This is a genomic window from Novosphingobium sp. NBM11 (genome assembly GCF_015390225.1).
GTDB lineage: Bacteria > Pseudomonadota > Alphaproteobacteria > Sphingomonadales > Sphingomonadaceae > Novosphingobium.
Genome location: NZ_VUOG01000001.1, coordinates 853,185 through 1,082,381 on the forward strand (window position 1 = coordinate 853,185; position 229,197 = coordinate 1,082,381).

Below are 229,197 nucleotides of genomic sequence, written 5' to 3' on the forward strand. Positions count from 1 at the left end.
CTTCCTTGCAAGGTCACGACCTTTCGGCATGACATGGATCGTCTTGATGCGCCGGTCGTCGGGAGAATCGCGCCGCTCGAGCAGGTTGGCGGCTTCGGCCTGGTCGAGAATGCGCACCATGCCGCCCGGATTGACCCCGACTTCCTCGGCCAGCGCGTTCTGCCTGACACCCTTGTCTCCATGACGGGACGCCAGAATGAGCGCCGAAATGAGCGATGCGGGAAGTCCGAAGTCGGCGAGTGCGAGACTGACTGCCTGAACCCAGACACGCCGGATCGGCTGCAAAGCGTTCGTGAGTTCAAAAAGCGCGACGGGGCTGGTTCTGGATCGGTCGCAGGGCATGCGCGGCTACCTAGTCCATCATCCGATTACGTTCAATATACAATCATTGCCTTAACAATTAAATTGGGCAGGCTGAACACGCCAATGAGCCATGCGGTGCGCAAGATCAGGGGTTACCGGTCTTCTGACAAGAACGGCGAATGGCTCACGATGTGGGACGCGGCCGCCAAACTCGGAGTCCCGCACGTCAAGATCCAACGCTTCATCAGGAATGGCATATCGCCGCCGAGTAGGTCATGCGCTACGCGCCCTATCAAATCCGCTCCAGCGACCTCGAAGACGAGTGGATCAAGGCCAAACTGGCGCGCCCAATCCCGTGTCGCGCCCAAGACGACAACCAGGAATCGCTATTTTCCGACATTTGAAAAGGGGGTGCACAACGAATCAGCCTTTGCCCTGCGCTGAAAATCCTGGCTCTTCACCGGTTCAGACCGCGGCGGTCAGCGCACCGCCGTCATGATGAGCCTCATTGCCACGGCAAAGCTCAACGACATCGATCCGCAAGCCTGACCGATTTTGCCGGCGACGATGACGATGTTCTGCTTGATAAGCTCCAGTGTTTCCTGCCGTCGGGACCGTCCCTTCGACAAGCCCGGGGAAGCCCCGTCGGTTGTCTTCTGCCCCGGTGCCTCAGATCGGATCCCAAGAGAAGACGTCACCCGAACGCTCCGGCGGGGTGAAAGCCGCGCGGAAGGCAGGCAGGGCGCGTTCTGCAATCAGGGCCGGCGTCCAGCCACCTCCCGATTGGACGCTGCGGATCGGTCGCATGGCGTTGAACAGGAACAGCTCGTTGAGACGCGCTGCGAAGACCTGCCCGGTAACACCCTCTGCCGCCGCCGAGGCCAGGAAGACGACGAGCGGCGCGTTGGTTTCCGGTGTCATGCGCTTCATGCGTTCGACACGCGCCTGTTCCTCCGGTGTCGTTGCAGGAATGGAACTTGTCATCCGGCTCCAGGCGAAGGGCGCGACGCAGTTCGAGCGCACGCCGAACCGGCTCATGTCCAGAGCGATTGATTTCGAAAGGCCGACGATACCGAGCTTGGCCGCGGAATAATTCGCCTGACCGAAATTTCCGATCAGCCCCGAGGTGCTGGTCATATGCACGAAAGCGCCGCTGCCCTGGGCCCGAAACGGCTCGGCCGCCGCACGGCTCATGTAGAAGCTGCCGTTCAGGTGGACGTTGATCACCGCTTCCCAATCGGACGGATCCATCTTGTGGAAGATGACATCCCGAAGTATCCCGGCATTGTTGACCACCACATCGACCTGGCCAAAGCTGTCCATCGCCATCTCGATGGTGCGGCGCGCGGCATTCCATTCGGACACGCTTTCGCCCGAGATGATCGCCTGCCCGCCGATCTCTTCGATCATCGCCCGGGTTTCCTCCGCGGGTGCGCTGGAGCGCTCGCCGCTTCCTCCCAGTGATACGCCGATATCGTTGATCACCACGCGAGTGCCCGCCTTGGCGAATTCCAGCGCGATGCCGCGACCGATCCCGCCGCCCGCTCCCGTGATGACCGCAACCTTGCCCTCAAGTCCCAAACCCACTGTCATTTCGTACTTCCTCCTTGAACAGGCTGCCTTATCGGCCGAGACCGAGCACTTGCTTGGCAACAATGTTGCGCTGAATTTCGGATGACCCGCCATAAATCGACGTCGGGCGTGCCTGAAGGAAGACGCTGCCAGGATAGAGCGTCGGCGTGTCCGGCAACTGTCCGGCAAGTGTTCCCAGTTCCCCGGCAACGTCCATGATGCGGTCTGTGATCTTCTGGTAGAGCGCGGATTGGTTGATCTTGAGCATGGAAACGTCGGGACCGAGCCTTTCGCCGCGTCGCACCTTGTCTGCGAAGCTCGTGTAGAAGGACTTGTGGTCCTCGAGTTCCATGCGCAATCCGTTGAGGAGCGATGCATGGTCGCCGCTCTTCCCCAGATGGTCGCAAAGCCGCTCGAGATGGCCGAGCGCGCCTTCTGATTGCTTTGGCGAGCCCAGGAACAGGCGTTCGAAGCCAAGGAGGTTCTTGGCGATGGTCCAACCCTCGTTCACCTCGCCGACAATCGCGTCAGCGGGAATGCGGACATCGTCGAAGAAGACCTCTGCAAATTCGGCGTGCAGGTCGATGTTGACGATCGAACGCACCTTTACGCCGGGCATATCCATCGGCATAAGAAAGAAGCTTATGCCCTTTTGCTTGGCGGCCTGAGGATCCGTGCGGGCAAGCACGAAAATCCATTGCGCGTCCATGCCCAGCGTCGTCCAGACCTTCTGGCCGTTGATTACCCACTGATCGGCTTCGCGCACAGCGGAGGTACGGAGCGCCGCCAGGTCGGAGCCGGCATCGGGTTCGCTATAGCCTTGACACCAGATGATTTCGCCCGAGAGGATCTTCGGCAGATGGTAGGCGCGTTGAGCATCGGTTCCATGGGCGATCAGGAGAGGACCTACCATGGTCAGTCCGGTATCAGGCAGTCGGGCGCAACCATAGCGTTCCATTTCCTCGATCATGATCAGCAGCTTCGAGGGCGACAGTCCCATCCCCCCATATTCGCGCGGCCAGCCAGGCGCCAGCCAGCCCTGCTGCGACAGGATCCTGTACCAGGGCATGGCTTCTGCAGCGTGCAACCGTTTGGGGGGACTACGCAGGTTCTGCGGATAGCTGGCGGCGATCCAGTTCCGGACCGCCGCGCGGAAGTCGGCGTCTGTGAGCGGGTCCAGGTCCGCATGCGGCTGTGGCGCGGTCGGGCTAGTGATGGCTGTCATGTCGCTCTCCCCGGATATGGGTGCGGGTTTCCCGAAAAAGGCTGCGCGCCCTTCCTCAACAGTCGCCATGATCCCGCTCATGGCCGTCCCTCCCTCAGGCCGCCGTAACGTTGGCGATGAAAGCCGGCACTGCCGTAGCGCGGCGCCAGCACCATGGCGCGGCGCAGGAACAAGCCGATATCGGCCTCGTCGGTGTAACCGATGGCACCGTGAAACTGCACCGCCTGTCGCGTGACCAGCATGGCGGCATCGGCCGCCCGCGCCTTCGCCCTGGAGGTGATACGACGGCAGTCGTCGCCCGTATCGAAGGTTTCGACGGCATCGCGCAGCACCGCCCGCGTCAAGCCAATCTCGATTTCCATATCCACAGCCTTGTGCTGCAACGCCTGGAAGTAGCCGATTGGTTGGCCGAACTGGACGCGAGTCTTGAGGTAGTCAAGCGTGATGGCAAAGGCGCGCTCCATGAGTCCGAGCAATGCCGACGCCGTGGCCAGGGCCGCGGCTTCGAGCGCCTTCGCATCGGGCGCCGATAACCGTTTCGCCTCGACCCCATCGAGGATCAAGGTCGCCGTGTGACCGCCGTCGAGGGTGCTTTCGATTTCAAGCGACACGCCCGCGGCTTTCGCGTCGATCAACCAGCAGGCTTCCGTTGAAACGACCAGAAATACATCGGCGGCGGCGGCCATTGGCACGAAACGCCGTCTTCCCGATATCCGCCCCTCGGCCTCGGTGATGCCTCCGGCGAGCGTGAGGCCATCGGGGGTATCGAGCCAGGCCGGCAAGACAAGCTTGTCACCGCTCAACGCTTCGGCGGGTGCGTCCTTGCCCATGAGATCGAGAGCAAGCTGGGCCTCGATGAACGGCTCGGGCAGCAACGCCGCTCCGACTTCACCGGCGAGTGCCGCATATTCCGCCATGCCGAGACCTGCCCCGCCTGCCGTTTCTGGCAGCCGAATTCCAAGCCACCCCATGGCGGAAATCTCGCTCCAGCGTCCTCGATCCATTCCCGGCCTGCCAAAGCGCAGATGTCGAACCGCCTTGAGATCGCCATCGCGCGGGGCAATGCCTGCGGCGCTTTCGACCAGCAGGCGCACCCCCTCAAGCCTGTCCTCGCCCGTTGCGAGCGCTGCAGCCATCGCCGTTTCCTCCTTATTCGAATTGGGCGAGACCGTTTGCGAGCACCACCACGTCGCGCTCCGTCACGCGAATGCGGAACGAGCCGTCCGGCCAGATTTCCGTAAGCAGGGTCTCCCCCGGCAGGACCGTCGCACTGAAACGAACATCAAGCCCCTTCAGTCGCGTCGGATCGCCTGCGCAAAGCGTCTTCATCAGAGCATGCGCTACGATGCCCAGGCTGCACAATCCGTGCAGGATGGGTCGCTCGAATCCGGCCTTGGCGGCAACATCAGGATCAATGTGCAAGGGATTCCCGTCGCCATTCCAACGGTACCAGAGCGCCTGCTCGGGCCGCGTTTGCGTCTTGCGCACAAACGCAGGATCCGTTTCAGGCAGCGCATGGGTCTGCTTCACCGGACCGGCCGCCCCCCCGAAACCTCCGTCCCCGCGCAGGAAGGTGGTGGCACGGGTCGTCGCGTAGAGCCTGCCATCCTCCGCGTCGCGCAGTTCCTTTTCGCTATAAAGCAGCGCGCCGCGCCCGGCGCCCTTGTCGATGATTCCCGTCACGCGGGTCTTGCCGATCACCACGCCTTCCGGCGGCAACGGGCCATACAGCGTAATGCCCTGCTCACCATGGACGAGGCGCAGCGCATCGACCCCGGTATCGGGGTTGGCAAGCCAGAACCCCGGATGCCCGAGCACCAGGGGCATGGTCGGAAAGGGGGTCAGCGGACCTGCGCCGACGAACCGCAGATCACCCCTGTCCATCGGATCCTGTCCGACGCCGATGGACAGGGCGTAGAAGGCACACTCGCGCGGACCATAGCTCTGACGGACCTCGGGAATGTCGTAGGCCATCAGCTTTTCGTAGTCGATCACGGCAAAACCTCATCATCGCACTCGATCACTGCGTCGAGCGCGAAGGCCCCGTCGGGCAGCGCGAGCACCGGATTGAGATCGATCGCGCGCAGGCGCGGGCCCGCAGCGGCGGCAAAGGCGGAAAGCCGTGACAACATGGAAGCAAGCGCATCAAGATCGGCGGGCGCGCGGCCGCGTGCCCCGGTCAGGATTGCCGCAGCCTTGATCGACAGGATCATCTCCCGCGCCGTCGCCTCGTCGAAGGGGCAGGGACGGATCGCCACGTCTTTGAGAATCTCGACAAAGATCCCGCCAAGACCGAAGACGGCGACGGGGCCAAAGACAGGGTCGCGGCTGATACCTATCAGGCATTCGACGCCCCCCGAAAGCTGTCGGGCAACCAGGATACCGGCAATGCGCGCTGCGGGCGCCGTCCTGCCGACCGTGTCGAGAATTTCTTGATAGGCCGCACGGACGCAATCGGTATCGACCAGGTTCAGCCTGACACCGCCGATATCGGACTTGTGAACGATGTCGGGCGAAACGATCTTCATCACGACAGGGAATCCGAGTTCGGCAGCGGCGGCTACCGCCTCCTCCGCCGAGTGCACGATCCGCTCGGCCGCAGCCGCTATGCCGGCTTTCGCAAGAAGCGCCTTTGCCGCGAATTCGTCGGGGCTGACGGCCGGGAGGTGGACATTCGGCAGATCCGGCAGAACCTTCGGCTTTCGCGCCATCATTTCGCCGACCCGTCCCATCGCCGCCATGGCCCGCACGGCCCGGCTTGGATCGGAAAATACGAGGAAACCGGCCTCTTCGTAGGCGCGGGTGACGGTGTCATCCGCGATGATGCAAAGCGCCAGCAGCCGGTCGGGAAACTCGGTGCGGATCTTGTGCAAGGTTTCGCGCAGTTTCGGCGCAAGCGTCGCGCTTCCGGCCACATAGGTCATGAAACACAGGATCGACCGGTATCCGCCATCTCTGAGCGCCGCGCGGGTGAACTCCTCGAACAATGACATGTCGTTCAGCGCCTGGGCCGTGCAGTCGAGCGGATTGGCCGGAGCGCCATAGGGCAGAAGCTGTTTCAACCGGGCCTGCGCCTCGGCCGGCATGGCCGGCATCGGCAAGCCTGCCAGTTCCGCCTCATCGCTGGCGACTATACCCGCGCCGCCGCTGATGGTGATCACGCCAAGACTATTCTGGGCAGGATAGATCCGCTGCCGCGCCGCGTAGGCGAAATCAAGCATCTGCTCAGTATCACGCACCCGGATGACGCCATGCTCGGCGAGAACCGCCTCGGCCACGGCATCGTCCCCGGCTAGCGAGGCTGTATGCGAGGCGGCCGCCGAAGCGCCGAGAGGGCTGCGTCCGGATTTCAGCATGAAGACCGGTTTGCCGGCCGCTCGCGCCGTATCGAGGGCGGCGATCATGCGGTCCGCGTCGCGAAAACCTTCTTGATAGGCGCAGATCACGTCCACCGTGTCACTGCCGGCCATCCAGCCGATTGCGTCAGCGACCGTCACGTCCGCTTCATTGCCGGTGGTGACCAGAACGGACGCACCAAGCCCGCGCACGCGCGCCACTGCCGAAAGATGAGCCCCGTAAGCGCCTGACTGGCTAGCGATGCCGACATTGCCCGGCAAGGGGAAAGCCATTTCCAACGATGAGGAAAAGGTGCCGTAATACCCCACGGCAACATTGTAGACCCCCAACGTGTTGGGACCGAGCACGCGCATGCCGTAACCATGTGCAATGGCCAGCACTTCGGCCTGGATTTTCTCTCCGGCCGCACCCGTTTCGGCAAATCCTGCGGAAAACAGCGTGACCGAGCGGCATCCCTTTTCGCCAAGAGACCTTACGATCTCCGGCGTCTGCTTCGCCGCGACAGCGATGATGCCGGCCTCCGGCGTCTCGGGCAGATCGGCGACCGAAGCATAGCAGGCAAGCCCCTGCACCTCGTCACGGCCGGGATTTACCGGCAGGATTCGACCCTTGTAACCGCCGCTCAGCATGGCGGCTATCGGGCGTCCGCCGATACGCGCAGGATCCGCGGATGCGCCGATGATCGCAACGGAACGCGGCGCCAGAAGCGCACCAAGGGATGCGAAATCATAGGTCCGAGGCTTCGCGTTCATGTTCACAGCACAACCTCCGAACCGAGAAACGCCGTAACCTGGCTCGACAGCGTTCCGCCGTTGCCATGCAGAAGCGCCACCTCCGCTGCCTTCAACTGGCGCTCGCCGGCTTCCCCCCGAATTTGGGCCACGCCTTCGGCAATCAGAAACATGCCGTACATTCCCGGATGAACACAGGACAGGCCGCCACCGTTGGTATTGACCGCCAGTTCGCCCCCCGGTGCGATGCGTCCGTCCTGAACGAAGTGGCCGCCTTCGCCCTTCGGGCAAAAGCCGAGATCCTCCAGGAAGAGGATGGTATTGATCGTGAAGGCGTCATAGAGCATGACCAGATCGACCTCACTGCGGGCCAGACCCGCCATTTCGAAGGCGCGCGGCCCGCTTTCACTGGCTGCGGTCACGGTAAGGTCGGGCATGGCCTGAATCGATCTATGCCAATTCGCGCCGGCCGCGCCGAGGAAATAGACGGGCTTTTTAGGGAAGTCTCTGGCCCTCTCGGAACGGACGAGAATGCAGGCCGCGGCGCCATCGGTCACCAGACAGCAGTCGCCGGCAGTCAAGGGATCGCTGACCATGCGCATCGACAATACGTCGTCGCGGGTCAATGGACCACGCGCAAAGGCATCGGGGTTGAGGTTCGCCCAATGGCGCGCGGAAACCGCGACATCGGCCAGCATTTCCCGAGTGGTTCCGTACTGGTGCATATGCCGACTGGTGGCAAGCGCATAGGCCGTGATCGGATGGCGTGGCGCGTAGGGCGTCTCGTGCCATTGCGGCTCCGACATGGAGACGAGGCGACCGCCTGCCGTGCGCTGATTGGAACCGTAGCAGATCAGCGCCACGTCGCAAAGCCCTGCGTCCAGCGCGAGAGATGCCTGCAAGAGATGCATCTCGAAGCTGGAGCCGCCGACATTCGTGCTGTCGAAGTATTTCGGCTTCAGGCCAAGATATTCGGTCACGCTCATCGAGGCGAATGCGTGGCTGCTGGTCGCCGCGAAAACCGCGTCGATATCGCCGAGCCTAAGGCCGGCATCCGCCAGGGCCGCATGGACGGAAAGCCCCAGAAGTTCAATGGCCGAGTAGCCGGGCGCCTCACCCACACCCGCCACACCCATGCCGACGATCGCTGTTTTCCCGCGAATGGAATGGCTCATGTCACTTCTCCTCCGGCTCGAAGACGACGCGGGGATTTTCTCCCGCCTCGATCCGCGCCCTGACGCGGGCCCCGATGGGCAGCGTCTCGACACCGACAACCGTGGCCATCATCCGCGGCCCCTCATCAAGGTTGATGAGCGCCACGTTGTAGGAACCTTCGCGCTTGCGATTGACCGTGATGGCATAGACCGTGCCACCGCCCGAGGCTTCGACCCAGTCGAGATCGACCGCGCCGGAAGGCGCCATCACCTTCGGATAAAAGACGTACTCGCCCGTCTCGCGACTGCGCTGGATCATGAAACGTCCCTCGGCCAGGAACGCCTCGTAGATCGCCTGCGGCCCGGCGGTTGCTTTTGCGGCGGCTGTATCGCCCATCATTCCCCTCCTCGGACGAGGCTGCTGGCGCGGCAGAACCGGATCTGCCCCGCGCGCATGCCCCATTTGCCAATCATGCCGACCAGCAGCCTGATATGCCTTCACATCCAGTTCCATCGCTTCGGGAAGGGTTGGCGCGGGCGTGCCAGGCAACCTGCCCGGTTCCAGGATCGGTGGCCCACAGCATCGCAACCTCCCATTGCAACGCAGAATCAATCATCGAGCCATTTTTTCGCATAAAGAACCCATTTCGTCTATGAGAAAATATCGTGTCCCACCGCGTTCTCTAATCGCCATCGTCAACAGCTGATCTTTAGCGTTTCACCACGCGCACCGGAGTCCAGGGTTCGCCGCAGATCCTGGCAACCGCGACCTTCGTGTTATCGTAAAGGATCGACAGCGGCACACCGCCGAAGAAGGCGAACGCCGATACATGCCCGTCCAGAAAGGCCTCGGTCGTCTCGGCTGGATAGGCCTTCACGAAGCAGGCATCCGATTGCAGGAGGTCCATGCAGAAGAAATGCATCTTCCGGCGGACACCATCGATCACGCCCACCGCTTCGCCAAAATCCACTTGCGCATGTCCTGGCGGGTGCGCCAGCGGCACGAACGTCTAGCGCCCGCGCACACGGCACAGCCGGACATAATCCTTTACAACAGTCATTTACGACAGTGTAGCCCCCACCAAAGCCATGCTCGTCGCGCAGACGTTCAAAGATCCGTTTGGCGCTATGCCGTTGCTTCACAGGCGCGATGCGATCCGCCGCCAGGATCGCGTCGATCACTGGCAGCAGTGGCCCCAACTTCGGCTTCGCCACAGGCTTGGTCCGCGTGTAGCCCGGCGGCAGCGAGAACTGGCACATCTTCGATATCGTCTCGCCGCTTAGTCCAAAGACCTTCGCAGCTTCCCTCTGGTTTCCCCATACGTCAAACGTCCATAGTCGCCCCGGCATAGCCGGGGGATTTCCACAGTGGATTAAAGGGCCGATCCACAGCCAACCCAGCGCGTGCCGGTCAAGCGCTCGACGTCAACCTGTTTGCGCATCAACTCGCGCAGTAGCGACATCACCGCCGCGCAAGCATGGCTTGAGGCTTCGGCCAGCGGCCCCACCAGATATACCTCGCGCAGGCAATCCGCAGCGCGCCAGCGGGCGACCCTTAATGTGCCGGCAGCTGCTTCGCGCGCGATAGCATGCAAGGGAAGGATTGAGGCGCCTTTCCCGCGTTCGACCAACTCCTTGATGTTCTGATAGGAGTCCAGCTCGATATCCACTGACAGCCTGATCCCTTTGGCGCTGGCCCAGCCTTCCAGAAGCTGCCGCAGCCCATGCGCCGGGCCGGGCAGGATCAGCGGCAAGCCCAAAAGCGCCGAGGCCCCGATCTTGGCCGGGAGGTCGTGACCGGGCGGGACCAGCAGCACCAACTCTTCGTGCAGAAGCAGCTCTGATCGGAAACGGGCATCGGTGGCTGGCAGATACAGCACGGCCAAGTCAACGCGGCCCTCGCGCAACCAATCCAGCACGAAGCCGCTCATCGCCTCGGAGATCGTCAGCCGTACGCCGGGAAGCTGCGCCTTGGCCGCAAGCACCAGATCCGGCGACAGCATTCCGCCGATCGTGCCGGGCAAGCCGAGCCGCACCTCGCCTTGCGGCTCGCGTCCGAGGTTGCGGATGTCGTCCTCCATCCGCGACATGTCGATCAAGAGCCGCCTTGCCCGCGCCAGCAGCATCTCGCCGGCCTCGGTCAGCTGCACCCCGCGCGCACCGCGCAAAAGAAGCTTGGTACCCAGATGCTCTTCCATGTTGCGCAGATGCAGCGATAGCGAGGGCTGGGCGACGTTCAGCCGATGCGACGCTGCCGAGATCGACCCCGTCTCGGCAATCGCCTGAAAATAGCGCAGCTGTCGCAGGTCCACCGACAGTCCTTCCTCTCGCTCTAACAATCATATTTTAGCATGGCTGCCGTCGCGATTATATATTTGTGCGATGTGGCGCCCATCCACTAACTGCATGGCATCGAAAAAGAGGAGCAGACAGGTGATCGAGACCGGAAAAGGGGCATTCCAGGACATCCGCGATGCGGTGCGGGCGCTCTGCGCGCAGTTTCCCGATGCGTATCACCGCCGAGTCGACGAGGCCCGCGGCTACCCCGAAGAGTTTGTGGAGGCGCTGACCCGGGCGGGTGGATGGCGGCGCTGATCCCCGAAGCCTACGGCGGCTCGGGGCTGGGCCTTACGGAAGCCTCAGTAATCATGGAGGAAATCAACCGCTCGGGGGGCAATTCCGGCGCCTGCCACGGCCAGATGTACAATATGAACACTCTGATCCGGCACGGTTCCGAGGAACAGCGCCGCCGCTATCTGCCGAAGATCGCCGCAGGCGAACTGCGGCTGCAGTCGATGGGTGTGACCGAGCCGACAACGGGCACCGATACCACGAAGATCAAGACTACCGCGGTCCGCAGGGGCGACCGCTATGTGATCAACGGCCAGAAGGTCTGGATCAGCCGAGTGCAGCATTCGGATCTGATGATCCTGCTGGCCCGCACCACGCCGCTGGCCGAGGTGGCGAAGAAATCCGAGGGCCTGTCGATCTTCCTTGTCGACATCAAGGCGGCGATGGGCGCGGGCATGGCTGTGCGCCCGATCCCGAACATGGTCAACCACGAGACCAACGAATTGTTCTTCGACAATCTGGAGATCCCGGTCGAGAACCTGATCGGCGAAGAGGGCAAGGGGTTCAAGTACATCCTGACCGGGCTGAACGCCGAGCGGACGCTGATCGCGGCCGAATGTATCGGCGACGGTTACTGGTTCACCGAACGGGTCGCGAAATATGTCTCGGAACGCGAGGTCTTCGGTCGGCCGATCGGCAAGAACCAAGGCGTGCAATTCCCGATCGCCGAGGCCTTCATCGATGTCGAGGCCGCGAATCTGATGCGGTGGGAGGCCTGTCGGCGCTATGACGCGGGGCTTGATTGCGGGGCCCAGGCGAACATGGCCAAGTACCTGGCTGCCAAGGCCAGCTGGGGGGCCGCCAATGCCTGCATCCAGTTCCACGGCGGCTTCGGCTTTGCCTGCGAATATGATGTCGAGCGCAAGTTCCGCGAGACCCGGCTCTATCAGGTTGCCCCGATCTCGACCAACCTGATCCTCAGCTATGTCGCCGAACATATCCTCGGCATGCCGAGGTCGTTCTGATGGGCTTGCCGCTAAAGGGAGTGAAGGTCGTCGCCATCGAACAGGCCGTGGCCGCGCCCTTTGCTACCGCCCGTCTGGCCGATGCCGGGGCAGAGGTGATCAAAATCGAACGGCCCGAGGGCGATCTCGCCCGCGGCTATGACGATGCGGCCAGGGGCCAGTCGAGCTATTTCGTCTGGCTGAACCGCGGCAAGACATCGGTGACACTGGACCTCGGCTCGGCCTGGGGCAGGGCCGAACTGGCGCGGCTGATCGGCGACGCCGATGTGCTGGTCCAGAATCTGAGGCGCGGCGCGCTGGCGCGTCTAGGCTTTCCGGTCGAGCGGCTGGCGCGGGACTTTCCCCAGCTCATCACCTGCTCGATTTCCGGTTATGGCAATGACGGGCCGATGGCCGACCGCAAGGCCTATGACCTGTTGATCCAGGCCGAGGCGGGGCTCTGCTCCATCACCGGCGGGCCTTCGGAACCGGCGCGGGTGGGCATATCGCTGGTCGATATCGCGACAGGCGCAACCGCCTATTCGGCCATTCTTGAAGCGCTGATCGGCCGAGGCATCACCGGGAAAGGGGCTGCGATCTCGGTCTCGATGTTCGATGTCATGGCCGACTGGCTGACCGTGCCGCTCCTGAATCACGAAGGCGGAAAGAGCCCCAAGCGCATCGGCATGGCGCATCCCTCGATCGCCCCCTATGGCGTCTTCACCGCCCGCGACGGTGCGCCGATCCTGATCGCGGTGCAGAGCGACCGCGAATGGCGAGCCCTCGCCCAGGACTTTCTGGGGGATCCGGCGCTGGGCATCGATCCGCGCTTTGCCACCAATGTCGCCCGCGTTGCCAACCGGGCGGAAACCGATGCCGCGGTCGCTAGAGCTTTTGCCAACCACGATGCGGCCGGCGCGATCGAGGTTCTTCTGGCCGCCGATATCGCTCTGGCCTCGGTCAATGACATGGAAAAGCTGTCGCACCACCCGCATCTGCGCCGGGTGACCGTCGCCACGCCGAACGGCCCGGTGCAGATTCCCGCGCCCGCACCGATCTTTTCGGGCGAGGACCGCAGCTATGGCCCCGTCCCGCCGCTTCAACCCCTTGCCGAGGCATGATGACATGATCCCGCTCGACCTTGACCATCTGCGCCAATGGATTGGCCGCGAGGAGACACGGGCCGAGCGGCTGACCGCCGCAATCGCCGCGCGGTTCAATGCCACCTTCGACCGCCCCGAAGCCCCATCGGAAGGCGAACCGGCCCCGAGCCTGATCCACCTCTGCCTCGCCCCCGATACTGCGCCGACCTCGACGCTTGGCCCCGATGGCCACCCGGCCCGGGGCGGTTTCCTGCCGCCCGTGCCCCTGCCCCGCCGCATGTGGGCGGGCGGACATTTCCGCTTTCACGAAAATATCCGGATCGGCGACACGGTCACCCGCCACTCGGTGGTCCGCGATGTGACCGTCAAGCAAGGCCGCAGCGGCCCGCTGTGCCTCGTCACGGTCGAGCATCGCATCGATAGCGGCGGCGCGCTTGCCGTCACCGAACGCCAGGACATCATCTATCGCGGAGCCGGTCCCGCCGCCCCCCCGTCTGGCGCTCCCTCGTCTGCCACTGCCGAGGCCGCGCCGCAGGGCCGGTATCGCCAAGCGGTCGACGCAGGCCCGGCGCTCCTGTTCCGCTACTCGGCGCTGACCTTCAATGGCCACCGGATCCATTACGACGCGCCCTATGCCCGGGCGGAGGAGGGCTATCCGGGGCTCGTCGTGCACGGGCCGCTGCAGGCCACGCTTCTGCTGCAGTTCGCCGAAGCCCTGCGCGGAAAGCGCCCCGCGCAGATCGGCTTTCGCGGCCTTTCCCCCCTCTTCGACACCGCCGGCTTCACCCTGCATGCGCAGGACGAGGCGAACACATTGCGGCTCTGGACCGCGGCCGAGGGCGGGCCGGTGGCGATGGAAGCGCGGGCGGAATGGTGACCCTTGTTCGCGCACCCCTGTTTGTGCCCGCCGACCGGCCCGAACGCTTCGGGAAAGCGGCGGCCTCGGGGGCTGATGCGGTGATCCTCGATCTGGAGGACGCCGTGGCCCCCGCGGCCAAGGCCGCCGCCCGCGCTGCGCTGCGCTGCGATTTCACCACCCTGCCGGTGATCCTGCGCATCAATGCTGCCGGGACAGCCTGGCATGCAGACGACCTTGCGGCGGCAACGTCGCTTCACCCCTCCGCCGTCATGGTTCCCAAGGCCGAGGCCCCCGACGATCTCAAACTCATCTCTGCCGCGTTGGGCGACATACCCTTGGTCGCCCTTGTCGAAACCGCCCGCGGTCTTGCGCAAGGCCGGGCGATTGCCGTTGTGCCAGGCGTGATCCGCCTTGCCTTCGGTTCGGTCGACTTCTGCGCCGATCTTCGGTGCGCGCATACCTCCGAGGTGCTGCTGCCTGCACGCTCCGAACTGGTGCTCGCATCACGTCTTGCTGATCTGCCCGGGCCGCTCGACGGGGTGACCACCTCGCTGGATGACCCGGACGAAACGGCGCGCGACGCAGGACGAGCGCGCGATCAGGGGATGGGCGGCAAGCTGTGCATCCATCCCTGCCAGATCGAACCCGTGCTGGCCGTCTTCGCCCCCACGACCGAACAGATTGACTGGGCCAGACGCGTCCTGGCCAGCGGCGATGGCGCGGTCCGGATCGACGGTGCCATGGTAGACAAACCCCTCCGCCAGCGGGCACACGCCATCCTTGCCGAAGCCGCACACAGCGCGCGCCGGCCGGTGTGACATTGAACCGGAGAAGACCGTATGGTCGGTGAAGGTGACCCGCCCCCGTAGTAAGCAGGAAACGGGGGTTGCGCCGGATGGGCCGGAGCCGAGCACCATGTTTAAGCGAGGCCGAACCATGGATGAGCATAGCGAACGTTTTATCGGACTCGATACGTCGAAATTGAAGATCTCGGTTGCGGTCGCGGAAGGTGAGCGGAACGGTGAAGTTCGATTTTTCGAAGATATTTCAGCCGAGCTGACGTCGGTGGCATCGATGGTGGCCATTGCCCGCGCCGAGGTGAAGATCGGCAAGGTCAACCTCGCCTACAACTTCAACCGACTTGCCTGGCTCGACGCCTGAGTTGCGCCTGCCTGACCGGAATGACGCCCGATCCGGCAGCCTGAGCCACGCCAAACCGGTCAATACGCCCCTGATGATACCGCCGGGCGCCCGATCCGTACCACCGCGCCGCCGTAATCGCCATTCAACTGCGTTCTTCGATGTGTCCTGTCGCTTTCCTGCTCGCGTAAACCCCGCCATCCAAACGCGCCTGGAAAGCCTCCCAAGATCGATCCGCGAGATCGCGTGGAAGGCGATGAGACTGACCACCTGATCGGGCGGTGTGCAGTTCCGGGTCGGCGTCTACCAGTCTCCGGCCAAGGCGGCGTAAGTCCGATCGCTGGCCGAGAAGACGTCGGAGCGAAGGAGGGCAAGGAGCCGGTCAGCCAACCAATTGGCTACGAATGAAAGGCCGACCCATCGCGCCATCTAGGCGGCCGTCATGCATGAGTAATGTGGGTTCCGTAAAGATTAGCGGAAATGCGGTTCGTCGTATCGCGCAGTTCGCGGGCCAATGCGTCGAGTTCCTTCTTCGTCATCTGGCCCATGATGGCAATGCCGCTGATACCGAAGCGCACCCGGCCCTCGTGATCAACGATAACGGCGGCCGCAATGTCGAGACCTTGGAAGAGGTTCCCGTGGTCGAAGGCGAAACCGGTCAGCTGGGCTCGCTCCACGTCTGCCGCATACTCCTCGAAAGTCGGTGCGTTCTGCCAGCGTAGCGACCTGAACCGGCGCCGCAGTTCCGAATTCGGCAGCCGGCGGGTCGCCGCGACGCAGCGGCCCACCGCGCCGGCAAGAGCCGGAAGTCGCGACCCGAGCGCCATGTCGACACGGACCGTCTTGCCTTCCACCACGCGATCCACAAGCACGATGCGGTCATGGGGCGTGACTTTCCACAGGCCGATCAACGCCCGCCGCTCGACCGAAAGTTGCTCCAAGACAGGGTGCAACAGATCGATCTGGTTGGTGCCCAACAGGGGAACAGAGAACTCGAGAAGTCCAAGTCCTGGACTATATTCCTTGGTCGATGGATTCATCGAAATCAGACCCTCATTCGCCAGGGTACGCAGGATGTTGAACGTGGTCGAAACGTTGATCCCGGTTTCACGAGCAATGCGGGCGACACCCGACGCTGCATAGTCATGGGTCAGGAAACGTAGGATGGAAATGGCATTCTCAACTGCGCCGACAAACTTCTGAGTGCCGCGCGTCGTTACGTTTGCCATTTTCTCGCCAGCGTTCCCTTGCACCTCTTTCATGCCTCACTCCGTTCGACTTTTAAGCCGATTATACAATTGCTAGGACGAATTCGGAAGTACGTTGTTCGCCTTGAACAATTCCCGTATCTTCGGTTTTCCGCAGAAACGTTACAGTTTTGTTCGCGATTCACACCGAGGACCGCCGATATTCTGCGGGCGTGACGCCAACCATCCTGCGGAAGGTCCGGCAGAAATGACTCTGGTCTGAAAACCCGCAGTCGAGAGCCACGGCCGTCATGGAGATATTTCCCTTTTGCAACATCGTCTTTGCTCGTTCGATCCTCTTGCGAATTATGAAAGAGTGCGGCGTCTGACCAAACTCGGCCTTGAACTTCCTGGAAAAGTGGAAAGGGCTCAGCCCGACCGTGCTTGCCAGGCTTTCGAGACCGAAGTTCTCACCCAGATATTCTTCGATAAATTCGAGGATCCTGTGGCTCTGCAGTGTGCTGAAGACAGTGGGATTCAGGTTCGGCAGATCGACCTTCGCGAACCGGCGCAATAGATGAACGGCGATCTGGGTTCGGACGGCGTCGACCAGAAGATTCTGACCGGGACCCCCATGCGCCATCTCATCCTCGAGAACCTGAAGGCACTGCGGAATGACCGTATCGACACGGCGGAGGTGATCGTCGATCTCGATCGATGCCGGCTCGCGCCCGAAAACCTGTTCCGCGGTCTCGGCGAGGGTGTCATGGCTGAGATAGATATGCCTCACGTTGATCGGCTTGTCCCAATGCCACATCGACTGCTCAGCCCGCGTCAGCAGGGACACGACGCCGCGCTCCACGGTCGCCGTTTGCCAAGGGCCGCCGCTGCGTCGCCGCATGGTCGATTTCCCGCCCTGGTAGACGACGATCATGTAGTCCCGCATCTCGGGGATGTCGACTTCCTGCTCATCGTATTGGTAGCCCATAACCGTGATGCCTCTCCAGCCGAGGCGTGAACTGTCGAGCGTTCTGTTTCCGGGTATCCACCGCGGGATCAGATCAGGTGGAATTAGATTGCTCATGTTTTCCTCCTCCTAGGACGAGGTACCTTCCCCGGCACCCCCTTGTTCGCTCAGTCGGACGCCGCCAAGTTGAAGTTCACCGCAAGGCTTCGTAACGTTCAGGCAGCGGCATCGCGGATCATGTTCCGCGCAATGACCAGCTGCTGGATCTGGGTGGTTCCCTCGTAGATTCGGAACAGCCGGACATCGCGATAGAAGCGTTCGACGGCATATTCGGCCATATAGCCCGCCCCGCCGTGAATCTGCACGGCGCGATCCGCGACCCGTCCCACCATCTCGCTGGCAAACATCTTGCAGCAGGCCGCATCGGTGGAGACATTGGCACCGAAATCCTTGCGGCGCGCGGTTTCCTCGATCATGCAGCGTGCCGCAAAAGCCTCGGCGCGGCTGTCGGCCAGCATCGCCTGCACCAATTGCTTTTCGGCGATGGGTTCACCGAATTGCCTGCGCTCCATTGCAAAGGCGAGGCTGTCGCGGATCAGCCGCTCCGCCGCACCGACGCAGACCGCCGAGATGTGGAGCCGGCCACGGTCCAACACCTTCATCGCGGTCTTGAAGCCCTGGTTCTCGCGGCCGGGGCCGCCGATGATGTTGTCGGCAGGGACGCGAACGTCCTGCAGGATGACATCGCTGCTGTGCGAGCCCTTCTGCCCCATCTTCCTGTCATGCGGCCCGACCGACAGCCCCGGCGTTCCGGCCTCGACCAGAAAGGCGGACACGCCCGAGGCATCGGTGGTTGTGGGGTCCGTGCGTGCGAAGACCGTGAAGACATGAGCGTGCGGGGCGTTGGTGATGAAACGCTTGGTGCCATTTAGGACGAAATGGTCCCCATCACGGCGCGCTGAGGTGCGCACCGACCCGGCGTCGGAGCCTGCGTCGGGCTCGGTCAGCGCAAAGGAAGCGATCATCTCACCGCTTGCAAGCTTCGGCAGGTAGGCCGCCTTCTGCTCCGGCGTGCCGTCGATGATGATCCCCTGCGAGCCGATGCCGTTGTTGGTGCCGACGAGCGAGCGGAACACAGGCGACGTCTGCCCCAGAACGAGGGCCGCGGCTACCTCTTCAGCCATCGTCAGGCCCAGACCGCCGAACTCCTCGGGGATCGACATGCCGAAAAGGCCCATGTCACGGATTTCGGCGATCAGCGCGGGCGGAATGGCATCTTCTTCCGCTACCAGTTCCTCGTTGGGGATCAGGCGCTCCTTCACAAAGCGGCCTAGTGTGTCCAGAAATTGTGCAAGCGTTTCGGGGTCTAGTGGCATGTCGTTCGAAGTCCTGAATTCAGTGGGCGATCGCCGACACGCGGCGGACGAGTTCGACAAGGCGGGGCGCGACATCGCTTTCGATCCAGTCGCGCGTCAGGTTCTGAGACGGCCCGCCACAGTTGAAGGCCATGGCCGGCGAGCCATCCCGCGGCACAAGCGCCACGGCAACGGCATTGACGTCCGGCTTCCATTCAGTGAGCGACATACAATAGCCACGCTCCTGATAGCATTCGATCGCAGCCTCGATCCCGCGCCTGACTTCCGCCCAGGCGGCCCCTTCGTGCTGCCCAAGCTGCTCGAACAAAGCGGCGCGCTGTTCGGGAGGGATGACGGAAAGATAGGCGCGCCCGACGGCGGTGGTTGCCATCTTGATATGGGCGCCGACCTCGATGGCGAGCGTTACCGCATTTTCCCCGCGGCAACGCTCTAGATAAACCATGGTCAGGCGATCCGGGCTTGCCAGGGCGACAGGCATCCCGGTGTGGTCGGCAAGCTCCTGCATGTAGGGCCTTGCGATCTGGCGCAGCGGCATGCCAGCCAGACAGGAGAACCCCAGCGAAAGCACCGGCGGCGCAAGTTGATAGCGCGCGGTGTCGGGATTCCAGCTCAGATAGTCGAGCTTGTGGAGGGTATAGGTCAGGCGCGAGACCGTCGACTTGCTCAACCCGGTGCGCATGGCGAAGTCGCCGTTGCCAAGTGCTTCTCCCTCGCGCCGAAAGGCGCGTAGAATTTCGAGACCCCGTGCAAGAGCGACCACGAAATCGCGGTCCTTTCCATCGCCTTCTGCGCGCTCCTTGCGTGGTCGCACGTTCGCTCCTCCCCGGCGGTCCGCCCTTAGATGACAAGGTTAGTGGCGCTATCGCCCCTGTCAATAGTGCGGAAAACTTTTCCGCACTGCAGAATGCCTCATCCTACCGCCGATTGCTGAACAGTATTCTGACTGTCGGAATAGACACCCCCTCCACTCATGCGACGCGAACATGGTACCGGGTGCGCGACCGTTCCAGCCCATGCCGCGCGGAAGCGCGCCTCGATCGGGCAGCAAGAATATACAATGTATCGAGCAAGACTATTCAATACAGGCCACTTCAACCCCTCCAAGGTTGAAAATGTTGGGAAGACGTCACCGTGGCCAGCGTGTGCCGCGTGGATGCCGATCGAGCGGACTAAGATATCTGCAAGACAAACCGATCTCTTGGAGAGGAAGCATGATAATCAGCAAGGAGGCCGATAAACTACGGTCGCTCTATCAGAGTTGGACCGACCAGATGGTCGAAAATCCGAACCTCACTATCCTGAATCTGCGCAGCATGTTCGACGAATGGGGTCAGCCGGCGCTGGAGCCTGAGAACGTTACCTACAAGAGCGACCATGTGGGCGGTGTCGAGGCGATCTGGGCACTGCCCGCCGGTGCCGACACCAAGCGCGTGATCCTCTACACCCATGGCGGTGGCTTTTGCGTGGGGTCGGCCGACAGCCACCGCAAGATGGTCGGGCATCTGGCCAAGGCTCTTGGCGCGACAGCCTGCAACCTGCACTATCGCCGCGCGCCAGAACACCCCTTCCCCGCCCAGATCGAGGATGCTGTGGCCGCCTACAAGGCGCTGCTGGCCAAGGGATTTGATGCGAAGAATATCCTAACGGCGGGCGACAGCGCAGGGGGCAACCTTGCCGTCGCCTCGGTTTTGAAGTTCCGCGAGCTTGGCCTGTCGCTGCCGGGTGCCGTCATCGCCTATTCGCCCTGGCTCGATATGGCGCTGCGCGGCAAGACGTTGGAAACCAATGCCGGGACGGACGCTCTTGTCAGCCGTGCCATCCTGGAAGGGATGGCGGGCATGTTCCTGGGCGGTGCAACCGACCCGCTCAACCCGCTGGCCAACCCGCTGGAGAACGACTTCACCGGCTTCCCGCCGCTCTACATCACCTGCGGAAGCGCCGAGACGCTGCAAAGCGACTCGGAGGCGCTCTATGCCAAGGCCAAGGCCGCGGGCGTGAAGACGACGCTTTCGGTGGTTCCCGGCATGCAGCACGTCTTTCCGTCGCTGGCGGGCCGTGCGCCCGAGGCCGATCAGGAACTGGCCCGCATCGCCGCCTGGTATCGCGCGCTGTGAACCCGCCGCCCAGCGTCGCTGGGCGGCCTGACGCGTCAAGACAGTCAATCCGGTACCAGGCCCGTATCGCACGGGGCTTCGGAGCTATGATATGGAAAGATCAATGACCAAGACTCTTGAAACCACCAAGACCAAAGGCGCCGATTTCGATGCTGTCGTCGTCGGCGCGGGCTTCGGTGGCCTCTACTCCGTTTACAAACTTCGCAATGAGCAAAGCCTGAACGTCAAGGCCTATGACGGCGCCGGCGATGTCGGCGGCACCTGGTTCTGGAACCGCTATCCAGGAGCCTTGTCGGACACGGAAAGCTTCGTCTACCGCTATTCCTTCAGCGGCGAATTGCTGCAGAAAGGCCACTGGAAGACCCGCTACCTGACCCAGCCCGAGATCCTCTCCTACATGAACGAAGTGGCGGATACCTACGATCTGCGCCGCAGCTACGAGTTCAACACCCGCGTCACCGCAGCCCGTTTCAACGAGAAAACCGGGCTCTGGCATGTGACCACCGACAAGGGACAGACCGTCACGGCGAAATACCTCATCACCGGTCTTGGCCTTCTCTCGGCGACGAACCTGCCGACGTTCAAGGGCATCGACAGCTTCAAGGGACAGATCCTGCACACCGGTGCCTGGCCGGAGGGGGGCGACCTGAAGGGCAAGCGCGTGGGCATCATCGGTACCGGCTCGACCGGGACTCAGGTAATCACCGCCACCGCCCCCATCGCGAAACACCTGACGGTGTTCCAGCGTTCGCCGCAATATGTTGTGCCGATCGGGAACACGCCGCAGGACGAGGCGACGATCGCTGCGCAGATGGCCAGCTATGACGACATCTGGAAACAGGTGAAATCGTCGGCCGTGGCGTTCGGCTTCGAGGAAAGCACCATCCCCGCGGAAACAGCCACGCCCGAGGAACGTGAGCGCGTGTTCGAGGCGGCATGGCAGCGCGGCGGCGGTTTCTACTTCATGTTTGGCACCTTCTGCGACATCGCCACCAGCCAGATCGCCAATGACGCGGCGGCCGACTTCATCAAGAAGAAGATCCGGCAGATCGTGAAGGATCCCGAGACCGCGAGGAAGCTGACGCCGACCGACCTCTACGCCAAGCGGCCCTTGTGCGGGAGCGACTACTACGGGGTCTACAACCGCCCCAACGTCACGCTGGCCGATGTGAAAGCTGATCCGATCGCGGAATTTACCCCGACCGGCATCCGTCAGGAAAGCGGCGCCGAGCATGAACTGGACGTGGTGATCTTCGCTACCGGCTTTGACGCGGTGGACGGCAACTACACGAGGATGGACCTGCGCGGCCGCGGCGGCCTGACGATGCGCGACAAGTGGAAGGACGGCCCCTTGGGCTATCTGGGCATGATGGAGGCGGATTTCCCGAATCTCTTCATGATCCTTGGCCCGAACGGCCCCTTCACAAACTTGCCGCCAAGCATCGAGACGCAGGTCGAATGGTTTTCGGACACCATCGAAATGATGGAGGCCAAGGGTCTGAAGAGCATCGAGCCGACCGAGGCTGCCCGCGACGAATGGGTCGCCCTGTGCCGCACGATTGCCGACATGACCCTGTTCCCGAAAGCTGACAGCTGGATCTTCGGTGCCAACATCCCCGGCAAGAAGAACGCGGTCATGTTCTACCTGGCGGGCCTTGGCAACTACCGCGCTGCGATCGACGCGGTGAAGGGTGGTGGCTACCAGACCATGATCTTCAACCGCGAGACGGTCGCAGGCTGAGGCTGCGGATCGGCGGCAGGCCCGGGGCGATGGTTCCAGGCCCGGTTCTGCGGAAGAGAGCAAGAAGAGAGCAACAAAGGAGAGAATCTGTGGGACGTGTATCGGGAAAAGTCGCCCTCGTGACGGGCGCTGCGATGGGGATGGGCAAGTCCCACTCCGAACTTCTGGCGCGCGAGGGTGCGCATGTCTTTGTCACCGACCGCGAAGCAGCGGCGGGCGAAGCGGTGGCCAAGGGCATCGTGGCTGCCGGGGGCAAGGCCGATTTCATCAAGCATGACGTGACCAGCGAGGATGATTGGTCAAAGCTCATCGACGCCGTGCGCGCCAAGGCCGGACGGCTGGACATTCTGGTGAACAACGCCGGCATCCTGATCCTGAAGGCGCTGCACGAGACCTCGCCCGAGGAATTTGACCGGGTGATGAACGTCAACGTGAAGGGCGTCTATCTGGGCATCCGCGCCGCCGTGCCGCTGATGAAGGAATCGGGCAAGGCCTCGATCATCAACATATCGTCCATCTACGGCATCGCTGGCGCCGCGATGGCGGGGGCCTACATCAGCTCCAAGGGCGCGGTGCGGCTGATGACCAAATCCTGCGCCGTCGATCTGGCGGATACGGGCATCCGGGTCAATTCGATCCACCCGGGCGTCATCGACACGCCGATGACCAAGGATCTTCTGCATGCCGATCCGGAAGCGCGGGAGGCGCTCCTTGGCCCGACGCTGCTGAATCGGCCCTGCCAGCCCGAGGAAGTTTCGAACGCGGTGCTGTTCCTGGCCTCGGATGAAGCCTCGTTCGTCCATGGTGCCGAGTTGGTGGTCGACGGCGGGTACACCGCGAACTGACCGTTCCGGATCCGCTGCGAATGCGCAGCCCTGAACCTGAGATCTGCCGACAGCTTGCCTGTCGGCAGTCAACAATCGGGACAGTCGCGGAGCGCAGTCAACAATAGGAGAAGTGATGATGTTGGTGCCAAGAAAAAGGGTTCGGTATTCATTGTTTGTCGCGGCCGGGTTTGCTGTTCAGTGCCTGATGTCGGAGACCGCCGTATATGCGTCGGATTTGCAGCCGCGCGACTTCGTGCCCTTACCGGCGGGAACGAACCTTGCATTGGTATATTACCTTGGCAGCACCTCAGACACTTTGGTTGACGGGAATGGGCACGACGTGGCGGACTCCAATCTCGACACAAACGTGATCCTTCTTCGCTATGTCAAATATTTCGACCTCGCGGGAATGCGTGCCGACGTGAACGTGCTGCAATCCTTCGGAGGTCTGAACAATATGAGGATTGCCGGAACCGACATCGACACCAAGCATTTCTCCTCCGGGGATCTTACGCTTGTCGGTACGATCTGGCCGCTGAACGACCCCAAAAACGGACGCTACTTGGGCATTGCCACCTATCTCACCCTACCGACCGGCAACTATTCTGCCAGCGAGCCTAGCTTGGGGTCTAATCGATGGTCTGTCGCCGTTCAGCCAGGCTTCCTGTTCAATATCACCCCAAAATGGTCGGTCGATCTTGGGGGAGACGTAACAATCTACGGTCACAACAGACATGGCCTCGGTGGCGTGGAAGTCGAGAAGGATGCAAGCTATACTGCGCTCGGCTGGGTCAACTACAATGCAAGCGATAAGACGATGTTCTCGGCTGGGGCCACGGCAAGCTGGGGAGGTGCCGAAACGGTAGGAAGCATCAAGGGGGCGGACGTTGAATCCACCACAGTTCGAGCGGCCTGGTCCCAGATGCTCAACCCGACAACGCAGTTCCTGATGGAAGTTGGACACGATGTGGACGCACAGAATACGTTCAAGCGCGACACAACCCTGACACTCCGGCTCGCGAAATTCTTCTGAACGGCGCGGGAGCGGTGGATCGAAATATTCTTGGGTAAGGCGGAAAGCGTCGATCGTCCGGAAACGAGTGATGCTTTCCACCCCATTCCAGCAACTGCAAATTCAAAAGCTACATCATTGGTGAGCTGTAACGGAGGAAAACATCATGCATTGCCAATGTGTTCATGAATTCGGTCAACCCCTGCGTCCAGACGACAGGCCGGACATGACCCCTCGCGGAACGGAGGTCATCTTGTCCGTGACCGCCGCCGGCGTCTGTCACACCGACCTGCATATTCGCGAGGGGGGGTATGATCTTGGTCACGGCCGCAAGCTGGAATTCGCCCAGCGCGGGATCGCGTTGCCGCTGGTGATGGGGCATGAAACGGTCGGGGAAGTGGTCGCCGCTGGCCCGGATGTCGGCACGCTCGACAGGGGAAAGAAATATGTGGTCTATCCCTGGATCGGCTGTGGCACCTGCGCTGTCTGTGCCTCGGGCCAGGAGCAGCTGTGCATGAAACCGCAGTTTCTCGGCATGCATGTCGATGGCGGTTATGCCACGCAGATCCGGGTGCCGCATCCGAAATATCTTCATGAGATCGGAGATATCCCACCCGAAAACGCCGCACCGCTGGCCTGTTCGGGGCTTACGGCCTATGGCGCGCTCAAGAAGGTGGAAAGCACGCTGAAAGACCATGCGCTTCTGGTGATCGGCGCTGGCGGCCTTGGGCTGATGTGCGCGCAACTGTTGCAGGCGCTGGGGGCCAAGGCGCCCGTCTTCGTCGATATCGACCCTGTCAAGCGGGCGTCGGCCCTTGCTGCGGGGGCCTGTGCGGCGGTCGATCCGCGCGCCGCGGATGCCGTGGCGCAGATTCATGCCGCCGCCGGCGAGGCGCCCCTTGCGGCGATCGACTTCGTCGGCGCCGAGGCGACGGCCGAGCTTGGCTTCGACGCTCTGGGCAAGGGCGGAACCTATGTCATCGTCGGGCTGTTCGGCGGGGCTGCCCCCTGGGCGCTTCCCCTGATCGCCGTGCGCGCGCTCACGATCCGCGGCAGCTATACGGGCTCCCCAGGAGAGTTCGCGGAACTGATGCAGCTTGCCCGCAATGGCGCGATCAAGCCGATTCCCACCACCTGCTACAAGCTGGACGAGGCTGAGGACGTGCTGAACAGCCTCGCCGGTGGCAAGATCGTCGGCAGGGCAATTCTGGCCGGTGTGTAAGTGACTCGACTGAAGGCACCACGAAGGCGGGCGCCCGGGGGATCAACATGGAAACGACCTATCCTGATACTCAACTCCTGATCGACGGACGGTGGCGCGATGGCGCGCTGGGGCGGCGAACAGCCGTTTATGATCCGGCAACCGCAGAGGTGATTGGCCATTATGCCATGGCCGAACCTGCCGATCTGGAGGAGGCGGTGCAGGCCGCGGGCAGCGCCTTCGCGGCTTGGCGGGATGCCGGCGCCTATGCGCGCGGCAGCATCCTGCGCCAGGCGGCCGTGCTGCTGCGCGAGCGCGCCGATACCCTCGCGCCGTGCATGACGATGGAAATGGGCAAGCCCCTTGCCGAGGCGCGCGCCGAGGTGATGTCGTCCGCCGATCTGCTCGACTGGTTCGCCGGCGAAGGCCAGCGCGCCTATGGGCAGGTGATTCCGGCGCGCTCGCCGAACGTGACCCAGATGGTGCTCAAGCAGCCGGTGGGTCCGGTCGTGGCCTTCACGCCATGGAATTTCCCGATGTCGCAACTGGTGCGCAAGCTCGGTCCGGCGCTGTCGGTCGGATGCACCGTCGTCGCCAAGCCGCCCGAAGACACGCCGGCCTCGCCGGCGGCACTTGCACAGGCGCTGCTGGACGCCGGGCTCCCGCCGGGCGTTCTCAACATCGTTTACGGCGAACCGGCTGACATCGCGAACTATCTCATTCCACATCCGGTGATCCGCAAGGTGTCCTTCACCGGGTCGGTGCCTGTGGGCAAGCAGCTTGCGGCCTTGGCCGGCAAACACATGAAGCGCATCACGATGGAACTGGGCGGCCACAATCCGGTCATTGTCTGCGAGGACGCGAATGTTGAGGCGGCGGTCGCGGCCATTGCGGGTTTAAAGGTCCGCAATGCGGGCCAGGTCTGCATCTCGCCCACACGCGTGCTGGTCCAGCGGGGCATCTACGACCGCTTCGCCGCGGCGCTGGCGGAGCATGTGAAGAAGGTGCGGACCGGATCGGGGCTCGAACCGGCCACGGCAATGGGCCCGCTGGTCAGCGAGCGCCGGGTCAAGGCCGTCGCCGGCCTTATCCAGGAGGCAGTGAGCGAGGGGGCGCAGGTGCTGGTCGAGGGCGATGCGGCACCGCGGGCCGGGTTCTTTCAAGCCCCGACCGTTCTCACCGATGTCAGTCTTTCATCGCGCATCCAGAACGAGGAACCCTTCGGGCCGGTCGCGACGCTGTCGCCCTTCGATACGATCGACGAGGCGATCGCTGAAGCGAACCGCCTTCCCTATGGCCTTGCAGCCTATGCGTTCACCTCGTCGATCCGCAATTCGCAAAGGTTTCAGACCGAGCTTGAAGTTGGCATGCTGGCAATCAACCATACCCTTCTGGGATTGCCGGAACTCCCGCTTGGCGGGGTCAAGGACTCCGGTTACGGGTCTGAGGGCGGCTCGGAAGCCATCAACTCATACCTGATTTCGAAGCTCGTGACGCAGGCCGCAGTGATTGGAATCTAACACTTGGTGCCCGCGTCTGACGGCGGCGATTATTTTATCAGGATCGGCGGTCCAGACGAAGGGTTTGGGGCTTTCGTTGTGCTCATCCAGGAAGCGGTTGATGGCGACCTGAAGGTCGACGAGGAATGGAAGACGCCCCGTTTGAGCCGGTGGTTGGTCAGCCCGGCGAAGAAAACCTCGACGGCATTGAGCCATGAGCACGAGGTTGGCGTAGGCTACCCGACGCTCATACCAAGGGCGTGTCGCCTTCACGATTCTGACCAGGGACAGCATGACCGGAACTTCGACCAGCACGCCGACGACGGTAGCAAGCGCTGCGCCGGAGTTGAGACCGAACAGACTGATCGCGGCAGCGACCGCCAGCTCGAAGAAGTTGGACGCGCCGATCAATGCGGCGGGGGGGCGGCAACGCACCATGCCACGCAAATCGGCATCAGACTGCCGAAAGCGGCACGTCAGTGCCCTACCCCTTGCGCGGCCGGAAGCGACTCACCATCTTCGTCCCAGATCGATTTCGAGGCTCGACAATCATCCGTTGCGGGGTGAAGCCATCAAGCGCGGTGTCGGTTGAGCAGATACATATCGCAGGACAGGCAGGTGCAATTGAACTTGGGTATGGAGGTGCTACACGCTCGCTCCGCCGAGTGATGAACCCTTCGCGTTCGGTGCCACGAAAGCAGCCAAAGCCATATCTTGAGCATATGTCGAGTAAAGCTACGCTGCATCAGCAAATGCGGCGCGATACCGCTCGACTATCTTTCGCGAATTTATGGAGGGAACTCTGAAAAAGTTCGAGACGTCCTGAAGGAGGGTCACCAAAAAATCAATGGGCGATCGTCGACGTAGTGGGTCCTGCCCCCACCCGATGCAGGCAACTTCAGGAAAGCGTTCGACGCTCACCAGCTTGAGGTCGCCAGTCATTCTCGGCGCCCCATACCCACAAAAGTGCATCGGACATCGGTTCGTGCGGAGAATGAAGCCGAAACGCTTCGGTGATGTCGCGCGCCGGTTCCTCACGCTCTGCTGGGGGAACTCCGTAGCATTCCAGGATGATGCGATACATCGGCTGCCCTCCGGGTTGCTGGCACCTTTCCAACCACGGCCTATCCGGCTGTGAAATGATCCCGCCCCCACCCCGGCAAAAAAATCGACGGGCGTGTCACATTGCGCGCCCCTGCGTCGTCAAGTCGATGATCCCCTCTGGGCGGCACCGAAGACGAAGGAAGCTATCATGAACGAAACCACCAGGCTGACCTGGCATGAGATCGCCCCGCAGGGCGCCAAGGCGCTATACGGCGTCCACCATTATGTGACCGCGGGCACCGATCTGCCGGAAGAGCTGATCCATCTGATCTCCCTGCGCGTGTCGCAGATCAATGGCTGCGCCCATTGCATCGACCTGCACACGCGCGATCTGCTGAAGACCATGGCGGTCGACAAGGTCGTCCTGCTGCCGGTCTGGGCTGAAGTGCCTCACCTGTTTTCCGACCAGTATCGCGCGGCCCTTGCCTGGGCCGAAGAGGTGACGCTGGTCAGCGAGACTCATGCATCGGATGAAGCGTACGCGGCGGCGGCGGCGGCGTTCGCGCCGAAGGACCTGGTCGATCTCACGATCACGATCGCAGCCATGAACGCTTTCAATCGGCTCGGGGCGCCGTTTCGGTTGCCGGTGAAGGCGCAGGCCTGATCCCCACCGAGTTCTCCCGCCCCGCAGCACCTTTCGCACGTTAGCTGCCACTCGATAAGGTCGCAGCACCATGCGGTTTTCAAAACGCATGGTGCTGCGAAAATTGCCGGCTTTGGTTGCGGCAACCTGGGATCATGGCCCTAGATCGAGGGGAAATCCACGTCCGTGCCAGCCACGTTGTTGATCAGGTTGGTGAAGAAATTCTCCGCAACGACGGCCACGATTTCCACGATCTGGCTGTCGCTGAAACCGGCCAGGCGGATCGCCGCGATGTCTTCTGCCGAAACCTTGCCCCGAGCCTCGGCCACCTTGCGAGCAAAGGCCGTGGCCGCAGCAGCATGAGGATCAGCGGAAGTGCCCTGCCGGGCAAGATCCACTTCCTCCTTGCTGAGCTTGGCGAAAGTGTAGCCGGTGAAGGTGTGAGCGGCGTCGCAATATTCGCAACCGTTCACCGCCGCCACGGCAAGGGCGATCCGCTCGCGGGTCTTGAGGTCAAGCGCCTTGCCCAGCCCCTGGTTGAGCGCGGCGTGGGCATTGATCACCGCCGGGCTGTTGGAGAGCACGCGGAAGAAGTTGGGCACGCGGCCCAGCTTGCCGTTGATCTCGCCCAGCGTGGCTTGCGATCCTTCGGGGGCCGCTGCGGTTTCGGGAATGCTGATGCGGGACATGATACGTTCCTTTCGTCTTTCTGACTGTCGACCGCGGCTCAGGCGCCGGTCGGGATGGGGTTTTCGACAAGGCTCTCGTTGAAGGCTTCGAACAGGGCGTGTTCGTTGGCGCCGGGGTTGTCGCGCATGGCCTTGATCCCCTCGACGATCACCTCGGGCGCGTCGGTCGCCAGCGCCTCCAGCGTCTGCTCGATGAAGTCGGGCAGCGGCATCGCGCGGGGATCGCCGCTCTTGTAGATCAGGTCGGTATCGACCCACGGCGGCGCGATTTCCTGCACCCGGACACCGGTGCCACGCAGCTGGAACCGCTGCGACAGCGCATAGGAATGGAGCGCGGCCTTGGTCGCCGAATAGATCGCATTGCTGGCGATCGGCACATAGGCGAGCACGCTGCTGGTGTAGAGCACGGTCGCCTCCGCCTTGGTCTTGAGATGCTCGATCAGAGCGGATGTCACCCGGATCGGCCCGAGCAGGTTGGTGGTGATCAGTTCCTGCGCCAGGTCGTCGTCCACGGGGCCGGCAACGTCGTCGAAGGGCATGAAGCCGGCGTTGTTGAAGACGACGTTGAGGTCCGGGAAGCGCTCGATCAGTTCACGCGCGACGCCCTGGATGCTTTCGAGGCTGGTCACGTCGAGCTGGATCGACGCCATGCCGGGGTTGGCGGCCGTAACCTCGTCGAGCAGCGCGGTGCGGCGGCCCGAGATGATCACCTGATTGCCGAGCTTGTGAAGCGCCTCGGCAAGGCCACGGCCGATACCGCTGGTGCCGCCGGTGATGAAGATCGTGTTGCCGTTGAGTTTCATGGGAATGGGCCTTTGATCTGGAGAGGGTGTGACGCCGGAGGGTCAGGCCGCGACGTGGAAGCGCGGGGCGGAGCGAGTAGCGGAAAGCTGGGGACCGAGCGCGGCGCGGGCGGCCTCGAAGGCGTTCCACAGAGCAACGTCGCGCAGCGCCGGGATCGTGGCGGTCTCGCCCTGGTCAAGGCCGGCCAGCGCGGCATCGACCATATCCTCGGCATCCATCACGATCTCGGTCGGCAGGTGCTCGACCGGCAGCCCGCCCAGGGCCCAGAAGTCGGTGCGGGTGGCGCCGGGCAGGACGGCCTGGGCACGGATGCCCTTGTCGGCCAGTTCGTGATTGAGTGAAGTGGTGAAGGCCTGCACGAAGGCCTTGGTGCCGCCATAGACGCCGTTGAGCAGTTCGGGCGCAACCGCGACGATCGAGGCGATGTTGATCACCGTGCCGCCTCCACGGGCAACGAAGCCTGGCACCGCGGCGTAGGTCAGGCGCATCAGCGCGGTAACGTTCAACTGAACCATCGCCGCCATCTTCTCGACATCGCTTTCCAGCAGCGTGCTGTGGGTGCCGATCCCGGCGTTGTTGACCAGCGCCGTCACGCTGGCATCCTCGCGCAGCACCCTTTCGACCCGGGCCAGGTCCGCAGCATCGCCGAGGTCGGCGGCCAGCACTTCTACCGAACGGCCGGTCTTGTCCGAGATCTGTGCGGCGAGTGCCTGCAGCTTGTCCCTGTTGCGGGCAACGAGAATGAGGTCGTAACCGCGTGCCGCAAGGCGGTCGGCATAGATGGCGCCGATGCCGGTCGATGCGCCGGTGATGAGAGCGGTTCCTTTGTTCGTGGTGCTCATGGTCCTGGTCCTTTTGTTGTGGGGAGAGCGCCATCGCTCTCGACACGGACCTTATGGACGCATCGGCGCATGTCTGATATGACGTATAAACTACGTTTTTAGGACATCGTTTTCGGAGCTGCGCATGCCACACGTTTCCATGGTGCTCACCCCCGGCTTCCAGTTCCTTGCGCTGGGCGTGCAGGCGGCCTTCGAACTCGCCAACGCCGTGAAGGGAGAGGATTACTATACGCTCTCGATAGCATCGGTGAATGGCGGCCTCGTCATGTCGTCCAGCGGCTTTGCCATCCCTACCGTCCCGATCGCCGAAGTCGGCCAGGTCGACACCCTGCTGCTGCTCGCCGGCCTTGCGCCTCCGCCACGGCAGGACGAACCGACGCTAGAAACGCTGCGCACGATGGCCCGCGAATCACGCCGCGTGGCCGGGCTCTGCACCGGCGCGTTCCTGCTCGCGCAGATGGGCCTGCTCGATGGCCATCGCGCCACCACGCACTGGTCCTATGCCCGCCAGATGCGCGAGGATTTCCCGAACGTCCGCGTCGAGGACGATCGCATCTTCATCAACGAGGGTGCAGTCTGGACATCGGCCGGCCTCACCGCCGGGCTCGATCTTGCGGTGGCGCTGATCGAGAAGGATCTCGGGCGTGACGTGGCAGGCGCCATCGCCCGCCGGCTTGTCATGCACCACCGTCGCGCCGGGGGGCAGTCGCAGCACTCCGAGCTGCTCGAACTTGCCCCCAGCAGCGACCGCATTCAGAAGGCGTTGATCTTCGCCAAGTCCCACCTCGCCAATCCGCTGACCGTCGAGGAACTGGCTGAAGTCGCGGCCCTCTCGCCCCGCCAGTTCGCGCGCGCCTTCCGTGCCGAAACCGGCCACACCCCGGCCAAGGCGGTCGAACAGATGCGTCTGGAGTCGGCGCGGCTGATGATCGAGGAGACACGGCACCCCATGGACCAGATCGCGCGAGAGGCTGGCTTTGTCGACATTCGCCGCATGCGCGAAGCCTTCATGCGCCAATATGGCCAACCGCCACAGACCCTGCGCAGGCTGGCAAGAGCAGCCTGACGTTCAAATTCGTGCCAGCCGTCCCGTTCAGGTGCGTTCCGGATCGCGAAGGTCACCTTCCCTTTTCGGGCATGGCGGCATCGCACCAGTGCCCCGGCGCCAGACCGTCGAGCGTCCAATCGCCGATCCGCCAGCGCACCAGACGGAGCGTCGGATGGCCTACCGCGGCCGTCATGCGGCGCACCTGGCGGTTGCGCCCTTCGCGGATCGTCAGGCGCAGCCAGCAGTCCAGCACGCTCTTACGGAAACGGACGGGCGGATCGCGCGGCCACAGGGCGGGATCATCGATGCGTTCGACCTCGGCGGGCAACGTCGGCCCGTCCTTCAGCCGCAAGCCACGGCGCAAGGCCTGAAGCGCCGCCGCGTCGGGGTCGCCTTCCACTTGGACGAGATAGGTCTTGGGCATCTTGAAACGCGGATCGGCGATCCGCGCCTGCAGGCGCCCATCGTCGGTGAGCAGCAGCAGCCCCTCGCTGTCGCGGTCGAGCCGCCCCGCCGGATAGAAGCCCGGCCGGTCGATATAGCTGGCCAGCGTCGGCCGTTCCGGACCGTTGCTTTCGTCGGTGAACTGGCACAGGACGCCATAGGGCTTATTGAAGAGGATCAGGGCCATCGTCCTCCCTTGGACCGCCGCGTGTGGCAAGCGCAAGAGCGCGTCGCCAGCGCGGTTGTCCGGCCCTGCCCGCCGGTTCAGATCATCTGCGAAAAATCGGTCAGCGCGGCGTCGCGCAACCCGCGCCAGATGCGAAAGGCCTGCGCCGTTTCCGCCACGTCATGCACCCGCACGATCTGCGCCCCGGCATCGATCGCTTTCAGCGCCACCGCCAAAGAACCGCCCATGCGCTGGTGCGCCGGTGCCTCGTTCGACAACGCACCGATCATGCGCTTGCGGCTGGCGCCGAACAGGATCGGCTGGCCCAGCGCATGAAACAGCGGCAGCGCGTTAATCAGCGCAAGGTTTTCGGCCAGCGTCTTGCCAAAGCCGATGCCCGGATCGAGCAGGATCTTCTCGCGCGCGATGCCCGCCGCCAGCGCCGCATCGCGCCGTTCGCGCAGATCGTCGAACACGTCGAGGACGACATCAGCATAGGCGCCATCGGCGTGAAGATCGTCGGCCCCGCCCGGCGCGTGCATCAGCACCACGGGCACGCCGCTGCGCGCGACGATCTCGATCGAGCGCGGATCATGGCGCAGCGCCGATACGTCGTTGACGATGTGCGCGCCGGCGGCCAGTGCCGCCTCGATCACGGTGGAACGGCGGCTGTCGATGGAGACCGCCGCGCCCGATGCGGCTAGCCGCTCGATCACCGGGACCACGCGCTTGGCCTCGTCCCCTTCCCACACCGCCGCCGCGCCGGGGCGGGTCGATTCCCCGCCGACGTCGATGATCGCCGCGCCCGCTTCGAGCATGGCCGACGCGTGTTCGATCGCCGCATCGGGCTTGTCGAGGAACTTGCCGCCGTCCGAAAAGCTGTCAGGCGTGACGTTGAGAATGCCCATGACCTGCGGCTGATCGAGCCGGATCGTGCGCGGACCGCACTGGAGCGGCGCATGGACCTGCCGCAAGGCCGCCCATTGCACTTCGCCTTCGCGCGCCAGTGCATCGGGCAGCGCCGTCAGCGCGTCCGCCATTTCCGGCACGGACAGCCGCCGCCGCGATACCAGCCGCGCTCCCTCGCGCACCAGCAGCGCGAAACGGCTGGCATAGACCAGCCCGCCAGCGAGACGGACGGCCTCGCCCTCCTCGCTCTGCGGACTCTCAGCGAAAGTGATTGGACGGATATAGAGCTTCTGGACCATGGCTTACGCCCTAGGACAGCCTGGTCAGCGCCTCAATCCTCGACAGCCAGCAGATAGAGCTGGCGCAGCGCGTCGATCGGCTTGATCTCGCCCTCATGCTCGATGTGCCAGAAGGTCCATCCGTTGCACGAAGGCGCGCCTTGCGCCTTGGCGCCAACGCCGTGGATCGACCCCGTATCAGTGCCCAGCGCGAGCGACCCGTCGGCGCGCACGCTGGCCACGAAGCGGCGCTTCTTGTCGAAAAGCTGTGCGCCCGGCGCAATCCAGCCGCTTTCCACGAGTTGCCCGAACGCCACCTTGGGCGCGGACCGCTTGCTCTGCATCGTGGTCAGCGCGGATTCGTCGAGTGGCAGCGCCATCTCGATCCGCTCCTCGGCCACTTCGATATAACTCGGCTCGCGTTCGCAGCCCAGCCAGTCGCGACCCAGGCGCTTGGCCACCGCGCCGGTGGTGCCGGTGCCGAAGAAGGGATCGAGCACGAGATCGCCCTTGTTCGTGGTGGCCAGCATCACGCGATAGAGCAGCGCCTCTGGCTTCTGCGTGGGATGCGCCTTGGCGCCATTGCGCCGCAGTCGCTCCTGCCCGCTGCAGATCGGCAGAACCCAGTCCGAGCGCATCTGCAATTCGTCGTTGAGCGTCTTCATCGCGCGATAGTTGAAGGTGTACTTCGCCTTCTCGCTCTTGGCCGCCCAGATCAGCGTTTCGTGCGCGTTGGTGAAGCGCGTGCCCTTGAAGTTGGGCATCGGGTTGGCCTTGCGCCAGATGATGTCGTTGAGGATCCAGAAGCCCAGGTCCTGCAGGATCGCGCCGACGCGGAAGATGTTGTGGTAGCTGCCGATCACCCACAGCGAGCCATCGGGCTTCAGAATGCGGCGCGCTTCCGCCAGCCAGTCGCGCGTGAAGCTGTCATAGGCGGCGAAGCTGTCGAACTTGTCCCAATCGTCGGTCACGGCATCGACGTGGCTGCCATCGGGCCGGGCGAGATCGCCGCCGAGTTGCAGGTTGTAGGGGGGATCAGCGAAGATCATGTCGATGCAGGCATCGGGCAGCTTGCGCATTTCTGCGATGCAATCGCCGCGCAGGATGCGGTTGACGGGTAGCGCTTCGCTCCGAAGCGCCTGCGCCGGAGCCGCGCGCAAAGCCCGCGCCCGCTCTTTCGCCAATGTTGCCGTCGTCACGATCGAAAATCCCCCTGCTGACAGCCTATAGGGTGTTGCATCGGGACTCCCGCGTCAAGCCACGACTCGCCGGAATCAGGCGAGTCGCAGGCGTTGCAGAAGGAGAACGGAACGAGTCCGGATCGATATGTTGAGTCCGCGCCACAAGGAACGACTCAACATCTTGTGGGGGAAGACGGCCGAAAAAATTTGCCGATGCTACAGCAGGCAAAGCTGCGCCACGGGCGCGAAGCTGCGGCGATGCAGCGGCGTAGGCCCATGGCGGCGCAACGCGGCGAGATGTTCGGGCGTGCCGTATCCGGCATTGCGCTCCCAGCCATACTCCGGATGAACGCCCGCCGCTTCGCGCATGATCCGGTCGCGATGTTCCTTGGCTATGATCGAAGCGGCCGAGATGCACGGCTCGATCGCATCCCCACCCACGATCGCGCGCGCCGGCCAGCACCATTCCGGCCGACGCCCGTGCGGCGTCAGGTTGCCATCGACTCTCACCTCGCCAACCGGCCCTTCCAGTTGCGCGTGCAGCGTACCGACCGCCAGCGTCATCGCCAGCATGGTGGCGCCGAAGATATTGAGGCGGTCGATGTCCTCGACCTCGACCACGCCCACCGCCCAGCGGCAATGGAGCTTGATCTGTTCCTCCAGCACCCCGCGCCGGGCGGCGCTGAGCTTCTTGGAATCGGCAAGTCCTTGCGGCGGCGCCTCGCCCAGCACGACCGCGGCGGCCACCACCGGCCCGGCCAGCGGTCCGCGCCCGGCTTCGTCCACGCCGATGACAAAACCGTGCAAGGATGTGGCACTGACGGAAGAGATATGCATTGATGGTGGCATGAGCAGAACGTTCCTCTCCGTCCTATCGCCCCTCGCCCTCGTCCTCGCAAGCTGCGGTTCGCCGATTTCGGCCCAGAAAGATGCGACGCACGATCCCGCGCCGCACGAGGTTCCCGCCGGGTCGGAGCCGTTCACGGTGACGGACGTTGCCACGTTCGACGAACCCTGGGCCATGGCCTTCCTGCCCGGCGCGGCCTCGGCGCTCGTTACCGAGCGCGCAGGCAAGCTGAAGCTGTGGCAGGCCAGCGGGCCGGTGCTGGACGTCGCCGGCGTTCCCCCGGTCGATTACGGCGGACAAGGCGGGCTCGGCGATGTGGCGCTGGCACCCGATTTCACCACGACCGGCACGGTCTACCTGAGCTGGGCCGAAGCCGGCACCAACGACACGCGCGGCGCAGCCGTGGCGCGGGCGAAGCTCGTCACCGATGGCGGCAAGCCCCGGCTGGAAGGATTGCAGGTGATCTGGCGGCAGGTGCCCAAGGTGACCGGCCGCGGGCATTATTCGCACCGCATCGCCTTTTCGCCCGATGGCCAGTACCTGTTCCTCTCCTCGGGCGAACGGCAGAAGTTCGATCCGGCGCAGGACCTGGGCGTCAATCTGGGCAAGATCATCCGCCTGCTGCCCGATGGCACGCCCGCTCCGGGCAATCCGTTCGCCGATCGCGGCGGCGTTTCCGCGCAGATCTGGTCCTACGGCCACCGCAACGTGCTGGGCCTGAAGTTCGATGCGCAGGGCCGGCTGTGGGATCTCGAACACGGACCGGCGGGTGGCGACGAATTGAACATCGTCAAGCCTGGGCAGAACTACGGCTGGCCTATCGTGTCCAACGGCGATCACTATGACGGCCGCCCGATCCCGCGCCATGCCACGCGCCCCGAATTCGCCGCCCCGGCGGTCAGCTGGAACCCGGTGATCGCGCCGGGTGATTTCCTCTTCTATTCGGGCAAGGCCTTCCCGGCGTGGAAGGATCAGGCGCTAATCGCGGGGCTGGGATCGGAAGCGCTGGTCCGCGTCGCCATCGACGGCGAAAGCGCGCGCGAAGTGGAGCGTTATCCGCTGGGCCACCGCCTGCGCGAGATCAAGGAAGCACCGGACGGCACAATCTGGCTGCTGGAAGACGGCAAGGATGCGAAACTGCGCAAGCTGTCACCAAAACCCTAGGGCCGGCCCTGCTTCGCTGTTAGAGCGGCGCCATGGTTTTCGATCCCTCCATCGTCGATTGCTGGTTGTTCGATCTCGACAACACGCTCTACCCGGCCACCACCCGCATGTTCGACCAGATCGATCATCGCATGGGCGCGTACATCGCCAACCTGCTGGGCTGCGACGACGACGAGGCGCGGCGCGTGCAGAAGCTCTACTTCCACGATCACGGCACCACGCTTTCGGGCCTGATGCACTATCACGAGGTTTCGCCTTACGAATTCCTCGAGTTCGTCCACGACATCGACATGACTCCTCTGGCCACCGCGCCCCGGCTGGCGGACCGGATCACGCGCCTGCCCGGCCGCAAGATCGTGTTCACCAACGGTGATGCGCCCTATGCCGAGAAGGTGCTGGCCGCGCTCGACCTGTCGGATTGCTTCGACGGGATGTGGGACATCCACGCCATGAACTACCGGCCCAAGCCCGAGCCATCGGCCTACCATGGCGTAGTCGAGGCGTTCGGCATCGTTCCCGAGCGCGCGGTCTTCGTCGAGGATTCGGCCCGCAATCTCGCCCCGGCCAAGGCGCTGGGGATGCAGACGATCTGGCTCGATCTCGCGACCGAATGGGGCGACCGCGCGATGGACCCCGCCGCGATCGACCTGGTCATCGATGACTTTTCCGAATGGCTCGACGCGCTTGCCCGCGACGGTGTGCTGGGCTAGGCGGCGCTCCTGAATTTCAGGCCTGTTCCGCAGGCGCCGCCCGCACTTGCGGGCAATCCAACAGTGGGGAGACCAAGATGACCGCCCAGCTCGAAGCTGCCATCGAAAGCGCATGGGAAGCGCGTGACGGCGTGACGCCCGCCAGCAGCGACGTGCGCGCGGTAGTCGAACAGGCGCTGGAACTGCTCGATTCCGGCAAGGCCCGCGTGGCGGAAAAGATCGACGGCGAATGGCGCGTCAACCAGTGGCTCAAGAAGGCGGTGCTTCTTTCCTTCCGCCTGAACGACAACGCCGTGATCGATGGCGGCGCGGCCGGCGCGCCCGCGTTCGACAAGGTGCCGTCGAAGTTCGAAGGCTGGGGCGAGAACCGCTTCCGCGACGCCGGCTTCCGCGTGGTGCCGGGCGCCGTCGCCCGCCGGGGCGCGCATATCGCCAAGGGCGTGGTGCTGATGCCCAGCTTCGTCAACATCGGCGCCTATGTCGATGAAGGCACGATGGTCGATACCTGGGCCACCGTCGGGTCCTGCGCGCAGATCGGCAAGAACGTGCACATTTCGGGCGGCGCGGGCATCGGCGGCGTGCTGGAACCGCTGCAGGCCGGTCCGGTCATCATCGAGGACGGCGCCTTCATCGGCGCGCGTTCGGAAGTGGCCGAAGGCGTGATCGTGGGCCAGGGCGCGGTACTGTCCATGGGCGTGTTCCTGGGCGCGTCGACCAAGATCGTCGACCGCGCGACGGGCGAAGTCCACATCGGCCGCGTGCCGCCCTATGCGGTGGTCGTGCCCGGCTCGCTGCCCGGCAAGCCCCTGCCCGATGGCACGCCCGGCCCTTCGCTGTACTGCGCCGTGATCGTCAAGACGGTGGACGCGCAGACGCGCAGCAAGACCGGGATCAACGAACTGCTGCGCGACTGAGTTCGCACGGATCATGCCCGTCGGCTGGAAGCTGGAGGAACGCTGCCGCGCGGCGCTGCTTCTCCGCTTCCCGCCGCGCTATCGGCGCGTGATCGCCGACCATGTCACGCTCAACCTGCATGATCGCGCGCCGCCATGCCCGGTGGGCGAAGCGCAAGTTATCGGCCGGTGCGACGACGATGCCGGCGTGGAAGCGCTCGTCGTGCGGATAGACGGTTCGACTGCGCGGCCGGACGGACTGGTCTGGCACATCACCTGGTCGCTTGCCGATGGGCGTGCGCCCCGGGAAAGCAACGGGGCCATCGCCACGCTCGGCTGGATACCCGTCGAACCCTTTCCACTCGGGCTGGTCCCCGCGCTCTGGTAGGCGTTGACGGCAGGCGGGCGCGCCGGCAAGGCAGCACCATGGCTGCCGCCTCCTCTCTCATCGCCACGCTGGGGCTGTCCCCACACCCCGAAGGCGGCTGGTATCGCGAGACCTGGCGCGCACCGGCACAGCCGGGCACGCGCGCGGCCGCCACGGCTATCCTGTTCCTGCTGGAAGCGGGGCAAGCGTCGCACTGGCACCGGGTGGACGCCGCCGAAATCTGGCTGTGGCACGGCGGCGACGCGCTGGACCTGCGGATCGCCGCGCACGACCACGCCGCTCCGGCAACACACCGGCTCGGCCCCGATGTCGCGACCGGGCACAGCGTGCAGGCGGTGGTGCCCGAACAGCACTGGCAGGCGGCCTCCCCCGTGGCCGGAGGGCCGCACGGCTATACGCTGGTGTCCTGCGCGGTCGCCCCTGCGTTTGAGTTCTCCGGCTTCACGCTCGCCCCGCCGGGCTGGGAACCAGGCGCATGAAGGACAGCATTGCGCGCATCGGCTGGCGCTTCGTGCTGGCGGCGTTCTACGCGCTGGCCGGCGTGCTGCACATCGTCCGTCCAACGCCGTTCCTGTCGATCATGCCGGCGTGGGTTCCCGCGCCCGAACTGGTCGTGATGCTGACCGGATGGGCGGAATTGCTGGGCGCCATCGGCCTGGCCCAGCCCGTTTCGCGCGGCCTGCGCCGCGCCGCCGGGATCGGGCTGGCGCTCTACGCGGTCTGCGTGTTCCCCGCGAACATCCACCATTTCGCGCTGGACATGGCGAAAGCGGATCACGGTTTCGGCCTTGCCTATCATATTCCCCGCATGGTCGCGCAGCCGGTGCTGGTCTGGCTGGCGCTGTGGGTCGCCAACGTGATCGACTGGCCGTTCGCGCGGCGCAAGGGTTGAATTCCACGATGCTGCTGGCCGATCCCTTCACCCTGTTCGTTTGCGCGCTGGCCGTGGTTCTCGTGGGCATGGCCAAGGGCGGTTTCGCCGGGCTTGGCGTGCTGGCGACGCCGCTGGTCGCGCTGGCGCTGCCCCCGTCCCAAGCCGCCGCGATCATCCTGCCGATCCTGATCGCGCAGGACGTGATCAGCGTTTGGTCGTTCCGGCATAGCTGGGACCGCTGGATCGTAGCCTGGATGCTGCCGGGCGCGGTGGTGGGGATCGGCATCGGCTGGGCCTTCGCCGCCTGGGTCAACGAGAACGTGCTGATGGCTGCGCTGGGCGCCATCACCCTGGGCTTCGGGCTTTACCGGCTGTGGCTGGAGCGCGGACATCGCGTGGTCGCCGCATCGACCTCACCGGGCTGGGTCGGCCTGCTGTTCGGCGCGGCCACCGGCCTCACCAGCCAGATCGCGCACGCCGGCGGCCCACCGTTCCAGATATGGGTGGCGCCGCGCAAGCTGCCGCACGTGACGTACGTCGGCACCAACTCGATCCTGTTCGCGGCGATCAACTGGTTGAAGCTGCCCAGCTACATCGCGCTGGGCGTGATGACGCATCAGGTGCTGGTGGCCGCGCTGATGCTGCTGCCGCTGGCGGCGGCCAGCACGCTGGTCTCGATCCGCCTGTTGCGCCGGCTCAAGCCAGACCGGTTCTATCACATCACTTACTGGCTGATGGTGTTCCTGGGCGCGAAGCTCGTGTGGTCGGGCCTGTTCTGAACCTCAGGTGCGCACGCTGGCGGGCAGGCGACGCAGCAGCACGAGCGCGATCAGCGCGAACCCGGCGGAGATCAGGAACGGCACGCCGGGGAAATGGACTGGCGCGGCGGGGCCGATGAACCAGGCCATTGGCCAGGTCAGCACCATCGGCGCGATCACGCCGGCGATCCCCGTCGTCATGGAGGCGATGCCTTGCACTTCCCCCTGCGTTTCCGGGGTGGCGCGGGATGAGAGCATGGCCATCACGCTCGGCTGCACCAGCGATTGCACCGCCACGGCGGCCAGGATGGCGAAAGCGACGATCGTGGAGGTGGTGAAGGCATACGTCACGAAGCCGATCGCCGCGCCGATGATTCCCACCGTCGCCGCATCGCGTTCGCCCAGGCGGCGCACCGCGCGGCCGGTCAGGAACACCTGAGCGAAGGCGATGGTCACGCCCACGGCCGCCAGGCTGAGGCCGATCATCCGGTCCGACCAGCCGAACTGGGCAATGCCATAGAAGCTCCAGGTCAGCGGATAGACGAGGCCCGCCAGTTGCCAGAACAGCAGCACCAGCGCGACGTTCAGCATCCCCGGCTGCGCGCGCAGCACCCGCCAGGACCCGAGCGGATTGGCGCGCGACAGCGTAAACGGCCGGCGGTTTTCATGCGCCAGCGTTTCGGGAAACACCGTCAGCCCGTACAGGAAGTTCAGGCCGGCAAGCACACCCGCCGCCACGAAAGGCGCGCGATCGCCCCATCCCGTCAGCAGCCCGCCCAGGGCCGGTCCGACCACGAAGCCCACGCCGAAGCCGGCGCTGACCATGGCGAAGTTGCGCGCGCGATCCTGTGGCGCGGTGACGTCGGCAATGGCCGCCTGCGCCGGCGCGTAGCTCCCGCCGAAAAGGCCCGACAGCACGCGCCCCAGGAAGATCAGCGGCAGCGTGTGCGCCAGCGCGAGCAGGGCATAGTCGACCGCCAGCCCGCCCAGCGCCGCCAGCAGAACCGGTCGCCGCCCCACCGCATCGCTGAGATTGCCCAGCACCGGGGCGGCAATGAAGCTTGCCACCGCCATGGCCAGCCCCATCCATGTCCCGACGCCGATGGCCTGCGCCAGATCCAGGCCGCCCACATCCATCAGCAGGCGCGGCAATACCGGCATGACAAGGCCGAACCCCATCGCGTCGATGAAGATGGTAGTGGCGATGAAGGTGACGGTATGGCGGTTCGGGGAAGTCATCGGCCTTGCTTGCCTGATTACATCTTGGAACAAAAGAAATACATGCGCCATGATGACGGCGGCAGACCGGAAACACTGGCCATAGAGTCAACGGGCTGCCATGGGCACAGGCGATCCCCTCATTACAGGATGCCGGACATGAGCGACGACGAATACGTCTACGATGAAGACAGCGGCGAATGGATGACCGCGGCCGATCTTGCGGCGAAGCGCGCGGCGGAAAGCTCCATCGAAGTACGCGATGCGGTGGGTAACCTGCTGGCGGACGGCGATCAGGTGACGCTGATCAAGGATCTGGACGTCAAGGGCGCGGGGCAGACGCTCAAGCGCGGGACGCTGATCAAGTCGATCCGCCTGACCGGCGATCCTCAGGAAATCGACTGCAAGTTCGACGGCATCAAGGGACTAGTGCTGCGCGCCGAGTTCGTCCGTAAGCGCTGACGCGACACCGCACCGCAGCATATGGCGGCGCGACGCCCCGTGCCCCACGGCACTCCGGCCGCCACACCCCGTTTTCAGGACGCGGTTTTGGCAACGCCCTTTTGCCAATACGCTTATGTTTTCGTTAAAAATCCCGAGTGAATTGCATCTTTTGCAATCGGGCCGTCCGCAAATACACTTGCTCGCACACGCACAATCATTATCTCGCCTAACAACAAGATAACGGGTGCCCAAGGCAATCTTTCCTTCCTGAGACAGGGGATATTGCCATGATCAAGACCACTTTCGCTTTCGCCGCCGCGCTCGCGTTCGTTCCCGCCGTGGCGCAGGCCGACGAAATCGCCAACACTGAAGCCTTCACCCACAAGGGCGTGGACTACAGCTACACGACCGAAGTGAAGGGCGACACGAAGATCGTTCGCGGCACCGCCTATGCCGGCAAGGTTCCGTTCGAACTGCGCGTGAAGAACAAGAGCGTCGACGGCACGTTCAACAACCGCCCGGTTCACTTCGAACTGCGCGACGTGCAGAAGCTCGGCCTCTGAGCTTTCTCCGGGCGCCAAGACGCCTGGAAACAAGCTAAAAACGGCCCCTTCCCGCCCCTAGGCCGGAAGGGGCCGTTTGCGTTGCAACCTTCGCCGCTCAGAATGCAAAGCTAGCTTGGCGTACCGGTGGCGGCACCAACGGCCAGCGGTCCAGCACTTCGTGGCGATGCAGGCCGACCAGGCTGTGGATGAGCAGCACCTCCGTTACCGGCCATCCGAAACCGAGCTTCCGCAGTCCCCGCGATGTCAGGGCCGTATCGTAAGACAGCGTCATGTGCGGACTATAGCGCACCTTGGGGTGCAACGGCGCCCGCATCCCCGCCATGGCCTGCGCGATGCAATCATAGACGGCCTTCCCCCCCACGTGGCCTTTCCCCGGTTGAGCCAATATCGATTCTTTGCCGACGACAATTTTGCCCAGCATCATCTCGAACGGCGCCGCGGCAATCCTTCGGCCCGCGCGCAACAGCGTCTCGACATAGGCCGGCGGGCACTCTCCCTGATCGAAGTCCTTTGTAATCGCCAAGGTCATGTGCAAGCGGTCCGCCGTGACGCGCGCGCGCTTCAACCCCATAGCGCGCGCGTGCGCGGCGATCCGCTCCGCGGTTTCGACTGGTGGCACCACCGCGAAGAAGAAGCGATCCTGAACACGCGCGGGTTTCATGAGATGGACGCCAAGACTCGCATTTGTTCACTATATGTTCTTTTCAATCCTTCGTCCACATCCGGCGGTCTTAGCGATTTGGAAACCAGAAGCCGCCATGCTGTCCGGTCATGAACGGCCTGTCCGAAGCCAAGACGATCCGGCGCCTGGTCCTTACCGGGCTGCTTGTCGTGGGCGGCTCGGTTATCGCGTCCGTGGTTTGCACGCACATTTCCTTCATGGACGGCAGCGCCAACCCCATATTCTATCGCGATGCGATGTTCTTTGCCGTTCTGATTCCGCTGCTCATCGCGCCGGTCGCCTATGGCTACATTGCCTGGCTGACCTGGCGACTGCATCACACTTATGCCGAACTGGAAGTGATGGCGCACACCGACGCCCTCACCGGCCTGCCCAACCGGCGCGCCTTCGTCGAAGACATGGAAGGCCGGCTCAGACGGGCCGAGGATAACGTGCTGGTCTTCGCGATGGTGGACCTCGATCACTTCAAACGGATCAACGATTCGATGGGCCATGCCACGGGCGACCTTGCGCTGCGCCATGCCGCCGAAGTGCTGCGCGACAGCGCCCCCGCCGGCTCCGTCGTCGCACGGCTGGGCGGCGAGGAATTCGCGGTTCTTCTCGCCCAGGCGCCGGACAACGCATGCGGGACGGAGCCGGAAGCCCGGCTGGACGTCATGCGACAGCGCCTGGCCGACCTTCCCCTCATCGTGCCGGGCGGCGTCGTCCGCATGACCGCCAGCTTCGGCATGGCCGTGCCCCTGCCCGGCGAAGCGCTGGACAGCCTGCTAAGGCGCGCGGACAGCGCGCTCTATCGCGCCAAGGCGGATGGGCGCAACCGGGTGACCCGCGCCGCCTGAGAGCCTCACGCCAACGTCACGAAAAGTTCGGCTTCCAGCAGCCACGCGCCGCCCACCTCGCGCCATTTCGCGCTGTAGATGCCGGAAGCGGCGACCTGCTCCGATCCCGCCACCACGCCGCGCCAGGTGCCCTGCTCCATAGCCACGGGCTCGACCGCCGATGCGGCGACACTTTCAGGCACGCGCTCGTACACCGTGCGCGGGCGCGCCGAAAACTCGCGTTTCCATGCAGCCAGCTGCGCCTTGCGCCCGGCGATCACCGCGCTGTCGGAGCCGGTGACCAGCACCACGCCAGGCGCCAGGATCGGCCCGATCGCAGCGAGATCGCCCTCCGCCAGCGCGCGGTTGAACGCGGCGCGGCGCAGGCGGATGGCAAGTTCGGCCGCGCCCGCCTGGTTCACTCCGCCGCCGGAATATAGAGATCGCCCGCCTCGCGGTACTTCTCGCTCATTTCGGCCATGCCCTTTTCCGCTTCGTCCGCCGCGATGAAGCCGGTGCTGGGCTGGTTCTGCTTCGCCGCGAAATCGCGCACTTCCTGCGTGATCTTCATCGAACAGAACTTCGGACCACACATCGAGCAGAAGTGCGCGGTCTTGGCGCCTTCGGCCGGCAGCGTCTGGTCGTGGTACTGCTCGGCCGTATCGGGATCGAGGCTGAGGTTGAACTGGTCACGCCAGCGGAACTCGAAGCGCGCGCGGCTCAGCGCATCGTCGCGCAGCTTGGCGGCCGGGTGCCCCTTGGCGAGATCGGCTGCGTGGGCGGCAAGCTTGTAGGTCACCACACCTACCTTTACATCGTCGCGGTCAGGCAGGCCAAGGTGCTCCTTGGGCGTGACATAGCAGAGCATCGCCGTGCCGAACCAGCCGATCATCGCTGCGCCGATGCCGCTGGTGATGTGGTCGTAGCCCGGCGCGATGTCGGTAACGAGCGGCCCGAGCGTGTAGAACGGCGCTTCGCCACAGGCGGCAACCTGCTTGTCCATGTTCTCCTTGACCTTGTGCATCGGCACATGGCCCGGCCCCTCGATCATCACCTGCACGTCCTGTTCCCAGGCGCGCTTGGTCAGTTCGCCCAGCGTGTAGAGTTCGGCGAACTGCGCCTCGTCGTTGGCGTCGGCCACCGAGCCGGGGCGCAGGCCATCGCCCAGCGAATAGGCGATGTCATAGGCCTTCATGATCTCGGTGATTTCGTCGAACTTCTCGTAGAGGAAGCTCTCGCGGTGGTGCGCCAGGCACCACTTGGCCATGATCGAGCCGCCCCGACTGACGATGCCGGTCACGCGCTTGGCGGTCATCGGGATGTAGGGCAGGCGCACGCCGGCGTGGATCGTGAAGTAATCGACGCCCTGCTCCGCCTGCTCGATCAGCGTATCGCGGAACACTTCCCAGGTCAGGTCCTCGGCAATGCCGTCGACCTTTTCCAGCGCCTGGTAGATCGGCACGGTGCCGATCGGCACCGGGCTGTTGCGGAGGATCCATTCGCGCGTGTCGTGGATGTTGCGGCCGGTGGACAGGTCCATCACCGTGTCCGCGCCCCAGCGGATCGACCAGACCATCTTGTCGACTTCGTTGGCGACGTTCGACGCCACCGCCGAATTGCCGATGTTGGCGTTGATCTTCACCAGGAAGTTGCGGCCGATCGCCATCGGTTCGCTTTCCGGGTGGTTGATGTTGCTGGGAATGATCGCCCGGCCACGCGCCACTTCCTCGCGCACGAATTCGGGCGTCACGTAATCCGGAATGCTCGCGCCCCAATCCTGCCCGTCGCGCGCTAGCGCTTCCTTGAGCTGCTTGCGACCCAGGTTCTCGCGGATGGCGACATATTCCATCTCGGGGGTGATGATACCCCGGCGGGCATAGTGCATCTGCGTGACGTTCTGCCCCGCCTTGGCCCGCAGCGGCGCCGTGTTCACGTTGGGGAACGGCGGGACGCCGCCAGACCGGTCGGGGCCGAGCTGGCCATTGTCCTCGGGCTTCACTTCGCGCGCGGAATAGGTCTCCACATCGCCGCGTGCCACGATCCAGTCGCGGCGCAGCGGAGCGAGACCCGCGGCAATATCGATCGTGGCGGCGGGATCAGTATAGGCGCCCGAGGTATCGTAAACCCGCAGCGGCGCTTCGCCCGAGGATGGCTCCAGCGCGATTTCGCGCATGGCGACCTTCACCCCCGGGAAGTTCGGCGATTCGACGTAAATCTTGCGGCTGCCGCGAATGGGGCCGGTCGTCACGCCGATTTCCAGGGGAGAGTTGATGTCGGCCATGGCACGCTTCCTTCCTGGGACGGACGAAGAGCGCCAAGACGGCCGCCCTTCCCTCCGCCCGTGCTAACGGGTTCAGGTTCGACGGGTCGTGGGCTGCGAAACCCACCTCTCAGCCTTTTGGAAACGCAGGCTCCCCGGGGTGTGAGCCAGCATTAGGCGCATTGCGACGGCGCGTCCAGCCAATGAACGCCGGATGCGCCGCCGCAACGGCAAGCGGACGGTCAAATACGACGGGAAGCCGCGCGATCAGGCCGCGACCGGTTCCTCCGCTTTCGCCGAGGCCGTCCGTTTCACGCCATCATAGACGAATTCCGTGCCTTCCAGATCGATCGCCGGGATTTCCATGCGTTCGGCCCAATAGTCCTGATTGTGCCGCCATTCCGGCTTGTCGCCCCCGCGCGGCAACTCATCCAGTCCGCGCATGAGATAGCCGGGATTGAAGTTGTCGCGCTCGATCCACGGCCCAAGCTCCATCCCCTCGTCCTCGGGCCGTAGCGCCACGTCGATCCGCTTCGCACCGCGCGCGTCCATGTGGTTGAGCAGCTTGCACACGAAATCGCCCAGCATGTCGACGCGCAGCGTCCAGCTCGCCCGGAAATAGCCCATGACCCAGACGAGGTTGGGAACGCCGGTGAACATCATGCCGCGATAGTTGACTGTATCGTGCCAGTTGACCGCCTTGCCATCGACGGCGAAGGGAATGTCGCCCATGACGGACAGGCGGAAGCCGGTGCAGGCGACCACGATATCGGCCTCCAGTTCCTCGCCCGAGGCCGTCCGCACGCCCTTTTCGGTAAAGCGGTCGATCGTGTCGGTCACCACCCGCACATGGCCAGCCGCGGCGTGCTGGAACAGGTCGCCATCGGGGCAGAACGCAAGGCGCTGCTGCCACACGCGATACTTGGGGGTGAAGTTCGGCTCGAACGCGAAGTCCTCGCCCGCATAGGCACGCACCAGCGCCTTCAGTTCCTCGAACACCACGTCCGGTTCGGTCTGGCAGCGCTTCGTCAGCACGTCCTGATCGTGCATGACCTGGGCACGCACGACGCGGTGAACGGTCGGTTCGTCGATGCCGATCTGGCGCAGACGGTCGGCCAGCTCGTTCTGGTTGGGATGGCAGAAGAAATAGGTCGGCGAACGCTGGAGCATCGTCACCTGCGCCCCGGCATCGCAGAACGCCGGAACGACCGTGGCGGCGGTCGCGCCCGATCCGATCACCAGCACCCGCTTGCCCTTGACGTCGATCGCCGGGTCCCACAGCTGGGCGTGGATGAACGTGCCCTTGTAGTCCGAGAGGCCAGCCCAGTCGGGCACATAGGGCTTCTCGTGATCATAATAGCCCTGGCACATCCACAGGAAATTGGCGGTGAAAGTCACCTTGGCGCCGTCCGCCTTGCGCGTGGTTTCCACGGTCCACAGGTTGTCCGTGCTGGACCAGTGGCAGCCGGTGATGCGGTGGCCATAGCGGATGTGTTCGCCGATGCCGTTCTCGTCGATCACCTCGCCCATGTACTTGAGGATTTCATCGGCGCTGGCGATCGGCGCGCCGATCCAGGGCTTGAAGCGGTAACCGAAGGTGTAGAGATCGGAGTCCGAACGGACGCCGGGGTACTTGTGGGTTTCCCACGTCCCGCCGAACGTGTCCTTCGCCTCGATCACGACATAGCTCTTGCCGGGGCACTGGTCCTGCAAGTGATAGGCCGATCCGATGCCGGAAATGCCGGCGCCGACAATCAGCACGTCAACGTGATCCGTCTTCGCTTCCTGAGCCATCATACCTCTCCATGAGCCGGCTTATGGATGCCGGCTTTTGCCGGTTCACCTGCCTTGCTTCGGCAGAAGAGTGCCTTGCGCATTGACTGGGATCAAGAACATCGCGTCACGCGCGGCGCGCGATCGGTCCAAGAATTAACGAACGTTCATGCGCCGGATCATCCTGCGTCATGTGCAGCCGTGCAAGAACCGCTCGCAACGGCAGACCGAACCGACGCAAGGACGGTCCGATGCCGTAGCGGAATTTGATCTTTCGAATTTCCAGCCTTGGGAGCGGCCCCCCCGGACCCGCTCCCGCTCCGGGGGCGGGCAGACCACCCTTCATCCCGCCCCCGGAAATCTTTCCAGGCGCCCGGAAAGGTTCCGAAACCAGCCGCAATGCGGTCAGGCAGCGGCCTGCCAGTGGCGAATCGCCTCGATCGGCCATGCCAGCATGAGGACGTTGAGCGCCAGATTGTCGCGGATCATTGCCAGCGTGAACAGTTCGAACGCGATCGCCAGCCCGATGGTGGCCCATGCCGGCAGGCGCGAGGCGACAATAAAGCCAAGGGCCATGAAGCCGATGTCGCTTGCCGAATTGAGCACGCTGTCGCCGGAATAGCCCCACGATACCGTGACCGACCGGTAGCGATCGATGATGATCGGCGAGTTTTCGAGCAGTTCCCACGATCCCTCGATCAGCACGGCGAATGGCAAGGCCCAGCGCGACGAAACCCGCCGGGCCAGCGCGGGCACGCGCCACAACAGCCGCGCCGCACCATAGAACAGCATCCCGTGAATGAGGTGGCTGAAGCTGTACCAGTCCGAAACCTGCTGGCTGTTTTCGGGCGATTCCACCACGCCCTGCCATAGGCGTACCACGCCGCACGGGCAGATGGGCGGCCGCCCTTCCCCCAGCAGGATGCCGACGATCAGCGCCGCGATCAGCAGCGCCACGACCATTCTTGCCCGGTCGGGCGTCAGCGGCAGAGGGGATGCAAGGCCGGCCTTCATCGCTCCCCCTTAGCCTTACGGCGTTGCCAAACCATTGATAGGCCCCATGGTGCAGTTGCGCCGTTCCGGTCGAACGCCTAGGTGAGACGGGATGAGTTCGCAAACCTGCGACATCGTTATTCTTGGCGGCGGCCTTGCGGGCGGTCTGGCGGCGCTTGCTTTCGCACGCGCGCGGCCCGACCTGTCGCTGCGCCTGGTCGAACAGGGCGAAACGCTGGGCGGCCACCACGTGTGGTCGTTCTTCGGCAGCGACGTGGGCAAAGCCGGGCGCGAGCTGCTCGCGCCGCTCGTCGAGGCGGCTTGGCCGGGATACACGGTCCGCTTTCCGCAATACGATCGCCAGCTCGATACGAGCTATTACGCGATGACATCCGCCCGCCTGGACGCGGCGTTGCGCGCCGCACTGCCGGCGGAGGCGATCCTGTGCAACCGGCGCGCGCTGGCCTGCAGCGAAACGGCGGTCACGCTATCCGACGGCACGCGGCTGGAGGCCGGCGCGGTGATAGACGCGCGCGGGGCGCGGCTGGCCGGGCACCTCACCGGCGGCTGGCAGAAGTTCGTGGGCCAGCGGCTCAAACTGAAAGCCCCGCACGGCTTGGAGCGGCCCGTCATCATGGACGCCACGGTCGAGCAGATCGATGGCTACCGTTTCCTCTATTGCCTGCCCTTCGCGCCCGACGAGGTGTTCATCGAGGACACCTACTACGCCGACGGCACCTACCTGGACACGTCCGCCATCCATGCCCGGATCGAAGCCTATGCGCTGGCGCGCGGCTGGCGCGTTGAAGCGGTGCTGGACGAGGAGACCGGCGTGCTGCCGGTTGTGGCTGGCGGCGATTTCGATGGGTTCTGGCGCGCAACCGGCGGTCAGATCGCCCGCGCCGGCGGCCGCGCCGGCCTGTTCCACGCGGTCACCAGCTACTCGGTCCCCGATGCGGTGCGCTTCGCGCTGGCGCTGGCGCGGCAGGACGATCTCTCGGGCCAGGCGCTCGCGGTGTTCAGCGAGGAATGGGCAAGACGCCACTGGCAGCGTGGGCGGTTCGACCGGGCACTTTCCGCGATGCTGTTCGCCGCTGCGGAGCCACGGGACCGCTATCGCGTGCTGCAACGCTTCTACGGTCTGGACCAGCGCCTGATCGAACGGTTCTACGCCGGACGGTCGACCCCGCTCGACAAGATGCGCATTCTGGCGGGGCGCCCCCCGGTCTCGATCAGCAAGGCCATCGGCGTGCTGACCGGACTGGGCGCCAGGCCCCAGCCGCTGCATCATTCCAGCCAATCGCCATCGGGAGTGCGCAAGTGAAACGAGCCTGTGTGATCGGCGCCGGGTTCGGCGGACTGGCGCTCGCCATCCGCCTCCAGTCGGCCGGCATCCAGACCACCGTCATCGAAGCACGCGACAAGCCGGGCGGGCGCGCCTGGTACTGGGAACGCGATGGCTTCACGTTCGATGCCGGACCGACTGTCATCACCGATCCGCCGTGCCTTGAGGAGCTGTGGAACCTCAGCGGGCATCGTATGGCCGACGACGTGGACCTGATGCCGGTATCGCCGTTCTACCGGCTCAACTGGCCCGACGGCACCGTGTTTGATTATTCCAACGACGAAGCGCACCTGCGCGCCGAAATCGCCCGCATCTCGCCCGGCGACGTGGTGGGATACGAGGATTTCCTGCGCTATTCGGCCGGCGTGTTCGAGGAAGGCTACGTCAAGCTGGGCGCGGTGCCGTTCCTCGATTTCTCCAGCATGATCAAGGCCGCCCCCGCGCTGGCGCGCTATCAGGCATGGCGCTCGGTCTATTCGATGGTGTCGAGCTTCGTCGAAAGCGAAAAGCTGCGCGAGGCCTTCAGCTTCCACACCCTGCTGGTCGGCGGCAACCCGATGAACACCAGCGCGATCTATGCCCTGATCCACAAGCTGGAGAAGGATGGTGGCGTGTGGTGGGCCAGGGGCGGCACCAACCGCCTGATCGCCGGCATGGTCCGCCACTTCGAGCGCTTGGGCGGCGAAGTGCGACTGGGCGATCCAGTGGCGCGCGTCGAAACGCTGGGCAGCAGAGTCACGGGTGTCCTGACCCGCAGCGGCTGGCACGCCCCCTTCGACGCGGTCGCTTCCAACGCCGATCTGATGCACACCTACCGCGATCTTCTGTCCGACAATCCGCGCGGAAAGCAGCAGGCCCGGTCGCTGGCGCGCAAGCGGTTCTCGCCCAGCCTGTTCGTGGTGCATTTCGGCGTGGAGGGCACCTGGCCCGGCATTCCGCACCACATGATCCTGTTCGGTCCGCGCTACAAAGGGCTGCTCGACGACATTTACCAGCACGGCGTACTGCCGCAGGACTTCTCGATCTATCTGCACCATCCGACCGTGACCGATCCGTCGATGGCCCCCGAAGGCATGAGCACGTTCTATGCGCTGGTGCCCGTCGCCAACATGGGCAAGTTGCCGGTCGACTGGAACGAGATCGGCCCGGTGCTGGAAAAGCGGATTCTCGACGAAGTGGGCCGGCGCCTGATCCCGGACATCCACGATCGCATCCGGACGAAGTTCCACTACGCCCCGGCCGACTTCGCCACCGACCTTTCCGCCTATCAGGGCAGCGCATTCAGCCTGGAGCCGCTGCTGACGCAGAGCGCGTGGTTCCGCGCGCACAACCGCGACGATGCGATTCCCAATTTCTACCTGGTGGGCGCCGGCACGCATCCGGGCGCCGGCATTCCCGGCGTTGTCGGCAGCGCGAAGGCCACCGCACGCCTGATGCTGGAGGACATGAAGTGAAACGCCTTGCCGTCTATTGCGGCTCCGCCTCGCCCGCCGATTCCCGCTACGTCGAACTCGCCCGCCACGTCGGCACCACGCTGGCCCGGCGCGGTATCGGGCTGGTCTATGGCGGCGGCAGGCTGGGCCTGATGGGGGCGGTGGCAAGCGGCGCGCTGGAAGCCGGCGGCGAAGTGATCGGCGTGATCCCCGAAGCGCTGGTCAGCGCCGAGGTTTCCAATACCGACTGCACCGAGCTGCACGTCGTCGCCAACATGCATCAGCGCAAGCAGGCCTTCACCGACCTTTCGGACGGCTTCCTGACCATCCCCGGCGGTGTCGGCACGATGGACGAATTGTGGGAAGCGGTAAGCTGGGCGCAGCTTGGCTATCACACCAAGCCCGTGGGACTGCTCAACGCCTTCGGCTTCTATGACCATCTGATCGCCTTCAACCGCCACATGATCGAGGTGGGCTTCATCCGCGAAGCACATCGCGACATCATCATCGCGGAGCCCGATCTCGATCTGCTGCTGGCGCGGATGGCGGCGCACGTGCCGCACACCCCGATCTTCGCGATGAAAGCCGCCGATTTGTGACGGAAGGTCGCGAGGCCGGAACTTTTCACGACCGCGGCGTGAGAGACGCCCTCGTCGCCCACGCCCGGCAATCGATCTTGCACGGATCGAAAAGCTTCGCCGCCGCCAGCCACTTGTTCGATGCGGCCACGCGCGAACGGGTCTGGCTGCTCTATGCCTGGTGCCGACGGTGCGATGACATAGCCGACGCGCAGGACCATGGCGGCACATTGGGTACGCAAGGTACGCCGGGCGATGGCGCGGAACGCTTCGCCACGATCCGCACGCTGACCGCACGGGCTTTCGCAGGAGAGGCAACCGGCGATCCAGCCTTCGATGCGCTGGGCGTGGTCGCGCGCGAGACCGGCCTAACGCCAGCCATGGCCGAAGACGTGATCGCCGGCTTCGCGCTCGATGCCGCCGACTGGCACCCCCGCAGCGAAGCCGACCTGATGCGCTATTGCTGGCATGTCGCCGGCGCGGTTGGCGTGATGATGGCGGTGGTCATGGGCGTGGCGCCGGACGACGAGGATACGCTTGATCGCGCCTGCGACTTGGGGCTGGCCTTCCAGCTGGCCAACATCGCGCGCGATCTGGCCGAGGATGACGCCGCGGCGCGCTGTTACCTGCCCGCCGAATGGCTGGCGGAACACGATGTTCCGCCGGGCGAACAAATGAAGCCGCCCTACCGCGCGACGATGGCGCGGCTGGCCGCGCGGCTGTGCGAACGGGCGCAGGCGCACCGCTGTTCGGCGCGGATCGGCGCGGCGCGGCTCGCCCCCCGCCAGCGCTGGGCGATCCTGGCGGCGGCGGGGATCTATGGCGAGATCGCCGTGGAAGTCGCCCGGCGCGGCAAGAAGGCGTGGGACAGCCGCACGGTGGTCGGCAAGGGTCGCAAGATTGCGTGGATCGGCAAGGCGGCCGTGCAGGCGCTGCTGCCCGTGCCCCGCCCCTGCTATGCCGGCGCGGAGACGCGGCGCTTCACCCGCCGCGATCTGATCGCGATGACGCGCCCGCTGTAACATTTCCCGTAACCATTCCGCCCGCTGCTGCGAATGCCACGGGCGGACTGTTCATGGCTTGCACCCACGCGAAGCTGTGTCATGCTGCCTTCGGGCTGACAGGGGAGAGCGGGATGGAACACGCGAACGCGGACAACCGGATGCAACCGGAAGCGCCGCTGATCTACCGCACGAAACTGCCGGTGCGCATCTGGCACTGGATCAACGCGTTCAGCATCTTCGTCATGCTGATGAGCGGCATGTCGATCTTCAACGCCCACCCCCGCCTCTACTGGGGCCAGTATGGCGCGAACTTTGACCAGCCATGGCTGGTGATCGGCAACCACGGCGACCGCGGCTTCGTCAACCTGCTCGGCCTGGAACTGCCGGCCGGCGGCCTGCTGGGCGTCTCGTCCGAAGGCGCGCGGGCGTTTCCGCCGCTGCTGACGATCCCTTCGCACTACGATCTGGCCGGCGGCCGCGAATGGCACTTCTTCTTCGCCTGGGTGCTGGCGATCTCCGCAACGCTGTTCCTGCTCTACGCGCTGGTATCGCGCCACTTGCAGCGCGATCTTGCGCTGACGCGGGCGGAAATGCGCCCTTCACACTTGTGGCACGACATCAAGCAGCACGCCCGCCTGCGCTTTCCCACCGGCGAAGCGGCGCGGCGCTACAATCCCTTGCAGAAAATCGCCTATCTGGCGGTGATCCTGATCCTGATCCCCACCGTGATCCTGACCGGCCTGACCATGTCGCCCACCATGAATGCGGCATGGCCCTGGCTGCTGGACCTGTTCGGCGGGCGGCAATCGGCGCGCTCCATCCATTTCCTCTGCGCGCTGGGCTTCGCGGCCTTCATCGCGGTCCATCTGGCCATGGTGGTGCTGGCGGGGCCGATCAACGAACTGCGCTCGATGATCACGGGCTGGTACCGCCTGCCGCAGGCGAAGGGGCCGACAACCATCAGGACGGAGGACGCGGCATGACGATCATCACCCGCCGCAACGCGCTGATCGGCGGCGCCGGGTTGCTGCTTTCGGGCTGCGACCGCATCGCCGCTTCGCCCTCGGTGCGCGAAGTGCTGACGCTGGGCGAAAAAGCCACGCGCACCGCGCAGCGGATCGTCACCGATCGCAACGCGCTTGCCCGCGAATTCACCCGCGCCGATCTTTCGCCCGTGTTCCGCGAGAATGGCACGCGCAATCCCGGATCGCCGGACTATGCCGCGCACGCGGCCGAACGCTTCGCCAACTGGCGTCTGGTAGTGGACGGCATGGTCGCCCAGCCGCTTGCGATCGGCCTGGCGCAGATCCTCGCCGCGCCGCAACGAACGCAGATCACCCGGCACGATTGCGTGGAAGGGTGGAGCGCGATCGGCCAGTGGACGGGACTACCGCTGGGTCTGCTGCTGCGCCGCGCCGGGCTATCCGGCAACGCGAAGTACATCGTGTTCCACTGCGCCGATCTCTATGACGGCGCGCCCTATTACGAGAGCATCGATCTGGTCGATGCCTTTCACCCCCAGACGATCCTGGCGCACAGCCTGAACGGCCAATCGCTTTCCATCGGCCACGGCGCGCCGCTGCGCCTGCGCGTGGAACGGCAACTGGGGTACAAGCAGGCCAAGTACGTGATGCGCATCCAGGCCGTAAGCAGCCTGGCCGATATCTACGGCGGCAAGGGGGGCTACTGGGAAGACCATCACGACTACCAGTGGTACGCGGGGATTTAGGCGGCGCGGTCCAATTCGGGCGGGGCCGGAGTCGCAGCTATCTGACATCTTTCCGCAAGAACAGCATGTCCGGACACGACGCGATTGCGGACATTCGCGGACGGTGCCAACGGTGCCGAAGCAATCAGCGAGCTCAGTTAGCATGCGACCAGTCAGCTTTGATCTTGAGCCATCCGTAGATAACACCGACTTGCCCGATCCGGCCTGTTATCAATCCTTCATGCCGTTTCTGAAGGGCGTCTTCAGCCAGTGGCATTTCACACCTTTCACTCTCGAAGGGCTATCATTCGTAACCGCAGAACAATGGATGATGTTTGCGAAGGCATCGCTGTTTGGCGATCTAGCAGTCGCACAGCAAATTTTAGCCAGTCCCGATCCATCGACGCAAAAGCGATTGGGTCAGGCGGTCGCAGGTTTTGACCATAAACAATGGGATCGGTGGAAAATTGACATCGTCTATCGCGGCAACATTGCAAAGTTTGGGCAAAACGCTGGAGCGCTAAGGCAGCTCCGCAACACCGGGAATGCTATGCTGGTGGAGGCGAACCCCAGAGATTGGATCTGGGGAATTGGCCGTGGGGTGGACGATCCCGCAGGCCATGCCCCGAGCAGTTGGCGTGGGCAAAACTTGTTGGGAAGGATTTTGACGAAAGTGCGCGATGAGCTGCCGATCCCGTAACCCTCGAACGTCCGCTTCCCCCGCCCTTCTTGCCATTCTGTGCCTTATCGACGACCGCGAACAGCGGTCATCCCTCCAGCGCGGGATTGTCCGCGCGCCCTGCGGTCCCGGCCCCAAGCGGGTTCCTCAGACCTTCACGATCCCCCGCTCGATCAGGCTGCGCGCGCAATCGAGGATCGATTCCTCTACGGGCCGCGTGCGCCAGCCCAGCCGTTCGAGCGCATGGCCCGCGCTGGCATCGCGCACGTTGCCCAGTTCGCCGGTGATCTGGCGGATCATCGGATTGAACAGCGCGGAAAAGCGCACCAGCCAGTCCGGCAGCCGGCGCGTGGGCACCTTGCGCGCCTGAACCCCAAGGTTGTCCTTGAGCACGCGCGCCACGTCCACCAGCTTCAGGAACGGCCCCGCGCTGATGAAGCGTTCGCCAGCCAGGCCCGGTTCGGTCAGCGCGCGCACGTGCAGGTCCGCGCAATCGCGCACGTCGACGATGCCGAAGCCCAGGTCCGGGCAACCCGGCAAGGCCCCGGCGAGCAACTGGCGCACGACTTCGATCGAGGGCGAGAAATCGTCGCTCCACACCGGTCCCAGCACGGCGGCGGGGTTGACCGAGACGAACTCCATTGCGCCGCCGTTGGCCGCCACCCAATCGCGCGCGGCGCGTTCGGCGATGGTCTTGGACTTGACGTAGGCATAGACGTCTGGCCCGTCCACGTCGGTCCAGTCGCTTTCGGTGAAGTGATGCTGGCCCTTGCCATGGCCATAGGCGATGGCGGCGACGGACGATGTCTGCACGAAGCGGGTGACGCCCGCAGCACGCGCGAACCGCAAGGCGCGCAGCACGCCTTCGCGCGCGGGAACGATCAGGTCGTCCTCGTGCTTCGGCGCGTTGGTAGAGAACGGCGAGGCGACGTGGCACACGTGGCTGCAGCCGATCACCGCATCGGCCCAGCCCGCGTCCGCCATCAGGTCCGCCGCAAAGAAGCGCAACGTGTCGGGCGTTCCCCCCAGGCGCGGTCGCAGTTCCGCCTCACGCGAAAGGTTGCGCACGGTGGCATGGACCGTCCAGCCCTGTTCGAGAAGCTGCCGCACCACGAAGCCGGCGATATAGCCGCTCGCGCCGGTCACCAGAACCTTGCCCTTCATTGCTCTTCTCCCCGTCCGCCCGCTTTCAGAAGCGGATCATGATCCTGCGCGCCAGCGCCGGCGAGATGGAATGCACCAGTTGCAGCAGCTTGACCATGCCGACGCTGGCCTCGTCCGCGTTGCGCTCCATCGCCGTAATGATCTGGCGCGCGCATTCCTCCGGCGGCATCTTGCGGTTGGCCCGCCCCGCCGTCATCTGCGTGTCGACCACCGGCGGCAGCGCTTCCAGCACATGGATCGCGGTGTCCTTCAGCTGATAGCGCAGCGCCATGGTATAGCTGCGCAAGCCCGCCTTGGTCGCGCAATAGACCGCTCCACCGCCGTTGGGCGCGATGCCGAGGCCGGAGGTGACGTTGACGATCATCGCTTCGGGCTGCGCGCGCAGCACCGGCATCAACCGCGCGATCAGGTGGATCGGGGCGTGAAGGTTGAGGAAGATCGTGCGGTCGGTGGACGCGAGATCAGGCGCGCCATTGCGGAAATCATGGTCGGTCCCCGCCCCGGCGTTGTTGACCAGAATGGCGATCTCACGCCCGGCAAGACCCGCGAGCACCGCGTCCACGCCTTCGGGCAGGGACAGGTCGGCCTCGATCACCTCGAACCCATCGGCCCGGGCGGCGGCGATCCTGTCCGCCGTGCGCCCGGTGGTGATGACGGTAACGCCCTTGTCGCGCAACTGGCGGACCAGACGGGCGCCTATCCCGTCGGTGCCACCCGTGACCAGCGCAACCTTGCCCTGCAACCGCATGTCCTGCCTCCCCGTTCGTGCGGGAAAACTAGCATATAAGTTGCAACTTGCAACCTTTAACGCATGAGGACGAGTTCTTCCGCCATCGACGGATGAAGCGCGACGGTGGCATCGAAATCGGCCTTGGTCAGCCCCGCCTTCACCGCGATCGCCGCTGCCTGCAGAATCTCGGGCGAATCCGGGCCGATCATGTGGATACCCAGCACGCGGTCGGTCTGGGCATCGACGATCATCTTGTACAGCCCGCGTTCCGGACGATGCGCGAAGATGTTCTTCATCGGCCGGAAATCGGACGAATAGACCTTCACATTGCCATAGGCGTTGCGCGCCTGCCCCTCGGTGAGACCAACGCCCGCCAGCGGCGGTTGCGAGAATACCGCGCTGGGGATGCAGGCGTAATCGATCCTCACGTCCTTGCCACCGAACACCCGGTCGGCGAAAGCGTGTCCTTCACGGATGGCAACGGGCGTCAGTTGCACGCGATCGGTCACGTCGCCCACGGCATAGATGCTGTCGCACGTGGTCTTCGCGGTATCGTCGACCCTGATCTCGCCCCGTTCGCCCAGTTCGACGCCGGCAGTCTCCAGCCCCAGCCCGGCAACGTTCGGCCGGCGACCGGTGGCCACCAGCACGGCGTCGGCCGGAATCGGGTCCTGCGCGCCTTTCACCCACACGTGCAGGCAGCCGTCCTCCTGCTTTTCCACCTTGGTGATCGGGCAGTTGAAACGATAGGTGATGCCGCGCGCCATGGTGATCTGCAGCAGGCGATCGCGCAGCGTCTCGTCATACCCCCGCAGGATCGCGTCGCTGCGATTCACCACGGTTACCGCGCTGCCCAGCGCGTTGAAGATGCCGGCAAACTCCAGCGCGATATAGCCGGCGCCCTGGATGACGATGCGACGCGGCAGTTCGGGCAGGTGGAACACCTCGTTGGAGGTGATGCAGTGTTCGTTGCCTTCGAACTCGGGCATCAGCGGCCAGGCCCCGGTGGCGACGAGGATGTACTTCGCCGAAATGTCCCGTCCCGAAGCGAGCCGCACGCCGTGCGGCCCGGTGATCGTGGCGCGTTCGAGGAAGCGTTCGACCTTGTTGTTTTCCAGCGTGGTGGTGTAGGCGTCGTTCAGGCGATCGACATCCTTCAGCACCGCGTCGCGCAGCGTCGGCCAGTCGAAATGCATCTTCTCGACCGTCCAGCCGTAATTGGACGCATCCTGCAGTTCCTCGGCGAAGTGCGATCCGTACACGAGCAGTTTCTTGGGCACGCAGCCCCGGATCACGCAGGTGCCGCCGACCCGGTATTCCTCCGCCACAGCCACGCGTGCGCCGTGCGATGCCGCGATCCGGCTGGCGCGCACGCCGCCCGAACCCGCGCCGATGACGAAAAGATCGTAGTCGTATTCCTGCTCAGCCATGGTCTGCTCCTGTCGAGCGATGCATATGGCGGGCCGGTGACGGATTGCCAATGGCGGCGCGCAAGAGTTTCGTTTGCCAGACTAACGAAACTCTTGCGCGCCGGCCCTGCCCTATTCGCCGATGCCGGCCGCCGCCAGCAGCGCCTCGGTGGAAGGATCGAAGCCCTCCCCGCCGCCGGACTCGATCTGTTTCGCGATCGCCTTGCCCAGTTCGACGCCGAACTGGTCGAAGGGATTGATCCCCAGCAGCATCGCCGAAACGAAGGTGCGGTGTTCGTGGAACGCGATCAGCGCGCCCAGCGTTGCCGGGTTGAGATCGTCGCAGAAGATCGTGGCCGAAGGCCGGTCGCCCGGATAGGCGCGCGCGCCGTCGTCGGAAGCCTTGCCCGCCATCAGCGCCGCCCCTTGCGCGAAACAGTTCGACAGCAGGATACGGTGGTGCGCCGGATCGAGATCGTGGCCCGGTACCTTCACCGCCAGGAAGTCCACCGGGATCAGGTGCGTGCCCTGATGGAGCAGCTGGAACACCGCGTGCTGCGCATCGGTGCCCACCCCGCCCCACGTCACCGGCGCGCTGGGCCGGGCCAGCGGCTGGCCGTCGGCCGTCACCCGCTTGCCGTTCGATTCCATCTCCAGCTGCTGGAGATAATCGGGCAGCAGGCGCAGGCGTTCGTCATAGGCAAACACAGCGCGGGTCTGGCACCCGCGCGCCTGGGTGTAATAGAGATCGGCGAAGGCCGCGCGGACGACCACGTTCTTGTCCAGCGGGGCTTCGATGAAATGCCGGTCGATCGCCGCCGCGCCTTCCAGGAACTCCCCGAACGCCTGCGTGCCGAGCGCCAGCGCGACCGGGAAGCCGATTGACGACCACAGCGAATAACGCCCGCCCACCGTTTCCGAAAATGGTAGCACGCGCGTTTCGTCCACGCCCCATTCCACCGCCTTTTCCGGGGCCGCGGTCAGCGCCACCACCCGGCCATAGGGATCGTCGACCCCGCCATCGCGCAGCCATTCCAGCGCGCTGGCGGCGTTGGTCATGGTTTCGGTTGTGGTGAAGGTCTTGGAGGCGACCGCGATCAGCGTCGCCGCCGGATCGCAGGCGGCCATGGCGGCTTCCAGCGCGCAACCATCGATGTTCGAGACGACATGCACGTCGACGAGCGCGCTTTCGCGGGCCAGCGCGTCGATCGCCAGCGCCGGCCCAAGCGCGGAACCGCCGATGCCGATATGGATCAGGCTTTTGACCTCACCCAGCACGCCCGCGTGGATCGCGTCGACGAGCGCCCGCATCCGCGCGTGCAGGGCGCCGGCTTCCTCGACGCTGGCATCACTGCCCACGCCACGCTGGGCGGCATGTTCGGCGGCGCGCCCTTCGGTGTTGTTGATCCGTGCGCCGGCGAAAAGCTGCTCGCGCTTGCCCACAAGGTCCATCGTGCCGGCGATCTCGCCCAGCACCCGTTCCACGTCCGGCGAAAGATGCGTCTTCGACCAGTCGAAGCGGATCGGCCCGCCCGGCAGTTCCAGTTCAGTACTGTAGCGCGCAAGACGCTCCGAATCGCCGAACAGGTCCTTCAGGGAAGGCCGCGCCAGCGCTTCCAGAGCGTTCCAGCCCGCAAGATCCTGTTCACTCATCGCGCCGGTATCCCTTTTCTTCGCAGTTGCGAAACTCCTCATGCCCGCTCGCAGGCCTTCCGCCAAGCGTCCCGTTCATCTCCGGTACGGGTGCGCAGACGTATTCCGGCACAGTGTATTGCACACACAACACACTTGACGAAAGCGCGCCCCCTCCACATGACCGCGACGATGACCGAGACTCCCGAGACTCCAGCCGCCCCAGAGAGCGCCGCCTCCCCCGCCGGAACGCCGGGTTCAGGAAGTTTGCCCCCGATCGCAGGCAAGCCGAAAAAGGAGAAGAAGGAGGACAGCTTCGCCGTCTTCCTGATCAAGCTGGTGCTCGTGGTCGCGATTTTCCGCAGCTTCATCTTCTCGCCGTTCAACATTCCTTCGGAATCGATGCTGCCGCGGCTGGAGAACGGCGATTACCTGCTCGCGGCCAAGTGGCCCTATGGCTTTTCCAGCTATTCGCTGCCGTTCGGCGTGCCGCTGCTGCCCCACCGCATCCTGGCCGGTACGCCCAAGCGCGGCGACGTGGTGATCTTCAAGGCGCCGCCGGGCAACGACGTGGACTACATCAAGCGCGTGATCGGCCTGCCGGGCGATACCGTGCAGATGGTGGGGGGCGTGCTGCACCTCAACGGCAAGCCCGTGCCCAAGCAGCGGATCGAGGATTTCGTGATCCACGTATCGGCCAACACCAACTGCATCTCGCCCGAGTTCGAGGCGGTGGAGAAGGACGGTTCGCCAAGCTGCCACTACCCGCAGTACCGCGAGACGCTGCCCGAAGGCAAAAGCTACAACGTGCTGGACCTCGGCTATCGCCCGCAGGACGATACTCCGCCCGTGGTCATCCCCGAGAACCGGCTGTTCCTGATGGGCGACAACCGCGACAATTCCATGGACAGCCGTTTCCCGGCGGTGGAAGGCGCAGGGATCGGGCTGGTGCCGATGGACAACCTGATCGGCCGCGCGACCATCGTCATGTGGTCCACCGATGGTTCCGCCAACTGGTTCCTGCCCTGGACCTGGTTCACCGCGGCGCGCTGGAACCGGCTTGGGGGGCTGTTCTGAGCAAGCCCCAGCCCGTCCCGGCCGCACCGCTGGCCGATGATACGATTGCCTTCCTGACCGCCCTGACCGGCCATGCGCCTTTGCGCGACGACCTGTGGCGCGAGGCGCTGACGCATGGGTCGATGGGCGAGGCGCGCGATTACCAGCGGCTCGAATTCCTCGGCGATCGCGTGCTCGGCCTCGCCATCGCCGATTGGCTGCACGAAAAGAGCGATGCCGCCGAAGGCAAGCTCTCGCAGCGGCTCAACGCGCTGGTCAGCCGCGAGACCTGTGCCGACGTGGCGCGCACGCTGGGCGTGCCCGCGCACATCCGTCTGGGCAAACAGGCGCGCGACGATGGCGGCGCGGACAGCGACAACATCCTGGGCGACGTGATGGAGGCGCTGATCGGCGCGCTGTTCGTCGACCGTGGGTTCGACGTGGCCCAAGCCTTCGTCCGCCGCGCGTGGAACAAGCCGATGGCCGGCGGCGCGGGCCAGCGCAAGCACCCCAAGGCCGCGTTGCAGGAATGGGCCGCCGGCAACCGCCGTAAGCCCCCGGTCTATACGCTGGTCCGCCGCGATGGGCCGGATCACGCCGCCAGCTTCACGGTCAGCGTCGAGGTTAAGGGCGTGGGCGTGATGGAAGCGCGTGGATCGAGCAAGCAGGAAGCGGAAACCTCCGCCGCCCGCGAATTCATGAACCGGTTCGCCTGAAAGGCCCGCCGGAAAGAGTTGCCTGCGGAAAGAATACCCGCCGGGCAGCTTGCCTTCTTCCGGCAACCGGCGCTTCACGCTAAACAGGAAACAGCCCCGCTGACTTGGGGCGAATGGAGTTATTTTGACGGAAACCAACGCAAGGGAACGCTGCGGCCTCGTCGCGGTGATCGGGGCGCCCAACGCGGGCAAGTCCACGCTGGTCAACGCGCTGGTCGGCCAGAAGGTCGCCATCGTCTCGGCCAAGGCGCAGACCACGCGCGCGCGGCTGATGGGGATCGCGCTGGAGGACCTGCCCACCGATGCGGGCGGGGTGGATCGGGTGCAGATCATCCTCGCCGACACACCCGGCATCTTCGAACCGCGCCGCCGGCTGGACCGCGCGATGGTCAGCGCCGCGTGGGAAGGCGCCGTTGAAGCCGATGCGATCCTGCTGGTGGTCGACGCGCGCAAGAAGAAGCGCGACTATCTCGAACCGATCCTTGCCGCGCTGGCCGAACGCAAGGAACGGAAAATCCTGGTGCTCAACAAGGTGGATTCCACGCCCAAGGAACCGCTTCTGGTCATGGCGGAGGAACTCAGCGCACAGGGATCGTTCGACGAGGTGTTCTTCGTCTCGGCGCTCACCGCCGATGGCGTGCCCGAACTCAAGCGGCGCTTGGCCGCGCTGATGCCGGAAGGCGTGTGGCACTATCCCGAAGATCAGGTTTCGGATGCCAGCGAGCGTCTGCTGGCGACCGAGATCACGCGCGAGCAGCTCTACCGCCAGTTGCATGACGAACTGCCCTACGACAGCGCGGTGCGGCCTGAAAGCTACCAGCACAAGGCCGATGGGTCGGTGGAAATCCACCAGCAGATCGTGATCGCACGCGATAGCCAGAAATCCATCGTGCTGGGCAAGGGCGGCGCCAGGATCAAGGCGATCGGCGAGGCCGCGCGCAAGGAACTGGCGGATTTGCTGGGCGTAAAAGTCCACCTTTTCCTGCACGTGAAGGTGGAGGAAGGCTGGGCCGACAGCCGCGAAATCTACGAGGAAATCGGGCTGGACTGGGTGAAGTGACGGCCTTGCGGGCTGGTCTCCTTGCCCTTGCATCCGCCCTTGCCCTCCCGTCGGGCGCGGTGGCGCAAGGTCTGCCCGCCGGCGCACGCTATGTCGCCATTGGCGATTCGTTCGCGTCCGGCCTGCAGCTTGGCCCGCCCGACCCCGGCACGCCGCCGCGCTGTTCGCGCACGGCCGCCAGTTACGGCCATCTCGTGGCCAGCGCCTGAACCTGGTGCTGGCGGACGCGACGTGCAGTTCGGCCAGGACGGAACACGTGCTGGGCAAGTGGGACGAACTGCCGCCGCAGATCGATGCCGTCACGCCGGATACCCGGCTTGTCACCGTGACGATCGGCGCCAACGACGTGCGCTATGTCAGCGATTTCTTCGCGGGACTGTGTCGCCTTTCCCCGGAAACCCGCGCCAAGCCCGAATGCGCCGTGCCGCCCCCGCTACCCGATCAGGCCGCCTGGACCGCACTGGAAGCCAACCTGCGCCTGATTGCCGCGCAAGTACGCACCCGCGCACCGGCTGCGCGGCTGGTGTTCGTCGATTATCTGGCGCTGCTGCCCCGCCTGGTCCTGTGCGATCGCACGCCCCTGACCCCCGCCGAAGCCGCCGACCGGCGCGCGGTGGGTGACCGGCTGCGGGAGGTGATCGCGCGCGTCGCCGGGCAGGAAGGAGCGCTGCTGATCGAAGCGGCCCGCATGTCACGTTCGCACACGCCCTGTTCCGTCATTCCCTGGGCCTCTGGCTATCCGGGTTTCGGAACGGGTCCCGCCTGGCACCCGACCGCGCTCGGCCACGCCGCCATTGCCGACGAAATTGTGCGACGGCTGGCCCCGGTGCCCGGCGCGACACCTCCCCCGCCGGTGTTCATCGTAACCCCACGGTCCCCAACACGCTGACCGACACTCCGGTATTCCCGCTGGGGCCCGGCGCGAGAGCCGTTCCTCCCACCGTTCCGCCTTGCGGTTTCCGATTGTCGTTCACTGGCGATACAGGTTATGGCGCCAAATGAGGGGCGTCGGCCATTATCGCGTTCGCAAGCGCGAAGGTATCGATTTGCTCGCCCGTTACAGGTCTAGCGTGCAGCAGCAACGGAGCGAATGAATGGTCGAAAGCGTCGGTGCCGTCCGGACGACGTCGGTCCGAACCCAGGATGCACCGCCCCTGCTCTCGGCCACCCTTCCGGTCCGGGCCGCCGCCGCGTGGCGGCAGCTCCGCCTGCCGGACTGGCTGACGCTGGCGTTGAGCTACCTTACGCTGACGCTGCTGCTGCGCGCGCTGCTGATCGGCAATCCGGTGATCCACATCGACGAACAGTTCTATCTGCTCGTCGGAGACCGGATGCTGCACGGCGCGGTGCCCTATGTGGACATCTGGGACCGCAAGCCAATCGGCCTGTTCCTGCTGTTCGAACTCTTCCACCTGTTCCCCGGCGACGGCGTCGTCACCTACCAGCTCGCGGGCGTGCTCAGCACGGTGGCGACGGCGATGGTGATCGAGCGGCTTTCGCGCGAGATCGCGCCGCGGGCGGGCGCGTGGCAGGCCGGGTTCGCCTACATCCTGTTCATGCCAGTGTTCAACTGCGTGCTGGGGCAGGCGCCGGTGTTCTTCAACCTGCCCGTGGCGCTTGCCGCCTGGGCCGTGGTCGATACGCTCAAGCGCCTTGAAGACCCGCAGCTGCTCTGGCGCGGCGCCGGCATCATGGCGCTGGTCGGCATCGCCATGCAGATCAAGTACACGGTGGTGTTCGAAGGCGTGGCCTTCGGCGCGCTACTGCTCGGCCGCGCCTATGCCGATGTCTGGTCGTGGAAGAAGCTGGGCGCCGCCGCCGTGCTCTGGATAGGTGCCGCTCTGGCGCCGACGGCGCTCGCGCTCGGCATCTATGGCGCGATGGGCCATGCCGGCGCCTTCATGCAGGCCAATTTCTTCTCGATCATGTCGCGCCAGTCCGATGGCGAAGCCTGGTGGCGGCTGACCAAGGAAATGCTCACCCTCGCCCCGTTCTGGCTCGCGATCTTCCACGCCCCGCGCCATCTGGCGATGACCGGCGGTTCCTATCCCCGCGCGCGGCATGTGCTGCGGGCCTGGGGCGTGGCGGCGTTCGCCGGATTCCTGGCGTTCGGCACCTGGTACGATCACTACGTCGGGCCTCTGCTGGCCCCCCTGTGCATTCTGGCCGCACCCGCGCTGGGGCGGCAGATCCGCAGCGAGAAGTGGTATGCGCGGTTCATGCTGGGGCTGGGCGCGATCGGCGGCGTGGTCGTCCCCGCCTACCAGTTCTATCACCATGGCACGCTTGGCGATGTGGAACACGCAACCAGCCTGATCCGGGCTGAGCTGGGCGACGGCTGCTTCTACATGAACGAAGGCGATCCGGTGCTCTACCAGACCACCAACGCCTGCCTTGCCACGAGCTATATCTTCCCCACGCACCTTGCCGGAGCGGTGGAAAGCCGTTCGCTGGGCATCGATGTGGAAGACGAGATGCGGCGGATCATGGCACGGCGCCCCAGCGTGGTGATGGTTGGCGTCAAGCCGCTGTCACGGCCAGCCAACCAGTCTTCGCGCGCGCTGCTGATGCGGCTGCTGGACCGCGACTACGAAACCTACGCCACGGTCGCGATCGGCACCCGCAACTTCCGCCTGTACCGCCTCAAGCCCGTTCAGCCCGAAATCGCCCCGCGCCCCGCCGCCGATCGCTGACGTCCGCGCGTTTTACGACGCCCCCTCACCATAGCATCGGCCCTTCCCGACCATGCCCGCGCGACGCGATATCCCCGAAACAACCGGCCGCAAGGCCCCGCCGGCCTGGCGCGCGTTGGCGCCCATACTCGGGGTGGCGCTGGTGTTCCGGCTGGCGATGGCGAGCCAGACCATTGTCCACCAGCCGGATGAAATCTGGCAGTATCTGGAGCCGGCCTGGGGCCGCCTGACCGGCCACTGGATCGTGGCATGGGAATTCCACGAAGGCATTCGCGGCTGGCTGGTACCGATGCTCCTCACCCCGTCGCTCGCGCTCGGTCACGCGATCGCGCCGGACACGATGCTGCATCTGTGGCTGACGCGGGGCCTGCTGGGCCTGCTGTCGCTGGGCGTGGTCGCCAGTTTCTTTGCCATGGGCGAACGGATCAGCCGGCAACACGCGATCGTCGCCGGATGGGTCGGCGCGATATGGGTGGAAATCTTCTACTTCGCGGCACGGCCTTCGGGCGACGGCATTGCGCTGACGCTGACCGTGCCCGCGCTCTGGCTGGCGATGCGGCTGCGTGAGCGCCCGTCGATGAGGCTTGCCGGGATGCTGGGTTTGCTCCTTGGCCTCGCCTTCATCGTTCGCTTCCAGTACGCGCCCGCGCTGGCGCTGATCGGTCTGCTCGCGGTCAGCGGCGATCCGCGCCGCACGCTTCTGCCGCTCGCCGGTGGCAGCCTCGTCGCGATCGCCCTTGGCGCGCTCGCCGACATGGCGGCCGGCGCGCCGCCGTTGCTGTGGCTGTGGCGCAATTTCGCGATCAACCTGGGCGAAAACCGCAGCGCCTCGTTCGGCACCCAGCCGCCGTGGTGGTTCGTGACGCAGATCGGCGCGACCTGGCATATCACCATGCTCGTCCTGCTGCCGTCGCTCGTAGCCGGGGCGCGCCGCTTTCCGTTCGTGGCGCTCATCGCGCTAGTCGTGATCGCCAGCCACTCGCTGATTCCCCACAAGGAATACCGGTTTGTCATCCTCGCCATCGCGCTGGCCGTGTTTCTGGCGGCGATCGGGTCGGTCGACCTCGGGAAGATGCTGGCGGGGCGTTGGCGGGCAGCGGAGCGCATCAACGCCACCATCGCGCTCTGCGTGCTGTGGTTCCTGCTCTCCGCCGTCGTCGGCGCGACCAAGCCGTTCAGCGCCTATTGGGGCAACGGGCGCGCGGCCAACACCATGCTGGCCAAGGGCGGCCGCACTCCCGGCATCTGCGGCCTGGCGCTATTCCAGGAGCCGGACCTGCCGATGGCCAACTATACTTACCTAAACCGCTCCGTTCCCGTCATGCTGCTGGAAGGCCGCCGATCGGCGGCATCGGCGCAGGCTATGGCTCCGGCTTTCAACGTCATCATCGCGCCACGCCTGTCCGCGCCCGAATTGCCCGCGTCCTATCGACAGGTGGAGTGCCTGCAACCGCACAAGGCGCCCGAAAAGCAGAAGTTCTGTCTGTTCATGCGGCCGGGCGCCTGCACCATGCCCCCCGGCGACTTCGACTACAACACCGTGCTGCGAAGGTTGGGACATTGACGGGCCGGTTCCTCCCGCCCTTGGCGATGGCCTGCATCGCGTTGACGTCCTGCGCACCTGAGCACGGCGGAGACACCAGCGCGGGCAGCAAAGCCCGAGCTGACCGGGCCTTTGCCGCCTGCCCCACCGCTGGCCTTTCGGAAGCCATGCTGGTGCAAGGCCGGCCGATAGAGGAAACACCGGCCGGAACCTGCGTGGTCAAGGCAGCCGACGCCGGCAGCACTCAGGCAGCGCTTTTCCTCGGCGATTTCTACCGCGCCGCCACCACGCATCCCAACCGCGCGTGGGACCGCATCGATACGTTCGGCCGCGAAACGCACTGGTATCGCGAAGCGGCCAGGCGCGGGTCCGAACGCGGCCAGTATCTCGTAGCGAGCGAAGGCGATCGGCATCCGTACATGCCGCTGCACGACAATCTGCTCGACTGGTACATCCAGGCCGCGCGGCAGGGGAACGATCAGGCCGCACTGGCCATCGCCCGGGCCTACAAGCTGGGACGCATCAAGCCCGCCGAGTTGCACGATTTCCGCACCTGGCTGGCGCGGAACGCCCGCCCCGGCACCGTCCAGGCGAACGTGGCGGCCACGCTGGAGGAGGACCACGCGCCGATCATCAATTGACCGGCGCGCCAGGACCCGCCCCGCTTATTCGGCAGCGGCCTTCTTCGCCGCGGGCTTCTTTGCCGCGGTTTTCTTCTCGCCAGCCGCCTTCTTGGGCGCCGCTTTCTTCGGTGCCGCCTTTTTCGCCGGAGCCTTCTTCTTGCCCTTGGCCGGCCCCTTGGCGGCGCGTTCGTCGATCAGGGCGATCGCTTCCTCCAGCGTCAGCGCTTCGGGCTGCTTGTCGCGCGGGAGCGTGGCGTTGGTGGTGCCGTCGGTGACGTAAGGGCCATAGCGTCCCGCCATCAGCTTGATCTCGCCGCCCGAAGTCGGGTGCGGCCCAAACGTCTTGAGCGGTTCGGCCGGCGCGCGCGATCCCCGCGCGGCGGCGCCGTTGGCGGCTTCGGCCAGCTTGACCACGGCCGCGTTCATGCCCGTTTCGAACACTTCGGCGGTCGAGCGCAGCCGCGCATACTTGCCGTCATGCGCCAGATAGGGGCCATAGCGCCCGATGCTGGCCGTGATCGGCTTGCCGCTTTCCGGATGCGCCCCGATCTCGCGCGGGAGGCTGAGCAGCTTCAGCGCCCATTCCAGATCGAGTTCGGGAATGTCCTTGGGGATCGAGGCGCGCTTGGCTTCCTTGCCTTCGCCGAGCTGGATGTAGGGGCCGAACCGGCCCGACCGGCGCACCACCTCCAGACCGGTGGCCGGGTCCTTGCCCAGCGCGCCATCCTCGTCCCCGCCTTCGCCGTCGGCCCCGCCGGGCTGCGCGAACTTACGGGTGAACTTGCATTCCGGATAGTTCGAGCAGGCGATGAACGCGCCATAGCGCCCGCCGCGCAAAGACAGGCGCCCTTCCCCGCACTTGGGGCACAGGCGCGGATCGGTGCCGTCCGCCTTGGGCGGGAACAGATAGTCCTCCAGGAATTCGTCGAGCGCGGCGGTCACCTCGCTCGGCTTCTTCTCCATCACCTCGTCGGACTTCGGTTTGAAATCGCGCCAGAACGCGGCCAGCACCTGCTTCCATGCCGCGCGGCCGCCGGAAACGTCGTCGAGTTCGTCCTCCATGCCGGCGGTGAAATCGTAGGCGACGTAGCGATCGAAGAAGCGTTCGAGGAACGCCGTCAGCATCCGTCCCGATTCCTCGGCGAAGAAACGGTTCTTCTCGGTGCGCACGTAGTTGCGGTCCTTGAGCACCTGCAACGTGGCGGCATACGTGGAAGGACGACCGATGCCGAGTTCCTCCAGCCGCTTGACGAGGCTGGCTTCCGAATAGCGCGGCGGCGGCTGCGTGAAGTGCTGGGTGGCGTCCACCCCGCGCTTGGCCGGGGTATCGCCCTTGTTCATCATGGGCAGCAGGCCGGAATCGTCGTCCTCCGCATCCTGCTTCTGATCGCGCCCTTCCTCGTACACGGCCAAGAAGCCGGGGAACTTCACCACCTGCCCGGTGGCGCGCAATTCGTGTCGCCCGGTGCCCTCGCGCAGCGTCACCGTGGTGCGTTCCAGGCTGGCCGAAGCCATCTGGCTGGCGATCGCGCGCTTCCAGATCAGATCGTAGAGCCGCGCCTCGTCGCCCGAGCCATAACGATCCTTGGCAAAGTCCGTCGGGCGGATCGCCTCGTGCGCTTCCTGCGCGTTCTTGGCCTTGGTTTCGTAGTGCCGGGGCTTTTCGGGCAGATAATGCCCGTCATAGCGATCCGAGATCGCCTTGCGTGCCATGCTGATGGCGCTGGGGTCCATCTGCACGCCGTCGGTCCGCATATAGGTGATCGCGCCGGCTTCGTAGAGCGTCTGCGCCACGCGCATGGTGTGGCTGGCCGAAAAGCCCAGCTTGCGCGCCGCTTCCTGCTGCAGCGTGGAGGTGGTGAACGGCGGATAGGGATTGCGCCGGGCGGGCTTGGTCTCGACCTCCTCGACGCGGAACGTGGCGCCTTCCACTGCCGCCTTGGCGCGCATCGCCACGCCTTCGTCGCCCAGGCTCAGGCGATCGAGCTTTTCGCCGTCGAACCGCACCAGCCGGGCCTGGAACTCGGTGCCGCCCTGCTCCAGCCGCGCGACGACCGACCAGTATTCCTGCGCACGGAACGATTCGATCTCGCGCTCGCGCTCCACGATCAGCCGCAGCGCCACCGACTGTACGCGGCCGGCGGACTTGGCGCCCGGCAGCTTGCGCCACAGCACGGGCGAGAGCGTGAAGCCGAACAGGTAATCCAGCGCGCGGCGGGCCAGATAGGCATCGATCAGGTCCTGATCGAGCGCGCGCGGGTGCTGCATCGCCTCGGTCACGGTGGCCTTGGTGATGGCGTTGAAGGTGACTCGCTCCACCTCCTTGGGCAGGGCGCGGCGCTTCGACAGCAGTTCGCGGACGTGCCAGGAAATCGCCTCGCCCTCGCGATCGGGGTCGGTGGCGAGAATCAGGCGGTCGGCTTCCTTCGCGGCATCGGTGATCGCCTTCACGCGCGATTGCTTGTCGCCGTAAAGTTCCCAGTCCATCGCGAAGTCTTCGTCCGGGCGGACGGAGCCGTCCTTCACGGGCAGGTCGCGGACGTGACCGTAGGAGGCGAGAACCTTGTAGCCGGGGCCAAGGTACTTCTCGATGGTTTTGGCCTTGGCCGGCGATTCAACAATAACAAGCTGCATGGCGGGTATATCGTGACCTTACGCGTATGTGTACGCGCGAGGGTGGCGATGCCGCACGCCGATCGTCAAGCCTTGCCTTGCGCCGATCATCCCACTGCCTTGATCGTCACGAACAAAGGCGTCACCCGAACACCTCGGCCAGCCGGTTGTCCGAATGGCCAAGCAGCCGGTAGAGCGCGAGCGTCAACGCGGTTCCACCCACCGCCATCAGCGCGGCCACCGCGTTGCCGAGAATGGTCCCTCCGACTCCTGCGGTGATCGACGGACCGGACAGCGCGGAAGCCAGCCCTTGGGCAACGCCCACGCCCGCCAGCGGCACCACCAGCAACACCAGGCAGATCACATAGAACAGCGCGATCGACACCATCGAGGCGCGGGTGTGCCGCCAGCTTGCGCCCATCGCTTCGGTCGCGCGCATGCCCTGGCCGATGATGTAGGGCCAGGTCAGCGACCAGCGCGCCAGCAACAGCAGGCCCGGAACGATCAACAGAGCGAAACCCAGCATCATGCCCAGTGTGGTGAGAATGCTGGCGCCCACGACCGAGAGATAGCGTCTGCCCGTGACGGAAGGGGACAGCAGCCCATCCGCGGCCAGCATCTGCTCCATCAGATGATACTGGATCAGGAAAGAGGCGATCGTACCGCCAAACTGCCCCCCGCTATCCCCGAGCAGGACATCGACGATCGAGGTGACCGCCACGATGCCAAGCCCCGCCAGCAGCGAAAGGTGGGCATGGCGGGTCAGGGTGCCGCCGAACTCGGAAAAGATCTCGCTTACGCTGACTTTCCGTTCTCCGTCCGCCATGCAACCCCGTCCTTCCATTCCTAGCGCAGAGAGACGATCTGCCCCACCATCTGGTCGTTCGCGAGCGCGGCCGCCTTGGCCGCCCCCTGTTCGTAATTGCCAGGCTTGGCGGTGAACTCGAACTTGCGCGTCTTGCCGAAGCGCATCCCGCCGAAGCCCATCGCCGCCATTACCCCGCCACCGACGTTGGCCGCCGCCTGCGTGGTCTTGTCGAGGTTGCTGGACGCATCCTGCTTGTCAACGAAATCTCCATCCACCGACACGCCACGGTTGAGCGTGACCGTTACGGTCTTGCCGTTCGGCCCCAGCGCCGTCATCCGCGAATAGCCTGGCGTGACGGAAAGGTTGGCGTTGACCTCCAGCCCGCCGAAGCTGAACGCGCCAGGCCGCTTCTGGTCGGAAAAGTCGATCAGGTAGGTCACGTCCAGCACGGGTACGCCGGCCGCCTTGGCGTAGTTCGACAGCGCGCCGCTGGCCTGCCCGGCTGACATGTTGAGGCCAATGCTGGACATGCCGCTACCGGTGAAATCGCCCGGCAGCAGGATCAGCGTGGGCAGCACCGTGGGCTTCATGTAAGTGGCCTTGCCCTTGCTGCCCTTTTCAAGCTGGATGCCGATTTCGACCGGCGGTTGCTGTCCATGCGGGTTGGCCAGGGCCGGCGACGCAAAAACGGCGGCCGGATCCTGCACCGTCAGGCCGGCGGCATTCAGCTTTGCGACGAAATCGGCGTAGGCTGCGTCGGCGATCGACTGCATCATTGCCGGGGTGACGCCTACGAGCGAACTCTTGGCCTTGGTCGCCCCTCCGAACGCCCCCATCAGGCCGCCCGAGGCCTTGGTCTGATCGGTCGATTCGAAAATGAAGCCAACGTTGAACGCGGCAATGGCGACCTGCGAGGCGCCTTTCACCGCATCCTTGCCCTGTACCTTTACCGGTGCGTCATCTCCCGCCCAGGCAACGGTGGGCGCGGTCATCAGGAAGCCTGCCGCCGCAACGGCAAGCACAAACGTATTGCGGAAATTCATGATAGTCCCCCATCCCGACAATCTTCCGCGACCCGTTTATGTTGCGAAACATTACGATGGGACGGAGCGCACGCAAGCGGATTTCACGAAAAGTAAGAGCAGCGGTCGGAAAATCAGGCCGTCTTCCGCCAGGCCAGCAGGAAACCAAGCCCGAGCAGCACGTCGATCGCCGCGAACACGGCCACGGCCGGCACGGCCCTCCCCTGCGCGAACAGCGCCAGCGCCGGCAGGCCAAACACCAGCTTTTCCCCCACCGCGCATGGCATCAAGGCCCGATAGCGCGCCGGATCACCGCCAATGATCCAGAACACCGCCTGGAACACCAGGGCCACCCCGATGAAACCCAAAGAGACTTCCGCGCCGCGTTCGGGCAGCGGCGCGAGATAGAGCGGCGCGAGCACCGCGATCCCGTAGATCGCCGCCCAGCGGAACATCCGGCGTGCGAAACGGTGATCCTGCATCGTAGCTCTCCCCAATCCCTTGCCGCCGCTTACACCAGCGAAACGCGGCCGGCGGCATGGCGCACGAGCCGTCCCGCGATTTCCAGCTCGATCAGCGCCATCTGCACCGCGCCCGGCGATGCGCCGCTCTGCCGGACGAGCTCGTCGACCGCGACGGGAGCAGCGCCCAGCAGGGCCTCGATATCGGCGGGCGCTTCCTCCTCCGGGAAGGATGGCGCAGAGGCTTCCGGTTCGCGCAGCAGCGATCGCGGCGCGCCGCCGAAGTCCCGCAGCAATTCCAGCACGTCCTCCGGCGATTGCACCAGCACCGCGCCGTCCCGGATCAGCTGATTGCAGCCGTGCGAGCGGCTGTCGAGCGGGGAGCCGGGGATGGCCATGACCTCGCGCCCCGCCTCCCCCGCCAGCCGAGCGGTGATCAGCGAGCCTGACTTCGGCGCGGCCTCCACCACCAGCGTGCCTGTGGCGAGGCCCGCGATGATGCGGTTGCGGTGTGGAAAATGGCGCGCGAGCGGTTCGGTGCCGGGCGGCATCTCGGCGATCAGCAGGCCCTTTTCCGCCACCTCGTCCTGCAAGGCGGCGTTTTCGGGCGGATAGGCGATGTCGATCCCGCTGGCGATGACGCCCACGGTGCCGCCGCCGTCGGCCATGGCGGCCAGCGCGCCCCGGTGCGCCGCGGCATCGATCCCGCGCGCAAGGCCGGAGATCACGGCGCAACCAGCCTGCGCCAGCGCAGCGCCGAAATCGCGCGCCAGCTTGACCGCGCCGGCCGAGGCATTGCGCGCGCCGACGATGGCGACCGACGGGCGCCGCAACAGCGCGTCGTCGCCGCGCACGGTCAGGATCGGCGGCGGGCTGTCCAGCGCGGCCAGCAGCGCGGGATAGGCGGGGGAATCGTGAAAGAGATAGCGCGCGCCCAGCTGGCGGACCCGCGCGATCTCCGCGCTGATGCGCTCTTCGGGCGTGGGGACCACGCGCCCGCCACCGCGCGCCGCCAGTTCGGGTACGGCTTCGAGGGCGGCCACCGCGCTGCCATACCGCCGCAGCAGATGAAAGTAGCTGGCAGGCCCGATGTGCGGTGTGCGCAGCAGGCGGATTCGAGCGAAAGCCTCCTCACGCGCAAGGGCGAACGGGGTATCGGCGGGCCGCGCAGGATCGGGCACGCCGCGCGCGCTCACTTGGCGCTGCCGCTCCCCGAACCGACCCGGGGTTCGGTGCCCGCGCGCAGCCGGGCTATATTGGCGCGGTGCAGCCACAGGATCATCACCGCCAGCACCGCGAGAACGGGCGCGTACTGCCCATAGCCCGCCGCGAACGCTGCCAGCGGGGCGGCCAGCGCGGCGCACATGCCGCCCAGCGAGGAAATGCGCGAAGCGAACAGCACGCCCAGCCACACCAGCGCATAGGCAAGGCCGATCGGCCAGGCGAGCGCCAGCGAAATGCCCATCATCGTGGCCACGCCCTTGCCACCCTTGAACCGCAGCCACACCGGGAAGCAGTGCCCGATCACCGCGAAGAACGCCGCCAGCGCTTCCGTGCCGGGCCAGACGTGCCGGGCCAGAAGCACGGCCAGCGCACCCTTTGCGAGATCCAGCAGCAGCGTGCCCGCCGCCAGCCCCTTGTTCCCGGTGCGCAGCACGTTGGTAGCGCCGATATTGCCCGAACCGATGCTGCGCAGATCCCCCGCACCGGCCAGGCGCGTGAGAATCAGCCCGAACGGAATTGAACCGAGCGCATAGGCGGCGAGCGAGGCGAGCAGGGCATCCACGACGGCACTCTTACAATTCATCGCGCGGGTTCGGAAAGGGGCGTCTTTCCTTTTCAGTTCGGAAACCGATAGAAGGGACCAGAGCCAGCAAAGGAAACCCGACAGGCGTGACAGCAACAGGCGCGACAATACAGGCCAGGCAACCGGCCAGACCCGCCGAAGTCGATGCTGCGGCGCCGTTGCTGGTGTTCGATTCCGGCGTGGGCGGGCTTTCGGTGCTGCGCAAGATCCGCGCGCTCCTGCCCGATGCGCCGGTGATCTACGCCGCCGACAACGCCGGCCTGCCCTATGGCACCAAGACCGAGGCGCAGATCGCCGCGCGCGTTTCCGGCCTGCTGGGCCGCATGACCGAACGCTTTCGCCCGCGCCTTGTCTGCATCGCCTGCAACACCGCCTCCACCATCGCGCTCGCTTCGGTGCGCGAGGTGCTGGAAGTGCCGATCGTGGGCACCGTGCCGGCGATCAAGCCGGCGGCGGCAATGACGCGGACCGGCGTGATCGGCCTGCTCGGCACCGAAGCCACGATCCGGCAGGTCTACGTCGACCGGCTGGAAGCCGAATTCGCGGCGGGCAAGACCCTGCTGCGCCACGGCGCGCCGGAACTGGTGCAGGCGGCCGAAGCGCAATTGCGCGGCAAACCGGTCGATCCGGCGGTCTATGCCCCGCGCCGCCGCCGCGCTGCGCGCCATGCCCGGCGGCGACAGGATCGATACGGTGGTGCTGGCCTGCACGCATTTCCCGCTGGTGCAGCCGGAACTGGCGCACGCTTTCGGCGGAGACGTGCGGTTCATCGATGGATCGGACGGCATCGCCCGACGGGTCGCCGCATTGACTGAAGGGCAGAACTGGAACCGCGAGCAGGACGACGTTGCGCTGTTCACGCGCGGGGGGCAGGATGTGGAACGCCTGCGGCCCGCTCTGGCGGCCTATGGCCTGGGCCGCGTTGCTATACTTTAGGCGCGCGCTTCAAAAGGGGGGGGGGGGGGGGGGGACGGTTCTTGCGCACGGGATGGAAGATCGCTGCTGTCCTGTTGCTCGCCGTGGTGGGCGCGGCCTACTGGCTGCTGATCGACAACCGCACCGGGCCCATCGCCGAACGCCCGATCGACATCGCCGCGCTGCGTCACGCAGCGGCTGCGATGCCAGGGCCGCGCCCGGATGCGATCGATCTTGAAATCGTGGCGCAGGGCACCTCGCCCGCCACGCTGCTGGTTGCGGGCGGCGGTTTCGGCAAGGCGGGGATCGCGGCGGCGGCGTTCCGCGTGCGCGGCCCCGGCGGGACGGTGCTGATCGACAGCGGTCTGACGCGCGAACAGGCCGGGAAGCTCGACATGACCGACTACGACGCCGCCGCGCAGCAGCGCGTCGAGGCCGCGATGGACTCGGCTGACCGCATCGTCTTCACGCACGAACACTACGATCACATCGGCGGCTTTGCAGCTTCGCGCGGCATGGCCAGCAACGCGGCGAAGCTGTTCCTGCCTCGCACGCAGTATCTCCCGCTGGCGGCGGAGCTCGGCCGCGCGGGCAAGAGCGCACAAGCCCTGCCTCCGCCGGTCGAGCGGCAGGGCGCCACGGCGCTCGCGCCCGGAGTCGCAGTCATGCCGATGCCGGGCCACACGCCGGGATCGCAACTGATCTACGTGGCGCTGGCCAGCGGGCGCGAATATCTGTTCCCTGGCGACGTGACCTCGATGGAACGGAACCTGTCCGAAACACGGGGTCGTTCGCGGCTTGTCGCGGATTGGCTTGCTCCAGAGAACCGCAGGGCGGTGATCGGCTGGATCAAGGGCCTGCGCACGCTGCAGGCGCGCACACCGGGCCTGACCATCGCTTTTCAGCATGATCGCGACTGGCTTTTGCGCCAGCGCAATGACGGTGCCTTCCATATCGGCTTCGGCGATCCCGCACGGGTGCAGGCGCGAAAACCGGCTGGCCAAGCACAAACAACAAGCGTACAAGCCGCGCCATTCGCCGATGGCCCGGCATTTTCGAGCCTGACACAAGGAGCGGCGGGGTGAATTACGATCAAGTTTTCGACCAGGCGATCGACCGTCTGCATTCCGAAGGCCGCTACCGGGTTTTCATCGACATCCTCCGTAACAAGGGCGCTTACCCCAACGCCCGCTGCTTTGCCGGCCACAACGGCCCGAAGCCGATCACGGTGTGGTGTTCCAACGACTATCTCGCCATGGGCCAGCATCCCAAGGTGATCGCGGCGATGGAAGAAGCGCTGCATGACGTGGGCGCCGGTTCCGGCGGCACGCGCAACATCGGCGGCAACACGCACTACCACATCGAGCTGGAGCGCGAACTGGCCGACCTGCACGGCAAGGACGGCGCGCTGCTGTTCACCTCGGGCTATGTCTCGAACGATGCCACGCTGTCCACGCTCGCCAAGATCCTGCCGGGCTGCGTGATCTTCTCGGACGAGCTGAACCACGCCAGCATGATCGCGGGCATCCGCAATTCGGGCTGCGAGAAGAAGGTGTTCCGGCACAATGACGTCGAGCACCTTGAAGAACTGCTCGCCGAAACCGATCCGGCGCTGCCCAAGCTGATCGCGTTCGAAAGCGTCTATTCGATGGACGCCGACATCGCGCCGATCCACGCGATCTGCGACCTTGCCGAAAAGTACAACGCCCTCACCTACATCGACGAAGTCCACGCCGTGGGCATGTATGGCGCACGCGGCGGCGGCATTTCGGAGCGGGACGAGGCGGCCAGCCGGATCGACATCATCGAGGGCACACTGGGCAAGGCCTTCGGCGTGATGGGTGGCTATATCGCGGCCGATACGCGGATCATCGACGTGATCCGTTCCTACGCACCGGGCTTCATCTTCACCACCTCGCTCTCTCCGGTGCTGGTCGCCGGCGTGCTGGCGGCAGTGCGGCATCTCAAGGCGTCGAGCGTCGAGCGCGAGGCGCAGCAGGCGTCGGCCGCCACGCTCAAGCGCCTGTTCGCCGAAGCCGGTCTTCCGGTCATGCCGTCCTCCACGCACATCGTCCCGCTGATGGTCGGCGATCCGGTGCGCGCGAAGAAGGTCAGCGACATCCTGCTCGCCGAATACGGCGTCTATGTGCAGCCGATCAATTTCCCGACCGTGCCGCGCGGCACCGAACGCCTGCGCTTCACCCCCGGGCCGGCACACACCGAAGCGATGATGCAAGACCTGACGGCCGCGCTGGTCGAAATCTGGGGCCGCCTCGACCTCGAAAAGCGCAAGGCCGCCTGATCCTCTCTCTTGCTCTCCGCCACCGACCGTTTAATCATGCGATTAAACGGTCGGTGGGAGAGGACAGTGACAACACGTAACGGGCCTGGCTACGACGAGGTCGTCTATGGCCGCCGCAGCATTCGCGGCTTTCTGAAGAAACCGGTTCCGCGCGAACTGATCGAGGAAATCCTGGCGCTGGCGATCCGCGCGCCCTCCTCGCTCAACACGCAACCGTGGAATTTCACGGTGGTGACCGGCGCCCCGCTCGACCGCATCCGCGCGGAAAACACCCGCCGCAATCTGGAAGGCGTTCCCGAAAGCCGGGAGTTCCGCAAGTTCGAGGTTTATGAAGGCGCGCACCGCGAACGGCAGGTGGAAATCGCCAAGCAACTGTTCGGCGCCATGGGTATCGCGCGCGAGGACAAGGAAAAACGGCTGGACTGGGTGCTGCGCGGCTTCCGCCAGTTCGACGCGCCGGTGTCCATCGTCGTCACGTATGACCGCGCGCTGTTCGGCGGCGATATCGCCCCGTTCGATTGCGGCGCAGTAACGACGGCGCTGGTCAACGCGGCCTGGTCGCGCGGGCTGGGCTGCGTGATCAACAGCCAGGGCATCATGCAAAGCCCGGTCGTGCGTGAACACGCGAAGATCGCCGACGATCAGGTCATCATGATCTGCGTGGCGATGGGCTGGCCCGACGAGAGCTTCCCCGCCAACGCCGTGGTCTCGAAGCGCAAGTCGGTGGCCGAGGCGGCAACTTTCGTGGGGTTCGACGAATGACAGAAAGGCCGCGCTTCACACCGGAAGCGCGGCCTTTCCGCATGTGATCGCGCTTGCCGTCAGAACCGGTCGGCGTTCATCACCTTGGCCCATGCGGCGGCGAAGTCGTTGACGAACTGTTCGCGCGCGTCATCGGAAGCATAGGCCTCGGACACCGCCCGCAGTTCCGAATTAGACCCGAAGATCAGGTCCACCGGCGTCGCCTTCCACTTCACCTGCCCGCTCGTGCGGTCCTTGCCTTCATAAAGGCCCGCATCGGCGGCCGACTTCGACCAGACCGTGCCCATATCGAGCAGGTTCACGAAGAAGTCGTTGGTCAGCTGGCCGGGACGGGTGGTGAACACGCCGTTGCGCGATCCCGCGGCATTGGCATCCAGCACGCGCAAGCCACCCAGCAGCACCGCCATTTCCGGCACGGTCAGGCCCAGCGTGTTGGCCTTGTCCACCAGCGCTTCCGCCGGCGCCAGATAAGCCGCCCGATCGTAGTAGTTGCGGAACCCGTCGGCCTTCGGCTCCAGCACCGCGAACGAGGCCGCATCGGTCTGCGCCTGCGTGGCGTCGACCCGTCCGGCCCTGAATGGCACGGCAACGGCATATCCCGCCTTCCCGGCCGCCTGCTCCACCGCCGCGCTGCCGCCCAGCACGATCAGATCGGCCAGCGACACCTTGCGGCCGCCCGGCGCCGCCTTGTTGAAATCGGCCTGCACCTTGCCCAGCGCCGCCAGCACTTTCGCCAGTTCGGCCGGGTTGTTCGCGGCCCAGGCCTTCTGCGGGGCAAGACGGATGCGCGCGCCGTTGGCCCCTCCGCGCATGTCCGTACCCCGGAATGTCGAGGCCGAAGCCCAGGCCGTGCGGATCAGTTCGGGTCCGGTCAGGCCGGACGCGAAGATCTTCGCCTTGAGCTGCGCTTCATCCTGCGCATTGATCATCGCATAGTCCGCCACAGGCAGCGGGTCCTGCCAGGTGAAGGCCTGTTTCGGCACGTCGTTGCCCAGATAGCGGGCGCGCGGCCCCATATCGCGGTGCGTCAGCTTGAACCAGGCGCGGGCGAAAGCGTCCGCGAACTCCTGCGGGTTCTTCTGGAAGCGCAGCGCGATGGCGCGGAACGCCGGGTCCTGTTTCAGCGAAAGGTCGGTCGTGAACATGATGGGCGCGTGGCGCACATCGGAAGATGCGCGTCGGGCACAAGATTCGCGGCGTTCTTGTCGCTGGGTATCCACTGGGTCGCGCCGGCCGGGCTCTTGGTCTGCACCCAGTCGAACGCGAACAGGTTGTCGAGGTACTGCGTGGTGAACGCAATCGGATTGGCCGACCACGCGCCCTCCAGGCCGCTGGAGACGGTATCCTCCGCATTACCCTTGCCGCACGTGTTGGCCCAGCCCAGCCCCTGCTGCTCGATCGGCGCGGCGGACGGATCGGGACCGACGCACTTGTCGGGAGCGTGCGCGCCGTGAGCCTTGCCGAAGGTGTGGCCGCCCGCAATCAGCGCGACGATTTCCTCGTCGTTCATCGCCATCCGGCCGAATGCCTCGCGGATGTCGGCGGCGGCGGCGATCGGGTCCGGATTACCGTTCGGCCCTTCAGGGTTCACATAAATGAGGCCCATCTGCGTGGCGGCAAGCGGCCCGTTGAGCTTGCGGCCGCCTGAAAAGCGTTCGGAACTGCCGAGCCACTTCTTTTCCGATCCCCAGTACACCAGGTCCGGTTCCCACGAATCCACGCGGCCACCGCCGAAGCCGATCGTCTTGAAGCCCATGTTCTCCAGCGCGACGTTGCCCGCCAGAACCATGAGGTCGCCCCACGATATCTTGCGGCCGTACTTCTGCTTGATCGGCCACAGCAGGCGGCGCGCCTTATCGAGGCTGACGTTGTCGGGCCAGGAGTTGAGGGGTTCGAACCGCTGTTCTCCGCCCCCGCCGCCGCCACGACCGTCGATCGTGCGATAGGTGCCGGCACTGTGCCAGGCCATGCGGATGAAGAACGGCCCGTAGTTGCCGTAGTCGGCCGGCCACCACGGTTGCGACGTGGTCAGCGCCTTGTCGATATCCTTCTTCACGGCGGCGATATCGAGCGTGGCGAATTCCTTCGCATAGTCGAAATCCGCGCCATAGGGGTTGGCTGCATCGGCATGCTGGCGCAGCGGCCGCAGATCGAGAAGCTTGGGCCACCAATCCTTGTTGGTGGTCGGTTTGTTCACCACCGCCGCATCTTCGGCATGGGCCACCCCGGCCATCGGCGTGACGGCCACCGCCAGCATGGCGATCATCGAAATCGAAGTACGTCGCATGTCCTCGTCTCCTCTCTCATGCAACCCGAGAGGCACGGCGGACAGGAGGTGGAAAACGCGTGAGCAAGGCATAGGCGACCTGCCGCGCGGGAACACCCCCGCGCGTCGGTGCCGATGCTTGCCCTGTTTCCTTTCAGGCGTCCGCGCAGGGCTTAACCCTGCGCGATCCAGTTCCCCTGTTGCGTGCCTGGGGAACTGTCTCGCGGAACACCAAAATCGCAAAATTGATTTATTGGGTAACTTTCATCGCAAAAAGCGATCAAAGCTACCCATTCCCGAAACGTGACGGGCGGCAATCGTCAGTTGAACGTACCTGCCACCACCGAGGCGATCACGCCGGTCGCGATGCCGACCAGCAGGGCATCCCCGCCCGACTGGACCCAGCGATAGCCGCGCGGCGGCGCGTGCAGGCGGTGGTAGCGGCGATAATCGATCACGCGGTAGTTCGGCGCGCGGCGCTGTTCAAAACGCTGCCCCTTGCGGAACGGATTGGGCTGATACCGCGAATAGCCCGGTCCCGCGCGGTGGTCGTCATGGCGGAAATCGCGCCGATCGTTGTCATGCCGGCCATTTTGATGACGGGGCGGATCGGCCAGAGCGGGCGTCGCTGCCGGAAGGACCATGGCCAGGGCGATGGCGGTGAAAACAATCTTCTTCATGATGCGGTCTCCTGCGTGGTTGCGGAAGAAACGCTCAGCCCCTGCGACAAGGTCCGTCACCAACCGTCAGAAAATGTCGCAGAAATTTCTCTGTTTGTTACAAACGCCGGGCACCGCGGAAACGGGCGTGCGGCATGGCGCGCCGAAGGGCTCGCAATAAGCGGCCGCTCTCTCTATATCGGAACCGTCGGTGGCATGACGGACACCTCGTTCGTCGGCGCCTTCATGGAAAACGGCCGGGATGCCGGGGAACGGCACGCAACGCGCGTTCACTGGCCCGCATCCCGGCGAAGATGGATTGAAAGACAGACACCGCCTTGGCACGCTTGAACACTTCCACGCCCGAAACCCGCAGCGTCCGGCTTCTCAAGGTGGGCGAACAGGTCCGGCACATCCTGTCCGAACTGCTCACGCGCCAGCAGGTGCATAACGACGTGCTGACCGCGCATACCGTTTCGGTCACCGAAGTCCGCATGTCGCCCGACCTGCGCCACGCCACCGTCTTCGTGAAATCGCTGCTCGGAACGGACGAGGCGGACGTCATCAAGGCGCTGCGTACCAATACGGCTTTCTTCCAGAAGGAAGTGGCGAGCCGCCTGAAGCTCAAGTACGCGGCAAAGATCAAGTTCCTGCCCGACGAAAGCTTCGAAGAGGCGAGCCGGATCGATGCGCTGCTGGCCGACCCGCGCGTAACCCGCGATCTGGACGGCGATCCCGAAGACGACGCCGGCTGATCGCCGCCACGCATGGCCAAGCTCTATTTCTACTACGCCAGCATGAACGCGGGGAAATCGACCACGCTGCTGCAGGCCGATTTCAACTACCGCGAACGCGGCATGGCGACCATGTTGTGGACGGCGGCGGTGGATGATCGCTGGCAGCGCAAGCCGATCGCCAGCCGCATCGGGCTGGAGGCGGACGCGCACCTGTTCGACGAGGGCACCGACCTGTGGGCGCGCGTGACCGCCGCCCACGCGGTGCAGCCGCTGTCGTGCGTGCTGATCGACGAAGCGCAGTTCCTTTCCGGGCCGCAAGTGTGGCAGCTGGCGCGCGTGGCGGACGAGGCCGGTATCCCCGTTCTCTGCTATGGCCTGCGCACCGATTTCCGGGGCGAGCTGTTCCCCGGTTCGGCCGCGCTGCTGGGCATTGCCGATGCGCTGGTCGAACTGAAGGCCGTCTGCCATTGCGGTCGCAAGGCCACGATGAACCTGCGCGTCGACAGCGACGGCGCGGCGGTCAGGGCCGGCGCGCAAACCGAGATCGGCGGGAACGACCGCTATGTCGCGCTCTGCCGGCGCCATTTCAGCGAGGCTTTGCATCCATGAGCGATACGATGTGGCAAGCGGCGACACTGATCGTGCCGCTGGTGCTGGCTATCGTGTTTCACGAAGTGGCGCACGGCTGGGTCGCCGGTCTGCTGGGCGATCCGACCGCGCGCGAACAACGCCGGCTGAGCCTCAATCCACTGCGCCATGTCGATCCCATGGGCACGGTGATTCTTCCGGGCTTCCTGGCACTGATCAAGGCGCCGGTGTTCGGCTGGGCCAAGCCGGTGCCGGTCGACGCCCGGCGCCTGCGCGACCCGCGCCGCGACATGATGATCGTGGCGGCGGCAGGCCCCGGCACCAATCTCGTACTCGCCTTGCTGGGGGCGATCGGCCTTGGCCTGCTCGCCCGTTTCACCACGGATGCGACGCAACCGGGAACGGCCTTGCTGTTCCTCGCCGCCAATCTCCAGAACTTCATCGCGCTGAACATCTTCCTGGCGGTGTTCAATCTGCTGCCGGTGCCGCCCTTCGATGGCTCCCATATCGTCGAGGGGCTGCTGCCCGATCGCGCTGCCATGGCCTATGCGCGGATGCGGCCTTACGGATTGCCCATCATGATCCTGCTGCTGTTCGTGCTGCCGCAGATCGCGCCCAACCTGCATATCGTCGATCGCCTGATCCTGCCCCCGGTGCAGTGGCTCGGAAACGGGTATCAGGCCATCGCGCAGGCCGTGGCCGGGCCGGAAATGAACTAGGGCGCTGCAGTGGCCATGGCCGCCCGGTCGGCCAACTGCGCGCCGACGGCCTCCCCCATTTCGTGGCAGCTGGTCAGGCCCTGGATGAAGGGATGCCGCCCCAGAATGAATGGCAGGCTCAGCAGATGGATGCGCCGGGCAACCGGCTGCTCCGAGACAGGCCGAAAGCCATCGTCGATCACGACCCCGCGGTATCCGGCCCCGATTTCCCCCGCATCCAGCACAACGCCCTGATCGAGCAGGGTCTGGAACGGGAACGCCGCCGCTTCCAGCGGCCGCTGGCCCGTCGCGTCGATGAACGCGGGAAAATGATGCTGCTGGCCGTCGAACGACATGGTCGCACCCGACGCGTCCGAATGCGTATCGAGCCTGGCATCGTCGCCCACCGCGAGGATGGCAAGCGCGCCGGCGCGATGCAGCGCCAGAAGGCGCTCGATCGATGCGTGAGGCACGGTTGCGTAATTGTCCGTGAAAATCGGCTGGAGATGCTGTGAAAAGCGGGCGTGATCCGCTTCGTCGAGATGCGGCACGATCAGCGCGAACACCTCGTGCGCCCTCAGGATGGCATAGCGCCACGGAACGGTGGTCCCGGTTTCGAAATTCTTTCGCGCCTCGTCGAGATTGGCCTCCGCCCACGCGAAGGGATCGGCGGCGAGACGCTCGGCGAAATAGCGCTCGCCGAAGACCTCGACGGAGGAATCCCTCCCGATCTTGTCGGCATAGTCCGGATCGACAAATCGCAATTGTTCCTCGAACAGCCCGTAGGTGCGATCGAGCAGGCCACTTTCGCCCGCTTCGATCAGACCCTGCACGGCCTCCTCGGTGAAAATGGTCAACGGTTCATGCGGGATGGGGCAAAAGAAATCCGCCTCCGGCATCAAGCCCTTGCGCGACATCATCGTGATGTGCAGCGCGGCGCCGCCGGCCTGCGGCTTCCAGCGAAGCGCCTGATCCTCCGCCGATGCGCTCTCCCCCGGCGCCGGCTCGCCTGCGTCCTCGCCGGCGGCGATCACAAACGCGCCGTGGTGAACCGCCAGCGCAACCGCCGCGTCGATCGCGCTGAGCGATGTTCCGCGAATGCCGACCGGCCCGGCCGGGATGCGCTTGAGCGCGCTGGCCGGCCACGGGCTGGCGAAGTAGCCCGGCCGAACCTCCGGTTCCTCGGGCCATTCATGCCCGGTCGCCATCACAAGCTGCCCGAACCGTGCCTGACAGGCCGGGCCGCCGCGCGGCTGCACGGAAAGGCACAAGCCGTCCCCTTCCGCCGCTATGTCCGTCACCCGCGACCGGACACGGACGTCGATCGCATGGCCAGCCGCACGCCCCTTGGCGACCAGCGCCTCGAACCGGTCGCGCAAGTAATGGCCGAGCACGACGCGGGGGTAGAAGGTGCGTTCGTCGATGCCGTCCGGATCGATGTTGTAGCCCGCGAGCCGCTCGGGCGCCTGCCGCGCCAGCCACTCCACCAGCGTCATCCCGACGGGCGGAAGCTCGATGCTGGCGATGTTGGCGAGCATTGCCGGATCGTTCCAGCCGGGCCGGTAAGGCGTTCCCAGCCCGGCCCGCGCCTGCTCTTCGAAGATCGTGATCGAGAGCGGGCCAGCCGCCCGCGCCAGCAGGGCCTGGAGCGTATAGATGGAAGTCGGCCCCGCGCCGATCAGCGCGATCGACGCCGCGCCGACTTCCCGAAGCGCGTCCCCATCCTGCAGCGCCGGCAGTTTCATGCCAGGGTGCGCACGTTCGGCTCGCGGTCGTAGTACCGGCGCGCGGCCGCCGCGGCGAACGGCTTGCCAAGGCCGGTGACGCCTGCGTCCGGCGCGACGCCAGCCTTGTCCAGCAAAGGCTTCGCCGCGTCGCTGTAGCCGATCGCCTTCAAATGCCCGAAAGCGTCCATCACGAACTGCACGGCCGCCGCTTCCTTCAGGAGCGCCGCGCAACCATCGTCCGACACCACGATGGCGACAGCGTCGAAGATCTGGCTTGGCGATCCCGCGAGCTGGCCGTCGGCCTTGCGCACCGATCCATCGCTCAGCTTTGCCCCGCCCACCTTGGGCGCGACGATCACGGCCTTGCCCTTCGCCTTTTTGACCGCGCCGATCACCGCGTCGAGTACGGCGGCATCGGTGCCATCGGCGATGAGAATGCCGACCGCGCGGCCTTCGAGCGTCTCCTTCATGTTCTTGTGGATCGACAGCGCGTCGGATGGCGGCATGTCGATCGGCTCCTTCGCCGCCGGCGCCTTGGGCGGGAGCGGGATGCCGAGCCCGTTGGCGACGCGCTGGGCAAGGTCCTCGTCGACATTGCGCAGGTTCGCCACCATGCGCGGCGGCACCTGATCGAGCAGGCCGACTTTCGAGAGTTCGAACACGAAGGCAGAGGCGATATGCGCCTGCTCGCTGGGCGTCTGCGAGCGATAGAACAGGCGCGCCTGGCTGTAGTGATCCGCAAAGGTCTCCGAACGGACGCGCAGCTTTTCGCCGCTCTCCTCTGCGCCCGTCGCGGCATCCGCCGAGGCAAACCCGGCCAAGGCGCTTTCGCGCGGGCCGCCTTCCTCACCGTGCGCGGCAAGGCTGTTGGGCTCGTAGTTGGCGCGGCCCTTGGGCACCATGGTCTGCATCTTGCCGTCGCGCTGGAAATTGCCGAACGGGCAGCGCGGCGCGTTGACGGGGATCTGGTGGAAATTCGTCGTGCCCAGGCGCGAGTTCTGCGTGTCGAGATAGGAGAACAGCCGCCCCTGCAACAACGGGTCGTTCGAAAAGTCGATACCCGGCGGGATGTTCGACGGCAGGAAGGCCACCTGCTCCGTCTCTGCGAAGAAATTGTCGACGTTGCGGTTCAGCGTCAGCGTGCCGATGAGGCGGACGGGCACGTCCTCTTCGGGAACGAGCTTGGTCGCGTCCAGCACGTCATAGGGCTGCGCCTCCGCAAAAGCCTGGTCGAACACCTGTATGCCGAGGTCCCACTGCGGAAAGTTGCCGGTGTCGATGGCTTCGAACAGGTCGCGGCGCTGGTAGTCGTTGTCCGCCGCCTGCAGCTTGAGCGCCTCGTCCCAGATAGTCGATTGCAGGCCGAGCCGTGGCTTCCAGTGGAACTTGACGAAGCTCGCCTCTCCCTTCGCGTTGACTAGCTTGAAGGTGTGGACGCCGAACCCCTCCATCGTCCGGAACGCGCGCGGCAGGGCGCGGTCCGACATCGCCCACATCAGCATGTGGGTGGTCTCCGGCATCAGCGAGGCCCAGTCCCAGAACGCATCGTGGGCGCTGGCGGCCTGCGGGTAGCCGCGATCGGCCTCCATCTTCACGGCATGGACAAGGTCCGGAAACTTGAGCGCATCCTGGATGAAGAACACCGGAATGTTGTTGCCCACCAGATCCCAGTTGCCCTCCCGCGTGTAGAATTTGACCGCGAAGCCACGCACGTCGCGCGGCGTATCGACCGATCCGGCGCCGCCGGCGACGGTGGAGAAGCGCACGAACACCTCGGTCTTTTCGCCCTTGGTAAAGACGGCGGCCTTTGTCAGGTCGGAAATGTCGTCGGTCGCCTCGAACACGCCGTGCGCGCCGCTGCCGCGCGCATGGACGATGCGCTCGGGAATGCGTTCGTGATCGAAGTGGAAGATCTTTTCGCGCAGCACGAAGTCTTCGAGCAGCGTCGGCCCGCGCGATCCGCTCTTCAGCGAATTCTGGTTATCGGAAACGGGAACGCCGTGGTTGGTGGTGAGAACCGCGGCATCCAGATCCTCCGCACACTGGTGAGTCTCGCCTCCGGCCGCTTGGCGACGGTCCGAAGGGGGTCGAGGCGACTTGGCCATGGCGATGCCTTCCCTGCTGTGACGACGCCTTGCGGCGACGATGCGGTGATGATGGGTTGGCGCACGCAATCGTGCCCCGGTATCACAACTCGCGAGGATGGCGATGGTGCCGGCCGCGCAGGATATTCACATACAGCAAGAAAGAGGACGCCGCTCCGGCAGCGCCGCCCGGTCGCTGTATTCATGCTAACGTCACGTTGTGTAATCTAGTGTATCGGCAGCTTGAACCGGTGCGAAGCCGCGCCATGTCGGGGGCATGAACTTCGATGGAGCAAAAGCCATGAAGAACAAAGCACTGTTGCTCGCCCCTCTGGCTGCGCTGGCCATGGTGGCATCCCCGGTTGCCGCTTCGACCGCGATGGCGCGGGCCGCGCCAAGCGAGGAGGCGTCGGCCCCCTTCATCAACCACGGCGCGATCCGGGATTGGCGCGCGGACGGCGACCGCGAGATCTATTTTCAGGACAGCGGCCGGCAGTGGTATCGCGCCACGCTGATGACGCCAGCGTTCGACCTGCCCTTCGTGGAAGCGGTCGGCATCCAGAACAGCGGCACCGACCGTCTGGATCGCTGGGCCGATGTCGTGGTGCGCGGCCAGCACTATCCGATCCAGAGCTTCGTCAAAGTCGATGCCCCGCCGGTGAAGTCGGCGAACGCCGCGCACAAGTCCTGATCGCTCCGCGCTGGAACTATCGCGGCTGACATCGCCGCCCGGTCGCTCTATGGCGCCGGGCCATGACGAACGGGTGGATCATCCTCGACAAGCCGATCGGCCTGGGTTCAACCCAGGCCGTGGCTGCGGTAAAACGCAACCTGCGGCAGGCGGGGCTCGGCAAGGCGAAGGTCGGCCACGGCGGCACGCTCGATCCGCTCGCCTCGGGCATCCTGCCCATCGCGGTGGGCGAAGCGACCAAGCTGTGCGGGCGGATGCTGGATGCCAGCAAGGAATATGCCTTCACCATCCGTTTCGGCAGCGAAACCGACACGCTGGACCTGGAAGGCAGCGTCAGCGCCGAAAGCGTGGTGCGCCCGACCCTCGCCGCCCTTCATGCCATCCTGCCGCGCTTCACTGGTCCGATCGAGCAGGTTCCGCCCGCCTATTCGGCGCTGATGGTCGATGGCCAGCGCGCCTATGACCGCGCCCGCGCGGGCGAAACGGTGGAACTGAAAGCGCGCGCGGTAACGGTCCATGCGCTGGATATCCTCGCCCACGAGGAGGAACCGCTCGAGGAGGTCACCCTCGTCGCGCACGTCTCGAAGGGCACCTACATCCGCAGCCTCGCGCGCGATATCGCGCGGGCGCTCGGCACGGTCGGGCACGTCACCATGCTGCGCCGCCTGCGCGCCGGCCCGTTCGGGCTGGATCACGCGATTTCGCTGGACAAATTGAACGATGTGGGTAAAGGCGCGCCACTTGAGAACGTAATCTTGCCGCTGGAGGCAGGGCTGGTCGACATCCCGGCTCTTGACCTTGACCCGGAACAGGCAAGAGCGGTCCGTCAGGGCCGCGTTCTGGCCGGGTTGCCCTTTCACGACGGGCTATACTGGGCGCGCCACGGCAGAGTGCCGGTCGCGCTGGTGGAGCTTTCGGGCGGAAGCCTGATCGTGGTGCGGGGTTTCAACCTTTGAAGGATGTCGCGGAGTAAGAATATGTCGATTACCGCTGAAAAGAAGCAGGAAGTCATCCAGAGCAACGCCCGCGCGGCGAACGACACCGGCTCGCCGGAAGTCCAGGTGGCGATCCTCACCAGCCGTATCCAGACGCTGACCGAGCACTTCAAGAGCCACCACAAGGACAACCATTCCCGCCGTGGCCTGCTGCAGATGGTCAACAAGCGTCGCAGCCTGCTCGACTACCTCAAGAAGAAGGATGTCGAGCGCTACAACGCGCTGATCCAGAAGCTCGGTCTGCGCAAGTAACCAAGCGAAGCGGCCCCTAGCGGGCCGCTTTTGCTTTTGGGCCTGGCTCGCAATCCGGCGAGTGGCCTCTGGGGCACGATCAATGGCCCCGCACCGGACCGGGACGGGATTCCCCGGCAGCAAACCCCGCGATGCAATAGGGCGCGCGGGCTGAAGGAAACGAAATGTTCGACGTCAAAACCGTATCGCTGGAGTGGGGCGGAAAGACCCTCACCCTCGAAACCGGCCGCATTGCCCGTCAGGCTGACGGCGCGGTCCTCGCCACGTATGGCGAAACAGTCGTGCTCTGCGCGGTCACGGCCGCCAAGTCGGTGAAGGAAGGGCAGGACTTCTTCCCGCTGACCGTCCACTATCAAGAAAAGTATTCCGCCGCCGGCCGCATCCCCGGTGGCTTCTTCAAGCGCGAACGCGGCGCCACGGAAAAGGAAACGCTGGTTTCCCGCCTGATCGACCGCCCGGTCCGTCCGCTGTTCCCCGAAGGCTTCTACAACGAAATCAACGTCATCGCCCAGGTGCTGAGCTATGATGGCGAGACCGAACCCGATATCGTCGCGATGATTGCCGCTTCGGCCGCGCTCACGATCTCGGGCGTGCCCTTCATGGGGCCGATCGGCGCCGCGCGCGTCGGCTTCAAGGACGGCGAATACCAGCTCAACCCGTCGTCGGCCGAAGTCGCCGAAGGCCGCCTCGATCTGGTCGTCGCCGCTACCGATACCGCCGTGATGATGGTGGAATCGGAAGCCAAGGAACTGACCGAGGACGAAATGCTCGGCGCGGTCATGTTCGCCCATGACGAAAGCCGCAAGGTCGTCGCCGCGATCATCGAGCTGGCCGAAAAGGCCGCGAAGGATCCGTGGGAAATCGATCTCACCGACAACACCGCGGACATCAAGAAGAAGCTCAAGAGCTTGGTCGGCAAGGATATCGCCGCCGCCTACAAGCTGACCAACAAGTCGGCCCGCTCGGACGCGCTCAACGCAGCCCGCGCCAAGGCGAAGGAAGCCTTCTCCGACGAGACCCCGCAGACCCAGATGGTCGCGATCAAGACCCTGAAGAAGGTCGAGGCCGACATCGTGCGCACCGCCATCCTCAAGGACGGCCAGCGCATCGACGGACGCACGGTCACGCAGGTCCGCCCGATCGAAAGCATCGTCGGCTTCCTGCCGCGCACGCACGGTTCGGCGCTGTTCACGCGCGGTGAAACGCAGACGATCTGCACCACCACGCTGGGCACCAAGGACGCCGAGCAGATGATCGATGGCCTCGACGGCCTGCGCTACGAAAGCTTCATGCTGCACTACAACTTCCCGCCCTATTCGGTCGGCGAAGTGGGCCGCTTCGGCGCCCCGGGCCGCCGCGAAGTGGGCCACGGCAAGCTGGCATGGCGCGCGCTGCATCCGGTGCTGCCGTCGAAGGAAGACTTCCCCTACACGATCCGCGTCCTGTCGGACGTCACGGAATCGAACGGCTCGTCCTCGATGGCGACCGTGTGCGGCGGCTGTCTTTCGATGATGGACGCGGGCGTTCCGATCGTGCGCCCGGTTTCGGGCATCGCGATGGGCCTGATCCTGGAAGGCGACAAGTTCGCGGTCCTTTCGGACATCCTGGGCGACGAGGACCATCTCGGCGACATGGACTTCAAGGTGGCCGGCACCAGCGAAGGCATCACCACGATGCAGATGGACATCAAGGTGGCCGGCATCACGAAGGAAATCTTCGCGACCGCGCTGGCGCAGGCCAAGGAAGGCCGCGCGCACATCCTGGGTGAAATGACCAAGGCCCTGGGCGAAGTCCGCACCGAGCTTTCGGCGCACGCCCCGCGCATCGAAACGATCTCGATCGACAAGTCGAAGATCCGTGACGTGATCGGCACCGGCGGCAAGGTGATCCGCGAGATCGTGGCCACCACCGGCGCCAAGGTCGACATCGACGACGAAGGCCTGATCAAGATCAGCTCGTCCGACCTGTCGCAGATCGAGGCCGCCAAGAACTGGATCATCGGCATCGTGGCCGAGGCCGAAGTCGGCAAGGTTTACAAGGGCAAGGTCGTCAACATCGTCGACTTCGGCGCTTTCGTGAACTTCATGGGCGGCAAGGACGGTCTCGTCCACGTCTCCGAAATGAAGAACGAGCGTGTCGAGAAGCCGACCGATGTGGTCAAGGAAGGCCAGGACGTCTTCGTCAAGGTTCTCGAAATCGACCAGCGCGGCAAGGTCCGCCTGTCAATGCGCGTGGTCGATCAAGAAACCGGTGCGGAACTCGAAGACACCCGCCCGCCCGTGAACCGCGCGAACCGCGTGGTGATCGTGGCGACCGTGGTGACCGCCGTGGCCCGCGCGGCGACCGTGGCGGTCGCGGTGATCGCGGCCCCCGCCGTGATGGCGACCGCGGCCCGCGCCGCGATCGCGACGACGGCCCGGCCCCCGATCACATGCCGGCGTTCCTGAAGTCCGACGACTGATCGGCCTTCACCGGAAAAGAAACAGAGGCTCGCGGCAACGCGGGCCTCTTTTCTTTTGGGCGGTCGTATTCGTTGCAAACCCGGCGCGAGGAGAAGCCCACCCCGCTGCGACTAACGCCGCCTGTGGCGGCGCAAGTCTCGCTCCCCTCCCGCTTGCGGGAGGGGCCGGGGGTGGGAAATGCCCAACGCTTGCAAACGATCCCCCCCAAACAAAAACGCCGGAGCGGCCCTTCGGCTGCTCCGGCGTTTTGTGTGTCGATCGGGTAAGGATCAGAGCGTGCGTTCGCGCTCTTCCACCTCGAACACTTCGAGCATGTCGCCCGGCTTGATGTCGTTGGTGTCCTGCAGCACCACGCCGCATTCCAGCCCCGCGCGCACTTCCGGCACGTCGTCCTTGAAGCGGCGCAGCGATGCGATGACGGTCTTGCTGACGATGACATCGTTGCGCGTAAGGCGGGCGTTGATGCCCTTGCGGATGTAGCCTTCCAGAACCAGCAGACCGGCCGCCTTGTCCTTCTTGCCCGCCGGGAACACTTCCTTGATCTCCGCGCGGCCGACCACGGTTTCGATCCGTTCGGGTCCAAGCTCGCCGGCCATTTCCGAACGGATATCGTCGGTCAGCTGGTAGATCACGTCGTGATACTTCAGCCGCACCTTGTTGCGTTCGATCAGTTCGCGCGCCTTGGCGTTCGGACGGACGTTGAAGCCCACGATCGGTGCCCCGCTGGCCTGCGCCAGCATGACATCGCTTTCGGTGATCGCGCCGACGCCCGAATTGAGGATGCGCACCTTGATCTCGTCGGTCGAGATACGGTTGAGCGCGTTGACGATCGCTTCGGCGGACCCCTGCACGTCCGCCTTCACCACCAGCGGGTATTCGATCACGGTGTTCTTCGCGGCGAGCGCGGAGAACATGTTCTCGATGCTGGACGGGGCGGTCGTCGTGCGCTTGGCGGTCGCCTTTTCCTGACGGTAGGCGGCCACTTCGCGAGCGCGGGCCTCGTTCTCGACCACGGTCAGCGTATCGCCGGCCATCGGCACGCCGCCGATGCCCAGCACTTCCACCGGCAGCGCGGGCGGCGCGGCCTTCACCTGCCGGCCCTTGTCGTCCAGCATGGCACGCACGCGGCCGGACTGGGTGCCGACGACGAGGATGTCGCCAACCCGCAGCGTGCCACGGTTGATCAGCACGGTGGCCAGCGGCCCCTTGCCCTTGTCGAGCTTGGCCTCGATCACGGTGGCTTCCGCCGCGCGATCGGGGTTGGCCTTCAGCTCCATCAGTTCCGCCTGGAGCAGGATCTTCTCGATCAGCTCGTCCAGCCCGGCGCCGGTCTTGGCGGAAACTTCCACGTCCTGCACGTCGCCCGACATCTCCTCGACGATGATTTCGTGCTCGAGCAGGCGCTCGCGGATCTTCTGCGGGTTGAACTCCGGCTTGTCGCTCTTGGTGATCGCCACGATCATCGGCACGCCGGCCGCCTTGGTGTGGTTGATCGCCTCGATCGTCTGCGGCATCAGCCCGTCGTCTCCCGCCACCACGAGGATGACGATATCGGTGACGTTGGCGCCGCGCATCCGCATTTCGGTGAAGGCTTCGTGGCCCGGCGTATCGAGGAAGGTGACATAGTCGCCCCCCTTGGTCTTGATCTGATACGCCCCGATGTGCTGCGTGATGCCGCCGGCTTCGCCGCGCACCACGTCGGTTCCGCGCAGCGCGTCAAGCAGCGAGGTCTTGCCGTGATCGACGTGGCCCATGATGGCCACCACGGGCGGGCGCGTCTTCAGCGTTTCATCCGCATCGACGTCGGCGGCGGTATCGATATCGACATCGCTTTCGTTGACGCGCTGGATGTTGTGGCCGAATTCGGTGACCAGCAGTTCGGCGGTATCCTGGTCGATGGTCTGGTTGATGGTGACCATCATGCCCATCTTGAACAGCGCCTTGACGAGGTCCGCCGCCTTTTCGGCCATGCGGTTCGCCAGGTCCTGCACCGTGATCGCTTCGGGCACGATCACGTCGCGCACCTGCTTTTCACGCTGGTGCTGCTGGCCGGCATAATGCGCGCGGCGTTCCTTTTCGCGGGCGCGCTTCAACGCCGCGAGCGAACGGGCGCGGGCGCCCTCATCCTCGTTCAGCGCGCGCGTGACGGTCAGCTTGCCCGCCTGGCGACGGTCCACCGCGTTCTTGTCACGCTGCTGCGGCTTCTTCGGCGGTTCGGGCCGCTTGACCGGAGCAACCGGGGTAAAGCGGCGCGGCGCGGGTGCGGGCGTCGCATTACCCGTGTTCGCCGACGGCGCCGGAGCGGCCTGATCTTCCGCAACAGCGGGAGCAGCCGGCGCAGCGGCCGGGGTTTCCACCGGGGGAGCCGCCTCGGCCACGGGTTCGGGCTGCGGTTCCGGCGCCGCGGCCGCGGGCGCTTCCTCGGCCTTGCGGTTTTCCTCGGCGCGGCGACGCTCTTCGTCCACCGCGCGCTGGCGTTCTTCCTGTTCGCGGCGGTTGGCGGCCTCCAGCGCGGCGAGACGGGCTTCCTCGGCCTCGCGCAGCAGACGTGCCTGCAATTCCTGGCGCGTTTCGCGCGATGCGGCGGGCGCGGCCGGGGGCGGCGCCGGCGGCGCGACGGGGGCGGCGCGCGGCGCAACGGGTTCCGGCGCGGGCGCGGCAACAGGCGCCGCCTCAGGCCCACCGGCACGCGGCATCAGCTTGCGCCGCTTGACCTCGACCACCACCTTATTGGTGCGACCATGGCTGAAGGTCTGCTTGACCTCTCCCGCCTCGACCGAGGTCTTCAGGCCCAGCGGCCTGCGGCCCAGTGTCGGCTTCTTGTCGCTATCGCTCATCGAACTCATTCGCCCTTCGTATCAAAATCGTCATTCGCCACCGAAGCAGCGACATCACCGGCGGACTTTTCGTCACGCCCCATGAAATGCAGCAGCCGCTGAAGCGGTGCGGCAACCCTCGCGGCCGCCGCGTCGTCGGTCAGCGCCAGATGAACGACGTTGTCGCGGCCCAATGCCACAGACAGCGCCGCCCGGTCCAGCGGCAAGATGATGCCTTTCAGACCCGTGCCTTCGGCTTCCTCGCCCACCCGCCAGGCCTGCGCCAGCTTGTTCGGTCCATCGCTGCCGGCATCGCTGGCGTGGGCCAGGAACGTCACCGCGCCCGCCCGGCACCCCTGCGCGATCTTTTCGGTACCCAGCAGCATGTTGCCAGCGCGCAGTTCGATGCCCAGCCGATCCGTCAGCGCGCGCAGCAGCGCGGCTTCGGTCCGTTCGGGAAGGTCGGACGGAATCGTCAGCGGCGCGCCCTTGAAAGCCCGCGCCAGCGCGCCCTTGAGCTTGCCGTTGGCCAGCGCCTGCGCCAGCTCGGCCCGGCCCACGCCGATCCAGGCGCCCCGCCCCGGCGCGCGCGCCAAAGGGTCCGGCGCGACATCGCCCATGGGCGACAGCGCAAGCCGGATCAGCGCATCGCGGTCATCGTGACGACCGGTGAGCACGCAACGCCGCTCCGGCGAGGCTTCCCCCGCCGTGCGCGTCTTCTGCCTTTCGGCGACTAGCGGCTCATTGTGAGGATTCCGCATCAGCGGCCTCCTCGAATGCGGGGGCGGCAGCTTCCGGCTCGTCATCGAACCAGTGCGCGCGCGCAGCCATGATGATCTCGTTGCCCTGCTCTTCGCTCAGGCCATATTCGCCCAGCACGCCGCCCTTGTCTTCCGACCGTTCCGAACGGTCGCGGCGGGTGTTGTCGCGGCGGCGCTGCTCGGCCCGCTTGCGCGCGATCAGTTCGTCGGTGGCCAGATCGGCCAGATCGTCCAGCGTCTTGATCCCGGCCTTGCCCAGCGTGACCAGCATCGCTTCGGTCAGGTGCGGCAGCTCGGCCAGCGCATCCTCGACGCCCAGCGCACGGCGTTCCTGGCGGAAACCGTCCTCGCGGCGCTCCAACGCCTCGACCGCGCGGCTTTGCAGTTCCTCGGCCAGTTCCTCGTCGAAGCCCTCGATCGTCGCCAGTTCGGCCACGTCGATGTAGGCGACTTCCTCCAGCTCGCTGAAGCCTTCGGCAACCAGCAGCTGCGACAGCGTTTCGTCAACGTCGAGTTCTTCCTCGAACATCTTCGAACGCTCGGCGAATTCCTTCTGGCGCTTCTCCGAAGCCTCGGCCTCGGTCAGGATGTCGATGGCCGAACCGGTCAGCGACGAAGCGAGGCGCACGTTCTGGCCACGGCGGCCGATCGCCAGCGAAAGCTGGTCATCGGGCACCACCACTTCGATGCGGCTTTCCTCTTCGTCGATCACCACGCGGCTGACGGTGGCCGGCTGCAGCGCGTTGACCACGAACGTCGCGGTGTCCTCGCTCCACGGGATGATGTCGATCTTTTCGCCCTGCAGTTCCTGCACGACGGCCTGCACGCGGCTGCCCTTCATGCCTACGCAGGCGCCGACCGGATCGATCGAGCTGTCGCGGCTGATCACGCCGATCTTGGCGCGGCTGCCCGGATCGCGGGCGGCGGCCTTGATCTCGATGATGCCGTCGTAGATTTCGGGCACTTCCTGCGCGAACAGCTTCTTCATGAAGTCCGGGTGCGCGCGGCTGAGGAAAATCTGCGGGCCACGGTTCTGGCGCTCGACCTTCAGGATCAGCGCGCGCACGCGTTCGCCCACGCGCGGCACTTCGCGGGGGATCTGCTGGTCACGACGGATCACGCCCTCGGCGCGGCCGAGGTTGACGATGACGTGGCCGAATTCGACCGACTTGATCACGCCGGTGATAACCTCGCTCGCGCGGTCCTTGAACTCTTCGTACTGGCGATCACGTTCGGCATCGCGAACCTTCTGGAAGATCACCTGCTTGGCCGACTGCGCATCGATGCGCCCCAGGTCCACCGGCGGCAGCGGATCGACGATGAAGTCGCCCACCTTGGCGCCCGGCTGCAGCTTTTCAGCCTGCTTGAGATCGACCTGCTTGAAGTAGTCCTCGACCACGTCGACCACTTCGACGACGCGCCACAGGCGCAGGTCGCCGGTGCGCGGGTCCAGCTTCGCGCGGATATCGTTTTCGGCGCCGTAACGGTTGCGCGCCGACTTCTGGATAGCCTCCTCCATCGCCTCGATGACGATCGTCTTGTCGATCATCTTCTCGGTCGCAACCGCGTTGGCGATCGCGAGCAGCTCGGCGCGGTTGGCGGAAATCGCACTGGCCATGGTCAGTCTTCCTGTTCCTCAAGAATGTCGTCCGCGCCATCGAACTCTTCCACATCAACTCCGGAAGCGTCGATCGGCCGGGAGGCTGCGATCAGCTTGTCGGTCAGGACAAGCTTGGCATTGGCAATCAGGCCGAACGGCACGGCATAGGTCACGCCGTCGTCGGCAATCGAAATGGTCTCGCCCTCAAGGCCCAGCAGTTCGCCACGGAACCGCTTGCGCCCTTCGAGCAGGTCATCCAGCTCGATCCGGGCTTCGTGCCCGGTCCAGTTGGCGAAATCCTTGAGCCGGGTCAGCGGGCGATCGATGCCGGGCGAGCTGACTTCCAGGCGATAGGCGTCCTCGATCAGCACTTCGCCCGCTTCTTCCAGCGCGTCGATGCGATCGGAAATGCGGTGCGACAGCGCCGCGCAGTCCGCGATCACCAGCTGGCCGGTTTCGGGCCGCTCGGCCATGATCTGGAGCGTGTGCTCCTCGTCGCCCACCTCGGTCTTGCCGAACAGGCGCACGCGCACGAGGTCGAAGCCCAGGGCCTTGGCCTCGGGTTCGACTACCTCGATGATCCGCGCGATATCCGCCATGCAAACTCCAAGCGCCGATGATGCGGCAAAACCCCGGAAACGGAAAAGGCCGATCGCGCCGGCCCCTTCCGGCGCCAGCCCTGACCTTGCCTTCACAATGTCGGGATGAAGCGCAGATAGGCGCGGGCGCACGATTTTGCAAGCCCAAACCGAACGGTAAAACGCGAACGGAGCACGAACTGCGATTGCCCGTCAGGCAAATGCCATAGATTGGGAATTTTTACCGAATTTCAGGAATGAATATCCGGTGAATAGGCCGCCTCTTTACAGGGAACGGCGGATTTGAGCCATTTTTCAGGTTTGGCACGCCTTCTGCAGAGAGTTTGGCATCGACGGAACACACGCTTCGTCGCCCCATTCAAACCCGGCCATTCAAACCCCAAAGGACCCGACCCATGACCGCCATTCGCTCGTTCTCGAACCAGATCGCCGCCGCTTTCGCCGCGCTCACCCTTTCGCTGGCGCTGATCAGCGGCACCGTCTCCACGCCGGCCTCGTCGCCGGTCGCCGCCACCACCGTGTCGGGGTACGTCGCATGACCGACCTGCGCTTTGAAGATTCCGCCGTCCGCCCGGTTTCAAGCCGTGCCCCCCGCTCCGGCCAGTTCCGCCTGAACAAGGCCCGCGGCAAGATCATGGGCGTTTCGGCCGGCATCGCCGACTATTTCGGCATCGATGTCACGCTGGTGCGCATCGCCTGGGTCGTCGGCACGCTGGTCGGCTTCGGCTCGCTGCTCCTGATCTATCTCGCCATCGGCCTGATCGCGGATTCCTGATCGCACAACCAGTTCGCGAAGCCGCAACAGCGCCGCGACCTGACGCCCGCCATCCCCCCGAACACCGGCCGGCGTCAACCGAGGCTCCTCCCCCTGCCCCCTAGGGGAGGAGCCTCACTATCCCAATCAGACCGCGCGTCTTGTCAGACTGCGTCGGTCTTGGCGAAAGGCGAAAAGTCCGTGTCGGTATCGAACACGTCCACGCCTTCGCGCGCCTTGAGCCATCCGACGACGAAGTAGGTCGCCGGCGTCAGCACCACCTCCCACGCCACTTTCATGGCCCAGTTCGTGACCATCACGGTCAGGACCGCCTGATGCGACCAGATGCCGAGGAAGGCGACCGGATAGAAGATCACGCTGTCCACCGCCTGCCCGAACACGGTCGATCCGATCGTGCGCGTCCACAGGTGCTTGCCCTGCGTCCACACCTTCATCCGCGCCATGACAAAACTGTTGACGAACTCGCCGGCCCAGAACGCCATGACCGAGGCCGCCACGATCCGCCAGGTGCTGCCGAACACCGATTCATAGGTGGTCTGGCAGATCGCCCCGGTGGATTCGCGTGCGACCAGTTCGGCGAAACGGGCGTCCGCGCTGGAGGCGCAACCCCAGTCCGGCGAAGGCGGCATTGCCACCACCACGAAGCTCATCAGCGCCATGAACAGCAGCGCGAAGAACCCCATCCACACGCAACGGCGCGCGTTGGCGTAGCCATAGACTTCCGTCAGCACGTCGCCCAGCACGTAGGACACCGGGAAGAACAGGATGCCCGCGCCAAACGTCACGCCGCCCACCGTGGCCAGCTTGGCCGCGCCGATCAGGTTCGATAGCAGCAGGATGCCGACGAACCCAGCCATCATGTAGTCGAAATAGCGGAAATGACGGCGCGCGCCCGCACTGCCGGCAATTCGGGAAAGGGGCGGAGAAACGGGCGATGAAGGATGGGGATCGTTCATGAATCCCTGCTATCGCGATTTGCACACGGCGCAAAGCCGCCTTATGGGGCTGCTCGCGCGCGCCCGTAGCTCAGCTGGATAGAGCACCTGCCTTCTAAGCTGGTGGTCGCAGGTTCGAATCCTGCCGGGCGCGCCAATTTTTCAATAACTTGGTCGACTGTGCGCGTCAGTAGACGCTGCCCTTCCCCGAACCCGCCGCGCCGGCATCCTGCCCCGCCGGGCCGGCGAAGCGCCGCGCCAGCGCTTCGGCGCCGCGTGCCAGGATGGTCACGTCAGTTCCCACCGCCACGAAGCTTGCGCCGAGTTCCAGGTAGCGCCGCGCCAGCGCCTCGTCGGCGATCAGCATGCCCACGGGCTTTCCGGCGGCGCGCACCGCCGCGATGCCGCTTTCAATCGCGGCCTGCACCGCGGGGTGCCCCGGATTACCGAGGTGCCCCATGTCGGCCGCGAGATCGGACGGGCCGATGAACACGCCGTCCACGCCCGACACCGCCGCAATCTCGGCAATCGCGGCTAGCGCGGCACGCGTTTCCACCTGCACCAGCAGGCAGATGTCGTCCGCGGCCCGTTCGAGATAGCCGGCTGTGCGGTTCCACCGGCTCGCGCGGCCGATCGCCGAGCCGACTCCCCGGAAACCCTGCGGCGGATAGCGCGTAGCCGCCACCATGTGCGCCGCCGCTTCCCGCGCTATCGACCATCGGGATCAGCAGCGATCGCGCCCCGATGTCGAGGTATTGCTTCACCAGCACCGCATCACCGATCGGCAGGCGCACCACCGGCTCCACCGGATAGGCTGCCGCGGCCTGCAACTGCGCCAGCACCAGCGGTATGGTGTTGGGGGCATGTTCGGCATCGATCAGCAGCCAGTCGAACCCCGCCCCGGCGCAGATTTCGCACGTGTAGGGTGAGGCGAGCGCCTGCCACAATCCGATCCGGGCAACGCCATCGGCAATGGCCTGCTTGAAGGCGTTCATCGCATCGTTCCTCCGTTGGCGGACATCACAAAAAACGGCATTCGACCGTGCCCCAAGGGCCGAAATCGGCGCGTATCCGGCTGCCGCTTGGCGCTTCGACCGGGCGGATAAACGAGCCGGACAGCACGATCTGGCCACGTTCGATGCGCTGGCCATAGGCGCCCAGCCGCTGCGCCAGCCATGCCATCGAGATCAGCGGATCGCCCAGCACGCCCGCGCCAAGCCCGGTTTCCTCCACCTCGCCATTGCGCGAAACCACCGCGCCGACCCGGCCGAGATCGATGCCCGCAAGATCGCGCACCGGTTGGCCCAGCACCACGCCGCCGTTCGCGGCATTGTCCGAAATCGTATCGAACACGGTGCGCAGCCGGCCCGAAACCGGGTCCTGGCGGAAGATGCGCGTATCGAGAATTTCCAGCGCCGGCGCGACATAGTCGGTCGCCGCCAGTATCTCCGCCGGCGTGGCGTCCGGCGCCACATCCTTCTTCATCACGAAGGCGATTTCCGCCTCGATGCGGGGCTGGATGAATCGATCCCCGGCAATCTCCGCCCCGTTCGCGAAAGCCATGCTCTGCAACAGCACGCCCGAATCCGGAATATCGATGGAAAGTGCGGCCTGCATCGCCTTCGACGTCAGGCCGATCTTCCAGCCGATCACCGGATCGCCCGCCGCCACTTTCGCGGCCACCCACGCAGCCTGGATCGCATAGGCATCGTCCATGGTCATCGCCGGGTGCGCATCGGTCAGCAGGCGGATCTGCGTGCGCGTGCGCTCCGCCTTGTCCAGTGCCCGTGCCGCCGCCAGCAAGGCGTCATCCGCCAGGGTGACGCCCGCTGTTCCGCCCGGGTTCGAAATCGCCGGGGCCAAGGTCACGCGGCCGACTTGCGGTTCGTGTCGAAGCCCATCTGCGCACCCAGCAGCGCCGGCGGCTCCTTGAGGTTCTCCTGCCACAGCAGCGATTCCATCGCGATCGTCAGCGGCTGGTTCTGGATCGTCAGTTCATAGACGTAATCGTCATACGACGCATGGTTGTGCACCGCCCAGCCCGGCGCCGACAGCATGAGATCGCCCGCCTTCCATTCATAGACGTTGCCCGCCACCGTGCTGCGGCCGGTGCCATGGAAGTAATAGTTGATCGATTCCGAAACGTGCCGGTGCGGTCGGTCCACGATCTTGGGCGGCCGAATGGTGATCGTGGCGAAGAAGTTCGGGGTAGTGCCGTTGGTACGGCCAGTCATCGGATTGTAGAGCAGGTAGAGACGGCGGCCAATGTAATCCTGCCCCAGGTCCTGCAGCTTCTTCAGTTCCGCCTCGACCTTCTCCCACGGCCAGTGCAGCGCATTGGATTCCACCGTCGGCGGATTGATCAGCTTTTCGTAGGGCATCAGCATCGCGCCGTCGTCACCGATCGTGAAGGTGCCATAAGGGCTATTGCGGCGCGGATTGATCGCGTCCTCCTCCTCGTGCGGCACGGCGGCCAGCAGCGGCGGATTGTCCTCCCAGTGGTGAACCTGCATGAATTGCAGCAGCGGGACGTTGGTATAGGTCAGGAACACCTGAAGATCGGTCCCGGTGTTCTCGCGCCAGTAGGGGACGAACGACGGCGTGTTGTACACGTCGTACTTGCGGAACGGGATACGGCGGTCGCCGATCACGGCCACGCCCTCACCCCGGATGCAGAAATTGACCTCGGTGGCGTTGTGGCGGAACGCCTGCGTGCGCTCGCCCGGCTTCAGCACGTTCAGCGAAACCTGTACCGAGGTCGCCAGGCCCGGCGTGGCCGGATTGGCGCGCGGATGCACGATCAGCGAACTGCGGCGCCCGTTCTCGGGCCGGTCGACCGATGCCAGCCGCTCGATCTCGGCGTCGATCTGTTCCTTGGTGATGATCGCCGGTGCCCAGGGATCGTTGAGCGGATAATACTGGCCGCTGACGTCGACGAACTTTCCGACGGTGTCCTCGAAATTGGTGCGCAGATCGTTCATGGCGCTCTCCTTGTTGCAAACAGGGTAAAATCAGGCGGTCAGGCGCGGCGCCTGACGTTTGATCTCCGGCAGCGGACAGCCGAGACCAGCGGCGCGCGCGCGCTTCAGCACGGCAATGCCCAGCGAGAGATCGGAAATGCCCATGCCCATGGCCTTGAACACGGTCAGGTCCGCGTCGGCCGGGCGGGTAGTACTGGCGGCGACCAGCGCGCTCAGCGGCCGCAACCGCGCCCATGCGCCTTCGTCATCGCCCAAGGCCTCGATGAACTCACGGCTCAGCTTGCGGACCTGCGGCACACTGTCGGCGGCCAGGACTCCGGCCCGCTCCAGCAGCGCCGGTTCGAACTCGGCCCGCTCCGGCGTGATCGCGCCAACGGCATTGATGTGAACGCCACGCGGCAAGGCATCGCGCGTGAGGAAAGGCGTGCGGGCGCGGGTCGCCAGCGTGACCACGTCCGCCCCGTCCAGCGCCTCGTCCAGCGTGGCCGTCGCGATCGCCTCGATCCGCAGGGTCTCCTCGATCCGCGCGGCCAGCGCCTCGCGGTTGGCGGCCGTCGGGCTCCACACGGTCACGCGGTCCAGCGGCCGCACCGCGGCCACGGCAGCCACCTGGGCCAGGCTCTGCTTGCCCGCGCCCACAATCGCCATGCGCCGGGCATCGGCCCGCGCCATCACGTCCGCGCCCAGTCCGCTGATGCCGCCGGTGCGCATCTGCCCCAAGGCGAAAGCCTCGATGATTGCCAGCACCGCGCCATCTTGCGCATCGATCAGGATCAGCAGCGGCATGGCCCCGCCGGCGGTATGCGCCCAGGTCTTGGTGCCCACCACGCCCCAGCCCTCGAACACCGCGCCGATGGCGTGCAATGTGGAACCGTTGTCCCAGGTGGCGTGAGTCTTGACCATGTTGGCGGCGCGGCCGGCCGCCTCCTCGCGCAACCCGTCGCGCAGCGCGTCGATCGCTTCGGGCAGCGACATCAGCGAAACAACGTCCGCTTCGGAAATCCACAGCCCGCAGCTCATGCCGGCTGCTCCTCGAAGATCGAGGGAACGGGCGGGACAAGCTCCAGCCCGTTCACGATCAGAGCGTGCGTGATGTAGCGGCCGACCAGGAACATCACCGCGATCGTGGCATCCGCACCGATCCGGTCGATCGCCGCCTCGATTTCCGGTCGCACGCCCTTGCCGCGGCGCTCGACCATCGCGATCACCAGCCGCTGCACCGCGCGTTCGGCATCCGACATCTCGGGCGCGCTGTCCGGCGAAATCTGCTCCACCGCGGCGACCCATGCTTCGCCAAAACCCAGCTTGCGCGACAGCCGCTCGTGCTGGTGCAGTTCATAGCGGTTGCCCATCAGCGTCGCCACGGTCAGCGCGCCGGCTTCGGTCAGGCGGTCCGGCAGCGCCTTCTTCAGGGCCTCGGTCATTTCCATGAACGGCGCGAGAATGGCTGGTTGCACGCCCGAACACTTGAAGAATTCGCCAAGGTAGCCAAGCCGCGCGACCCGCGCCTCAAGGATTTCCTGCAAGCGCGGTGCCAGTGCATCGAACTCCAGCCGCACCATTTTCTCGCTCATCCGCTCTCTCCGCATTGGTCGCGGGGGCTTCATCGCTTCTTGCCGCTTAGATCGGAAATACATTATGGGACGATTGGTAATACCAAGGGGGTATCACATGGACCTGCGGCAACTGCGCTACCTGATCGCCTTGGCGGAAGAGCTGAACTTCACCCGCGCGGCGGCGCGCTGCAACGTGTCGCAGCCGCCGTTCAGCCGCGCCATCCGCGATCTGGAAACGGATATCGGCGCGCGGCTGTTCGATCGCGACAAGCATCGCGTGGCGCTGACGGCGGCCGGCGCCAGCATGGTGGAGGACGCGCGGCGATCGCTGGCGATGATCGAGGAAGGCCGGCATCGGGCGCAGCGCACGGCCGCCGGCTATAGCGGCACGCTCACGTTCGGCTTCGGCGGCTCCACCGTCTATTCGCTGCTACCGTCGCTCGTCGCCGGCTTCCGCAGGATCGCGCCCGACGTGCTGATCGGCTTCCGCGCCATGCCCGTGCTCAACCAGATCGAGGCCCTGCGCGAAGGCGTGATCGACATCGGTATCCTGCGCCTGCCGGTGTTCGACGAGATGATCGCCACCCGCTTCGTCTATGCCGAACCGTTGATCGTGGCGTTGCCTGCTGGCCATCCCCTGCTGGCGGATAGCAGCGCGATCACGATCGGCCAGCTCGCCTCGTCCCCGTTCGTTACATACGAGCCCACGCGCGGCTTCAACTTCCATGCCGACCTGCTGGCGCTGTGCAGCCTCGCCAGCTTTGCGCCGGACATCGTGCATCAGGCGCCCACGACCGAGGCCGTGGTGGGTATCGTCGCCTGCGGCGAAGGCGTGGCGATCCTGCCCGCTTCGGCCGAACGGCTGCGGATGCGGGGAGTCTCGTTTCGCCCGCTCAACCTGGGCAGCGCGCCGGAAGCGCTCGGCTCTGTCCGGTTCGGGCTCGCGTGGCGGCGCGGCATGGAAACGCCGATCATCCGGCGCTTTCTGGAGCATGTGGAAAGCGATCCGGCCCTGCCCCTGGCGGGATAGGCGGTGCAGCACTTGCTCTTGTGCGGACAGAACCCTCTCCAGAGCGCTTTACTTTTATATAAAGGTATAATATCGAGCCCGATACGCTTGCATAACACCAATCACAATGAACCGGAGGATGGACAGGGCAATGAGCAGGGCACTGGAAGGCAAAGTGGTGCTGGTCACCGGCGCGGGCAGCGGCATCGGCCGTGCAAGCGCGCATCGGATCGCGGCGGCCGGCGCGCACGTCGTGATCAGCGACATCAACGCGGAACAGGGACAGGCGGTACTGGCCGAGATCGCGGCGGAAGGCGGACAGGCATCGTTCCTGCGCGCCGACGTTGGCGTGGAAGGCGATGTCGCCGCGCTGATCGCGGCCATCGTCGCGCGGCATGGCCGGGTCGACGGCGCGTTCAACAACGCCGGCATCGTCCAGACCGGCAAGCGCCTGCACGAAGTGACCACCGAAGAATGGGATCGCGCCATCCGCGTGGACCTTTCGGGTGTGTTCTGGTGCATCAAGTACCAGGTGCTGGCGATGCTGGAGACCGGCGGCGGCAGGATCGTCAACACAGCCTCCTCGCTGGGAGAGGTCGCCATCGCCAACGCCTCCGAATACGTCGCCGCCAAGCACGGCGTGATGGGGCTAACCCGCGCCGCTGCGGCCGACTATGGTGCCGAAGGCATCCGCGTGAATGCGATCCTGCCCGGCATCATCCAGACGCCGGTGATCGACGCGCTGGCGCAAAATCCCGATTTCAAGGCGTTTCTTGTCAAGCTGCGCGATCGTCATCCGATAGGCCGCTTCGGCCAGCCGGGCGAGATCGGCGATGCGGCGGTCTGGCTCCTGTCCGACCAGTCCTCGTTCGTGAACGGCGCCGGCATCCCGGTCGATGGCGGCTATCTGGCCATCTGACATCAGTTCCGAAGAGGCCAGACGTTGTGTCCGGCCTCTTCGTGTCGTCATCCGTTACCAGGCTGTCGTTCCGCCATCGACGCGCAGATCGGCGCCGGTGACAAAGCTGCTTTCGTCCGAGGCGAGGAACAGTGCCGCCGCCGCGATTTCTTCCGGGCGGCCGGGGCGGCCCAGCATGATCTGCTCGGTCATCTGGCGCGAAAGATCGGCATCGCCCAGCACATCGACGGTCTGGTGCGTCGCCACGAGCCCGGGGGAAATGGTGTTGGCGCGGATGCCATGCGGGGCGCCTTCCATGGCGAGCTGCCGCGTCATCGCCAGGATCGCGCCCTTCGCGGCCATGTGCGAAACCGCCGGCAAGGGCCGATAGGCCTGATGCGCGGAAATCGAGGCGGTGTTGACAATCACGCCCGACGACCGGACCAGCTCCGCCCAGGCGGCGCGCACGAGATAATAGACGAGATGGACTTCCTCGTTGATCGTGCGGTGCCAGTCGTCGAGCGGAAGATCGGGCACCGGCCCGAAGTAGGCCATGGCAGCGTTGTTGAACAGCACGTCGATCCCGCCGAAGGTCCGGACAGCGAGATCGACCAGCGCCTCGCAATTCGCCACGTCGGTCAGATCGCAGGGGTGCAGCGACACGATCTCGCCACCGGCAGCGCGTACCGCCTCCTGCGTTTGCTCGGCGCGCTCGACGTTGACATCGCAGCCCACGATCCGCGCTCCTTCGCGCGCGAAGGACAGCGCGGCGGCACGGCCCATGCTGCCGCCGGTTCCGGTGATAAGGCAAACCTTGCCCTGCAGCCGCCCCATCACGCGACTCCCTCGCCAAGCGCGGCCGGCTCGGCGGCGGCAGGCGGCATGAACAGCACATGGTTGTCGACGAAGATCCGCACTTCCGCCAATGCGCCATCGCGCAGCAGGAAAATGTCGCACCCGGGGCAATCGAACTCGCGCCCGTGGACATCGACATAAAACACGCGCGTTTCGGCCGTCACGCAATCGCCCGCGTCCCAGATACCCACGATCTCGTGCCGCATGCTTTCAAGGATCTGCGCGACCATTTCGTACTGCGCGCGCAGTTCCCCGATCCCGCGCGCCGTCGGAAAATTCGCGAAGCGCCATACGATGTCCCGTGGCAAGGCCGCACAGAAGCGCTCGACGTCCAGCGAGTCGGCTGCCGCGAAAAAATCCTTAACCCATTGATACGCCATTTCGTTTTTCCTCTCTCCGATCGGCTCCGTGCGGTGCCCTTCGGGGCAATTTCCGGGAGTGGGCTTGACCGATACTTTACTTTTATATAAAGGTGTTTTTCGTGTCAATCACACACATCCCCAAAACCATGGATACCTTGAGAGGAACGATCATGAATCAGATCACCCCGCTGCCGCTGTGGGAAGCCGCCAAGCGCGAAATGGAAGAGTACCAGTTCGTCTCCTCGGCGGACGTGCAGCCGAAGTGGACCGTGCCCGAATCGATCGCGATCAACGTCGCTGTGTCGGGCCGCTTCACCGAAGGCGCTTCGGCCGATGCCGCCAACCCCACCTCGCTGGAAGACTACGTGGACGAGGCATCGCGAGTGATCGAGGCAGGCGCCTGCGGCGTTCACATCGATTTCACCTGGGTGACGGACAAGCATGGCCGCCGCCTCGATCGCGATCTGCCCCCGGTCGATGCCTACACCGCCGTGATCGAGCCGCTGCGCAAGCGCTTCGGCAATGACTTCGTGCCCAACCTCAACGTGCTCAACGGCACGACGTTCGACGTCTGTCTCAGCCCCGCCCGCGCGGGCCTTGCCGAAGCCTGCCCCTGCGCGCCAGGTCACCCGGACGCGTTCATGATCCCGGCGGTCAGCGCGATGGAGGAACTGGGCGTGAAGCCGGAGCTGGCCGTCCATCACAGCGGCGAAATCGAACTGGCCCGCCGCAAGCTGATCGAGACCGGGATTCTGAAGAAGCCCTACAACTGGCTGATCCTCTATGGCCTGCCATTCAACGTCGGTCGGTCGCTCGCATCGGGCACCTCGGTCGGCGACGCGCAGGAAATGGCGCAGCACCTGTTCCTGATGGTCGACCAGATCCGGAAGATCGATCCCGAAAGCGTGATCTCGGTATGCGCCGCCGGCCGTTCCACGCTGTACATGACAACCCTGGCGACGATGATGGGTCTCCACATTCGCGTCGGTGTGGAAGACACGCCCTGGAAGTTCCCCAACCAGAACGTTGAACTCAAGAGCAATCTCGAGATGTTCACGATGGCCAAGGACATCGCGGGCCTGCTGGGCCGCACGCCCGGCAATGCCAACTACTACCGCGGCCTTGTCGGCCTGCCACAAAAATGACGCGCAACTGGCGGCGCCCAACCGGGCGCCGTCAGGGCAGCTTGCGCACGATCAGTCGGATTCCCCGAATGCCTTTTCCAGATTGGCCGCGATCTTGCGGGCAACCTTGATGAAGGTACGGATTTCGGCGGCATCGATGCCCCGCGTGGCAATCTCGTTCAATTCGGCGGCGTGCGGCAGGATTTCCGGCTCCAGCGAGCGACCCAGCGGCGTCAGCGTGACCAGGATTTTGCGCTTGTCGACCGAATCGCGGACCCGCTCGATCAGCCCTTCGTCGTCCATACCTTTCAGCAGGGCGACGGTGGTGGTTTCGGTTACCCGCGTGGCATCGCTGAGGTCGCGCTGCGTCACCCGGTCCTTGATCCACAGCGCGCGCAGATAGTTGTAGTACCCCGATTTGATCCCGTGCCGGGCCAGCCGCATGCTCAACAGGCGATCGAACGCCAGGTGCGCCCGCCGGATCTGGAAGGCCACGCTGCTTTCAGGCGGGAGAGCTACTTTTTCCTTCGATTCCTTGGTCTTCCCATTCTCGGCGGCGCCCGCCTTGCTGTCCGTCACCATTCTTGATCCTGCCTTGGAGCTTTTGCCGGCTGCCCCGTTCATCATCTTGCGTTTCCTGTTCTTAGGCCGATTTGCGCCTGGCCGCCACCAGGGCGAATACAGAAGCGTTGACGGACGAATGCACTGCGAATATACTTTTATATAAATATTTTTCAGGAGAGGCAACGACTCATGTCAGATAGCGATCACGCCCATCCCGCCGCCAGTGCGCCAACGCCCAATCTCTGGAGCCGCGACGGATTCACCGGATCGAACGCGATTGCGCTGCGCAACGACTATACACCCACGTATCGCTCGGTCCGTGGCCCGCACGCTCCCCACCGTTTCAACCTTCTCGCCATCGAAACGCAGGACCAGTCCGATGCCGAAGCGTTGCCCACCCCCGTGCTGGTGGCGCGCAACGGCCTTGAACTCGCGGTTTCGCACCGGCGCCAGCCGATGCCTTACGCGCTGCGCAATACCGAAGGCGACGAACTGCATCTGGTACAGTCGGGATCGGCGCGTTTCGTCACCGATTTCGGCACGCTCGAAGCCGGGCCGCTCGATTTCGTGCATATCCCCCGCTCGATCACCTACCGTATCGACCCGCTATCGCAGGACTATGCCGCGCTCATCCTGACCAGCCCCGATCCGCTGCGCTTCGATACGCCCGCGCCATTCGGCATGATCAATTTCGGCAAAGCGGTGCGCAAGCCGTCGATCGACCCGCAAGGCGCGCCGGGAACGACGCGGCTGTGCTTGCGCACGTTCGATGGCGTGACCGAATTCGACATGGTTCATGACCCGATCCGCGCGCTGGCACAGGTCGGTGGCCCGCCCCCGGTCTGGGCGCTGAACCTGCGGGACATCGTGCCGGTTTCCTATGGCGAACGTGGCGGTCCCCCGGCGCAGTTCCTGTCAACCGTGGATACCGGCGTGATGGCCTTCACGCTCAGCGCACGGCCCGGCCCGCGTCCGCCGGTCCACGTCAACGCGGACTATGACGAGATCATCCTGTTTGCGGAAGGCCCCGGCGCGTGGGGCGGGATCAGCGAACCCGGCACCGTGACCTGGGTGCCCAAGGGCGTCACGCACCATGGGCCTGTGGAGGATGTACCGGCGGGCTATCAGGCCTGGCTGCTCGAAGTGCGGCAGACCATGCGGCTGACCGACGCCGCGCGGCAGCACGCGCGCCTGATCGAAACCAGCGAATACGGTTATCAGGACTGACAAAGGCGGGCCGCGCGGGTTGGGAAAAGAGGCATAGGCCTCGCCCCTCCGCGCCGGTGAAGACCACAACCAGCCGCCGGAGAGGAAATACCATGCTGAAACTCGCCATTCTGGTGCGGCGCAATCCCGCGCTTACCCGGCAACAATTCCGCGAATACCTTTCGACGCACCATGCCGCGCTGGTCCGGGCCTGCCCCGCCAGCAGCGTCTACGTGCGCCGATACGTGCAAAGCTTCGTGCAGCCGGACGAGCACCAGTCGCATGATGGCAGCGCGGTGCGCTACGACGCGCTTGTCGAGCTGTGGTTCGACGATCTGCAGCAGATGCAGACGTTCTATACCGACCCGGACTACGTCGCCAACGTCAAGCCCGACGAGCCGAACTTCGCCGATATCGCGAACTGCAGTTTCATGATCACCGAGGAAAACCGCGTCCTCTGAGCCATGGCGCCGGCGGCGGGATAGCACCTTCCGAGACATCGAACGGAGGGCCATGCCGACATCTAACATAAATCTATTAATATCAACTATTTGTATTCCTACTCGGCAGAAAACCAACGCTGCATATTACCACTATATAAAAGTTATTGCGCGACTCATAATACCTTTATATAAATGCAATTGTCGGAGGGCGGGAATGGCGATGTCACGCCGCCTGCGCGCCGCGAAACCGCCTACCGGAGAGAACAAGCCAGTCCGGGGCGGAAACCATGGATGGGAGGATCGAGATGGCTTCTCGCACAATTTCTGCATTCGTTGTCAGCGCAATGGCCCTGACGATTCACGGCACCGCCTCCGCTCAGGCCCAGACCGCACCACAGGCGAACGCGGCAGAAGCGGAGGACGGTGCCTCCGCTGGTATCGGCGAAATCGTCGTCACCGCTCAAAAACGATCGGAAAGCGCCCAGAAGACGGCCGCCGCTGTCACCGCGGTAACGGGCGAGCAGCTCGTCAGTACCGGCGTTGCCGATCTGCGCGCCGTGCAGACACTGGTGCCGGGCGCACGCTTCCAGCAGGAAGGCAACTCCACGCAGGTATTCCTGCGCGGTGTCGGCTCCAACGCCGATTTCGCCAACATCGAACAAGGCGTGTCGTTCAACTTCAACGGGCTCTACATCCCGCGCGAAGCCACCAGCGTCCCGCTCTATGATATTGCCCAGCTCGAAGCGCTGCCCGGGCCGCAAGGCACGCTGTATGGCCGCAGCGCGATCGGTGGCACCGTCAACGTCTCGTTCCAGCGCCCGACGCAGGACAACGAAACCAAGCTGATCCTCGAAGGCGGCAACTATTCCCTAGCCCATGCCACCGCGATCCAGAACCTCGCGCTGTCGTCGGACCTCGCGATCCGCGCGGCGGTGGACTACACCTACCGCAACGGCGTGATGAAATCCGGCGCGGATTCCAAGAACGATTTCGGCGCGCGTCTCAGCCTGCTCTACAAGCCCGGCTCGAACCTCAGCGTCTACCTGTGGGGCTACACCGTCCAGAAGAACGGGCACACGCCCAATCTGGTCAACAAAGGCTTCGATCCGGCCACGGGCGGCTACAGCGAGAACACGTTCCTGACGTCGAACCCCTGGAACGACAAGCGCGAAGGCAGCCTGGCCGCGCTTGCCCCGTTCGGCCAGCCAGTCGCGCCCGACCAAACGTTCCACAACTGGGCCGGCGGCGCGCAGGTCGATCTCGAACTCGGCAACAACCTGACGCTCAGCTACATCCCGGGCTACCTCTATCTCAAGTCCGACATCCGCAACTACTGGCTGGGCGCGCTGCCCGCACGCCAGTCGGCCGAATACCGGGAAGTCACGCAGGAACTGCGCCTGTCCGGCTCGTCCTCGAACCTGAAATGGCTGGCGGGCCTCTATGCCTACCGCACCGTCAATTCGGGATCGGCCGTCTTCCTCTATGGCTTCCCCAGCGCGTTCTTCATCAGCAATGTGCAGCGCAACCGGCTGCAGGGCGCGGCGGTGTTCGGGCAGGCCACGTACAGCTTCAGTGATGCGCTGCGCCTGACGGTCGGTGGCCGCTATGGCGTGGATGATCGCCAGGGCAACGGCATCACCCCGCTGGACCAGGTTTCCACGTACCGCTTCTCGAAGAAGTACCACCGGTTCGATTACAAGATCGGCGTGGAATACGATGTGGCGCCGCATGCCATGGCCTATGTCACGTACCAGACGGGGTATCAGCCGGGCACCTACAACGAGTTCCAGTCCACCCCGCTCAACAATGCCGAGGTGCGGCCTGCCACGCTGAAGGCGATCACCGCCGGCATCAAGACGCGGCTGCTGGACAACACACTGCAGATCAACGACGAATTCTTCTACTACGATTACCGCAACCTCCAGTTGCAGGCGATCAACGTCAACGCGATCCTGAATCCCATCTTCAATGCGGCGAAGGTGACGATCCCCGGCAACCAGCTTGATATTCTCTATCAGCCGGACAGCGACAACCGCATCAACCTGTCGGTCAGCTACGTCCACGCCCGCAACAAGAACTTCGTGACGCCGCTGGGAACGAGCTACAACGGTCTCAACCCGCCCTATGCGGCCGACTGGACCATCAGCGGCGGCGTGAGCCACGATTTCCACCTGAAGTCCGGCTATATCCGCGCGCAGGCCGACGCCCGGTATGAAAGCCAGTGGTGGGCGGACTATGCGCACAGCCTCGGCGTTCGCCAGCGGCCTTATGCCAAGGCCAACGCCACCCTGACCTACTATGCCGAGAACGACCGCTGGAGCGCGGGCCTGTGGATCAAGAACATCAGCAACATTGCGGTGATCGCCGCATCGGCGGCAGCCGGCATTCCCGGCCCCGGCACCGCCTATCTTGAGGAACCGCGCACGTTCGGCGCGCGCGTTACCGCAAACTTCTGAGACACGAGCAACACGTTTGAGGGGGTGCCGCCCGGGTTCGCGCCCGGGCGGCTATCTTCGTGCGGGAGAACGGATCATGCTCACACAATCGCCCCGTTACGATTTCACACCGATCACGCAGCGCAAGCCCATTCCCTTTCCGGACGGCAAGCGCCTGGCCGTGCTGCTTTACGTGAACCTGGAACACGTCCCGTTCCTGACCACGGCGCCCGGCCACGCGATCTATCCCGGCACCACGCATCTCGTTCCCGACATCCTGAACCATGGCTGGCGCGACTATGGGCATCGCGTCGGAATCTGGCGCCTGATGGCGGCGATGGACCGGCACGGCTTCCGCGCCACCGCCCATCTCAATACGGACGTGTGCCGCGAATATCCGCAGGTCATCGCCGCCGGAAACGCGCGGAATTGGGAATGGCTGGGCCTGGGCGACCACAACCAGGGCCTGATGATCGACATGACACCGGACCGGCAGCGCCGCTTCGTCCGATCGACGCTCGACACGATCGAGCAGGAGACCGGGCAGCGCCCCAGGGGCTGGATCAGCTGGTGCATGACCGAAAGCGTCGAGACGCCGGACATCCTGGCCGAAGAGGGTATCGAATACCTGTCAAACTACGCGCACGATGAATTGCCCGTGCCCCTGCGCGTCACGGGCGGATCGCTGCTGACCCTGCCCTACACCGTCGAGGTCAACGACGTGCCGACCATACTGGGCAAGGGCGAATCCGCCGCCGGTTTCGGCCAGATCATCCGGGATCAGTTCGATGTGCTGTACCACGAAGCGCAAACACTGCCGAAAGTGATGTCAATCTCGCTTCATCCCCCCGTGTCGGGGCATCCGTTCCGCATGAAACACATCGAGCAGGCGCTGGAATACATTGCCCGTCACGACGGTGTATGGCTGGCAACCGGCGGCGAAATCAATCGCTGGTACCGGGATGCCATGGAACGTGCCTGATCGGCGGATTTGCATCCGGCGCGTCAATGGAACATAGAAAGAACATTGACGTGATTCGGGATGATGGAGAGCGGGAGAAATGGTCGGTCTGACAACGGGCGATGACGGACGGCCACGGTGCGGCTGGTGTGCGGCCTCGGCGGAGTACATCGCCTATCATGATCGCGAATGGGGCTTCCCCGTGGAGGATGATCGGCGGTTGTTCGAAAAGCTCTCGCTCGAAGGTTTCCAGTCCGGCTTGAGCTGGCGCACCATCCTGATGAAGCGCGACAATTTCCGCGCGGCCTTCCACGGCTTCGATTTCGCGCGCGTCGCCTCTTTCGATGAAGGCGATGTCGAACGGCTGCTGCAGGATGCCGGCATCGTCCGCCACCGCGGCAAGATCGAGGCGGTGATCAACAACGCCCGCCGCGCGCTGGACCTGATCGACGAAAAGGGCTCGCTCGCCGCCTATGTCTGGAGCTTCGAACCACGGGGTGAAGCGGTCCCTCACCTCGCTTCCACCTCGCCCGCGTCGATCGCGATGTCGAAGGATCTCAAGAAGCGGGGCTGGAATTTCGTCGGCCCGACGACTGTCCACGCCTTCATGCAGGCGATGGGGCTGATCAACGACCATGCGCAGGAATGCGCGATCCATGCCGAAGCGGAACAGGCGCGGGCGCACTTCGTGCGCCCTGCCCCGTCCGCGCCGCAGCGCTGATCATTTCACGCCGGCAAAAGCCCCGCGCGCGCGATCCACGTCGCGCCAGCCGTGCAGATAGGCGATCACAGCGTCTCCCTGCTCCGCACTGATCGCGCCGCTGCCGTTGGCGATGGCCCCCGCCACGATCTGCGCGCGAAGATGCTCTTCCACGTCTTTTCCGTCGGGTAGCCGCTTGGCCGCAAGCGGCGCGTGCCGTTCCATGGCCACGCTCCAGGCGGCGCCATGGTCCACCGCGATCCGCGCCAGGCGGGCAATCTCCACCAGATAGCGCGATGCTGCGTCCTGCGCCGCCCTGCTCCAGCCGAACCGCGCGGTGCAACTGGCCAGCGCCAGCGTCATGTCGCGCGATGCGGCGGCGGAACCCTGGGCGGTCTTCACGCGGCCGGCGGGATCATCCGGCTGCTGCGCGAACAGCCCCGCGATATCCGCCCGCTGGCGCTCGTTCAGCCGGTCGTCGATGCAGCGCAACTGCTCGATCGGCGCGGCCTGTGCTGGCATCACCGACATCGGTGCCATCTGGCCGCCGACCAGAACGCAGCCAGCCGCGATCCACGAACGCATGGTCTTCATCCCCGCTCTCCCCACATCAGAACTTGCCCAGCAGGTTCACGAACACGCCCTTGCTTGTGTAGCTCTGGTTCGAAAGGTCACTGGAAAAGTCGGAAAAGCTGTAGCCCACGCCGACTTTCGCGTTGTTGCCGATATGGCGATAGACCGCCGCCAGACCGCCCCAGCGGTGATCGCCCGCACGGTCGGCGGACAGGTAGTGTCCTTCAACCAGCACGTCCCATTGCCGCACCAGCCGCCAGTCGATCCGCGCCACGCCCAGCCAGGTGTTGCTGGTGACATAGGTATCGCTGTCGCGCGTGAGCGAGACGCTGCCCTTGCGGAAGGCATACTTGCCGCCCAGCGTCAGCGTGCGCGTCAGATCGTAGTTCGCGTCGATCGCGAAGATCTGGCTCTTCTGCTTGGGGCTGCCGATCTGCCCGCCCTGCGTCACCTGCCCCACCGCCCCCATGTCCTTGAGGTAGGTATAGCGCGTCAGCAGGTTGAGCCGGTCGTTCGCCACCGGGCGATAGGCGAAGCCGACCGTGCCTTCGACATAGTCGGCGGCGTTGACATCGGCGGTGGTGTTGTCCGCGATGGCGAAGTTCAGCCGCGCCAGCGCGCGCCAGTCCGGGTTGAGCATGACCGAGGCATGGTTGCGGAACAGCCACACGTTCTGGCTGCGCCCCGCCCCCCGCTCGAACCGGCCTTCTACGTTGGTGCCGAACTGCACGCCCTTGCTGGTATAGGCCACGCCGAACGTGGCGGCGGTGCGGCGGAAGCGGCCCGTCGTCACATCGTCGATATGGCCGTTTTCGAACGAGCCGGAGAACGACCAGTGCTCCGTGGGTGTCCAGTCCAGCCCGAAGCTGCGCGTCAGGCTGGGCGCGGTGCCGCCGTGGCCCAGCTTGTTCTCGCCGTGGATCGACAGCGCGGAGGAAAACCGGTGCCGCGCCCCCAGCGTCAGCGTGCCGCGATTGGTGCGGGTGAAGCTGGTGGAAGGCTCCAGCCCCTGGTCGGCCCGGTCGGTGACCAGCGCATAGCCCAGATAGGTTTCCGATCCCCGGCCATAACGATGGTTTAGCGTGGCGCTCGCCCCCAGCCCGCCGTCGCCTTCGGAGACTTCGGCCGCCAGCGACTGCCGGTCGGAAAGCTCCAACTTTCCACCCAGCCCCGCGCGGTTGTTGCCGCGCCGGCCGGCATCGCGGTCCAGCGTCGCCTGCCCGAAGCCATAGACCGACCACTTGCCGTGCTCCGGCTTGTAGCCCAGTTGCAGCGCGGCGTCGGTCCGCTTGCCGCTTTCGGTGCTGTTGTAGGCCAGCCCGACCGCGTCCTGGCTGTAGCGCAGCCCGCCGGCCAGCGTGAAACCGCCGCCCAGCCGCTGCGTCACGTCCGCCGAACCGACCGTGCGGGTGCCAGCCGCATCGGTGCGCAGATGCTGGACCTTGGCCGCCAGCGCGGTGCGGCTGCCGATCGGCAGCGCCAGTTGCGCGCCCCAGCGTTCGGTGGCGCTGGCCGTCAGCTGCGCGTTGGCGCCGAAGCCCGCGTCGAGATGCTCGAACCACGCGGAGAACTTGCCCTTATCAATTCCGGTTCCGCCAACGTCCGCCGGCTTGCCGCCCGCCAGTTCCGCGAAGTTCACCGCCACTTCCGCGCGATAGGCCATGGCCTTCACGTTGGCGCTGCCGGTCGCGCCATAGCTGGCGAAGGTGAGGCCGCCGTCGACCGAGTTCGATTGGCCAAAGCCCGGCCCTTCGGTCTGCGCAACTTCCGCCTTCACATAAGTGCCCGGATGCAACCGCACGGTGGCATCGGTGCCCAGCAGCGTCTGGTCCGCGGTGCCGGTGGTCTCGCGCTGGCCGGTCACGCCCAGGCGCACCGTATTGCCGATCCACGCGGCGGCGCGGCCGCCCACGGTGTAGCCCCCCACATCGCCCACCGCCGGTGTGTATTCGTAGTTCGCGACCAGCACCGGCACGCCCGCCGAAGCCGTGCCATCGCGCACTGTCGCACCATCGGCGGCATAGGACGAAAGCGGCTGGAGCAGCGTAAGCCGCCCCTGGAAGTAATCGATGCTGTAGTCTTCCTGCGCCTGCAGGCTGCGGCGCGAAAGCACCACGCCGGTGATCCGGTCGCGCACTTCCACCGCCAGCCGTTCCGATCCCACGGTCACGTCGCGGCGCTGGAGGTAATAGAGCGAACCGCCCGTGCCCCGGAATTCGTCGCGGCCCGGGATCGTGCCGGGATCGGAGGCGAAGGCGGTTACCTGCACCCGGCTTTCGCCGAAGCTGGTGGTCTTCACGCTCTGGTGGCTGACGATCGCGCCAAACGTGCCGCGATTGAGCTGCGCCAGTTCCGCCTGCCGGATATCGGCGACGTAGTTGCCGATCAGCAGGCTGGAGCGGTCCTTCTGCACTTTCAGGTAGAACCGCCCCTGCGTCGGCGCATCCTCGACCAGCGCGGAATCATCGCCATACGTCGTGTAGTATTCGTTCGAATTGAGCCGGCGCAGCAACTGGCGCGGGTCCTTGCGGTCGAGGTTGCTGAACAGGTCCTTGAGCAGCGTTTCGCCGGTGTCGAGCGAACTCGTCACCTTCCATCCGCTGGCGAACGTGCCCTTGGCGTAGAACGCCGCGCGGCCGGTCACATGCTCGCCCGCCGCGATCGGATCGCCGCTGACTTCCACCGCCGGGCCATGGCCCTTGGAGGAAACGAACGTCAGATCGCCCTGGCCGACGATGAACCAGTCGCTTTGCTTCACGCCGATGTCGCGCATCGCGGTGAACCGGGTCTGTTCGCCCTGCCCCACCGTTACCCACACCTGCCGCGCATCGCGCGCGACGATCTGCTGGCTGACGAACCGCCCGTCGGACTGGAGCGGGATCATCTGCCCGCCCACGCGCACCACTTCCGCGCCAGCGTCGGCATGGCCGGTAACCGTCACCGTCGCGGTCCGCCCGAACGGGATGTTGCGCACCGCCGCCTCGTCGCGCGATCCGAACAGCGGGCGCGGCGGCGGGTTGCCCTCGAACGGGGTATCCACCACGGTCAGTTCCTGCGGCGCGGTCTCGTCGAACAGGCCATCGCGGTCATAGACGCGATAGACATAGAACAGGTCGCCCCCGGCATCCTCGCCCGGCGTCCAGCGCGCCACGCCGTCGTGGTCGGCGGGCACCACCGCCAGCGGCGTGCCATCGGGAGAGGCATCGGCGCGGAAAATCCGCACCTCGCCGCGCGCCACCATCGCGGGATAGTTGGTGTAGCGGATGAACGTGGCGTCCTTCCCGCGCGCCACCGCCCGCTCGCTTTCGACCAGCCCCGCCGCCAGCACGGGATCGACTCGCGCGGCATCGGTCCGCACGCGGATGGCATAGGGGTTGTCGGCCGTCATCGGCGTAGTGGTCGCCGAATCTGTCCGCGGATCGGCCAGGGCGATGCTCAGGCCATCGCCGGTGCCCATCGCGGAGGCCGGCACGGTCTGCGCCGGATCGGGCGTGACGTGCCGGGTCGTGCTCTCGCCGCACGCGCCGGTCACGCTGACCGCCACCGCGCCGCAGCCGGCCGGGTGCAGTTGCACGGCGGCAAAGCGCCCGGCGGCATCGGCTGGCGCGATCTGGCCGGCGATGCGCACGAGTTGATCCGGCGCGGACGTCTGCCCCTCCACCGCCACCGCCTGCGCGCCGTCGAGCAGGAGCTGACGGATTGCTGCGCTATCGACCATGCCGAAGTCGGCCCGCGCCACCGGCTCGGCAGGGAGCAGGTGCACCGCCGACAAGACCGTGAGCGGCTGCGGCGCGGTCTCGTCGAAGCGGCCTTCCCGGTCGTAGACGCGATAGACGTAGCGCATGGCATCGCCCGCGTACGTGCTGGGCGTCCAGCGGATCAGCCCGTTGCGATCGGCCTCCACCACTGCGTGCGGCGGCCCGGCGAGCGGCGCATCCGGCGCGAATACGCGCAGTTCCGCGCGATCGACGAACGCCGGATAGTTGCTGTAGCCCAGGAACAGCGCCGCATCGCCGCGCCGCACGGTGCTCTCCGAGCCGACCAGCCCGACCGACAGGACCGGCATGGGCGCGATCGGCACGAGGCTGGCCGAGAGCGCGGCAAGGCGTGTCTCCGCGCCCGGCAATGCCGCCCGGTCGGTCAGGTTGGCGCCTATCGCCAGTCTGGAAAGCCGAGCGAAATCGCCTTGCGACGCCACGGAGCCGGGTTGCGGCGCGGCAAAGGCCGGCGTGGCGATCCCAAGCCCGGCCAGCGCGGAAACGCTGGCAAGCAGGGTGGCATGGCGCACCTTGGACGCGGGCTGCGGGGCCAGGATGGTCTTGCGGTTCATTGGTCTTACTCCTGTCCCGATGCGCTGGTGCGAGCGCTGCCGGCGGCGATCATGTCGATCTCGATCACCGGTGGCGGGCCATCCCAGCCGTTGCGGAACACCTCGCCGATCCGGTCGTGCAGGCTGGCAAGGCGGGCCTCGACCAGCGCGGCGGGTTCACCGGCGGCGGCCGCGTAGGTCGCCCGGATCGCCAGCCTTGCGGCCTTGATCGTCTTCAGGGTTTCCAGCCGCGTGGCGAAGGCGGGCAGCAGATCGGCGCTGCCGGCTGCGAAGGCCCGGGCGTCGATGGCAACCGCCACAACCCGCGCCCGCTGCACGCCGAAGTTCAACTCGCTGATCTTGCCGCGCGTCAGGCGGATCGACTGCGGGTTGTCGGTGGTCGGCGCATAGCCTTCCGGCACCGTCCGCGTGTCGAGCTTGAGCACGTAGTTGGAGCCGATCAGCGCGTTGGGCACGGCGGCACAGGTGATGTGGTAGCGGCCATGATCGTCCGCCGTCACAAGCTGGCCGTTCACCGTGGCGAGGCGCGCGGCCGGGATGCCAGGTTCGCCTGCGTCCTGGTAACCGTTGCCGTTGAGGTCGTCATAGACCTTGCCGATCACTTCGGCGCAGTCGAACAGCGTGCTCGGCACGATCGAGACCACGGCCTGCGCCCGGTTCGAGATGTCCGAGCCGTTCGCCCCGCCCCCGGCGCCACCACTGCGGGCGACGGCGGTGTTGACGCGATCCCCCTCGGTCACGCCCGCGCCGATCACCGCGATGATGCGATAGGTCAGCGTGGTGTTGCCCGGCACGACCTGGCCGTTCCAGCGCAGTTCGCGGTCGCTCGCCACCGGCTCCAGCGGCAGGCCTTCCACCCGTGCCGATCCCGCGACATAGCGGAAGCCCGGCGGAAGGATGTCCACCACCGCCACCCCGGCGCGGGTCAGCGCCTCGGTGTTGCGCACAGTGATGGTGTAAGGCACCAGATCACCCACGTTCGCGGTGCGCTTGTCGCTGGTCTTGGTGACGATCAGCGGCGTGCGCGACAGGAAGGGATCGAGCGGGATGTGGTTGTTCACCACGTTGCCGTCACCCTGCCCCAGCAGGAAGCCGAGGAAATAGGTCGTCGGGTCCGAAGCCTGCGGCGCGCCGGCATTGGCCACCACGGGCGCCGGAGTGCCACGGCCGGCGGGGTTGAACAGGCCCTGCTGCGCCGCGATCACCGTCGATTCCGGCCCGGAATATCCCGCAGGCGGTGTGATTTTCAGGTGATAGCCGGTGCGTGCCGCCGGGCACTGGGTCGCCGCGCCCGCCACGATGTCGAAGCGGTAGAGACCGTCGGCACCGGTGACCTGGCGTGCCTGGCCCGGATCGATGAAGCAGGTATCCGCCAGCGGCACGCCGCCATCGTCCACCAGCGTCACCACCGCGCCGGGAACCGGGCTGCGGGTGACCGAGTCATAGACCACGCCGGACGGATCGATCGGCATGTTCTGTTCGGCCAGCGTGGCGTTGACCGGCAGCACCGCGCTGTCGATCCGGCCATAGACCACCCCGCTCGCCGCATGGCGGAAGCGAATGGAATAGCCATCGCCGCTCAGCAGGTCCGGAATGCTGTAGAAGCCCTTGGCATCGGTATGCGTGGTGCCGACCACCGCGCCACCGCGCACCACTTCCACGGTCCAGCCTTCCAGCAGCGCCTCGCTGCTTTCGTGCGTGCGGCTGAGGTTGCCGTCGAGATAGACGATGCCCGAAACCGTGCTGCGCGGCGGGATCACGGTAACCGTCATCGTCGCACTGGCGCAGTTGGTGGGGTTCAGCTTCTCGCAGATCCGGTACGGGATGGCGTAAGTGCCGTCGCGCGTGCCCGGTGCGACACCGAGGTTGCCGGTGGCCGGATCGAACGTGAAGCCGGTGGGCAGCGCGTTCACCAGTGCCAGCGTGACCGTGGCCACCGTTGCCGGCTGGCCGTTCAGCGTATCGCCGCCCAGCGCGTTCAGCACGTTGACCGCACCCGAACCGCCGTTGATGCCGGAAACCGTGTCATCCATCGCCACGATGGGCGCGGGAATGACCGTGACGCTGACCTTGGCGGTCGCGCAGTTGGTGGGATTCAGCTTCTCGCAAATCTGGTAGTCGAAGCTGTAGGTGCCCGCCGGAGTCCCCGGCTCGACCGAGACATCGCCCGTGGCCGTATCGAACTCCAGCCCGGCCGGCAGCGTCGCCCTCGGCGCAAGGCCGATGGTGACGGTGGCCGTGGTCGCGGCCGCGCCGTTGCGGGTATCCCCGCCCAGCACGTTGACCACGCCCGTCGCGCCCGATGCACCGTTGATGTCGGTGGCGCTGTCATCCTTCGCCGTGATCGGACCGGCGCTGACCGGCGCGGTTACCTTTGCCGTCGAACAGTTCGTCGGGTTCAGCTTCTCGCAGATGCGATAGTCGATGGTGTAAGTGCCCGCCGGGGTATCCGCCGGCACGCTGACCAGGCCCGTGGCCGGATCGAGCACCGGCACGGCGCCCCCGTTGATCGGCGTGGCCGGCGTGACGACCGAGATCGTGACCGTGCCCTTGTCGGCCGGCGCACCGTTCAGCGTGTCGTTGCTCAGCACGTCGATCACGCCCGCGCCACCCTGGCCGCCATTGACCGGCGGAACGGTATCGTTGGTCGCGACGATGGGCGCGGCCACCACGGTCACGCTGGCCGTGGCCGTCGCGCAGTTGGTGGGGTTCAGCTTTTCGCAGATCGTGTAATCGAAGCTGTAGGTGCCCGCCGGCGTTCCCGGCTTGACCGAGACCGCGCCCGTGGCGGGGTCGAACGTCAGCGTTGCAGGCACCGAGGCGCCCGAGGCCACCGCGATCGTGACCGTTCCCGTGGTGGCGGCCACGCCGTTGAGCGTATCCGCCCCCAGCACGTTGAGCACGCCCGCCGCGCCCGATGCACCGTTGATCCCGGTCGCGCTGTCAGGGGTGGCGACGATCGGCGCGGCCACCACCGTCACGCTGGCCGTGGCCGTCGCGCAGTTGGTGGGGTTCAGCTTTTCGCAGATCGTGTAGTCGAAGTGATAGATCCCCGCCGGCGTCCCCGGCTTGACCGAGACCGCGCCCGTGGCGGGATCGAACGTCAGCACCGCAGGCACCGACGATCCGGCGGCGACGGCGATGGAAACCGTTCCCGTGGTCACCGCCACCCCGTTCAGCCGGTCGTCCGACAGAACTTTGAGCACGCCCGAGCCGCCCGCCGCACCGTTGATGCCAGTCGCGCTGTTGTTGCCCGCCGTGATCGCCGCCGCCGTTACCGGCACGGTGATCCTGGCGGTGGCGCAATTGGCCGGGTTCAGCTTTTCGCAGATCCGGTAATCGATGGTGTACGTGCCCGAAGGCGTTCCCGCCGGCACGCTGACCTTGCCCGTTGCCGTATCAAGCACGGGCACCGGATTGCCACCCACCGCCGTGGCGGGGGTAACGACCGTCATCGCCACGTCGGCCAGTTTGGCCTGGGCGTTGTTGAGCGCGTCCCCGTCCAGCGCGTCGACCACATCGGCGGCGCCGGTCGCCCCCGTGACGGGCGAGGAGGCATCGTCGTCCGCCGTGATCGGTGCGGCGACCACGGTTACCGTTGCGGTCGCAATGGAGCAGTTGGTCGGATTGAGCTTCTCGCAGATCCGATAGTCGAAGTGATAGGTGCCCGCCGGCGTGTTCGGCGCGACCGAGATATTGCCCGTCGCCAGATCGAACGTAAGCCCGGCCGGGACCGTGGCGCCTGGCGCCAGCGCGATCGCCACCGTCGAGGTCGTGGCCGGCGCGCCGTTCAGCGTATCGCCCGCCAGGACATTCAGCACGTTGCTGCCGCCCAGCGTCCCGTTGACGCCACCAACCGTGTCGTTCACGGCCGCGATCACGCCGGCCACCACCGTCACGCGCGCTTCGGCGGTGGCGCAGTTGGTCGGGTTGATCGTTTCGCAGATGCGGTAGTTGAACAGATAGGTACCCGCCGGAGTCCCCGGCTTGACCGAGACCGCGCCGGTGGCGGTATCGAAGGTCAGTTCGGACGGCACGGTCGAACCGGGCGCCACCGCGATGGTGACGGTGCCCGTGGTCGCCGCCGCGCCGTTGCGCGTGTCGCCCGTCAGCACATTCAGCACTCCGGTCGCGCCCGCCGCGCCGTTGATGCCGGCGGCGCTGTCGTTGACCGCCGCGATCGCGCCGGCGACGACCGAGACGGTCTCCGTGGCGATGGCACAGTTGGCCGGATTCAGCTTTTCGCAGATCTGGTAGTTGAAGCTGTAGGTGCCGGCCGGCGTATCGGCGTGGACCGAAACCTTGCCGGTGGCGGTATCGAACGTCAGCACCGAAGGCACCGTGGATCCGGTGGCAACGGCAATGGTCACCATGTCGGTGGTCGCCGCAGCGCCGTTGACGGTATCGCCGGTCAGCGCGGACAGGACATCCGCTGCGCCGGTGGCGCCGTTGATCCCGCTGATCGTGTCGTTGGTGGCGGTGACCGGCGATGCCGTGACGATCACCGTCACGCGCGCCGTGGCGCACGTCGCGGCATCGGCCTTGTCGCAGATGCGATAGTCGACGGTGTAAGTGCCCGCCGGCGTGCCAGGAGCCACGCTGACCAGACCGGTCGCCGTATCCATCGTCACACCGGGATTCGTCGCCGGGGTCACGATCGTGGTGACTATCTTCGCCGGATCGATGGCGGCGTTGTTGAAGGTATCGTTGGCAAAGGCATTGACGATGTTCGTCTGGCCGGTCGCGCCGTTGACCGCCGGCGGGTTGTCGTTGACCGCCACGATCACCGCGCTGGCGTGATCCTGGAACAGGTAGCCGGTCGCCGCCGTCTGCGCCGCCAGCACGATGCCGCCAATGGTGTTCTCCGCCGGGGTGTTGCCACGGACCGCGTTGTTGACGGTGCCGCCAGCGCTGCCCGCGGTTTCGTTGAGATCGTAGAAGTTGGCCGGCTGCGTTTCGACGATCGCATAGCCCGCCGCGTCCGAAGGCGGCAGCACGTCGAACACGAACGCCCCCGACGCATTGGTGATGGCCGTGGCCGAAACCGCGTTGCCATAGATGTCGGTGCCGGTCAGCGACACGGTGACCCCGGCAATGCCTTCGCCGCCGTTGAACACGTTGTTGTCGTTGTTGTCGGCATAGACCGTGCCCGCGATCGACGAAGGCTTGATCTGGACGACAGCCGACTGGCTGTTGTTGGTGTTGTCGGCATCCTCGCTCAGCGGATCGCCACTGCCGTCAAGGCCGGGGGTGATCGTGGCGGTGTCGGTCGCGTCCATCGGCGAAAGCGCGCCGCTGTAAGGGCCTTGTGCCTTGGCGCGGACTTTCAGGTCCACAAGCTGCGCGGCGCCCACGGGGAAGCTGCCGTCGATATCGCAGGTGATCGTGGTCGTGCCCGAACAGGTCAGGCCCGAAACGCTGGCGCTGCTGCCGCCGGGAATGGCGGTCGAAGGCGCGGGGGTTGCGGCATAGACGAAGCCGGCGGGCAGCACGTCGGTCACGCGCACCCGCGTTGCGGTGGAAGGCCCGTTGTTGCGGAAGCGGATGGTGAATTCGACCGGTTCGTTGACGTTGCGCATCAGCGCTCCGGTGCGCGTCTTGCTCAAGATCTGGAGATCGGTGGACGGCCGGATCGTCGTCGTCTGCACCGCGCGGTTGTTGGCCGTCTGCGAATCCGCGCCCGTACCGTTCCACACCGGCTGTTCGGCCGAGGTCACTTCCGCCGCGTTGCTGTAGGTAACCGGGGCCGAAGGCGGCGTGCCGCCGATGGCGAAGACCAGCCGGAACACCACCTGCCGCGAAGGATCGAGGTAGTTGGCATCCGCGTTCGACGCATCGATGCGGCACACATAGGTCGCGCCCGAAGGCGTGCACCCTGCGTTGGGCGCCGCCTGGAGCGACAGGCCGCCGTTGGCCGCAACCGGGTTCACCGTCACCGACTGCAGCGTGGTCGTCAGCCCGGCCGGCGGCGAGGGAATGTCGGTCACGATCACGTTGGTGGCGCGCGAAGGGCCATAGTTGGAAACGCGGACGTCGTAATTCAGCGTCTCGTCGAACCGCACCGGATCGTCATTGACCGGGTCGCTTTCGGTCTTGGTCACGGCCAGATCGAACGCCGGGCCGTTCACGGTATGGTTCAGCGTGAAGGCGTTGTTGCCCGCGTTGGGATCGCTGCCGCCGTTGGCATCGAGCGTCGATGTGGTGACGGTGGCCTTGTTCGCCTGGGTAATCGGCAGCGTGGCCACCGTTTCGGAACCGAACGGATACTTCGGCAGCACATCGATGCTGATCTGCCGCACTTCGGTCCGCGCGAACTGGCCCATCGCGCAGGTCACGGTGCCCGTGGCCTGCACGACCGAGCAGCTTGCGCCGGGCTTGGTCGTGCTCGGCGTACCGGTGATCTGGAACCGCGCCGGGTCGATCACGTCGACCACCTGCACGTTGTCCGCCGGGTTGGCGCCATCGTTGCGCACGCTGATGATATAGGTGGCCGGCACGCCCACGCGCACCGGATCGGGCGTTACCGACTTCGAATTGATCGTCATGTCGGCCACCGCGCCCACGCTGAAGTTCGCGGAATCGCTGTTGTTGGCGTTGTTGGTCTCGGTCGTGTCGGGCGAGAACACCGAGGCGAAGTTGGTGTAGGAACCGCTTTCGAATGGCCGGTCCACGCGGATCACCAGCGTTTCGGTGGCGCCCGCCGCCAGGTTGGACAGCGACCAGCTCACCAACCCGTTCCACGGGTTGTAGCTCATGCTGCCCGAACTGGCGCTGTTCTGGCTGACGGCGGTGACGTAGCTGCCGCTGGTGATGAAATCGGGAATGGCGTCGGTCACGTAAACCGTGCGCGCCAGGTCGCCGCCGGCGGCATTCGACACGCGCAGGCGGATGTAATAGCTGCCGTCGGTGTTCGCGACCGTCAGGTTATGGGTCCAGCCGCCAGAGGACGAAAGGCTCATGTCCTTGGCGATGGAAATGTCCGCCGCCTTGGTCGTGGAGCGCACGCCGGCCGAGCGGCAATCGTTGCCGGTGGGGCTGGAAGGCGATGACGGCGTGTGCGCCGACCCGGCGGTGCGGTCGGTACACGCGGTGTTGACCACGTCGGTATCGACACCCGTTCCCGCTTTCGTGACGAGCGAGAGGTACAGTAGATCGCCGACCTGGAGCGTGCCCGAATCCGTCGTCTGGCAGGTGACCACCACGCCCGAAACCGAACAGGACCAGTTGCCCGAAACACTGACGTAGGTTTCGTCGGCGCTCAGCGTGTCGGTCACGCGGATCGGCGTGGCCGGGGTCCAGCTTGCCGCGGACGGCCCCAGATTGCGCACCACGATGGTGCTGGTGATGTCCGCGCCGGGCGCGACGGGGCTGGGGCTCTTGGACTTGGAATAGAGTTCAAGGTCCGCGTTCGGCAGCACCACCTGGAAAGGCGCGGAGGCATCGTTGTTGCTCATATCCGGATCGGTGAATCCGCTGGGCGGGGTCACATGTGTCAACGGCGGAGCAAAAACCGGCCACTGTGGCGGAGTAAAAGTAGGCCACTGATGTTGCGGCAGGTGCAAAGCAAAGGGCCCCGATCGGGGCCCTTTGCTTTTGGCCGTTTTGATGGGTCAGTTTTCGTCGACGGTGGCCTGGTTTTGCTCCGCCCCGCTGGCAGTGGCGCGACGGCGACTGGCTGACTGCTTTAGGCGGTAACTGTCACCATTCATGGTCAGGATGCTGACGTGGTGGGTCAAACGATCCAGCAATGCGCCGGTCAGGCGCTCGGACCCAAGCACCTGCGTCCAGTCCTCAAACGGCAGGTTGGAGGTAACGATGGTGGAGCCGCGTTCGTAGCGCTGGGAGAAGGTCTCGAACAACAGCTCCGCGCCGGTGGGCGAGAGCGGGACGTAACCCAGTTCGTCGATGATCAGCAGCTTCACTGCAGCCAACTCGCGCTGCATCTTGAGCAGCCGCTTCTCGTCGCGGGCTTCCAGTAACTGGTTCACCAGCGCCGCGGCGGTGGTGAAGGTCACGGTGAAGCCCTTCTGGCAGGCGGCCAGCCCCAGGGCGAGCGCCACATGGGTTTTGCCCGTCCCGCTATTGCCCAGCGCAATGATATTCTCGCGCCGCAGGATATATTCGCAGCGCGCCAGATCCAGCGTCAGCATCTTGTTGAGGCTGGGGATGGCGGTGAAGTCGAAGGTATCGAAGCTTTTGACGGCCGGGAACCGGGCAGCACGGATCCGGCGTTCGACAGTGCGCCGCTCACGGTCGATCAGTTCCAGTTCGATCAGGCGCAGTAGATAGCGGGGATGATCGACACCATCACGCGCGCACTCCCGGGCTACTTTCTCATATTCGCGCAAAACGGTCGGCAGTTTGAGTTGCTTGAGGTGGTGGGCCAGCAGCACCTGTGGCGCACCAGCGGTGGTGCCGGTGGGCAGGTTGTCATCGGGCGCCCGGCTCATGCTGCCATCTCCTTCGAGACCTGGGGCATCAGAGCCGCATAATCAGCCGCCTGCGTGACCTTCACATCCAGCCTTGGCAGGTGGGGATAGGTCGTCAGGTCAAGCCTGGCGGGCCGCCGTTCCATCCTGGCCAGTGCGATCTGCTTCACCGCATCAAAGCTGATCGCGCCCATGTGGATCGCCTGAGTGACAGCATGGGTCACCACGGCCATGGGCATCGCTTCCAGCAAGCGCAAGACCTGGATATACTCGCGCTTGCCCTTGCGGCCCATGCGTCCCTCCAGCAATTGCCGCAGGTGGGCAAAGACATCGGGCAAGGCCCAATTCTGCAGTGCAGCCGCCTGATCGAGAGCATTCGGCTTTGTCTCGATCAGCGCCAGATAATGCAGCGGATCGGCCACAAAATCGCCGCTGCCATAACTGCGCACATGGCGGGCGATCTCCTCGGCGCCGGACAGGATCACCACCTCGTCCACGAAGCCCTTCACCACCACATCCTGGAACCCAAACCTTGTGGGCACCGAGTAATCATTGCCGCGATACCGCACCAGCGCCGTCGATGACACACGGGCGCTGCGCCTCTCGCATGGCTCCAATGGCACCGGCGGTAGTGGGCGTAGCGCCGCAACGTCAGCAACCATGCGCTCACCGATGGTCTGGGCATGGCGGCCAGCACGTTCGCCTTGCCGCGCATGACAGCGCTCCAAAAGAGCCGCGTTCAGTGCGTCATAGCTCGCCGCCTGCGGCTTGGGCGTCATGAAGTTGCGGCGCGCGTATTTGACCAGCCCTTCGACCTTGCCCTTGTCATTCCCCTTGCCGGGTCGGCCGAAGCGGTCAGAAAACAGGTAGTGGCTGACCAGCTCGCTGAAGGCACGTGTGCGCTCACGCTTGCCGTCCCCCAGAATCTTGGCCACCGCAATCGTCGTGTTGTCGTAGAGGATCGACTGGGGAATGCCGCCAAAGAAGTCGAAGGCCGATACATGCCCATCCAGAAATGCCTCGGTCGTCTCGCGCGGGAAAGCCTTCACGAAACAGGCATCGGACTGCGGCAAATCCATGCACAGGAAGTGGATCTTCTGCTCCACACCGCCAATCACGCCCACCGCTTCGCCAAAATCCACCTGCGCATGCCCCGGTGGGTGCGCCAGCGGCACAAATGTCTCGCGGCCACGCACCCGGCTCAGCCGGACATAGTCCTTCACCACCGTGTAGCCGCCGCCATAGCCATATTCATCGCGCAGCCGCTCGAAGATCCGCTTCGCCGTGTGTCGCTGCTTGACCGGCGCCGTCCGGTCACCTTCCAAAATCGCGTCAACCACCGCAGCAAAGGCCCCAGCTTCGGCTTCTCCACCGGCTTCGTGCGCGTATAGCCAGGTGGCAGTGAAAATCGGCAGATCTTGCCAATCGTCTCCCGGCTTAATCCAAATACCCGCGCGGCCTCTCGCTGGCTGCGCCCCTGCACAAACACAAACTGCCGAACACTCGCGTAAACTTCCACGGCATACATCCCGGCCGCCCTCAAAAGGGCAGCCTTACCACTGGCCGGTTTTTACTCCGCCACGCTCAGCACTTCGCTGGCGTTCCAGTGGCTGGTTTTGTCACCGCCCTGCACACACATGCGCGGTATTGGTCAGGACGCCTGAGGTTGCCGACGCGCCCGTTACCGGAATGACGAAATCCACCTGCCCCGTGGCGACGATCGACGACGCGGTGCAGGTCACCGTCTGGCCGGATCGCGCGCAGCCGGAGGGCAATACGCCGATCGTCAGCGAACTGTCGATGGTGTCGGCGATCTTCGTTCCCGCCGGCGTCGTCTGCGGCCCGGTATTGCGGATCGACAGCACGATGCTGCCCCCCTGCCCCACGGTGATCGTGGAAGTCATCGACTTGATCGCCTGGAGATCCGCGCCCGCCTGCACATTGGTCACGACGGTGTTGGAAATGTTGTTGCCCGTGGCGGGATCAAGCACCAGCGGATCGGTGATGCTCACCGCCGCGATGTTGCTGATCGTGCCGGCGGTGTTCTTGGTGATCTTGCCGCTGATCGTGATGGCCGGAAAGCTGCCGCCGACCGCCGGTGCGCTACCGCTGTAGTCGCAGGTCAGCGTGGTCCCGGAAAGGTTGCAGGTCCACCCCGAGCCCGTGGCGGACTGGAACTGGAAGTCGCTGGCGGCGGGAAGGTTGTCGACCACGCGGATCGCCGCGGTGGTGTTCGGCCCGTTGTTGGTCGCGGACAGGGTATATTGCAGAATGCCGCCGGCCGGCACGCTGGAAGCCGATCCGGCTTTCACCAGCGCGATGTCCGCACCCGCCCGCACCGTGGGCGTGATAGTCAGGCTGTCGTTCCCCGGATTGGAATCGCTGTTCCCGGCTGCGGCTATGGTCGCGGTCGAGTTGCTGGCGCCCGGCGTCTTGGCGGTCGCCTTGAAGCTGAAAGTCCGGGCATTGGCCACGCCACCGCCCGGCAGGGTCGTCAGGGTACAGGTCAGCGTCTGGCTGCCTGGCGTGCCGGACAGCGCGCAATACGAAGGGATGTCACCCGCCGTACCGGCAACCTCGAAGTTCCCCGGCACCGCGATCGTGACCACGGCGTTGCTGACCGTAGGGGTACTGTTATTTGCGACGGTGACTGAAAAAGTCGCCTGGGCTCCCGAGCCTATTGGATCAGGGTCGGCTGAATACTGTGAAACCTGCAAGTCTGCGGCGTAAGCCATCCCGCCAAGCAGGAAAACATACAGTCCGATAAATACGCGTATTACCGCGATCGACTTTGTAAATTTCATAATAAACCGACCCCTCGTCGCGCAATTTTCGTCGCGACAGACGCCAGTCGGATAAGTAAATAGTGGTTAATTCCCGGTAATTATTTACCCATTTGTAAAACGCATTAAATATCCATTTTACGCTGCATCTTTTTCAAGAGACAATCAAGCACCGGAAAATGAATGAAAAAATCCGCATCATAAACATAGTCCGTTTCGGATACTGGAAACCCTCTGCCGGAAACACTGTACACCCGCGATCACGGGGCCTGGCGGCTGGCAATGTGGCGCCCGGCAGGATCAGATGCGCTCGGCCTGCGCCACCGCGTCGCTGGCGCGCAAGGCGCTGATGATGCGCGTAAGGTGCGCCAGATCGCGCACTTCCAGATCCACCTCGTAGGTATGGAACGGGTTTTCGCGCTGGGTCATTTCCAGATTGACAACGTTGGCGTGGTTCTTGGCGAAGATCCCCGCCATTTCCGCCAGCGTGCCGGGGCGATTGTAAAGCTCGGCGCGCAAGCGGCCGATCGCGCCGTCAGTCCGCGCATCCCACGAAAGGTCGATCCAGTCGGCATCGATCCCGTTGGCAAGGTTGAGGCAGTCGATCGCGTGGACTTCCACGCCCTTGCCCGGCCGGCGCAGCCCGACGATGCGATCGCCAGGCACCGGATGGCAGCAGGCGGCAAGCTGGAACGCCATGCCGGGAGTCAGTCCGCGCACCGCGATCGCGCGCTTCTGCTTGGGCCAGTGATCGGGATCGGGCAGGTTCGCCGCGCTGCCCGGCATCAGGGCTTCCATCACCTGCCGGTCATCGACCTTGGCCGATCCGACGGCGAACATCAGGTCTTCCTCGCCCGCCATCTTCAGCCGCTTGATCGCGTCAGCCAGCGCCTTCTTGCCCACGGTGCCGGGCAGGCGCTCGACGATCTCCTCATAGAGCTTGCGCCCGATGGCGGCGACTTCGGCACGTTCCTTCTGGCGCACGAAACGGCGGATGGAGGCCCGCGCCTTGCCCGTGACGGCGAAGGCGAGCCATGAAAGCTGCGGCTCCGAAGTCCGGCTCTTGATGATCTCCACCACATCGCCGTTGTTAAGCGGCGTGCGCAGCGGCACGTGCCGCCCGTTGATCTTCGCGCCCACGGCCTGCGCGCCCAGATTGGTGTGGACGGCAAAGGCGAAGTCGATCGGCGTCGCGCCCTTGGGCAGCTGGAACAGCGCCCCCTTTGGCGTGAAGGCGAAGATACGATCCTGATAGATCGCCATCTTGGTGTTTTCGAGCAGTTCGTCGGGATCGTTGCTGGCTTCGAGGATTTCCAGCAGATCGCGCAACCAGCCCACCTGCCCGTCGGGCGTGACCCCGCCCTGCTTGTACGACCAGTGCGCGGCCAGACCGAACTCGTTGGTCTCGTGCATCGCGCGCGTCTTGATCTGCACTTCCACGCGCATGGCGTTGTTGTAGATCAGCGAGGTGTGCAGGCTCTTGTAGCCGTTCATCTTCGGCGTGGAGACGTAGTCCTTGAACCGGCCCGGGATCATCTGCCAGGTGCGGTGCAGGATGCCCAGCGCCTTATAGCAGTCGTCCTCATTCTCGGTCAGCACGCGAAAGGCCATGATGTCGGTGATCTGCTCGAAGCTGACATGGCGCTCGGCCATCTTCTTCCAGATCGAATAGGGGTGCTTCTCGCGGCCGGAGACTTCCACCCTTAGGCCCGCTTCGGCCAGCGCCTGCTTGATCTCCAGCGCGATCGCCCCGACCTGGCCGTTCTCCTCGCTGCGGATCGCGGCCAGACGCCCGCTGATCGTGGCATAGGCTTCGGGTTCGAGCTGCTCGAAGGCCAGCAACTGCATCTCGCGCATGTATTCGTACATGCCCACGCGCTCGGCCAGCGGAGCATAGATATCCATCGTCTCGCGCGCGATACGGCGGCGCTTTTCCTCGCTCTTGATGAAATGAAGCGTACGCATGTTGTGCAGGCGATCGGCCAGCTTGACGAGCAGGACGCGCAAGTCCTCGCTCATCGCCAGCAGGAACTTGCGCAGGTTCTCGGCGGCGCGCTCGTTGTCGCTCATCGTCTCGATCTTCGAGAGCTTGGTCACGCCATCGACCAGCCTCGCGACATCGGCGCCGAACAGCCGCTCGATCTCATCGACCGTCGCCAGCGTATCCTCCACCGTATCGTGGAGCAGCGCCGTCACCACCGTCGCCTGGTCGAGCTTCAGCTCGGTCATCAGGCCGGCGACTTCCACCGGGTGCGAGAAATAGGGATCGCCCGATGCGCGCTTCTGAGTGCCGTGCTTCTGCACGGTATAGACATAGGCGCGGTTGAGGATAGCCTCATCCGCGTCCGGATCATAGGCAAGCACCCGTTCGACAAGTTCGTACTGACGTAGCATGTCCTGCCTAAATGGGCGGAACCATGCGGTCAGGGCAAGGGGTAAAGGTCGCGGAAATGCTGATCAGTGTAATCGCTTAGGCGCGCAGCAGCGCCGCATGGGGTGCCACGTCCTCCGGCAGCACGTCGCCAAGGCGCGGATCGGGGAACACTTCCACCGCCCGCGCATAGGGCACGAAGCCTTGCGAGACATAGAACGGCAGCGCCTGCGGGCCATCGAGCGTGCAGGTATGCACCCATACCCGGCCCACGCCCTCGCGCCAGGCCAACTGCAAGGCCTTGCGCATCAGCCACTTGCCCAGCCCTTTCCCGGTCGCGCCCGGAATCAGGCCAAAGAACGTGATCTCGCATTCGCCGGACACGCGGAAGTCCAGTTCAAGCATGCCCACTTCCACGCGGGCGCGGTCGACCACCGCGAAGACGTGGACCTGCGGATCGTGGATGATGACCGCCAGTTCGCCATCATCCTTCACCAGCCGCGACCACCACAGCCACGGCGCGCCGACACGGCGGTAGAGCATCCGGTATTTCTCGATCGCCGGCGCTTCCCAGCGGACAAGCTGCACCGGCACATCGCCTTCCGGCACCAGTCGCCGCAACGCCGCGGGCTTCTCGCGCATTTCCAGCGCGGTCACCACGCAGGCGAGATCGCCGGGGCGGACGGCATGGTAGCCGGGGGAGAGAGGCTCGGGGTGGTCGTAGTCCAACCGGTCAGCTCCACACCGCTTCGGGCGGCAGGCTCATCAGAATCGCGTCTATGTTCCCGCCGGTCTTCAGGCCGAACAGCGTGCCCCGGTCATAGACCAGGTTGAATTCGGCATAGCGGCCGCGCCATTCGAGCTGGCGCTGCTTCTCCTCGGGCGTGAAGCCCATCCCCATGCGCCGGCGCACCAGCCTGGGGAACACGTCCAGGAACGCCTCGCCCACGTCGCGGGTGAAGGCGAAGTTGGCGGCGAAGCCATCGAGGTCGGCGCATTCGAGGTGATCGTAGAAGATACCGCCCACGCCCCGGTGCACCTTGCGGTGGGGAATGTAGAAATAGTCGTCCGCCCACTTCTTGAAGCGCAGATAGTACTCCCCGTCATGCGCGTCGCATGCCGCCTTGAACGCGGCGTGGAACTCGGCGGTGTCCTCGTCATAGGGGATCGGCGGGTTGAGATCGCCGCCGCCGCCGAACCAGGCCTTGCTGGTGGTGAGGAAGCGCGTGTTCATGTGAACGGCGGGAACGTGCGGATTGGCCATGTGCGCGACCAGGCTGATCCCGGTAGCCGTGAACACCGGGTTTTCCGGGTCCGCACCGTTGATCGTCTTGGCGAATTCCGGGCTGAACGCGCCGCCCACGGTGGAGACGTTGACGCCCACCTTCTCGAACACCTTGCCCTTCATCACGCCGCGCACGCCACCACCGGGGTTCGCATTGGCGTCGTTTTCCGCCGGTTCGCCCGCCTGTTCGCGGCTCCAGGGCGTATAGACGAAAGCCGCATCGCTGCCGGCCTCGCGCTCGATCGCCTCGAACGCGGCGCAGATGCGGTCGCGCAGCGATTCGAACCAGTGGCGGGCTTGGGCGGTCTGTTCGGTCCAGTCGGTCATGCCGGGCGCTTGCCAAATCACGCACCCTGCGGCAAGGGAAACCCATGGTTCCCTTTTCGTTCGCCCATCGCGAGTTTCGGCTCGGCACGCGGATCGGCGATGGCCGCGCGCTGTACTGGCCGGACGAACAGGCCCTGCTGGTCGCGGACCTGCATCTCGAAAAGGCCAGTTTCTACGCGCGTTTCGGACAGATGCTGCCACCCTATGACAGCCGCGAAACGCTGGAACGCATCGCCCGCGCCATCCGGGGAACCGGCGCGCGGCGCGTGTTCTGCCTGGGCGACAGTTTCCATGACCGCTTCGGCGCGGAAAGGCTGGAACCCCACGCCGCCGGCATGCTGGCGGCGCTGACGCGCGCCACCGACTGGGTGTGGATCACCGGCAACCATGACGAGGATGTGGCCGATCATCCCGGCGGCACGCGGGTCGAAGAACTCGCCGTCAGCGGCATCGTGCTACGGCACGAGGCGAAGGCGGGGGAAGTAGCCCCCGAACTCTCCGGCCATTTCCACCCCAAGCTGCGCCTGGCCGTGCGCGGCCGCAACATCGCGCGCCCGTGCCTGGTGGTCGGCAAAAGCGATGGCGAAGCGCACGGCGGCCGCATGATCCTGCCCGCGATCGGCGCACTGACCGGCGGCATGGACGCGGCCGATCCCGCGATCCTCGCCGCCATGCAGCCCGCTACCGAGATCGAGGCGCTGGTGCCCGCGGCGGATCGGCTGGCGCGCTTCCCGCTCTGGCGCCAGCCGGCACAAACCGGGGCATGACCGCGCATGGTCCGCGCTGGCGACATTGGCTGGCGCGCTTCGGCTGGGCCGAGGCGTGCGGCTTTGCCGGGAGCTATGCCGGCTTCTTCGCCCTGTCCGCCGCCGGTGCCGGGCCGGAACTGGCCGCGTTCGGCGCGGCACTCGGCGAGAATGTCGGGTACTATGGCACGATCTTCTTGCGCGACTGGCGCGCCCTGCCAAGCGGTGAACGCCGGCTGCGCCCCGTGCTGCTCGCCATGCTCCACGATTTCGGCATAGCCGAAGCGCTCGATACGCTGGTCGTCCGCCCGGCTATCACGTTGTCCACCGTTTCCTTGCTCGGGGAAGCACTGGGAGTCGGTGCCGGCAAGATCGCGGCCGATGTCGTGTTCTACGCGCTGGCGCTGCTGTTTTACGAACGCCGGCGCGCCCGCGAGGGCCGCCGCTGACGGCTCCAATCCGCCTCCCCACCCTTGAATCACGCCCTGAAAACCCCACATTCGGCGCTTGGCCCTTTATCTGCGACCGCAATGTGATATGAGCGCGCCAAAATCACCTTTCGAGCAACTGCAGGAGAACGCACTATAGCTCCCCCACCCCGGCGCATGATGGCGCCCCCCGTCAAGAGCGGGCCGCGCTACAACCAGCTCATCAACGTGCCCAAGGTGCGCGTGATCGATGAGAACGGTGAAAATCTCGGCGTCATGTACACGCGCGAGGCTATCGAACAGGCAGCCGAAGTCGGACTGGACCTGGTCGAGGTTTCGCCCAACGCCGATCCGCCGGTCTGCAAGTTCCTTGATGTCGGCAAGTTCCGGTACGAGGCCCAGAAAAAGGCCAATCTTGCCCGCAAGACCCAGAAGACGCAGGAGATCAAGGAGATCAAGATGCGTCCGAACATCGATGATCACGACTATGACGTGAAGATGCGCAACGTGCAGCGCTTCATCGAGGAAGGGGACAAGGTGAAGGTCACGCTGCGCTTCCGCGGGCGCGAGCTGTCGCACCAGCAACTCGGCATGAACCTGCTGCGCCGCGTGCAGGACGACGTGGCGGAAATCGCCAAGATCGAAGCCTTCCCCCGCATGGAAGGCCGCCAGATGCTGATGGTGCTGGCGCCGAAATAAGCGCCATTTCATCGCCAGACGAAAAGAACGGGGCGTCTATCGCCCCGTTTTTTATGCGCATCATCTGCGCGCCAGGCATCCCGAATTCGGGTCTGACTCAAATTCCGTGCAGATTTGACATTTCTGCGCTGTGTGCGGCCAACTGGATTGGGGGTCAGCAAGGAGCACACGTCGATGGCCTCGAAAGCATGGGACAGTAGCCTGCAGTTACCGGGATTAATCGTGGAAAGCCGGACTGTGATCGACGGAATCGTCGAGATGTCGGGCCGATTGGCGGCCGTGGGAGCGGATTGCCCGGATTGCGCGATGCCATCGACGTCTCTCCACAGTCGATATGACCGCATGCTTTCGGATTTGCCGGTCAGCGGCAGCATCGTCAGGCTGAGACTGTCGGTTCGACGGTTTCGGTGCACGCATACCCTTTGTCCAAGGCGCACGTTCAGCGAGCCGCTGGCGCCGCCGGTTGGCCGGCGATATGGCCGCAGGGTGGGTCGTTGCGACGCGCTAGTGCGCGCGGTGGCGGTCGCGCTGGGTGGTAGGCCGGGCTCGCGCATGATGGCGCGTCTGTCGGCGCCTTGGTCGCGCGACACGATGCTTCGAGTTCTGAGACGCAGCGATCCTGCCTCCGTGCCGCCGCCACCTGCGCGGGTGGTTGGCATCGACGACTTCGCTTGGCGCCGCGGCCACAGCTACGGGAGCATCGTGGTCGATCTCGAACGACGCGAGGTGATCGACCTGCTTCCCGATCGTCAGCGCGACACGGTCATCGCCTGGCTGCGCCAGAACCCGCAAGTCGAAATCATCTGTCGCGACCGTGGTCCGGGTTATGGTGCGGCCGCAAGCGAGGCGGCGCCGCAGGCACAGCAGGTGGCCGACCGCTGGCACCTGTTCGAGAACGCCTCGGCAGCATTTCTGGCGGCAGTGCGTTCGGAAATGCCATGTTTGCGGCGCGCGCTGGCGCCGACGGGGCCGGTCGATCCGGCGACCCTGACCCGTGCCGAGCGCATCCAGTGGGATGGCTACCAATTGCGCGAGGCCCTCAACCGCCAGATTATCGATCTGGCCGGGCAAGGCGTGCCGATCAGGGTCATGGCACGCACGACCGGCGTGTCGCGCAAGACCATCCGCAAGGTCCTGCGCGGCCAGCGTCACGACACCTTCCGCACGCGCCAGAGTTCGCTCGATGTCTGGTCGCTGACCCTCGAGGCGGAGTGGAATGCAGGCTGCCGGATTGGGGCTGAACTGTGGCGGCGGCTGAAGGCTTCCGGTTTTGGCGGTTCGCTGCGCGTAGTCAGCGAATGGGCGACCCGTCGTCGTCGCGACGAAAAACTTGGCCACACCGGCGGTGCGGGGCTGAGTGCACGGACCATCGCGCGCAGCATGACCACCGAGCGCGACACCGGATCAGCGCAGACCGCCCTGATAAACGCGGTGATCGAAAAGGCCGTGCCAGCGCTAATCAGCGCACGCGAGGCTCTCGATTGCTTCCACGCCATGATGCGCTCAAAGGACAAGGCCCGGCTCGATCCTTGGATCGCCATGGCGGCCGAGACCAAGCTTGCTGGGTTCGCTGCCGGCGTCGAAGCCGACAAGGACGCCGTTGCCGCCGCGATCTCGACGCCGTGGTCCAGCGGTCAAGTCGAGGGCAAAGTCAACCGCCTCAAGGCCATCAAGCGCCAGATGTACGGGCGCGCCAAAATCGACCTTCTCAAAGCCAGAGTTATGGCGCCAGCGTGACCTGGATTGCACGGAATTTGAGTCAGACCCCGAATTCGATGCCGGCACTTTCCCCCTTCACGGCAGCGTCTTTTTAGAGTTACAACCCGGGTAACGGCCTCCGCATTGAATCGGAGCCGCCCTTTGTTCAGGCGCCGCGATAAATACGCGGATGTGTGAGGGCCGGCACAGCGATTCGGGAAGAATGAGGCGACATCAAGGTCGCACCGTCATTCGTTACCCAGAGTCGGAGATACGCCGTGCGCAGCTTTTTCAGGACTGTTGGAGCCAGGGGGCTGGCGGCTGGTGCCGCCTGTGCCGCTCTGTCGGGACTTCTGCTCCTTCCCGCCGATGTGGCCGAAAGCGCCGATCATCTCGATCCGCCCACCCGCACCGATGCCGGCTTCGATCTCACGCCGGACGTGCCGGCCGATATCGCCGACGTCTTCGCCTGGCATTCGGGCACATCGACCAAGATCGTGATGACTTTCGCCGGCCCCGTGCCAACGACCGCGCCGATGTATTATGATCGCGATGTTCTCTACAAGATCAACATCTCGACGCAGGCACCCGGCAGCACCCCGGAATTCGTGATCAAGTTCCGCTTCGGCAAAGGCCAGGGATCGAACGATTGGGGCATTCGCATCGAGGGCCTGCCCGGTGTGACCGGTGCTCTCGAAGGCCCGGTGGAAACCGACCTGACCGCCAACGGCGTCAAGGCACGCGCCGGCCTGTTCGATGAGCCGTTCTTCTTCGACCTGATCGGCTTTCGCGAAACGCGCTCGTTCGCCACGATCCGCATCCGCAACGATCGCAACTTCTTCGATGGCCAGAACGATACCGCGATCGTGCTGGATATTCCCGACGCCAATCTTGGCGCGGGCGCGAAGAATCTCGACATCTGGGGGCAAACCGCCCGCTTCGGAGGGAACCTGTGATGCGCGCGCCTTCGTTTTCCCTTCGCCGGGCCGCCATGCTGTTCGCGACGCCGCTGGCGCTGACCGCCGTTCTCGCCGCGTGCGGTGACAGCGGTTCCGGCAGCCAGGTGGTCGTTCCGGCCCCGCTGCCCAGCGGAACCGGCACCTCGACACCAACGCCGACACCGACGGCGGTGACCTACAATGTCGACAACTGCTTCACGCAGACCGTCCAGGGCCAGACCGGCGTGACCGCGACAGTCAAGTCTCAGATCATTCCGGACACGCTGAAGCTCGACATCTCGCGGCCGTTCACGCCGACAGCGGATGGCAGCGGCAACCCCACCTACCCCAACGGTCGTTATCTCGCCGACCAGGTGGTCGATCTGCTGCTGGCCGAACTCCTGCTGGACATGAACGTCACCGGACAGGGGCCTTACACGCTGGCCAGGGTGCCGCTCGATCCACCCCGCAACGACAAGCCGTTCAACCTGTCTTTCCCCTATCTCGCCTTGCCGAACGGCTCTCCGTCCATCGCCAGCGGCACCGGATCGGGCTTCAATTTCCGCACCGACGCGGATTCGGCCTACGTCTCGGTGGATCGCATGGGCAATCCCGCCATCGCCACGGTGCTGGTCCGCTCGGCCAACAAGAACGCCTTCAACGATGACACTCCAGCCAACGATGCCGTCAACGACAAGTGGTTCAGCGAATTCGAGTTCGAGTTGGACGACCTGTTCAACCTGATCGGGGACGATCTGACCAACCTGGGCCTCAAGATCTGCGCCCGAACATCGTAACGACGCTAGGGTCGCAGACATGAACACGTCCCAAGCCGGCCAGCGCAAACCCTTGCGCTGGCCCTGGCTTCTGCTCGCCGCCGTCGTGATCGTGGTGTCCGCCAGCTATGGCTGGCAGCGCTGGCGCCATCGGCAGGGGCCGCCCGATCCCGCGACCAGCGAGGTCAAACCCTGGTTCGGCCCCCGCAACCAGCAGGAAGCCGTGAACGCCGCCACGGTGCAGATCGACGGCGGGCGCGAGCGCGAAAAGAGCGGCAAGACCGACTGGCTCCACATGGAGATTTTTGGCGATGCCCTGGTCGGCCGATACCGGCTGACCGGCAGTTACGCCGATCTGGCCGAGGCCGACAAGGTGCTGGACCGCGCGATCGCCATGGCGGAATATCCCGCCGGCCCCAGCCTCTCGCGCGCCGCGCTGTCGGTCACGCTGCACCGGCTGGACGATGCGGCGAAGGCGCTCGGCCGGTTTGATGCACAGAAGGGCCGCCCGCACAGCGAGGAAGCCTCCAGCGCGCTGGCGTTGCGCGGCGACATCGCGATGCAGCGCGGCGATTACGCCACCGCGCGCGAGGACTATGCCAAGGCGGAAGCCGCCGCCAACAACGCCGGGCTCGCCCTGCGGCAATCGATGCTCTCGCTGCGCACGGGCGATCCCGAACTCGCGCGCCGGCGCGTCAACGCCGTGCTGCGCGGCAAGCGGCTCACGCGGCTGGCCAAGGCGCAGGCCGCCATCCAGCGCGCGACCGTGGCCTATGCCGTGGGAGACTGGACCACCGCCGGCCGCTGGGCGCGCTTTGCCGACAGCTTCTTTCCCGGAAACTGGCTGAACGAGGCGTTCGTCGCGCAACAAGCAGCGGTCGAAGGGCGGCCGGATGAAGCGGCACGGCGCTATGCCGACATCGCCAACCGCACGAACGCGCCCGAGGTGATGGACGCGCTAGCCCACCTCCTGCGCCTCCAGGGCAAGGGGCCGGAAAGCCGGGCCTGGGCGGACCGCGCCGGGGCGATCTGGGCGGAACGGCTGCGCGCCCTGCCCGAGGCTGCCGCCGCGCACGTGGTCGAACACGAACTGGCGGTCGGCGATCCGCGCCGCGCGCTTGACCTGGCCCGGCAGGATGCCACGCGGCGCCCGCACGGCGCCACGCTGGCGCTGCTTGCCCGCGCACAACTGCTCACCGGCGATCCGGCAGGCGCGCTGGCCACCACCGAACGCGCCGAAAAGGGCGGCTGGCGCTCCGCCCTGCTGCTGATGCAGAAAGCCGAGGCGCTCGACGCGCTGGGCCGGGGCGATGACGCGGAGGATGCGCGCAAGGCCGCGCTGGCGATCAACCCCAAGGCCGCCGATCCCGCCGCGCGGTTCGTCTGGTTCGGCCATGACTGAGCGCGGCATGCCGGCGCGGTTCATCGCCGCGCTGGCCGTCCTGTTGCTTCTGCTCGCGCTGCCCGTGCCCGCCGCCGCGCATCTCACGCCCAATTCGGAAATCCGCCTCGATCTCGCCCCCGGCGCGATCGTGGCCGATATCGTCGTGCCGCAAAGCGAGTTCGGCTATGCCACCGGCCTTGCCACCGACAACCGCCCCACGAGCCTCGCCGCCGCGCGCGCCTATCTGCTCGGCCACTTCGCGGTTCTCGAGCCAGACGGGCGGGACTGGCGCGTCACGATCGACCGGATCGCGTTCGAAACGATCATCGGCCCGCCCGATCTCCATGCCACGGCCACGCTGCTGCCCCCGCCCGGCGCCAGCGACCGCAGCTTCCGTGTCGACTGGCGCGTCATCACGCGCGAGGTTCCCACCCATTTCGCGCTGCTGGTGATCGGCGGAGACCTGGCCGGTGGCACGCGGGGCGAGCGCGAACTCGTCGGCGCGCTCACCGCCGCGCGGCCCGTCCTCGCGGTCGATCGTGGCCATGCCGGCATGACCGGCCTGTTCGCCAACAGCTTCCGCCTGGGCGCGCGGCACATCGCCGAAGGCTATGACCACCTGATGTTCCTGCTGGCGCTGCTGCTGCCGGCGCCGCTGCTGGCCGCCGGCGGGCGCTGGTCCGCCCTGCGCGAACCGCGCGCCACCTTCCGCCATCTCGCCATGATCGTCACCGCGTTCACCGTGGGGCACAGCCTGACGCTGATCGCGGCCGCGCTGTTCGGTGCGCACCTGCCGGCGGCCCCGGTCGAGGCGGGTATTGCCCTGTCCGTGCTGATCTCGGCAATCCACGCGGCGCGGCCGATCTTTCCGGGGCGCGAGCCGCTGGTCGCGCTCGGCTTCGGCCTTGTCCACGGGCTTGCCTTTGCCACGCTGATCGCCAACTTCGGCCTGGGCGCGGCGACCCGCGTGACCGCGATCCTCGGTTTCAACCTGGGGATCGAGGCGGTGCAGCTTCTCGTCGTGCTGGGCGCCCTGCCGGCGCTGCTTGCGCTGGCGCGCTGGCGCCACGGCCCTCCCGCCCGCACCGCGCTGGCTGCGGTGATCGGCCTGGCCGCCGCGGTCTGGCTGGTGGAGCGCGTCGCCGGGCTTGTGATCCCCGCTGCCGCGCTGTTCGAAACGGCGATCCCGTGGAGCTTTGCGCTGATCCTGCTGGTCTCCGCGCTGGTCCTGCTGCGCACCGTTCTTCCGCGCGCGCAACGCGCCTGACCATCCGTTTCGCATCCGCAGCACTGGACAAGCCCCCGCCCCCGCGCCAAGGTCCGTTTCGGGGATCGGGAAGCACCAATGGACGCAAACGGCCACGGCTCTGCCTTGTCGCAGGGCGCCAACACTGTGCTCGGCTCGCCGCTGCGCCTGCTGACGGGCACGCTGCTGTTTGTGGCCACCGTGTTCTGCATTTCCACCATGGGCTACGTCCGGGCCGGCTGGCCGCTGGGCGATGCCGCCTACATGGTGCTGCTGACCATCTTCTCGGTCGGGTACGGCGAAGTCCGCCCGATCGACACCACGTTCCTGCGGATCTGGACCACCTTGACGATCGTGCTGGGCTGCACCGGCATGATCGTGCTGACCGGCGCGCTCGTGCAGGTCTTCACGCTGTTCCAGTTCCGCCGCCTGCTGGGGCTGGACCGCATGCAAACCGAAATCGAAAAACTCGAAGATCACGTCGTCATCTGCGGCTATGGCCGGATCGGCGTGCAACTCGCCATGGCGCTGGCCGAAGCGCGGCATCCGTTCGTCATCATCGAACGCAGCCCCACGAAGTGCGAGGAAGCGCGCGCGCACGGCCATCTCAGCCTGGTCGGCGAAGCCACGCACGAGGATACGCTGCGCCAGGCCGGCATCGCCAAGGCGCGCGTACTTGCCTCGGTCCTGCCCGATGATGCGGCCAACGTGTTCATCACGCTTTCGGCGCGCAACCTCAACGCCGGGATCGAGATCATCGCGCGCGGCGAAGCGCCCAGCACCGAAAGCAAGCTGTTCCACGCCGGGGCGGACAAGGTGGTACTGCCCACCCACATCGGGGCGGAGCGCATCACCGAACTGATCCTCTATCCCGCCACCGGCAAGGCCGTGGGCAGCGATGGCGCGGTCTCCGACATGAAGCGCGGCCTCCACGATCTCGGCCTCGAACTGGAAGTGGTGACCGCGATCAAGCACGGTGCCCTGACCGGACTGAACGTGCGCGATGCCGAACGGCAGGGCAACGGCGCGTTCTTCATCGTTCAGATCGACCGCGCGAACGGCCAGTCGATCGCCCATCCGGGCGACGAGGTGCGCATCGAACCGGGCGATTCCGTGATGCTGGTGGTGCGCGGCAGCCGCCTTTCGGCCGGCGCGATCTTTTCCGCCCCCGCGCGCCCGGTGCGCCACGGCCGCTCGTTCATCACGCCGGGGCGATAGGGCCAGCCCCCGGCGTCAACCTTCCCGCGCCGGCATCCGGTTCCATGCATCCAGCGCGGCGATCTTGTAGGCTTCGGCCAGCGTCGGATAGTTGAACGTGTTCTCGATGAAGTAATCGAGCGTGCCTTTCAGGTTCAGCACCGCCTGCCCGATGTGGATCAGCTCGGTTGCGCCTTCGCCGCAGATGTGCACGCCCAGCAGGCGGCGCGTCTTGAGCGAGAACAGCATCTTCATCATGCCGGAATTCAGCCCCATGATGTGCCCGCGCGACGTTTCGCGGAACCGCGCGATCCCCACTTCATAGCTGATGCCGCGCGCCCGCACTTCCTGCTCGTTCATGCCCACGGTCGAAATCTCGGGCACGGCATAGATGCCATAGGGAAAGTATTGCGGCGCGGGTGGCAGCGGCAGGCCGAAGGCGTGGCACGCCGCGATGCGCCCCTGTTCCATCGAGGTGGAGGCAAGGCTGGGAAAGCCGATCACGTCACCCGCCGCATAGATGTGCGGCACCTCGGTCTGGAACGTCTTGGGATCGACCGTGATGCGCCCCCGGTGGTCCACCGAAAGCCCGCATTTGTCGAGATCGAGCGGGGCCGTCGCGCCGGTGCGGCCGGCGGCGTAGAGCAGCATCTCGGTGCGCACCGTGCGCCCGTCGGCCAGCGTGGTCGTCACCCAGCCGTCTTTGCCCTTTTCGATCGAGCGCACTTCCGCGCCGGTGCGGATCACCATGCCCCGGTCACGCAACTCGTGCGTAAAGGTGTCGATGATCTCGCGGTCGATGAAGTCCAGGAACGTCTCGCGCGGCTCGATCAGCGTGACCGGCACGTCCATCGCGCTGAAGATCGTGGCATATTCGATGCCGATCACCCCCGCGCCGATCACGGTCAGGCTGCGCGGAACACGCGGGCATTCGACGATCGCGTCGCTGTCGACCACATGGTCGCCATCGAACGGCACACTGTCGGGTCGATACGGGATCGTGCCGACGGTAATCAGGATGCGTTCGCCCCGCACCGCCAGGTCGCTGCCGTCCGCGCGGCGCACCGCCACCTCGTTCGGCCCGGTAAAGCGCGCCGTGCCGTTGACGGTGCGGATCTTGTTGCGGTGGAACTGGTGCTCCAGCACGTTGATCTCGTGCTCCAGCGTCTTCATCAGGCGGACGCCGAGGTCATCCCCGCCGATCTCCTGCTTCACGCGATAGGAGTGGCCGTAGAACCCGCGCTCGCGCCAGCCGGAAAGGTTGAGCGCGGTTTCACGCAGGGTCTTGGACGGGATCGTGCCGGTGTGGACCGAGACGCCGCCCACGCGCCGCCGCCCTTCCACCACCAGCACCGATTTGCCGAGCTTGGCCGCCTGCACCGCAGCGCGCCGACCCGCCGGGCCGCTGCCGATAACGATGAGTTCGTATTCCTCCATGGTTCCCCCCAAGGCACATGCCACCGCGCGCGCAGCGCCGCGGCTTCTCCCGCCTTGCCAGGAACCGTCTCCCCCAACCGCGCCGGCCGCCCCCTTTGCGTCCGGTCACGGTTTCAAATCTTGCCCGGCGGAACCGTTCTGGCAATCCCGGAACATAGCCTGCTCCGGCAAAGATTGCGTGAACGGCCGCCCCCGCGCTTATCCGTGTGCGCCGAAGTAGTTGGCGATGGCCACGGCGATGCGGATGTTGAGCGCGTGGGCGTGTTCGATCGGATCGATGAAGCGCGCGCGGATCACGCCGTAATCCTCGCCCCGGTGGTCCGGATAATCGGTCGGCTCGTCCACCGCGAAGTCGGCTATGCCCGGCTCGATCACCGGATAGGCCCGGCGCATTTGCGCCAGCGCTTCGTCCACCCGCAGCGACAGCACCATTTCCAGCACGTCCTCACGGCTGACATCGTTGGCGCGTGCGAACGGAGGCACCTGCACCGCGCGCAGGAACATGTGCATCAACAGGGCCAACCGGACCGCCTGGAGCAGCCCGATCTCGCGCCGTTGCGCATCGGTGCCCGGGTCGCGCGCCTCGGCCTGTCCCGGCACCATCGCCAGCATCCGGTGCAGCTTCATCCAGTCCACCCGCAGGCGCGAGGTCAGACGACGGAACACCCCGGCGCGATCGTCCTTGGTCAGATGTTCGGCCAGCGCCATGCACGCGCTTTCCAGCGCGTTCTCGGTGCCGCGATAGGGGCGGCTGGCCCAATAGGCGGAATTGAACAGTTCGCCATGCGCCGCCACCGTCTTGATGCTGGCCAACCCGTTGGCCGCGCGCAGCAGGCGAACCAGCTGCCGCCCGCGTTCCGACCGGCCGAGCAGTTCGGCGATCGATTCCGCCTCGTCCCCGGCCGCCGTGCCGGCGCCCGCCACCACGTTCACCGGATAGCCGATCTGCTGCAGGATGGCGTTGTGCGGGATCGCGCGGATCTGCCGCAAGTTCATCGAACGGTCGGCGCCGATGTCCGACTGGCGGCGCGAAACGCGGCTGCCGGTAGCCTTCAACATCCCCAGCCCGAACGCGGTGACGGCGCGGGCATAAGTCGCGGACTTCAGGTGATCGCGCTGCACCCGCCGGATCGAGCGGTAGAAATCGAGACTGAGGTCGGTCCGGTCATAGAACGGGTCCTTCTCGCCATCGGCCGCCAGCGACGCTTCCGCCTCGGCGATCCGCGTGAGAGTGGCGAGCGCGAGTTCGTCGTTGCGGAAGAACAGGTATCCGTCGCCGCCCTGGAAGCTCGCTTCGGGTTCGATGGCGATGCCCGCGCGCGCAAACCGGCCGCGCGCCCAGCGGCTCAACGGCCAGGTCAGGCGATCCGCGAAGCCCGAAGGGTGCGCGCCGCGGCCCATCGATTCCCCGTGCGTATCGAAGATCAGCGCGGCCACGTCGGTCAGCCCGTTGTTGCGCATGGCGTCCGCCAACCGGCCCTGCAAACGCTCGATCGCCAGCGCCGCCGGCACCTGCCCGATGAAGCGCCCGGCGTCCGAAAAGCCGGTCTGCACCGAAACCCGGCCGCGCACGCGGGCATAGGCGCGGTAAGATTCCTCGGCCAGCAAGGCTTCCAGAAAGCGCCCACCATGCTCCAGCGCGCTCTCGGTCTCGAACAGCGGCGAAACATCGACCTTGTCGTCGATCCCGAACAGCTTGGCGAAATAGAGCGCCGCCAGCACCGTCTGTGGCTGTTCGCATTCGGCGATCAGCATCCGGATCGGCGCGTCGGCATCGATATGGTGCAGGATCTTCGCCATCACCAGGAACTGGCGCATGGCGGTGGAGGTCTCGATCGCCAGCGCCGCGAAATTGACGCGCAGCGGCGTCGCCTCCGCCAGCAGTTCGCGCAGGCGCGAGATCGCGCCCTTGCTCGACAGATCGAGCGTTCCGTCCGGATCGATCCGCCGCCGCAGCGCGTTGTGCAATTGCGACGAGTTCACGCGGAAGTGAATCCAGCCCATGCCAAGGCCATCCGCGCGCATCGCGCCCGCCAGCGTGGCCAGCGCGATCGCGGCGTCGCCCTCGGCCGCCTTCGCCTCGTCCTCAAGCTGCGCGATGATCGGGGCCAGCGACAGCAGCTTGGCGGGATCGTCCGCCGTCATCCGGTTGGCCACCGCGGCAAGGGCATCGGGTTCGGTCAGCGGCGCGGAAAACAGCTCCGCCATTTGCGACGCATGGGCCTGCGCGGCGTCGAGCGTTTCCACCAGCGGATGGCCGGCGTCGATCGAACGCAGCCCGGCGGCGTAGCTGGCCAGCCGCCGCGCCTTTTCGCGCAGGCGGAACGCGATCGACGTGGTCCAGCCGATATCGGTGCGACCGTCCATGTCGTAGCCGACCCAGGTGGCGAAGCGGAACGGCAGCGGCCGGAAATCCAGCCAGCGGCCCGGCCAGCGTTGCCGCGCATGGGCCAGCAGCACTGCGTTGATGCGGTCGCGCGCAGCCGCCGCGCGTTCGATCGCGTTGCACACTTCGACGTGCTCGAATTCGAGCGTGATCTTCTCGGCCGCCGCCGGCAGCGCGCAGACCGTCGCGGCTTCGGGATCGTCGGCGATGGCGGCAGTGGCCACCGCATCCGACTGCGCGGCGCTGAGCAGGAATGTGGGATGCGCCGTGAACACCGCATGGAGCAGCGGCTTTTCCCAGCGCGCGCGGAAGGCGCTGAAGCCGTCTTCCTCGTTCAGCAGCCGGCCGATCGCATCGAGGTTTTCGGTCGTGTCGGTCGGCGCAACCAGCCGCCGCAGGCGCGCGGCCCGGCTTTGCAGCGCGGCGCATTCCAGCTCGGCGACCAGGCCTTCGATGTCGGAGAGGTTCAGCGCGCCACCTTCGAGCTGGCGCGAAAGATCGTGGCTGAGCTGGAACACCGGATTGAACAGCGGCGTTTCGGCCGTCCGTTCATGCAATTGCTGGAGCCTCGTCCTCAACTCGCCGACTGTCTTCATGCGCTTTCCCCCCTTGGAACGCCGCGTAACCGTCCTAACCGCCAAGTGCGAATGCCTCCCGCGCGGCGGCTTCGATGGCCGCTTCGTCGGGAACACCCTTGTTCACGACCCAGCTTCCGCCCACGCAGAGCACCGGATCGAATGCCAGCCATTCGCCGGCACTCGCCGCGCTGATCCCGCCGGTCGGGCAGAAGCGGCACTGGTGGAACGGCGCCGCCAACGCCTTCAGCGCCGGCAATCCGCCCGAAGTCGAGGCCGGGAAGAACTTGAAGTGCGTCAGCCCCAGATCCAGCCCGCGCATGATGTCACCCGCGCTGGCGATGCCCGGCAGGAAGGGAATGCCCGCGGCCACCGCCGCGCTGCCCAGCCGGTCGGTCAGGCCGGGGGAGACGATGAACTCCGCCCCGGCATCGATCGCGGCCTTCAGCTCGTCCGGGTTGGTCACGGTGCCCGCACCCACGATCGCGCCTTCGATGGCCTTCATCGCGGTCAGTGCTTCGAGCGCGGCGGGGGTCCGCAGCGTCACTTCCAGCACGCGCAGGCCGCCGGCAACCAACGCGCGCGCCACCGGCAGGGCATGGGCCACGTCGTCGATCACCAGCACCGGAATGACCGGGGCGGTCCGCATGATGGTTTCGATCGGCTTCATGGCGTCTTTCCTCTCGCTTTCCGGAGAGCGTGGCTTAACGCGACTCGTCGGGATTGTGCACCTGCTAACGCCCCCGCGCATAGCTATTCTTTGATGCACCCCGGAAATACCGTTCCAATTCGGCAGAAGCGTGCAGGCGCGAACGATGCCGAACGCGCGCGGATCGCTCTTGGTAGCGCCGTTCCACCCTATGACATCGCTATCATTGGAGCGGATACGCCATTTGCTCCCAAAGCACGTGGAATCCGGCCTTTTCCGCCTTGTGGAGACGCGTCGTTAACCGTGACCCGCTAGGAGGTCGGGAACCGGAAGGGAACGGAATGAACGGGGCGGTCGCCTTACTGATTGTCAACGCGGCAGTCGCCGGACTGTTCGGGCTGAGCTACGCCGCCCTGGCCGTGACCAACCGGTCGCAGCGCTCCGTGGCGGGTTTCGGCTTCTCCTATCTCGTCGGCATGCTCACGCCGCTCGCCGAAATAGCAATCCGTTACAGCACCATCACAACCCCGTTCATGATCGTCAGCTATGGCGCGTTCCTGGTGGCGTTCCTGGCCTCGTCGGCGGCGCTTTCGCTGTTCGACCGGCAGCGCCCACACTGGGGGATGATCGGCCTGCTGTTCGCCTTCGCCGTCATCATGCGCGCCGCGATCTGGGGAGGGCCACGCAACAACGTGGTCTACGAACTGTGTTATCAGGCGCCCCACGCCGCCGCCATCGCGCTGTGCGCGTGGACGGCGTGGAGCATCGCGCGGGGGCGCGTGCTGCATCGCACGCTGGCGGTGCTGTTCGGGCTGATCACGCTGCACTTCCTGACCAAGCCGTTCCTTGCGTCGATGCTCGGCTCCGGCCGCAGCGCGCGCGATTATACCGACAGTTCCTATGCCGTCGTCTCGCAGGCCGGGTCCGGGATCCTGCTGATCGCCACCGGCCTCGTCATCATGCTGATCGTGATCCAGTCCATCGTGCAGGAATCCTTGGTGGACTCCGAAACCGATCCGCTGTCGGACCTGCTCAACCGGCGCGGCCTCGACCGCCGCTGCCAGCGCGAGTTCGTCGAAGGTGGCGCCGTCGTGGTGCTGGACCTCGATCATTTCAAGGCGATCAACGACACCCACGGCCACGATGTAGGCGACGATGTGATCGTCGCCTTCGCCGATATCATGCGCCGCGCGGCGCCACGGGGCGCGCTGCTGGCCCGGACCGGGGGCGAGGAATTCGTGGTCATGCTGCCATCGGCCTCGATCGAGGACATCGGCGAACTGGCCGAGAGGATCAGGCGAGCGGCCGCAACCGAATCCGGTGAGGCCCGCCCGGCGTTCACCGTCAGCGGCGGCGCCACCTGCGCGCTGCCGGGCGAAACGTTCGCCGACGTGATGCGCCGCGCCGATCACGCCTGCTACGAAGCGAAGCGCATGGGCCGCAATTGTGTCGTGGCCCTGCCGCCCGGCAACGACACCCGGCCCATCCCGCTCTCAATCAACCTTGCGGCGGGCGGGGAGCCGGCCATCGCCACGCTGTTTGATCATCTGCCGTCCGCGCCGCGCGAACGGGCTACACCGCCGAGCTGAACTGATGCGGGCCAGCGCGGTAGGCGTCGAACACCGCCGCGATTGACCGGGCATAGGGTTCGCATCCGCGCTCCAGCCGGATGTGCCCGTCCGCGATGGTCGCAAGCCCCCGTTCGACAAAGGGTTGCAACCGCGCTTGCGCCTCGTCCATCAGGTCCGACGGCACCCGCGCTTCGTTATGGCAGAGCAAGCCGGTGATGATGTCCCCGCGCCGCCGGTCCTCCGCAGTGCGCTCAACCCCGCGCCGGCCGGACAGATGCCCATCATGCACCAGCGTGCGATAGGCGCCGGCGTTCTTTTCGTTCTGCACGAACAGGTCGGGGAACTCGCTGATCGAAGAAGCCCCCAGCCCTAGCAGCACCGGTGCGGAATCGTCGGTAAACCCCTGGAAATTGCGCTGCAACGCACCGGTCCGCGCAGCCCGCGCGAGATCATCGCCCGGCAACGCGAAGTGATCGAAACCCACGGCCTGATACCCGGCATCGACAAGTTGGCGATACCCTTCCGCCGCCATGCGGAAGCGATCCACCTGCCCCGGCAGCCGGCTGGCATCGATGCGCTGTTGGCGCGGGATCATGTGCGGCACATGGGCATAGCCGAACAGCGCCACCCGGTCGGCGCCCATCGCGATCGTTTCGTCCAGCGTCTGCGCCAGCACTGCGTCATCCTGGAACGGCAAGCCGTACATCAGGTCAAAATTGATCGAATCCACGCCCGCCCGGCGCAGCCCTTCTACCGCGCGCTCGATCGAATCCTTCGGTTGCACGCGTCCGATCGCCGATTGCACGCGCGCGTCCAGCGTCTGCACGCCAAGGCTGGCCTTGATCACGCCAATGCCCCGGATCGCCAACAGCCATGGCGAAGAAAGGCTGCGCGGGTCGAGTTCGATCGACAGCACCGGCCGGTCCATCCGGAAGTTCACCGTCAGCGTATCGACCAGCCGCACGAAATCGGTCGGCTGGATCGCGTTGGGACTGCCCCCTCCGAACGCGATCCGCGAGATCCGCACCGAAGGATCGAGTTCGGAAGCGAGCAACTCGATCTCGTGGTGCAGCGCCTCGAGGTAATGCGTCAGACGTTGCGTGCGATTGGCAGCGCCGGTGTTGCACCCGCAATACCAACAGATTTCCCGGCAATAGGGGATGTGGATATAGAGCGAGACCGTGCCTCGCACCGCCCGGATCGCGGCGCGCTGACGCGCCTCGAAATCCTCGTCCACGAACTCGGCCGCCGTCGGATAACTGGTGTATCGCGGGACCGGCCGGGCCAGCAGTTCGGGGTAATAGGTCCAGTCCGCGAAGACGCTGGTTCGCTCAGCGTGTTCAACCGACATTGTCGTCTTCCTGATCGGATTCGCCATCATGGCCACAACAGCTATCGCCGCCGCCGCGCTTGCGCATTGAGATATGGCAAACTTTGCAGCAGCCTCCACTTGTGCCATCGTCCCGACGCGGCACGCGGATCGGCCTGGCCCCACCGGCTTCGCCGCAGAATGGCACCATCATGAACGATGGACCGCTGCCCGTACCCGCCGAAAGCGGCGCGGAAAGCTGGATCAGCGCCAGCATGGCCAGCGAAAGGGAGGCGCGGTGCATGTCAGCCTTCCTCGTTCTCGTCGATCAGGATGCGCGCAGCCGCGCCATCCAGGTCGTTGAACTGCCCTTTGCGCAGCGCCCAGAAGAACGCCGCCAGGCCGAACAGCCCCATGCCCAGCGCGATCGGGAGAAGAAAAGCGATGCTCGTCATCGGGCCGCTCCCGCCAGTCGCAGCGAATTGCCCACCACGATCAGCGAACTGGTGGACATCGCCACCGCCGCGATCAGCGGCGTCACCACGCCCGCCATCGCCAGCGGCACCGCCAGCACGTTGTAGCCGATGGCCAGCACGAAGTTCTGCCGCACCACCCGCATCGTCGCCCGCGCGGCGCGGACGGCGCGCGGCAGGGCGAGCAGCGAATCCCCGGTGAACACCAGGTCCGCCGCTTGCCGGCCAACGTCGCTGGCGCTGCCCGGCGCGATCGAGGCATTGGCGGCGGCGAGCGCCGGCCCGTCGTTGAGCCCGTCCCCCACCATCAGCACATTTCGCCCCGCCTCCTGCAGCCGCGCGATGGCGTCCTTCTTGTCGGACGGCGAAGCGGCCGCCTGCGCGGTCAGCCCGGTCGCCCGCGCCACTGCGGCCACCGCCGGCAGCGAATCGCCCGACAGGATCGAGGCCTCCACATGCAACGAAGCCAACCCCTGCAACGCGGCTTCAGCGTCCGGACGCAGCCGGTCAGCGAAGGGGATCACGCGGATCACGCCGCTGCCCAGCGTCAGCGCGGTGGCCATGCCCTGCGCCACCTGCGGCCGGCCAAGTGTCACCCGCGTACCGTTCCACAGGCCGGTCACGCCGCGCCCCGGCTCCTCGCGCACATCGTCCAGTTCCGCAGCCCGCACCCCGCGCGCGGAAAGGGCCTGCACCAGTCCCAGCGACAGCGGGTGACGGCTGTGGCTTGCCAGCGCCAGCGCCACTTCCGCCTCGGCGACGGAAAGCGCGCCCAGCGCCGCTTCGTCGGGCACCGGGCGGCCCAGCGTCAGCGTCCCCGTCTTGTCGAGCAACGCGCGGTCTACCGCCGCCAGACGCTCCAGCGCGGAACCGTCCTTGACCAGAATGCCGCGCTTCATCAGCGCGCCCGCCGCCACCACCTGCGCCACCGGCACGGCCAGGCCCAGCGCACAGGGGCACGTGATGATCAGCACCGCGATGGCGATCACCAGCGACTTGTACAGCCCCGCCCCGGCTATCATCCATCCCGCGAACGTCAGCGCCGCCAGCGTATGCACCGCCGGCGCATAGAGCCGCGAGGCGCGATCCGCGATCCGCACGTAACTGGAGCGCGATTGCCCCGCCGCTTCCATCAGCCGCGCGATTTCGGCCAGCGCGGTATCCTGCCCGACCGCGGAAACGCGCACATCCACCGGCGCATCGACATTGAGCGTGCCGGCGTGGACAGCCGTTCCCGGCCCGGCCGCCACCGGTTCGCTTTCACCAGTCAGCAGCGACTGGTCGAACCGGCTATCCCCGCGCAGCACCTCGCCGTCGGCCGCCAGCCGCTCGCCCGAGGCCACGCGCATGAGCATCCCCGGCAGCAGCGCGCCGGCCTCGACCCAGCGCGTCGCGCCATCGGCCTCGATCACCATCGCGCCCGTAGCCGCCTGCCGCAGCAGCGCCTCGACGCCCGCGCGCGCGCGATCGCGCATCATCGCGTCCAGCACACGCCCCGCCAGCAGGAACAGCAGCAGCATCAGCGTGCCGTCGAACCAGGCTTCCTGCCCGTGGGTGACGGTCTCGTAGAGCGAAAGCCCCGTCGCCAGCGTCACACCGATCGAGATCGGCACGTCCATGTTGGTCCGCCCACGCTTCAGCGCGCCGAAGGCGGAGGAAAAGAACGGCCGCCCGGCAAAGACGATCGCGGGCACGCCGATCGCCGCCGAAAGCCAGTGGAAAAGGTCCCGCGTCGTGCCGTCGGCCCCTGACCAGACGCTGACCGACAGCAGCATCACGTTCATGCAGGCGAAGGCGGCCACGGCCAGCGGCGCCAGCAAGGGCTTGACCGCCGAGGGCGCCTCGCGCTCCGCCGCGCGCGGCTGCGCCTCGAACCCCGCCATGGCCAGCGCGGCGACAAGATCCGGCGCTTCCACGCCCGCGCGGTGCGACACATCGACGCTGCGCGCGGTCAGGTTGGCACGCGCCGCGACGACCCCATCCACCTCACCAAAGGCCCGTTCGACCTTGCCCATGCAGCCGGCGCAATGCATCCCCGGAACGGACAGTACGGTGTGCAGCAGATCTTCCGCCGTTGCATTGCGGTGGGCCAGATCGGCTCCGGCCGGCCCCGCGGGCGCGTTCACTGGACTTCCCCGACCGTTCGCCATTCATGGCCCTCCGCCGTCACCGCCAGCCGCAGCCGCCAGCGCCCCGGTTCCAGTGTGGCGGCATACGTGCCAGGCGCGCTTTCACGGAAAGCCAGCTCGGTTTCGGGGCGGCGGCCCAGCGGATGCTCGGCCGTGGCCGTCACTTTCGCGCCCGACAGCGGCTTGCCCGCGCTGTCGCGCAGTTCGGCGATCACGCGGCCGTCCGCAGTGCGCGAAAGCACCGCCTTCCAGCCCAGCGCCCCTTCGACGCGGGCTTCGTCCAGCCAGCGGTTGAAATGCTGGCTGGCGACGTAGGAGTTTTCGACGACCACGCCGCCGAAGGTCGATACCGCGAAACGCGCCATCAACACGTTGACGGCGATCACGACGCCGAAGAACGCGATCATGATCATCGCCATGTGCCGCCCGGTGAACGGGCGCGGCGCATGCTGGCTGTTACGGCTATGCTGGGTCACTGGCCGTTTCCTTCCGCTGTGGTGAATGTCGTGGCGGCGCGGTCCTGCCCGCCCTCGGTATCGGTTGCTTTCACCGTAAAGGCGAAGTCCGCCGGCCTCGCCGCCGCACGGGGCTGCACGGCATAGACGCGCAGGCGCCGCGTCGTGTCCGCTGGCACGTCCAGCGCGAGCAACCGCTTCGCCTCGTCCGCTTCCATCTCGTCGGTGTAGATCGCCCCCCCCGGCAGGCCGTCGAGCGCGAGTTCCATCTTGCGCGGGCGGTCTTCCATGTTGCGCAGCTTGACGGTGAAGCCGTTGCGCACCGAACCGTCGCTCAGCATGACGAATTCGGGGTTGCGATCCTTCGCCACCGAAACATCGAGCCGGCTGCGCTGGCCCAGCATGAACAGCATGGCCACGCCGATCGCGGCCCACACCGCGAAATAGACCAGCGTGCGGGGACGGAAGATCGTCTTCAGGATCGGCGTGGGCTTCTCACCCTTCTCCTCATGCTCGGCGTCTTCCAGCGTGCAGTAGTCGATCAGCCCGCGCGGGCGGCCGACCTTGCTCATCGCCTGGTCGCAGGCATCGATGCACAGCGCGCAGGTGATGCAGCCGATCTGCGGCCCTTCGCGGATGTCGATGCCCGTGGGGCAAACCGCCACGCATTGCAGGCAATCGATGCAATCGCCCAGCGGCACCGGGCTTTTCGCCGCCGCCTTGACCGATCCGCGCGGTTCGCCGCGCCAGTGCTTGTAGGTGACGGTCAGCGACTTTTCATCGAGCATCGCCGTCTGGATGCGCGGCCAGGGGCACATGTAGACGCAGACCTGCTCGCGCATGAAGCCGCCCAGCCAGAAGGTCGTGAACGTCAGCACGCCGGTGGTGGCGTAGGCGACCGGCGCGGCGGTGCCGGTCCAGAATTCGCGCTGAAGCGTGGGCGCATCGGCGAAATAGAAGATCCAGGCGCCGCCGGTCAGGAACGCGATGGTCAGATAGACGCCCCACTTGAACACCCGCCGGGCGATCTTGGAAGCGGTCCACGGTGCGTTCTGCAAACGGATCTGCGCGTTGCGGTCGCCATCGATGAAGCGGTCGACATGCTGGAACAGGTCGGTCCACACCGTCTGCGGGCAGGCATAGCCGCACCACGCGCGGCCGACCGCGCTGGTGACGAGGAACAGGCCGATCCCCGCCATGATCAGCAATCCGGCAACGAAGTAGAACTCGTGGGGCCAGATTTCGATCTGGAACATGTAGAAACGGCGGTGCGCAAGATCCACCAGCACGGCCTGGTCGGGTGCGTAGGGGCCACGGTTCCAGCGGATCCATGGCGTGCCCCAGTACACCGCGAGGCAGAACGCCATCACCACCCACTTGAAGCGGCGGAACGGTCCGTCGGTCTTCCTGGGGAAGACCGACTTGCGCTTGGCGTAAAGACCGAGGTCGTTGGAATGATCGGCGCCGAGGGTGGGATCTTGCGCGTTCATGGCCGTTACTTTGCTTGAGGAGCCGCCGCGGCGGCAGGTGCCGCGACAGCTTGGGGTGCCGGTGCCGGCGTGGCTTCACCGCCGCCCAGCGAGTGGACGTAAGCCGCCAGCATCTTGACGGTGACCGGGTCCAGACGCGCGCCCCAGGCGGGCATCACGCCATAGCGGGCGTTGGTCACGGTTTCGGTCAACGTGGCGCGATCGCCGCCATAGAGCCAGATCGCGTCGCTCAGCTTCGGCGCGCCGACCATGCGGTTGCCCTCGCCATTCGCGCCGTGGCAGACCACGCAGTTCTCGGCGAAGATCTTCGCGCCGCGCTGTGCCGAAGCGCTCGGCTTTTCCTGCCCGCTGATAACGCGGACATGGCTGACCACGTCCTGTACCTGCGCCGCCGTCAGGATGCCGTCGCGCCCAAAGGCCGGCATCTGGCTCATGCGGGTAGCGTCGTCGCCGGGCTGGCGCACGCCGTGCTCCAGCGTCTGGTGGATGGTGGCGATATCGCCGCCCCACAGCCAGTCATCGTCGTTGAGGTTCGGGTAGCCCTTGGCCCCCGCCGCGCCAGCGCCGTGGCACTGCACGCAGTTGACCTTGAACGCGGCGCGGCCGCCCTCGATCGCCGCGCGCAGCAACTTGGGATCGGCCCCGAGCTGCTCCACGGACGTTGCCGCGATCGCGGCCCGAAGACCCGCCCGGCTGGCGTCAGCGGCCTTCATCTCGGTCGCCAGCGCGCCCCGGCTGGTCCAGCCGAAGGTGCCCGCCGTGGCCGACTTCACCATCGGGATCGCGGGATAGACCACGCAATAGCCGATCGCGAAGACGATGCAGGCGTAGAACGTCCACAGCCACCAGCGCGGCAACGGGTTGTTCAGTTCCTCGATGCCGTCCCACTCGTGGCCGACGGTTTCGACGCCCGTGGCGTCGTCGATCCGCTTATTCGCCATCGTTCTCATCCTTGAAGATCGAGGTGGCCGCTTCGTCGCTGAGCTGGCGCGCGCCGGGCCGCAGGAACGGCCACAGGCACAGAACCAGGAACACGAAGGTCATCACCAGAAGCCCCCAGCTGTCGGCCAGGTGGCGCAGCAGGTCGTAGGTGGAGTGCGCGCTCATCGGCCCTTCTCCTTGGCGAGCTGCTCCTGCGCCGCCGGCGCGTTGACATCGACCAGCGTGCCCAGAACCTGGAGATACGCGACCAGCGCATCCATTTCGGTCAGACGCTTGGGATCGCCGTCGAAGTCACGCACTTGCGCCTTGGGGTAACGCTTCTTGAAGTCGGCCACGTCGGCCTGCGGATCGGCCTGCGCTTTCAGGTCGTCGTTGGCCTTGGCGATGTCGTCCTTGGTGTAGGGGACGCCGACCTGGTACAGCGTCTGCAGCGATGCCGTCATATCGCCCGCGTCGAGATCGTGCTCGGCAAGGTGCGCGTAAGTCGGCATGATCGATTCCGGCACGACCGCGCGCGGATCTTTCAGGTGCTGGACGTGCCATTCGTCGGAATAGCGGCCGCCCACGCGGGCAAGATCAGGCCCGGTGCGCTTCGAGCCCCACTGGAACGGATGGTCGTACATCGATTCCGCGGCCAGGCTGTAGTGGCCATAGCGTTCGACCTCGTCGCGGAATGGACGGATCATCTGGCTGTGGCAAACGTAGCAGCCTTCGCGGACGTAGATGTCGCGCCCGGCCTGTTCCAGCGGGGTGTAGGGCCGCATGCCCTCCACCTTCTCGATCGTGTTGTCGATCCAGAACAGCGGCGCGATTTCCACGATGCCGCCCACCGTCACCGCCGCGAAGGCACAGATGCCCAGCAGGGTGATGTTGCGTTCCAGCTTCTTGTGACGCTCCATGATGGAGAGTGCCATTGTCTTTTCTCCTTCTCCGGGCGTGTCAGGCGTGCGCCGGGGCGCCGGCGAGCGGCACGTCCCTGGCGGCGTCGTAGGGCGTCTCGGTCATCGGCTTCTCGTCGCGCAGCGTGTGGCCAAGGATCGTGCGGGTGATGTTCACCGCCATGATCGTCGCCCCGCTGAGGTAGAGCAGCCCACCGAAGGCGCGCAGCGCGTACATCGGGTGCAGCGCGGCAACGGTTTCGGCGAAGGAGTTCACCAGGTAGCCGTCCGGCCCGTATTCGCGCCACATCAGGCCCTGGGTGATGCCGGCCACCCACATCGAGGCGGCGTAGAACACGATACCCGTGGTCGCGAGCCAGAAGTGCCAGTTGACCATGCGCAGGCTGTAGAGCCGTTCGCGGTTCCACAGGCGCGGCGTGAGGTAATAGAGCGTGCCGAAGGTGACCATCCCGTTCCAGCCCAGCGCACCGGAATGGACGTGGCCGATGGTCCAGTCGGTGTAGTGCGACAGGCTGTTGACCGCCTTGACGCTCATCATCGGGCCTTCGAACGTGCTCATGCCGTAGAAGGCCAGGCTCATCACGAACATGCGGATGATCGGATCGGTGCGGATCTTGTCCCAGGCGCCGTTCAGCGTCATCAGGCCGTTGATCATGCCGCCCCAGCTGGGCATCCACAGCATGACCGAGAAGACCATGCCCAGCGTCTGCGCCCAATCGGGCAGCGCGGTGTAGTGCAGATGGTGCGGACCCGCCCAGATATAGAGGAAGATCAGCGCCCAGAAGTGGATGATCGACAGGCGATAGCTGTAGATCGGGCGTTCGGCCTGCTTGGGCACGAAGTAGTACATCATCGCCAGGAAGCCGGCGGTCAGGAAGAAGCCCACCGCGTTATGGCCGTACCACCACTGCACCAGCGCGCCCTGCACGCCGGCGAACACCGGATAGCTCTTCGACCCGAAGATCGAGACCGGCAGGTTCAGGTTGTTGACGATGTGCAGCATCGCCACGGTCAGGATGAACGAGAGGTAGAACCAGTTGGCCACGTAGATGTGCGGCTCGGTCCGCTTGACGATCGTGCCGACGAAGACCGCGAGGTAAGCCACCCACACGATCGTCAGCCACAGGTCGACGTACCATTCCGGCTCGGCGTATTCCTTCCCCTGGGTGATGCCAAGCAGATAGCCGGTGGCGGCCAGCACGATGAACAGCTGGTAGCCCCAGAAGACGAAACGGGCGAGGCCGGGGAAGGCCAGCCTCGCCCGGCAAGTGCGCTGGACCACGTAGTATGACGTGGCGATCAGAGCATTGCCTCCGAAAGCGAAGATGACCGCGGAAGTGTGCAGCGGGCGCAGGCGACCGAAGTTGATCCATTCCAGGCCGAGGTTGAGCTGCGGCCAGGTCAGTTCGAGCGCGATGTAAAGCCCGGCGAGGAACCCCGCCATGCCCCAGAACACCGTCGCGATCACGCCCCAGCGGATGGGGTCGTCATCGTACCGGCCCTGATCGGGCATCTTGAGGATGCCGCGCGCGATCGAATCCACGTCGGCCTGACGCAGCGTGACGATCATGCCGATCAGCGCGGCAAGCGCACAGATTGCCATGTGAATGGCGAAGCCGCCGTCCTTGGCGAGCGCGCTCGCCACGACAGCAAGGAGAAGCACAGCGAACCATATGCCGCTGCGCGTTACTAGCGAAACCATGGAGCCTTCCCTTCCATGCAAGATGTGAGAAGGCGCGTGCAACGTATGGCGCGCTACAACATTGATGCAGGACAAATTGCCCGGATTTGCGCATCATACCTTGGTCTTGCGCGGTTCCTGCCGATTTTTGCGCTCCGTCAATGTCGGTGATTCGCAACCGGTGCATCAGGCTCCCACGCCACGGTTCGGATTTCGGCCTGCGAGGGGCAGGCAACCGCGGCACAGGACTGCAAGGTATGAAGAAGGTACTCGCGGCCGCGCTGTGCGCCGCCATGCTCACCCCGCTGGCCGCCACCCCCGCCATGGCCGGCTCGCCGGACGGCAAGCTCCAGGTCAAGCTGCTTGGCACAGGCGTACTGCCCGACGGCAAGATCACCAAGGTAGAGCTGGACCCGCTCGGGCTCACCACCGGTGCCAACACCAAGGCCAACGACAACGTCGTGCCGACGCTCGCGGTCGAGTATTTCTTCTCGCCCAACGTCTCGGTCGAAACGATCTGCTGCTTCACCCAGCACCACGTCAGCGGCACCGGCACGCTTGCCGCCGCGACCGATATCGTCGGCCATGTGCTGATCCTGCCGGCCACGCTCACGGCGAAGTATCACCTGCCGCTGCCCGGCGGCATCAAGCCCTATGTAGGCGTCGGTCCCTCGGTGTTCTTCTACATCGACGAGAAGCCGGGCGCGAGCATCGTACCGCTGGGCGTGACCAAGGTGAACATGTCGAACAAGCTGGGCGTCGCGCTCCAGGCCGGTGTGGACATCCCGGTCAACAAGAACGGGCTCGGCGTCAGCCTCGATGCCAAGAAGTACTTCATGGACACCACCGCGCATTTCTATGCCGGGTCCACCGAAGTGTTGCGGACCAAGCACTCGCTTGATCCCTGGGTGATCAGCGCGGGGCTGAGCTACCGCTTCTGATCCAGGGCTTCCCGTCCGGCCGCTGCCCCGCAACCCACGCGCGGGGCAGACCGGAAGGGCGGCGGGCGGGTCGAACAGGGGTTCTGGGATCGCCTCGGTTCGGCCCGCTCGTCACTTCCGAAATACGCCGCTGGGCAGCGCGCGCCATGCGGCGAACCGATTATCCCGCGAGCGCGAGCAATGCTCCGCGATTGACGATCTCCACCTCGCGCCGCGATGGTAGTTCGATCACGCCATCGTTCTTGAGCTTGGTGAACTGACGGCTCACCGTCTCGATCGTCAGCCCCAGCACATCGGCCACCTGCTGGCGCGAAAACGGCAGGCTGAAGCGCCTGGCCGGGCCGAAGCTCGGCTGGCAGCCCGTTTCGGCGAGCCGCTCCGACATTTCCAGCAGGAACGTCGCGATCTTTTCGGGTGCGGTCTTGCGCCCCAGCAGCATCATCCAGGACCGCGTGCGGTCCAGTTCGGACAGCGTGCGCTCCAGCAGCTTGTGCTCCAGTTCGGGATGCTCGCGCGCGAAGCGGTCGAAATCGTTGCGCGCGAATACGCAGACGCGGGCGTCCGTCAGCGCGACGACGCTGGCCCGACTGGTCTGGCCGAATGGGCGGCCGATGAAATCGGACGGATAAGCCACGCCTACGATCTGCTCGCGCCCGTCCTCTGTGCTGGTGACCAGCTTGAGAACGCCATCGATGACGTTGGCGACAAGGAGGGAATCGTCATCCTCCCAGATCAGCGGCTCCCCCGCCGACACGGAACGACGCCGCCCCATCGAATTAAGAGCGGTGATTTCCTTATTGTCCAGCCCCGAGCAGATGGCCCGATTGCGGACGACGCAGGTTTCACACGAAGACATGACGGCCCGCCTATCATCTTCCCCAACCACGACAATCACACTTGCGTCGTATTTGACGGTTGCGCAACCCCCTGATTGCTAAGGGAGACCGCGCTTGGGCGAATACCCGTCGTTCTATTTTCGGATACGCGAACCAGTCAGTTCCGGGCCACAAAAAAGAAGGGCGGCCTCACGACCGCCCGAGTTGGGGAGAAATCACGGAAGGAAACCCCAACGGGTGGCGTTGCTGCTTCCTTTCGACGCCCAAGGAATGCCCCCGATCGATTCTCCCCACCTTGACGCAAGTCAAAAACGGGCGCGCATCTGCAAAAAATATCAGGCGTTGGAAATTTTTCCGGCCGGCCCGCTCCCTTCGCGTGCCGGTCAGCTGTCCTGAAGGCAGACGAGATCGTGGTACTGGCCACGGAAGAACAGCAGAGGAGTGCCCTGTTCGCGGCGCTCCATCGCCTCGACCGCGCCCACCACCAGCCAGTGATCGCCGATATCCTCGACTCGCTCCACCGCACAGTCGATCCACGCGATCGCATCGTCCAGCAGCGGCTGGCCCGACGGCGTGTGGCCGTGCGCGAGTTCGGCGAACTTGTCGTCCGCCTTTGAAGCGAAGCGGCGACAGAGGTCGAGTTGGTCTGCGCCCAGCACGTTCACGCAAAAGCGACCGATAGCCGCGATCTTCGGCCAGGTTCCCGATCGCTTGTCGGGGAAGAAGCCCACCAGTGGCGGATCGAGCGAGATCGACGTGAACGAGCCGACCACCAGCCCGCTGCGATGACCGTCCGCGTCAACGGCGGTAATCACGCAGACACCGGTAGGATAGGTGCCGAGAACGTCGCGGAAATGGCGGGGATCGATCATTGGCTCTCGTTGTCCGCAATGGCGCGCAAGGTCAAGTCAGGTCGCGTCGGCGCCGCTGACGATACCGGCCAGAACATCGCCCTCCTCGGCCTCCGGTTCGCGCTTGGCGCCCCAGTTGACCGAAGCCCACGCGCGTTCGTGGAAATAGTAGAGGAGGATCTTGGTGATAATCTCGGTGCTGGCGATGGCGCCGGCGGCCTTGGCGTTGCTGGTGAAGAACCAGCTCAGCAGGAAGGTATCGATGCTGCCGAGCGCGCGCCAGCTGATGCCCTTGATGAGTGAGCGCGAGTGTGTCTCGTGGCCCCTGAACAGTATCATGCCATCTCCCGGGTGGCGGGTGTGCGACACCGGCCCCTAGCCGCGCCGCCGCGGGGTGAATAGCGCGAAATCGTTCGTCACGGGATAGCCGGGCTTTAGAGTCCCCGGCCCTAAAGAGAGAATCCTAGGGCGCGTGGACAAATCGAATGACAGATTGCGCCAGTTGCGGACTTAACAGCACCTAGGTCGCCGACGAGCCCCTCTCGCAAGCTGACAACGCGTCACGAGCAAGCTTGTCTAGCCATTCGTTGTCGGATGGCTCAGTCCAGGGCAGAAGCGCATCTGCCAACGCCGGATCCGCGATCAGTTCGGCGGCCTCGAAGACGGCCATGCACGCCCGCTCGTTAGACAGCGCTTCTAAAGCGAATGGGATTGCCAGAACCGGGTCTCGCCTTGCCAAACCCAGCAGCGCCTCCGCTCTTACCACATCGTTTTCGTCGCGAAGAGCCGCAAGCAGCGCATCCCGGATCACGGGCGTGTCCACTTCCTCCGATGCAAGGAGCATCGTAGCCCAATCCCGGTTCAAAAGGTCCCGATCCTGCGTCAGCGAGATAAGCCGCCCCAGATTGGCATCAGCAAAGGCGGAGCCTGACAGCGGTACTTCCTCAGCGATTATTGCTTTCAGGAAATCGGAAGCAGGTTCGTAGCGCTCGTTCATAGAACTCGGCATAACACCGCAGGCGCACCGCAGCTAACCAACCCTTCTCGGTCGCCCCAATTGCTCCTGAATTTATCCAAGCCGCCTAGGCCCGGTCAAAATAGGCCACGCAGCGCACCTCGATGCTGGAGCGGGTCTTCGCATCGGGCAGGCTGGTATCGTGGAAGGCGGTGTGCGGGCAGCGCCAGGTCACGGAATGGTCGCTGTCCTGGAACTTGAACAGCAGCACGTCATCGGCTGCCATGTTGGAGAAATACCACCAGCGATGGCGCGGCCGGTAGCGGAAGATCGTGGCTGCGATCATGTCCTCCTCGCCCTCCACCGGCGCGGTCAGCGCATCGCCGGTCGGGAATTCATCGACCACGAACAGCGTGTTGGAGGCGGTTTCCTCGTCGCGCACCGTGCGCCCGTCGCATACCGCCAGCGGCCAGTCCTGCGGCCCGGCGAAAACGTGCGCCATAGCGAGAAGCAGATGTAGCGGGCATATGGCGGCGCATCGGGGAACGCTTGGCCGTGAATCCGCGCCGCCGCGCGACGGCCGGTAATCTCGTTGTAGTCGACATGCGCTTCGCCCGCCGGGGGCTGGATGCCGCCGGCGTGCTGGTAATTCTCGACCTTCTCCTTCGCCCGCGCGCTGAGATCGGCCGATGTGCGGATCATCCACCCTTGCGCCGCCACGCGGTCTGCCCCGCACATCCGCGCGACAAGCTTCTCCACCTCGCGCAGGTAGCCCGCGTCCACCGCCGCCCTGTCGTGGAAATCGGCGATGGCGGAGCGATGCCGGCCGATCATGAAACCGTGACGGTCCAGCGTGAAGTGATCGCGGATCGGCATCCCGTCGCGCACCACCATCGCGTGATCCACATAGTCACCGGTGTTAATCTCCGCGCCCCGGCTCACGTAGCGGCGCGTGACGTAGTCGCCCTCGGCCAGATAACGGATGAGCGCAGGCGCCGCGCGAGCACCGGCTTCGATCGCATCGGCCTCGATCGGCTCCACCGTGCTACCCATCGTCCGGCTCTTCCCTTCCCATATATTGTTAGCTGACCGAATTACACGTATGTGTAATTCCTGTCCAGGAATTTACGCGCCTTTGCGCATACCCTGGCCCCGGGCCACGAGCGCCGCAAATTCCCGCTCCAGGGCATCCGTGTTGTGGCGCAGATCGTGTTTCGTTGCCGCCAGCTGGCGCGCACGGCCTGAAAAATGCCCGTGGAAGCCGGGATCGTCGAAAAGCGCGACAATCTTCTCGATGATCTGCTCCAGAAACCGGTCGCTGGGCAGCTCAGTGAAAGGCGGCTGGTAACAAGCCTCCGGGAACGCGATGCGCAAGCCGCCTTCGCCCAGCATTTCCGGCGGCCCGCCTCGGTTGCTGACGATCGCCGGAATGCCGTTGAGCATGGCTTCCACGATCACCCGGCCCGCGCTTTCCCACCACAGCGTGGGCATCAGCAGGCAGCGCGCGCGGCCATAGACGGGCCGCATGTCCGCCGTGTTCGGGGTGACCACCACGTTCGACAGACTGTCGCGCGGCTCGCCGAACGCGGCTGTCACCATCTGGACGATGTCTTCCCATTTGCCCCGCGACTCCACCACCTCGAAGACGATGTCCGGCCGGCGGCGTTCCAGCAGCATGGCCATGCGGCAGACAACCGCGGCCCCTTTATCCAGGGTGGGGTTGACGAACAGGACCCGCTCCGGCCGGGGCGCCGGCGCGACGACGGCAGCGGGATCGATGAACACGCCCACCGAGTGCGCCTCGTAGCCTTCGCGCTCGCGGTAGAGCGCGGCGTTGGCCTCGCTGACGGTCAGCAGCAGATCGACATCCCGACACCAGCGCGTGCCGTAGTATTGCGCATTGCCGAGATAGGCGGCCACGCCCGCGCCGGCACGGTGCGCGTCGATCGCGGTCAGCATCTCCAGCGTCTGGCCGCCATAGAAGAACACGATGTCCGGCCCGAACGCGTCCAGACGGCCCAGCAGCGCCTCGTGCCAGTCGCCTTCCTCGCGCGATGTCAGCAGCGGGCGCGCGGTCTCCCCGGTCACGTAGAGCCGATGCCGGAGCGGGCCGTCGTCCACGTTCACCCACTGCCCCGCCCGTGCGCGCACCTCGTCCCAGGAATCGGCGATGCGCGAGACGCCCGCCGGGTGATCGAAAACGGTGGCCCCCAGAATATCGACTTCGTGCCCCCGATGGACGAGTTGCATCATCATTTCGCGGATCGCGATCGCCGCGCCGCTCGACGTATCGAGCAGGCTGAACACGCTGGCCCAGAGGATCTTCATCTTCGGCACCGGCATTTCCGACAAAGGCCCGCTCCCCCGTGGCCGCTCCGTGGTTGCGGTGCGGCATCAGGGCGGGGTTATAGCGGACAACAAGCCGCGCGTCAGTGCCGCAAGCGCCGCGCTTCAGACGAGGAAGCGATCGAGCCTTTGCCGAACGATGTCTTCAGCATCGGCAATGATGCGCGCGATCAGTTCCTGGCAGGTCGGCACATCGTGGATCAGGCCCTGGACCATGCCGGCCCAGAACACACCCTTGGTCAGGTCGCCGGTCTGGAGAAGCTCCTTGCCGGCCACGCCCGAGACGAGTTCGCGCACGTCCTCGAACACCGCATCGGGCTGCGACAGGCGCCGCACCACTTCTTCCGATACGGCGCTGCGCCCCACCCGCGCGGTGTTCTTGAAGTTGCGGAAGATCAGGAAGCTGCCGCGTTCGTCGTTGTCGATATAGGCCTGCTTCACGTTGTCGTGGATCGGCGCTTCCTGCGTCGCGCAGAACCGCGTGCCCATGTTGATCCCTTCCGCGCCCAGGCTCAGCGCCGCGACCAGCCCGCGCCCGTCGCCGAAGCCGCCCGAGGCCAGCAGCGGGATCTTCACCTTGTCCGCCGCCGCCGGGATCAGGATCAGGCCGGGAATGTCGTCCTCGCCGGGGTGGCCGGCGCATTCGAAGCCGTCGATCGAGACGATGTCGCACCCCGCCTTCTCCGCCGAAAGCGCGTGGCGCACCGCCGTGCACTTGTGCAGGATCGTCACGCCGTGCGGCTTGAGCATTTCCCAGATCTCGCGCACCGCCTGCGTGCCCGCCGTTTCCACGATCTTCACGCCGCCATCGATGATCGCCTGCGCATAGGCCTTGTAGTCGGGCGAATTGACCGTCGGGAAGATCGTCATATTCACGCCGAACGGCTTGTCCGTCATCGCCCGGGTCCGCTCGATCTCCTCGCGCAGCTTGTCCGGCGTCGGCTGGGTCAGCGCAGTGATGATGCCAAGCCCGCCCGCGTTCGAGACCGCGCTCGCCAGTTCGGCATAGCCCACGTTCATCATCCCGCCCTGCACGATCGGATGCTCGATCCCCAGCATCTCGGTAATGCGCGTCTTGAAAGCCATTGTTCGTCCTCTCCCGTGTTCGTCAGTAGCTGCGCGGCAGCCCGAGCACATGCTCGGCAAGATAGCTGAGGATCAGGTTGGTGCTGATCGGCGCCACGGTATAGAGCCGCGCCTCGCGGAACTTGCGTTCGACGTCGTATTCCTCGGCAAAGCCGAAGCCGCCGAAGGTCTGCACGCACATGTCGGCGGCGGCCCAGCTTGCCTCGCTTGCCAGCAGCTTGGCCATGTTCGCCTCCGCGCCTGGATTGCCGCCGCTGTCATAGACCTGCGCCGCATGGTGGACCATCAGCTCGGCCGCGCGCATCTGCGCATAGGCGCGGGCGATCGGGAACTGGATGCCCTGGTTCTGCCCGATCGCGCGGCCGAACACCTTGCGCTCCCGGGCGTAGTCGCTGGCGCGCGCGATGAACCACTTGGCATCGCCAACGCATTCCGAGGCGATCAGGATGCGTTCGGCGTTCATCCCCGAAAGGATGTAGCGGAAGCCCTGCCCCTCCTCTCCGATCAGAGCGGAAGCCGGGATGCGCAGGTCGTCGAAGAACACTTCGGTCGTCGAATGGTTCATCATCGTGCGGATCGGCTTGATCGTCATGCCCTTCCCCACCGCTTCGCGCATATCGACCAGGAAGATCGAAAGCCCTTCGGTCCGCTTGGCCACCGCATCGCGCGGCGTGGTCCGTGCCAGCAGCAGCATGAGGTCCGAATATTCGGCGCGGCTGGTCCAGATCTTCTGGCCGTTGACCACGTAGTGATCGCCATCCCGCACGGCCACCGTGCGCAGCGAAAGCGTGTCCGTCCCACTGGTCGGCTCCGAGACGCCGAACGCCTGCAACCGCAATTCCCCGCTGGCGATGCCGGGCAGGTAGCGCTGCTTCTGTTCCGCGCTGCCGTAGCGCAGCAGCGTGTTCATGATGTACATCTGCGCGTGGGCGGAAGCCCCGTTGCAGCCCGATGCCTGGATTTCCTCCATGATCACCGCCGCCGCATCGAGCTTCAGGCCCGAACCGCCGTATTCCGGCGGGATCAGCGCCGCCAAGAACCCGGACCGCGTCAGCGCGTCCACGAACTCCGCCGGATAGGCGCGGTCGCGGTCCTTGTCCCGCCAGTATTCGCCGGGAAAATCCGCGCACAGCGCCTGCACCGCGCGGCGGATTTCCGCCATGTCCTCGTTTTCGGTCATGCCTGCGCCATCGTCCTTACGCGGGGATCTGGTTGAACGGCACGCCCTTGTCCGGGCGATGGTCCTGCGGCAGGCCCAAGATGCGTTCGGCGATGGTGTTCAGCAGCATCTCGTCCGCGCCGCCGGCGATCCGCCCGGTGGGGGCGTTGAGCCAGCTCGCCGTCCAGTTCTCCTTCTGCGAGGCATGCGGATCGAACGCGAGGCCGGCGTTGCCCTGCAGATCGATCGCCAGTTCCGACAGCTTCTGCCGGCTGCGCACCGCCACCAGCTTGTTCAGCGAGCCTTCCGGCCCCGGCTCCATCCCCGCCTGCATCATCAGCATGGCGCGCGTGGTGATCGATTCCAGCCCCGCGCGCATCGCGTGGTTGCGCGCGATCTGCGACCGGATGCGGCCGTCCGCGATCGCCGGGCGGCCGTTGACTTCCACGTCCCGCGCCAGATCCACGAACAGGTCGAGATGCGGGCCGAAGCCGCCGCTGTCGGTCGCCACGTAGCGCTCGATCATCAGCGTCGCCATCGCCACCGCGAAGCCGCCGCCCACCGGGCTCATCCGCTGGCTATCCTCCAGCCGCACGTCGTCGAAGAACACCTCGTTGACGTGGCTGTCCCCGCCCGCCAGCTTGATCGGACGAACATCGACGCCGGGCGCCTTCATGTCCACCCAGTAGTAGGTCAGCCCCTTGTGCTTGGGCACCGTGGGATCGGTCCGCGCCACGATCACGCCATAGTCGCAATACTGCGCCCAGCTGGTCCACACCTTCTGCCCGTTGAGCTTCCAGCCGTTGCCGTCCACCTCGGCGCGGGTGCGCAGGCCAGCCAGGTCCGATCCGCCGGCCGGCTCGGAGAACAGCTGGCACCAGATCTCCTCGCCGCGCAGCGCCTTGAGCACCCGTTCCTTGACGAAGGCCTTGTCCTCGCAGAAGCGCATCAGGATCGGCACCGGCATCCCCAGCGAAATGCCGAAATAGGCCGTGGGCATCCCGAAGCCCATCTCCTCGGTATCGAAGATCACTTTCTCGATGTGGGTCAGACCCTGCCCGCCCATCTCCGTGGGCCAGTTGATCCCGGCAAAGCCCGCGTCGAACCGCGCCGCCAGATAGCGCCGGCCCAGCGCCAGATCCTGCTCCACGTCCAGCCCGCGCCGGGCCTCGCGCCCGAACTCGCCCGCCACCGATTGCAGCCACGTGCGGGCGCGGGCGCGGAAGGCTTCGTAATCGCTCATGCCACTTCTCCCGTCAGGTGATCGACCAGCAGGTCTTCCCAGAACAGCAGGTTGCCCTGCTCGATCGCCAGGCTGCGCGCGCGGCGCATGTGCAGGTGCAGCCCCTGCTCCCAGGTCACGCCGATCCCGCCGTGGATCTGCACGCAATCGCGCGCGGCGGTGTCATAGGCCTCGGTCGCGGAAATCCGCGCGTCCGCCGCCGCGATCAGGAAGTTGGCTGTCCCATTGGACGTCCCGTCAGCAGCATCCGCCAGCGCCGCCGCATGGATGCAGTTGGCCCTCGCGATCTCGACCAGCCCGTACAGCTCGGCGATGCGGTGCTTGACCGACTGGAACGCGCCGATCGGCTGGCCGAAGGCCTTGCGCGTCACGGCATAATCGCGCGCGATCGTCAGCAGCGTTTCGGCCCCGCCGGTCTGTTCGTGCGCCGTCACCACCGCCATCCGCGCCAGCACGTCGAGCGCGAGCGCGCGGGCCGCCTCGCCCCGCGCCAGCAGCGTGGCCGGCGCTTCGGCAAAGGCGAGGTCGGCATAGAGGCGGCTGTTGTCGAAGCCATCCACCGGGTTGCGCGTGGCACCTGAGAGTTCGACGAGCACCAGCGCCGGCTCACCCTCGTTCATGGCCCAGACCACCGCGATGTCCGCGGCAAGCCCGGCCACCACACCTTCCTTGACGCCCGTCAGCCGACCGGCCGCGAAGACCGTGGTCGGCCGCGGCGGCAACGGCGCATTGCCTTCCGCGAAGGCCACCGTCGCCGTCGCCTCGCCACTCGCCAGCCGGGGGAGCCATGCCGCCTGCACCTCGGCCGATCCAGCCTCGGCCAGCACCCGCGCCGCACCATAGCCCACCGTCAGGAACGGCGCGCCCGCGATTACCCCGCCCGCCGCCTGCGCCACCAGCCCCAGTTCGATCAGGCCCAGACCAAGCCCGCCATGCTCCTCCGCGATCGCCAGCGCCGTCCAGCCCTGTTCCACCGCCGTATCCCGGAACACCGCGTCGCAAGCGCCCACCTGCTCCAGCAAGCCCAGCAAGCGCCCCTTGTCCGACCGCGCCTCCAGCACGCGCCGGCACTCCGTCGCAATCGCCTGCTGTCCCTCGTCAAGAAGGATCGACATTTCACGCACCCCTTTTCCCGCGGCGTTCGGCCAAGATCCAGCGCGCGCCGCCACCCTCTTTTAATCGATCAGTTAAACTACACAGGAACGGGCATCAGGCAAGGGCAAAGGTGCCCTCACCGCGTGGCCAAAGCGCCCCGGACACATTCGAGGAAATGGTGCGAAACGGTGGAAAGCGGCCGGTCTTCGAGATGCGCGGCAATCACATCAAAGCGCATCGCTTCGTTCAACGGGCGATAATCCATGGCTTCGCTGGCACAGGCCCGGGCGGTGAATTCGTCCATGATCGCCACGCCCAGCCCGCGTCCGACCAGGGCCGCCGCCACGAAATAGGTCTTCGTCTGGATCACCGGGGCGCCGTCATCCGCGGTGGGCTGCCGACGGCTCAGCAACCTGCCGATGGTGCCGTCGTTGAGCAGTTCGATCACGCGCAGGTGGCGGACGTCCTCCAGCGCGATCCGCTCCGGAGGATCGGGAATATCCTGCCGGCGGAACAACAACACGATCTGGCCGGTTCCGAGCATGACGGGCGCCAGCCGGGGGTGGCGCGGCGCGTCATAGCCGATCACGATATCGCTGGTGCGGGCCTGCAGCGCCTCGACCAGTTCCTCGCTGTGCAGCGTCCGCAAATCGATCGAAACGCCAGGATGCCGCGCGGCGAACGCGGCCACCGCATCGGGAACCACCTCCAGCCCCAGCGAATGGATCATCGCCACGCGCAGCCGGCCTTGCTCGATCCGGCGCAGGTTGCGCGCGGATTCGCGCAGCATGTCGACGCTGTGCCGCACCGCGCTGGCATCCGAGAACAGTTCGTGCGCCTCGTCGGTCGGCACCAGCCGCCCCTTGACCACGCGGAACAGCGCGAAGCCCAGCCGCGTTTCGGCGTGGCGCAGAACCTTGCCCACCGATGGCTGCGACACGCCCAGCAATCGCGCCGCGCCACTGAGCGAGCCGGTCTGATAGACGGCGTGGAACACTTCGATATGCCGCAGGCTGATCATGCGGCGACCTTATGGGCACGTCCGCGCCTGGCAAGCCCGATCCTTAGGGTCAGGACCCATTACTGGCGCGGTCGAGGTTTGAGGCAAAATGGCCCGGCGCAAGGAGGAGGGGCGCAGGAATATGTCGATATTTCAAGCCGCTCCGACGCAGCGCTGGGCCATTATGGTCAAATCCCTGCGGGACGTCCAAATGGCTTCCATCTCGAACCTAAAGGCGCTTGCAAAGGCAACCAGCCTTCGCGGCGCGCCTTTCGGCCCGATATGTTCGCCATTTGGACGCCTCGACCGCGCCAGTAATGGGTCCTGACCCTAGACAACACCGCCCCAGAAGCCCGGCTGCGGCGGTACGACAACACCATCGTCCAGCACGCGCAACCCGCCCGACCGGTCCTCAAGCAGCCACCACGGGCCATCGACATCGACGAAATCGGCACGTCCAGCGATCCGCAGCGCCGGCGCTATGCCGAGCGAGGTCGCCAGCATGCAGCCGACCATCACGCCCAAGCCTGCGGCCCGCGCCGCGTCGTACAGCGCCAGCGCCTCGGTCAGTCCGCCAGTCTTGTCGAGCTTGATGTTCACGAACCGGTAAAGCCCGCGCAACCGAGGGATATCGGCAGCGACGTGGCAGGATTCGTCGGCACAGATCGGCACCTGCGCCGTGAAGCCTGCCAACGCGCCATCCCGCCCGGCCGGCAACGGCTGTTCCAGTAGCGCAATGCCCAGTTCCGCCAGCACCGGCTGCATCGCCACCAGCAGCGGCATCGTCCAGGCTTCGTTGGCATCGACGATCAGCGTCGTGTCCGGCAGGCTGCACCGCACCGCGCGCAGGCAGGCTTCCGGATCGGCGGCATCGACCTTGACCTTGACCAGCCGCGCCCGAGCCAGCTTGTGCGCCGCCCGCGCCATCGCTTCGGGCCGGTCGATCGAGACGGTTTGCGCGCTGGTGAGAGGCGGCAGTACGGGCGCGATGTTTCGGGCATGGCGTGCCTCCAGATCCCACAGCGCGGCATCGATCGCATTGCGCGCGCTGCCGGGCGGCATCTGCGTGCGCAGTGCCGCGCGGTCGCAACCGGCCTGCAGCGCCGGTATCGCGGCTTCGATCTGCATACGCACGGATTCCGGCGTCTCGCCGTAGCGGGCGGACGGCGTGCCCTCGCCCCGCCCGACAACGCCCGGCCCGGCCACGCTCCCTTCGCCGATCGTGACGACCACCACCGCGATGTCCGTGCGCGTGCCGCGCGCTATCCGGAACGGCGCACGCAAGGGCCAGCATTCGACGCGAATATCTACGCTGCGCAACATGCCAGCAGCCGATCCACGATCCGATCCACACCCATCGCCACCGGGTCCTGGCACGGAAGACCCAGTTCATCCTCCACGCGCCGGCAGTATGCCTGCGCTTCCTGCGCTGGCAGCGCCGACGTGTTGACCGCGACGCCCACCGCGATCACATCCGGGCTGGTCAGGCGCGCGGCTTCCAGGTTGCGCGCCAGGCATTCGGCCAGCACCGGCACCGGATAGTCCCCAGCATGGCGGATCGTCTCGCGCCCCGCCTCGTGGCACAGCACCAGCGCCCTCGCCTGCGCGCCGTGCAGCAGGCCCAGCGAAACGCCGGCATAGGAGGGATGGAACAGCGACCCTTGCCCCTCGATAAGGTCCCAGCCGCCATCTTGGCGTTCGGGCGAAAGCCATTCGGCGGCCCCGGCGATGAAGTCGGCGACCACCGCATCGATCGGCACGCCCGAGCCGGCGATCAGGATGCCGGTCTGCCCCGTGGCGCGGAAATCGGCCGCAACACCCCGACCGCGCAGTTCGCGCTCGATCGCCAGCGTCGAATACATCTTGCCGACCGCACAGTCTGTGCCCACCGTCAGCAGCCGGTTCCCCGCGCGCTTGCGCCCGGTGCCGAGCGGCAGCGAAGCGGGCGGTTCGCGCACGTCGAACAGCGAAAGCCCGGCGGTTTCCGCCGCGGCGCGTATCGCCGGATTGCCGGCAAGGCGCGCGTGCAGGCCCGAAGCGACATGCAGCCCCGTGCCCAGGGCTTCCAGGCAGAAGGCAACCGTTCCCGCGTCCATCACCCCGCCGGCATTGGCATAGCCCAGCACCGCCGTCCGCGCGCCGGCCGCCACGGCTTCGGCAAGGCTCATCCGGGGCAGGCCCACCGTGACCGGACAGCCCGGTTCGGCCATTTCGGCAATCGCCATGCCCGGACGCCAGAACGCGATGCCACGCGCCGTCTTGGCGGCCAGCGGATCGGTAACCGCGCCAAGATAGACCAGATAGGGGCCGGGTATCATGCTGCTTCCTCGTTCGGTTCGCGATCGGTTTCGCGGGTTGTGGCGCCATCGCCAAGCCCAAAGAGGGGCGCCCTCTATAACCTGGGGTTATAGGACGTATGCGACGTGGCACACCCCTCCATGGCGGTGTAAGACCGTCGCGACCAAAGGAAAGGAACCGCCTTGCGCCGTCCCCTGATGCCACATCATCGCGAAAGCCATCTCGTCGCCCGGATCGGCTGGCTGCGCGCGGCCGTGCTGGGCGCCAACGACGGCATCGTCTCCACCGCCAGCCTGATCATCGGCGTGGCAGCATCGGGCGCTTCACGCTCCTCGCTGCTGGTTTCGGGAATCGCCGGGCTGGTCGCCGGGGCGATGTCGATGGCCGCTGGCGAATATGTCTCTGTCAGTTCCCAGTCCGACACCGAACGCGCCGACCTGAATCGCGAACGGCAGGAACTGGCGACCCAGCCCGAAGCCGAACTCGATGAACTGGCCGGCTTCTATGTCGAACGCGGGGTGGAACCCGATCTGGCGCGCAGCGTCGCCGCGCAGATGATGGCGCGCGATGCCCTGGGCGCCCATGCCCGCGACGAACTGCACATCACCGAACTGACGACCGCGCGCCCGGTCACGGCCGCCTTCACCTCTGCGGCGACCTTCACCGCCGGAGCGCTGCTGCCGGTTATCCTTGCCGCGGTTCTGCCCGCAGGCGTGACCGTGGCGGGCGAAGCGGTGGGCTCTATCCTGTTCCTCGCCCTGCTCGGCTGGATCGGTGCGCGGGCGGGCGGAGCCAGCCCGGCGCGGCCGGTCTTGCGCGTGGTATTCTGGGGGGCGCTGGCCATGGCCATTACCGCCGGGATCGGCCGACTGGTGGGCGCGAGCGTCTGACCCGTTGATGGCGGCGCCGTCTTCCCTCATCGGCCTGCTTGCCGCGGTTGCCGCCGGGCTGCTGGTGGGGATCGAACGCGGCTTCAGCCAGCGCGCGGAAGGCGAAGGTAACCGGGTCGCGGGGTTCCGCACGTTCGGGCTTATCGGTCTGCTGGGCGGCATCGCGGGATTGCTGGGCGATGGCCTGGCTGCGGTCATCGGCCTCGGCACGCTGGCGGTCCTTGTCGTCGGCTATGTCCGCACCATGCGCGAAAACCGGCTGTCCGCCACGACGACGATCGCGGCGATGCTGACATTCGGCGTTGGGCTGGTCGCGGTGCGTATTTCGCCGACCGTGGCGCTCGGCGCGGCGGCGGCAATGTTCGCGATCCTAAGTGGCCGGCAATCGATGCATGCGCTGCTCAGGGGCCTGAACGCCGAGGAGGTGGAGGCGGCCGCCCGCTTCGTGCTGGTCGCGCTGGTCGTGCTGCCCTTGCTTCCGGATGCCGCCTATGGCCCCTACGAGGCGTGGAACCCGCGCCGTATCTGGCTGGTCGTGGTCTTCGTGACCGGCCTGTCGTTCGCGGGTTATGTCGTGACGCGGCGCTACGGGACCAATCGCGGCATCCTGTTCGTCGCGCTGACCGGGGCCATCGTCTCGTCGACGGCGGTGACGGCGGAATATGCGCGCCGTTTGCGTTCCGAACCCGAAGCGCGCGGGGCCCTGACCGCCGGAATCGCGCTGGCTTCCATCGTCATGTTCGTGCGCGTGCAACTGCTGGTGCTGGCTCTCGTGCCGCGTGCCCTACCCTCGCTTGCGGTAGCCATGGCGCCTGCCACGCTCGTTGCCGGGCTGCTGGCGCTGATCGCCTGGCGCGGACAGGAAACGCGAACCGGGGAAGTAACGCTGGGCAATCCGCTCAGCTTTACCCCCGCTCTGCTGCTGGCGGGGCTGGTCGCCGTGCTGTCGCTGGCGGCGCGTTGGGCGCTGTCCCGCTTCGGCAGCAGCGGCATCGCGGTGGTGTTGGGGCTGATCGGCGTGTCCGACGTGGACGCGGCCGTGCTGACGCTCGCCAACCTTCCCGCCGACGCGCTGGACGGGCGCACCGCCGGTCTTGTCCTTTCCGCCCCGATCCTGGCCAATACCGCGGTCAAGGCCGGCATGACCGCGGTAATCGGCTGGCGTGCCGGCGGCGTGCGCGCCGCCTTGCCGCTCGCCGCTTCGCTGGTGGCATCGGGTGCGGCGCTGGCCTTCTGGGCGCTGCTTTAGACGTTCGTCCCCACTCCATCATCGGCGATGGACAAACCATCCTCAAAGTTGGAACATAAAGAGAACAACTATGTGATTCGGAGTATGACTGGCAACGTCTTTCCACTCGGCCGGCCCTTGCGGCCCGGGGCAAGGGAACGGGTTTCCGCACGGATGCCGCCGCTCGATGCGGGTGGGCTCCATGAAATCCACGCCGCGCCGGAAGACTGGGCGGCGGCCATGGCCTTCGCCCTGTTTTCCACGATCCGCCGGGACAGCGAACAAGACAGGCATGAGGTAGGCAGGCACGGGGCGGGCAGGCAGGGGGCGTGCAGGCACGGACAGGCGATCTTCCTGATCGGCGGCCCCGGCCCCGCGGCTTTTCCCGTCCTGCCTTGCGCGGAAGGGCTAGCGGCCCTGGGCCTTGCGCCAGAGCAGTTGGTAATCGTGCGGACGGCCAGCGAGCTGGACCTGCTGCGTGCGGGGCTGGAAGCGGCCCGCTGCCCTGGCGTCGGCACGGTCCTGCTGCAAACGCAGGGCCGGCTGGCGCGCTACGACCTCACCACCAGCCGGCGCCTGGCGCTGGCGGCGGAACAGGATGGCAAGGGAGTGATCGTGCTGCGCGGCGATGCTCCGCCCCGCCCCAGCGCGGCCCGCACCCGCTGGGCCATCACCAGCGCGCCTTCCACGGCGCTGGAAGCGAACGCGCCGGGCTGGCCGGCCATCGAAGCGGAACTGTTGCGCCAGCGCGGCGGCATGGGCGGCCTGCGCTGGCGGCTGGAATGGAATGCGGATCATGGAACCTTCCGGGAAGCGGAGCGCGCCCTCCATCACGGACCGGCGCTGTCTGGCACTGTGGTTCCCGTACCTGGCGTGCGAGCGGGCGCGGGAAGCGGCGGCTTCGTCCCTCCCCGCGCCGCCTGAGCCGTTCGCGCTGGTCATGCGCACGGGCAACGCCCTGCGCCTGGCGCAGGTGGACAGCCATGCCCGCAAGGCCGGTCTTTCCGCCGGGATGACGCTGGCGGACGCACGGGCGCGCTGCCCCGCGCTGGCGACGCTGCCGTGCGATCCCGCCGCCGAGCGGCAGGCGCTGGATCACCTGGCCCGGGCCATGCTGCGCTTCACCCCGGTCGTCACGCCCGATCCGCCCGACGGGCTGATCCTCGACGTGACCGGCTGCGCGCACCTGTTCGGCGGAGAGGAAGCGCTCGCCCGCCGCGTCCTTGCCGCCACGCGGGCCACCACCCGCCACGCTTTCGCCGGCAACGCCATGGCCGCGCGCGCGCTAGCCCGGCATGGCGCGGACGGGAACCGGGGCGACATCCACGCCCTGCCCGTCAGCGCGCTCGACCTGCCCGATGATGCCCTGACCGCGCTGCGCCGCGCGGGGCTGCGCACGATCGGCGATCTGGCCCGACGGCCACAGGCGGGGCTGGCGGCGCGCTTCGGCGAAAGCGCGGTCATGCGTCTGCGGCAGCTGTTGGGCGAAACGGCCAGCCCCGTCGCCCCGCGCCTGCCCCCCGTCCCGGTCCGGGCCGAGGCCCGCTTCGCCGAGCCGCTGATCCGCACCGACGATGCGCTGGAGGTGATCGAGGACCTGCTGCGGCAGGCGGCGCAGCAGATGGAGCAGCGGCACGCGGGCGGGCGCCGGTTCGCGGTCACGCTGGAGCGCAGCGACGGCGCGCGACGGCAACTCGCGATCGATACCGGCAACCCGGTGCGCGATCCCGCCACGGTGCTGCGCCTGATGCGCGAACGCATCGATACGCTGGCCGATCCGCTCGATCCCGGTTTCGGCTTCGACGCGATCCTGCTCGATGTCCCCCGCGTGGAACCGCTTGCCCCCCGGCAGGATGCGCTGGAAGGCGGGCGCGCAGCGGCCGATGATACGCTCGATGCCCTGATCGACCGGCTCAGCGTGCGGCTGGGCGCGGACCGGGTCACGCGCCTGCACCCCGCCGACACCCATATTCCCGAAGCCGCGCAACGCCTGCGTCCCGCCATCGAGAACACGGTATCGGCCCCGGTTTCGACATGGCCCCTCGCTTCAGGAAAGGAAGTGGCGCTCCGCCCCCTCACCCTGTTCGATCCGCCCCAGCCGGTCGCCGTGATCGCCGGCGTGCCGGACGGACCGCCGCAGCGCTTCCGCTGGCGGCGCAAGGTCCACGAGGTGCGGCTGGCGGAAGGCCCGGAACGGATCGCGCCCGAATGGTGGCGGCGGCAGGATGGGCACCTCGGCAAGCTGGGTGGCCTCACCCGCGATTATTACCGGATCGAGGATAGCGAAGGCCGGCGCTACTGGATGTTTCGCCACGGCCTGTTCGACGAAAAAAGCGATCCGCGCTGGTTCCTGCACGGCCTGTTCGCATGACCGTGCCGCCCTTTTTCGCCGAACCGGTCGCGGCCAGCAATTTCAGCTTCCTGCGCGGCGCCTCATCGGCCGAAGCCATGGTGGGGCAGGCGCACGCGCTCGGCATGGCCGGCATCGGTATCGCCGATCGCAATACCGTAGCCGGCGTGGTCCGCGCCCATCGCGCGTGGAAGCAGGTCGGTGGGCCGGGCGGCGGCTTTCGCCTGATCGTCGGCGCGCGGCTGGTCTTTGCCGATGGCACGCCCGATGTGGTCGCCTATCCCACCACACGGCACGGCTGGGGCCGGCTGACCCGCCTGCTGACGGTCGGCAACCGCCGCGCCGAAAAGGGATCGTGCCACCTAACCCTGGCCGATCTTGTGGACCATTGCGAGGATATGGCGCTGATCGCGATGGACGGCGATGCCGCGCTGCTGCGCACGCTGCGCCAGGCCACCCCGCATCTGTGGCTGGCGGTCACCATGCCGCGCGCCGGGCGCGACGCGCGGCTGCTGGCGCGGCGGCTGGCGCTGGCCACGCAAACCGGCGTTCCACCGATCGCCAGCAACGATGCGCTTTACGCCACGGCGGACACGCGGCCACTGCACGACGTGCTGTCCTGCATCCGCGAGGGGCGGACCTTGCAAACCGCCGGACGCCTGCTGGCCGCCAACGGCGAACGGCATCTGAAGCCCCCGGCGGAAATGGCCCGTCTGTTCCAGGCTTGTCCGCAAGCGCTGGCGGCGACGCGCGACCTGTTCGGTTGCATCGCCTTCACGCTGAACGACTTGCGCTACGAATACCCGCACGAACCCGTTCCCCAAGGCTGGGAACCGCAGGCCTGGCTGGAACATCTGGTCCACGAAGCGGCCATGCGGAAATTCCCCGATGGCCTGCCCGAGGCTTACCGCCGGACGCTGGACGAGGAATTCCGCCTGATCCGCGAGCGCACCTATGCCTATTACTTCCTGACCGTGCATGACGTGGTGCGCCATGCGCGCAGCCTCGATCCGCCGATCCTGTGCCAGGGGCGCGGCAGCGCGGCCAATTCGCTGGTCTGCTATCTGCTGGGCGTGACGCCGATCGATCCGGTGCAAGAAAAGCTGCTGTTCTCGCGCTTCCTGTCCGAGAACCGCAACGAACCGCCCGACATCGACGTCGATTTCGAGCACGAGCGGCGCGAGGAAGTGATCCAGTACATCTACGAACGCTACGGCCGCGAGCGCGCCGGCATCGCCGCCACGGTGATCCACTATCGCCAGCGCAGCGCGATCCGCGAGGTCGGCAAGGCGCTGGGGCTGACCGAGGATGTGACCGCGCGGCTCTCGGGCACGATCTGGGGAAGCTGGGGCGGCGAGGAACTGCCCGAGGCCCGGCTGGGCGAAGCCGGCTTCGATGCCGCCAATCCCGAACTCGCCCGCCTGCGCGATCTGGTCGGTCAAATCCTCCAGTTCCCGCGCCACCTGTCGCAGCACGTCGGCGGCTTCGTGCTGACCCAGGGTCGGCTCGACGAACTCGTGCCGATCCACAATGCGGCAATGCCCGATCGCACCTTCATCGAATGGGACAAGGACGACATCGACGAACTGCAGATCATGAAGGTCGATGTCCTCGCGCTCGGCATGCTCACCTGCATCCGCAAGAGCTTCGACCTGATGCGCCAGTGGCAGTTGGGCGATCACCGGCTGGATACCGTGCCGCAGGACGACCGGGAAACCTATGCCATGCTTCAGAAGGGAGACAGCATCGGCACTTTCCAGGTCGAAAGCCGCGCGCAGATCGCCATGCTGCCCCGGATGAAGCCGGCCACCCTCTATGACCTTGTCATCCAGGTCGCCATCGTGCGGCCGGGTCCGATCCAGGGCGGCATGGTCCACCCTTATCTGCGGCGGCGCAACGGCGAGGAGGCCGTCGTCTTCCCCGGCCCGCCGGGCGAGTTGCGCGAAGTGCTGGGCAAGACGCTGGGCGTGCCGCTGTTTCAGGAACAGGCGATGAAGCTCGCTATCGTCGCCGCCGGGTTCTCCCCGGCCGAAGCCGATGGCCTGCGCCGCGCCATGGCCACGTTCCGCCGCAACGGCACGATCCACAACTACGAGGAGAAGCTGGTCGAAGGCATGGTCAGGCGCGGCTACGAACGCGATTTCGCCGAACGCTGCTTCGAACAGATCAAGGGCTTCGGCGACTACGGCTTTCCGGAAAGCCACGCGCAGGCCTTCGCCTCGCTCGCCTATGTGTCCGCCTGGCTGAAATGCCACTATCCGGCAGTCTTCGCCTGCGCGCTGCTCAACAGCCAGCCGATGGGCTTCTATGCCCCCGCGCAGATCGTGCGCGATGCGCGGGAACACGGCGTTACCGTCCACCCGATCGACGTGGGCGCGAGCACGTGGGACAATACGCTGGAAGGCGCGCGGGTGCTGCGGCTGGGCCTGCGCCAGATCGACGGTTTCCGGCAGGACTGGGCAAAAGCCATCGCCCGCGTGCGCGGCGACGCGCCCTTCGTCTCGATCGAGACGCTGGCCCACCGCGCCGATCTGCCGCCCCGCGCGCTGCATCTACTGGCCGATGCCGATGCGCTCGGTTCGCTGGGCCATGGCCGGCGCGAGGCGGGGTGGGAAGTGCGCCGGATGCCGCCGGTGCAGCTGCCACTGTTTGCCGCGATGGACGCGCCCGAACTGGGCCGCGAACGCGACCCCGCCCTGCCCGCGCTGCCGCTTTCGGAAGAAGTGGCGGCCGATTACCAGACGCACCGCCTTTCGCTGAAAGGCCACCCCATGCAGTTCCTGCGCGCCCGCTTTGCCCGGCGTGGCGTGCTCTCCTGCGCCGAAGTCAACGCCGCGAAGGACGGCGCGCGCGTGCGCTGCGCCGGCGCGGTGCTGGTCCGCCAGCGGCCGGGCAAGGGCAACGCGGTGTTCATCACGCTTGAGGACGAGACGGGAATCGTCAACGCGCTGCTGTGGGCGCGCGATTTCGAGAAGCAGCGCCGCGCCGTCATGGCCGCGCGGCTGATGGTGATCGCGGGCGAAATCCAGCGCAGCAAGGAAGGCGTCGTGCATCTGATGGCCAGCCGGGTGACCGACGTGACCGCCATGCTCGCTCATCTGTCCGAAACGCAGGCCGCACTTGGCCCGCCTTCCCGCGCCGACGAGGCCATCCGGCCCACCATGCCCAATCCGCCCGGCGCCGCCCGCCGGCACCCGCGCGATGTCCGCATTCTGCCGCGTTCGCGTGATTTTCATTGAAAGGGCGCTTTTCTTCCGCCGCGCCTCCAAGCTAGACCGACCGACGATGACCACGCCCGCGCAACGCCTCAGTCCGGTCTATACCGGGATGCCCGTCACCATCTTCGAACATATGTCCGGCCTTGCCCGCGAACAGGGCGCGATCAATCTGGGCCAGGGCTTTCCGGACGATACGCCGCCGCCCGAACTGGTCGAGGCCGTCGTCCGCGCCACGCGCGAACGTTCGCACCAGTATCCGCCGATGGCCGGCCTCGCCGAACTGCGCGATGCCGTGGCCGGCTTCTATGCCCGTGCCCAAGGGCTGCCCCTTGCGCGAGACAACGTGATCGTCACCTCCGGCGCGACCGAAGCCGTAGCCGCCGCGATCCTGGCCGTGGTCAGCCCCGGCGACGAGGTGATCCTGTTCGCCCCGGCTTACGACGCCTATGCGCCACTGGTGCGCCGCGCCGGCGGGATACCGGTGTTCGTGCCGCTGCGCCCGCCGCACTGGCGCTATTCCCGCGACGCCATCGCCGCCGCGATCACGCCGCGCTCCCGCGCGCTCGTTCTCAACGATCCGCTGAACCCCACCGGCACGGTCGCGTCCGACGCGGAACTCGCCGCGCTGGCGGAGCTGTGCGTGGCGCACGACCTGATCGCGATCTGCGACGAAGTCTGGGAGAACGTGCGGTTCGACGGAAAGCCGCACCGTTCGCTGCTGGCCCTGCCCGGCATGGCGGAGCGCACGATCAAGATCGGATCGGCCGGCAAGATCTTCGGCGCCACCGGCTGGAAAGTCGGCTGGATGGTCGCTGCGCCGGCCATGGCCGCCGTGCTGGGCCGCGCGCACCAGTTCCTGACCTTCACCACACCGCCGATGCTCCAGTGGGCGCTGGCAGAAGCGCTGGCCGATCCCGCCATCGCCGCCGGGCGTCAGGCCAGCTGGGCCGCCTCGCGCGCCGTGCTGATCGACGGCCTGCGCCGTGAAGGCTTCGCGGTGCTCGACAACGCGGCGACATGGTTCGCCTGCATCGACCTTGCGGCCTCGGGCATCGCGCTCGACGATCGCGCGTTCAGCGAGCGCGCGGTGCGCGAGGCGGGCGTCGCCTCGATCCCGCTCTCCGCGCTGTGGGAAGGCCCCGACGGCCCCACGTCGATCCTGCGCCTGTGCCACTGCAAGCCGGCGGCGATGCTGGAAGAAGCCGTCCTCCGTCTCGCCCGCTGGCGCGAGAGCCTCTAAACCGCGTTCTTTCACAGGGCGCGCATTGCGCCGCTGGACGACATGGGCCACCAGCGCCTATCTCCCGGTCCATGGCCGAACCTATTGTTTTCAACCGCCGTGACCTGCTCATGGGACAAGGCGCGCTTGCGCTTGCCGCTACGCTGGCCCCGCTGTTCCCTGCCTGGGCGCGCGGCGCGCACGGCGGTCATCATGGTATGGCGGTCGGCCCCGACGCAACGGCCGGCATCGGCGAGGCGCTCAGCGGTGATCGGATCGCGCTGACGATCGGGGAAAGCCGGTTTTCGGTCGGGAAGCGCGCGGCCGCCGCCGTCAGCATCAACGGCTCCATTCCCGGCCCGCTCATCCGCCTACGCGAAGGGCAGACCGTGCGGATCGACGTGACCAACCAGTTGCGGGAACAATCCTCGATCCACTGGCACGGGCTGCTCGTGCCGTTCCAGATGGACGGCGTGCCCGGCCTCAGCTTCCCCGGCATCGATCCGGGCGAGACGTTCGCCTATGAATTCCCGGTGCGCCAGGCGGGCACCTACTGGTATCACAGCCATTCGGGGATGCAGGAGGCAGTCGGCCTCTACGGCCCGATCGTGATCGATCCCGCCACGCCTTCCGGCGTGGCCTACGATCGCGAATACGTGCTGATGCTGGCCGACTGGAGCCCGCTCCACCCGCACGCGATCATGCGCCAGTTGAAGGCGATGAGCGGCACCTTCAACATGCGCAAGCAGACGCTGTCCGGCCTGCTGGCCGGGCGCGACCAAAGCGCGAAGGACCGCCTCGCCTGGGCCGGGATGCGCATGGACCCCACCGACATCTCGGACGTGACCGGCTCCACCTACAGCTACCTCGTCAACGGGCATGACAGCGCGGCGAACTGGACCGCGCTCTATGCGCCGGGCGAACGCGTGCGGCTGCGCGTGATCAACGCATCGGCCATGACCAACTTCAACCTGCGCATCCCCGGTCTGGCGATGACCGTGATCGCCGCCGACGGGCTGGACGTGCGGCCGGTAGAAACCGATGAAATACAGATTGCTATCGCCGAAACCTACGACGTGATCGTCACGCCCGCAGGCGCCGGCCCGCACGCGATCGTGGCCGAGGCGCTGGACCGCAGCGGACAGGTACGCGCCACGCTGGCCACCCAGCCGGGAATGGTGGCGCCAATCCCGCCGATCCGCTCCCGCCCGGTCCTCACCATGCGCGATATGGGCATGGATATGAAGGGCATGGGCGAAATGCACCATTCGATGGCCATGCGCGATGGCGCCAACGCGCCGTCGGTGAAGATGGGGCCGGGCGTCGCCATGATCGCGCCGATGCCGGTGGACCGGCTGGCCGACCGCCCCACCGGCCTGGAGGACGTGGACCACCGCGTCCTCACGTATGCCGACTTGCGCGCGCGCGATGCCAACCCGGATCACCGCACCCCCACGCGAGAGATCGACGTCCACCTGACCGCCAACATGGAACGCTACATGTGGTCGATCGACGGTCAGACGATCTCCGGCGGCGCGAAGCCTATTCCGTTCCGGCTGGGCGAGCGGGTGCGCGTTACCCTGATCAACGACACGATGATGCCGCACCCGATCCACCTGCACGGCCATTTCTTCGAACTCGTCACCGGCGATCCGGGGCACCGGCCGCGCAAGCATACCGTCAACGTCCTCCCCGGCGGCAAGGTCGCGTTCGATCTCACCGCCGATGCCGAGGGCGACTGGGCGTTCCACTGCCACATGCTGCTGCACATGCACGCGGGGATGATGCGCGTCGTCACCGTGCGCCGCGAAGGGGAGGCGTGACCGTGCGTGCCCTGCCCCTCCTGCTCGCCGCCGCCACGTTCACGCTGGCCATGCCCGCCCACGCACAGGATGCCCACGCCCAGGATGTTCTCGCGGGACACGACATGGGCGCCATGGATCATTCGGGCCACCCGATGCAGGGCATGGAGCAGAGCGATCCGCACGCGAGGCACGCCATGCCCGCCTCGGATGAAGACGATGCCGACACGCCCGGCGACGCACCGCCTCCCCCCGTCACCACCGACCATCCGGCCGACCGCTTCTTCGATCCCGCGCGCATGGCCGCCGCGCGTGCCGATCTGGCAAGGGAAGGCCGCTTCTTCGGCAACGCGCTGATCGTCGACCGGCTGGAATACCGCGCCGTCCGGGGGCGTGACGGCTATGGCTGGCAAGGCGAGGCCTGGATCGGCGCCGATCTGGACAAGCTGGTCATCGCCAGCGAAGGCGAAGGCGCGTTCGGCGAAACGGCGGAGCGGATCGAACTGCGCGCCCTGTGGCGCCACGCCATCGCACCCTATTTCAACGTGGAAGCCGGGGTCCGCCACGATTTCCAGCCCGGCCCGCAACGCACCTACGCCACGTTCGGGATAGACGGCCTGGCCCCCTACTGGTTCGATGTGGAAGCGCAGCTGCTGGTCTCGGACAAGGGCGATGTCCACGCCCGCGTCGAAGGCAGCTACGACCTGCGGCTGACCAACCGCCTCATCCTCCAGCCCGCCGTGGAACTTGACGCCGCGTTCCAGGACGTGCCCGAACTGCGCACCGGCGCGGGCTTCGACCGGCTCGAAGCCGGGGCGCGGCTACGCTACCAGATCACACGCCAGCTTGCGCCCTACATCGGCGTCCACTGGGAACGCCGGCTCGGTGAAACCGCCCGCCTTGGGGCGTTGGCCGGCGAAAGGGCCTCAACCGTCAGTCTGGCGATCGGCGTCCGAAGCTGGTTCTAGGCGGCAAGGCGCGATGACCAATCGCCGAAAGCCTGATCGAACCACGTTTGGCTGCCTTGTGGTCGGTACTTTCCTGCTCATGCTTGCCCTAATGGGCGTTCTGAACGCTATCGTTGTACTGTAACCGTCCCACCATATCACTCACCCCGTCGCCCCTTCAAAACGGCAGTTCCGCCTGCTGCCGCGCCGCCTCCCCGGACTGCGGCTCCGCATCGTCGTCGTCGTGATCGCCTTCCAGCGCGGAGAGCGTGAGGCCCATCAGCCGGATCGGTTGCGGCAGGGGCAGCACGGCTTCCAGCAGATCGCGCGCCATGGAGGCGAACACGGTCTTGTCCGCCACCGCGCGCGGGGACGATTTCGCCCGCGTCATATTAGTGAAATCGATGGACTTCATCTTGAGCGTGACTGTTCGGCCCTGCGCGCCCGCCCGTTCGATACGGTCCCATACGATGTCGATGATCCGCTCCAGCGCCTCCCGCAAGGCAGGGCCGGAAGACAGGTCACGATCGAACGTCCGCTCGCCACCCACCGATTTGCGTGGCCTGTCGGCGCGCACCCGGCGCAGGTCTATCCCGCGCGCGGCGCGATAGAGGTAATCCGCCAGGCTGCCGAAATGGCTGCGCAGGAACGCCAGGTCCTTCGCCAGCAGGTCCGCGCCCGTTTCGATCCCCAGCCCCGCCATCTTCTCCGCGCCGCGCGGACCAATGCCATGGAAGCGGCGCACCGGCAGGCCGGCGACGAAGGCCGCGCCCTCGCCCGGCCGGATCACGCACAGGCCATCGGGCTTGTTCTGGTCGCTCGCCAGCTTGGCCAGGAACTTGTTGTACGATACGCCCGCGCTCGCGGTCAGCCCGGTTTCCGCGCGGATGCGCTGGCGGATCAATTCGGCGATGCGCGTGGCGGAGCCGATCCCGCGGATGTCGTCGGTGACGTCGAGATAGGCCTCGTCCAGCGCCAGCGGTTCGACGTGCGGCGTGTAGTCGTGAAAGATCGCGCGGATCTGCTGCGATACACCGCGATAGACATCGAACCGGGGCTTGCGGAAGATCAGGCCGGGGCACAGCCGCGCCGCCCGGACCGATGGCATGGCGGAGCGCACGCCAAATACCCGCGCCTCGTAGCTTGCCGCCGCGACCACCCCACGCTCCGACGAACCGCCGACCGCCACCGGCTTGCCCTTGAGGGCAGGATCGTCGCGCTGTTCGACGCTGGCATAGAAGGCATCCATGTCGACATGGATGATCTTGCGCAGCCCGTCGCCGGACTCTTCCTCGCCGGGATCGTTTCGCGCCGGTTCCATGATTTGCAGGCTAGCCTATTTCGCCCCAGGGCATAAAGGGCTGGGGTGAATCCCCCGAACGGACTACCCCGATTTCAATGACTAGCGAGAACCACCACCAGCCAGAGGAAACGCCAGGAACGCCCAGGGGACGCGAATTCGTGGCGATGATGGCCATGCTGATGGCGCTGCAGGCGCTGGCGATCGACGGCATGCTGCCGGCGTTGGGCCAGATCGCGCACGACCTGAACGTGACCGACCCCAACCGACGGCAACTGGTGGTGGGCGTCTTCCTGCTCTCCGCCGGCGTGGGAGCGCTGCTGCCCGGCACGCTGGCGGACCGCTTCGGCCGGCGCCCCGTGGTGCTGACCAGCCTGGGCCTGTACATCGCGTTCTCGCTGGCCTGCGCGATGGCGCGGGATTTCGATACGCTGCTGGTGCTGCGGGCGCTGCAGGCGGTCGGCAGCTCGGGCGTTACGGTTCTGCCCGGTGCGATCATCCGGGATCGCCACAGCGGCGATCGCATGGCGCGAATGCTGTCGACGATCTCGGTGGTGTTCATGGTCGTGCCGATGCTGGCGCCCAGCGTGGGGCAGTTCGTGCTGCTGTTCGCGGGCTGGCGCTGGATTTTCATCATGCTGGCGGTGATGGCCGCGCTGGTCGGGCTGTGGGTCGCCCTCAGGCTCGACGAGACGCTGCGGCCGGAATTCCGGCAGCCGATCAATCCGACGGCGATCGTGGTGAACATGATCGCCGCCGCCTCGAACCGCGCGTCGATCGGCTATGTCCTTGGCGGATCGCTGATGTTCGGCGCGCTGCTGGGCTACATCAATTCCTCGCAACAGCTGGTCGCGGAACACTTCGGCGCGGGCAGCGCGTTCCCTCTGCTGTTCGGCGCGACGGCGGTGACGATGGCCTGCGCCAGTTTCTCCAACTCGCGCATCGTCGAACGCTTCGGCGCACGGCGCGTGTCGCACACGGCGCTGTTCGTCTATATCGGCGTAAGCTGTCTGCAGGTGTTCTTTGCCACGCGCCCGCACCAGACGCTGTGGCAGTTCATGCCGCTGATCGCCATGAACATGTGCCTGATGGGCTTCGTCGGCGCCAATTTCAGCTCGATCGCGCTCCAGCCCTTCGCCAAGATCGCCGGCGCGGCCAGTTCGGTCCAGGCGTTCATGCGCATGGCGCTCGGCTCGTTCATCGGCATGATGATCGGGCAAGCCTTCGACGGCACCGCACGCCCGCTCGCGGTTTCCTTCCTGGCCGCCGGAATCCTGGCCCTGATGCTGGTGCTGTTCAGCGAGAAGGGACGCCTGTTCCGCCGCCTGCACCCGCCCGGAACGCCGCGCATCATCGTCGACCACTGAGGCAGCAGGCTTCGCGCCCGACGCGGATCAGTCCGTCAGCGCGGCGATCAGCGCCTTGACCTTTTTCTGCCGCCATTGCGGCAGCGGCGCGACCAGCCAATAGCCGCGCCGGCTCGGCTCGGCTTCGCCCACGGCGGCGACACGCCCTTCGGCGAGGGCGGTCTGCGCCAGCAGCACCGGCACGCGCGCCTTGCCCAGCCCGGCGGCGGCGGCGCTGATCGCGGTGCCGGCATCGCCGACCGAAAATGCCACGTCCGCACCTTCACCGCCCGGCGCGGGATCGCCCGGCCAGCCGATCCACGGCGCGTCGCCGCCATCGCTGCCGACGGCCGTCACGACGATCACCGCCGCTTCGCCCAGTGCGATCCCTTCCAGATCGCCCGGCCCTTCGGCCCAGCGCACGGCGAGATCGAGATTGGCTTCGGTGAAATCGATGTCCACATCGCCCCCCACCAGCGCGAAGCGCAACTGGTCGTTGCTTGCGCGGAAGCTGGCAAGGCGTGGGGAAAGCCAGGCGGCGAACACGTCGCGCGGGCAGGCGATGGTATAAACATGGCTCGATTGGCCGGCCTGCATCGCCTGCACGCCTTCCTCGAACCGCAGGAAGCCTTCGCGGATCGCATCCAGCCCGGCTAGCGCCTCGTCGGTCAGTTCCAGACCCTTGGAGGTGCGACGGAACAGGACCACGCCAAGCAGGTCTTCCAGCGCGCGGATCTGCTGCCCCACGGCCGCCGGCGTCACCGCCAGCTCATCGGCCGCGCGGGTGAACGAAAGGTGCCGTGCCGCCGCATCGAGCACGCGCAGGCCATTGAGCGGCAGGTGCGTCCGCTTCATCCTCGTTTCCTTCCCTGCGTCAGTTCGCGGTGGCCGGAGCGGCCAGCGGGAAGAACGGGATCGCCACTTCGAACAGCGATCCGTCCGGGCGCTGCATGGTGTAGTGCCCTTCCATGCTGCCCTGCGGCGTGCCGAGCGGACAGCCGGAAACGTAATCGTGCGTCTGCCCCGGTTCGAGCAACGGCTGTTCGCCCACCACGCCTTCGCCATCGACGAAGTTCACGTTGCCGCGCCCATCGGTGATCCGCCAGTGGCGCGACAGAAGCTGGAACCGCTGCGCCGAGTCGTTCTCGATGCGGATGTGATAGACCCAGAACCATTTGCCCGCATCTACGCGGGATTGTTCGGGCAGGAAATTGACCGCGACCCGGACGGTCACGCCCTCCGTCACTGCGGCATGCTGGAAGAGCTGCTTCATACCTTGGGAGCCTATCGCACATCGGCTCCGGTTCCAATCAAGGAATTGTCGCGCTTGCCGGAATGCGATTTGGCCCCCACAGGAAAACGCGATGCACATTCGCGCGCCCGCCATCCTCTGCGCCGTCCGCGCCCACGGCGAACACGGGGCCGTGGTGCGCCTGCTGACCGCCGATCACGGGCTTGTCGCCGCCTATGTCGCGGGTGCGCGCGGACGGGAAATGCGCCCCTTGCTGATCCCGGGTAACGTGCTGGACGCCGATCTGCGCGCGCGCAACGACAGCCAGCTTCCCTCTGCGCGGATCGAACTCGTCACCAGCCGGGGGCCATGGCTGACCGAACCGCTGCCCAGCGCGGCGATCGGCTGGGCCTGCGCGCTGACCGCCGCGACCTTGCCCGAAGGCTATCCCTATCCCGCGCTTCACGCCGCGCTGGGGGCGACGCTCGACGCGATATGCCACGCTCCTTCCGCGCGCGGCTGGGCACGGGCGCTGGCGGGGTATGAAGCGCTGCTGCTGCGGGAAGTGGGCTATGGAGCGGCCCCCGCCCCGCCGGCGGACGAGGACTGGCCGGCGCTCCTGAACCGCCTGGACCGGCATGGCACGGCCATCGGGAACCGCCTGCTTGCCGATGGCCACCGCGATGTTATGGCGGCCCGCGCGATTCTGCTGGACCGGCTGAAACGCATGGACGCTTGATCGAGGGATGCACATGAAGATCGCAGTTCTGCCGGGCGACGGCATCGGCCCCGAAGTGACGCACGAAGCGGTACGGGTGATCGAAGCGCTTGGCCTGCGCGATATCGCCATGGAGCAGGCCCCGGTCGGCGGCGCGGCCTACAAGGCCCACGGCCATCCGCTGCCCCCCGCGACGCTGGAAATCGCGCGCCAGTCCGATGCCATCCTGTTCGGCGCGGTGGGCGATCCCGATTGCGACGCGCTGGACCGGCACCTGCGCCCCGAACAGGCGATCCTGGGGCTGCGCAAGGAACTGACGCTGTTCGCCAACCTGCGCCCGGCCAAGGTGTTCAAGGGCCTTGAGGACCATTCCGCGCTGCGCCCCGAAGTCGCTTCCGCCATCGACCTGCTGATCGTGCGCGAACTCAACGGCGACGTCTATTTCGGCGAAAAAGGCTTCCGCACCACCGCGAGCGGCGAACGCGAAGGCTATGACGTGATGTCCTATTCGGAAAGCGAGGTGCGTCGCATCGCCCACGTCGCCTTCCGCGCCGCGCGCACCCGCGCGCACCGCGTCTGCTCGGTGGACAAGGCCAACGTGCTCGAAACCTCGCAGCTGTGGCGCGACGTGATCGTCGAAGTCGCAAAGGAATATCCCGACGTCACGCTCGATCACATGTACGTGGACAACGCGGCGATGCAGCTGGTGCGCAACCCCGGCCAGTTCGACGTGATGGTCACCGGCAACCTGTTCGGCGATATCCTGTCCGATCAGGCCAGCATGTGCGTCGGCTCGATCGGAATGCTCGCCTCGGCCTCGCTTGGCGAGCGCCAGACCGAATACGGCACGTTCGGCCTGTACGAACCGATTCACGGCTCCGCGCCCGACATCGCCGGCAAAGGCCTGGCCAACCCGATGGCCACCATCCTGTCCGCCGCGATGCTGTTGCGCCACTCGCTGGGTCTGGCCGAACAGGCCGACCGTATCGAACGCGCCGTGGCAGCCGCGCAGGAAGACGGCCTGTTCGGCCGCGATCTTGGCGGAACGGCGGGCACGACGGAAATTGGTGACGCCGTGCTGGCAAGGCTGTAAAGGCCCGCCCCTTATGATCGAACTCGCTGTCATCCTGCCCACGTTCAAGGAACGCAAGAACCTTGCCCCCATGGTCGCCCGGCTCGACGCCGCGCTGGCCGGCATCGCGTGGGAAGCCATCTTCGTCGACGACAACAGCCCGGACGGCACCTCAGACGAAGCCCGCGCCATATCGCAGCAGGATGCGCGCATCCGCGTAATCGAGCGCTTCGGGCGGCGTGGCCTTGCCTCCGCCGCGATCGAGGGCATGTGCGCCACCGCCGCCCCGATCGTGGCGGTGATGGACGCCGATGGCCAGCACGATCCCGCGCTGCTGCCCGAAATGCTCGCGGCGGTGAAAAGCGGGGAATACGACCTCGCCTACGCCTCGCGCTTCGCCGAAGGCGCCAGCGTCGATGCCTGGGGCCGGCCCGATCGCGTCAAGGCATCGGGCCTCGCCAACCGGATCGCCCGCAAGGTGACCGGCGTGCAGCTGTCCGACCCGATGAGCGGCTTCTTCATGCTGCGCGCCGAAACGCTGCGCGCCGATGCGCACCGCCTTTCCGGCGTGGGCTTCAAGATCCTGCTCGACATTCTCGCCACGGTCGATGCGCCGCTGCGCGTCAAGGAGTTGCCGCTGCATTTCGCGGCCAGGCTGGACGGGGAATCCAAGCTCGACCAGACGGTCGTGTTCGAATTCCTCATCGGCCTTTACGACAAGTGGCTGGGCCGCTTCATCCCCACCCGCTTCGCCCTGTTCGGCACCGTGGGCGCGCTGGGCGTGGGCGTACAGATGAGCGCGCTGTGGCTGGTGCTGCACCTGCTGCTGGGCGAACGCTTCGTCTATGGCCACTGGTCCAGCAACGTGACCTTCAACGTGGCCAACACGATCGCCGCCGTGATCGCGATGACCTTCAACTTCGTGCTGAACAACGAGCTGACCTATTCCGACAAGCGGCTGCGCGGCTTCGTCCCGCTGATGCGCGGCTGGGCCAAGTTCGCCATGACCTGCTCGCTGGGCCTGCTCACCAACGTCGGCTCGGCGGCGGCGCTCAAGGCCATGGGCTTCCACGATTTCGTCGCCGTGATCGTCGGCATCGTGCTGGGTTCGGTGTGGAACTTCGCGCTCTCGTCCAAGTTCGTCTGGGGCAAGTACTGATCCGGTGAACGGCGCGCGCCTGCCCCGGCCGCAGGCCGCGCTGCTACTACTGACAGCGGCGGGCGCGCTGTTCAGCCTGATCGACACGCCCTTCCCGCACCTTGCTCCGCTGCAAAACCTGCCGACGCTGGTGATTGCCGGCGGCCTGGCGCTGGCGCTGCGCCGCTGGCCGATCCCGACCGGCGCCGTGGCCTGCATCTGCCTGTTCCTCGCGCTGCACACGCTGGGCGGCCGCTACATCTATTCCAACGTGCCATACGATGCCTGGGCGCGCGCGCTGGGCCTTCCCGCGCCGGGTGACCTGTTCGGCCTGCGCCGCAACAGCTATGATCGGCTGGTCCATTTCAGCTTCGGGCTGCTGATGGTGCCACCCGTATCGGCATGGCTCGCGCGCCACGGCGGCGTGCGACGGGGCCTGTCGGTCTATCTCGCCGTCGAATTCGTGCTGGGCGCCAGCGCCTTCTACGAAATCTTCGAATGGCTGCTGACGGTCGTCATGGCCGGCGCTGACGCGGACGCCTACAACGGTCAGCAGGGCGATATGTGGGACGCGCAGAAGGACATGGCCTGCGCCGCCGTCGGAGCGGTCTGCACCGCGCTGTGGCTCACCCTGCGCCGCAAGTAGCGCGCGCCTTACAGCTTGCCGAACTTCGCCTCGTAGCCGGCGGTGTCACCACTGGCGAGGAACTTGCACTGCTCCACCCAGTTGTCGCGCGTCGCGCGGCCGGCGAACGTGCCCAGGCGCGCGTCGATCGCCTTGACATCCTCGTCGGTCCAGGCGGCGATCTGGGCATAGCGGGTCACGCCCAGTTCGGTCAGCGCTGCGCGCAACTTGGGGCCTACGCCCTTGATCTTCGAAAGGTCGTCCGCTTCATCATCAGCCGATGCCGCAACCTGCGTCAGTTCGCCGGTCGCGGCGGCAGCCACCACTTCGCCCAGACCCGCCATCAGCTCCACGCCCGGCGGGGGCGTGATCGCGGGAATGGCGGCGGCGGGCGGCGCATCGATCAGCGCGGTGTTGCGCTGCGCGGGCGCCGCGCCTTCGGACAGAACGTCATCGAATTCACGCCGGGTGGGAGCCGGCTTTACCCGCCCGAACAGCCACCAGATGACCAGCAGCGCCAGCACCACGGCCGCGCCCGCCACAATCCAGTTCGCCTCGATCCAATCGACCATGAAACGCTCCCCAACCCGGCGCACCGGACATCCCCCGGCAAGCCTTACACGCCCGCGCCTTTCCCACGGCGCGGGCGTGTTGCCAAGTCAGATCAACGGGGGAGCGGGCCGGCCAAGCACGCTATTCCTTCTGCAGCGATCCGGCGACCGACACCAGCTTGCCAAATTCCTGCCGCCAGTAATCGCGCTGCGGCCCCGCCAGCCGGACAATATCGGGCCAGGACCATGCCCCCAGCATGGTATCGCCGCGCAGCTTCTGGCCGAACGCGGCCACCGCCACGGCAAAGGCCATGTCGCCCGAAGGGGCGGCGGCGCCCGCCAGCAGTCGCGTCGGTACCGGCCGCTCGATCAGGCGCGAGGCGGTCTCGCGCGGCAGCTTGTAGCGCAGCTTGACCGTGGCCATTTCGCCCGCCTTCGTGGTGGCGGCCACCGCCGGCGCATCCTCGTACTTGCGCGGCGCGATCCAGCCCTTGCCGCCCGCCGGCACCACCTCGTAGATCGCGGTGACCTGATGGCTGGCGCCGATCTCGCCCGCATCGACCTTGTCGTTGTCGAAGTCCTCCTCGCGCAGCGCGCGGTTCTCGTAGCCGATCAGGCGGTATTGCGAGACCACGGCGGGATTGAACTCCACCTGGATCTTTACGTCGCTGGCGATGGTGAACAGCGTGGACGCCATCTGCTCGGCCAGCACCTTGCGGGCCTCCAGCGCGCTGTCGATATAGGCGTAGTTGCCGTTCCCGTGATCGGCGACCTGCTCCATCATCGCTTCGTTGTAGTTGCCCTGCCCGAAGCCCAGCGTAGTCAGCGTGATGCCGCTGTCGCGCTCGCGCTCGACCATCTGCAGCAGCGCCTTGGTGTCGGACACGCCCACGTTGAAATCGCCGTCGGTGGCCAGCAGGATGCGGTTCACGCCGCCGTCGATGAACGATCCGCGCGCCACCTGATAGGCCAGTTGCAGCCCCGCGCCGCCCGCCGTCGAACCGCCCGCGTTCAGCCGGTCGAGCGCGGCACGGATCTTGGCCTTGTCGTTGGTCGGCTCCAGCACCATGCCCGCCGCGCCGGCATAGACCACAATCGAGACGCGGTCCTTCTCGCCCAGTTCGTCGGCCAGCCCGGCCAGCGCGCTCTTGACCAGCGGCAGCTTGTCCGGATCGCTCATCGAGCCCGAAACGTCGACCAGGAACACCAGATTCGCCGGTGGGCGGCTTGCACGGGGCAGGTCATAGCCGCGCAAGCCCACGCGCAGCAGGCGCGTATCCGGGTTCCATGGGGTGACCGCCACGTCGGTCGTCACGCTGAACGGTGCCTCGCGCTTTTCGGGCAGCGGATAATCGTAGCGAAAATAGTTGATCAGTTCCTCGGTCCGCACCGCGTCCTTCGGCGGCATCTGGCCTTGCGACAGGAAGCGGCGGACATTGGCGTAGGCGCCCGTGTCGACGTCGATCGAGAACGTGGAGACCGGCTCGGCCCGCGTCAGATGGACCGGGCTGACCTCCTTGCCGTCATAGCGCTCGTTGCCCGGATCGGACGGCACCACCACGGGCGGGACGAACGCCTTGCCCCGCACCGCTTCGGCGCGGGCAATGGCCGGCGCTGGCGCGTACATCGGCGGCGGAGGAGGCGGCGGTGATGCTGGCGGTGTCTGGAGGTTGGCTACGGGACCGGCGCGCTGCGCGGTTACCACGACGTCGTTCGCCGTCTCGTTCACACCCTGCGCGGCGCCCACGGCCTTCTCCGGCGCGGCTTGCTTCGCGGCGCACCCGGCCAGCAGGGCAACGGCGGTCGAAAGCGCCACGGCGGCCTTGAATCCTCTCATGCTACGGTCCCCTTCTCCATCCGATCCTCGAAGGGAAGAACACCGTCCGCGCCGTGAATGGTGACTGAACGTTGCGAGACGTTGCCGGGCCGTTACTGGTGGGCTCAGGCCGTCTGCTTGCGGAACAGCACGCGGTCTTCCGGCCCGAATCCGCGCTTCCAGATGACAAGGCAATAGACGCCCAGGATGGCCGGGATGCCGAAGGCGAGTTCCGCCCATTCCGGCAGCATCTTGACGAACCAGCCGACCAGCACCGCCGGCACCGCCGCCCACACCAGCGCCCAGCGCCAGTTGTTGATGCTCTCGCCCAGAATGCGCGAAAGCAGCCGCGCCTTGAGCAGAGAGGACAGCGCGAGCGACAGGGCGAGCGCGGCGGCCGCGGCCGCGGCCTGCACCAGCGTGTTGAAGCCCATGTTCTTCGCCAGCAGGATCAAGCCCACAGTCAGCGCGGCCTGCAGACCGATCGTGCCCAGGCTGATCCACAGGTTGCGCACCCGCGCGACGTAGATCAGCGCGGCCTCGCTCACCACCGCCGTCGCCGCGACGACCTCGGCGGTCAGCAGCAATGCCAGCGCGCCGGTGCCGGCCACGAAGTGCGGCCCGACCAGCCCCATCACGCCGGTCCCCGGAATGCCCAGCGCCAGCGCGATGCCGGCCTGCGCGGCGGTGATCCAGAATCCGGCCTGGCACACCTGCCGGGCGATCGCGGCATAATTGCCTTCGCGCAGATTGCGGGTGATGACCGGGCCGAGAATCGGCTCGAAGCTGGTCTTGAGCTTCTGTGGCAGCGAGGCGACCTGTTGCGCCACGTAGTACACGCCCACTGCCGCCGGCGGCGCGAACGTGCCCAGGATGAAGATGTCGAGCTTGCGCGTGCCCCATTCCACCGCGTCCGCACCAGCCAGCGGCAGGTTGCGCCCCGCCAGCCGCAGGAGATCGCCGGGGCGCGGCGACCACACGCGCGGCAGGCCATAGCTGCGCAGCAGCGGCACGAAGGCCGTCAGCGTCGCCCCGAAGATCGACGCGACATAGGACAGGATCAGCCCACTCTCGCGCAGCGGGAAGTAATAAGTGCCCGCCAGCCACAGCCCACCCGCCGCGATCGACAGCGTCCACGGCTCCACAACCGCCCGTGCGCGAACCGTGGTGCCCACGTCGAAGCGATAGGCCAGGGCCGCCAGCGCGATATCGCCCAGCGCCAGCGGCAGGATCGTCAATGGCAGCAGCCGTTGCAGCGGCGTGAATTCGCCGCTGGGGAACATCGGCGCCGGGAAAACATAAAGCAGCACCGCCAGCACTGCGGAAACCAGGCCGGAAAGCAGCAGGGCGTCGGCCACCACCGCCGCTGCAGGCCGATCGTCCTTGGCCAGTTGCTGCGCCAGCCCGCGCTTCTGCCCCAGCGTCGCCAGTTGCGCGGCCAGTTCCACCGCGATCGTGGCCGAGGCGAAGCGCCCCAGCTCGTCCGCGCCATAGAGGCGTCCGGCGATGAACAGGAACGGGATGCGCGCCGCCAGACGCAGCAGGAAGCCGAAGAAATTCGTCCTCCCGCCCTTGGCCAGCGCGGCAATATCGTTTTGTTCGTTGTCGTCAGCCAAGCGGGTTTTCCGCGCGCAGGGGCGAGACAGCAGGTGTGCGACCACCTCGCGCGCCGGCATCCGGCCATCGAGCAGCGCCGCCACGGCTTCCACGATCGGCATTGAAATGCCCTTGCTTCGGGCAAGGTCCGCCAGCACCGGCGCGGTGAACGCGCCTTCCGCCACCGTGGCGCGGTCCGCCAGTGCCGCTGCCGCGCTGGTTCCTTCGCCCAGCGCCTTGCCCAGCGAAAAGTTGCGGCTGGAGGTGGACGAACAGGTCAGCACCAGATCGCCAAGGCCCGACAAGCCCGAGAGCGTTTCCGCCTGCGCGCCCATCGCCATGCCGAAGCGCTGCATTTCGGCAAAGCCCCGGCTGATCAGCGCGGCGCGGGCATTCTGGCCCAGTTGCAGCCCATCGACCACGCCGCAGGCGATGGCCAGCACGTTCTTGACCGCGCCGCCGATCTCCGCTCCGGTCACGTCGTCCGAATAGTAAGGCCGGAACGTCGGCCGGGCGATGGCGGCGGACAGCCGCTGCCACTGCGTCTCGCCGCCCGCACAGGCCAGCGTGACCGCAGTGGGCAGGCCCGCCGCCACCTCGTGCGCGAAAGTCGGCCCGGACAGCACGGCGATCTCGGCATCGGGCGCCACATCGCGCGCCACGTCGGCCATCAGCCGCCCCGTGCCCGCCTCGATCCCCTTGGCGCAGAGCACCAGATCACCGCCCTTGCGCGCCATCGCGCCCAGCACCGACGCCAGATGCTGTGCCGGCGTCACCACCAGCAGCACGGCAAGTGCCGCCAGTTCCTCCAGATCGCCGGTGGCGCGGATGGTGGGATGCAGCGTCGCCGAAGGCAGGAACAGCGCGTTGCGCCGTTCGGTGTTGATCTGATCGACCAGTTCGGCCTCGCGCGCCCAAAGCAGCACCGCGCGCCCGTCGCTGGCCAGAGTCTGCGCCAGCGCGGTGCCCCATGCCCCCGCGCCGACGACGCCGATCGCGGCGCTGTCCCCGGCCCCCACTCCCTGGCTCATGCCTTCACCCCCGCGCCGCGCACCGGCGCGGCATTGGCATCGAGCGGCCAACGCGGGCGCGCCGGCAGATCGAGCGGGTCCGTATATCCCAAAGCGAAGCGTTCCGCGCCAGCCCAGCCGATCATCGCGGCATTATCTGTGCACAGCTTGCCCGGCGGCGCCACCAGCCGCAGGCCGAAACCGGCGGCCAGCGTTTCCAGCGCCCCGCGCAACGCGGCGTTGGCCGCCACGCCCCCCGCCACTACCAGCGCGCTCATGCCCTCCGCTCCGGAATCCCGCACCGACTCCAGCGCCAACCGGGTCCGGTCGATCACGCAATCGATCGCGGCCTGCTGGAACGAGGCGGCGATATCGGCATCGGCATGGAGGCCCGAATCCTTTGCGCGCATCACCGCGCTCTTCAGGCCGGCGAACGAGAAATGCGGCTCCCCGCTGCCCACCAGCGGGCGCGGCAGCGGCACTGCGCGCGGATCGCCCTCGCGCGCCAGGCGCTCCACCGCCGGTCCGCCCGGATAGCCGAGGCCCAATATCTTGGCCGTCTTGTCGAAGGCTTCGCCCAGCGCATCGTCGATCGTCGTGGCCAGCCTGCGATAATCGCCCAGTCCGCGCACTTCCAGGATCTGGCAATGCCCGCCCGAAACGAGCAGCAGCAGATAGGGATAGGCCAGATCGGGATCGGCCAGGCGCGGCGACAGCGCGTGCCCTTCCAGATGATTCACGCCGATCAGCGGCTTGTCCGCCGCCATGGCCAGCGCCTTGCCGGTGACCAGCCCCACCATCACGCCGCCGATCAGGCCCGGCCCGGCGGTCGCGGCGATGGCGTCCATGTCCTCCAGCGTCAGGCCCGCGTCGGCGAGTACCGCGCCCACCATCGGCGCGATCACTTCGGCATGCGCGCGCGCGGCGATCTCGGGCACCACGCCGCCATAGGGCGCGTGTTCGGCGTCCTGCGAGGCAATGCGCTGCGCGACGATGCGCGCCTCCAGCGAACCGGCGCTGCCATCGATGATGGCGACGGCGGTTTCATCACAGGAAGATTCGATACCGAGGATCAGGGCCATGGGGAGCTTTCCCTTAGAGATAAACGCAGGTACGGCAAGCGGCGCATGATCCAGACTTTCCTCCAAGACAGCCCCGCGCAGGCTCCGGCAACCGCACTCCGGCTGGGCACGCGCCAGTCTCCGCTCGCCATGGCGCAGGCGCACGAGGCGCGCGACCGGCTGTGCGCGGCGCATGGATGGCCCACGGAAACGGTGGAAATCGTGCCCGTCATCGCCAGCGGGGATCGCATCCAGGACCGGCCGCTGGCCGAGATTGGCGGCAAGGCATTATGGACCAAGGAACTCGATGGCTGGCTGGCTTCGGGCGAGATCGATTTCGCCGTCCATTCGATGAAGGACGTGGAAACGATCCGCCCGGCGGAACTGGCGATCGCCGCCGTGCTGCCCCGCGCCGACGTGCGCGACGTGCTGGTGGGCGCGGAAAGCGTCGCGGCGATCCCCCCCGGCGCGCGGGTGGGCACCAGCGCGCCGCGCCGGGCAGCGCAGATGCTCCACGCCCGGCCCGACCTTTCGATCGTGCCGTTCCGCGGCAACGTCGCCACACGGCTTGCCAAGTTGCAGGCCGGCGAAGCGGACGTGACGCTGCTGGCCGCCGCCGGGCTCGCGCGGCTGAACCAGACGGGCGTGGGCCATCCGCTGCCCACCGATCACTGGCTTCCAGCTCCGGCGCAAGGCGCGATCGGCATCGAATGCCTGACCGCGCGAGCCGATCTGCGCGGCTGGCTGGCCGCGATAGATCACGCGCCGACCCATGCCGCCGTCCGCGCCGAACGCGCGCTGCTGCTGGCGCTGGGCGGCAACTGCCACAGCCCCATCGCACTTCATACGCAGGCCGATGGCGATGGGCTGACGCTGCGCGCGGTGCTGTTCAGTCCAGACGGCGCGCTACGCGTGGAGGCGACGGAGCGCTTCTCCGCCGACGACGAAACCGCCCCCGCCCGCCTTGCCAACCGCCTGCTAGCCGAAGCGCCCGAAGGCATCCGCGCCCACTTCCATGGCACGGCGCTGCACTGAACGGGACGCTCAAGGCATGGCCGGCTTGCCGCTCATCGTGATCCGTCCCGAACCGGGTAACCGCGAAACCGTGGACCGCGCACGCGCCATGGGCATCGACGCGCGCGGCTTCCCCCTGTTCGAGGTCGCGCCGCTGTCATGGGATGCGCCATCACCCGATGGTTTCACGGGATTGCTCGCCGGGAGCGCCAACGTCTTCCGGCACGGCGGGCCAACGCTGGAACCATTGCGCATCCTGCCCGTCCATGCCGTGGGCGCCGCCACGGCGGACGCGGCGCGCGCCGCCGGCTTCGAAGTCGCCCAAACCGGCTCCGGGGGGCTGCAACCCGTGGTGGAGCGCCTTGCCGCCGGCCGGTATCTGCGCCTTGCCGGAGAGGAGCGCGTGCCGCTGCTGCAGCCGGCCGGAGTCTTGCTGGAAACGCGGGTGGTCTATGCCGTCCGCGCGCTCCCCTTGCCCCCGGCCTTGCAGGCGATCCTGCGGGAAGGCGCGATCGTTGCGCTGCATTCCGGCGAAGCGGCGGGGCATTTCGCGAAAGAAACAACCGAATCGAATATAAACCATCGCGCCATCGCGATTGCCTGCCTTGCACCACGAATCGGCGAAATGGCGGGGAAAGGTTGGCTCAAGACCGGAATAGCGCCGGAAAGAACCGATCACGCGCTGCTGGCGCTGGCCTTGCAAATGTGCCAGACCGTGTGACATCGGGGCAACGGACAAACGAAAAAGTAAAATGCAGGATACGACAACCATGCAGCCGGGAAGCATTCCGCGCCGCGGACGGCGTGGCTGGACAACCGTTCTGGTCGGGCTGCTGTTACTCGTCGCTGTTTCCGTGGCCGTCGGCTGGCTGGCCTGGAAAAACGGGCTGCTGACGCTCGGCGCCAACGGCGTGAATTTCGGCCCTTCCCCCGCAGCGCCTGCCACGCCGTCAACACCGCTGCCGCTCGTCAGCGCCGGTGAAAGGGCCGCAAACGATGCCGCCGTGGCCGGGGCGACCGCCAAGCTCGCCGCGCTGGAACAGCGGCTTGCCGAACTCAACCAGCAAGCCTCTGCCGCATCGGGGCAGGCGACGCATGCGGAAGCGCTGCTGGCGGCCTTCGCTGCCCGCCGCGCCATCGAACGCGGCCAGCAGCTGGGCTATCTGGAAACCCAGTTGCGCATCCGCTTCGGCGATAGCCAGCCCAATGCGGTGGACCGTGTGATCTCGGCGGCGGGCAAGCCCGTGACGCTGGGATCGCTGTCCGAAAACTTCGAACGCCTGCGCCCCCAGTTGACCGGCGGTTCGCCCGATGAAGGCGGCTGGCAGTGGTTCAAGCGCGAGATGGGCAACCTGTTCGTGATCCGGCATGACGACATGCCCTCGCCCTCTCCCGAACGGCGGGTGGACCGCGTGCGCAGCTTCCTGGCCGGCAACCGCGTGGACATGGCGATCATCGAAGTGGAGCGGATGCCGGGCCACGATGCGGCAACCGAATGGCTGGCGCACGCGCGCGACTATGTGATGACCCAGCACGCGCTCGACCAGCTGGAAACCGCCGCGCTGGTCACGCCCACTCCGCCACCGCCCGCCACGATCGTTCCGTCACGGCCGATCCTGCCGCCGTCCGCGCCGCAACCGGCGGCGACCGCCTCTACCGGAACCGCCGGTTAGACCTCAGCCGCGCAGCAGTGCCGGCAAGGCCCCGCTCATCCCGCGCGCTTCGTCCATGAACCAGCGCTTGAGCGGCGCGGCGCGCTGCACGCCCGCCATGCCGAAGCGGCGGATCGCGCTGGGAATGCGCCCCGGAATGCCGAACAGGCGGGTCAGCACATCGGTCGCCGCCGCCACCATGAAGGTATCCGCCGCGCGCCAGCGCTCGTAGCGCGCCAGAAGCTGCGCGTCGCCCGCGTCCAGCCCCAGCCGCATACCATCGGACAGCACTTCCACCAGCGCCGCCACGTCGCGCAGGCCAACGTTGAGGCCCTGCCCCGCGATCGGGTGCATCCCGTGCGCCGCATCGCCCACCAGCGCCAGCCGCGTGTCCACGATCCGCGCGGTGTGGTGGAAGTTCAACGGGTACGACGATCGCGGCGAAGCGAGGCGGATCTTCCCGAAGATGCCGTGCATCCGCTTTTCCACTTCGGACAGGAACGCGCTTTCGGGCAGAGCCAGCACGCCCGCCGCATCCTTTTCCGCCACGGTCCAGACCAGCGCGGAACGGTGCGTGCCGTCCGCTTCGTCCAGCAGCGGCAGCAGCGCGAACGGCCCTGCCGGATAGAACACTTCCCAGGCCACGTTCTCATGCGGCTTTTCGTGATAGAGCCCGGTGATGATCGCGCGGTGGCCATAGTCCCAGCGCGCGGGCGTGAACCCCGCCTCGTCGCGCGTGGGCGAACGGCGGCCCTCGGCGGCGACCAGCAACTGCCCCTTCAGCACGCGCCCGTCGGTCAGCGTCACCGCCACGCCATGTTCGTCGCGTTCTCGGGTGGCGACATGGGCGTTGGGCAGGAACGTGATCGCCTTCTCGCGCGCGGCGGCGGCATACATCGCGATGCGCAGATCGCGGTTGGCGTACATCCGGCCCAGCGAGCCATCGGCAGCGCCGGGGCGGAAATCGATCCGGCCCGGCTTCATTGCGTCGGTCACCGCAATGGCGTCGATGGGGCAGCCCTTGGCCGCGAGTTCCTCACCCATGCCGAGGTTGGTATAGAGGTTCCAACTTGCCGTGGAGATGGCGGAAGCGCGGCCGTCGAATCCGTCGGCGGTCTGCGCCGCCGGGTCGGAGCTGTCCACCACCACGCTGGCGATGCCGGCCTGCGCCAGCCCGATCGCCAGCGTCATGCCGACGAGGCCTCCGCCCAGGATCACGACATCAGCCGTCACCGGTGGCATCTCCGGGGCCGTCATTGGGGCCATTTCAGATTCGCTTGCGCTCAACGATTCGCTCCGCATGTGTCACCCGGTCCAGCATCGAGATCGAGGCACCTTCCATCAAATGCCCCCTCGGGCGCCTTGAGCGCGATCAAACCGGCGAGAGTCGGCGCGATATCGACCGTCTCGACCGGCCCCGGCTGCTCGAACGGCGTCATGCCTTTGCGCCAGAACAGGATCGGCACGCGCCGGTCATAGTCCCACGGCGATCCGTGCGTCGCCACATATCCCGGCCCCGGCTTGGCGATCGGCACCACGCCGCGCTTCAGCAGGACCAGCAGATCGCCCGACCGCGGCGCATAGTAAGAAGCGCGGGCACGCTGGATCAGCGACCACGTCTCGGGCGAGCCGGATGGCATCGGCGTCGCCGCGATTTCGGCGGCGGTGAACACGGCGGCCACCTGCGGATGCGCGGCGAACATCGCCCTGGCTTCCTCGGTAACGCGGGCCTTCTGCTCCGCCGTCAGATCCCGGCGCAACCAGATGTCGCCCGCCGGCCCGTCGGAACGGATCAGCCCCTTGGGATCGAGCCCCAGCTTTTCCGCGACCGCCTTGCCGATGGCATCGGGCTGGAGCGCGGCATCGACGCGCGTCACCTGCGGCATGGCCTGTTCATCCTGCCGCTCGGGCATATCGAACCCACCATGATCGGCGGTCAGCACCACGGCATAGTCGATCCCGCGCTTGTCCAGCCCGGCGAAGAAATCGCCCAGCGCCAGATCGAGCTGGTGGACCTGGATGCACATTTCCGCGCCCTGCGTGCCCGTGCCGTGGCCAATGTAGTCGGTGGCGGAAAGGCTCACCGCCAGCATGTCGGGCGCGCTGCCCTGCCCCAGCTTCTGTTCGTCGACCAGCTTCGTCGCCAGATCGAGCGTTGCGCGATCGAGGCGCGGCGAGACGCGAAAGCCGGTGGCATCATCCTTCGCCAGCGGGAAGCGGCCGGTGCCGACCGTGGCGGTCCCGGCGGTGATCGCGCGGTCCTTCGCCACGCACCATGCCGGCAGATCGAACGCCGGCGCGCCGGCGGCCAGCACCTTGGCCACCGCCGCGTTCTCCGCCACCGCCGTCGGGCCGAGCGAACGGCCTTCCAGCGTGGTGAAGGCGTTGCCCTTCCACCAATAGACCTGATCGATCACATGGCCGCCCATCATCAGCGCGGCGCGGTCCTTGCCCGAAACCGCGACGTTGCGGCTGGCGGGGTTGGCCTGCTTCATCCGCTCGCCCAGCGTCGGCACCATCAGGTGCCTCACCGAGGCGACGTAGTCCTTGGGATTCGCCGCCGTCCTGGTCTCGTCCTCGGCGCAATAGATCACCTTGTTGTCGCGCGCGGCGGACAGGTCGATCCAGTTGTTGGCGATGATCCCGGTGTGCGCCGGGCGATTGCCGGTCAGGATCGTGGAATGGCCGGGGCACGTCTCGGTCGCCGCGTGCGACTGGTATCCGGCGGGGAACACCATGCCGCGTTCGAGCCGCGCCAGCCCGCCGGTGAAGGTCTGCCGGTTCTGCGCGAACAGGTCGGCCGAGAACTGGTCCACCGCGATCGCCACCAGCAGGCGCGGCGGGCCTTTCGGGGCCGGCGCCGGCGCTTCGACCGGAGCCGGGGCCGGGGCCGAAGCAGGCCTGGGCGCCTTGGCCGGCCGGGCCATGGCGGCGGGCGAGAACGGCAGCGCGGCGGCAGCGAGCAGCAGGGCGATCTTGTTGCAGCGGATCATGGGCACTCAGGAACTCCAGAAGGGCGCGCACTGGACTTGGACAGGCACTGACCCTAGACCCCGTCTAGGCCCCACGCCGGCTGCGGCGCAAGGGGGCTGAGACATGCTCGTTCCCTCTTGTCCGGTCGGTCCATGCGTCCCGTGGCTTCGTTGCTAACCCTGCGTACCATAACCGCTTTTGTGACGGCGGTATGTCTTGCCCTGCTGGGCACGCCCTCTGCGGCGCTGGCCAACCACATCCAGGCTTCGCTACTGGCGGAAAAGCCAGCCGCTCCGGGGGAGACGGTCACGCTCGCGCTGCTGATGCAGCCCGAAAAAGGCTGGCACGGATACTGGTCCAATCCGGGCGATGCCGGCTTCGGCCTCTCGCTCGACTGGACGCTGCCCGCCGGCGCGAAGGCCGAGGCGCCCGAATTCCCCGTGCCGCAGACGCTGTTGCTTTCCGGCCTGATGAACCACGTCTACGAGCATGACTATGCCGTGCTCGTGCCGCTGACGCTGCCCCGGGACGCAAAGCCCGGCACCACGCTGCCCATCGCCGCCAGGGCGCGCTGGCTCGCCTGTACCGACCAGATCTGCGTGCCCGAAGAGGCCGACCTGCAAGGCACGGTGACCGTGGGGACCGCAGGCACGGCCGACACCCGCTTCGCCGGCTGGCGTGCCGCGCTGCCCGCCCCGCTCGACCGCGCCGGCACGTTCGCCTTCACCGGCAAGGCGCTGCGCATCGCCATCCCGTTCCCGGCGAGCGCGCGGATCGGCCAGCCGCATTTCTTCGTCGCCTCAGAAGGGGTGGCCGACTACGCCGCGCCGCAGAAATTCTACCGGCACGGCGATACGCTGATCGCAGAGCTCGGCCGCGCCAAGGGTCCGTCGGCCGAACAACCGACCACGCTTTCGGGCGTGCTGGCGCTGGGCGGGGACGCTGGCGGCATCGCGCTGGTCGCGCGCGCCGGCCCGGTGCCCGAAGGCGGCACGCCGGTCGGCGGGACGGCGGCCGCCGGCTTCTCGCTGGCAACGCTGCTCACCGCGATTCTCGGCGCGCTGGCGGGCGGCCTCGTGCTCAACGTGATGCCTTGCGTCTTCCCGATCCTCAGCCTCAAGGCGCTGGCCCTGGCGCGCGGGAACAACCATCAGGCCCATGTCGAAGGCATGGCCTATACCGCTGGCGTAGTGCTGGCCTGCATCCTGCTGGGCGGGGTCATGCTCGGCCTGCGCGCGGCCGGCGAGGAAGTGGGCTGGGCGTTCCAGTTGCAGGAACCGTGGGTCGTCGCGCTGCTGGTCCTGCTCGCCACCGCGATCACCGCCAATTTCGCCGGGCTTTACGAGATGCCGGGCCTCTCGCTCGAAAGTGCGCCCGGTGCCGGTTCCTCCGGCGCCAAAGGCGCGTTCGGCACCGGTTTGCTCGCCGCTTTCGTCGCCACGCCCTGCACCGGCCCGTTCATGGCGGCGGCGGTCGGCGCGGCCTTGGTCCTGCCGTGGTGGGCGGCGCTTGCGATCTTCGCCGCGCTGGGCCTCGGCCTTGGCCTGCCGTTCCTAGCCATCGGCTTCGTTCCCGCGCTGCGCCGCCTGCTGCCCAAGCCCGGCGGCTGGATGGAGACGTTCCGCCGCGCCATGGCAGTGCCGATGGGCCTTACCCTGCTCGCGCTGTTCTGGCTGGCCTGGCGGCTGGGCGGCGGCACCTTCGGCCTGCTCGCTATCGCCCTCGCCGTGGCGCTGGTCGGCGCGCTCTATCTCGTGCGGCGCGAGCAACGGGACGGACGCCGCCCGCTCGCCGGCACCCTGGCCGCGATCGCTCTGACCGCGGCAGCGGTGGTCCTGTTGCCCCGCACGGTTAGCGCCACGGGCGGCACCGCGGAAGCCGGACTGCTGGACGCCCAGCCGTTCAGCGAAGCCGCGCTCGCGCAGGCGCGCAAGGCGGGCAAGCCCGTGTTCGCCTATTTCACCGCCGACTGGTGCCTCTCGTGCAAGGTCAACGAGAGCGTGGCGATCGAACGCGAAACCACGCGCGATGCCTTCCACAAGGCCGGCGTTGTGGTGCTGGTGGGCGACTGGACCCGTCGCGACCCCGCGATCAGCCGCTTCCTCACCGCGCAGGGCGCGGCTGGCGTACCGCTATACCTGTGGTATCCGGCCGGCGGCGGAGAACCCCGTCCGTTGCCGCAAGTGCTGACACCTGATTTGCTCGCCGGGCTGCCGGCGGGGAAGTAGCGCCGGATCGGCGCTTACCGCCACGGCGGGATTGCGGACTGCCGCACCCAATGGCAAGCTGGCGGCATGAAGGCGTTCCGCACTATCCTGCTGGGCCTCTGGGTCACACTCGCGGGCTACACGGTATTCGTGATTGCGCGCCATGGCATGGGCTTGTTGCCTATTTTCTTCGGCGACATCGCAACGGTTTCCTGGCCCGGCCAGTTCAACCTCGATTTCCTGTGCTTTCTCGTGCTCTCCGCTCTCTGGACCGCGTGGCGAAACGGATTTTCGGCGGGGGGGCTGTTTCTGGCGCTCGTGGCATTTTTTGGCGGGGCCGGTTTTCTGTTGCCCTACCTCCTGTTTCTGTCGTTCCGCGAAAACGGCGATCCGGTTCGCGTTCTGGCAGGAGCCCGGCTCCGCTAAAGCGGAACAGACCGCGGTAGGCCTGCCCCAACGCCGCCCTAAAGCGACTGCCCGTCATCCAGCGAGATATGCGCGCCGGTTACCTGACGGGAAGCGTCCGAGGCGAAGAACAGCGCCATGTCGTCCAGCACCGTGGCATCGGCCAGCCGGCGGCGCGGCCAGCTGGCGATCTGGGCCTTGCCGCCTTCGCTGTCGAACCAGTCGCCATCGATCTCGGTGCGGATATAGCCCGGCTGAATCACGTTGACGTTGATGCCCAGACGCGCCCATTCGCGCGCGAACTGGCGGCCGAGATGGGCAACCGCCGCCTTGGTTGCGGCATAGGCGGAATCGCCCTGCCCCGTCATGTCCGCCGTGATCGATCCGGTCAGGATGATCCGCCCGCGCTCGCTCTGCTTCGATCCCGCCGCGATCATGCGCCGGGCGCCTTCGCGCGCGGTCAGGTAAACTCCGGTGAAATTCGTTTCAATCACGCGGTTTACGCGATCAAGTTCAAGATCGATCGAACGACCCGCTTCGGCCAGGCCGGCATTTGCCAGCACCACGTCGGGCGCGCCGAAGGCAGCCTCGGCCGCATCGAACGCGGCCACGGTGGAGTCTTCGTCGGTTACGTCCATCGCCACCGACAACGCGCGGCCGCCCGCCTCTTTGATGGCATCGGCCAGCGCCTGCGTGCGCTCCACTCTCCGCGCGCCCAGCACCACCGCCGCGCCGGCGGCGGCATAGAGCCGCGCCAGATGCGCGCCCAGCCCGGACGACGCGCCGGTGACCAGCGCGATACGGCCTTCGAGCGAATAGCGGGGCTTGTCCAACGTCCTCTCCTTCCGATGTATCATCCGGCCGATGATTTAACCGGCCGGTTAACACATTGGCGGAGCCGCCGCGAATCCGAAATGCGCTGTATCAGCCGCCCGCTTCAGAACTTGTTGTCGCGCGGGAAGCCCGTCGGCGGCATCCGGCCCGCCGCGCCGCGCGCCACCTTCCACAGCATCAGGTCGCGCTCGGTCCGCGTCCGCCCGCTTTCGCCGCCCATGGACCACGAGAGGCCGTCCTCCAGCCGCAGCGTGATCGCATCGGAGAGGCCACCATCGCGATAGCGCTGGAGCGCCACGCCCTGCCCCTTGGCCAGGATCGGCACTTCGCTCAGCGCGAACACCACCAGCTTGCGGTTGTCGCCCACCACGGCGACGTGATCGTGTTCGGGCGCGATTTCGCGCACCACGGTCAGCTTCACGCCGGGCTTGGTGGTGACCACGCCGCGCCCCTTGCGCGTTTCGGCCAGCAATTCGTCCATCTCCGCCGCGAAGCCGCGCCCGCTGTTCGCCGCCAGCAGGAGCTGCCCCTTGGCGCGATAGGGGAGGACGGCAACGATGTGCGCGTCGGGATCGATATCGACCATCGTCCGGATCGGCTCGCCAAAGCCGCGCGCCCCGGGCAGCTTGTCCGCGCCCAGCGTATAGAACCGGCCATTGTCCACCGCGAACAGCAGCTTGTCGGTGGTCTGCGCGTGGAGCGCGAAGGCGGGGCCATCGCCTTCCTTGAACTTGAAATCGCCATCGAGCGGGAGATGCCCCTTCGCCGCCCGGATCCAGCCGCGCTGCGAAAGGATCACCGTCACCGGCTCCTTCTCGATCATCGCGTCCATGCTGAATTCGCGCGTCGGCGCGGCCTCGGCGATGGTGGTACGGCGGCGGCCCAGCGGGGTGTCCTCGCCATATTCCTTGCGCAGCGCGGCCAGATCGCGCTTCAGCCGCGTGCGCTGACGCGCCGGGCTGTCGAGCAGCTTCTGGAGATCGTCCTGCTCGGCCAGCAGTTCGTCGCGCTCCTTGCGCAGTTCCATTTCCTCCAGCTTGCGCAAGCTGCGCAGCCGCATGTTGAGGATCGCCTCGGCCTGCCGGTCGGTCAGGCCGAATTCCGCCATCATCACCGGCTTGGGCTCGTCCTCGGTCCGGATGATCTCGATGATCCGGTCGAGGTTGAGGTAGGCAATGATGTAGCCTTCGAGCAGCTCCAGCCGCGCCGCGATCTTTTCCAGCCGGTGCGTGGTGCGGCGAAGCAGGATGTCGATCTGGCTGATGACCCATTCCTGGAGGATCAGCTTGAGTCCCAGCACGCCCGGCGTTCGCCGCGAATCCAGTACGTTGAGGTTCAGACCGAAGCGCGTTTCGAGATCGGTCAGCCGGTAGAGCGACTCCTTGAGCAGCTCCGGATCGACATTGCGGCTCTTGGGCACGAGCACGAGCCGGATATGCTCGTCGCTCTCGTCGCGCACATCTTCCAGAATGGGCAGCTTCTTGTCGGCAATCAGCTGGGCGATCTGCTCGATCAGCTTGCCCTTCTGCACCATGTAGGGGATTTCGCTGACCACGAGCTGCCATTGCCCGCTGCCCAGCTTCTCCACGCCGGTTTCCTCCCACGCGCCGTTCTCCCCGCGCCCGGTGGAAAAGCGCCCGCGCACACGGATCGGTCCCCGCCCGGTTTCATAGGCGGCGGAAATAGCGGCCGCGCTGTCCACCACCACACCGCCGGTGGGAAGTCCGGCCCGTGGAACACTTCCATCAACTGCGCGTGTTCGACATGCGGGTTGTCGATCAGCAGCAGAGTGGCGTCGACAATCTCGGCCACGTTGTGGCTAGGGATGTTGGTGGCCATGCCCACGGCGATGCCGCTGGCGCCGTTGGCAAGAAGGTTGGGGAACAGGCCGGGGAAGATTTCCGGCTCTTCCTCTTCCCCGTTGTAGGTCGGCACGAAATCGACGGTGCCTTCGTCCAGCCCCGCCATCAGGCGGATCGCGGTGCGCGTCAATCGCGCTTCGGTGTAGCGATAGGCGGCGGCGTTATCGCCATCGATATTGCCGAAATTGCCCTGCCCTTCGACCAGCGGATAGCGCAGAGCGAAATCCTGGGCGAGACGGACCATGGCGTCGTAGACCGAGGCATCGCCGTGCGGGTGATACTTGCCGATCACGTCGCCCACCACGCGCGCCGATTTCTTGAACGCGCCGGTGGGATCGAGCTTCAACTGCCGCATGGCCCACAGCAGGCGACGGTGGACCGGTTTCAGCCCGTCGCGCAGATCCGGCAGCGACCGCGCCGTGATCGTCGACAGGGCATAGACGAGATAGCGTTCGGAAAGGGCGGAATCGAAAGGCGCATCGACGATCGCGTCGAACGGATCGGGCTCGCCAGTATCGGTGGTATCGGTCGCCATGTGAACGTCCTAGCAACGCGAAGCGGACAGGGGAACTCCGTGGATGCCGAAATCCCCCGCTTTCCGGGCGGTTTCAGACGCGCTGCATGTCCCGCGCCTCGGCCGGGATGCGCACTTCCAGCCCATCGAGATCGGCGGTCAGCAGGATCTGGCACGACAGCCGGCTGGTGCGGCTGACGCCGGCGGCCAGATCGAGCATGTCTTCCTCGTCGTCCACGGCGGCGGGCAACCGGTCGAACCAGTCCGGCGCCACGATCACGTGGCAGGTGGAACAGGCCATCTGCCCCTCGCACGTGCCTTCCAGCGGCATTCCGGCGTTCTGGCCCAGTTCCAGCAGGCGCTGTCCTTCCGCGCCGTCGACCACGACGCGCTCGTTTTCGGGCGTTACGAAGGTGACTCGGACCATGGCAATGCAACTCCCTGCGACCCAGCCGCGGCGATGATCGCCGCGACACCCTCATCCAGATCCTCTTCCCTCGTATAGCGCCCGAAGCCTAGCCGGATCGCGGTTTTGGTATCCCTGTCCGAAAGTCCGATCGCGCGCAAGACATGGCTTGGCCTGCCGGAACCGCTGGCGCAGGCCGAACCCGCCGAAAACGCCACGTTCCGGCATTTCGACAACAGCCGCGCCACGTCCAGCCCGGCCAGCCGCAGGTTCAGGTTGCCGTGCCAGCGCGCCGTCGCGCTGCCGTTCAGCGTCCAGCCGGCCAGCGCCGCGCGCGCCCTTTTCCACAAGTTGTCCACATGCGCCGCATCACTTTCCCGCAGCGTTGCGCACAGGGCCGCCGCCGCGCCGAAGCCGGCGCAGAGCGCAGGCGAAAGCGTGCCGGATCGCAGCCCGCCTTCCTGCCCGCCGCCATGGATCAGCGGCTTCAGGTCGATCCCGTCGCGCACCCACAGCGCGCCGATGCCCTTGGGGCCGTAAAGCTTGTGCGCCGAGATGGCGATCAGGTCCGCGTCCTGCGGCGGCGCGATCTTGCCCGCGCCCTGCACCGCATCGCACAGGAACAGCGCGCCTTGCGCATGGGCGCGCCGCGCCAGTTCGGCGACCGGCTGGATCGTGCCGATCTCGTTGTTGACCTGCATCACCGCAACCAGATCGGCCCCGGCCGGCAATGGCACGTCGGCAGCGACCAGCCCCTGCGGATCGACCGGCAGCAGCGCCACGCCGGGATCGGCGGCGCGCGCGGTATCCAGCACCGCCGCGTGTTCGATCGCGGAAACCGCCAGTCGCCGCGCGCCGCTGCCGAAAATGGCAAGGTTGAGCGCCTCGGTCGCGCCCGAGGTGAAGATCACGCGCCCGCCCGCCGGCAGCAAGGCCGCCACCTGCTCACGCGCCACCTCCACGGCCGCCGCAGCGGCACGCCCGGCGCGGTGCGGGCTGTGCGGATTGGCGAAGCCCATCGCTTCCGGCCCCGCCAGCCAGAGCATCATCGCCTCTCGCGCTTCGGGCGCGAGGGGCGTGGTCGCCTGATAGTCGAGATAGATCACGCCCGCATGCTCCCGGCGATGTCGCGCCATGCCGCGACGAAGCGCGCGATCGCGGCCTCGTCCGTCTCGCGCCCGATGCTCACGCGCAGGACCTCGCCGGCCGCCTTGGAATCGAGGCCCATCGCGGACAGCACATGGCTGGGCCGCAGGCTGCCCGAGGAACAGGCGCTACCGGCCGATACCGCGATCCCCGCGCTGTCGAAGCGGATCAACTGCGCGGCCGATGAAATGCCGGGCATCCGGTAGCCGCCGATCGTGGGACAGCGCGGCGCGGCGGACGCGATGATCTCCGCCCCCGCCGCCTGCAACTGGGCGTCCAGCAGGCCGCGCAACCGGCCCGCTGCGGCCATCCAGCCATCGCCGACTTCCAGCGCCGCCGCCATGGCCAGCGCTCCGGGCAGGTTCTCGGTGCCGCCGCGATAGCCGCGTTCCTGCCCGCCGGGCGCTTCCAGCAGCGCGAAATCGCGAATGAGCAGCGCGCCGATACCGATCGGCCCGCCGAACTTGTGTGCCGAAAGCGCGATCAGGTCGGCATCGGGCAAGGCGATCTTGCCCGCGCCCTGCGCCGCGTCCGCCAGCAGGATGCCGCCGGCGGCGCGCACCAGCGCCGCGATCTCCGCCAGCGGCTGCATCACGCCGGTCTCGCTGTTGACCTGTTGCACGCAGACCAGCGCGCGCGGACCATCGGCCAGCAGCGCCTGCAGCACGGCAAGATCCACCCGCCCGTCCGCATCGACCGGCAGGCGCTCCGCATCCGCCCCGGCGGGACGCAGCACCGCCTCGTGCTCCACGCCAGAAGCCACAACCCGCTCCGCTTTGGCACGACCGATCGCCAGCGCCAGCGCTTCGCTCGCGCCGCTGGTGAACACCGCCTCCCGCTCCCACGCCAGCGCGGCTTTCACCCGCGCCCGCGCGCCTTCCAGCAAGGCGCGGGCGGTGCGGCCTGGTTTGTGCGGGCTGGACGGGTTGGCCCAGGCATCGAAGCCCTGCTCCAGCGCGGCGCGCGCCTGCGGCAGCAGCGGGCTGGTGGCGGCATGATCGAGATAGAGCGGTTCGGCAGGCAAGGAATCACGTGTCCCGTTATGATCGCGCCGGAAACATTGCTTTCGGGGGCGGCGTTTCTATATAGCCCTTCGTTCCAATTCCCAGCCCCGGCATTTTCCGCCGGCGCGGCTTTGCAAGCAGGATAACCAGGTCACACGATGCCCGCAGTCATCTTCCCCGGTCCCGAAGGCCGCCTTGAAGGCCGCTTCCAGCCCGCCACCCGGCCGCGTGCGCCAGTGGCCATGATCCTGCATCCGCACCCGCAAGCCGGCGGCACGATGAACGATCGCATCACGCAGGCCCTGTACAAGACCTTCGTGGCGCGCGGTTTCGCGACGCTGCGCTTCAACTTCCGCGGCGTCGGGCGCAGCCAGGGCAGCTTCGACAACGGCATCGGCGAACTGTCGGACGCGGCCGCCGCGCTCGACTGGGTGCAGTCCATCCACCCCGAAGCCTCGACCACGTGGATCGCCGGCTACAGCTTCGGCGCGCTGATCGGCATGCAGTTGCTGATGCGCCGTCCGGAAATCCGGGGCTTCATCTCGGTCGCGCCGCCGGCCAACATGTATGACTTCAGCTTCCTCGCCCCCTGCCCTGCCTCGGGCATCATCGTGCAGGGCAACGCCGATACGGTGGTGACGCCCAACGCGGTGCAGAAGCTGGTCGACAAGCTGCGCACGCAGAAGCACATCACGATCCACCATGACGAAATTCCGCGCGCCAATCACTTCTTCGAGAACGAACTCGACGATCTGATGAAGTCGGTCGACAATTATCTGGACATGCGGCTTTCGCCGGACTGCCCGATCAAGTGACCGGAACCGGTGGGCCTGCTTAGGCACGGCCCGCCGGTCCGCTGGGCAAAGCCCTATTGCGGCTGCGTATTCTGCGCCAGCGTATTGCCCCCGGCATCGGGCAGCGTCCAGATGCCGAGGTTCACCAGCATCACCGCCGCCAGCACCAGCATCAGCACGGGGCGCTTGCGCTCCCCGCGCCGGAACAGGACGAACGCGCCCCCCGCCAACGCGATGGCGGCGAGCATCAGCAGGGACAGGACAGCGTCGAGCATCGATAGGCGTTAGCTCTTGAGGAAGCCCTGCGCCATCCCCGCGATATCATCGATCACGCTGCCATCCTGATCCTTGTCGAGAAAGCTGGTAACCTTGCCCAGCGCTTCCGGATGGCTGCCGATCATCGAGGCGAACTGACCGAGCGAACCTTCGCCACCGATATGGCCCACGATCTGCTGAAGCACGCCAGCGTCGACGCCCGAATTGGCGGCGGCGGTCTCGATCGTGTCACCCTTGGCCTGGTGGCCGGCGGCCAATGCAGCGATGGCGGTTTCGGCCGTCGCGGGATCGATGCCAACCTTCGCGGCAAGGTTCTTCACATCAACGTTGCTGCTGATCTGGCCGAGAATCGAATCGAAAATGCTCATGGGGAAGACTCCTGCGATTGGGCTCCGAACCACAGCCTAGCGGCACCACGCGACAGTTCCAGTGCAACATTCGCCAGCGCAGCGTAAGTTGTGCTGGACAAAGCCAAAAAGCCGGAGCCGGCAAGCCCTGTTTGACTTCCCACCGCCGCGCGGACAGGGTTGCGGCATGGTTACGCACGAAACGAACGGAATCACCCGCCGCGCCGCCTTGGGCGGCCTGGGCGCCACCGCCGCCGCCTTCGCGATCCCGGCCCGCGCAGCCCCCGCCTCGGCGGCGGACGCCAACGCCCTGCTCGACGGCATCGCGTGGCGGCTGCTGGATTTCTTCCCCGAAACCGCCACAAGCCTTGGCATCGACACGGGCGCGCACGCCGCGCTGCGTGCGAAGCTGGGGGACAAGTCGGCGGCCGCGCAACGTGCCATCGCCGCCCTGCTGCGCGCCGATCTGGCCCGGATCGCCGCCACCGATGCCTCCGGCCTCGACCATTCCACGCGCACCAGCCTGGCCGTGGTCAAAAGCGCCTACCAGACCGCGCTCGACGGGTTCGCCCTGCCCTATGGCGACATCACCGTCGGCAATTACCGCAACACGCCCTATGTCGTGATCCAGAACGTCGGCGCCTATCTCGACGTGCCGAAGTTTCTCGATTCGGATCATCCCATCGCCGATGCGGCGGATGCCGAAGCCTATCTCGCGCGCCTCGCCGCCTATCCCGGAACGCTCGACGCCGAAACGGACCGCCTGCGCGATACGGCAGCGCAGAGAGTGATCGCGCCCGATTTCCTGCTCGACAAGGCGCTGGCGCAACTCGAAGCCTCGCTGGCCGACGCGCGCCAGGGTGGCGGACTGGTCGATTCGATCGACCGGCGCACGAAGGCGAAAGGCATCGCGGGCGACTGGGCCGGGCGGGCGCGCTCCATCGCCACCGGCAAGGTCGTCCCGGCGCTCGAACGCCAGATCGCCGAACTGCGACGCCAGCGCGCCAGCGCGACCTCCGACGCGGGCATGAGCACCCGGCCCGACGGCGAAGCGTGGTACGCCTGGGCGCTGCGCGCCAGCACCACCACGCGCATGACGCCGGACGAGATCCACCAGCTCGGACAGGAGGAACTGAAGGCGCTGCAGGCGCGGATGGACCCGATCCTGCGCGGGCTCGGGTACACCAAGGGCACTGTTGGCGAACGCATGACCGCGCTGGGCAACGACCCGCGCTTCCAGTTTCCCGACAACGACGAAGGACGCGCCCAGATCGTCGCGTTCATCCAGAAGCGGCTGGACTTCATCCGCGGGAAGCTGCCGCTGGCCTTCCGCAAGCTGGCGCGCGGCAATGTCGAAGTCCGCCGGCTGCCGCTGGCCGAGGAACCGGGCGCGCCAGGCGCCTATGGCGGCCCCGGATCGATCGACGGCTCGGTGCCCGGTCGCATGTGGATCAATCTTCACACCACGCGCCTGCACAGCAAGTACAGCCTGCCCACGCTGGTTCATCACGAGGCCCTGCCCGGCCATGTCTGGCAGGGTGAATACGCGCAGCAACTGCCCGTGATCCGCGCGATTCTGGCGTTCAACGCCTACACCGAAGGCTGGGCGCTCTATGCCGAAACGCTGGGCGACGAACTGGGCGCCTACGATGGCGATCCGGTCGGCCAGCTCGGCTATCTCCAGTCGATCGCCTTCCGCGCTTGCCGCCTGGTGGTCGATACCGGGCTGCATTCCCGCCGCTGGTCGCGCGAGCAGGCGATCCGCTGGTTCGCGGAGACCAACGGATCGGGGATCGACGAGGTGACGAGCGAGGTGGATCGCTATTGCAGCTGGCCGGGGCAAGCCTGCGGCTACAAGATCGGCCATAGCGAGATCCTGCGCCAGCGCGCCCGCGCAAAGGCGGCATTGGGCGCACGCTTCGACCTGCGCGATTTCGACGATGCGGTGGTCGGCGGCGGCAACGTTCCGCTCGACGTGCTGGGGCTCAACATCGACGAATATATCCGCACGGCCGGAAAATAGGGCCGCCGCACTCGAACGCGGACGATCCGCCTTTGCCTTATCGTCCGCGCAACGCGCCCCAGCGGGCCGCGCCATCTTCGCCATAGAGGCGCGGCACGTCTGGCCCGCGATAAAACTGCGCGAACACTTCCGCGTTGTCAGGCAACAGCACCCACGGCTGCTTGCTTTCGGTGAAGATGTGCACGTCCGGCGGGCACAGGTCGGGATTGTCCAGCGTTCCGACGCGCACGAAGGCGGCCTTGTCGCCCGCCCCGCCATAGTGGCTCCACAGCGCCACCTTGCACGCCGGACACCGCACGATTTCCTGACCACGCCCGCTCTGCGATGGCGTCATGACGTGTTCGGGCGCGCCCTGCGCCACTTCCACGCGATCGGTCTCGATCACCGTGTTCAGCGCGAAGGCGCTGCCCGATTCGCGCTGGCACCAGCGGCAATGGCAGCAATGCGTGACGATCGGCGCATCCAGAAGCCGGTAACGGACATCGCCGCATGCACAGCGGCCTTCAGCAAAGACGGTCATGATCCTCTCCCTCTCGGGACAGGATGCGCAGCGCGCCGGCGGCCGTCAACGCCTCACGCGCTTTCGCACAACGCCTGCAACTGATCGGTGCAAGCGTTCCAGCCCGCCTCGAAGCCCATCTCCGCATGCTGGCGCATGGCTTCCTCGGTCCAATGCCGCGCCGAAGCGGTATAGCGCGTGCCATCGCCCTCGGGCGCGACTTCCCAGATGCCGATCATGAACGGCCCGGCCGGCTGGAAATCCACCGTCACCGCATCCGTCGAAACGAAGCGCCGCCCCTCATCCCAGGCCAGGAACACGCCTTCCTGCGGCATTTCCTCGCCGTCGGGGCCGTACATCACCATCGCGCACCGCCCGCCCGGCCGGCGATCCTGCTCCACGATCTTGGCGTACCACGGCTTCGGACACCACCATTCCTCCTGGCGGTTGGCCAGCACATCCCACACCCGCTCCACCGGTGCGGCGATATGGCGGGTGATCGACAGTTCGTGCATCCTCTTTCTCCTCAATCGCGATCCGGCGCGCCCAGCGGGAAATAGGCGCGAAAGGGCCGCGCATCCTCCACGCAGCGCGCCACCGCCGGCAGCGCCAAAAGGTGCGCGCGCCATGTCTTCAGGCGCGGACAGTCATCCGGGATCGGATAGACCCAGTCGGCATAGAACAGCGAAGGCGCGGCCGCGCACTCGATCAGCGAAACCGTATCGCTGGCTGGGTCACTGGCCGCATAGGTTTCCAGCCAGGCATCGATCCAGCGATAGCTGCGGTCCAGCAGGGCCTCCACCCGCGCGCGGGTCGCGGGCGAAAGGGCGCCGTCGCGCAGCACTTCGGCCACGCTCTCCTGCATCACGTTCATCACGTAGTTGTCGAACACGCGGTCGAGCATCCGCGTTCTCACCGCTTCCGCCGGATCGGTCGGCAGCAGCGGCGCGGGGCCGGGATGGCGCAGCGCCAGCCATTCGATGATCGCGGTGGATTCGAAGATTTCCACTCCGTCATCGACCAGCAGAGGAAACTTGCCCGCCGGGCTGGCCGCCTGAACCCGTGCGGCGTTTTCGGGATGCTCCCCGTCCACGCCCCGGAAGGTGAACGGCGTGCCGTTGGCGTAAAGCGCGATCAACGCCTTCCACGTATAGGAGGAGAACACGTGGCCGTAGAGTTCCAGCGCCATGCTACCCTCGCACCGCCGCTTCGATTGCCGCGATGTCGATCTTGCCCATGGTCATCATCGCCTGGAACGCCCGCTCGCGCACGCCCGCATCGGGATTGGCCAGCGCCTCCGTCAACTGGCGCGGCGTGATCTGCCACGACAGGCCCCAGCGATCGCTGCACCAGCCGCAGGCGCTTTCCGCCCCGCCGTTGCCGACGATGGCGTTCCAGTAGCGGTCGGTCTCTTCCTGCGTCTCGGTCGCCACCTGGAACGAGAACGCCCAGCTGTGCGTCACGTTCGGCCCGCCGTTCAGGCCCATGCACGGGATGCCGAGCACCGTGAACTCCACGGTCAGCACATCGCCCGCCTTGCCCGCCGGATAGTCCGTCGGCGCGCGGTGAACGGCGGTCACGCGGCTGTCGGGAAAGGTTTCGGCATAGAACCGCGCCGCGGCTTCCGCTTCCTTGTCATACCACAGGCAGATCGTTGCTCCGGTCATGGTCAGCCTCCCAGCACGCCGACGATGCCGAACTCCGCCCCTTGCGGGTCCGTGGCAATCACGATCCAGTCGTCGCCCGGAACCTGATGCGGGCCGTGCATCACCTTGCCGCCGGCGTTCTCGATCGCGGCCTTGGCGGCCGTGACGGAGGGAACGCGGAAATAGAGCCGCCACAGCGCGGCGCGCCCTGGCTCGAACAGCGGCAGCATCGCGCCCACGCGCTGGCCGTCGTGATCGATGAAGCAGTAATCGCCCATCTCGCGCATCGGCATCTTCTCGTTGAACTCGAAGCCGAAATGGCGCGCATAAAACGCCTTGGACGCTTCCAGATCGGGGCTGGCCAGCTCGTTCCAGCCCACGCGCTGTTCCGCCGTTGGCGAGAACACGTCGCTCTTCGCGTTTTCCTGGCCCGGCGGGGGCACGGGCGTCATCAGGTACACCGGAACACCCTGCGGGTCCGCCACCATCGCGATACGGCCGACCGGCAGTTCCGACACCGGCATCAGCACCTTGCCGCCTTCGGCCGTCACAGCGGCCAGCGCGGCATCGAGATCGGTCACGTGGAGATAGGGCAGCCACGCCGGCTTGGCCCCGTGCGCGACCATATCGGCCGACAGGGCCAGCATCCCGCCGGCGCTGCCGCCATCAGCCCGGAGGATGTGGCGGTAATCGACCGGCCCGGCCGCCTCTCCGCCACCTTCCACGGCCCAGCCGATCACCGCGCGGTAGAACGCGCTGGCCGCATCGGCATCGGGGGTCATAAGCTCGTACCAGATAAATCCGCCAGCCATCGTCATTCTCCCATCCGCACCACCGGCGTGAAGCCACCGTAAATCATCCGCTTGCCATCGAAGGGCACCGGGTTGAGTTCGGGGTTCCAGGCATCGTCGCGCATCAGGTCTTCCATCCGCGCGAACACGCTGTCGCGTGTTTCCTTGTCGGGCCATTCGATCCAGCTTAACACGACTGTCTCGTCTTCCCCGGCCTGCACAGCGCGGCGGAAATCGGTGAGCTTGCCATCGGGAACGTCATCGCCCCAGCATTCCCAGATTCGTGTCGCGCCGTGTTTGATGAACAGCGCGTCCGCCTTGCGGGCATGTTCGATAAAGCGTTCGCGATTGCCCGTAGGCACCGCGATCACAAAACCATCGACATAGGCCATATCTCTCTCCCATTTCGGCCGGCTTGAAGCCTTTTGTCATGCGTCGTTTCAGATTGGGGGCGTGTCTCCGCTGGCAACCATCGGGTCCATCCAGAACGGCCCCCAAACGTGCCCGTCCGGATCGGTCACGTCGCGCCCGTACATGAAGCCGTGGTCCTGCACCGGATTGACATCAACCAGACCGCCGTTGGCGCCCGCCAGCTCGACAAAGGCGTCCACCGCATCACGCCCATCGAGCGCCAGCGCGAGCGCCACCTCGCTCGATCCGGCGGCGGGGATCGGACGGTCGGTGAACGATGCCCACTTCTGGTGCGTCAGCAGCATCACGTAGATCGCCTCGCTCCACACCATCGCGGCGGCGGTCTCGTCGGTGAAGCGGGGTTCGTTGGTGAAACCGACCGCCTCGTAGAAGCGGCGCGCGCGGCCAAGGTCGGCCACGGGCAGGTTGACGAATATCATGCGTGTCACTGGTCTGCGCTCCTCTCTTGCGGGACCCGGAACAGGAACTCGAAATAGCGCCGCAAGTGCCGCAGCGCATCGCGCGCCATGTCCGGTGCGGCGCTTTCCTCCTGCGTCTTGGCCACGACGAACGCGCCCTGGATCACTACCTGCACATGGCGCGACAGGCTTTCGGCGGTCGTGCCCGTCACGCCGCGCTGGACCATGGCCTCGGCGATGTCGGCCTCCAGCGCCCTGGCGTTGCCCATGATGCTGGCCTCGCAGGCGATGCGGATCGCCGCGCTGGAGCGGAACGCTTCCTGCACCATCGTTCCCGCCACGCAACTGAACGATTCCACCGGCCCGCCGATCAGCGCCAGCCGCAGGTCGATATAGCCCAGCACCCGGTCGACCGGATCGGCATGATGATGGAACGGCGCTTCCGCGAAGAACGCGCCGGTGCATTCGCTCCAGTAATCCGCCGCAGCCACGCCCAGCGCTTCCTTGGAGGCGAAGTGATGGAAGAACGCACCCTTGGTCACCCCTGCGTGCGCGCAAAGCTGATCCACGGACGTGGCCGCGAAGCCGTTGCCGCGCACCAGCTGCACTGCCGCTTCCAGCAGCTTCCCCTTCGCGTTGGCGGGCGTCGGTCGGAAGGGGCGATTCGGAACCATGACCCGACCATACCGACCGGTTGGTATGGCGCAAACGAATATCCGTCCTCTCTGGACAAAAACCGCAGAGGCTTCCGGTCTGGGCGGCCGTCGTTGCACGCGACCGCCCCAGTTCCGCCCTATCCGAGCGTCGCGACCGCTGCCACCTCGCGCTCCGCCACGGCGCGCCAGCACGGCTGCTCGCCGACGCGCGCGAACCATGCCGCCGTTGCCGGATGCCTGTCCGGATCGGGCGATGGCATCGCATAGGCCAACGTGCGCAAGACGCTCGCCACCGCGATGTCGCCGATGCTGAACGTATCGCCGGTCAGCCAGCCTTCCGCCGGAACCGCGCCTTCCAGATAGTCGAGCATGGGTGCGATCTCGGCCATGCCCTGCTCGGCCGCCGCCTCGTCGCCGGGCCGCCCCAGCACGCGCGGCGCGACGAAGCGGTTGAACACGATCTTGGCGCCTGCCGGCACGATGATCGTATCGGCGAACTCCTCGAACCAGATCGCCTTGCCGCGTGCCCGCGCCTCCGCCGGAAAGATAGCCGGCTCGGGGTGCAAGGCGTCCATGTAGGTGGCGATCGCCGTCGAATCGGACAGGGTGAAATCGCCGTCACGCAGCGCCGGGATCTTGCGGAACGGACTCGCCTCCAGGAATTCAGGCGATGGCGCTCCCGGACGGCCGATCACCGATTCCACCGCGATCCCCTTCACCGCCGCCACCAGCAGCACCTTGCGCACGAACGGCGACAGCGGAAAACCATAGACCTGCATTCGACCTCTCCCTGAATCGTTGCCCGATGATGCCGCAATCGCGCCAAGTGGCAAACCTAGTTGCAGCCGCGCGCGCGGGCGTATAGGCGATGTCGCGATGACCGATATTCCGAACATCCAGCCCGACAGCCGAGCCACCACCGTGCTTCCCGCGCCGGACACGACGATCGACGCGCGCGAAGTCTTTGGCATCGATATCGACATGAAGGTGCCCGCCTTCTCCGAAGCGGACGAGCGCGTGCCCGATCTGGACGAAGGCTACGTCTTCGATCCGGACACCACGCTCGCGATCCTGGCGGGCTTTGCCTACAACCGCCGCGTGATGGTCCAGGGCTATCACGGCACGGGCAAGTCCACGCATATCGAACAGATCGCGGCACGGCTGAAGTGGCCCTGCATCCGCATCAACCTGGACGCGCACATCAGCCGTATCGACCTGATCGGGCGTGACGCGATCGTGCTGCGCGATGGCCTTCAGGTCACCGAGTTCCGCGAAGGCCTGCTGCCCTGGGCACTGCAGACGCCCACCGCGCTGGTGTTCGACGAATACGACGCCGGCCGGCCCGACGTGATGTTCGTGATCCAGCGCGTGCTGGAAACCGAAGGCAAGCTGACGCTGCTCGACCAGAACCGGGTGATTCGCCCGAACCCGTGGTTCCGTCTGTTCGCCACCGCCAACACGGTGGGCCTGGGCGATACCAGCGGCCTTTATCACGGCACGCAGGCGATCAACCAGGGCCAGATGGACCGCTGGAGCCTTGTCGTCGCGCTCAACTACCTGCCGGCCGAGACCGAAATCGCGGTCGTGGCCAACAAGGTGGAAGGGCTGGACAAACAGACCATCGCCGACATGGTCCGCGTCGCCGACCTGACGCGCAAGGGCTTCGTCAACGGCGACATCTCCACGGTGATGAGCCCGCGCACCGTCATCGCCTGGGCGCACAACAGCCAGATCTTCCGCGACGTGGGCTTCGCCTTCCGCCTCTCGTTCCTCAACAAGTGCGACGAAGCGGAGCGCGTGCTGGTGGCCGAATACTACCAGCGCGTGTTCGGCAAGGACCTGCCCGAAAGCGTCGCCCACAAGGCGTAAGACGGGCGGGGGCCTCTGGTCCCTGCTCCCCCCGCCCCGTCACCCCTGCCCGCCCCGTCACCCCGGCGAAAGCCGGGGTCTCGTGCGGCTCGGCGGCACTGTGCCGGGATTTTCCCGCAAGCGCCTGAGACCCCGGCTTTCGCCGGGGTGACGCTTCTCATCCTTTCCAGTTGCGTGCCGAAATCAGCCCCGCTTCAGCCGTTGGGCAGGATCAGGTACTTTTCGCCCGTCCGCCGCGCGTTGTATTCCAGCACGGCCTCGCGGCTGAGGATGTCCTTGAGCGGCACCCGCGCCTTGTAGTGGCTGGCGAACGTGGTGGTGATGTTGTCCATCACCCGCGCGCGCATCCGGCCGACGATTTCCGGGCCGGCCTTGGCCATGAACGGCGTCAGCAGCCAGCCGGCAAGATCCCAGGTCAGCCCGAACGCGCGGTTCAGCACCGTCGGCCCCAGATCGAGCGCGCCGTAGATATAGACTTTCTTCGGCGTGGACGAACCATAGCGGCTGTAGGCCGCGCCCCGGCTTGCCGCCGCTTCCATCGCGGTCAGGATCTGCCCGGCCAGCGTGCCGCCGCCGATCGCGTCAAAGCCCAGCATCGCCCCGGTCTCGGCAATGGCATCGATCAGCTTCGGCAGGAAATCGGGCGCGGTGGAATCGAGCACATATTGCGCGCCCAGATCGCGCAGGATCTTCTCCTGCGCCGCGCTGCGCACGATGTTGACCAGCGGAATGCCGTCCTCCTGGCAGATCTTCACCAGCATCTGCCCCAGGTTCGACGCCGCCGCCGTGTGGACCAGCCCGGTGAAGCCCTCCAGCTTCATCGTCTCGGTAAAGCCCAGCGAGGTCAGCGGATTGACGAAAGCGGAAGCGCCCTGCTCGGCCGAAACGTGATCGGGCAACGCGATGCAGGCCCCCGCATCGACCAGACGATACTGCGCATAGGCGCCGCCCGGCAGGCAGGTCACGCGCCGGTTCAGCAGCGCCTGCGCCTCGGGCGCATCGCCGGCGGCGATCACCGTGCCCGCGCCTTCGTTGCCCACCGGCATCGCCTGGCCGATCCGCGCTTTCATCGCGCGCACCGCGCCTTCAGGCATCCGCGCGACGAGCCGGCCTTCGGAATACTCCGCGTTCTCGACATCGGCCGGGCCGAACAGCAGCCCCAGGTCCGACGGATTGATCGGCGCCGCCTCCATGCGAATCAGCACTTCGCGCCCCTTGGGGGCCGATACGGTCTGTTCGACCAGTTCCACCGTCAGCAAGCCATTCTCGCCCAGCGTGGACAGCAATTGCAGGCCTTTGACATCGGACATCTTCATTCTCCCGGATAGATCGCCTTCACGAAGTAGAGCCCTTCCGGGGGCGCGTTAAGTCCTAATTTGCAACGGTCTTTCGCGGCGAGCGCGGCGGCGAGGTCGGCACGGGTCCACATCCCCTGCCCCACCAGCGCCAGGCAACCCACCATCGAGCGCACCTGGTGGTGCAGGAAGCTGCGCGCGGCCGCCTCGACGATCACGTGATCGCCCTCGCGCCGCACGTCCAGCCGGTCGAGCGTCTTGAGCGGACTCGCCGCCTGGCAGTGGACCGACCGGAACGTGGTGAAATCGTGGTGACCGACCAGTTCCTGCGCCGCCGCGTGCATCGCGGCGGCATCGAGCGGCCGGGCGATGCGCCAAGCCAGCCCCGCCTCCAGCGTCAGCGGCGCGCGGCGGTTGGCGATGCGGTATTCATAGGCCCGCCCCACGCACGAAAAGCGCGCGTGCCAGTCCGCATCGACCACCCGCACGTCCAGCACCGCCACCGCGTGCCGGGCCAGCCGCAGCCGCGCGTTGAGCGCTTCGGACAGACGGAACGCATCGAAATCGCGCGCCAGATCGAAATGCGCGCGCATGGCGAGCGCGTGGACGCCGGTATCGGTCCGCCCCGCGGCGTGGAGCGTCACCACCTGCCCGGTGACCGCGAAGGCCGCCTCCTCGACCGCCTGCTGCACCGAAGGCCCGTGCGCCTGCCGCTGGAAGCCCATGTAGGGCTGGCCGTTCCATTCGAGCGTGAGCGCGAAACGGGTCATGCGGGATGGCTCCCCGACCGGCAGCAAGCCGCCATCAGCCCAGCACCGTTCCGGCCGGCACCGCCCGCCCGCGCAACAGCGCCGCCGTGTCCATCGCCGGCCGCCCGGCGCGCTGGACCGTCAACGGACGAAGCGCGCCGGTGCCGCACGCGATCGTCAGCGCATCGTCCAGCGCGGTTCCCGGCACTCCCGCGCCAGCCACGACCTCCGCCGCCAGCACGCGATAGCGTTCGCCATCCAGTTCGAAGAACGCGCCGGGCGCGGGCGCGAAAGCGCGCACCTGCCGCTCCACGTCCACCGCCGCCCGGGTGAAATCGAGCCGGCTTTCCGCCTTGTCGATCTTGTGGGCATAGGTCACGCCATCCTCCGGTTGGGTCACCGGCGGGTGCCCCGGCAGGTCCGCCAACACCTCTACCATAAGCGCCGCGCCGCGTGCGGCCAGTTCCTCCGTCAACGCGCCCGCTGTCTTCCCGTCCACCGGCGTCGACACTTTCGCCAGCATCGGCCCGGTATCCAGCCCACGCTCCATCTGCATGATGGTCACGCCCGTCTCTTCATCTCCCGCCAGGATCGCGCGCTGCACCGGCGCGGCACCGCGCCAGCGCGGCAGGATCGAGCCGTGGACGTTGAGGCAGCCCAGGCGCGGCGCATCGAGCACCGCCTGGGGCAGGATCAGACCATAGGCGGCCACCACCGCGACATCGGCATCCAGCGCGGCCATGGCCTCCTGTTCCTCCGCGCCTTTCAGGCTGGCCGGTGTGCGCACCGCGATCCCCAGCGCCTCGGCCGCCAGATGCACCGGCGAAGGCTGGAGCTTCTTGCCGCGCCCGGCGGGCCTTGGCGGCTGGCTATAGGCCGCGACGACCGTATGCCCCGCCGCCGCCAGCGCGCGCAGCGTCGGCACCGCGAAATCGGGCGTGCCCATGAAGATGATGCGCATGGTGTGCGAAAAGCCTTCCGTTTGCCTGCGGTGGCCCTATCTGTGCGGCCATGGCATCGCAAGAGATCGAGGCGCTGGCCGGCGCGCTCGCCCGCCTTCCCGGACTTGGCCCGCGCTCGGCGCGGCGCGCCGTGCTGTGGCTGATCAAGCGCCGTGAAACCGCGCTGACGCAGCTTGTCGATGCGCTCGTCACCGTGCGCGACCGGCTCGTCGAGTGCGACACCTGCGGCAACGTGGATACCAGCAATCCCTGCGGCATCTGCGCCGATCCCCGCCGCGATTCGCGCGCGATCTGCGTGGTGGAGGAAGTGGCCGACCTGTGGGCGCTCGATCGCGCGCACCTGTTCACCGGCCGCTACCATGTTCTCGGCGGCCGCCTGTCCGCTCTGGACGGCGTGCGCCCCGAAGACCTTGCCATTGCCAGCCTGCTCGATCGCGTGGCGGCAGGCGGGATCGACGAAGTGGTGCTGGCGATGAACGCCACGCTCGAAGGCCAGACCACCGCGCACTACATCGCCGAGAGGCTGGAAGCGTTTCCTGTCCGCGTTACCCAGCTCGCCCACGGCCTGCCCGTCGGCGGCGAACTCGATTATCTCGACGAAGGCACGCTCGCCCAGGCCCTGCGCGCCCGGCGGCCGGTGGGATAGCGGGGATTCGCGACGAACTGCGGCCGGACGAAGCCGCGTCGTCCCAAGCCTCGCCCCCTAACCGCAGCGTCCCTTGCGACTCCGCCACAACGCGCTTATCTGCGCTCCATGGCTATACGCGAAATCATCGAAGTTCCCGATCCGCGCCTCAAGCAGGTGTCCGCACCCGTCACGACGTTCGACGACGAGTTGAAGACGCTCGTCGCCGATATGTTCGAGACGATGTACGATGCCCCCGGCATCGGTCTCGCCGCGATCCAGGTGGGCGTGCCGCTGCGCGTGCTGGTGATCGATCTCCAGCCCGATGACGAGGACGCGGAGCCGGAAGTGTGCACCGCGCACGGCGGCCACCACCACACGCACCAGCCGACCAAGCGGGAACCGCGGGTCTTCATCAATCCCGAGATTCTCGATCCTTCGGAAGAGCACGCCATCTACAACGAAGGCTGTCTCTCGGTGCCGGAGATCTACGCCGAAGTCGAACGCCCCGCGCGCATCCGCGCCCGCTGGCAGGACGTGGACGGCACGGTACACGAAGAGGACATGGAAGGCCTGCTCGCCACCTGCCTCCAGCACGAGATGGACCATCTCGAAGGCATCCTGTTCATCGACCACCTCTCCCGCCTCAAGCGGCAGATGGCGCTCAAGAAGCTGGAAAAGCTGCGCAAGGCGGCGTGACGGCGGAGAACTGGCCCGGCCCGGTTGTCATAGCGCCGGCCATGCTCTAGGTTCACGCTTCGTTCTTTTGCGGAGCTGCCGTGGACTCGCCCTTTCTCCTGCTCGTTTTCCTGATGGTCGCCCTCGTTTTGGGTCTTGCGATCGGCTGGTTTCTGGGCGGGCGGCCCGTGGCCGACTGGCAGCAGCGCCATGCCGAGCGGGACAGCGCGGCCAAGGCTCACGAAGCCACGGTCAAGGCGATGACGGTGGATCTCGCGGCGATGAGCGAGCGGGTGAAGCTGCTCGATCAGGTGACCGGGGAACTCGCCGCGATCCGCCAGGAACGCAACGCGCTCGCCTCGCAACTGGCCTCGGCCACGGAACGCGCGCGCCATGCCGATGCACTCGCCGCCGATCTCGCCACCGCGCGCGAGGAGCGCGAGGCGCTGCGGGCCGAAGTCGCGCGGATGAAGGCCGACGCCACCAACTTCGCCGAGCGCGAGCGCCTGCTGGTCGAGGCGCGCGAGGCGTTGCGCAAGGAATTCGAGGCGGCCGGCGCCAAGGTGCTGGAAGGCGCGCAGGAGGCATTCCTGCGCCGCGCCGCCGATCGCTTCGAACAGAGCGAGAAGACCAGCGCCGAACGCCTGCGCACGCTGCTGGCGCCGGTGGGCGAACGGCTCCAGAAGTACGAACAGCAGGTGCAGGAGCTCGAAGCCAAGCGGGTGGATTCGTTCGGGCAGTTGTCGGGCCTGATCCAGTCGATGCGTGATGGACAGGAAGCCGTCCGCGCCGAAGCCGCGCGGCTGGGCAATTCGCTGCGCAACGCGCCCAAGGCTCGGGGGCGCTGGGGCGAACAGCAATTGCGCAACCTGCTCGAACAGTGCGGGCTTGCCGAACACACCGATTTCGTCACCGAGCATTCGATCGACACCGAGGACGGCCGCCTCCGCCCGGACGCGATCGTGCGCATCCCCGGGCAGAAAAGCCTGATCGTGGACGCCAAGGTCTCGCTCAACGCCTATCAGGACGCGTTCGCGGCCGACACGGACGAAGCCAGGGAACATTTCCTCACCCTGCACGCCACCTCGATGCGCAACCACATCCAGCAGCTTGGCGCGAAATCCTACCAGAGCCAGTTCGACGACGCGCCGGACTACGTGGTGATGTTCGTGCCGGGCGAACACTTCGTCGCCGCCGCGCTCGAACACGATCCGGGGCTTTGGGACTTCGCCTTCGAACGCAAGGTGCTGCTCGCCACGCCCACCAACCTCGTCGCCATCGCGCGCACCGTGGCGATGGTATGGCGGCAGGACACCATCGCGCGCGAAGCCGTGGAAATCGGCAAGGCGGGGACCGAGCTTTACGATCGCCTCGCCACCGCCACCGAGCATCTCAAGCGCGTGGGCGGCGGGCTGAGCAGCGCGGTCGAAAACTACAACAAGTTCGTCGGCAGCTTCGAACGCAACGTCCTCTCGGCCGGCCGCCGCCTGCGCGACAAGGGCGTTTCGATCGGCAAGCGCGAGATCGAGGAAGTCGCGCTCGTCGAATCCGCGCCGCGTTATGCCGAAAGCATGGCGGTAGAGCCTTCGGAACTTCCCGCGCCGCAACCGGTTGATACAGAGGACGACATCGCAGCGACGGCGGGGTGAAATGAAAATACGGGGGCGATGGCTGGCATTCGCGGCGCTGAGCGTACTGGCCGGCTGCGACCGCGCCGCGCCCGAGCAGCAGGCTCCCGTGGCCGCGCCTCCCGCCGAAGCCGCGTCGGACCCGGCGGAGGCAAGCGCCACGCCCGAACCCGAACCGTCATCCGCCCTCTCGCCTT

Annotated in this window: 206 protein-coding genes, 1 tRNA gene, 11 pseudogenes and 1 riboswitch (2 of these 219 running past the window's edge); of the genes and pseudogenes, 97 read left to right on the forward strand and 121 right to left on the reverse strand. The window is 66.2% G+C overall.

Going from position 1 to position 229,197, the window contains the following annotated elements:
- Window positions 1-342, reverse strand: the 5' portion of a protein-coding gene (locus F1640_RS04075; RefSeq protein WP_025549995.1) for a MarR family winged helix-turn-helix transcriptional regulator. It extends 141 nt beyond the left edge of the window; 342 of the gene's 483 nt are visible here — the first part of the coding sequence; it begins with the start codon at window positions 340-342; its stop codon lies off the left edge, out of view.
- A 236-nt stretch (window positions 343-578) separates the two neighbouring features.
- Between F1640_RS04075 and F1640_RS25090 the strand changes: the two genes are divergently transcribed.
- The gene (locus F1640_RS25090) at window positions 579-707 is read left to right on the forward strand and encodes a hypothetical protein (RefSeq protein WP_255530622.1); all 129 of its coding nucleotides are present in this window, start codon (window positions 579-581) and stop codon (window positions 705-707) included.
- 75 nt (window positions 708-782) lie between these two features.
- On the opposite strand, the gene F1640_RS24955 is transcribed toward F1640_RS25090, so the two are convergent.
- From F1640_RS24955 to F1640_RS04125, 10 genes and pseudogenes are all read right to left on the reverse strand, one after another.
- Window positions 783-932: a hypothetical protein gene (locus F1640_RS24955; protein ID WP_217625705.1), complete on the reverse strand. Its 150-nt coding sequence runs from the start codon at window positions 930-932 to the stop codon at window positions 783-785.
- A gap of 40 nt (window positions 933-972) precedes the next feature.
- Complete coding sequence (locus F1640_RS04085; RefSeq protein WP_244968654.1) at window positions 973-1,989, reverse strand: SDR family NAD(P)-dependent oxidoreductase; 1,017 nt, start codon at window positions 1,987-1,989, stop codon at window positions 973-975.
- The gene (locus tag F1640_RS04090; protein WP_206694629.1) at window positions 1,925-3,181 is read right to left on the reverse strand and encodes an acyl-CoA dehydrogenase family protein; all 1,257 of its coding nucleotides are present in this window, start codon (window positions 3,179-3,181) and stop codon (window positions 1,925-1,927) included. The genes F1640_RS04085 and F1640_RS04090 overlap by 65 nt, the downstream gene beginning before the upstream one ends.
- Window positions 3,178-4,236, reverse strand: coding sequence for an acyl-CoA dehydrogenase family protein (locus tag F1640_RS04095; protein ID WP_025549991.1), 1,059 nt, complete (start codon window positions 4,234-4,236; stop codon window positions 3,178-3,180). The genes F1640_RS04090 and F1640_RS04095 overlap by 4 nt, the downstream gene beginning before the upstream one ends.
- 13 nt (window positions 4,237-4,249) lie before the next feature.
- Window positions 4,250-5,095 carry a MaoC/PaaZ C-terminal domain-containing protein gene (locus F1640_RS04100; protein ID WP_025549990.1) on the reverse strand — a complete coding sequence of 282 codons (846 nt, stop codon included), beginning with the start codon at window positions 5,093-5,095 and terminating at the stop codon, window positions 4,250-4,252.
- The gene (locus F1640_RS04105) at window positions 5,092-7,209 is read right to left on the reverse strand and encodes an acetate--CoA ligase family protein (protein ID WP_037483155.1); all 2,118 of its coding nucleotides are present in this window, start codon (window positions 7,207-7,209) and stop codon (window positions 5,092-5,094) included. The genes F1640_RS04100 and F1640_RS04105 overlap by 4 nt, the downstream gene beginning before the upstream one ends.
- 2 nt (window positions 7,210-7,211) lie before the next feature.
- Window positions 7,212-8,363 carry a thiolase gene (locus tag F1640_RS04110; RefSeq protein WP_025549988.1) on the reverse strand — a complete coding sequence of 384 codons (1,152 nt, stop codon included), beginning with the start codon at window positions 8,361-8,363 and terminating at the stop codon, window positions 7,212-7,214.
- Between the two features lies 1 nt (window position 8,364).
- Window positions 8,365-8,739: a Zn-ribbon domain-containing OB-fold protein gene (locus F1640_RS04115; protein ID WP_025549987.1), complete on the reverse strand. Its 375-nt coding sequence runs from the start codon at window positions 8,737-8,739 to the stop codon at window positions 8,365-8,367.
- 346 nt (window positions 8,740-9,085) lie between these two features.
- Window positions 9,086-9,692 (reverse strand): annotated as a pseudogene (istA, locus tag F1640_RS04120) (IS21 family transposase); the annotation flags it as partial.
- A 23-nt stretch (window positions 9,693-9,715) separates the two neighbouring features.
- Window positions 9,716-10,654, reverse strand: a complete 939-nt coding sequence (locus tag F1640_RS04125) for a LysR family transcriptional regulator (protein ID WP_025549985.1) — start codon at window positions 10,652-10,654, stop codon at window positions 9,716-9,718.
- A gap of 94 nt (window positions 10,655-10,748) precedes the next feature.
- On the opposite strand from F1640_RS04125, the pseudogene F1640_RS04130 reads away from it, so the two are divergent.
- From F1640_RS04130 to F1640_RS24830, 5 genes and pseudogenes are all read left to right on the forward strand, one after another.
- A pseudogene (locus F1640_RS04130) lies at window positions 10,749-11,938 on the forward strand (acyl-CoA dehydrogenase family protein).
- Window positions 11,938-13,038, forward strand: a complete 1,101-nt coding sequence (locus F1640_RS04135; protein ID WP_025549983.1) for a CaiB/BaiF CoA-transferase family protein — start codon at window positions 11,938-11,940, stop codon at window positions 13,036-13,038. The pseudogene F1640_RS04130 and the gene F1640_RS04135 overlap by 1 nt, the downstream one beginning before the upstream one ends.
- Window positions 13,039-13,042: 4 nt before the next feature.
- The gene (locus tag F1640_RS04140) at window positions 13,043-13,897 is read left to right on the forward strand and encodes a MaoC family dehydratase N-terminal domain-containing protein (protein WP_037483163.1); all 855 of its coding nucleotides are present in this window, start codon (window positions 13,043-13,045) and stop codon (window positions 13,895-13,897) included.
- Entirely contained in the window at window positions 13,891-14,697 is an 807-nt protein-coding gene (locus tag F1640_RS04145; protein WP_025549981.1) for a CoA ester lyase, read from the forward strand. Before F1640_RS04140 ends, F1640_RS04145 begins: the two co-directional genes overlap by 7 nt.
- Before the next feature lie 118 nt (window positions 14,698-14,815).
- Window positions 14,816-15,040: a hypothetical protein gene (locus tag F1640_RS24830; RefSeq protein ID WP_025549980.1), complete on the forward strand. Its 225-nt coding sequence runs from the start codon at window positions 14,816-14,818 to the stop codon at window positions 15,038-15,040.
- Window positions 15,041-15,459: 419 nt separating this feature from the next.
- On the opposite strand, the gene F1640_RS04155 is transcribed toward F1640_RS24830, so the two are convergent.
- The 4 genes from F1640_RS04155 to F1640_RS25775 form a co-directional block, all read right to left on the reverse strand.
- A complete protein-coding gene (locus tag F1640_RS04155; RefSeq protein WP_128830784.1) occupies window positions 15,460-16,281 on the reverse strand; it encodes an IclR family transcriptional regulator in 822 nt (273 codons plus the stop codon).
- A 127-nt stretch (window positions 16,282-16,408) separates the two neighbouring features.
- Window positions 16,409-17,290, reverse strand: coding sequence for an AraC family transcriptional regulator (locus tag F1640_RS04160; protein ID WP_025549978.1), 882 nt, complete (start codon window positions 17,288-17,290; stop codon window positions 16,409-16,411).
- Between the two features lie 98 nt (window positions 17,291-17,388).
- Window positions 17,389-18,549 carry an acyl-CoA dehydrogenase family protein gene (locus F1640_RS04165; protein ID WP_025549977.1) on the reverse strand — a complete coding sequence of 387 codons (1,161 nt, stop codon included), beginning with the start codon at window positions 18,547-18,549 and terminating at the stop codon, window positions 17,389-17,391.
- A 19-nt stretch (window positions 18,550-18,568) separates the two neighbouring features.
- Window positions 18,569-19,360 carry an IclR family transcriptional regulator gene (locus F1640_RS25775; RefSeq protein ID WP_025549976.1) on the reverse strand — a complete coding sequence of 264 codons (792 nt, stop codon included), beginning with the start codon at window positions 19,358-19,360 and terminating at the stop codon, window positions 18,569-18,571.
- A 400-nt stretch (window positions 19,361-19,760) separates the two neighbouring features.
- On the opposite strand from F1640_RS25775, the gene F1640_RS04175 reads away from it, so the two are divergent.
- The 6 genes from F1640_RS04175 to F1640_RS04200 all read left to right on the forward strand — a co-directional run bounded on the left by F1640_RS04175 (window position 19,761) and on the right by F1640_RS04200 (window position 26,964).
- Window positions 19,761-20,663 carry an alpha/beta hydrolase gene (locus tag F1640_RS04175; RefSeq protein ID WP_025549975.1) on the forward strand — a complete coding sequence of 301 codons (903 nt, stop codon included), beginning with the start codon at window positions 19,761-19,763 and terminating at the stop codon, window positions 20,661-20,663.
- A 103-nt stretch (window positions 20,664-20,766) separates the two neighbouring features.
- Entirely contained in the window at window positions 20,767-22,404 is a 1,638-nt protein-coding gene (locus F1640_RS04180) for an NAD(P)/FAD-dependent oxidoreductase (protein WP_025549974.1), read from the forward strand.
- A gap of 29 nt (window positions 22,405-22,433) precedes the next feature.
- Window positions 22,434-23,249, forward strand: a complete 816-nt coding sequence (locus tag F1640_RS04185; RefSeq protein ID WP_206694630.1) for a glucose 1-dehydrogenase — start codon at window positions 22,434-22,436, stop codon at window positions 23,247-23,249.
- A 115-nt stretch (window positions 23,250-23,364) separates the two neighbouring features.
- Window positions 23,365-24,264, forward strand: a complete 900-nt coding sequence (locus F1640_RS04190) for a transporter (RefSeq protein WP_194917881.1) — start codon at window positions 23,365-23,367, stop codon at window positions 24,262-24,264.
- 205 nt (window positions 24,265-24,469) lie between these two features.
- Window positions 24,470-25,465 (forward strand): alcohol dehydrogenase, encoded by a 996-nt coding sequence (locus tag F1640_RS04195; protein ID WP_255530232.1) that lies wholly within the window; start codon window positions 24,470-24,472, stop codon window positions 25,463-25,465.
- Window positions 25,466-25,512: 47 nt separating this feature from the next.
- Window positions 25,513-26,964, forward strand: a complete 1,452-nt coding sequence (locus F1640_RS04200; protein ID WP_025551658.1) for an NAD-dependent succinate-semialdehyde dehydrogenase — start codon at window positions 25,513-25,515, stop codon at window positions 26,962-26,964.
- Here the strand turns inward: F1640_RS04200 and F1640_RS04205 are convergent.
- Together F1640_RS04205 and F1640_RS04210 are read right to left on the reverse strand one after the other, a co-directional pair.
- Window positions 26,914-27,176, reverse strand: a pseudogene (locus F1640_RS04205) (hypothetical protein); the annotation flags it as partial. The gene F1640_RS04200 and the pseudogene F1640_RS04205 sit on opposite strands and share 51 nt — an antisense overlap.
- 4 nt (window positions 27,177-27,180) lie before the next feature.
- Window positions 27,181-27,386: pseudogene (locus tag F1640_RS04210) on the reverse strand (arsenical-resistance protein); the annotation flags it as partial.
- An 809-nt stretch (window positions 27,387-28,195) separates the two neighbouring features.
- On the opposite strand from F1640_RS04210, the gene F1640_RS04215 reads away from it, so the two are divergent.
- Window positions 28,196-28,651, forward strand: a complete 456-nt coding sequence (locus F1640_RS04215; protein ID WP_194917885.1) for a carboxymuconolactone decarboxylase family protein — start codon at window positions 28,196-28,198, stop codon at window positions 28,649-28,651.
- 140 nt (window positions 28,652-28,791) lie between these two features.
- Here the strand turns inward: F1640_RS04215 and F1640_RS04220 are convergent, their stop codons facing one another.
- Genes F1640_RS04220 through F1640_RS04230 form a run of 3 tightly spaced genes read right to left on the reverse strand, consistent with a single transcriptional unit; the run spans window position 28,792 to window position 30,965 of the window.
- The gene (locus F1640_RS04220; RefSeq protein ID WP_194917887.1) at window positions 28,792-29,319 is read right to left on the reverse strand and encodes a carboxymuconolactone decarboxylase family protein; all 528 of its coding nucleotides are present in this window, start codon (window positions 29,317-29,319) and stop codon (window positions 28,792-28,794) included.
- 38 nt (window positions 29,320-29,357) lie between these two features.
- A complete protein-coding gene (locus F1640_RS04225; protein ID WP_194917888.1) occupies window positions 29,358-30,122 on the reverse strand; it encodes an SDR family oxidoreductase in 765 nt (254 codons plus the stop codon).
- A gap of 42 nt (window positions 30,123-30,164) precedes the next feature.
- Entirely contained in the window at window positions 30,165-30,965 is an 801-nt protein-coding gene (locus F1640_RS04230; RefSeq protein WP_194917890.1) for an SDR family oxidoreductase, read from the reverse strand.
- Between the two features lie 124 nt (window positions 30,966-31,089).
- Between F1640_RS04230 and F1640_RS04235 the strand changes: the two genes are divergently transcribed.
- A complete protein-coding gene (locus F1640_RS04235) occupies window positions 31,090-32,031 on the forward strand; it encodes a GlxA family transcriptional regulator (protein ID WP_255530233.1) in 942 nt (313 codons plus the stop codon).
- 52 nt (window positions 32,032-32,083) lie between these two features.
- On the opposite strand, the gene F1640_RS04240 is transcribed toward F1640_RS04235, so the two are convergent.
- The 4 genes from F1640_RS04240 to F1640_RS04255 form a co-directional block, all read right to left on the reverse strand.
- Complete coding sequence (locus F1640_RS04240) at window positions 32,084-32,644, reverse strand: pseudouridine synthase (protein WP_194917892.1); 561 nt, start codon at window positions 32,642-32,644, stop codon at window positions 32,084-32,086.
- A 77-nt stretch (window positions 32,645-32,721) separates the two neighbouring features.
- Window positions 32,722-33,831: a dihydropteroate synthase gene (gene folP / locus F1640_RS04245; protein WP_194917894.1), complete on the reverse strand. Its 1,110-nt coding sequence runs from the start codon at window positions 33,829-33,831 to the stop codon at window positions 32,722-32,724.
- 32 nt (window positions 33,832-33,863) lie between these two features.
- Window positions 33,864-35,009, reverse strand: a complete 1,146-nt coding sequence (locus tag F1640_RS04250; RefSeq protein WP_370449681.1) for a site-specific DNA-methyltransferase — start codon at window positions 35,007-35,009, stop codon at window positions 33,864-33,866.
- Between the two features lie 198 nt (window positions 35,010-35,207).
- A complete protein-coding gene (locus F1640_RS04255) occupies window positions 35,208-35,840 on the reverse strand; it encodes a ribonuclease HII (RefSeq protein ID WP_255530234.1) in 633 nt (210 codons plus the stop codon).
- On the opposite strand from F1640_RS04255, the gene F1640_RS04260 reads away from it, so the two are divergent.
- The 7 genes from F1640_RS04260 (at window position 35,839) to F1640_RS04290 (ending at window position 40,646) form a co-directional block, all read left to right on the forward strand.
- The gene (locus tag F1640_RS04260) at window positions 35,839-37,002 is read left to right on the forward strand and encodes a PQQ-dependent sugar dehydrogenase (protein WP_194917896.1); all 1,164 of its coding nucleotides are present in this window, start codon (window positions 35,839-35,841) and stop codon (window positions 37,000-37,002) included. The genes F1640_RS04255 and F1640_RS04260 overlap by 2 nt on opposite strands.
- A 32-nt stretch (window positions 37,003-37,034) precedes the next feature.
- Window positions 37,035-37,712 (forward strand): pyrimidine 5'-nucleotidase, encoded by a 678-nt coding sequence (locus F1640_RS04265; protein ID WP_194917898.1) that lies wholly within the window; start codon window positions 37,035-37,037, stop codon window positions 37,710-37,712.
- A 77-nt stretch (window positions 37,713-37,789) separates the two neighbouring features.
- Complete coding sequence (gene dapD, locus F1640_RS04270; protein ID WP_124809134.1) at window positions 37,790-38,626, forward strand: 2,3,4,5-tetrahydropyridine-2,6-dicarboxylate N-succinyltransferase; 837 nt, start codon at window positions 37,790-37,792, stop codon at window positions 38,624-38,626.
- 13 nt (window positions 38,627-38,639) lie between these two features.
- A complete protein-coding gene (locus F1640_RS04275) occupies window positions 38,640-38,993 on the forward strand; it encodes a hypothetical protein (RefSeq protein ID WP_194917900.1) in 354 nt (117 codons plus the stop codon).
- A gap of 38 nt (window positions 38,994-39,031) precedes the next feature.
- On the forward strand, window positions 39,032-39,472 hold the full coding sequence (locus F1640_RS04280) for a cupin domain-containing protein (RefSeq protein ID WP_194917902.1): 441 nt from the start codon (window positions 39,032-39,034) through the stop codon (window positions 39,470-39,472).
- On the forward strand, window positions 39,469-39,885 hold the full coding sequence (locus F1640_RS04285; protein ID WP_194917904.1) for a DoxX family protein: 417 nt from the start codon (window positions 39,469-39,471) through the stop codon (window positions 39,883-39,885). Before F1640_RS04280 ends, F1640_RS04285 begins: the two co-directional genes overlap by 4 nt.
- An 8-nt stretch (window positions 39,886-39,893) precedes the next feature.
- Entirely contained in the window at window positions 39,894-40,646 is a 753-nt protein-coding gene (locus F1640_RS04290; protein ID WP_125956858.1) for a sulfite exporter TauE/SafE family protein, read from the forward strand.
- A 3-nt stretch (window positions 40,647-40,649) separates the two neighbouring features.
- Here F1640_RS04290 and F1640_RS04295 read toward each other — a convergent pair whose 3' ends face one another.
- Entirely contained in the window at window positions 40,650-41,864 is a 1,215-nt protein-coding gene (locus tag F1640_RS04295; RefSeq protein WP_194917906.1) for a TCR/Tet family MFS transporter, read from the reverse strand.
- Between the two features lie 138 nt (window positions 41,865-42,002).
- On the opposite strand from F1640_RS04295, the gene F1640_RS04300 reads away from it, so the two are divergent.
- The gene (locus F1640_RS04300) at window positions 42,003-42,305 is read left to right on the forward strand and encodes an alkylphosphonate utilization protein (protein WP_124809139.1); all 303 of its coding nucleotides are present in this window, start codon (window positions 42,003-42,005) and stop codon (window positions 42,303-42,305) included.
- A 269-nt stretch (window positions 42,306-42,574) separates the two neighbouring features.
- Window positions 42,575-42,850 carry a hypothetical protein gene (locus F1640_RS04305; RefSeq protein ID WP_124809140.1) on the forward strand — a complete coding sequence of 92 codons (276 nt, stop codon included), beginning with the start codon at window positions 42,575-42,577 and terminating at the stop codon, window positions 42,848-42,850.
- A 97-nt stretch (window positions 42,851-42,947) separates the two neighbouring features.
- Here F1640_RS04305 and F1640_RS04310 read toward each other — a convergent pair whose 3' ends face one another.
- Window positions 42,948-43,514, reverse strand: a complete 567-nt coding sequence (locus F1640_RS04310) for a 2'-5' RNA ligase family protein (protein WP_194917908.1) — start codon at window positions 43,512-43,514, stop codon at window positions 42,948-42,950.
- Window positions 43,515-43,624: 110 nt separating this feature from the next.
- Here F1640_RS04310 and F1640_RS04315 point away from each other — a divergent pair, with 110 nt between their 5' ends.
- Entirely contained in the window at window positions 43,625-44,374 is a 750-nt protein-coding gene (locus F1640_RS04315; protein ID WP_194917910.1) for a GGDEF domain-containing protein, read from the forward strand.
- Between the two features lie 5 nt (window positions 44,375-44,379).
- On the opposite strand, the gene F1640_RS04320 is transcribed toward F1640_RS04315, so the two are convergent.
- From F1640_RS04320 to F1640_RS04335, 4 genes are all read right to left on the reverse strand, one after another.
- Entirely contained in the window at window positions 44,380-44,775 is a 396-nt protein-coding gene (locus F1640_RS04320; RefSeq protein ID WP_194917912.1) for a nuclear transport factor 2 family protein, read from the reverse strand.
- A complete protein-coding gene (thiC, locus tag F1640_RS04325; RefSeq protein ID WP_194917914.1) occupies window positions 44,772-46,634 on the reverse strand; it encodes a phosphomethylpyrimidine synthase ThiC in 1,863 nt (620 codons plus the stop codon). The genes F1640_RS04320 and thiC overlap by 4 nt, the downstream gene beginning before the upstream one ends.
- Window positions 46,635-46,665: 31 nt before the next feature.
- Window positions 46,666-46,781: riboswitch (TPP riboswitch) on the reverse strand.
- 99 nt (window positions 46,782-46,880) lie between these two features.
- Entirely contained in the window at window positions 46,881-48,407 is a 1,527-nt protein-coding gene (locus F1640_RS04330) for an NAD(P)/FAD-dependent oxidoreductase (RefSeq protein WP_194917916.1), read from the reverse strand.
- A gap of 384 nt (window positions 48,408-48,791) precedes the next feature.
- Entirely contained in the window at window positions 48,792-49,400 is a 609-nt protein-coding gene (locus F1640_RS04335) for a DUF2585 domain-containing protein (RefSeq protein WP_375336178.1), read from the reverse strand.
- Between the two features lie 91 nt (window positions 49,401-49,491).
- Between F1640_RS04335 and crtY the strand changes: the two genes are divergently transcribed.
- The 7 genes from crtY to F1640_RS04370 all read left to right on the forward strand — a co-directional run bounded on the left by crtY (window position 49,492) and on the right by F1640_RS04370 (window position 56,147).
- Complete coding sequence (gene crtY / locus F1640_RS04340) at window positions 49,492-50,703, forward strand: lycopene beta-cyclase CrtY (protein WP_194917918.1); 1,212 nt, start codon at window positions 49,492-49,494, stop codon at window positions 50,701-50,703.
- Window positions 50,700-52,178 carry a phytoene desaturase gene (locus F1640_RS04345; RefSeq protein WP_194917919.1) on the forward strand — a complete coding sequence of 493 codons (1,479 nt, stop codon included), beginning with the start codon at window positions 50,700-50,702 and terminating at the stop codon, window positions 52,176-52,178. The genes crtY and F1640_RS04345 overlap by 4 nt, the downstream gene beginning before the upstream one ends.
- Window positions 52,175-52,756 (forward strand): TIGR00730 family Rossman fold protein, encoded by a 582-nt coding sequence (locus F1640_RS04350; protein WP_125956323.1) that lies wholly within the window; start codon window positions 52,175-52,177, stop codon window positions 52,754-52,756. The genes F1640_RS04345 and F1640_RS04350 overlap by 4 nt, the downstream gene beginning before the upstream one ends.
- Window positions 52,757-52,794: 38 nt before the next feature.
- Window positions 52,795-53,757 (forward strand): phytoene/squalene synthase family protein, encoded by a 963-nt coding sequence (locus tag F1640_RS04355; protein WP_194917921.1) that lies wholly within the window; start codon window positions 52,795-52,797, stop codon window positions 53,755-53,757.
- A gap of 113 nt (window positions 53,758-53,870) precedes the next feature.
- A complete protein-coding gene (locus tag F1640_RS04360; RefSeq protein ID WP_194917923.1) occupies window positions 53,871-54,722 on the forward strand; it encodes a cytochrome b/b6 domain-containing protein in 852 nt (283 codons plus the stop codon).
- The gene (locus tag F1640_RS04365) at window positions 54,719-55,468 is read left to right on the forward strand and encodes a molybdopterin-dependent oxidoreductase (protein WP_194917925.1); all 750 of its coding nucleotides are present in this window, start codon (window positions 54,719-54,721) and stop codon (window positions 55,466-55,468) included. Before F1640_RS04360 ends, F1640_RS04365 begins: the two co-directional genes overlap by 4 nt.
- Before the next feature lie 142 nt (window positions 55,469-55,610).
- Window positions 55,611-56,147 (forward strand): NADAR family protein, encoded by a 537-nt coding sequence (locus tag F1640_RS04370; RefSeq protein ID WP_125956331.1) that lies wholly within the window; start codon window positions 55,611-55,613, stop codon window positions 56,145-56,147.
- A gap of 126 nt (window positions 56,148-56,273) precedes the next feature.
- Here F1640_RS04370 and F1640_RS04375 read toward each other — a convergent pair whose 3' ends face one another.
- The 4 genes from F1640_RS04375 to pgi form a co-directional block, all read right to left on the reverse strand.
- Complete coding sequence (locus F1640_RS04375) at window positions 56,274-57,290, reverse strand: aldehyde reductase (RefSeq protein ID WP_194917926.1); 1,017 nt, start codon at window positions 57,288-57,290, stop codon at window positions 56,274-56,276.
- A 25-nt stretch (window positions 57,291-57,315) separates the two neighbouring features.
- Window positions 57,316-58,038: an SDR family oxidoreductase gene (locus tag F1640_RS04380; RefSeq protein ID WP_194917927.1), complete on the reverse strand. Its 723-nt coding sequence runs from the start codon at window positions 58,036-58,038 to the stop codon at window positions 57,316-57,318.
- A 56-nt stretch (window positions 58,039-58,094) separates the two neighbouring features.
- Window positions 58,095-59,450, reverse strand: a complete 1,356-nt coding sequence (gorA, locus tag F1640_RS04385; protein ID WP_194917928.1) for a glutathione-disulfide reductase — start codon at window positions 59,448-59,450, stop codon at window positions 58,095-58,097.
- 111 nt (window positions 59,451-59,561) lie between these two features.
- Window positions 59,562-61,082: a glucose-6-phosphate isomerase gene (gene pgi / locus F1640_RS04390; protein ID WP_194917929.1), complete on the reverse strand. Its 1,521-nt coding sequence runs from the start codon at window positions 61,080-61,082 to the stop codon at window positions 59,562-59,564.
- 159 nt (window positions 61,083-61,241) lie between these two features.
- On the opposite strand from pgi, the gene lepB reads away from it, so the two are divergent.
- The 8 genes from lepB to F1640_RS04430 all read left to right on the forward strand — a co-directional run bounded on the left by lepB (window position 61,242) and on the right by F1640_RS04430 (window position 68,770).
- Window positions 61,242-62,138, forward strand: coding sequence for a signal peptidase I (gene lepB / locus F1640_RS04395; protein ID WP_190287211.1), 897 nt, complete (start codon window positions 61,242-61,244; stop codon window positions 62,136-62,138).
- Complete coding sequence (gene rnc / locus F1640_RS04400; RefSeq protein ID WP_375336198.1) at window positions 62,111-62,833, forward strand: ribonuclease III; 723 nt, start codon at window positions 62,111-62,113, stop codon at window positions 62,831-62,833. Before lepB ends, rnc begins: the two co-directional genes overlap by 28 nt.
- 124 nt (window positions 62,834-62,957) lie before the next feature.
- Window positions 62,958-63,893 (forward strand): GTPase Era, encoded by a 936-nt coding sequence (era, locus tag F1640_RS04405; protein WP_124809162.1) that lies wholly within the window; start codon window positions 62,958-62,960, stop codon window positions 63,891-63,893.
- On the forward strand, window positions 63,890-64,102 hold the full coding sequence (locus tag F1640_RS04410; RefSeq protein ID WP_194917931.1) for a hypothetical protein: 213 nt from the start codon (window positions 63,890-63,892) through the stop codon (window positions 64,100-64,102). The genes era and F1640_RS04410 overlap by 4 nt, the downstream gene beginning before the upstream one ends.
- A gap of 47 nt (window positions 64,103-64,149) precedes the next feature.
- Window positions 64,150-64,782: a GDSL-type esterase/lipase family protein gene (locus F1640_RS04415; RefSeq protein ID WP_309229192.1), complete on the forward strand. Its 633-nt coding sequence runs from the start codon at window positions 64,150-64,152 to the stop codon at window positions 64,780-64,782.
- Window positions 64,783-64,987: 205 nt separating this feature from the next.
- Entirely contained in the window at window positions 64,988-66,586 is a 1,599-nt protein-coding gene (locus tag F1640_RS04420; protein WP_194917933.1) for a glycosyltransferase family 39 protein, read from the forward strand.
- A gap of 52 nt (window positions 66,587-66,638) precedes the next feature.
- The gene (locus tag F1640_RS04425) at window positions 66,639-68,150 is read left to right on the forward strand and encodes a mannosyltransferase (protein WP_194917935.1); all 1,512 of its coding nucleotides are present in this window, start codon (window positions 66,639-66,641) and stop codon (window positions 68,148-68,150) included.
- Window positions 68,147-68,770, forward strand: a complete 624-nt coding sequence (locus F1640_RS04430) for a sel1 repeat family protein (protein ID WP_194917937.1) — start codon at window positions 68,147-68,149, stop codon at window positions 68,768-68,770. The genes F1640_RS04425 and F1640_RS04430 overlap by 4 nt, the downstream gene beginning before the upstream one ends.
- A gap of 24 nt (window positions 68,771-68,794) precedes the next feature.
- Here the strand turns inward: F1640_RS04430 and topA are convergent, their stop codons facing one another.
- The 6 genes from topA to plsY form a co-directional block, all read right to left on the reverse strand.
- On the reverse strand, window positions 68,795-71,386 hold the full coding sequence (gene topA / locus F1640_RS04435) for a type I DNA topoisomerase (RefSeq protein WP_194917939.1): 2,592 nt from the start codon (window positions 71,384-71,386) through the stop codon (window positions 68,795-68,797).
- A 121-nt stretch (window positions 71,387-71,507) separates the two neighbouring features.
- Window positions 71,508-72,191 (reverse strand): glycerophosphoryl diester phosphodiesterase membrane domain-containing protein, encoded by a 684-nt coding sequence (locus F1640_RS04440; protein WP_194917941.1) that lies wholly within the window; start codon window positions 72,189-72,191, stop codon window positions 71,508-71,510.
- Window positions 72,192-72,211: 20 nt separating this feature from the next.
- Window positions 72,212-73,216, reverse strand: coding sequence for a hypothetical protein (locus tag F1640_RS04445; RefSeq protein ID WP_255530235.1), 1,005 nt, complete (start codon window positions 73,214-73,216; stop codon window positions 72,212-72,214).
- 113 nt (window positions 73,217-73,329) lie between these two features.
- Window positions 73,330-73,677 (reverse strand): hypothetical protein, encoded by a 348-nt coding sequence (locus F1640_RS04450; protein WP_194917943.1) that lies wholly within the window; start codon window positions 73,675-73,677, stop codon window positions 73,330-73,332.
- Window positions 73,678-73,706: 29 nt separating this feature from the next.
- Window positions 73,707-74,852 (reverse strand): DNA-processing protein DprA, encoded by a 1,146-nt coding sequence (gene dprA, locus F1640_RS04455; RefSeq protein ID WP_309229193.1) that lies wholly within the window; start codon window positions 74,850-74,852, stop codon window positions 73,707-73,709.
- Window positions 74,849-75,442 (reverse strand): glycerol-3-phosphate 1-O-acyltransferase PlsY, encoded by a 594-nt coding sequence (gene plsY, locus F1640_RS04460; protein WP_223806602.1) that lies wholly within the window; start codon window positions 75,440-75,442, stop codon window positions 74,849-74,851. The genes dprA and plsY overlap by 4 nt, the downstream gene beginning before the upstream one ends.
- Window positions 75,443-75,570: 128 nt before the next feature.
- Here plsY and murI point away from each other — a divergent pair.
- From murI to F1640_RS04480, 4 genes and pseudogenes are all read left to right on the forward strand, one after another.
- Window positions 75,571-76,399: pseudogene (gene murI / locus F1640_RS04465) on the forward strand (glutamate racemase).
- Window positions 76,400-76,440: 41 nt separating this feature from the next.
- Window positions 76,441-77,463: an MBL fold metallo-hydrolase gene (locus tag F1640_RS04470; RefSeq protein WP_125956360.1), complete on the forward strand. Its 1,023-nt coding sequence runs from the start codon at window positions 76,441-76,443 to the stop codon at window positions 77,461-77,463.
- Complete coding sequence (gene hemA / locus F1640_RS04475) at window positions 77,460-78,680, forward strand: 5-aminolevulinate synthase (RefSeq protein WP_125956362.1); 1,221 nt, start codon at window positions 77,460-77,462, stop codon at window positions 78,678-78,680. Before F1640_RS04470 ends, hemA begins: the two co-directional genes overlap by 4 nt.
- A gap of 66 nt (window positions 78,681-78,746) precedes the next feature.
- Window positions 78,747-79,442, forward strand: a complete 696-nt coding sequence (locus F1640_RS04480; protein WP_309229194.1) for a nitroreductase — start codon at window positions 78,747-78,749, stop codon at window positions 79,440-79,442.
- 59 nt (window positions 79,443-79,501) lie between these two features.
- Here the strand turns inward: F1640_RS04480 and katG are convergent.
- Window positions 79,502-81,729, reverse strand: a pseudogene (katG, locus tag F1640_RS04485) (catalase/peroxidase HPI).
- A 299-nt stretch (window positions 81,730-82,028) separates the two neighbouring features.
- Window positions 82,029-82,388, reverse strand: a complete 360-nt coding sequence (locus F1640_RS04490) for an RcnB family protein (RefSeq protein ID WP_233497820.1) — start codon at window positions 82,386-82,388, stop codon at window positions 82,029-82,031.
- A gap of 317 nt (window positions 82,389-82,705) precedes the next feature.
- Here F1640_RS04490 and rbfA point away from each other — a divergent pair, with 317 nt between their 5' ends.
- Genes rbfA through F1640_RS04505 form a run of 3 tightly spaced genes read left to right on the forward strand, consistent with a single transcriptional unit; the run spans window position 82,706 to window position 84,411 of the window.
- On the forward strand, window positions 82,706-83,122 hold the full coding sequence (gene rbfA / locus F1640_RS04495; RefSeq protein WP_194917947.1) for a 30S ribosome-binding factor RbfA: 417 nt from the start codon (window positions 82,706-82,708) through the stop codon (window positions 83,120-83,122).
- Between the two features lie 12 nt (window positions 83,123-83,134).
- Window positions 83,135-83,713 (forward strand): thymidine kinase, encoded by a 579-nt coding sequence (locus tag F1640_RS04500; protein WP_124809176.1) that lies wholly within the window; start codon window positions 83,135-83,137, stop codon window positions 83,711-83,713.
- Window positions 83,710-84,411: a site-2 protease family protein gene (locus tag F1640_RS04505; RefSeq protein ID WP_194917949.1), complete on the forward strand. Its 702-nt coding sequence runs from the start codon at window positions 83,710-83,712 to the stop codon at window positions 84,409-84,411. The genes F1640_RS04500 and F1640_RS04505 overlap by 4 nt, the downstream gene beginning before the upstream one ends.
- Here the strand turns inward: F1640_RS04505 and F1640_RS04510 are convergent.
- Complete coding sequence (locus tag F1640_RS04510; RefSeq protein ID WP_194917951.1) at window positions 84,408-86,135, reverse strand: FAD/NAD(P)-binding protein; 1,728 nt, start codon at window positions 86,133-86,135, stop codon at window positions 84,408-84,410. The two genes, F1640_RS04505 and F1640_RS04510, sit on opposite strands and share 4 nt — an antisense overlap.
- A complete protein-coding gene (locus F1640_RS04515) occupies window positions 86,132-88,222 on the reverse strand; it encodes a catalase (RefSeq protein WP_194917952.1) in 2,091 nt (696 codons plus the stop codon). Before F1640_RS04515 ends, F1640_RS04510 begins: the two co-directional genes overlap by 4 nt.
- 280 nt (window positions 88,223-88,502) lie before the next feature.
- On the opposite strand from F1640_RS04515, the gene F1640_RS04520 reads away from it, so the two are divergent.
- From F1640_RS04520 to pnp, 4 genes and pseudogenes are all read left to right on the forward strand, one after another.
- Window positions 88,503-88,892 carry a DUF6491 family protein gene (locus F1640_RS04520; RefSeq protein ID WP_194917953.1) on the forward strand — a complete coding sequence of 130 codons (390 nt, stop codon included), beginning with the start codon at window positions 88,503-88,505 and terminating at the stop codon, window positions 88,890-88,892.
- Window positions 88,893-88,954: 62 nt separating this feature from the next.
- The gene (gene truB / locus F1640_RS04525) at window positions 88,955-89,848 is read left to right on the forward strand and encodes a tRNA pseudouridine(55) synthase TruB (RefSeq protein WP_194917954.1); all 894 of its coding nucleotides are present in this window, start codon (window positions 88,955-88,957) and stop codon (window positions 89,846-89,848) included.
- 21 nt (window positions 89,849-89,869) lie between these two features.
- The gene (rpsO, locus tag F1640_RS04530) at window positions 89,870-90,139 is read left to right on the forward strand and encodes a 30S ribosomal protein S15 (RefSeq protein ID WP_124809182.1); all 270 of its coding nucleotides are present in this window, start codon (window positions 89,870-89,872) and stop codon (window positions 90,137-90,139) included.
- A gap of 164 nt (window positions 90,140-90,303) precedes the next feature.
- Window positions 90,304-92,600, forward strand: a pseudogene (pnp, locus tag F1640_RS04535) (polyribonucleotide nucleotidyltransferase).
- A 270-nt stretch (window positions 92,601-92,870) separates the two neighbouring features.
- Here pnp and infB read toward each other — a convergent pair.
- Genes infB through rimP form a run of 4 tightly spaced genes read right to left on the reverse strand, consistent with a single transcriptional unit; the run spans window position 92,871 to window position 98,377 of the window.
- Complete coding sequence (gene infB / locus F1640_RS04540) at window positions 92,871-95,438, reverse strand: translation initiation factor IF-2 (protein ID WP_194917955.1); 2,568 nt, start codon at window positions 95,436-95,438, stop codon at window positions 92,871-92,873.
- A 5-nt stretch (window positions 95,439-95,443) separates the two neighbouring features.
- Entirely contained in the window at window positions 95,444-96,178 is a 735-nt protein-coding gene (locus tag F1640_RS04545; protein ID WP_194917956.1) for a DUF448 domain-containing protein, read from the reverse strand.
- Complete coding sequence (gene nusA, locus F1640_RS04550) at window positions 96,159-97,796, reverse strand: transcription termination factor NusA (protein ID WP_124810767.1); 1,638 nt, start codon at window positions 97,794-97,796, stop codon at window positions 96,159-96,161. The genes F1640_RS04545 and nusA overlap by 20 nt, the downstream gene beginning before the upstream one ends.
- Window positions 97,797-97,798: 2 nt before the next feature.
- Window positions 97,799-98,377 carry a ribosome maturation protein RimP gene (gene rimP / locus F1640_RS04555; RefSeq protein WP_124810766.1) on the reverse strand — a complete coding sequence of 193 codons (579 nt, stop codon included), beginning with the start codon at window positions 98,375-98,377 and terminating at the stop codon, window positions 97,799-97,801.
- A 395-nt stretch (window positions 98,378-98,772) separates the two neighbouring features.
- On the opposite strand from rimP, the gene F1640_RS04560 reads away from it, so the two are divergent.
- Window positions 98,773-98,916 (forward strand): hypothetical protein, encoded by a 144-nt coding sequence (locus F1640_RS04560; RefSeq protein ID WP_190287353.1) that lies wholly within the window; start codon window positions 98,773-98,775, stop codon window positions 98,914-98,916.
- Window positions 98,913-99,152, forward strand: a complete 240-nt coding sequence (locus tag F1640_RS04565) for a PspC domain-containing protein (RefSeq protein WP_194917957.1) — start codon at window positions 98,913-98,915, stop codon at window positions 99,150-99,152. The genes F1640_RS04560 and F1640_RS04565 overlap by 4 nt, the downstream gene beginning before the upstream one ends.
- A gap of 143 nt (window positions 99,153-99,295) precedes the next feature.
- Here F1640_RS04565 and F1640_RS04570 read toward each other — a convergent pair whose 3' ends face one another.
- On the reverse strand, window positions 99,296-100,108 hold the full coding sequence (locus F1640_RS04570; protein ID WP_194917958.1) for a queuosine precursor transporter: 813 nt from the start codon (window positions 100,106-100,108) through the stop codon (window positions 99,296-99,298).
- 59 nt (window positions 100,109-100,167) lie between these two features.
- Here F1640_RS04570 and F1640_RS04575 point away from each other — a divergent pair.
- Window positions 100,168-100,244: transfer RNA gene (locus F1640_RS04575), tRNA-Arg, on the forward strand.
- A gap of 30 nt (window positions 100,245-100,274) precedes the next feature.
- On the opposite strand, the gene F1640_RS25105 is transcribed toward F1640_RS04575, so the two are convergent.
- The 6 genes and pseudogenes from F1640_RS25105 to F1640_RS04600 all read right to left on the reverse strand — a co-directional run bounded on the left by F1640_RS25105 (window position 100,275) and on the right by F1640_RS04600 (window position 104,642).
- Window positions 100,275-100,775, reverse strand: coding sequence for an aldolase/citrate lyase family protein (locus F1640_RS25105; RefSeq protein WP_255530236.1), 501 nt, complete (start codon window positions 100,773-100,775; stop codon window positions 100,275-100,277).
- A 76-nt stretch (window positions 100,776-100,851) separates the two neighbouring features.
- A pseudogene (locus F1640_RS25110) lies at window positions 100,852-101,082 on the reverse strand (aldolase/citrate lyase family protein); the annotation flags it as partial.
- Between the two features lie 25 nt (window positions 101,083-101,107).
- Window positions 101,108-101,956, reverse strand: a complete 849-nt coding sequence (hpaH, locus tag F1640_RS04585; RefSeq protein WP_309229195.1) for a 2-oxo-hept-4-ene-1,7-dioate hydratase — start codon at window positions 101,954-101,956, stop codon at window positions 101,108-101,110.
- The gene (locus F1640_RS04590) at window positions 101,953-103,068 is read right to left on the reverse strand and encodes a cupin domain-containing protein (protein WP_194917959.1); all 1,116 of its coding nucleotides are present in this window, start codon (window positions 103,066-103,068) and stop codon (window positions 101,953-101,955) included. Before F1640_RS04590 ends, hpaH begins: the two co-directional genes overlap by 4 nt.
- A gap of 30 nt (window positions 103,069-103,098) precedes the next feature.
- Window positions 103,099-104,088, reverse strand: a complete 990-nt coding sequence (locus tag F1640_RS04595; protein WP_194917960.1) for an ornithine cyclodeaminase family protein — start codon at window positions 104,086-104,088, stop codon at window positions 103,099-103,101.
- Window positions 104,085-104,642 carry a carboxymuconolactone decarboxylase family protein gene (locus F1640_RS04600; protein WP_255530237.1) on the reverse strand — a complete coding sequence of 186 codons (558 nt, stop codon included), beginning with the start codon at window positions 104,640-104,642 and terminating at the stop codon, window positions 104,085-104,087. The genes F1640_RS04595 and F1640_RS04600 overlap by 4 nt, the downstream gene beginning before the upstream one ends.
- A 97-nt stretch (window positions 104,643-104,739) precedes the next feature.
- Here F1640_RS04600 and F1640_RS04605 point away from each other — a divergent pair, with 97 nt between their 5' ends.
- Entirely contained in the window at window positions 104,740-105,654 is a 915-nt protein-coding gene (locus F1640_RS04605; protein WP_194917962.1) for a LysR substrate-binding domain-containing protein, read from the forward strand.
- A 130-nt stretch (window positions 105,655-105,784) separates the two neighbouring features.
- Window positions 105,785-106,552 (forward strand): SDR family NAD(P)-dependent oxidoreductase, encoded by a 768-nt coding sequence (locus F1640_RS04610; protein ID WP_194917963.1) that lies wholly within the window; start codon window positions 105,785-105,787, stop codon window positions 106,550-106,552.
- 54 nt (window positions 106,553-106,606) lie between these two features.
- Here F1640_RS04610 and F1640_RS04615 read toward each other — a convergent pair whose 3' ends face one another.
- Together F1640_RS04615 and F1640_RS04620 are read right to left on the reverse strand one after the other, a co-directional pair.
- A complete protein-coding gene (locus F1640_RS04615) occupies window positions 106,607-107,365 on the reverse strand; it encodes an SDR family NAD(P)-dependent oxidoreductase (RefSeq protein WP_206694632.1) in 759 nt (252 codons plus the stop codon).
- Window positions 107,365-107,766, reverse strand: coding sequence for a nuclear transport factor 2 family protein (locus F1640_RS04620; RefSeq protein WP_194917967.1), 402 nt, complete (start codon window positions 107,764-107,766; stop codon window positions 107,365-107,367). The genes F1640_RS04615 and F1640_RS04620 overlap by 1 nt, the downstream gene beginning before the upstream one ends.
- Before the next feature lie 152 nt (window positions 107,767-107,918).
- Here F1640_RS04620 and F1640_RS04625 point away from each other — a divergent pair, with 152 nt between their 5' ends.
- The gene (locus F1640_RS04625; protein ID WP_194917970.1) at window positions 107,919-108,893 is read left to right on the forward strand and encodes a 3-keto-5-aminohexanoate cleavage protein; all 975 of its coding nucleotides are present in this window, start codon (window positions 107,919-107,921) and stop codon (window positions 108,891-108,893) included.
- A gap of 51 nt (window positions 108,894-108,944) precedes the next feature.
- Here F1640_RS04625 and F1640_RS04630 read toward each other — a convergent pair whose 3' ends face one another.
- Window positions 108,945-109,499: a MarR family winged helix-turn-helix transcriptional regulator gene (locus tag F1640_RS04630; RefSeq protein ID WP_255530238.1), complete on the reverse strand. Its 555-nt coding sequence runs from the start codon at window positions 109,497-109,499 to the stop codon at window positions 108,945-108,947.
- Window positions 109,500-109,625: 126 nt separating this feature from the next.
- On the opposite strand from F1640_RS04630, the gene F1640_RS04635 reads away from it, so the two are divergent.
- The 5 genes from F1640_RS04635 to F1640_RS04655 all read left to right on the forward strand — a co-directional run bounded on the left by F1640_RS04635 (window position 109,626) and on the right by F1640_RS04655 (window position 115,202).
- Complete coding sequence (locus tag F1640_RS04635; RefSeq protein WP_194917972.1) at window positions 109,626-110,663, forward strand: homogentisate 1,2-dioxygenase; 1,038 nt, start codon at window positions 109,626-109,628, stop codon at window positions 110,661-110,663.
- A 92-nt stretch (window positions 110,664-110,755) separates the two neighbouring features.
- On the forward strand, window positions 110,756-111,103 hold the full coding sequence (locus F1640_RS04640) for an EthD domain-containing protein (protein ID WP_124810752.1): 348 nt from the start codon (window positions 110,756-110,758) through the stop codon (window positions 111,101-111,103).
- Window positions 111,104-111,390: 287 nt separating this feature from the next.
- Complete coding sequence (locus F1640_RS04645) at window positions 111,391-113,541, forward strand: TonB-dependent receptor (RefSeq protein ID WP_194917974.1); 2,151 nt, start codon at window positions 111,391-111,393, stop codon at window positions 113,539-113,541.
- Between the two features lie 76 nt (window positions 113,542-113,617).
- Window positions 113,618-114,502 (forward strand): polysaccharide deacetylase family protein, encoded by an 885-nt coding sequence (locus F1640_RS04650; protein WP_194917976.1) that lies wholly within the window; start codon window positions 113,618-113,620, stop codon window positions 114,500-114,502.
- A gap of 79 nt (window positions 114,503-114,581) precedes the next feature.
- On the forward strand, window positions 114,582-115,202 hold the full coding sequence (locus tag F1640_RS04655; RefSeq protein ID WP_194917978.1) for a DNA-3-methyladenine glycosylase I: 621 nt from the start codon (window positions 114,582-114,584) through the stop codon (window positions 115,200-115,202).
- Here the strand turns inward: F1640_RS04655 and F1640_RS04660 are convergent, their stop codons facing one another.
- The 9 genes and pseudogenes from F1640_RS04660 to hemF all read right to left on the reverse strand — a co-directional run bounded on the left by F1640_RS04660 (window position 115,203) and on the right by hemF (window position 135,279).
- Complete coding sequence (locus tag F1640_RS04660; protein ID WP_194917979.1) at window positions 115,203-115,775, reverse strand: hypothetical protein; 573 nt, start codon at window positions 115,773-115,775, stop codon at window positions 115,203-115,205. It lies immediately after the preceding gene.
- A 16-nt stretch (window positions 115,776-115,791) separates the two neighbouring features.
- A complete protein-coding gene (locus F1640_RS04665; protein WP_194917981.1) occupies window positions 115,792-120,084 on the reverse strand; it encodes a hypothetical protein in 4,293 nt (1,430 codons plus the stop codon).
- A gap of 5 nt (window positions 120,085-120,089) precedes the next feature.
- Window positions 120,090-127,538: an SdrD B-like domain-containing protein gene (locus F1640_RS04670; RefSeq protein WP_194917983.1), complete on the reverse strand. Its 7,449-nt coding sequence runs from the start codon at window positions 127,536-127,538 to the stop codon at window positions 120,090-120,092.
- 156 nt (window positions 127,539-127,694) lie between these two features.
- Window positions 127,695-128,534, reverse strand: coding sequence for an IS21-like element helper ATPase IstB (istB, locus tag F1640_RS04675; protein ID WP_066770779.1), 840 nt, complete (start codon window positions 128,532-128,534; stop codon window positions 127,695-127,697).
- Window positions 128,531-130,041: pseudogene (istA, locus tag F1640_RS04680) on the reverse strand (IS21 family transposase). Before istA (F1640_RS04680) ends, istB begins: the two are co-directional and overlap by 4 nt.
- Window positions 130,042-130,132: 91 nt before the next feature.
- Complete coding sequence (locus F1640_RS04685) at window positions 130,133-131,317, reverse strand: DUF11 domain-containing protein (RefSeq protein WP_309229196.1); 1,185 nt, start codon at window positions 131,315-131,317, stop codon at window positions 130,133-130,135.
- A 279-nt stretch (window positions 131,318-131,596) separates the two neighbouring features.
- A complete protein-coding gene (locus F1640_RS04690) occupies window positions 131,597-133,690 on the reverse strand; it encodes a bifunctional (p)ppGpp synthetase/guanosine-3',5'-bis(diphosphate) 3'-pyrophosphohydrolase (RefSeq protein WP_125956498.1) in 2,094 nt (697 codons plus the stop codon).
- A 76-nt stretch (window positions 133,691-133,766) separates the two neighbouring features.
- A complete protein-coding gene (locus F1640_RS04695; RefSeq protein ID WP_194921152.1) occupies window positions 133,767-134,309 on the reverse strand; it encodes an N-acetyltransferase in 543 nt (180 codons plus the stop codon).
- 91 nt (window positions 134,310-134,400) lie between these two features.
- Window positions 134,401-135,279 carry an oxygen-dependent coproporphyrinogen oxidase gene (gene hemF, locus F1640_RS04700; protein WP_194917987.1) on the reverse strand — a complete coding sequence of 293 codons (879 nt, stop codon included), beginning with the start codon at window positions 135,277-135,279 and terminating at the stop codon, window positions 134,401-134,403.
- Window positions 135,280-135,323: 44 nt separating this feature from the next.
- Between hemF and pdeM the strand changes: the two genes are divergently transcribed.
- The 9 genes from pdeM (at window position 135,324) to F1640_RS04745 (ending at window position 144,412) form a co-directional block, all read left to right on the forward strand.
- The gene (pdeM, locus tag F1640_RS04705; RefSeq protein ID WP_194917989.1) at window positions 135,324-136,046 is read left to right on the forward strand and encodes a ligase-associated DNA damage response endonuclease PdeM; all 723 of its coding nucleotides are present in this window, start codon (window positions 135,324-135,326) and stop codon (window positions 136,044-136,046) included.
- Window positions 136,043-136,474 carry a hypothetical protein gene (locus tag F1640_RS04710; protein WP_125956502.1) on the forward strand — a complete coding sequence of 144 codons (432 nt, stop codon included), beginning with the start codon at window positions 136,043-136,045 and terminating at the stop codon, window positions 136,472-136,474. Before pdeM ends, F1640_RS04710 begins: the two co-directional genes overlap by 4 nt.
- Before the next feature lie 156 nt (window positions 136,475-136,630).
- Window positions 136,631-137,152 (forward strand): translation initiation factor IF-3, encoded by a 522-nt coding sequence (gene infC / locus F1640_RS04715; RefSeq protein ID WP_124808498.1) that lies wholly within the window; start codon window positions 136,631-136,633, stop codon window positions 137,150-137,152.
- Between the two features lie 174 nt (window positions 137,153-137,326).
- A complete protein-coding gene (locus F1640_RS04720) occupies window positions 137,327-138,889 on the forward strand; it encodes an ISL3 family transposase (RefSeq protein WP_194917272.1) in 1,563 nt (520 codons plus the stop codon).
- Window positions 138,890-139,128: 239 nt separating this feature from the next.
- Window positions 139,129-139,806, forward strand: coding sequence for a hypothetical protein (locus F1640_RS04725; RefSeq protein ID WP_194917990.1), 678 nt, complete (start codon window positions 139,129-139,131; stop codon window positions 139,804-139,806).
- A complete protein-coding gene (locus F1640_RS04730; protein WP_194917993.1) occupies window positions 139,806-140,585 on the forward strand; it encodes a DUF4331 family protein in 780 nt (259 codons plus the stop codon). The genes F1640_RS04725 and F1640_RS04730 overlap by 1 nt, the downstream gene beginning before the upstream one ends.
- Window positions 140,586-140,604: 19 nt before the next feature.
- A complete protein-coding gene (locus F1640_RS04735) occupies window positions 140,605-141,966 on the forward strand; it encodes a tetratricopeptide repeat protein (RefSeq protein WP_194917995.1) in 1,362 nt (453 codons plus the stop codon).
- Complete coding sequence (locus F1640_RS04740; protein ID WP_194917997.1) at window positions 141,959-143,215, forward strand: HupE/UreJ family protein; 1,257 nt, start codon at window positions 141,959-141,961, stop codon at window positions 143,213-143,215. The genes F1640_RS04735 and F1640_RS04740 overlap by 8 nt, the downstream gene beginning before the upstream one ends.
- 78 nt (window positions 143,216-143,293) lie before the next feature.
- Window positions 143,294-144,412 carry a TrkA family potassium uptake protein gene (locus tag F1640_RS04745; RefSeq protein WP_194917999.1) on the forward strand — a complete coding sequence of 373 codons (1,119 nt, stop codon included), beginning with the start codon at window positions 143,294-143,296 and terminating at the stop codon, window positions 144,410-144,412.
- A gap of 15 nt (window positions 144,413-144,427) precedes the next feature.
- Here the strand turns inward: F1640_RS04745 and sthA are convergent, their stop codons facing one another.
- The 3 genes from sthA to eda form a co-directional block, all read right to left on the reverse strand.
- Window positions 144,428-145,828, reverse strand: a complete 1,401-nt coding sequence (gene sthA / locus F1640_RS04750; protein WP_194918002.1) for a Si-specific NAD(P)(+) transhydrogenase — start codon at window positions 145,826-145,828, stop codon at window positions 144,428-144,430.
- Window positions 145,829-146,026: 198 nt separating this feature from the next.
- Window positions 146,027-148,810 carry a phosphoenolpyruvate carboxylase gene (locus F1640_RS04755; protein ID WP_194918004.1) on the reverse strand — a complete coding sequence of 928 codons (2,784 nt, stop codon included), beginning with the start codon at window positions 148,808-148,810 and terminating at the stop codon, window positions 146,027-146,029.
- A gap of 34 nt (window positions 148,811-148,844) precedes the next feature.
- On the reverse strand, window positions 148,845-149,459 hold the full coding sequence (gene eda / locus F1640_RS04760; RefSeq protein WP_125956516.1) for a bifunctional 4-hydroxy-2-oxoglutarate aldolase/2-dehydro-3-deoxy-phosphogluconate aldolase: 615 nt from the start codon (window positions 149,457-149,459) through the stop codon (window positions 148,845-148,847).
- A gap of 320 nt (window positions 149,460-149,779) precedes the next feature.
- On the opposite strand from eda, the gene F1640_RS04765 reads away from it, so the two are divergent.
- Window positions 149,780-151,027: a diguanylate cyclase gene (locus F1640_RS04765; RefSeq protein WP_194918006.1), complete on the forward strand. Its 1,248-nt coding sequence runs from the start codon at window positions 149,780-149,782 to the stop codon at window positions 151,025-151,027.
- On the opposite strand, the gene hemN is transcribed toward F1640_RS04765, so the two are convergent.
- The 10 genes from hemN to ccoN are packed head-to-tail and all read right to left on the reverse strand — an operon-like array spanning window position 151,011 to window position 160,408.
- Window positions 151,011-152,360: an oxygen-independent coproporphyrinogen III oxidase gene (gene hemN, locus F1640_RS04770; RefSeq protein ID WP_194918008.1), complete on the reverse strand. Its 1,350-nt coding sequence runs from the start codon at window positions 152,358-152,360 to the stop codon at window positions 151,011-151,013. The genes F1640_RS04765 and hemN overlap by 17 nt on opposite strands.
- Entirely contained in the window at window positions 152,350-152,622 is a 273-nt protein-coding gene (locus F1640_RS04775) for a hypothetical protein (RefSeq protein WP_124808488.1), read from the reverse strand. Before F1640_RS04775 ends, hemN begins: the two co-directional genes overlap by 11 nt.
- Before the next feature lies 1 nt (window position 152,623).
- Complete coding sequence (gene ccoS / locus F1640_RS04780) at window positions 152,624-152,773, reverse strand: cbb3-type cytochrome oxidase assembly protein CcoS (RefSeq protein WP_124808487.1); 150 nt, start codon at window positions 152,771-152,773, stop codon at window positions 152,624-152,626.
- Entirely contained in the window at window positions 152,770-154,917 is a 2,148-nt protein-coding gene (locus F1640_RS04785) for a heavy metal translocating P-type ATPase (RefSeq protein ID WP_375336179.1), read from the reverse strand. Before F1640_RS04785 ends, ccoS begins: the two co-directional genes overlap by 4 nt.
- Window positions 154,914-155,396, reverse strand: coding sequence for a FixH family protein (locus F1640_RS04790; protein ID WP_309229197.1), 483 nt, complete (start codon window positions 155,394-155,396; stop codon window positions 154,914-154,916). Before F1640_RS04790 ends, F1640_RS04785 begins: the two co-directional genes overlap by 4 nt.
- Window positions 155,393-156,865, reverse strand: coding sequence for a cytochrome c oxidase accessory protein CcoG (gene ccoG / locus F1640_RS04795; protein WP_194918012.1), 1,473 nt, complete (start codon window positions 156,863-156,865; stop codon window positions 155,393-155,395). The genes F1640_RS04790 and ccoG overlap by 4 nt, the downstream gene beginning before the upstream one ends.
- A gap of 5 nt (window positions 156,866-156,870) precedes the next feature.
- The gene (ccoP, locus tag F1640_RS04800) at window positions 156,871-157,806 is read right to left on the reverse strand and encodes a cytochrome-c oxidase, cbb3-type subunit III (protein ID WP_124808484.1); all 936 of its coding nucleotides are present in this window, start codon (window positions 157,804-157,806) and stop codon (window positions 156,871-156,873) included.
- Complete coding sequence (locus F1640_RS04805; protein WP_124808483.1) at window positions 157,796-157,972, reverse strand: cbb3-type cytochrome c oxidase subunit 3; 177 nt, start codon at window positions 157,970-157,972, stop codon at window positions 157,796-157,798. The genes ccoP and F1640_RS04805 overlap by 11 nt, the downstream gene beginning before the upstream one ends.
- Window positions 157,969-158,721 (reverse strand): cytochrome-c oxidase, cbb3-type subunit II, encoded by a 753-nt coding sequence (gene ccoO, locus F1640_RS04810; protein ID WP_124808482.1) that lies wholly within the window; start codon window positions 158,719-158,721, stop codon window positions 157,969-157,971. Before ccoO ends, F1640_RS04805 begins: the two co-directional genes overlap by 4 nt.
- A 25-nt stretch (window positions 158,722-158,746) precedes the next feature.
- Window positions 158,747-160,408, reverse strand: a complete 1,662-nt coding sequence (gene ccoN / locus F1640_RS04815; protein ID WP_124808481.1) for a cytochrome-c oxidase, cbb3-type subunit I — start codon at window positions 160,406-160,408, stop codon at window positions 158,747-158,749.
- Between the two features lie 236 nt (window positions 160,409-160,644).
- On the opposite strand from ccoN, the gene F1640_RS04820 reads away from it, so the two are divergent.
- Window positions 160,645-161,328, forward strand: coding sequence for an OmpW family protein (locus F1640_RS04820; protein ID WP_124808480.1), 684 nt, complete (start codon window positions 160,645-160,647; stop codon window positions 161,326-161,328).
- Window positions 161,329-161,488: 160 nt separating this feature from the next.
- Here F1640_RS04820 and F1640_RS04825 read toward each other — a convergent pair whose 3' ends face one another.
- The 13 genes and pseudogenes from F1640_RS04825 to dgcN all read right to left on the reverse strand — a co-directional run bounded on the left by F1640_RS04825 (window position 161,489) and on the right by dgcN (window position 174,217).
- On the reverse strand, window positions 161,489-162,184 hold the full coding sequence (locus tag F1640_RS04825; RefSeq protein ID WP_124808479.1) for a Crp/Fnr family transcriptional regulator: 696 nt from the start codon (window positions 162,182-162,184) through the stop codon (window positions 161,489-161,491).
- Between the two features lie 363 nt (window positions 162,185-162,547).
- On the reverse strand, window positions 162,548-163,036 hold the full coding sequence (locus F1640_RS04830) for a flavin reductase family protein (RefSeq protein WP_124808478.1): 489 nt from the start codon (window positions 163,034-163,036) through the stop codon (window positions 162,548-162,550).
- A 36-nt stretch (window positions 163,037-163,072) separates the two neighbouring features.
- Window positions 163,073-163,354 carry a DUF2061 domain-containing protein gene (locus F1640_RS04835; RefSeq protein WP_124808477.1) on the reverse strand — a complete coding sequence of 94 codons (282 nt, stop codon included), beginning with the start codon at window positions 163,352-163,354 and terminating at the stop codon, window positions 163,073-163,075.
- A gap of 181 nt (window positions 163,355-163,535) precedes the next feature.
- On the reverse strand, window positions 163,536-164,012 hold the full coding sequence (locus F1640_RS04840; RefSeq protein WP_194918015.1) for a lyase: 477 nt from the start codon (window positions 164,010-164,012) through the stop codon (window positions 163,536-163,538).
- A gap of 85 nt (window positions 164,013-164,097) precedes the next feature.
- Window positions 164,098-165,023 (reverse strand): annotated as a pseudogene (locus tag F1640_RS04850) (CmcJ/NvfI family oxidoreductase).
- A 72-nt stretch (window positions 165,024-165,095) separates the two neighbouring features.
- The gene (locus F1640_RS04855; protein WP_255530457.1) at window positions 165,096-166,298 is read right to left on the reverse strand and encodes a glycosyltransferase; all 1,203 of its coding nucleotides are present in this window, start codon (window positions 166,296-166,298) and stop codon (window positions 165,096-165,098) included.
- Window positions 166,299-166,421: 123 nt separating this feature from the next.
- A complete protein-coding gene (locus tag F1640_RS04860; protein ID WP_194918023.1) occupies window positions 166,422-167,402 on the reverse strand; it encodes a nitronate monooxygenase family protein in 981 nt (326 codons plus the stop codon).
- A gap of 22 nt (window positions 167,403-167,424) precedes the next feature.
- Entirely contained in the window at window positions 167,425-168,582 is a 1,158-nt protein-coding gene (locus F1640_RS04865; protein WP_124808473.1) for an acyl-CoA dehydrogenase family protein, read from the reverse strand.
- A 16-nt stretch (window positions 168,583-168,598) separates the two neighbouring features.
- The gene (locus F1640_RS04870; protein ID WP_125956541.1) at window positions 168,599-169,804 is read right to left on the reverse strand and encodes an acyl-CoA dehydrogenase family protein; all 1,206 of its coding nucleotides are present in this window, start codon (window positions 169,802-169,804) and stop codon (window positions 168,599-168,601) included.
- Window positions 169,801-170,919, reverse strand: a complete 1,119-nt coding sequence (locus F1640_RS04875) for an acyl-CoA dehydrogenase family protein (RefSeq protein WP_194918025.1) — start codon at window positions 170,917-170,919, stop codon at window positions 169,801-169,803. Before F1640_RS04875 ends, F1640_RS04870 begins: the two co-directional genes overlap by 4 nt.
- 116 nt (window positions 170,920-171,035) lie before the next feature.
- On the reverse strand, window positions 171,036-171,920 hold the full coding sequence (locus tag F1640_RS04880) for a LysR family transcriptional regulator (protein WP_194918027.1): 885 nt from the start codon (window positions 171,918-171,920) through the stop codon (window positions 171,036-171,038).
- A gap of 309 nt (window positions 171,921-172,229) precedes the next feature.
- Window positions 172,230-173,222, reverse strand: a complete 993-nt coding sequence (locus tag F1640_RS04885; RefSeq protein WP_194918028.1) for a dipeptide epimerase — start codon at window positions 173,220-173,222, stop codon at window positions 172,230-172,232.
- Window positions 173,207-174,217, reverse strand: a complete 1,011-nt coding sequence (dgcN, locus tag F1640_RS04890) for an N-acetyltransferase DgcN (RefSeq protein WP_194918030.1) — start codon at window positions 174,215-174,217, stop codon at window positions 173,207-173,209. The genes F1640_RS04885 and dgcN overlap by 16 nt, the downstream gene beginning before the upstream one ends.
- A gap of 177 nt (window positions 174,218-174,394) precedes the next feature.
- Between dgcN and F1640_RS04895 the strand changes: the two genes are divergently transcribed.
- The 8 genes from F1640_RS04895 (at window position 174,395) to F1640_RS04925 (ending at window position 185,872) form a co-directional block, all read left to right on the forward strand.
- Window positions 174,395-175,087 carry a VIT family protein gene (locus F1640_RS04895; protein ID WP_194921155.1) on the forward strand — a complete coding sequence of 231 codons (693 nt, stop codon included), beginning with the start codon at window positions 174,395-174,397 and terminating at the stop codon, window positions 175,085-175,087.
- Between the two features lie 7 nt (window positions 175,088-175,094).
- Complete coding sequence (locus F1640_RS04900) at window positions 175,095-176,336, forward strand: DUF4010 domain-containing protein (protein ID WP_194918032.1); 1,242 nt, start codon at window positions 175,095-175,097, stop codon at window positions 176,334-176,336.
- 84 nt (window positions 176,337-176,420) lie between these two features.
- Entirely contained in the window at window positions 176,421-177,239 is an 819-nt protein-coding gene (locus F1640_RS25115) for an ImuA family protein (RefSeq protein ID WP_255530240.1), read from the forward strand.
- Window positions 177,240-177,279: 40 nt separating this feature from the next.
- A complete protein-coding gene (locus F1640_RS04905) occupies window positions 177,280-178,686 on the forward strand; it encodes a DNA polymerase Y family protein (protein WP_375336199.1) in 1,407 nt (468 codons plus the stop codon).
- Window positions 178,683-181,904, forward strand: a complete 3,222-nt coding sequence (locus tag F1640_RS04910; protein WP_194918036.1) for an error-prone DNA polymerase — start codon at window positions 178,683-178,685, stop codon at window positions 181,902-181,904. The genes F1640_RS04905 and F1640_RS04910 overlap by 4 nt, the downstream gene beginning before the upstream one ends.
- A 46-nt stretch (window positions 181,905-181,950) precedes the next feature.
- Window positions 181,951-183,123 (forward strand): aminotransferase, encoded by a 1,173-nt coding sequence (locus tag F1640_RS04915; protein ID WP_194918038.1) that lies wholly within the window; start codon window positions 181,951-181,953, stop codon window positions 183,121-183,123.
- 71 nt (window positions 183,124-183,194) lie between these two features.
- A complete protein-coding gene (locus tag F1640_RS04920; RefSeq protein WP_194918040.1) occupies window positions 183,195-184,925 on the forward strand; it encodes a copper resistance system multicopper oxidase in 1,731 nt (576 codons plus the stop codon).
- Between the two features lie 2 nt (window positions 184,926-184,927).
- A complete protein-coding gene (locus F1640_RS04925; protein ID WP_309229198.1) occupies window positions 184,928-185,872 on the forward strand; it encodes a copper resistance protein B in 945 nt (314 codons plus the stop codon).
- Between the two features lie 157 nt (window positions 185,873-186,029).
- Here the strand turns inward: F1640_RS04925 and dinB are convergent, their stop codons facing one another.
- A complete protein-coding gene (gene dinB, locus F1640_RS04930; RefSeq protein ID WP_194918042.1) occupies window positions 186,030-187,172 on the reverse strand; it encodes a DNA polymerase IV in 1,143 nt (380 codons plus the stop codon).
- 77 nt (window positions 187,173-187,249) lie between these two features.
- Here dinB and F1640_RS04935 point away from each other — a divergent pair, with 77 nt between their 5' ends.
- The gene (locus F1640_RS04935) at window positions 187,250-188,518 is read left to right on the forward strand and encodes a multidrug effflux MFS transporter (protein ID WP_194918044.1); all 1,269 of its coding nucleotides are present in this window, start codon (window positions 187,250-187,252) and stop codon (window positions 188,516-188,518) included.
- Window positions 188,519-188,545: 27 nt separating this feature from the next.
- Here the strand turns inward: F1640_RS04935 and F1640_RS04940 are convergent, their stop codons facing one another.
- Window positions 188,546-189,352, reverse strand: a complete 807-nt coding sequence (locus F1640_RS04940) for a LysR family transcriptional regulator (protein ID WP_125956567.1) — start codon at window positions 189,350-189,352, stop codon at window positions 188,546-188,548.
- Window positions 189,353-189,371: 19 nt separating this feature from the next.
- The gene (gene apaG, locus F1640_RS04945; protein WP_124808459.1) at window positions 189,372-189,770 is read right to left on the reverse strand and encodes a Co2+/Mg2+ efflux protein ApaG; all 399 of its coding nucleotides are present in this window, start codon (window positions 189,768-189,770) and stop codon (window positions 189,372-189,374) included.
- A gap of 91 nt (window positions 189,771-189,861) precedes the next feature.
- On the opposite strand from apaG, the gene F1640_RS04950 reads away from it, so the two are divergent.
- Genes F1640_RS04950 through F1640_RS04965 form a run of 4 tightly spaced genes read left to right on the forward strand, consistent with a single transcriptional unit; the run spans window position 189,862 to window position 193,302 of the window.
- Window positions 189,862-190,467 carry a DNA repair protein RecO gene (locus F1640_RS04950; protein WP_194918046.1) on the forward strand — a complete coding sequence of 202 codons (606 nt, stop codon included), beginning with the start codon at window positions 189,862-189,864 and terminating at the stop codon, window positions 190,465-190,467.
- A gap of 13 nt (window positions 190,468-190,480) precedes the next feature.
- Window positions 190,481-191,539: a 3-isopropylmalate dehydrogenase gene (gene leuB / locus F1640_RS04955; protein WP_194918048.1), complete on the forward strand. Its 1,059-nt coding sequence runs from the start codon at window positions 190,481-190,483 to the stop codon at window positions 191,537-191,539.
- Window positions 191,540-191,552: 13 nt separating this feature from the next.
- On the forward strand, window positions 191,553-192,677 hold the full coding sequence (locus F1640_RS04960) for a glycosyltransferase family 2 protein (protein WP_124808456.1): 1,125 nt from the start codon (window positions 191,553-191,555) through the stop codon (window positions 192,675-192,677).
- A 4-nt stretch (window positions 192,678-192,681) separates the two neighbouring features.
- Window positions 192,682-193,302, forward strand: coding sequence for a DUF2238 domain-containing protein (locus F1640_RS04965; RefSeq protein WP_124808455.1), 621 nt, complete (start codon window positions 192,682-192,684; stop codon window positions 193,300-193,302).
- 8 nt (window positions 193,303-193,310) lie between these two features.
- Here the strand turns inward: F1640_RS04965 and F1640_RS04970 are convergent, their stop codons facing one another.
- The 4 genes from F1640_RS04970 to tsaD form a co-directional block, all read right to left on the reverse strand.
- Entirely contained in the window at window positions 193,311-193,853 is a 543-nt protein-coding gene (locus tag F1640_RS04970; protein ID WP_194918050.1) for a hypothetical protein, read from the reverse strand.
- A 121-nt stretch (window positions 193,854-193,974) separates the two neighbouring features.
- Entirely contained in the window at window positions 193,975-195,669 is a 1,695-nt protein-coding gene (locus F1640_RS04975; RefSeq protein WP_194918051.1) for a VWA domain-containing protein, read from the reverse strand.
- Between the two features lie 104 nt (window positions 195,670-195,773).
- Complete coding sequence (locus F1640_RS25120) at window positions 195,774-198,275, reverse strand: NAD(P)H-dependent glycerol-3-phosphate dehydrogenase (protein WP_255530254.1); 2,502 nt, start codon at window positions 198,273-198,275, stop codon at window positions 195,774-195,776.
- A complete protein-coding gene (gene tsaD / locus F1640_RS04985) occupies window positions 198,272-199,336 on the reverse strand; it encodes a tRNA (adenosine(37)-N6)-threonylcarbamoyltransferase complex transferase subunit TsaD (RefSeq protein WP_194918054.1) in 1,065 nt (354 codons plus the stop codon). Before tsaD ends, F1640_RS25120 begins: the two co-directional genes overlap by 4 nt.
- Window positions 199,337-199,381: 45 nt before the next feature.
- Here tsaD and hemC point away from each other — a divergent pair, with 45 nt between their 5' ends.
- From hemC to F1640_RS05000, 3 genes are read left to right on the forward strand one after another with little or no spacing between them, the layout of a single operon-like run.
- Window positions 199,382-200,350 (forward strand): hydroxymethylbilane synthase, encoded by a 969-nt coding sequence (hemC, locus tag F1640_RS04990; RefSeq protein WP_194918056.1) that lies wholly within the window; start codon window positions 199,382-199,384, stop codon window positions 200,348-200,350.
- Between the two features lie 16 nt (window positions 200,351-200,366).
- Window positions 200,367-201,050: a uroporphyrinogen-III synthase gene (locus F1640_RS04995; RefSeq protein ID WP_124808448.1), complete on the forward strand. Its 684-nt coding sequence runs from the start codon at window positions 200,367-200,369 to the stop codon at window positions 201,048-201,050.
- A gap of 31 nt (window positions 201,051-201,081) precedes the next feature.
- On the forward strand, window positions 201,082-202,002 hold the full coding sequence (locus tag F1640_RS05000; RefSeq protein ID WP_194918057.1) for a hypothetical protein: 921 nt from the start codon (window positions 201,082-201,084) through the stop codon (window positions 202,000-202,002).
- Window positions 202,003-202,005: 3 nt separating this feature from the next.
- Here the strand turns inward: F1640_RS05000 and F1640_RS05005 are convergent, their stop codons facing one another.
- Complete coding sequence (locus tag F1640_RS05005) at window positions 202,006-203,223, reverse strand: UbiH/UbiF/VisC/COQ6 family ubiquinone biosynthesis hydroxylase (protein ID WP_125956880.1); 1,218 nt, start codon at window positions 203,221-203,223, stop codon at window positions 202,006-202,008.
- A gap of 41 nt (window positions 203,224-203,264) precedes the next feature.
- Window positions 203,265-204,974, reverse strand: coding sequence for an alkaline phosphatase family protein (locus F1640_RS05010; protein ID WP_194921158.1), 1,710 nt, complete (start codon window positions 204,972-204,974; stop codon window positions 203,265-203,267).
- Between the two features lie 180 nt (window positions 204,975-205,154).
- Here F1640_RS05010 and F1640_RS05015 point away from each other — a divergent pair, with 180 nt between their 5' ends.
- Together F1640_RS05015 and F1640_RS05020 are read left to right on the forward strand one after the other, a co-directional pair.
- On the forward strand, window positions 205,155-207,182 hold the full coding sequence (locus F1640_RS05015) for a protein-disulfide reductase DsbD domain-containing protein (protein WP_309229199.1): 2,028 nt from the start codon (window positions 205,155-205,157) through the stop codon (window positions 207,180-207,182).
- Between the two features lie 66 nt (window positions 207,183-207,248).
- Window positions 207,249-207,587: a hypothetical protein gene (locus F1640_RS05020; RefSeq protein WP_124808445.1), complete on the forward strand. Its 339-nt coding sequence runs from the start codon at window positions 207,249-207,251 to the stop codon at window positions 207,585-207,587.
- A 38-nt stretch (window positions 207,588-207,625) separates the two neighbouring features.
- Here the strand turns inward: F1640_RS05020 and F1640_RS05025 are convergent, their stop codons facing one another.
- From F1640_RS05025 to F1640_RS05045, 5 genes and pseudogenes are all read right to left on the reverse strand, one after another.
- Window positions 207,626-208,399 (reverse strand): SDR family NAD(P)-dependent oxidoreductase, encoded by a 774-nt coding sequence (locus tag F1640_RS05025; protein WP_255530257.1) that lies wholly within the window; start codon window positions 208,397-208,399, stop codon window positions 207,626-207,628.
- Between the two features lie 104 nt (window positions 208,400-208,503).
- A pseudogene (gene parC, locus F1640_RS05030) lies at window positions 208,504-210,797 on the reverse strand (DNA topoisomerase IV subunit A).
- A 73-nt stretch (window positions 210,798-210,870) separates the two neighbouring features.
- Window positions 210,871-211,203: a 2Fe-2S iron-sulfur cluster-binding protein gene (locus tag F1640_RS05035; protein ID WP_124808442.1), complete on the reverse strand. Its 333-nt coding sequence runs from the start codon at window positions 211,201-211,203 to the stop codon at window positions 210,871-210,873.
- A complete protein-coding gene (locus tag F1640_RS05040; RefSeq protein WP_194918063.1) occupies window positions 211,182-212,288 on the reverse strand; it encodes a cysteine desulfurase family protein in 1,107 nt (368 codons plus the stop codon). The genes F1640_RS05035 and F1640_RS05040 overlap by 22 nt, the downstream gene beginning before the upstream one ends.
- Window positions 212,285-213,352: a cysteine desulfurase family protein gene (locus tag F1640_RS05045; protein WP_194918065.1), complete on the reverse strand. Its 1,068-nt coding sequence runs from the start codon at window positions 213,350-213,352 to the stop codon at window positions 212,285-212,287. Before F1640_RS05045 ends, F1640_RS05040 begins: the two co-directional genes overlap by 4 nt.
- Window positions 213,353-213,490: 138 nt before the next feature.
- Here F1640_RS05045 and F1640_RS05050 point away from each other — a divergent pair, with 138 nt between their 5' ends.
- Window positions 213,491-214,147, forward strand: a complete 657-nt coding sequence (locus tag F1640_RS05050; RefSeq protein ID WP_124808439.1) for an alpha/beta hydrolase — start codon at window positions 213,491-213,493, stop codon at window positions 214,145-214,147.
- A 53-nt stretch (window positions 214,148-214,200) separates the two neighbouring features.
- Here F1640_RS05050 and F1640_RS05055 read toward each other — a convergent pair whose 3' ends face one another.
- Both F1640_RS05055 and F1640_RS05060 read right to left on the reverse strand, forming a co-directional pair.
- On the reverse strand, window positions 214,201-214,401 hold the full coding sequence (locus F1640_RS05055) for a hypothetical protein (RefSeq protein WP_124808438.1): 201 nt from the start codon (window positions 214,399-214,401) through the stop codon (window positions 214,201-214,203).
- 9 nt (window positions 214,402-214,410) lie between these two features.
- On the reverse strand, window positions 214,411-214,770 hold the full coding sequence (locus F1640_RS05060; RefSeq protein ID WP_124808437.1) for a hypothetical protein: 360 nt from the start codon (window positions 214,768-214,770) through the stop codon (window positions 214,411-214,413).
- 166 nt (window positions 214,771-214,936) lie between these two features.
- Between F1640_RS05060 and F1640_RS05065 the strand changes: the two genes are divergently transcribed.
- On the forward strand, window positions 214,937-216,772 hold the full coding sequence (locus F1640_RS05065; protein WP_124808436.1) for a DUF885 family protein: 1,836 nt from the start codon (window positions 214,937-214,939) through the stop codon (window positions 216,770-216,772).
- A gap of 37 nt (window positions 216,773-216,809) precedes the next feature.
- Here the strand turns inward: F1640_RS05065 and F1640_RS05070 are convergent, their stop codons facing one another.
- From F1640_RS05070 to F1640_RS05110, 9 genes are all read right to left on the reverse strand, one after another.
- Window positions 216,810-217,292 (reverse strand): GFA family protein, encoded by a 483-nt coding sequence (locus F1640_RS05070; RefSeq protein ID WP_194918067.1) that lies wholly within the window; start codon window positions 217,290-217,292, stop codon window positions 216,810-216,812.
- Window positions 217,293-217,345: 53 nt separating this feature from the next.
- Window positions 217,346-217,786: an SRPBCC family protein gene (locus tag F1640_RS05075; RefSeq protein ID WP_124808434.1), complete on the reverse strand. Its 441-nt coding sequence runs from the start codon at window positions 217,784-217,786 to the stop codon at window positions 217,346-217,348.
- Window positions 217,787-217,797: 11 nt separating this feature from the next.
- Window positions 217,798-218,460 (reverse strand): glutathione S-transferase family protein, encoded by a 663-nt coding sequence (locus F1640_RS05080; protein WP_194918068.1) that lies wholly within the window; start codon window positions 218,458-218,460, stop codon window positions 217,798-217,800.
- A 1-nt stretch (window position 218,461) separates the two neighbouring features.
- Complete coding sequence (locus F1640_RS05085; protein ID WP_136956940.1) at window positions 218,462-218,938, reverse strand: VOC family protein; 477 nt, start codon at window positions 218,936-218,938, stop codon at window positions 218,462-218,464.
- A gap of 2 nt (window positions 218,939-218,940) precedes the next feature.
- Entirely contained in the window at window positions 218,941-219,729 is a 789-nt protein-coding gene (locus tag F1640_RS05090) for a VOC family protein (protein ID WP_255530261.1), read from the reverse strand.
- Between the two features lie 2 nt (window positions 219,730-219,731).
- Window positions 219,732-220,100, reverse strand: coding sequence for a DUF1428 domain-containing protein (locus F1640_RS05095; RefSeq protein ID WP_194918070.1), 369 nt, complete (start codon window positions 220,098-220,100; stop codon window positions 219,732-219,734).
- A gap of 48 nt (window positions 220,101-220,148) precedes the next feature.
- The gene (locus F1640_RS05100) at window positions 220,149-220,568 is read right to left on the reverse strand and encodes a VOC family protein (RefSeq protein WP_194918071.1); all 420 of its coding nucleotides are present in this window, start codon (window positions 220,566-220,568) and stop codon (window positions 220,149-220,151) included.
- Window positions 220,565-221,212, reverse strand: coding sequence for a TetR/AcrR family transcriptional regulator (locus tag F1640_RS05105; RefSeq protein WP_194918072.1), 648 nt, complete (start codon window positions 221,210-221,212; stop codon window positions 220,565-220,567). Before F1640_RS05105 ends, F1640_RS05100 begins: the two co-directional genes overlap by 4 nt.
- A gap of 119 nt (window positions 221,213-221,331) precedes the next feature.
- Window positions 221,332-221,973 (reverse strand): glutathione S-transferase family protein, encoded by a 642-nt coding sequence (locus tag F1640_RS05110; protein ID WP_194918073.1) that lies wholly within the window; start codon window positions 221,971-221,973, stop codon window positions 221,332-221,334.
- Window positions 221,974-222,070: 97 nt separating this feature from the next.
- Here F1640_RS05110 and cobS point away from each other — a divergent pair, with 97 nt between their 5' ends.
- Window positions 222,071-223,063, forward strand: coding sequence for a cobaltochelatase subunit CobS (cobS, locus tag F1640_RS05115; RefSeq protein WP_124808426.1), 993 nt, complete (start codon window positions 222,071-222,073; stop codon window positions 223,061-223,063).
- A 194-nt stretch (window positions 223,064-223,257) separates the two neighbouring features.
- On the opposite strand, the gene F1640_RS05120 is transcribed toward cobS, so the two are convergent.
- Genes F1640_RS05120 through fmt form a run of 3 tightly spaced genes read right to left on the reverse strand, consistent with a single transcriptional unit; the run spans window position 223,258 to window position 226,068 of the window.
- Window positions 223,258-224,373, reverse strand: coding sequence for a zinc-binding dehydrogenase (locus F1640_RS05120; RefSeq protein WP_194918074.1), 1,116 nt, complete (start codon window positions 224,371-224,373; stop codon window positions 223,258-223,260).
- Window positions 224,374-224,375: 2 nt separating this feature from the next.
- On the reverse strand, window positions 224,376-225,128 hold the full coding sequence (gene truA, locus F1640_RS05125) for a tRNA pseudouridine(38-40) synthase TruA (RefSeq protein ID WP_194918075.1): 753 nt from the start codon (window positions 225,126-225,128) through the stop codon (window positions 224,376-224,378).
- A gap of 34 nt (window positions 225,129-225,162) precedes the next feature.
- Complete coding sequence (gene fmt, locus F1640_RS05130; protein ID WP_194918076.1) at window positions 225,163-226,068, reverse strand: methionyl-tRNA formyltransferase; 906 nt, start codon at window positions 226,066-226,068, stop codon at window positions 225,163-225,165.
- Between the two features lie 50 nt (window positions 226,069-226,118).
- On the opposite strand from fmt, the gene recR reads away from it, so the two are divergent.
- The 4 genes from recR to F1640_RS05150 form a co-directional block, all read left to right on the forward strand.
- A complete protein-coding gene (recR, locus tag F1640_RS05135) occupies window positions 226,119-226,715 on the forward strand; it encodes a recombination mediator RecR (protein ID WP_124808422.1) in 597 nt (198 codons plus the stop codon).
- A 108-nt stretch (window positions 226,716-226,823) separates the two neighbouring features.
- Entirely contained in the window at window positions 226,824-227,393 is a 570-nt protein-coding gene (gene def / locus F1640_RS05140) for a peptide deformylase (RefSeq protein ID WP_125956642.1), read from the forward strand.
- Window positions 227,394-227,506: 113 nt separating this feature from the next.
- Window positions 227,507-229,021: a DNA recombination protein RmuC gene (gene rmuC, locus F1640_RS05145; RefSeq protein WP_194921159.1), complete on the forward strand. Its 1,515-nt coding sequence runs from the start codon at window positions 227,507-227,509 to the stop codon at window positions 229,019-229,021.
- A 1-nt stretch (window position 229,022) separates the two neighbouring features.
- Window positions 229,023-229,197 carry the 5' end (the start) of a hypothetical protein gene (locus tag F1640_RS05150; protein WP_194918078.1) on the forward strand. Its footprint extends 602 nt past the window's final position, so 175 of the gene's 777 nt are visible here — the first part of the coding sequence; it begins with the start codon at window positions 229,023-229,025; its stop codon lies off the right edge, out of view.

Bases quoted from the DNA above. Each gene is read 5' to 3' on its own strand.
- F1640_RS04745 (WP_194917999.1), top strand. From the start codon at position 143,294: ATGGACGCAAACGGCCACGGCTCTGCCTTGTCGCAGGGCGCCAACACT.
- F1640_RS04650 (WP_194917976.1), top strand. From the start codon at position 113,618: ATGCTCACACAATCGCCCCGTTACGATTTCACACCGATCACGCAGCGC.
- F1640_RS04305 (WP_124809140.1), top strand. From the start codon at position 42,575: ATGATCAAGACCACTTTCGCTTTCGCCGCCGCGCTCGCGTTCGTTCCC.
- F1640_RS04860 (WP_194918023.1), bottom strand. From the start codon at position 167,402: ATGGCTTTCAAGACGCGCATTACCGAGATGCTGGGGATCGAGCATCCG.
- F1640_RS05090 (WP_255530261.1), bottom strand. From the start codon at position 219,729: ATGGCTGGCGGATTTATCTGGTACGAGCTTATGACCCCCGATGCCGAT.
- nusA (WP_124810767.1), bottom strand. From the start codon at position 97,796: ATGGCCAGTGCGATTTCCGCCAACCGCGCCGAGCTGCTCGCGATCGCC.
- F1640_RS04310 (WP_194917908.1), bottom strand. From the start codon at position 43,514: ATGAAACCCGCGCGTGTTCAGGATCGCTTCTTCTTCGCGGTGGTGCCA.
- F1640_RS05120 (WP_194918074.1), bottom strand. From the start codon at position 224,373: ATGTCCGATGTCAAAGGCCTGCAATTGCTGTCCACGCTGGGCGAGAAT.
- F1640_RS05080 (WP_194918068.1), bottom strand. From the start codon at position 218,460: ATGGCGCTGGAACTCTACGGCCACGTGTTCTCCTCCTATACGTGGAAG.
- F1640_RS04970 (WP_194918050.1), bottom strand. From the start codon at position 193,853: ATGGTCGATTGGATCGAGGCGAACTGGATTGTGGCGGGCGCGGCCGTG.
- ccoP (WP_124808484.1), bottom strand. From the start codon at position 157,806: ATGGCGAATAAGCGGATCGACGACGCCACGGGCGTCGAAACCGTCGGC.
- F1640_RS04625 (WP_194917970.1), top strand. From the start codon at position 107,919: ATGAATCAGATCACCCCGCTGCCGCTGTGGGAAGCCGCCAAGCGCGAA.
- F1640_RS04900 (WP_194918032.1), top strand. From the start codon at position 175,095: ATGGCGGCGCCGTCTTCCCTCATCGGCCTGCTTGCCGCGGTTGCCGCC.
- F1640_RS04960 (WP_124808456.1), top strand. From the start codon at position 191,553: ATGATCGAACTCGCTGTCATCCTGCCCACGTTCAAGGAACGCAAGAAC.
- F1640_RS05050 (WP_124808439.1), top strand. From the start codon at position 213,491: ATGCCCGCAGTCATCTTCCCCGGTCCCGAAGGCCGCCTTGAAGGCCGC.
- recR (WP_124808422.1), top strand. From the start codon at position 226,119: ATGGCATCGCAAGAGATCGAGGCGCTGGCCGGCGCGCTCGCCCGCCTT.
- F1640_RS04085 (WP_244968654.1), bottom strand. From the start codon at position 1,989: ATGGCGGGTCATCCGAAATTCAGCGCAACATTGTTGCCAAGCAAGTGC.
- F1640_RS04230 (WP_194917890.1), bottom strand. From the start codon at position 30,965: ATGAGCACCACGAACAAAGGAACCGCTCTCATCACCGGCGCATCGACC.
- F1640_RS04805 (WP_124808483.1), bottom strand. From the start codon at position 157,972: ATGAGCGCGCACTCCACCTACGACCTGCTGCGCCACCTGGCCGACAGC.
- F1640_RS04135 (WP_025549983.1), top strand. From the start codon at position 11,938: ATGGGCTTGCCGCTAAAGGGAGTGAAGGTCGTCGCCATCGAACAGGCC.
- F1640_RS04115 (WP_025549987.1), bottom strand. From the start codon at position 8,739: ATGGGCGATACAGCCGCCGCAAAAGCAACCGCCGGGCCGCAGGCGATC.
- F1640_RS05105 (WP_194918072.1), bottom strand. From the start codon at position 221,212: ATGGTTCCGAATCGCCCCTTCCGACCGACGCCCGCCAACGCGAAGGGG.
- F1640_RS04510 (WP_194917951.1), bottom strand. From the start codon at position 86,135: ATGAAACTGCCGGCGCTGCAGGATGGGGACGCGCTTCGGGAAGTCGGC.
- F1640_RS04820 (WP_124808480.1), top strand. From the start codon at position 160,645: ATGAAGAAGGTACTCGCGGCCGCGCTGTGCGCCGCCATGCTCACCCCG.
- F1640_RS04915 (WP_194918038.1), top strand. From the start codon at position 181,951: ATGACCACGCCCGCGCAACGCCTCAGTCCGGTCTATACCGGGATGCCC.
- F1640_RS04505 (WP_194917949.1), top strand. From the start codon at position 83,710: ATGAGCGATACGATGTGGCAAGCGGCGACACTGATCGTGCCGCTGGTG.
- F1640_RS04290 (WP_125956858.1), top strand. From the start codon at position 39,894: ATGCTGCTGGCCGATCCCTTCACCCTGTTCGTTTGCGCGCTGGCCGTG.
- folP (WP_194917894.1), bottom strand. From the start codon at position 33,831: ATGGTCCAGAAGCTCTATATCCGTCCAATCACTTTCGCTGAGAGTCCG.
- F1640_RS04610 (WP_194917963.1), top strand. From the start codon at position 105,785: ATGAGCAGGGCACTGGAAGGCAAAGTGGTGCTGGTCACCGGCGCGGGC.
- F1640_RS05065 (WP_124808436.1), top strand. From the start codon at position 214,937: ATGGTTACGCACGAAACGAACGGAATCACCCGCCGCGCCGCCTTGGGC.
- F1640_RS05070 (WP_194918067.1), bottom strand. From the start codon at position 217,292: ATGACCGTCTTTGCTGAAGGCCGCTGTGCATGCGGCGATGTCCGTTAC.
- F1640_RS04200 (WP_025551658.1), top strand. From the start codon at position 25,513: ATGGAAACGACCTATCCTGATACTCAACTCCTGATCGACGGACGGTGG.
- F1640_RS04280 (WP_194917902.1), top strand. From the start codon at position 39,032: ATGGCTGCCGCCTCCTCTCTCATCGCCACGCTGGGGCTGTCCCCACAC.
- F1640_RS04315 (WP_194917910.1), top strand. From the start codon at position 43,625: ATGAACGGCCTGTCCGAAGCCAAGACGATCCGGCGCCTGGTCCTTACC.
- F1640_RS04910 (WP_194918036.1), top strand. From the start codon at position 178,683: ATGACCGTGCCGCCCTTTTTCGCCGAACCGGTCGCGGCCAGCAATTTC.
- apaG (WP_124808459.1), bottom strand. From the start codon at position 189,770: ATGAAGCAGCTCTTCCAGCATGCCGCAGTGACGGAGGGCGTGACCGTC.
- F1640_RS04630 (WP_255530238.1), bottom strand. From the start codon at position 109,499: ATGATGAACGGGGCAGCCGGCAAAAGCTCCAAGGCAGGATCAAGAATG.
- F1640_RS04255 (WP_255530234.1), bottom strand. From the start codon at position 35,840: ATGCCACCATCAATGCATATCTCTTCCGTCAGTGCCACATCCTTGCAC.
- F1640_RS05010 (WP_194921158.1), bottom strand. From the start codon at position 204,974: ATGATCCGCTGCAACAAGATCGCCCTGCTGCTCGCTGCCGCCGCGCTG.
- rpsO (WP_124809182.1), top strand. From the start codon at position 89,870: ATGTCGATTACCGCTGAAAAGAAGCAGGAAGTCATCCAGAGCAACGCC.
- dgcN (WP_194918030.1), bottom strand. From the start codon at position 174,217: ATGATACCCGGCCCCTATCTGGTCTATCTTGGCGCGGTTACCGATCCG.
- F1640_RS04775 (WP_124808488.1), bottom strand. From the start codon at position 152,622: ATGCACCGCGCCTCCCTTTCGCTGGCCATGCTGGCGCTGATCCAGCTT.
- lepB (WP_190287211.1), top strand. From the start codon at position 61,242: ATGACCGCGACGATGACCGAGACTCCCGAGACTCCAGCCGCCCCAGAG.
- F1640_RS05075 (WP_124808434.1), bottom strand. From the start codon at position 217,786: ATGCACGAACTGTCGATCACCCGCCATATCGCCGCACCGGTGGAGCGG.
- F1640_RS04865 (WP_124808473.1), bottom strand. From the start codon at position 168,582: ATGACCGAAAACGAGGACATGGCGGAAATCCGCCGCGCGGTGCAGGCG.
- F1640_RS04600 (WP_255530237.1), bottom strand. From the start codon at position 104,642: ATGAGCGAGAAAATGGTGCGGCTGGAGTTCGATGCACTGGCACCGCGC.
- F1640_RS04375 (WP_194917926.1), bottom strand. From the start codon at position 57,290: ATGAAGGGCAAGGTTCTGGTGACCGGCGCGAGCGGCTATATCGCCGGC.
- truA (WP_194918075.1), bottom strand. From the start codon at position 225,128: ATGACCCGTTTCGCGCTCACGCTCGAATGGAACGGCCAGCCCTACATG.
- rmuC (WP_194921159.1), top strand. From the start codon at position 227,507: ATGGTCGCCCTCGTTTTGGGTCTTGCGATCGGCTGGTTTCTGGGCGGG.
- F1640_RS25115 (WP_255530240.1), top strand. From the start codon at position 176,421: ATGACTGGCAACGTCTTTCCACTCGGCCGGCCCTTGCGGCCCGGGGCA.
- F1640_RS04730 (WP_194917993.1), top strand. From the start codon at position 139,806: ATGCGCGCGCCTTCGTTTTCCCTTCGCCGGGCCGCCATGCTGTTCGCG.
- F1640_RS04695 (WP_194921152.1), bottom strand. From the start codon at position 134,309: ATGCGCGAGAAGCCCGCGGCGTTGCGGCGACTGGTGCCGGAAGGCGAT.
- F1640_RS04190 (WP_194917881.1), top strand. From the start codon at position 23,365: ATGATGTTGGTGCCAAGAAAAAGGGTTCGGTATTCATTGTTTGTCGCG.
- F1640_RS04940 (WP_125956567.1), bottom strand. From the start codon at position 189,352: ATGAAGCGGACGCACCTGCCGCTCAATGGCCTGCGCGTGCTCGATGCG.
- F1640_RS04160 (WP_025549978.1), bottom strand. From the start codon at position 17,290: ATGAGCAATCTAATTCCACCTGATCTGATCCCGCGGTGGATACCCGGA.
- F1640_RS04185 (WP_206694630.1), top strand. From the start codon at position 22,434: ATGGTTCCAGGCCCGGTTCTGCGGAAGAGAGCAAGAAGAGAGCAACAA.
- gorA (WP_194917928.1), bottom strand. From the start codon at position 59,450: ATGGCTGAGCAGGAATACGACTACGATCTTTTCGTCATCGGCGCGGGT.
- ccoN (WP_124808481.1), bottom strand. From the start codon at position 160,408: ATGGTTTCGCTAGTAACGCGCAGCGGCATATGGTTCGCTGTGCTTCTC.
- F1640_RS04690 (WP_125956498.1), bottom strand. From the start codon at position 133,690: ATGCTACGTCAGTACGAACTTGTCGAACGGGTGCTTGCCTATGATCCG.
- istB (WP_066770779.1), bottom strand. From the start codon at position 128,534: ATGAGCCGGGCGCCCGATGACAACCTGCCCACCGGCACCACCGCTGGT.
- F1640_RS04420 (WP_194917933.1), top strand. From the start codon at position 64,988: ATGGTCGAAAGCGTCGGTGCCGTCCGGACGACGTCGGTCCGAACCCAG.
- F1640_RS04110 (WP_025549988.1), bottom strand. From the start codon at position 8,363: ATGAGCCATTCCATTCGCGGGAAAACAGCGATCGTCGGCATGGGTGTG.
- F1640_RS04645 (WP_194917974.1), top strand. From the start codon at position 111,391: ATGGCTTCTCGCACAATTTCTGCATTCGTTGTCAGCGCAATGGCCCTG.
- rimP (WP_124810766.1), bottom strand. From the start codon at position 98,377: ATGGCGGATATCGCGCGGATCATCGAGGTAGTCGAACCCGAGGCCAAG.
- F1640_RS04755 (WP_194918004.1), bottom strand. From the start codon at position 148,810: ATGAAGACAGTCGGCGAGTTGAGGACGAGGCTCCAGCAATTGCATGAA.
- F1640_RS05055 (WP_124808438.1), bottom strand. From the start codon at position 214,401: ATGCTCGACGCTGTCCTGTCCCTGCTGATGCTCGCCGCCATCGCGTTG.
- F1640_RS04885 (WP_194918028.1), bottom strand. From the start codon at position 173,222: ATGTTGCGCAGCGTAGATATTCGCGTCGAATGCTGGCCCTTGCGTGCG.
- topA (WP_194917939.1), bottom strand. From the start codon at position 71,386: ATGCAGCTTGTTATTGTTGAATCGCCGGCCAAGGCCAAAACCATCGAG.
- F1640_RS04515 (WP_194917952.1), bottom strand. From the start codon at position 88,222: ATGGCCAAGTCGCCTCGACCCCCTTCGGACCGTCGCCAAGCGGCCGGA.
- F1640_RS04735 (WP_194917995.1), top strand. From the start codon at position 140,605: ATGAACACGTCCCAAGCCGGCCAGCGCAAACCCTTGCGCTGGCCCTGG.
- F1640_RS04155 (WP_128830784.1), bottom strand. From the start codon at position 16,281: ATGAAAGAGGTGCAAGGGAACGCTGGCGAGAAAATGGCAAACGTAACG.
- F1640_RS04260 (WP_194917896.1), top strand. From the start codon at position 35,839: ATGAGCAGAACGTTCCTCTCCGTCCTATCGCCCCTCGCCCTCGTCCTC.
- truB (WP_194917954.1), top strand. From the start codon at position 88,955: ATGACGAACGGGTGGATCATCCTCGACAAGCCGATCGGCCTGGGTTCA.
- crtY (WP_194917918.1), top strand. From the start codon at position 49,492: ATGAGTTCGCAAACCTGCGACATCGTTATTCTTGGCGGCGGCCTTGCG.
- F1640_RS04500 (WP_124809176.1), top strand. From the start codon at position 83,135: ATGGCCAAGCTCTATTTCTACTACGCCAGCATGAACGCGGGGAAATCG.
- F1640_RS04565 (WP_194917957.1), top strand. From the start codon at position 98,913: ATGACCGACCTGCGCTTTGAAGATTCCGCCGTCCGCCCGGTTTCAAGC.
- F1640_RS04640 (WP_124810752.1), top strand. From the start codon at position 110,756: ATGCTGAAACTCGCCATTCTGGTGCGGCGCAATCCCGCGCTTACCCGG.
- F1640_RS04285 (WP_194917904.1), top strand. From the start codon at position 39,469: ATGAAGGACAGCATTGCGCGCATCGGCTGGCGCTTCGTGCTGGCGGCG.
- dinB (WP_194918042.1), bottom strand. From the start codon at position 187,172: ATGGAACCGGCGCGAAACGATCCCGGCGAGGAAGAGTCCGGCGACGGG.
- F1640_RS04265 (WP_194917898.1), top strand. From the start codon at position 37,035: ATGGTTTTCGATCCCTCCATCGTCGATTGCTGGTTGTTCGATCTCGAC.
- F1640_RS05110 (WP_194918073.1), bottom strand. From the start codon at position 221,973: ATGCAGGTCTATGGTTTTCCGCTGTCGCCGTTCGTGCGCAAGGTGCTG.
- F1640_RS05060 (WP_124808437.1), bottom strand. From the start codon at position 214,770: ATGAGCATTTTCGATTCGATTCTCGGCCAGATCAGCAGCAACGTTGAT.
- F1640_RS04490 (WP_233497820.1), bottom strand. From the start codon at position 82,388: ATGAAGAAGATTGTTTTCACCGCCATCGCCCTGGCCATGGTCCTTCCG.
- F1640_RS04090 (WP_206694629.1), bottom strand. From the start codon at position 3,181: ATGAGCGGGATCATGGCGACTGTTGAGGAAGGGCGCGCAGCCTTTTTC.
- tsaD (WP_194918054.1), bottom strand. From the start codon at position 199,336: ATGGCCCTGATCCTCGGTATCGAATCTTCCTGTGATGAAACCGCCGTC.
- F1640_RS04995 (WP_124808448.1), top strand. From the start codon at position 200,367: ATGGCCGGCTTGCCGCTCATCGTGATCCGTCCCGAACCGGGTAACCGC.
- F1640_RS04295 (WP_194917906.1), bottom strand. From the start codon at position 41,864: ATGACTTCCCCGAACCGCCATACCGTCACCTTCATCGCCACTACCATC.
- F1640_RS04880 (WP_194918027.1), bottom strand. From the start codon at position 171,920: ATGATCAGCCTGCGGCATATCGAAGTGTTCCACGCCGTCTATCAGACC.
- F1640_RS04220 (WP_194917887.1), bottom strand. From the start codon at position 29,319: ATGTCCCGCATCAGCATTCCCGAAACCGCAGCGGCCCCCGAAGGATCG.
- F1640_RS05020 (WP_124808445.1), top strand. From the start codon at position 207,249: ATGAAGGCGTTCCGCACTATCCTGCTGGGCCTCTGGGTCACACTCGCG.
- infC (WP_124808498.1), top strand. From the start codon at position 136,631: ATGATGGCGCCCCCCGTCAAGAGCGGGCCGCGCTACAACCAGCTCATC.
- pdeM (WP_194917989.1), top strand. From the start codon at position 135,324: ATGGTTCCCTTTTCGTTCGCCCATCGCGAGTTTCGGCTCGGCACGCGG.
- F1640_RS04425 (WP_194917935.1), top strand. From the start codon at position 66,639: ATGCCCGCGCGACGCGATATCCCCGAAACAACCGGCCGCAAGGCCCCG.
- F1640_RS25105 (WP_255530236.1), bottom strand. From the start codon at position 100,775: ATGGTGGCGGCTACGCGCTATCCGCCGCAGGGTTTCCGGGGAGTCGGC.
- F1640_RS04180 (WP_025549974.1), top strand. From the start codon at position 20,767: ATGACCAAGACTCTTGAAACCACCAAGACCAAAGGCGCCGATTTCGAT.
- pgi (WP_194917929.1), bottom strand. From the start codon at position 61,082: ATGAGTGAACAGGATCTTGCGGGCTGGAACGCTCTGGAAGCGCTGGCG.
- F1640_RS04670 (WP_194917983.1), bottom strand. From the start codon at position 127,538: ATGAGCAACAACGATGCCTCCGCGCCTTTCCAGGTGGTGCTGCCGAAC.
- hemN (WP_194918008.1), bottom strand. From the start codon at position 152,360: ATGTCGGTTGAACACGCTGAGCGAACCAGCGTCTTCGCGGACTGGACC.
- F1640_RS04830 (WP_124808478.1), bottom strand. From the start codon at position 163,036: ATGATCGATCCCCGCCATTTCCGCGACGTTCTCGGCACCTATCCTACC.
- F1640_RS04215 (WP_194917885.1), top strand. From the start codon at position 28,196: ATGAACGAAACCACCAGGCTGACCTGGCATGAGATCGCCCCGCAGGGC.
- F1640_RS04140 (WP_037483163.1), top strand. From the start codon at position 13,043: ATGATCCCGCTCGACCTTGACCATCTGCGCCAATGGATTGGCCGCGAG.
- fmt (WP_194918076.1), bottom strand. From the start codon at position 226,068: ATGCGCATCATCTTCATGGGCACGCCCGATTTCGCGGTGCCGACGCTG.
- F1640_RS04660 (WP_194917979.1), bottom strand. From the start codon at position 115,775: ATGAAGACCATGCGTTCGTGGATCGCGGCTGGCTGCGTTCTGGTCGGC.
- hemC (WP_194918056.1), top strand. From the start codon at position 199,382: ATGATCCAGACTTTCCTCCAAGACAGCCCCGCGCAGGCTCCGGCAACC.
- infB (WP_194917955.1), bottom strand. From the start codon at position 95,438: ATGAGCGATAGCGACAAGAAGCCGACACTGGGCCGCAGGCCGCTGGGC.
- eda (WP_125956516.1), bottom strand. From the start codon at position 149,459: ATGAAGCCGATCGAAACCATCATGCGGACCGCCCCGGTCATTCCGGTG.
- F1640_RS04950 (WP_194918046.1), top strand. From the start codon at position 189,862: ATGCACATTCGCGCGCCCGCCATCCTCTGCGCCGTCCGCGCCCACGGC.
- F1640_RS04165 (WP_025549977.1), bottom strand. From the start codon at position 18,549: ATGCCACTAGACCCCGAAACGCTTGCACAATTTCTGGACACACTAGGC.
- F1640_RS04590 (WP_194917959.1), bottom strand. From the start codon at position 103,068: ATGAACGATCTGCGCACCAATTTCGAGGACACCGTCGGAAAGTTCGTC.
- F1640_RS04380 (WP_194917927.1), bottom strand. From the start codon at position 58,038: ATGCGGTTGCAGGGCAAGGTTGCGCTGGTCACGGGTGGCACCGACGGG.
- sthA (WP_194918002.1), bottom strand. From the start codon at position 145,828: ATGGAGGAATACGAACTCATCGTTATCGGCAGCGGCCCGGCGGGTCGG.
- F1640_RS04450 (WP_194917943.1), bottom strand. From the start codon at position 73,677: ATGCAGGATCACCGTTTCGCACGCCGGATGTTCCGCTGGGCGGCGATC.
- F1640_RS04605 (WP_194917962.1), top strand. From the start codon at position 104,740: ATGGACCTGCGGCAACTGCGCTACCTGATCGCCTTGGCGGAAGAGCTG.
- F1640_RS05000 (WP_194918057.1), top strand. From the start codon at position 201,082: ATGCAGGATACGACAACCATGCAGCCGGGAAGCATTCCGCGCCGCGGA.
- F1640_RS04855 (WP_255530457.1), bottom strand. From the start codon at position 166,298: ATGAAGATCCTCTGGGCCAGCGTGTTCAGCCTGCTCGATACGTCGAGC.
- F1640_RS04330 (WP_194917916.1), bottom strand. From the start codon at position 48,407: ATGGCTCAGGAAGCGAAGACGGATCACGTTGACGTGCTGATTGTCGGC.
- F1640_RS04145 (WP_025549981.1), top strand. From the start codon at position 13,891: ATGGTGACCCTTGTTCGCGCACCCCTGTTTGTGCCCGCCGACCGGCCC.
- F1640_RS04975 (WP_194918051.1), bottom strand. From the start codon at position 195,669: ATGAGAGGATTCAAGGCCGCCGTGGCGCTTTCGACCGCCGTTGCCCTG.
- F1640_RS04740 (WP_194917997.1), top strand. From the start codon at position 141,959: ATGACTGAGCGCGGCATGCCGGCGCGGTTCATCGCCGCGCTGGCCGTC.
- ccoO (WP_124808482.1), bottom strand. From the start codon at position 158,721: ATGGCACTCTCCATCATGGAGCGTCACAAGAAGCTGGAACGCAACATC.
- F1640_RS04360 (WP_194917923.1), top strand. From the start codon at position 53,871: ATGGAACACGCGAACGCGGACAACCGGATGCAACCGGAAGCGCCGCTG.
- F1640_RS04765 (WP_194918006.1), top strand. From the start codon at position 149,780: ATGAACGGGGCGGTCGCCTTACTGATTGTCAACGCGGCAGTCGCCGGA.
- F1640_RS04895 (WP_194921155.1), top strand. From the start codon at position 174,395: ATGCCACATCATCGCGAAAGCCATCTCGTCGCCCGGATCGGCTGGCTG.
- F1640_RS04275 (WP_194917900.1), top strand. From the start codon at position 38,640: ATGCCCGTCGGCTGGAAGCTGGAGGAACGCTGCCGCGCGGCGCTGCTT.
- F1640_RS04365 (WP_194917925.1), top strand. From the start codon at position 54,719: ATGACGATCATCACCCGCCGCAACGCGCTGATCGGCGGCGCCGGGTTG.
- F1640_RS04685 (WP_309229196.1), bottom strand. From the start codon at position 131,317: ATGAAATTTACAAAGTCGATCGCGGTAATACGCGTATTTATCGGACTG.
- F1640_RS04825 (WP_124808479.1), bottom strand. From the start codon at position 162,184: ATGTCTTCGTGTGAAACCTGCGTCGTCCGCAATCGGGCCATCTGCTCG.
- F1640_RS05035 (WP_124808442.1), bottom strand. From the start codon at position 211,203: ATGGTCCGAGTCACCTTCGTAACGCCCGAAAACGAGCGCGTCGTGGTC.
- F1640_RS04105 (WP_037483155.1), bottom strand. From the start codon at position 7,209: ATGAACGCGAAGCCTCGGACCTATGATTTCGCATCCCTTGGTGCGCTT.
- F1640_RS04225 (WP_194917888.1), bottom strand. From the start codon at position 30,122: ATGAAACTCAACGGCAACACGATCTTCATCACCGGCGGCACCAGCGGT.
- F1640_RS04920 (WP_194918040.1), top strand. From the start codon at position 183,195: ATGGCCGAACCTATTGTTTTCAACCGCCGTGACCTGCTCATGGGACAA.
- F1640_RS04875 (WP_194918025.1), bottom strand. From the start codon at position 170,919: ATGTCGATCCTTCTTGACGAGGGACAGCAGGCGATTGCGACGGAGTGC.
- F1640_RS04440 (WP_194917941.1), bottom strand. From the start codon at position 72,191: ATGGCGGACGGAGAACGGAAAGTCAGCGTAAGCGAGATCTTTTCCGAG.
- F1640_RS04370 (WP_125956331.1), top strand. From the start codon at position 55,611: ATGCGACCAGTCAGCTTTGATCTTGAGCCATCCGTAGATAACACCGAC.
- def (WP_125956642.1), top strand. From the start codon at position 226,824: ATGGCTATACGCGAAATCATCGAAGTTCCCGATCCGCGCCTCAAGCAG.
- F1640_RS04570 (WP_194917958.1), bottom strand. From the start codon at position 100,108: ATGAACGATCCCCATCCTTCATCGCCCGTTTCTCCGCCCCTTTCCCGA.
- F1640_RS04840 (WP_194918015.1), bottom strand. From the start codon at position 164,012: ATGAACGAGCGCTACGAACCTGCTTCCGATTTCCTGAAAGCAATAATC.
- F1640_RS04235 (WP_255530233.1), top strand. From the start codon at position 31,090: ATGCCACACGTTTCCATGGTGCTCACCCCCGGCTTCCAGTTCCTTGCG.
- cobS (WP_124808426.1), top strand. From the start codon at position 222,071: ATGACCGATATTCCGAACATCCAGCCCGACAGCCGAGCCACCACCGTG.
- thiC (WP_194917914.1), bottom strand. From the start codon at position 46,634: ATGGCCGACATCAACTCTCCCCTGGAAATCGGCGTGACGACCGGCCCC.
- F1640_RS24830 (WP_025549980.1), top strand. From the start codon at position 14,816: ATGGATGAGCATAGCGAACGTTTTATCGGACTCGATACGTCGAAATTG.
- F1640_RS04095 (WP_025549991.1), bottom strand. From the start codon at position 4,236: ATGGCTGCAGCGCTCGCAACGGGCGAGGACAGGCTTGAGGGGGTGCGC.
- F1640_RS04445 (WP_255530235.1), bottom strand. From the start codon at position 73,216: ATGAATTTCCGCAATACGTTTGTGCTTGCCGTTGCGGCGGCAGGCTTC.
- hemF (WP_194917987.1), bottom strand. From the start codon at position 135,279: ATGACCGACTGGACCGAACAGACCGCCCAAGCCCGCCACTGGTTCGAA.
- F1640_RS25090 (WP_255530622.1), top strand. From the start codon at position 579: ATGCGCTACGCGCCCTATCAAATCCGCTCCAGCGACCTCGAAGACGAG.
- F1640_RS04300 (WP_124809139.1), top strand. From the start codon at position 42,003: ATGAGCGACGACGAATACGTCTACGATGAAGACAGCGGCGAATGGATG.
- F1640_RS04595 (WP_194917960.1), bottom strand. From the start codon at position 104,088: ATGAGCTGCGGGCTGTGGATTTCCGAAGCGGACGTTGTTTCGCTGATG.
- ccoS (WP_124808487.1), bottom strand. From the start codon at position 152,773: ATGACGAGCATCGCTTTTCTTCTCCCGATCGCGCTGGGCATGGGGCTG.
- F1640_RS04560 (WP_190287353.1), top strand. From the start codon at position 98,773: ATGACCGCCATTCGCTCGTTCTCGAACCAGATCGCCGCCGCTTTCGCC.
- F1640_RS05095 (WP_194918070.1), bottom strand. From the start codon at position 220,100: ATGGCCTATGTCGATGGTTTTGTGATCGCGGTGCCTACGGGCAATCGC.
- F1640_RS04665 (WP_194917981.1), bottom strand. From the start codon at position 120,084: ATGAACCGCAAGACCATCCTGGCCCCGCAGCCCGCGTCCAAGGTGCGC.
- F1640_RS04870 (WP_125956541.1), bottom strand. From the start codon at position 169,804: ATGAGCGATTACGAAGCCTTCCGCGCCCGCGCCCGCACGTGGCTGCAA.
- F1640_RS04635 (WP_194917972.1), top strand. From the start codon at position 109,626: ATGTCAGATAGCGATCACGCCCATCCCGCCGCCAGTGCGCCAACGCCC.
- F1640_RS04335 (WP_375336178.1), bottom strand. From the start codon at position 49,400: ATGAAGGCCGGCCTTGCATCCCCTCTGCCGCTGACGCCCGACCGGGCA.
- F1640_RS04935 (WP_194918044.1), top strand. From the start codon at position 187,250: ATGACTAGCGAGAACCACCACCAGCCAGAGGAAACGCCAGGAACGCCC.
- F1640_RS04195 (WP_255530232.1), top strand. From the start codon at position 24,470: ATGACCCCTCGCGGAACGGAGGTCATCTTGTCCGTGACCGCCGCCGGC.
- F1640_RS04835 (WP_124808477.1), bottom strand. From the start codon at position 163,354: ATGATACTGTTCAGGGGCCACGAGACACACTCGCGCTCACTCATCAAG.
- F1640_RS04620 (WP_194917967.1), bottom strand. From the start codon at position 107,766: ATGGCGTATCAATGGGTTAAGGATTTTTTCGCGGCAGCCGACTCGCTG.
- F1640_RS04520 (WP_194917953.1), top strand. From the start codon at position 88,503: ATGAAGAACAAAGCACTGTTGCTCGCCCCTCTGGCTGCGCTGGCCATG.
- leuB (WP_194918048.1), top strand. From the start codon at position 190,481: ATGAAGATCGCAGTTCTGCCGGGCGACGGCATCGGCCCCGAAGTGACG.
- F1640_RS04655 (WP_194917978.1), top strand. From the start codon at position 114,582: ATGGTCGGTCTGACAACGGGCGATGACGGACGGCCACGGTGCGGCTGG.
- F1640_RS04710 (WP_125956502.1), top strand. From the start codon at position 136,043: ATGACCGCGCATGGTCCGCGCTGGCGACATTGGCTGGCGCGCTTCGGC.
- F1640_RS04615 (WP_206694632.1), bottom strand. From the start codon at position 107,365: ATGGGGCGGCTGCAGGGCAAGGTTTGCCTTATCACCGGAACCGGCGGC.
- F1640_RS05085 (WP_136956940.1), bottom strand. From the start codon at position 218,938: ATGACCGGAGCAACGATCTGCCTGTGGTATGACAAGGAAGCGGAAGCC.
- F1640_RS04240 (WP_194917892.1), bottom strand. From the start codon at position 32,644: ATGGCCCTGATCCTCTTCAATAAGCCCTATGGCGTCCTGTGCCAGTTC.
- F1640_RS04175 (WP_025549975.1), top strand. From the start codon at position 19,761: ATGATAATCAGCAAGGAGGCCGATAAACTACGGTCGCTCTATCAGAGT.
- dapD (WP_124809134.1), top strand. From the start codon at position 37,790: ATGACCGCCCAGCTCGAAGCTGCCATCGAAAGCGCATGGGAAGCGCGT.
- F1640_RS04545 (WP_194917956.1), bottom strand. From the start codon at position 96,178: ATGCGGAATCCTCACAATGAGCCGCTAGTCGCCGAAAGGCAGAAGACG.
- F1640_RS05005 (WP_125956880.1), bottom strand. From the start codon at position 203,223: ATGCCACCGGTGACGGCTGATGTCGTGATCCTGGGCGGAGGCCTCGTC.
- ccoG (WP_194918012.1), bottom strand. From the start codon at position 156,865: ATGAACGCGCAAGATCCCACCCTCGGCGCCGATCATTCCAACGACCTC.
- F1640_RS04720 (WP_194917272.1), top strand. From the start codon at position 137,327: ATGGCCTCGAAAGCATGGGACAGTAGCCTGCAGTTACCGGGATTAATC.
- F1640_RS25120 (WP_255530254.1), bottom strand. From the start codon at position 198,275: ATGAGCCAGGGAGTGGGGGCCGGGGACAGCGCCGCGATCGGCGTCGTC.